Here is a 230,686-nt window from a genome sequence, read left to right on the forward strand (position 1 = left end):
AGAACTTCTTTCTTTATCGACACAATATCTAATACCTATCCTTATGGGTTTTCAAGTGTTTCTGATTATTGCTGTGCTTGTGCTTGGTCTTACGACAAACACGACCATGCAAGATTACAAACAGACAGTATCAACGTTGGTGATTGTTTTGATTTCACCATTCATTACAATCTTCTCAATGCATACAGTAATTCTGTTAACGAATGTTTTGATAAACAATGTGCTAGACAACATACCAATCATTTTCTCTATGTTGTTTAACTCAATGAAAAGATTTATATATTTAGAGTGGATGACACCTGCATTTTCTGTGTTATCGCTTTTTATTGTGTTGATACTGATTGTTGTTTTCTCAATCAAGTTGAGCAGAAATATAGATTTAACTCTAAATGAACTGATTAAAAAAGGGACGAATGCGATAATAAGTAATTCTACTGATGGAATTGAAACAGCAGAGAATTTGACTTGGACTTATGCAGGAGTTAAAGGGTTAAGAACTCACTTAGCGAATAAAACACAGAGAAATAATATGAAACTTATGCGGTTAATGAAGTCGGTTAAAAATAACAAACCAGAGTAAAAATAAAAGGCACAAAATGTGCCTTTTTAATGTTAGTGCGCCGAGCATGGCGTTGTTCTAGGAGGTGGAAAGTCCTCTACGGGCTCAGTCGAACGAGAACCGTTAGCCTATGCAAGGGTGTTCACCGTGAGGTGAAATCTGAAGGAAGCAAATGGCAAAACATGGTGGTGACGAACAGAAATCTGATAGTAGGCTGTGACAACTTGGGTAACCTAGCTATAGATAGAATAACCCTATGTTTCGACGAGAAGTGTGTCGCAGTAAATCAGGCATGACCATGGGAAAGAACAGCGTCTTACCTCGGGAGATCTTAGCCTTTGTCTCAAAGAGACTAGAGCGGCAGTGATGTCACTCGACGGAAGTTAAGAAGTCAGCCGACGGCATAGTACTTTAAACCAGTACAGTTTAAAGGAAGGCCTGAACCGAATATATCAAGAAGCAGCCGCTAAACACTCAAATACGTGGAGTAACAGCAACGATGAAACCCATCACTCTGTCCCAGTTGGTAAAACCGCAAGTAGCACTGACGGTGACAAAGCGTAACAAACGTATCTGGCGTAGAAAGAAAGGCGAGTCTTGGTGAATACCTCTCAACTACTAGAGCGCATTAGCGCTCCAACTAATTTGAACGCAGCATTACGCCGAGTGAAGAGTAATAAAGGGTGTGCGGGAGTTGATAGACTCAGCATCGAAGCGACCATTAATAAACTCAAGCAAGGCGATAATGGACAACAATTGCGTCAATCCTTATTAGAAGGTAGTTATCAACCTCAACCAGTCTTGGGTGTTGAGATCCCGAAAGCTAAAGGTGGTGTCAGGCAGTTGGGAATACCAACGGTTCTAGATCGAATAGTTCAACAAGCTATCACGATAGTGTTAACAGAAGTTTATGAGCCAAAATTCTCGAAGAGTAGTTTTGGTTTTAGGCCAATGCGTAGCGCTCATAATGCCTTAGCGACAGCGAGTCAATACATCAGAGAAGGAAGAGGATACGTTGTAGATATAGATCTAGAAAAGTATTTCGATACCGTTAATCACGATAGATTGATGCATCGTTTAGCAGAAGATATTGAAGATAAACGAGTTTTGAAGTTAATTAGGTCATATTTACAAAGTGGACTGATGCGAAATGGGATAATAGAGTGTAGACAAAGAGGAACCCCACAAGGTGGTCCTCTGTCACCTTTACTATCTAATATAGTATTAGATGAGCTAGATAAAGAGCTAGAACGTAGAGGGCATAAGTTCTGTCGATATGCAGACGATTGCCAAATCTATGTGAGTAGTCAGGAAGCTGCAGAGAGAGTCAAAGACTCGATCACCGTATTCTTAGAGCATAAACTGAAACTCAAGGTTAACCGAGAGAAAAGTGCGGCGACAAGAATAACGGAGCGCAGTTATCTAAGCCACAGTTTTAGTTACTCAGGTCAGATCCGTCTATCAAAAGAGGCGAAAGCAAGAATGAAAAAGCGGGTCAGAGAGATAACGAAACGAAATCGAGGAAGAGAGTTAAAGGCAATAATAAAAGAATTAACTCAATATCTTAGAGGATGGCAACACTACTTTAAATTGGCTTTAAAACCGAGTGTAATGGGAACTCTAGACAGTTGGATAAGACGCCGACTTCGGAGCTACCGCCTGAAGCAGAGAAAGCGAAAATACAGCATAGCGATGTGGCTACGCCAAGAGGGTGTAAGCGAGCGAAATGCTTGGAAATTAGCGATGTCAGATAAAGGTTGGTGGAGACTCTCAAGAACACCTCAAGTGAATCATGCACTTCCAAACGTAAAACTGATGGAGATGGGATTATACTCATTATTGGATGGGTATAAGGCACTGAAAATGTATTCGGAACCGCCGTATGCGACCCACGCTTGTACGGTGGTGTGAGAGGACGGAGGCCGCGAGGCCTCCTCCTACTCGATTTGTAAATAATTATTAAAAGGAGAGTTTAACCTCTCCTTTATGATATATAACTTACTAACATCGAGTTATTTAACTGGACCTAATACTCTGTTTAAATACTCGTCATCGTCACTTCCATCAAGTTTTTTAGCTTCTTGAGCAGAGTCTGTTAGAGTTTAATATCGATCTCATATAAACACCAAGAAGTAAATCTATATCACTATGTTTGTAATTACTAATGTTTTTCTGTGTAAATGTTCTAGGGTGTGCTTGTTTTAATTTTTTGAATGAATACGTCTTATCGTCTTTATTGTAAACATATTCAACTGCAGCTTTTGCATAATTAACATGAACAAAACTAATTTCACGTTTACCTCCTGTTGAATCTAAAATAATAGCGACTGGCTTATCTTCGTCATGCTTTAACTCCACTGTGCCATATTTAGCACTTTTAGTTGAAAAATCGTCAAGAAGAATTCGTTCATATTCAAAATTAACAGAATCAGAGATCATTTTACGTAAATGCGATGTACTTATTTTATTGTAAGCTTTTAGTTTATTTTCATCAATATTTTCTTCAAATAAAGCTAACTTCGTGCTTATAGAGTCTTCTTGTTCCTTAATCTTTTTCTCGTTATTTTCTTTGACACTTTTCAAGCCTCTTTCAGTAACACCTAATCGAGAACTGATTTCTTTTATCGCTGCTTTGTTTGCCTTTTTTTGAGTTTTTAGGATTTTTGAATAATCAACAGGTGTAACGTCTTGTTTTTTCATTTTCCATTCACCCATTTTAGGGTATTCAACGACAAGTGTATCGATCTGTTTGTCAACAAGAGATATAAACTCTGGGTCATCTTTTAAATGTTTGATAATTTCTGGGTCGAATTTTTTAAAAAAGTTTGTTGTTACACAAAGTGTTGGGTTTACTTGTTTGTAATAAGCACTTTTAATTGGTTTATCTTCATTATAAACAAAGCCTTCACCTTTACATGTTTTTTCTTTCATTGAAGATTTACTTACACTTTTTAAATCAAATCTTTTAACTTCAAAATTATTTTCTGTAATGTATTTATTAACATACTCAAAAACATCTTTATTAACATTTTCTGCTGCTGTTTCTGCGTTTTGAAGGGTTTTTTCTGTTTTCATTTGTTCTTCACGGACGACATTGGCTTCTGAATAATATGCTTCATTTTTAGCTAAAATTGTTTTTTCTTCTTCTCGAAGTTTTGCTAAATATTCAGTTTCTCTTTTGATTTCATTTTGTTTCATTTCGTTTACGATGGGATCGATATTTTTCAAACTATCTTTATAAGAGGTAAAAGCGAGTTGTAGTGAAATTAGGCGAATGTTATCTTCACTGAAATAATGCTTATAAGTGTGAAAATCAGGAAAATCTTCGTCTTTAGGAATTTCGTCAAAGCTTGAAAAATCACTTCCTAGTGTTAAATCACGAAACCAAGGTTCTGTCTGTTGTCTAATTTTTTTAGCTGCTTCAATATCTTCAGCTTCAATATAAAATACAGTTCTTTCAACTTGGTCATTAGGCATAGCAAGAAGACCATCTTTTGATAATGTAATATCACCACCAAAGAATGCATTGGCAGAGAATGAAAAACTTGCTGCTATTGCTAAACTGATAACTTGTTTACTTGTATACATATAAATCCTTAAATTATTTCCATTTCAGAGTGATATAGATAGACGAATTTCATTGAATATTAACATAAATTGTTGCGAATGTAATATTGGTTCTGTATCTATGGGCTATGGTCGAAAGTTTTTGAAGCGGTTATAATCATTAGTATCTAAATTTATGTTTATATTTAGACATATTGAATTGGTTTAGTGAACAGAACTAACGATTAAGAAAACGAAAAGCTTTGTGATTGTAATTTCGAAATTGAACATCATATTTTAACGCTTGAAAGTGGTTAAAAACTATTGAGTAAGTTAGTAGAAAATCCTACTGGCGATAAATGGCAAATAATGTGAAGTATAAACCGCAGTTTACTGCGGTTTTTTTAGTTTAATTTTCTCGTTTTAAATTTTCTTCACAAGCTGATGACACATAGCGGCTCCTATTATTTTCAATATCCTCATTTACTTTGTAAGTTAAATTGAAGATCTTTTCTTTCCCACTTAAAGCTAACGGAACTTTACGCTTGAAAAATTCACCATCTTTTAAACTTAAACCACTAGATTCAAATATTTCTAATATATATTCGTCTGGAATATCTTTTTCAAATGTTAAAACGAATTTTTTACCACCTCGTTTAAGTTTTTTATTATTATATGGTTTTTCATAGAAAGTAATTGTCGTATCTTTTTCTTGCAAATCTATCATTCTTATTGCTTTCTTATTATTAAGATACATAGCAAGGTTAAAATATTTTGTAAATATAATATCCTCAAAAAGCACACGATCATAATCCTTCTCACTAGACAGTACTAAACCATTTAAACGTGAAGTCCCATGTTTTTCAGCATAGTAAAAATAATCTTTACATATAGTTTGATCCGCACCTTTTACTAAATATGATAGATCTTGTTCTTCTAACTTGTTGCCGTTAGCAAAGCAAGAGAAAAAAATCACTGAATAAATTAAAGAAGAATATTTTATTTTCATTTATATTAAGTCCTGTAAAAATTAAAGAGCCGACACATAGAAAATACAACGCTCTCGGGCTTGTTGCAATCAAACGTGTTTATTATGTGAAGTGTATAGTTGTATTGAAGATTCTAACCACCAATATTTTGTAATCAAGACAAATTTATGAGAATGGACGTTGTCGAATTAGCGAAAATTAATTTTTGCATTCGACTGGTTAGATTATAAATCTTGTAGTGGGACTCATGCCTTTATAGATATTAATAAATAGGCTTGTGTAAATGCTAGTGTGGAATGAAATCTTTATACTGCTCATTGATAATAACCTCAATAGGTGAGTTTGTACTCTAAGCTAAAGATAATAGAACTAAGCTCGTCAAGTGGCCTTTCTAAGTAGAAACCAGATAAACAACGCATTTTTTAACTTTTTATGAACAAAAGCTTGAATTGTTAAATGTCAATTTATATTATTGTTTTTAAATTGATTATTACTTAAAAGAGATGAATCTATGGCTTTGGTTAATGAAAAATATGGTAAAAAAACTCCTGAAATAATTAATGGTGAAAAAATTGATCCGTATGTGGATTTTTCTCAAGAAACCATTAAAGATATAAAAAACGCTGAACGTGGTGTTCAAAAAGGCTTCATTGCTGTTTTTTTTGGTTACTATGAAGGCTGTGATGCAGGAGAAATCGTTAAAACAATTGGGCGTACAATTGTTTTAATTGGTTTTTTTATCTTTGGTATAGATTCTGGTATATATTGGGCTTGTCTTCCTTTACCACTCATTATCTCTCTTGCTTTTTATTTAATGAGAGGTAGCAATAAAACGGCAAGAGCTTGGAATAAAACTTTAGACTATGTTCTTGACGATATTAAAAAAATGGAAGAAGAAGAAAAGCTTGAAAAGAAAAAAGAACGAGAAGAAGATCGAATTAGAATTGCACAAGAAATCATGAAATCTTCTGGAATGAATGGTAAATCCGAAGAAGACGTTAGAAATATTGTTGAACATGCTCAATTGCATGGTTTAAATTCTATTAATGAAAAAACAAAAATAAAAGCAATTGAAGATGTTGATTATGAAATCGACAAGAAAAAAATAGACGACAAAATAGCTGTTGTTGATGACGAACTTGCGTTTCTTTACAAAGAAAGAGATAGAGTTTTTAGTCTTACTACCCTTAAAAATGAAAATGCATAGGACTCAAAATTGTGATTGATAAAAAATTAAATATTTTACTTTCTGTTATGTCTATCCTCGTTGTCAGCACTTTATTTCGCAATGTATTGTCCTTTGATGATATAGGTATTTCAGATAATATGGTATTCACAGGAATGTTTGTTATTCTTTCTGTCGGCATTATCACTGGTTTAAAATTCATTTTTATTGACGACATTATTCCTAGAACTTTTGACTTTTTTAAGTTGATTACTGGTAATAAGGATGAAGATGCATATCGATGTTATTCAATGACGCTTAAAGAGTTTTTCTTTTATTTGATTGTTGTTATTGCATTTGCATTTAATTTAAAGCTAGGTGGTTCTGAATATGATATTGCTCCATTACTTCCATTTGATTTTTATGGGTTTCTATATAATCTTGGCTTACCAATGATGCTAACACATTTAGTTCTTATGATAGTTGGTTGTTTAAGTTTCTTTTATATTCTTTCTACTCACTTCCAACGGTCAGAGGTATACGACTATAAAACAGAAGTACTTCACGAGATTAATGAAAGAATTAATCTTCTAGAAAATAGAAAAGTAAAATATACAGAGGAGCTTTTTGATTTAAAAAGTTGACATAAATATCTAGCGTTTATATAAGAATTTCATTATTTTCTATATAAAACTTAAACTTAAACTTAAAATCGTTGATGATAAAGAATCAAAAATACTTTTACTACCACTCGTTATCACGGATAGAGTATCTCTTAAGCTTAATCAGGCTTAAGCTTAAGAGAACCTTTCACCTAATGTATTCTAGAGATTCTAGTAATATTACTATTTACACTAGTAATTAGCGAAACTGAACTCTAAATTATAATTGCTATAACTTGTTATATTTTGGAATTGTTATTTTAAGAAAATAACCTATTACTGGTCTTGAGACTATGATTTTGTGGAAACAATCGAAAGTCACAACGAATAAATAAACAGATAATTCATGACATTGCCTTGTTATTACAAAGGACAGTCACTTCTAACTTCTCATTGTCAATATAGTGACAATGAGAAAACAAATGATGAATCTAACGTGCTGCCGACTCTGGGTAATCAAAACGAATATAAACGAACGTGAAAATTTAAGTAATTATTCGAAGGTGAGAAAATATATATTTTAATGAAATTGGCGCTGTTTCGTGTAATTTCAAAAAGATATATTAGTAGAAAAGAACGAAGAAGTGAAATAAAACCTTTCGTAAAGCCAATAAATTTAGTTAGAAAGAGAATAATTATACTATTCTCTTTCTGGTGTATGTAATGCCGTGATAAGCGAAAAAAACAACCCTTATGAAAAGGGCTGCGGGTTTTGTGTGGGATTGCTCAACTAAAAGTTTATTGGTCAATATTATTGTAGTAATCAATAATATATTCTAATCGTTCCAGTTTTCTTTCCAGTTCTGATTCTAAATGTTTTCTTTCAACCATTTTAAGATCTGTTTCTTTTAACTGCTTTTCAATGTGCTTTATTTGAATGTTGATTTTAGCTGTATACTTATTCTCCATAATAAATTCCTTTTTTTTATTCCTTCTTATTTAATTAGATCAAATAAATCACGTTTGTCAATAAAATTAATTAAATAAATTACAAAAATACGTAATTAGTTTTATACATTGTATGGTTGATAAATGGTTTGACTTGCTTTTTATAAGCTTGAATTACTGAAATTATTCAAAAATAATTCTAATGTTAATAAATGAAAAATACGGCAATAGCGTATAAAATTAATTATTTACTTGCTTTGTATTGAATTGCTTTCTTTAAATGATATATATAATTATATACAAGGAGAGTTTATGAAGTGTAATGAATGTAAAAATAATAAAATTGAAAATAAAAACTGGTATCAAAATAAAACGTTAATTTCTATTGTTTTAATTATGCTCAGTTTGTTTATGACTAATGCTTTGGCTAACAGCAACCAAGAACTTTTAACCGATCAGTATGCTTTTGCAAGTATCATAAAATCCGTGTTCCCTTTTGTAGACAATCAAAACACAATAACAATGCTCAACGGATCGATGTCTACCATTAGTGCCATAACAATAACGTATTTTTTGTTTTTTCTTTCAAGCCTAGTCATTGTAACACTATCCTTAATGACTGCTCTTGCTCTCGCTGAAACAAGCGTTGAATCAAGCCTTGGTAAGTATGGGTCAAAAGCCTTGTTACTACTGTCTTTGTTAGCTCTACTTAACTTCAATACTACTGTCAATATGGGAAACGGCAATACAATGAAAATTCCTGTTTTACAGTATCATATTATCAAGTTGAGTTATGGTTTGATTCTTGACGTTGAAAGAAATATTGAGCGTATTTCAAGTGAAGAAGATCGAGACTATCTAATTCCTTCAATCAAGGTAGGTGATCCATTAGCGCTAGTCGATGACTTTGAAACGTTCACTCTTGATTTTCTAGCTTCGTCTTTTTTGTCGAAAGACTATACGTTGAATTTTGTTGCGAAAGACGATTTATACTATCTATCAGTGAAAATGGGAAACTCTTTGTCTTATTACACATTTAGAAAAAACACGGTTCTTAATGGATATGGTAAAGAGTTGGAAATCGACATTGAAAGCAAAGAAAAAGAAATTGTCATTGATTACTTTAATGCGCTAGTCAATAGCGCAATACAAACTAAAACAATAGCGGATAGTAAGACAATATTAGAAATTAAAAATACAGAAGATAATGTAACTAACTCTAACGAATTTTCAAACAGAACGTTCTTCGACAAAGAATATGTTGAGTATTGTGAATCGATTGATAATACGTTTGATGAGTATGACACTATTTATAAATCTGAACTTTTACTATATGTCAAAGTAAAAGCTATGTGTTCTTCTAGAAACTTCATGATAAAGCATTATGACAATTCTCTTTACGATTATGAATCTGTTCTTAATGGGTCTGTTTTAAATGACAGATCAACTATGATTTTTGGTTCAAAAGAAGAACTAACAGTAAATGAAATAAAAGATCTAACAGCAAAATTGTGTTCGAAAGATGGTTACTTTTCCTGTGCTCCTGCGCTTCAATTCTACAAAAACAAATATCATTATCAGAACATTAAATTAGGTATACTTTCGATACCCTCTAAGCTTCTGAATGACTATCACGAGTCTTTATCAAACTACTCTAACGATCTGTTTAGAATGAGAAAAATTGATAAAAGCTACATTAATAGTAATTTGTTCAATGACAATGAAAGGGGTGGTGAAGTTATCGACACGATTACATTCACAGCGACACCAAAAACTTATCATAAAACGATAGAAAATTACATTGACCTTATTGATTTGAGTAAACTTGCAATTCCTTCTACTGATCAAGTTATAACTGAGATCGTAGGAATGGAAGTAACAGGCATTGTTAAGCGTTTTTCTCACTGTCTTGATTTACCTGAGACTATTTCTAATGGTTATCGTTGCTTATCAATCAATAAAGAAGTGACGGATTTTGGTAAGGGTCTAGCCAAAACAGCATTACTTTTAAAAATGTCTTCTGCTTACAATTCAGCACAGACTGACAAGGGGTTGAAAGGAAAACTTCAAGACAGTCTATTCGCTTTTTTAACAGTAGAATTTTCCAATAATTACTTTACGGATACACCATATTTTTCAACCAAAACGATTAATAACATTGTTGTAACTCAAATCGTTTTGAAACACTTATCGATTGACGTTTCCAAGATACTAACTAAAGTTTCAAGTATTTTCTTAACTTCTGCGATAATGACAATTTCATTAGTTTTTTTGATTTTCGTTCCTACGATTTTTAGTATTCTAAACAGCTTTATGAGATTACTACTGAACATCATATATTTACCCATGACAATTTTCACAAGTGTTATGTCAAGTGTAAATCGAGTTGATGGAGAAATGTATAAGATTGCTTTTAAAGAAATATTTTCTGATTTTATACGTTTGTTGTTGTATATCGTTTTGATTTATATTATTTACTTGAATATTGATATTATCTTAATGATTACGTTCGATAACATTAAAGCAATGATTTTATCAATGGAAAAATCGTTTTTTGATTTTTCATTCCATTTGCTTTCTTTTGTGATAAAAATAGTAATTATGTTTTTCATAATAAACTCAGTAAAATCGAAATTGAGCCAACAAATTGATGAGCATTTGAATTTAGCAGTAAGATAATAATAACTTTAGCAAGAACCTCTCTTTATAGGGGTTTTTATTTACCTGTCTTGTCGGAAAATATTATTATGCTATATTGTTAGATGTATATATTGATTTTATATATTTAATAATGGAGTTTATATGAGTGATAAAAAAGAAATGTTAAATGAATTGTTAGAAAATACGAAAATAGATGAAGGTTTTGTTGTTGGTGAAAAAAGTAAAAATGATTTAAAGATTGGAAGTGTTTTTAGTTGGTTAAACAACAGCTTTAATGATGATTATGAAAATCATGAAGAAGACATTAAACTAAATACAAAAAGAAAAGATTATTTAAAAGAATACTTAGATCAAAAGCTCGGTAATCACTCTACAAATAGATTGAAGAGTGAGTATTATGATGAGTCTGGTCAATTAATGTTGAAAGTAAACAAAGGATTGACTGGCAATGTTAAAAGCGTAAACGCTGGTTTATCTCCTTCGAAAGATGCGATGATCGCTTCGTTGATGATGGCAGAATCTAAACACATATCACAATTTCCTGTTTCTGATAAAAATTTGAAGTCGTTTGAGATGGCTTTGACTGAAATTAAAGAAGAAGGTCTTTTCGATCTTAATGAGCTGACTCTACACAAGAAAATTGATAAGTCTGTTGTAGAAGTTCTCGATAGAGTCAGGAATGCACAAGGCTTTGAAGTAACTAATAGCTTATCTTTAAACAAAGTCGTGCAACAGCCGAAAGACGTTATCGATTCACCTGATATCGAGCCTGTGGAACAGCCGAAAGACGTTGTTGATTCACCTGATAATGAAGTTGTTGAAGGAATGCCAGGTTCTGTTGAAGAATCCGAAATAGGTTTAGGTCTTAATTATGAATCGTCTGACAAGGAAGAAGCAGTTGAAAGGGTAGTGAATGAGCATATTCAATCACTAGAAGACGAAGACTTAGGTTATGACTTAGAAGAAGCTCAGAGCTTTCAAAGCTCTAATGACGATTCAGAACCAGAGATAGAGATTACACCAACCTTCAAAAAAGATGAACAAGTTGAAGTAAGTAATGATCCACTTAAAAACGATTGTAAAGAACCAATTGAACCTTTGAACATAAAGAATTTAGAAAGCGACCTTGAAAATGAAATTGCTAATTCAATCAGTGAAGAAAAACCTGAACAAAACAAAAAACAAAGCCGTAAAAGTGGATTGAGAAGGTAAGAATGAATAATCAAAGATATTTAATTCAGAGTTTCTTTTATAATTTACTAACAGTTAACCTTAAAAACGTTGATTGTTATGTGAGTTTTACTGATTACTATAATCAGTTACAAGAATTGAACAGCAATGAACTGGTAAATATCTTTGAAGATTTATCTTTAAGAATGCAGAATCTTTCAAAGTTTAGGAACAATGAAAGAAACTATCTTTACATTAAACAACGATTATCAGAAGTTAAAAATGCTTATATCTATGTGCTTTATGATAATCAAGTAAATCAGTTTTCAGAAGAGGATTCTATTTACTTAGTGGATCGAGAATTAATGAAATGTGAAAAACTCAATAGTATTATTGAAGTTATGATATTTGATTTGTTTTTCTTCAAAGAGAAAGTTAAAAAGAGAAAGAGAAAACTTAAAAAATAGAAGCGTTAAACGCTTCTATTTACTTCTTCAATCGCTTGCGAAAAAGTCGCTTTAAGGACAAAAATTTCATAGAAGTAATGACTGTGATAGTGTTCAAAATCTTTTGTCGTATCCGAAAAAACATAATTGTTTAAAATAAGATTGTGTGTGATATCTTCAAAATCCTTACCTACTTCGAAATGCTTTTCAGAGATGCCTTTACGAATTCTGTTGTTGTTGAAGTTAAAAGCTAGTTCATTGTTTGAATGTAATGCTTTAAACAGTTCATAAAATACTGTGATTCCTGATTCTATACCTAAGTTCTTCAACTTCTCTTCATAAATGTCAGCGATTATTTTTCGTTTTTCATCATTTTCGTTTTTTGATTGTGATTGATAAGTCAATTGATAAATTACTTTTAACTCGTTTTGAAACAAAACCCTGATCACTTTAAACAGTCCAAATTTATTGATGAGTGCTCTATAACATTCACTATCAGAATTATCATTCGAAAAATCTATACCTGTGCATTTGAACATACTATTGTTTAATTTTGATAATTTACTATCGTGTTCTCTTTTTGATTCTTTCGAATTGGTTAAGAATATTTTTTGACCTGTTTGTTTGAACCTTAACATGTTTGTATGATAATCGTTTGATAGATTACTTAACTCTTCTACATTTTTGTTGAAATGTTCATGTTTGATTCTGCTGATTTTAAAAACTTGCTCGATCAGAAGTTCTGACTTGTAATTGTTTATCTTATTTAATAATTCCATTTTCATAGTGTCTCCTTGTTTTTTTATTCATTATACTTAAAAATAGTGCGTTTGATTCTTCTAAATTATCTGTGATTAGTAAAGCCTTTTGAAAGTCAAAAGATGATATTATATTTATACTTGGAATCTCTTCTTTGAAATGATTGTAAAATTCTGTTTCAGAAATACCTTTATCACTCAATATTTTAAAAAATATTTTATTAAAAATTTGATTTGTATAAATTGTTTTTAAGATCTCAGTAGTATCGTTCATTTTAACTCTCTAATTGTTTTGTCTTCTTAGTTTTAATTTACCATTTTATTTATTAAAGTAAAATTATTATATATATAATGTTGAATAATATTAAATATATGTTTTAATTTTTACATAAGCTGAGAGGAGCGAACATTATGAATAAAGAAACTGAAAGTAAAGATTTAGACTTTGATTTCGAGCTTGATGATAATCTTGAAGGAATAGACATAGATTTTGAAGAAGAAGATATAGACGTTGATATAGACGAAGAGTTAATCGAAATAATGGAGTTAAGTGAAGATGGAAGCTTTGTGGATTCTCTTCCAGACGATCTTAATATTAACGATAAGATAATGTTGGATATTGATTTTGACGCACAATACAAAGTTGATAGAGAGGATTTTGAAGATTTTTTCATGTTCAAAAAATATTATCATATCTATGACATATTGAAAAAAGACTATGACATATATTTGATTAAAAAATCGTGCAGCGAATACTCTGAAATAATCGTCACTAATACTCTTGAATATGTATCGATTCTACCAACTTCTGTTGAATCTGGTGAGTTTGACAAGTGTATCTTAACCAGACAAAACAGAAGTATTGATATAAAAAGTCTTTCAAAAAAAGAACCTAAGATCGAACCTAAAAAAGTGAAGAGGGGAGAATTAAAAAAGAACAAAGAGCAGGATACGCTTTTCGATACTAGAAAAAAGGAAATGGAGAAGATTTCAAGCAAAATGAAGGACACGAAATTTTATGAAGGTTATGACAAGTTCAAACCTGTTGTTGGGGATTTTTACATAAACTTATCGTCAGCTTCTTTTGTGTCTATCAAGCGTTTGTTGAACGAAAGAAACGCTGCTGAATTCAGCAAGATTTTCAAGCCTCTGATTGGTTTTAGAGTGAAAGTAAGAGTGATAAATGGAGTGATAACGAGCTTTGAAAAAGACTTTTTTGAATGTGCTGCTTGCCATAGTGAGAACTCTTCACTAACTCCAAGCAAGGGTTGTTGTTCAAGCCCATTTCTCATGTCAAAAGTTACCACAGATAACTGTTTCAGACTTAGCAAAAGAAAGCATCTGTTACACATTTAACAAGCTTTTATACAAAAAGCAGTCGATAGATAAGTTTGTTGTAACAAGTGTCTTTAAAATGGTTCTGAGAGAAGGTTTCTCTGGTGAAAGCTGTAACTTTAAGCCATTAGCGGAAGATACGAAGCTGTTGAAGCTGTTAGGTAATCAAAAACTAGATCAAGATTTTGGTCGAGACGAGTTTGAAGAAATGTGTAGTGTTTTCATCTACAACTTGAAGTTTCTGAAAACCGTTGATTTATCGGATGATTGTCGCTTTGACAAAAACTACGATTTGATTTTTTCACAATTGTCAGGAGCACTTGAAGAGATCAGCAACTCTAAAACCTTTGGATTATCGAGCAATAATATTTTTGAAGACAGAATATCGTCTATAAGATTTTTCAAAGAACTGGCGAGTATTGTTACTAAAAAAATGAGTGAGTGTTACGACATTATTCAAGTTCATAATATCAAACAAAAAGAAAAACCCACAAAAAATAAAGGATAAGAACTCGTAATGAGTTCTTTTTTTATAAGCTAAGTTCTGGTCTAGATTTAGAATTTGGTCTTTTGTCAGACTTGCTTTTGATCAGTCTATTAATTTCTTTACGATGCTCAGAAATGTATGTATCTATTGGTTTTTTATCAATCGTAATCTTATCAAGTTCAACGTTATGATTGTTTACAAGATCAGCTATTTTTTCATTCAATTGATTAGTGATACGTTCGTTCTGTTCTTCATTCAAATGTTCATTATCAATTAAGTGAGTTCCATACGCATTCGTGAAATTAAATGAACCTTTTTTGGCTTGTTTCTTAACTTGTCTTTTGAAATTGTTATTGTATTGATTCAACTGATAATCAAGTTTTCTTTCGATTTCTTTTTGTAGATTAGGGTCGTTGATATCGTGATCAACACGTAAGTTTTTCATAGAAGTTTCAGAAGAAAAAATAATTTCTGCTGCTGTTATGTAAAAATCTCGACTGCCATCATTTTCACCTTCCATGAAGAATCTGAATTTTTTGTCTTTATCTTCATTTTTCATATTTTCTAACAATGAATTATACATATACTTTGCACTATCAAAATCGTTAAGACCTGAGTTTATGAAAGTTAATCCACCGTTTTCATTTGCTTCAACAGAAAAAACAGCTTCATTAAATTTATTAAGCAATACGTGTCCATCATTAGTTTCAACGCTTCTCAAACCGACTTTCTCAAACAACTTGATAAACTGATTGATTCTGTAAGCTTCATTGAATGTATCGTTGAAAGTGTCTACGTCAGTGAAGATATAGACCATATTTCTATCAGCGTATTTCTTTTTAGCGATGAATTGTTGAAAGTAAACTTGTTGTTCTTCAATCAAATCATTGTCGATTGAAAAATCTTTCATAAGATTTTTACCCTGAATACCAGTATCGTTAAATAGTGAAGCTTTGTAGTTTTTAGCCTTAAACTTGGCTGAACCTTTGTCGTTGTTGGATATCTTGTAATAGTTCAAATGACCTTTATTATTTAATCGTGAGATTATTCCCACGTCAGCATTACGGTTACAAAAGAGCTTATAACCTTCATGTTTTATCTCTTTGATTCGGTCAGGAGATAAATTTACTGAACCATTTTGACTTTCATTTTTGATCTTAACTTTGACGAAATCTTCACTTTGTTTTTTGTTGTGTTTTAAGACAGTCTCGATCTTATCGAGTCCATACTCACTATTGTTCCCATAGATTTTTTTAGTATCTTGTTCGAAAAACTCACGTTGTTTTATTTTTGCGAAGCTTGTTTGTAGTCTTTTGTTATCGATGAACGAATTGCTGTAAAGCTCTTGCTCAAAGCTATCTACGTCTATCTTGTAAATCATAGTCTTTTTGCCTTTTGCCCTTGAACCTTTCGGAACACTAGAAGTGTGCTCTTTATGCTCTGATATTGTTATACCTAGTAGTTTCAAAGCCTCTTGTTTTGACTCAAAAGTGCTGTGCTTCGTAGAAGTCATCACAGATTGTATCTGTTCCTCTATCTGGCTTAAACGTTGCTCTGCTTGACTATCTGTAAAGCCTTTGTTCTTAATGGCTTGTAGAAACTTTTCTTTTGCTTCAAGAGCTTCTTTTTGAGCATAACCATCTGCGATTCCTTGCAACAAAACGTCTTTGTTTTTCAATTCGATTTTTTTGTGTGCCACTTTCTTTGATTGACCAAAATCCATCGCATTCATAAAACGTTTAGTTGTGGGATCATAAGCATGAGTAATCCAATGTATGTGTGGATTGTCATGATCTAAATGAAAATCATAGAGTAGTTCAATATCAGATATTTTTGTTTTACCTTTGAGCCCTTGTTCTTTTTTAATTGTGTTATAGAGTTCCTTGACGCTATCTTTTGCAATCAAAAGCATATAGTCTTTCACTTGATTCATATCACCGTTAAATTTATCGACTATTTTTTTATACTCTTCTTTTTCAAAAGAGTTCACACCTTTATAATGAAATATTTCAGGTGTCCCGTTTTTGTTTACTGCTGTGCTTTCGCCATGCTCATCAAGAAACTTTGATTTTTTACTATTATGAACGTTTATATAAGTATCATTGATATATTCTTTATATTTTATAGAAATATCATTGCAAGCTTGTTTTATTTTGCTTTTGTCATAAAGATGTCCATATTCTTTCAATAAATGTTCTTCTGTTAAATCTAATTCTTTAAAAGTCGTTCCAAAATCGAATCGTTTTTTTGAAAGCAATCCTGTTTTCTTATCAACGATAAGATACATTAAATGATAAGCAAAAGAACCGAACGGGTCTTTATCTGAAAACTCTATTTTTCTATTCATGTCGAATGTGTTTTGTGATTTAGATATCTTTAAAATCATTACAAATCTCCTTATCTATATATGTATTAACGAATATCATATTTATTAAATAATACAAGTTATTGTATAGTTCTTGTTTTACTATAACGTTTTAATCTGATCTTTTAGGGGGAGGGGTTTCATCTTTTTTCATCTTATTACCGATTAAATAATTTACATAAAAAAGTAATTTATTTAATAAGTTGTATTGACAGTGTTTTGTTTGATGATAATGTAAATATTAGAAAACAAATTAAAACGAGGTTTGAAAATGACGAAAACAAAAATAAGTAAAACAATTGTTTCTTATTACACAGCTATTAAAGGTGGAGTAGGAAAAACTTCTCATGCACTAGCAAAAGCTTACGGTTTGATTGAGCGTGCAAAAGTTAGCGGAGAAAAAACAGTTATCGTAACAGTGACTTGTGATGAAAACTTATCTTACAAACATTTATTTGAAGAAAGTTCAGAAGAAAGAGAATCATACATAAACAAAGAATATTCTAAATTAGATAATCTAAAAATACCGAAAAATGTTTTATTCTTAACTGATTACGTTGATTTTGATAGAAAATCTTTTTCGACAGAAGAAGATATTCATAAAGAAATGTTTAGAAATATTATCGATAAAAACGGAACGTTAATCTATAAGCTCAATGGAAAAGGTTACAAGATTGATCACTTAATCGTTGATCTGCCAGCTCGTCACAGCAACAAGACCTACAATGCTGATTGTATCAATGTTGTTCACCAATCAGGTGATTTTTTGTCTGAGAAGTCAGCTTTAAACAGGATTGAAGAGTTGGTTAGAGAAGAAAGCGAGTTAGCATTGACTAACAGAACAAACTTCAATTTGATTTTGAACACAACTAAATCTGCTCCAATAGGAAAAGCAGAAATTAGTCGAATCAAAGAACGTCTGTTAGATATAAAAAATAATTATGGTTATACGATAAAACTGATAGAAAGTAGATATTTCAATTTTGATTACTATTTTAGACATAATATAAATTTCATGTCTGACATTGAAGAAATAGAGAAAATAAAAGAAAAGGTTTTCGAAGAAGGTTTGACTGTTAACAAATCTGCAAAGATTAAAATAGGAAAAGAAGTTCTAGGTAAAATCGTTGACGCAATGATAGATCAAGAAGAAGCAGCAGCATAAGGAGATAACGATGAGTATTAATAATTTTGAAGATTTCGATTCTATTGATTTAGATGATATGGATACAACACAATCTTTTGACATGAGTAACAAGTCTATCTTTGTAGAAGAAGAATCAATAACACTTTTAGAAAAAGAAAAGAAAAAACATAAGGTAACAGGAATGGGAGTTTCAAAGCATTTGTTAGAGCTTTACAAAGATTACTCACTACTCAAACTTAATACAGAAAAAGAGCTTACAGGTGCAATTTTGAAGAACATTATCTTGTATGGCATTCAAAATTGTAAAGTCTTAGATTTCCCAAAATTTACTTATGAAAAGAAGCTGTTTTTTGTTGAGTCTAATGATTTAAGAAATGCATTTGAAGCTTCAAACGAAGAGTTGTTCCCGTTTACAACGACAATCACTTCGCACCACCATGCTTACGCTATCGAAGGGTTGAAAATTTTAATAAAAACAGAAAAAGGACAGAAAAATGAATTATGAGTTAATAAGAAAAAATCACAATAGAATCATTAGGTTCGCATTTTCGGCTATGAAATCGAAAGGTTACTTACATAAAGCAATTGCAAAAAAGACAGAACTTAGAGAAGCAGATATCTCAGAATCAATCAATGGACTATCAAATCACTCAATAGATAAATGCTTGAAAATAATGTGTATTTGTAATTCAAGTTTTGGAGGTGCTTTTGTTTTTGACGAACAAATGAGAGTGTTTAAAGTCATTACAACAGATTTCAATAAATCCTTCACTTTTGAAGAAATGATCGACACTATCAAAAAGAAAGAACTTAGATAACAAAAAAACAACATATCCATATGTTGTTTTTTGCCAAAAGAGTTTTATGCAGATAGAACAATTCCTTGTTCAATTAATATAGTATATCAAGATTTAATATTGTCAAATCAATGAATCTAACTTTCAACGTTTTTTGGTTTTATAATTATGAAATAAATAACTTTATGAAAATAAGTTTTATGCAATTATTGCCTTACCTAAAACATTAATCGCAACTATTATTAATTAACATTATATAGCCACTTGTATTTAATTAAATAAATGATATTAATTTATATAACAACTTATTTAATTTGGAGGAAGTGAAAGATGAGAATAAAAGAAACGTTTAATAGATTTTATGATAAAAGAGTTTGGAAAAATAGATACATTACAGAAAGAAATGAAAATAATTTTAAATCGTATATGTTCGGTTTGTTTTTGTTCACCATATTTATGTTGATTAACATACATAAAGTATCACAAAGTTGGTTGGTAATCTTTTCAATCTGTGCTTTGATCATTCCATACATCGTAGCAATTGTTCATTTAAAAAATGTAATTAAAATATCGAAAGTAAAACAGGATCAAAGTCGTGCTGTTAAAGCAAAAGCAGACAGTAAATTACAAAGTGAACTTGAAGAAAGTTGGAAAGAAATTGAAGACGAATTAGATTCATTAGCAGGAAGTATTGATGATATCATTAACGATAGTGACAAGAAGAATTAGACTAGAAATTATAAACAATAAAACACCTTTTCAAAAGGTGTTTTTCTATACGAATGGTTTCATTTCTTCATAAATATAGAGAATCAATTCTCTGTATTCTTTTTCAAGATTTAATATCGATTGTAGGTAATCTTTATCATTAACATTCTTGCTTTTAGCGTAAATCCTTAACTGTCTTAGAGACTCGTTAAACTCTTGCAATTTACTATCAACTTTGTTTTTCAATATCAACTTTTCAGGAGATAAAACATTCTCATAAATGACGATATTTTCTATCAGTAAGAACAGAACTTCTCTGTTTGACAAGGTTGTATCAACAACTCTTTTTAACTCCTGTTTAGATTCTTTAATTATGTTTTCGAGCGATCTAAAACAATGACCTTTGTTTCTAAAACTGTTTCTCTTTTTTTCGATTTGGTTAATCAAATTAACTAACATATCTCGTTCATTCTCAACGTCAGTGATCGAGTTGTATAGCCTTGTTTTAAGTTCGCTAACCAGTAGTTCTATGTCTTGTTCTTCTTTGTTAATTTTGAACTTACCATAACGATCATACTTACTTTCATTGAGACAGATGCTTCTAATAATATCTTTAATTTCATGACTCTCTAAATCAACTTCTTCATACGAATCTTGATTCAATATCATGTCATATTTTTGAAGAATTTTATCAATCGCAACTTCTGAGATATGGCAAAAGTTTTTGTTCTTAAAGGTAACGTTCGAATAATAGAACATTATCTCATCAAGGTCTTTGATAAACAGTGTCTTGTAATCGATCCCATCTCCTTTTTTGTAACCTTTGACCTTCAAACCTAGATCTAACATTTGCTTTACGTTTGATTGATTTGTCATAAAAGCTTTTGACTTAACGAAGTTATCTTTCAGCTTCATTTTCTCAGCTTTAACGAGCGATTTGAAGAACGCAGTTTTTGAGTTAAAACCAAGTTTGGTTGATAGTGTCTTAACGTTTTCTTCTACTAGTTTGTTCGTTGTATAACGAAAGCTTTTATCCTTCATGTTAATCCTTTTTGTTATCGTCTATATGAGCTTCACCAGTGATTGAAATGTCATTATGTTCGTCAACCGTATCTTGTGAATGTGTTAGATTCTTCACAGCGTTTACAGAAGCTTTTTGGTATGAAGTAAGTAACGTTTCAAGTTGGGTCAGCAACGTTGCATCAAGCTTTGATTGATTCTCGCTGATAAGTCTTAAAGCATTGATTTTGTTCTTCGATAATTGACCATCGAACGTGTAGTTAAGCACTCTCACTTTTTCCAAGTTATGCTCAATTTTGGATTTAATGACAGACAATTGATGCGTTACAACTTCGTCTTTTTGTTCGATCATTTGCCTTTGAAGTTCTTCAATTTTTTTAGTATTGCTATTGTTGTATTCAGAGAGTTTGTTGATGAAGTTTTTAATGAAAGAGTAGGTCGTTTTTTGATTGTGTTTCGATTTAAATTCTTTCCACTCATCTCTAATTTCTTTTGAAGATGAATTGATAATATCAATGGCTAACAAAGAAAAAGTTTCTTCATTTAATTCTTTGATTGCATCTGTTTTTAGTTGTAAAAGTTTTATCTGTTCTTCGCTTATGTTGTCATTAGTTTCGATATTACTTTTAAATACTGCGTTTATTTGTTTTATGGTTTTTAGTTTCTTCATTTGAGACTCCTTTTGATTGCCTAATATATTAATTATCATATATAAATACTAATGCAAGCATAGCTTTTAAACACGACTGAAAGGAGTTATATTTTTCTCAAAAATAATTCGGGCAAAAAAGGACATATCTCGAAGAGCATATGACCTTTGCCCCTGTCTTGCATTGGAAATCGTAGCCCTTAAATGTTCTTTTTATTTATTTGTGCCATATGGGGGTAGGAACACATTTTGTAGAAGTTTTGATTTATTAAAGAAGTTAACTAAGCTGTCTTTTGTTGATCTCTTGATTAAAAAAGTAAGTGTGTTTTTAGAAATCGTTTTCATTAAGTGGATTGAAAGTGTTGTTGAATTTTGTTTTTGATTTTCTTGTTGATTTTGAAAGTGATGTATTGCTGTGCAATGTCTTAACTTTGCCAATTGTTCAATAACTCAAAACAAGTTTTTCGCCTGTTCTGAAATGTGGTTTTGATATGATTTATAGTAAATATTTTTATTTTTTAGAGATAAAATTTCAAGCTCGTGAAAATAATAAGAAAATATTTATTTGACTCTTTCTGTTTATGTCTTCTGCTATATTCTTTATTTAAAAAGAATTAACACGATGCGTTCAGATTTTTGAATGTTTCATAATCAGAAGTTGGCAATTAATTACTCTATTGTCATTGTAATTTTTCTAATTTGTTATATCTGTATATGTATAAGATTAAAAAACAAATGGAGAGTTTTATAATGAATAAAATTAGAAATCTAATATTCATATTAATGACATTGATTTTATCAACAACAAATGTAAATGCTGATGTTGGTGAAGAAGACATCGATTGTCTTAATGGAGAAATATATAGTTTAAAAATTGAAGAAGGTTTTGATAAAAGTGATTTGAAAAACGTGTCAGGGTTGAAACCTTGTAATGATTTTTTAAAGAAACAAGATCACAGATTAAATATCTACTTAGATATCTTATCCTCAAAGAAATCTGTTCAAGAAAACAAAGGCTTGATTGAATCGAAGCATGGTGATTTTGATAACGTTTTATCTTCTGTTGAAGAAGAGAACAAACTGTCTTATATAATCGATGCTCTGAGTTATTTAACTATCTCTGTTATATCAATCTACCTTATGTTTTTAGTCTTCACTTCTATGAGTTTTAAGAAAGGATCTAACCAGTCAAAAGCTGTGCTGCTCACTCTCACACTTGCTCTGGTTTCGTTCGCCAGTTTCAACGTTGAAAAAGGGCTGACAACATTAAGCATCTATCTCTCTTCGAAGTTGAACTATGTGATAGTTTCTTCAAGCGATTATTCAAGTGCAGAAGAAGTTTCAAACTTTTCAGGACAAAATAAAAGATTAGCTGTGATGAACAAGAGCAATCAAGATCTGATAGGTGCAATGCTCTATCAAACAACTCTAAACAGAGTCACTGACAATAGTTACAGACAAACAAACTTAATGAGTAATATTGAGATTGACGTTGACCTTTTTGGAAAAGGTAAAGACACAAAAAATCCAACAATCAGACAATACATGGACTACGAAAACAACTGTTTAAATACACAGGTTTTAGAAATCGATAACGACTATAATTTACACATAATGGATTTCGATATAACGAAACAACCTGACGTTGTGACTTTCGAATTCGGTGGAGAAACCGAAGAGTATAATTGTGAGTCAAATCATTTCGGTCTTCAATCTCAATCAATGAAGATTGTGTCAAAAGATGTTGAACTACTAAAATCATTTCTTTTAAAAGAATACGAACTTAATGACGGTAAAGTAGGTATAACTTCTGAGATCAAAGCGGCTATGGATTCAAGCCTTAGCAATTCGGTTAAAGCTTTGGACACAGCAACAGAAAAAGGTTCAACAAATACTTCAAACTTAACGAATGAAATCGAGGTGGCAAAACGTGCTGTTGTCGCAGCAAGAAACGACAACACTTCAAAGGATTTAACGTCAGAAGGCAAAGCGTTATTGAAGATGATCAAGCGTGGCTATGGTTCGATTTTCAAATACAACAAAGATGATTTTTTAGAACCTTTGGATATTGTCGAGTTCAATACAATCAAACAACAGAGATATATGTTTTCAAGATTTTTTGGTGAAACTGATGATGTTGATATCATTAACGAGAACATCTACAAAAATGGTTACTACTACCTAAATGAGTTTTTGAATGAGACGATTGATAGTGCTTTCGATTATGAGTGTGCGATTAAAGATGGTGGCGATTTCCTTTTGAGAAAAAAATCAGCTTCTGCTTTCAATGAAATATTTTTTGATAAAACAGTAAAGAAAAACAATATATCAGTGTTAATAGATGGTGATATCAATTGCTATTCGTTTGATAAAGATACATATCAAATTAGCGCATTGGGTAATCCAGAGGAAGCAGATTTAGCAAAACAAAATTATGAAGATAATGTAAGTGCATTAAATTATCTTTTTGAAGTTTACAAACTTGCTTCAATTGAATTAATTTCAGAAGACGAAGATTTGAAAAACGATGTGTTACTTAAATATTTAGATAGTTTAGATACATACGTTCAGTCTGCTGCTAATTCAAATTTACTATTTGTAGAAGCACAAAACAAAATTTTTAGAATGATAGAAAGAACGAGTCAAAGTTTAGATATTACCATTTACAACGGTCATGACTTTTTAAAACCTGCAACTTACTTTAACTACAATCGTTTTCTTAAAAACACAACCAATGTTGATTTTAAAACATTTGATCAGAGGAATGGGAATAAGTATTACGACCTTTCTAAAATGTTCATTCATTTTAATAAAGTGAATAAAGAACAAAAAGAAGAAATCTCAATGGCAATGCTTAAAAATAAAATGAAAGATGGTTTGAAATCTTTTCAAGACGCAGATTTTGAAATGATGATTAAAGAATCATTAAAATCTGAGTGTCCGATAATCAACAGTGAAGGTTCTTGTGAAGTGTCTCTTTTCCAATTACTTAATGTTAATACAAAAAATATGGCGGAAAGCTCAGGAATTCTGTTTGCAACAACTGCAGGAACTTCTTTTTTGAGTGGAACTTGTAATGCTGCTACTGGTGGAGATTCAGACGGTTTTAATGTTGGGTCAGTAGCTGCATTCTCATTAGCTAAACTTCCTTGTTTAGCAATTGAAGGCACAGACGCACTCTTAACACCTGTTCTGAGAAGGATTCTGGATGGAACTATCTTACTAACGATTGCAGGTGTTATCACTTCGTTTATACCAACTATCGTTGATTTCTTCATTACGATAATGCCTATTATTATTATACTTCCTGCAATATTCTCATTTTTTGTAGTGCTGACTATGGAGACTATACGTAATACAGCATCAGTCATAATGACAGAGAATGAAGATCAAGTCTTGGCTGAGTTCACTAACTTCAAAGGAACGATACACGTTTTAAAATCAACAGTGATTAGATTATGCGTAGTGCTTGTTGCGCCAGCCATATATCTATCCTTGATTATGTCAAAGGCAATAGGTAGCTTTGCTTACAATTCTTTGTTGAACACAAGTGATTCTCTATTGATTTTCTGTATTTCAATTGTAGCTTTTTACACTTTCGTGATCGTTATGTCATTCTATTTGCTAAAAATGCTATTTAGAATGGAGAGTGAGTTCTTGAAATCATTAGAAATTAAGAATGAAGGCGTATTCACATTCTCAGATAGATTTGGAGCTGCAATGTCTGGTTTTATTTTCGGTCAAGTCCTATCAAGCACAGCTTCTACAACAAAAAATGCATTAATGCAGTCTAAAATTAAAGGACAAAAAGTTGCACAAGATTCAGCAGAGAATGAATATAATAATGTAGATAATCCAAAGCAAAAAACAAAAGCAAGTTTATCTACTGATGAAGAGTAATCATTAAATGAAAATATTAAAACAGAGTTTTAAACTCTGTTTTTCTTTTATGTAAAGAAAAAATTAAACCTATGCATTTGTAATATTTTGATATTTCAAAATACAAGTTATTATATATATAATAATGGAGGTTTTATGATAAGAATAATTTTATTAGTGTTTCTTATTTTTTCTTTTTCAAGTTATGCAGAAGTGAGTGTATATGATTGTAATTTGATAGTTGAAAATATAGAAATTGAGAAAGCAATAGAAAAAGCACAATTATGTGTTGAAGAAGCTCAAAAACAAAACAGTGAGATAAACCAACTGAATCAAAAGTTTTTTAATGATATTGAGTCAGAAACAAGAAATACTTATCAATCTGCAATAAGTGTTTTTGGAATGTTTTTAAGTCTATTTATAGCAATAAAAATACTTATGACTGCTTATCAATTCAAGACAAAGTCCAACAGTAAAGAAACCTTAAAAGAGAACGTTATAGCCATTGTAGCGTCTTCTTTCATACTAACTGTTTTAGTTGAACAAGAGCAAATGAAGAATGCGATGTGTAGTGGCATAGTGAATTTGGCCACCTAATTAGAAATGATATAATCATTTCAGAATTAAATAGGTGTACATAATGACAAAACGTCCAAGAAAGAACTATAGCGCAACATACAAGTTAGAAGCCGCTCAGTTAGTCATTGAGCAAGGATACTCAATTACTGAAGCTTCCCAGGTTATGAACGTAAGTAAATCCGCGATGACTAAGTGGGTTCAGCAGCTAAAAGATGAGTTAAGTGGAGTGATGCCAGCGGCATCTCCCATCACTCCCGAACAAATAGAAATTCGCGAGTTAAAAAAGAAACTTGCTCGTCTCGAGGAGCATAATGAAATACTAAAAAAGGCTACGGCTCTGTTGATGTCAGACTCACTGAACAATTCGCATTAATAGATAAACTCAGGCAGAGCCACAGTATAAGCATTCTTTGTGAAACCTTTGGTATTCATCGGAGTAGTTATAAGTATTGGAAGGCAAAACCAAGAAATATTGACGGTGAATTATTAGAGCTATACTCAGAAGTTAAAGAAGTACATCGCATTAGTAATGGCTCTGCTGGGGCGAGAAGTATAGCAAAAATGGTATCCCAAAGAGGGATACCACTTAGCCGCTATCGTGCGACTAAGTTAATGAAATTGCTTAATTTAGTAAGCACGCAAATACCGAAGCATAATTATAAGAAAGCGGATCATGAGAGTATTATTGCCCCTAATTTATTGAAACGACAATTTGACGTTAAGCAACCAAATCAAATTTGGTGTGGTGATGTCACTTACATTTGGATTGGTACAAGGTGGGCTTATTTAGCTGTTGTTATTGACCTATTTTCACGAAAACCGATTGGTTGGTCATTGTCACTTTCACCTGATAGTAACCTTACAGCGAAAGCACTTTCAATAGCGTATGAATTACGAGGAAAACCATCAAATGTCATGTTCCATAGCGATCAAGGTTGCCACTATACAAGTTTAAAGTTCAGGCAAAAATTATGGCAATATCAAATAACTCAAAGCATGAGTCGTCGTGGTAATTGCTGGGATAATAGTCCAATGGAAAGATTCTTTAGAAGTTTAAAAAGTGAATGGGTTCCTAAGAATGGATATAAAAGTTTTGCTGAAGCAAAACATTCAATAACCAAATATATAATTGGTTACTTCAGTAATATCAGGCCTCATCAGCACAATGATGGATTACCACCTAACCTTGCAGAGCAACAATATTGGTTAGAATATAAAACGGTGGCCAGTTTTACTTGACCACTACAATAACAACGATTGGTAGTATGATTTATGCAAGTATATTAACGCCATTAGCCCTTTTAAACACATCTCTTATCGATACTGACAGTGTCAATTTCGAAGTTATCAAAGGCAATCAAACAGAGATCAGAGCGAAAGCGAAAGAGATTAGGAATCACTTAATCGAGAGTGAACTTTGTGCGCTCGAACAAAGACAAAAAAGCTTATCATTCTATGAGTTTGATGAAGCTGTGGCATACAACACAAACAAAGAATTAACGTGTTTTGACGACAATTTGACTGATTCATTTCAGAGTGGTCGTTCTCCCTTAAATCAATCGATACTGACCTGTTCTATCAACGATAGTGAGATTTATGCGGATTGTGGGAAGTTATACCTTCCAGAAAATTCAGATCAAGTAAAACAAACGATTTCAAATTATTCTGCAAGGCTCAATAATTGGTTAAGTAAGATGGATGGTTATGTTTGTAATGAGCTAACAGAGCAATATACACAAGAAAAGACACAATCTTTTTGTAAAGAGTTTAATAAAAACACTGCTGTATTTGAGATGAAAAGGAATGAATCTAAAATATCAAAGCTGTTAACAGAACAAGAAGTTTCTTTTGAATTGTTTATTGAGGATTTAGAAAATTCAATTTCAAAGGATCTAAAAGTTACTGGTTTAAATGAGGCAGTTGATTTACTGAGTGTGTTGGATCAAATATTCAGTCTATTTACTAGCAATTCAAACATAGAGAGTATAAATATAGCGTTGAACAATTACATAGAAAGCATTTACTTTACTAATCCATCTGTATTTAACCTTTTAACAAAAAATTATAGAGAAGAGTTAGACAGCAAACCAAATCAGATTGATAATGTTAACGATTATTTTAACTATACTAAATCGTTCACACTAGATTTACTAAAAGAAGACAGAAGTTTAAAAGACATTGTGTTAGACCAGTATAACTTCTTGAAAGATCCTAAACTGCTTGTCGGGTCGTATGCTGCTGAAAGCACGAGTGAAGGTTACAAGCTTAACACGAATGTTTTGAGGAGCATTCGTTCTGTATCTATCGACTTGGTAAAGGTTGGTGCAGGTTTGAAAATTTCAGCTAAAATCTCAGAAACCATATTACCTAGTGTTGTCTCAAAATTAATTTCAACGCTCGGTTCTGCTTTGATTGTTATTGGTTCGTTTGCTGTTTTGTCAATGATATTGCTAATAATTAAAGTTCTTTTCGATTTTATGCTGATCTTAGAAAGATTTATAATGTTACTGATTAATGTTGTTATTATGTTAATCACAAAAAAGAGACTTGATAATATAATCAATGACTTTTTAATTATGATGATGATCGGTTTTCGAACAGTTATATCTATATCATTCACGCTGATTGCTTCAACGTTTTTTATCTTCGTAATGATTATGATATTCGATTCTTTACTATCAACAAATTCAAGCATTCTTTATAATATTATTATGAATTGTGTGTTCGTTTTTGTTTCTTTCGTTACAGTGATAAAAATATACATTAGTGTTTCTAAAATAACTAGCGAGAAATTAAACATCCAAGAACGTGAGTTTAATTCTTCAAAAACATTATCAAACATTAGTAAAGTTATAGGTTAGTTGTTTTTAGAGTTATAAAATAAATTACTAAAAATTGTAATTTATTTTATAATTTGCATTGACAGTATTGTTTTTGATGATATATATATTTATATGTCCAAAAATAAAAACAAAGGAGTAACAAATGAGCTGTTTAGAAGTTGAATATAGAAAAATAATTAAAGAAGTAAATAATGCTGTTAAAGGTTTGAAAGGTTATGATCGAGCTATTGGTATCTGTGATTTTTTCGAAGAGCAAGGAGAGCATCCTCACGCTATTTATACGTTTAATCAAATGGCTATGAATAGAACATCAGACTATAAATTTGGGATAGAATTAAAAGATAGTATGGCTTACTTAGTAGCAACAAACAGACTAATTTAAGATATAGGGTTTAAAAACCCTTTTTTTACCAAAATTATATTAAATAAAAAGGAGATATAGATATGATAAGAAAAATAGTAACAACGGCTCTTTTGACGAGCATTTTCAGTTTCAATGCTTTTGCAGCAAGTGAAGAATTGACTTGTGAGAAATACAATCAAGAACTTTCAAAATATGGAACTTCTGAACTTGTGGGTAAAACATTAAAATCAGTAGATGAAAACGCAAAGGTAAAACGTATTAAGTTCTCAAATTACTACCATTTTATGTTTGAAGCTGACGGAGAACAAAAAACTTCAAGTTCGTTTCAAAATAGAGATAATGGGTTTGAGTTTATTTCAAAGAAAAGTGCAAAATTAAAAGGAAAGAAATTTGTTTTCACTGAGCTTGGTAATAACGAGTATGAACTTACAGTCTTCAAATTTTCAGGAAGAAAAACTAATGCAGATACTGGTAAAAAAGAATATGTGTATGAAAGACAGATAATGCTTTCGGAGAAAGGTAGTATTGTCTATGAGATAGACAATGAAGCGAAAGAGTTTGAATATTTTAACGTAGACAGTAGTTGCTTATAAAAACCAATAGACACAAAAAATTACACTCCTAAAAAGGGGTGGTGTTTTTTATTTAAAAAGATAGTGAATTACATATCACTATCTAATTAAAATGGCACATTTCCTCTCAACGCATTTTGACGAAGTGTTCTGAATTTTGGAATTATAATGAAAAACAATCCAAACAATCCAAATACTAACAGGAATGGTGAGTTGAAAATTACTGCACCACCAAAAATAATTGAAAGTCCTAATAGTAGTCTAAAATAAAAGTATATTAAATTCATAATGTGTCTCCTTAATTAAATAACCATCTAATTATAACAATAACAAATACATACATCAAGTATTATTAAATATTTAACGATTTAAACATTAACTGAAAAATAAGTTCTGCTGTTAAGTAAATACAATTTCAGAATATAAAAAACATATTGATCTATTTTTTGTTAAAATAATGATTCTTATTATTCATTAGACCAAATATTTAGGTTTTGTCAATTAAATATATAAAATAAATTACAACTTACCGTAATTTATTTAATTCAGCTCGATTTTTTCATTAAGCGTTTTTTTGTTTAATTGAAAAATGAGCAATCAACGACAGGCGATAGAAAAAAGATACTTCATAAAAAGTATCTTGATTTTGTTTAATAATCTTATTTGTGGCTGTAAGTTATTCCTGTGAAGTTTGGACTTATCTTTTCTAACTTCACTTGCAGTTTACCAGTTTTACTCATTGATAAGTTTAATGACCAACCGAAAACACGTAGATAATCAAGTAAAATATCGATAGAGAATTTGTCTGTTTTCTTTGCTAACAGATCAGAAACTCTGGGTTGAGACGCATTCAACATTTTACCAATCAGATCTTGATTGTATCTATTGATTTTCTTGATATGAATGATCTTATCCATAATTATGTATTTTATGTCTTGATTATCTTGTCTAATATCTTTTGCCTCTTTAACGTTCTCCATAATATATTCCTCGTGTTATTTAGATTGATTCTTGTATAACTTTATTAAACAATAAATATTATATATTTCAACACTTAGTATTTATTTGTTATTTCAAAAGCAACTGAAATACTTTGGTTAAGCCATTATTATTTTTTCTACAACAACGATATATATAAAAATATAAATACAAAAGATAACAGCATCGGGTCTTCGCCCGAAGTTTTTTAATTCTTAAAAAACGATTTCTGAACTTTTAAAATGGTTTAGGTGTGGTGAATCTAGAATGGCTCTTGCTCTTACCAGAAACGCTCTTTTGAACAAAGCTCTTGATTTTGGTTTTTCTTTTCTTCTTTTGATTGATTGAGTTCTGGTTTTTAGCTCGTGAAATTATTCCAATTTCACTTTCATAATAATATATTTCATAATGTAAGATGTTTTATAATATAGGGGGGGCTTTGATATTGTATCGAAGGGGGGGCTTTCGTATAGAATTGAGGGGGGGCTTTGATATTAATCTTATAATAAAGTTAATATTATTTTTAGTTTGCTATTGATTAATTAAATATAAATGATAATTTGTTTAAAGAAATAAAAAAAGCGCTTAAAAAAAAGCACTTTGTTTTAGAGACTTGACACAAAATTCTTAGCGAGAGTTTTTTGTCTTATACGAAAATATTACTATATCCATTCAAATTGTCAAGTCTCTAAGTTAAAATAATTAAGGAGACAATATGTCAATAACAAAACAAAATAAATACTTATTTTTACCATTTCAAATATTAACAACGAATTATGAAAGTAATACTTTCTTTGATTATGTGATTTTTAACGATTTTAAAGCTACAAAAATTGCATTTTACATATTACAAAAAGCACAATCAAAAGGGAATTATCTTAAAAATGGAAAAGATATCGATATAGAGTTTCATTTATCTGATTTGAAGAAGTTTTATGGGTTCAGTTCGACAACAAATGAAGAACTAAAAGAAATTATAGAAAGTTTGATTGACCATAAATTCGTTTTATACGTAAACGTTAGCAATAAAATTGTTACATGCACTATTGCAAAAGAGCTTTTGAATAGAACCAAAAAACAGAATCGAGACGTTAGAATATCTCTTGACGATATTAAGTCTGACAGGTGTCATAAGGTTATGTTTTTTAGGCTAAACGCCCGTTATTTCAACGGAGACGCACGAATCAATAGGTCTTTCATATTCAAGCTATTTAGACTAAAAGCAGACACAAAAACAGACAGAAAGAATCGTAAAAAGGATATCAAGAATCTATTAGTGAATAACGGCTTGTTCAAAGAGTATCAGGATTATCACTTTATGATTGAAGATAGTGAATACAGTAAAGAAGTAGAAAAAACAGAACGTTTACAAGATAACGTTGCAACAAGCGAAACAGACACAAATTACGCTCCTGAGCGTGAAACTGAGGCTGTTCACCAATCAACAGAGGTCGTGAGCCTAGTAACTCCTGAATCGTCTGGTTTTGGTGGTTTTACGGAGTATTACAACATATTCGATAAAATGAGAGTAGGGGAAAAATAATGAATCAATTTCAACAAAAAAGAGCTACACAAGAAGCACAGAAAAAAATTGAGAATGGTGAAAGTCTAAGCATACAAGAATGCTTACTTGTTACTGATTTTAACAGCGTTTTTCTTACAGGTGATAAGCTTAAAAGGCTTTACCAGGTCATTTCTAAAATGGATGATGATCATAAGAATCTGATTGCTGAATTTTCTAAATCACAAGATTCAATTCATTTCTTGAAGAATGAGCTTGAAGGTGCAAACGCAGAGATTGACTATTACTTTAAGTTCCAATCTGCGCTGATTGAACAAAATGAGCTTCTTGATGAAAAAGACAATGAGATCGCAGAACTAAAAAGAAAATTAAAAGAATGTTCTTGATTTATCAATCAACATCGTTTTTCTGTTATAGACAATGATATCTTAAATTATTTCACTTGCTCAAAATAAAAATATGTTTTAGATTTGATTAAATGAAATTGTTTACCGAATCAACAAGGAACACGCTATGACCTCTGAGAATGTCATTGAACTACCAAATCTTACAGAAACTGAAGAACTACACATTGCATTAAAAGTTATGCGTGGCAAACGTTCAGTAAGAAAATTTGTCGAAGAACACGGATTTGACGTTCTTGAATCTTGTAAAAATGTTATTGACCAAGTCGTGATTGAACAGCTTGAAGAAATTTCACGTGAAGAAGAAAAGCGTAAAAATCATGAAGCTGCCATTCAGACTGCTGCACAAGGCTATATTGAAGCTATGAAAGCTGCTGGCGTTGAAGTGTCAATGGATGAAGCTCTCTCTGCTTTAACTGGTGTTAACTCTGATAGTTCAGTTATTCCCCGTAAACGCACAGCCACTAAGTCAACTGGTTCGCCTCGTCCGCCTCGTAAACAGTTTTCTTTCTTTATTGGTGGTGAAATTATTAAGCGTGGACTTACAAATATTTCAGGTGAAATTAGAGATGAAATGAAATTAAAAGGTTATACGGAACAATGGATGCTCATTGCGCCTGAATCAGCAGATGATTTCATTGATTACGCACCGTCTCAGCCGAAATTAAAAATTCAAATCGAGTCAATCAAGGCTTTTTTTGCAAAAAATAGTAATGGACAGCAAGAAGACTCTGAGCCAGTAGCATTAGGCTCAAAAGTTGAGTATTCACTTGCTCTTGATATCGAAACAGCAAAAGACAAATTCGATATAGAAATGACAGAAGATTTCATTTTTGAAGGTAGCTCTGACCAGTTATCTTCTGATCAAGAAAAGCTACTGATTGCTATCTCTGCTGATGACACCGTTGAAGGTGGAATTGAAGCGATTGAAGCACTGAATTAATCAGTCAATACTCCAAAAGAAGAAGCCACTCAAATGAGTGGCTTTTTTGTTTAGGTCGAAACATAAACATTCTCTATTCCTTGATCTCAGAGTAAGCGTAATGCTTTTTTAACTATGCTACATTATCTAAATCAATAATGGTCGATTCGCATAGATCAAAATCTCTTAAATGTTGTTCTTTCAGAATATCTATTGCTTTGTGCTTTTTGAAATATTCTGCTTTCTCTCGAAAGTTTATCATGAACACTTTTTCCTTTTCTCGTTGTTTATTTAAGTGCCAAACAGTTGTTGGTATTGCAGTTTCAGAGAATATTTTTGGTGGAAGCGCAATAACACAATCCATTAAGTTTTTATCAAAGACCTTCGTTCTGACTGGCATTGTAGCATTTGTATAATTACAACCTTCTGGCAGTATCATAAAACATTCACCTTTGTCAGTCATTAAATCCATTGCTGAAAGAATAAATGCTGATTCACAATCTTTCTTGTTTGGCAATATTTCGCTAAATCGATTTTGGTCACGATTTTCTTTCGCATAATCAAATCCATAATCATTTAGTCCAAATGGAGGATTCAGGATCAATAAGTCCTTTTTTGCTTCACCCAATGTTTCAAATTTTTGACGACTTCCATTAGATTGAAAAACCTTGTTCAATGGTTTTTTCCAGTCTTTAATCACATGGTTGTTCGTGATTAACAGGTCAAGGTTAAATGACTGTATGCAATGAACATTGTAATTCGCTAATACTTGTAAAAATGCAACTTTTGCCATTATTTCGTCTAAATCATTCAAGTGAAGTGTTAATGTTGGTCTTACTGAAAAGTTTTGTAAAGGCATTATTTTTCCACCAAATTTCACAGTATTACGAGCTTGTGTTTTAGCAAGCATTACCAATCCGTTTACACCTGTTCCACAAGAATAATCTAACGCTTCCAGATAATCTGCTTTGGTCAGGAGTAGGGCAGATACTGAGGCAGGAGTCATAAACTGACCTAACCGCTTATTAAGATACCCAATCTCAACCGCTACTTGCTCTAAAACGTCTTCGAAAGGATACTTTTTAACTGTGTTTAGATAGATTTCGTCTAACTTTGTGTAAGGTTTAATGTTTGTAATTACGTCAAATCTTTCTTCAACAAATAGCTCAAATGCTCGCTGTTTTCTAATACCTTTTTTATCTGCAATTCTGATTATAGCTTTTAATAATTTTTTCATAGTCAATCTCCAATGTTAGTTGAAATGGCTATGTTTAAATGCTCTTCCTAAGCGTTTAAACTTAACCATTTTTCTTTATACTGCTAATTTAAATACTTTATTTTCGTTAATTCGTATTTCAGCTATATCGAAATATTCAGGATCAATTTCTGAACCAATGAAATTTCGATCAGTTTCTAAGGCTGCAATAGAAGAACTGCCTGAACCTACAAATGGGTCTAAAACCAAATCTCCTTCGTTGCTCGAGTTTTCGATCAGCAACTTATTTAGTTCAACTGGTTTTTCAGTCGGGTGAGACTTATTGCCTATAATGTTATTTATTTCGATTACTGATTTCGTCCCCATATTGTTAATGTTTTTTGCGTTCCCTTTTCGAAACATAACAACGAACTCACAGTTTTTCATATAGTATTTATTGGGTGTTGCATTTTGTTTTTTCCAGACGATAAGACTTTGAAATTTAAAACCGACTCTTTCAGCTTCATTTATTAGATTGTTCAAGTTTCTGTCGTTCACCATAATGTATACGTGAGTTTTGTTTTTCATAACTCTAAAAGCTTCACTTAACCAATCTTTAAACTCGATTTTGTTATGTTTGAAAAAGCTTCCTGTTTTGATTAGTCCAGTGTTACTGCCGTTTTTGTTTAACCACTTTCGTTTTAAATCATTGTCTGAAATACTTATTTTATTAAAGACACCAGTTGGTTCATTTGCGGCTTTTTTTACCTTACAACCACCTGACGCAATCTTATAAGGTGGATCAGTTACTAATAAGTCTACGCTCTCGTCTTTTATAGTTTTAAACAGGTTTAAGCAGTCTTGGTTGTGTATTTTTATTTTTGTCATATGTATTTCCTTTTTTAAGTTAATTGTTAATGTTTTTTATACTAATTCTTGCTTCGTGTGCATTAAGAAATCTTGATTCATTTGCATAAAACCATTTGTTTTATAGAGGAATATGTCTAATTCATTAATCAAGTGATTCAGTTCTACGAAAAGGTTGTAATCTTGATCTTTACACATATCCTTTATTTGATTTACTATGTCTTCGCAAAAAAATATGTTTTCTTTTATAGTCATGTAGCTACAATATATATTCCTTATTTTTTCGTCTTTCTGATTAATCACTAAAAACTGAGCCATTACCTTTTCCTCATGTCTTAATTCAAAAACTTCAATGTCACATTCAAAGTCATGTTTCCAAAAATAACTTATTACATTATCAATATCTTGTTTAGTAAATTCATTATTCTCAGACACTTTGTTTGAAAGTATTTCGTTGATCTTTGATTTGTCATTTTTGCTTAGGTATACTTTAAATATCCCTTTACATGAACCAATTAGCTTTTCATTTTTCATATTTTTTTCCTCTTTTAGTTTGATTGTTTATTTGTGTTTTGTTAGTTATATATTTCTTCATAAAAATCTACTTGTAACGCATTGTTGAAAAAATCAAGACAGTAACGTGTTTCTAAAAACTCCCAAAAAAATCCGATATCAATTTCTATTGAATCGTCAGGTATTGAGTCCACGATCAAACCTTTTTGTCTCAATTCGTTCATGCTGATTTTATTCTGTTCACTTAAAACGATAAATGCAAAATCGAAGTTATGGTTCTCTCTTATCGAAGATAGTATTGAATCTAAATCGAGACTTAATGTTATAATATATTTAAGATAATATTCCTCTATTACTTTAAAGTGATATCTTTTTTCATTAAATGCTTCAAATGTATAAAACGGTATTTGTTTTTCCATAATTATCTCCTCTTGTTTGTTTATGCAGCGATTTTAAAATGTGGTTTTGTTATAGATTCTAATTCAATTAACACTTGTGTAAGACATACAAGCTTTGCTTCTTCGAGAAGTTCAGAACGATTTGTCATTATGTAATAGTGTTTGTTTTTGTTGATAAGTTCAGACAAGACAGCATAAAGAACATACATTGTTGTTTGAATGTCATTAGACACAGACAAGTATTGATTTACTATTTCAAAGCTTATTGTTTTTTCATTGTCTGTATAAGTATCAGCACAAGATTCAATTTCACTCCAAATCAGTTTGCAGTAAAAAGAATTGGTTTCTTTAAACGCTGTGATTAAAGCTACTGTGAATTGTTCAATTTGTTTTTTGTCCACAACCTGTCTATAAATAACATTTATAGTTTGATTGTAGTTATTTGGAAGGACTGTGTTTTTGTATGAACGTAAGATCTCGCAAGTCGTTATAGACTTGTAATCTTCATTGCTTTGTTCGAATTTTAAGAAGTGATTGATTGAATCAGTTACGTTTTCAATTAATGTTTCTGTTTTTTGTTTTTCCATTTGTTTACCCTTTTAGTTAGGATAAACAAAATAACGTCTCCAATTTATTATTACAGTTATAAAATCATTCTCTTTTTACGCAGAAAGTTTGATTGTTAATAATTCCTTTTTGTTTCTATTGTCATTTTGTTTATCGATTAATTGTTCTTAGTGAACGAGATATACTCTAGAATAATTAAATTAAAAGTACAAGTGCTTTATTTTGCTAATTTTAAAGCAAGTTGTTGTTTTAAAAAAGAAAGAATTCACATTGTTTACGTAAGTTATTGATATTTGATGTTTAATCATTTCTTTGATTTTTAAAAGAATTAAAATATTTAATTAATCGATTTTTAAAAAAATAATAAAATGTGATCTGGTTATCATTTATTTTTGTGGTTTGTTTTTAAATAATGAATATTTCCTTGAATAATTAAAAAGACCTTATTAAAAATATTTTGTTTTACGGTGAAATTTTGTTTTTAATAATTATTTGTTTCGATTCCACAAAAGTAATATTGTTTTTGTGCAACAAACTTATCAGATCCAACTTATTTATTAAATCCAATTTAATAAATATTTCTTTGTGTTCTAATTACTCTAATATGACGTATTGGATTCTTTGTTCTGTTTTCAATTTCATTAGCAGTGTCATTGGATCAAGAGGGTATTGGTCAGCTACAAACTCATTGCTTGAGCTTTTGAAGAAAATCGAGCCTTTGAGTATTAGACCAAGAAAGGGGACTAGCAGTTGATATGTGCCGAATGGCGAAGTCAAATGACTCACTCAGTCCATCTGTCATAATCTTGTCGCATTTACAGTATGCCTACAGACATAACTTAATGTGAGATAAAATCAAACAAGATAATCAGATTTAGTAGAAAATGTGTAGTGTGATCAGGTAGGTAAAGTAATATATGCAAAGCAAATCACAACAAACAGTATCGTATAAAGTAATATGCGTCACATCGTATTTATATAGAGTAAAACCCCGTGTATCGACAAAAGCTACCTCTACGGCTCAACGAGATTAATGAGTTACTTACTCCGTCTACAAAACACCTGCGAGAGCCTGAAAAGGTTCTAAATTATAGAAAGCACCAAGAAGCCGAATATCTAGCCGAAATTCTGTGGAAGTTGGAGCTTAAAGGCCGCACATTGAATCGCAAACTCTTAAGCAAACTTCATTCGGGTGAACAGAAATGGCCTGATGAGCAAGGCAACTACGTATCAATAGCTGAACCTGAGTTTGAATTTGAAGTGCTAGAAAAGTTGGGGTTAATATATTTTGAAAATGACTGGGTTAACCTCACGACAAGAAACCTACCTGAATTTTCAGAAGTAGATGGCTCATTAGTTCCAGTGCTGAGATTTTTAGAAAATATCAATCAGATACTTACAGGCAAGTCAGAGCAGTCAAAACTACAGCAGCTCAAACTCCAAATTAGTATAAATAATTTTGATGAAATCGTAGGGGGAGAGTGGGACACATTCACTGAGCATAAAGTTGGATTAACATTAGAAAACAAACATTACAGTGTAACTATTGATGGAAACGGTTGGGATACCGAAGCCCTACTAAATCAATATTTCTGGAACGTTTTTTTAGATTCTGAAAACTTTGAAAAAGATACTAAGCATTTTTTTGCTCTTAATACTCTTTTTCCTGAAGTATTTAAATTTCCTCACTTGGAGCTGTACGACAGAAACAACCTTGACAATGCCAAATTGTTAGCAAAAGAAAGCGTAAATACCTCATTTCTACTTAAATGTACGTTATCTGAGTTTGTGACGTTAGAAGAAACGATTAGAAAGTTCACTGATAATCTCTACGGTTCGTCAAATGGAGAGGAAGAGCCGATAAAGTTAAATCTCTCACAGGTGCTCGAATATTATGAATCACTTCAAAGCCAAGATTATGAAGTAGAAAGATATCTGATACAGATGCAGTCATATTCATACTACTACCGTTTTTTAAGAAGCGTTGGCCATTGTGCTTTAACTCAACTGGCTTCCAATAACGTCCATATTGATAACATTAGTAGTTATGTTGATGGCACTCTGAAAGAGTTTTTATCGCTTGTTAACCAATACCCTTTATTGAAGTTCTATTTATTACACGAATTGCATACTATCAATAATGATTATCCACTGTATTTACTGTCTAATCCAAATTTTTATCAAAGTGGCTATGAGATGGTGAAAAATAAAATAAGCAATAAATATGGGCTTCGTAATGAAAGTGATATTTTAATTTCAAAAAATTTTATTAAATTGATCGCAGAAACATGTATATCATCAGCGATTAATAATGATGAGCTACCTAAACTTTCAATTTTCTTATGTAATATAATAAAAAGTGGTAATGTTAAAGATAATAAAGAATATAGTATAGACTACAATTTATTTGATGAGGTTTTTAATCAATTAACAACTGATGTGAAAATTTTTGTGATAGATAATTGTTTAAATTATTTAGAAAGTATAGAGCCAGATATGGAAAGAAATCAATCTTCATTATATTTTATGTTTTATTTATTGGATATGGTTTGTGAAGTAAAGTCAAATCGTGATGTGGACGTTTTATATATAAAAGTAAATGATTTGATTTTTAGAAACTATAAAGCTTATTTTGAAAAAGGTTTGAACTCTAACGGCTATTCATTAGATAAAGACAAATTTTATGATTTATTATCTTGGAAAAATCTATCTGACAAGCTCTGTAAAGAAATGTTAGCACTTCAACCTAGAAAGTTGGAGTTATATAAAAAGTTAAGTAAAGTTAACGAATTTAACAAAGTTCAGTTTGCAAATTGTATGTCAAACTACCTACAAATACTCAATTGCCTTGTAAAGGTAAACAGCGAGTCTAGGAAAAAATTAATTTCACGTATTGGTGATCTTGTTGTTGATTTCGGATTTGAATGCGAAGATTATAGCTATCCGCTAGTTTATGATACGTATAAGAGTTCATTCAAAGAAGACTATGATTTGTTAGTCGCTATATCAAAGAACTTCAAGCATTACGATGAGCCTGATTTTAGACGACTTATTGATAGTGTGGTTGATATTGCCCCCTTATCATCAATGCTTTTACTTCTCGAAAATTCTCAATCTCAGAGTAGGAAGTTTTATATACAGAATCAAATAGATAACCAGAGTTATGAGTCAGATGAAGAGGGTATCACCAGTTTAGAATCAGCTTATCATTCGGCAATAATGACTAATAATCTTGATCTTGCAAAACTAACATTATCTCAGTCAAAACGATTTTTTGACGGTCATCGTTGGAAAGAAAACATCGAAGTTAAAGTAATGATTTATCAGTGGGATATTTTTGAATATAAGTTTGAATTACTCTCAGTTTTAAACTCTGATCAGCCACTAGCTGATAAAGAAAAAGCAATCAAACAACTAATTTGTCCAAAACCAAGTTCTGAAATTTGCAATCACCATAAAGGTAAGGCTTGGAAGAATGAAGGTGAACTATTTGAGCGTTATATTTTAGGGCTTGTTTTATTCAATGAAAACCCTGAAAAAGCAACAAAAATTTTTGAGTTTTTAAAAAAAGAATATCCTAATACAATTTTCCCTCATCTTTATTTTATATCCAATATTAAGTGGTTAGAGACAAAATCTTCGACTATTAATGAGTTCAAACTAGCAATTAAAGATTATGAAGATTCTATATCTAATTTTAATTTAGATAGTTTGTCGATAGGAAATAAAGCTGATTATTTATCAGCTTTATATCTATCAGAACAGTATACAAAAGTAGAACGATTATGTGACTCTCTAGATATAGTTGAAAGATCATACAAACCCATTGCTCTTTCTTACTGTCGTTCTCTTCAAAAAAATGGAAATGATAACAAAGCTAAACAATTTATTGATAACTATAAACTCTATCACGGACTGGATATCTTAGATGAAGAGTTTACCAAAGAAGTGGAAAATATTGATTCATCAATTTTAGAGAGGTTTGATGATTCAATAAGTAAAAAGATTAAGTATCAGTTCATTATTGGGCAAAAAGATAATGATGAATTAAGAACGATTTTTAACGAAATCCGACTTGCACCAGTTAACGACTTATCTGAAATTCTTCCTAGAAGAAAGTTAGACAAAGACAACTTTCTATATGACGAGATATTGGCTTGTGCAAAAGTCATTCGATCACGAGTAAAAAACCTAGAGGTTGAGATTACAAAAAATAATGAAAACCTTATCAATTCTTGGATAGTCTCAATTTTCAATGCCAGACTGAGCCGTTTCGGAATTTCGATAGATGAGCAGAAGTTCATTGGGGAGTCTAATACTAAAACACCTAAAACTTCAGGCTCTGCTGACGGTGTGATTATGGGTCAAACAAATGAACAACTGGCATTGTTTGAGGGGTTAAACCTTAACACTGTTTCTACTTCAACTATTGACTCACATTATGACAAACTTAATAAATATGACCTGATAGGTTTGTCACCAATGTTTCTTGTGTCGTACTGTTATTTTAAGAATGACTTTAGTTCGTGTGTTGATGATTATATCGAGCACGTCGAAACTAAAGATTACTATGATTTTGATCGTCCAGATGACCACAAATTAGAAGTCCTTTCTAAAACAAGCACCAAGCATTTAGTTACAGCATTAGAATATAGAAATCGTGGAGATCAAAGAATTGCTATCTATCACATTCTTATCGATATGAAGCTTCCATCTCAAGAAAAAAACTAAAAGTCATATGCCGCTAAATTAGCGGCATTTTTTATTGTACAACATCTGCTTCATTGTATGCTTTTGTGTCCCACAAAGGCACTGTAGAGAGGCTGTGCTTGAAGCTACTTAGTGTAAGAAAGATAGAATGGGGTTTATTCTAAGTCCTTGCTACTAAGTATTTAAATATTATTCTGGGGAGTTATGAGCTGATTTTCTATAGTATTGGTAATGGTTTTCACATCTTTTATTGTGGGAAATGGACCTAATGATACAATTGTTCGAGTGAGATTTATAAGTAACAGATAATTATTTTCTTTAGGTCTGTTTACACGTGAGACAATACGCATCGTTAATGTCGCATATTGCACCCTCCGAAAAGTCGTTAATTATAATTCGAACATTAGTTCAAAAAAGATAAAGAATCAGCTCGATAGTTTGTTTTTATTGTAGCTCTAATAAGCACAGTGTATAGTATCTTAAATTTCATATAGGAACGTATTGAAACTATGAAAACACTATTTATTTCTTATAGTTGGGAAGGCGAAGAGCATGACAAATGGGTTGAAAATCTAGCGCATTCGCTCGACCAATTTCCCGACATTCATGTGATTTGGGACAAGTATGACCTTAACTCAGTTAAAGATAAGAACTTCTTCATGGAGAAAGGAGTCTTCTCAGCAGATTTTATGCTTGTCGTCGCTACTGAAACTTATGTAAAAAAAGCAAATATACGTGAAGGCGGAGTCGGAATTGAAACATTCATGAATGTTTCAAGGCACTGGGAGCATTTACAAGATGAGCAAAAACAAAGTACTACATCTTTAGTTATTCTCAGAGATAAAGGGCAGGTTCCCAACTATCTGCAAGGACATTTGTATATAGATTTTACAGATGATTCAAAATTCGACCAAAGTTTAGAAAAATTGTTAGAACAAGTTAATAATTCTGGTCTAGTTGCAAGACCTAAGAAAGTGAGCCAACTGTCATCAACTAAAAAAAAAATTATCGTCTAACCAAAGCAGATGAGCTAATTGCAATTTCTACCCCCTCAAGAAAAGTTTTGATCTCCGAATCAGAAGGTACGGATTTCTCGCTAAATCAAAGAATAAAATTTGAAGTATGGGAGAACAATAGTGTTTTTCCGTCAACAATTGTCATTCTGCATCCAAATATTAATATGAAGCAAACACTTGTTACGGCTGCTAAGAAGATCGACGATTCTGGGATTTCAGTTAATAATTTATTAGTACTAAGTGAAACATCTAAAAGAGACAAACTAATAGATTACTTGATAGAAGTTAACCCGAAGAAGTTTTCAAACACCCTATCTAAGGAAATAACGTACCGAGAATATATTTGGCAATACTGTATAGATGAAGAGTTTAAAGTTGGTGATAAGCCAATAGAAATTGATTTTTATACTGAACAGGAAATGACAGATGAAAATGGTGATGAATATCCTGCAATAGAAAAACTAGTTGAAATATTAAAATCTAAAAGTGATTATATTAGTCATTTGTTGATTGGTAGTGGTGGGATGGGAAAAAGCTCACTCTGTTTATCATTGATAAATAAATTAACGGAGAGCGATAATATTCCATTTCTTATTAGTTCTGAAGAAATAAGGAAATACTGTGAAGATAACAATTATAATCCACACCGAATAAATGACATTTTTGATCTTTATGAGATTCAAGCAAAATGTAACTTACACTTGAATGTCCTAGATAGGAAAAAATTTGACTTGGCACTGCTTAGTGGCAGTCTGACCATCATTATTGATGGTCTTGACGAGTTGCCGTCTATATTTGGCGAAAAGTTTGATACTAGATTATTTCTCGAATCTGTATCAAGTATTCACTCAGAATTAGGTAATAGCAGGATATTAATAACGTCTCGAGATCATAACCTTTTGAATGATGAAGAGATGGATATGCTGAATATCAACAAGTTTGAATTATTAGGTTTTCAAGAGATAGACTGTATAAGATACGTTAGGAAGCGTTTTCGAGATATATACACGACAGAAGAACTTAATGACATATGTAGAGGTATAGTAAGTAAAATAAAAGACACATCATTTTATGAAGATGGTAGAATTGTTCCGTTTTTCATTGATGTTGTTTGTAATATTTACGAAGAGTATGAGGCTTTTGAAGGAACAGATATAGCGTCATCAGAAGATATTCCTTATAAATGTCTTAATAACGTAACTGATGGTATTATCTATTCAATCTTTGAAAGAGAAACTATTAGGCATTCTATTCCGATATCATCAATTGAAATTTTTGATATTTTTTGTTATTTTTCAGCTGTGTACGGTAAAAGATGGGATATTGAACAAGTTGAACAGTATATATCTATGATGTATGGTGAACATCAAAAATATAAATCTATAGTTAATTCGATCTTTATTAACCCTCTTTTGGTTAAGTTAAATAACACTGTTATGTTAAAGTATGATTTTACATTGTCTTACTTTAATACTATATATGTTATTGAAAATACAGTTAAGAAAAATATCCAGTCAGAATTTGTAGACCTGTTGGCTAAAACAAGCTATGAGTCTACAGTATTCTATGATTTGAAAAAATATTTAAGACTAAACTCTATAAATGTAAATGACATTGCAAAAACAATAATTGATAGCATTAATAAAGGCAAGGGTGGTAATGATTGTAAATTTACGACTGCTAAAAACAATTCGGCAATAGAGTTTCTTTTCTTCTTGTCTGTAATGTGTGTCAAAAATCCAGATAGAGCAAGTACTACAGAAAACTATAAATATATATATGGAGGTGATGTACCTAACACCATTAATCATGCTTATGTTAAAGGCGATATTCCCCCTATTGATTTTTCCTCGCTGACTGTCATTAATAGTAAATTCTCTGACTATCCTAATTTTATGAATTCCTCTTTTAGTGACTCTTCATTTATATATACAATATTTGAACGTTGTTTTAATGAAGGTATTAAAACAAGTGAGCTTCTATCTGCTGAAATTGATACTGATTCATGCGAATTAGGCGATTTGAAAGAAGCCTTATTGATGTTAAAACAAAAAGATAAATTAGATAGCGAACGGGTAATTGAAGAATGTAGAAAATTTCTTGGAAGTTTCACCAGAGGTCAGAGCTACAGAGATAATAATGAAGTACATATTAGATTCTCTAAAGTTGTCAAAGGTCTTTATCGTACAGAATTTAAAAAAATATTGAAAAAAGGATTTGTGATACTTAACGCAGATAAAGAAGTCGATAAGTTTTATGCACTATCACCTACTTTTAAACGTAGTGCTCGCCGATTTGTTTTGAATGGAACTAGAGACCAAAAAGTAAAAGAATTTATTAGCTTTGTCCTAGAAGAGTAATTAGTTTTAGATAAGCAAAAAGCCGTTATGGTAAGCCTCCTTGAAGCGAGGCTTACCTATCTATATTGATTTATCAGAGTTTGTTGTAGGTTTTATATATACCTTAGTTCCCCACAGTGGTACTGTAGATGAACTCTTCATTACCAACACTATGACAATGTAATGTGGTTGTTGGTAGATACTTATATCATTCTTAGTCTAAATCACGTAAAACTAGCACAATATATGGTATCGTTGTTTCATAATGTTTGATGCTATGGAGCTTATGCGTGATAACTGAAATTACACTTGATGGAGTGGCGAGCTATAAGAAGAAAGCAACGCTCACCACTGATAAAAAAATCAATATTATTTACGGTCTCAATGGTTCGGGTAAAAGCACTTTCTCAAATTATTTATATGACCGAGACAATCCAAAATATAATCAATGTACTCACAATGTTGGTGATGTTTCCATTCTTGTATACAACCAAAGCTTCATTAAAGAAAACTTTTATGACAAAGATTCGCTTAATGGTATCTTTAGCCTATCCAAAGAGAATAAAGATGCAAAAGAAAAAGTTGACGCTGTAACGGTTGAGATAGAACAATTAGTAAAGGATAAGGAAGTATTACAAAAAGCAATTGGTACACAAGAACAGCTAATAACGACAGCGAAGCTTATGGCTCAAGCTAAAGCGTGGGAAATAAAAACAAGTTACTCTGGTGGTGATCGAGTTCTAGAGTTTTGTCTGAAAGGGAAAATGGGAGGTAAAGAGGCTCTATTCAACCATCTTGCTTCAATTCCCTTACCACAATCCAAACCAACAAAGACAGTTGCTATTTTAAAAGACGAAGCCAGTGCAATTGATGGTGATACTGCAACGAAATATTCAGTCCTTAGTAAGCTAAGTTCATACAAATTGTGCGATGAAGATGTTGTTTCGCTAGAAGAGATCATTGTAGGTAGTAAGGACAGTCCAGTTTCAAAATTAATTTTGAAACTACAAAACTCAGATTGGGTAAGCGATGGTTTAAAATACATAGAAAAACTTGAAGATGGTCAGTGTCCTTTCTGTCAATCAAAGACAATAACAGATGCATTGACTAAACAAATTGAAGATTATTTCGATGAGTCTTATCAAGATAGTGTCAATGGAATTAAAGATATTGAGTCTCATTATGAAACTACAATAACTCAATTTCCTAGTTTAGATGAGTATAAACAAAACCCTTTTTCAGAGTCCAATCTCGCAGATTTGACAAAGTATCACGGTCAAGTTTTTAATGGGTTAAAATCAAATCTAACTTCAATTCAACAGAAGGTGACGAATCCAAGTTTAAAAGTAGTTTTGACCGATATATCTGAACCAATCGATAATTTCAATTTATTGATTGATAAATTTAACCAAGAGATTGGTGGTCATAATGCACGTATAGATAACTCTTCGACTGAGTTAGCCAAAATAAGTAATGAGTTTTGGTCAATATTGAGATACGAATATGATCTTACGATTAGTACTTTTAATGATGCAAATAACAATGCTAATAAAGTGATCGGTGCAAAGAAAAAAGAACTTGATGATAAAACAGACTTGGAAACTGAGAAAAATGCAGATCGAGTTAAGTATCAAAAATCAACGATTAATATTGAAGATGCAATTCGCAACATAAATCAGGGTTTAACTGAGATTGGTATTATTGATTTCCATATAGAGAAATATGAAGATGACTTATATCGGCTTGTACGAACAGATACTAATGATAAAATCTTCTCTTCATTGAGTGAAGGCGAAAAAATGATCATCAGTTTTCTATACTTTAGGGAGTTGTTCAGAGGTAAACAAAGTGCAACGGAAGGGCAGGTTAAAAAGATTGCAATTATAGATGATCCAGTATCAAGCCTTTCACATATTTTTGTGTATAACATAGGACAATTATTGAAGAACGATTTCTTTAATTCATCATCAGTAGAACAAGTTTTTGTCTTGACCCATAGTTTGTATTTTTTCTATGAGTTAACGGATGCAAATCATCAAAGACGCAAAGAAACTCAGAATCTTTTTCGCCTATCTAAGAATACCACTGGTAGTTCGATCTGTACGATGAAGTATGAAGAAATTCAAAATGACTATCAGTCATATTGGTCTGTGATTAACGATGATAAACAGCCACCCGCTTTGATTGCTAATTGTATGAGAAACATCATTGAATATTTCTTTAACTTTGTTCAAAAAGAAGATTTAAGTAATGTAATTCAAAAGCCTGAGTTGAAGGAATTGAGGTTTCAAGCATTTGTAAGGTATATCAATAGAGAATCTCACTCTTTAGGGCAAAATATCTTCGATTTTAAGGAATTTGATTATAATGACTTTAAAGAGGGATTAAGATTAGTGTTTGATGTAACAGGTTATAATTCCCATTACAATAAAATGGCGAAAATTAAGGCTTAGAGACTACTGAACAAATTACTGGCAGTTAATCACATTTTACTTAATAAACAACCTATAATGAACTTATGTATACACCAAAACTAGACAACGAAGAAGATTTTTATAACTTGGAATGTTTATCTCAAGATATTCCTTGGTTAGTTGATGCTCACTATGAAAAAAGAATATATAGCCTTTGGAATGAGTTTAGGTTAGAGGGCGAACGAAAAGTAATAAAAACTCTTTTAACAAGGCTTATTCATCATGAACAAAGAGATCGTTTTGTGTCTTTAGATTACCTTTCAAATGTAATCTCTGAACTAGGTATTACCGCTGATTCTACAATCTTCGTAGCAACTTCAGATGGTAATGAAGTTGATGGTTCTACTAAGGGCCTTTATGATTTTAAAGCTGAATTGGCAAGTTATGAAGAGAACTGGAAAGAAAATAACTTTCTGCCATCAATTGAACAGTCGTATGATGTTATTCATCGGGGGAGAGTAAAAAATGTCGTGATTTTTGATGACTTCATCGGAACAGGGAAGACAATTGTAGAGAAAGTTAATCAGCTAAAATCCGAGATTAAACGTAGAAAAATAAGTGGAGTTAATTATTACATATTTGCTTATGTAGGCTTGGAGTTTGGTGTTGAATATGTAGAAAAAGAACTGTCAATGAACATTAATTGTCATGTAAAGCTTAAGAAAGGAATATCTGATTTTCCTGATTCAGATGAAATAAAGAAAATTGTTATAGAGATGGAATCAAAATTAAAGAATAAGTGGAATAAAATGGAACTTTATTCATTTAGCTTAGGCTACGATGGTTCAGAAGCCCTTTATCAACTTTATAGGTCTCATTGCTCTAATAATGTACTTCCAATTTTTTGGTGGAAGTATAATAGCAGCGGTGATTTTCGACAGCCCTTATTTAATAGGCTTAGGTGATGAATAAAAACAATATAAATTCAGTTTTAAAATTGATTGTTTTGGAAAGGGAATCAACGCTATTCGAATTACACCAAACATATAGAATGACTTACTCTGAATCTAAAGATGCCGTTGAATTCTTGGAAAGTGTTGGAGTGGTAAAGTTTGATGGTAAAGTGTTTGAACTGAATGATACCTTAAATCCTGATAATATGAGTAGACTTTACAATTCTATAAAATATCGAAATTTAGAATTAGAGTCAGATATTATTAATCAATATAGACGTCAAGCCACTGATATTGATGAATTGTATAATCCTGATTTGTCTTTGTTGAGTCAGGAACTAAAAGCTTGACTCTAATAGAGTCAATACATACTATGTCTACGCTGCTTACCATTAGGCAGAGTAGGTGAATCGCCTATCCTCATATTAGGGTCTTTTTAACCAATATGTGTACTTTTTTGTGATGGTAAGCAGCTTTTTATATGAGCTAGGAAATAAATGTGAATCACTCAAAATCCTATAGATGGTATAGTTACTTTATTAATAAAGGTATTTCTGAAGCTCAAAGTTTAGTTCTTTCTAACTATGCACAAAGACTAGAATCCAGCTCTGTTCCAGTGATTTTTGAATTAACTCATCTAGCATATTTGTTAGGTGTAGATAAAGATCTGTTAAAAGGTATTGTGTTTAGGAATGAGAGGTTTTATCGAAATTTCGAGATACCCAAGAAATGTGGAGGAGTAAGAAAAATTGACTCTCCATATCCTAAGTTACAGTATATTCAAAAATGGGTTAAGACACACATATTAGAAGCGTTACCCATAAGTCGAAGTGCTTATGCGTATGTTAAAGGTCACTCTCATATAGTTCATGCAAAGAAGCATATTGGTGCAAAGGAAATATACAAGGCTGACATTAAGAATTTTTTTGAGAATATACCATTCTTAAAAGTACAGAAAGTTTTTATTACGGCTGGTTACTCTCATAAAATTAGCCATCAGTTAGCTAAAATATGCACAATATATGGGCATCTACCTCAAGGTGCACCAAGTAGTCCGATACTAAGCAATATTATTCTTTACGATATGGATCTTGAGTTTAAACGTTTAGCAGTCGCTCATAGTTGTTTTTATACCCGCTATGCTGATGATTTATGTTTCTCAGGGGATATCATTACAGAAGAATTGATTGATTCTATTAAAAAAGTATTATCATTTAATGATTTTACATTAAATGATAATAAATCTAAGATAGTTTCAGGGAGTGTCAGAAAAATTATAACGGGTTTAGTTATAAATGATGATGGCTTAAGAGTCCCAAAGAAAATAAGACGAGAGTATCGGAAAAAATCTTATTATTTGATTAAAAATGGTCTTAAAGAATTTGATGGTAGTCGTTGTAAATTAGACCCTTTGTATATTGACTCTGTTATAGGTACTGGAGCGTATATATTACAAGTTGAGCCTAATAATGAGTATGTTAAAAGGACGATGAGTATGATTATTAAACTAAAGCAAAGTCTACTAAGTTGATTTTCATTGTTTTAAATATAGTTCATCGCTATTTAAATATTATCCAGAGGCTATTCTAAACAAATTTAGATAGCATAGAATGGAGAAGTGAAGTAATTATGCTTCTTCAAGTTAAGTACCGATGTTAAAGTCATCAATACTTAACTTATGATATTATTTAAAATAATAGGACTTAAATTCCCGATAACTTTTTTTTGAATAAAAGGTTCAAGACTCTTTATTTATATCTAAGGTTATTTTAGAGATAAGCATACGCAGCACCTTTTCTTCCCATCTAGTTCCATAGTCTGAGTTGAAGCTTTACAATTAGAGCAAACGTTAGGATTATCTTTTCTCTTGATTAGCGTCAATTGAGATTTAAGTTCACCCTCCATAATCTCAACATCTTTGTAGTACGCTTTTAAGTAGTAGTCGTGAAGTGTGAGTTCAGAAAAGGGAACAAGATCGTTCTTCCATTTGTGGTTAAGTTCATTTTCTTGAATGAACGGTTCTCTCCAATGAACATCAAGCCATAACTCACCAGTTTCTTTAGTCTTATTTTTTGCTTCAGGGCTTAAAACAAGGGCATTGGCTCGATTCCTATAAGCAATATCTAAATCAGTAAAGCGTTTACCATCAAAATCGAGTAGAACCCATACAACAAATGTATTGTTACGTTGGTAGAAGTGCTCTCGAGCTGCAATAACACTGATAAATGTGGTGCTCATTTGCAATTCAAATACAACACGTTTTGTTTGCCCTGCATCGTTATAGTAAGAAGATACATCAGGAATACGCCACTCTTTACTCATTATCTGAGTGGGGTCAATAGTTGAATCTCTAAACGTTGCTTCAATTTTGCAATCAGTGAATCTCTGTAATCGGTCATTTTTTATTGCTTCGTGGATAAACTCTTTAGATTCTCTATGAGCTTTACCTTCTTTTTGACCATTGAATTTCATTGCAAGGATTTGCTCTTGTTTAAGAACTGAATCTTTTTCTTGTAATGGACATTCTGCATTTTGATGCTTGTGTTTATAATGATCTATAGTTCGAGCTTGGTTAGAGCGTAATACAACTGGCTGAAAACAGACTGCACATAAGTAAGTTCTTAATCCGTCTTCGATAAGACTCCTTTTCTTGAAAAATTCTCCTTCCTCGATTCTATCAAGTTGATCTGCAACAAGAATAATATCGTGGGTGTGATGATCATAAATATGGGTTATGAGTCTTTTTTTAAAAGTGGTAGCCATTATATATCACTACTTTCAACTAACCGTTGAAGTCCTTGAGTATCCTTGAATAATTTGAATTTTTGGGTCTTGTAGAAATCAACGGCTTTCTTTTCTTCGTTTAATTCTCGTTGTTTCTTCTCAAGTTCTTTTTCTAAATCTTGAAGTTTGTTTAATGCAATTTTGGTTTGTTTGTCGTAATGATAATACGATTCAGATAACTCAATAATTTGAGTAAGCTCTTGCTCTAAATCGCCAAAAGTACAATCGAATTGTTCTAATATACTTCTCAACCACGTAGCATTTTTAATCTCGGCATTGATGGTGTCTTTTTGTTCTTTTAATCTGTTTAGTTCCGTTGTTAATCTATTTTTTTCGCACTCTTGTTGCTCAATATGACGCTTACCAGAAGAAAAGGCTGTGCGTAGATCTTCAACTCTTTCATTCAGTATTGAAGCTGTTGTACCACCTAGCAACTCACTTCTTTTCCGCTTAAGTTCTGAAATTTTAGCAAAAAGATTATTTTCTTCTTTTTTTAAAGTGTCGATATTTTTATTCAAATCAAATTTATGATTTTGCTTAAGGTGACGGTCAAGATTTTCTTGCGCTGTTTCTGTATTACTCTCAATCTGTTCTAGCTTGTAATTGGCTGATCTAATTCGTTCTTCTACAGTGCTTAGTTCAATAAGAGCTGATTGTTTTTTACTCTCGATGGAAGCACATTCGATTGAAGCTATGTTTCGTGTTAAAGGGTGAAGAGGGTTGAATGAGAGCCAAGAACAAAGCTTATAAAATTGGTCATTTAAAACGTTTTCTTGTATGTATGAGGTGAAGTTTGTCGATGGAACTGTTAAGTCACTAAGATTAACTTCAATGACACTCTCAAAGCGTTGTCGAAGAGCTAGAATTTGTTTCTGATCTACTTCTGAGTCTTCTAGAGCAATCGTGAGGTAAATAGTGGTATTGTCTTGAAGTGTAAGTTCAATAATAGGACGAGTATCACTATCCACTAATAAGGTGCAATGAATCACTTCTATATTAATATTGTTACTATAAGAATAATCAATAGGGATCGATAATTTTTCCTGAACAGAAATTAGGTAAGTTAATCGTTCACAGATTTCAGATAAAACGAGGTGTTCGCATTGCTTATCTGAATGTTGATAAAGCTGAAAACTTTCTTCTCGTATGACGGTGTTTCCACATACACGACAATGACCTGATAAATCACTATTCTTTTTTGAATCTATCAAAATACCATTATTATTGAGACAAAAACGAATTCCCATTCTTTGAGTGCTGCAAAGCATTACCTAACTCCACGAAGCTCAGACACATAATTCTATTTAAACAGATTTGTAATGATAAAAGTATGCAATTGAGTTTATATTGAGGAGTTTGTCCGAAAATTAATATAATCAATATGATGTTGGTAATTTAAGAGGCAATACAAGTAGGTAAACTAATGATATTTGGGTAGTGATAAAAGTAAGCCGCTTTTTAGGTAGCGGCACACTTTTCGTTTCTTAGTTCGTTGCAATTGTTGGCTCGATATATGCCTTCGTTCCCCACAATGGAACGGTAGATAAGCTATGCTTAAAGCTACTATCAGTTTCTTTTGTAGTGTATGCGAGGTAAAGTAGAGTCTGGTTCTCAGCATCATAAATACGTCTAACTTTCATGCTTTTGAAGAAGATACTTTTGGATTGTTTAAACACTACTTCTCCTGATTTGCTCTTATCAATCTCAGCAATCATATCTGGTGTAATTTCACCTGTTTGGCGACATGAAATAGATGAGTCACTTGGATCTGCAAGTGAGAAATCAGCTTCAACAGAAGCTATATGACAAGTTACTCCTGATATTTTGTCATCATTCAAATTTCTTAACGAAATGTCCTTTAAGGAAAAAATCCCTAAATCAACGCTACCTACTTCATTGTCTGAACAGCCAGAAAGCAGTGCAGCGAATAACCCAACCAATACGATTTTCTTCATTTTTAAATGCCTATAATCAAGAGTGTTTTTTGATTGTAGCATAAAGAATGGCTAAAATTTGCCAAGAGTGTATAATGGTTGTGTAAATAAGCACACATCCTTCATGGTAAACCAGCCAAGTCCTACGTCACCAACTTCGTTATCCGAGCAGCCTCCGAGTAATCCAACGATACTTAACGCTAATAGTAATTTTTTCATAAAGTTTTTCTCTAAATAGACGATATATAAACTATATCATTAAACGTGTGTTTTTGGTGAAGGTGCGATGCATCTAAATATGTTAGATTTCTACATCTTCCTGACAGTGAGTGATGATCTCACTGTATCATAGGAGCTTAAGATATGCGTGCGAGATTAAAGTGAAAATTAGTTTTTTGAATTAGTCGAAACTGTATTGATATTTATTTTATAGAATATGAGTGTGAGAATATATCGTGAAAAAACAAATATTTGCTGCTATTTTTTTGGTTTTGTTAGTTAGTGGGTGCAGTTCATCGCCTCAACCAAAAATGTGTGTTCCTGATTTTTGCAATATATGGGGACAGTAATTTTTTACGTCTCGATGTTATTGTTAGATTCAACGTATCTATTTAATGTAATTAAGCCTATAATCAATAAGTTCAAGACATTGTTAGGATTTTAAAATGAAAGTATGTGGCGTAGAGCTTAAAGGTAATGAAGCAATCATCTGTTTAGTAAATAAATCAGATGGCATGATTGACCTACCAGATTGTCGTGTTGCTAAATTTGATATTACTGAGCCATCTAAAACGGAATCTATCCGTGATTTTCAGTTTAAATTTAAAAAATTAATGCAAGACTACCAAGTTGAAACGGTCGTAATTAAAGAGCGTTTAATGAAGGGTAAATTTGCAGGTGGGGCTGTTGGTTTTAAACTAGAAGCTGCGATTCAATTGATTGATGGTATTGAGGTAGAAGTTTTACCAGCAGCTGATCAAAAAGCTAGCCTAAAACGAGCACCAGAAATGCTTAGAGTTAAAGAGATTGGCCTTAAGGGTTATCAACAAGAAGCATATGAAGTTGGTTTTGCTTTCTTAAATTTATAATTTTTATTTTAAAGGATGGGTGACCATCCTTTTTTGTAGGTGATATGACTATTGATTCGGAAAAATTTTATCAGCAAAAGGTAGCTTGGTTAGCTAGTCAAGTAAACGTCGACTTCCCAACACCTGAAAGTGTTAAAGGTCGTGATATCTATGTAAATCAAGTGGCGATAAATCCAGAAGAGTATAAGTCTACACCTTCAGATCTCAGTGATACAATTTCAGTATTACAAGTGACTGAGCACCGATTAACTATTCGTTGGGCGATGACCGTTGCAAGTCAATGGAAAGACGAAACAGAATATAGTCATGTTCTTGAGTTTTTAACTCAAATTGATTTATGTGATGAGTATCAATTATTTGTTGCACTTGATGGTATGAAGCCTGTAGCGGCTTGTTTATCTCAAATATCTGAAAATGTGATGTATGTTTCAGATGTTGTGTTAACCAGTAATGATATCAATATTAATAGTTTTTTAAGCTCTGTTATGGAGCAACAATCGAACTTAACTGGTGATAGTTTTACTTCTTGTATTAGAAAGTAAATCAACTTTGTTTTATTGAGCGTAGAGTGTATGCGTTATTATTTCTCATTAGTGCTGTGCTTGTCTTTCTCTTTTATTTCGACAGTGTCTTTTTCACAGTCTATAAATGTAGAAAAACCAATTAATATTTTAGTTTTACATTCATATAGTCCATCTTATCAATGGACTATGAATATAGAAGAAGGTATTAAAGATGCAATCAAAAATACAGATCAACGTATTCGGCTTTCTGTCGAGTTCATGGACTCTAAACGAGTCGATAGTAAAATTTACAAACAAAACTTCATAAAGCTCCTTTCTTATAAATACCCAGCAGATTATTTTGATGCAATTATTGTTTCTGATGATAATGGCATTAACTTCTTAATCGATAATGCCGATAACTTATACCCTAATATCCCGATTGTAGCTGTAGGTATCAATAATTTATCAATTGATCTAAAAACACTAGAAGAGCGTACATTGGTTTATTATGAGCGTGATCATATCGCCACTAATCTAGCCTTGGCTCAATCGCTGTTCCCTAATGTGGATACAGTATATTTATTGAGTGATAATAGCTTAACATCGCAACTTATCCGTCGCCATTTTTTAAAAGAAGCTAAACGCTTTCCTGATTTGAAGGTTACGATTATCTCGAATCAGTCTTTAAGTGAGGCTGCCTCTTTTTTATCTGCTGCTTCTAAGAATTCAGTTGCCTTTTTAACGCACTATAATACAGAGTTAGAGTTCGGTTTGTATTTTGATTATGAAACGGTTGCTTCTGTACTATCAAAAAATAGTGCTGTACCTATTTTTGTTTTTTGGGAGCACTATATTGGTTATGGTGTTCTTGGTGGATATGTAAATCGTTCTTACTCATTAGGTATTCAATCAGTCTTATCATTAAGCCAAAAATTAGACTTTACTATTAATGAGATAGCATCTGATTTTCCTCGTTCGTGGGAATCGTATGTATTTGACTTTAATGCTGTTGATAAATTTAATCTGCGGCAAGAAGACCTTCCCTACGCATCAAGTATGATGAATGAACCACATTCATATTTATATGAGAATAGAAATATTATTACCGACATTGCTCTGCTTATAGCAATGATGCTTGGTATTATTATTACTCAATCTATTGCTATTTTAAGAAAAAAAGAACTGAATGAAAATAAATCCCAGATCTTAGCCTTACAAAATAAAACATTATCAGTACAAAAAGAGATGATTGAAGTTCTAGGTGAGGCGATAGAAACGCGTTCAGGAGAGACTGGGAATCATGTACGTCGTGTCGCTAAGATGTCATTACTATTAGGTAAAATATATGGATTACCTAAAAGTGATTATGAATTAATTGAAGTTATTAGCCCAATGCATGATGTTGGGAAAATAGGGATCACTGAAGCTATTTTAGATAAGCCAGGGCGATTAACTCAAGAGGAAAGGAAGATAATTGAAACTCATACTCTTATTGGTTATAAGCTATTAATCTCTGGTGATGGAGAGATAATGCACTTTGCGGCAAGAATTGCATTAGAGCATCATGAGAGGTGGGATGGGAAAGGCTACCCTAAGCAACTATCTAAAGATGACATTCATATTTTTGCTCGGATCACTGCGATTACAGATGTTTTTGACGCCCTCATGAGTCGTCGTTGTTATAAAGAGCCATGGTCTTTAGATAAGGTAATAGAATTATTTAATAGAGAGTGTGGTAAACAATTTGATCCTAAATTGTGTCAGCTATTTTTAGATAATATTCAATGCTTTGTTGATATTCGGAATGAATACCCAGATTAGCGAGAATTCAAGAAATAAAAAAGCCCGAGATTCTGTTTAAATTAGATACTCGGGCTTTTTGTGACTAAAATATTACCCAATAAAGCTGATATAAGTTTGTAGGATAATTAAATTTACAATATCGATGAAGAAAGCACCGACAATAGGCACGACCATAAAGGCTTGTGGTGATGGACCAAAGCGAGATACAAGTGAACCCATGTTCATTACCGCTGTAGGTGTTGCGCCTAAGCCAAAACCACAGTGACCACCAGCCATTACCGCAGCATCATAATTTGAGCCCATAGCACGGAAAGTCACAAAGTATGAAAATAGGGCTAAAACAACAGTTTGAACTGATAGAATAACTAATAGTGGAATAGCTAAATCAAAGATATTCCATAGCTTTAAGCTCATTAACGCCATTGCAAGAAATAGAGCTAGCGAGACGGTTCCTAGTATATCTACCGTTTCTGTATCTATTTTATGAACCTTAGTTACTTCAGTAATGTTAGTGATGAAAACACCAATGAATAAAGCGTACACAAAATCAGGGATCTTTAACCATGAGATCTCAAAGCCTGCTACAAAATCACCAAGGTACCCCGCACCGACAACACAAAGTAGAAGTACAAATAAAGTTTCTATTACTTTTTTTGCTGTTACTTTGTCCTCTTCGCGTTCGTTATAAGTAACTAGCTCAGGGAAGCGAGTATGGGTATCTATACCAGTTCCATATTCTGATTCCAGTTTATGCTTATGAATTAACTTTTGAGCGATAGGGCTACCAATTAACCCACCCATAATTAAACCAAAAGTAGCTGAAGCCATAGCAAGTTCAAGTGTATTTAAGTTATAGCTTTCAGCAAATGTTTGTGACCAAGCCGCTCCTGTACCATGGCCGCCAGATAACGTTATTGAACCTGCAATTAAGCCCATTAAAGGATCAAGTCCCATCATGCTTGCAAGACTTACCCCAATACCATTTTGAATAATAATATAGAGTGAAGCAACTGCAAGAAATAGGAATACTTTCGAGCCACCTTTTATTAATTGCTTATAATTAGCAGCTAAACCGACAGTACTAAAAAACATTAGCATGAACGTACTTTGTAAAGGTAATGAGAACTCTAAGTTGATACCTTGGAAGTGCAGCATAGTAATAATGACAGCTACAATTAATCCACCCACAATAGGTTCTGGGATATTGTATTTTTTGAAGAGCACAATTTTTGAATTAATCACATGTCCTAGAAATAGTACGGCGATTGCGATTAAGAATGATTCAAGTGCGCCAATAGATAGAGTGTTTGACATAGAACTCCTAAGTTGAAATATCGATTCTTAGTTTCGTTCAAGTTACTTGCTATACGAAAATAAATGAAGAATAAATGTATTTTAATGCATCATCTCGAATGATATTGTCTAATTTCAGGAGCGGATAGTAGCACTTTTATCTGCCTTGCGGGGTTGCTGAGAGGTAAAATATATGAAGCTATAGTTGCAATTGAGGTATTTTGTGATGTTTTTTGTAGCTATTCATCGTAAAACAAGACAATACTACCACCACGTAATGCACTACCTACGTTAAAGGTGAAGCCAATACCAACATTATCAATAAGAGATACCCACTTTCTAGTATCGATTAACCATGCAATATTAAACTCATAATAATAATCAGTTCCGAGAGGCTCATTGACATCACCTCCTAGGTCAACTCGTTTGGCTTTTAGATAAAGAACTTGCGCTAAGCTATTCCAATGAGCCATGTTGTACCTTAGTTGAACACTATTTACAAAGCGCCAGACTTCAGGATTAACATCAGGACTAACTTTTGACGACCCTCCAAAACCTTGGCCATAAGCATAGTGATAACTATTATTAAAGCGCCACTCTCCCCAATTGGACTCTTTTTTATACTCAAAAGTGATTTTTGGTTCAATAATAAAAGCATTACTTGATACATTATAATAAACACCATCAAGCCACGGAGCTAGGTTTTGGCTAAACTCTGAATTGTATTCGTGTGAGTTTTTGTAATGCATTAAATGTAGGGCGTTACCAAATGAAATTGTCCAGTTATCACGAAATATATAGTTTTGAGCGTATTCTGCATAGAGGCCAAAAATCTCATCTAGATCAGTATCTGGCAATGACATTTCTTTAAATTCGACATCAATGTTTGTATTAACATAAGACCCTCGAACTGTGATTTCATGAGACCATAATGAATTAGGATCATTTGTTAATTCAAAAGTATAAGGTAACGAGTAAACGGTTACTTTACTACGAAGTTCGATAGAATCAGAGCTTCCGATATGTTCATTATTATTATCTAAATAATTATTTGGATTAAAATCAGCAATACCAAAAGTGATCATACTGCTATCTGATAATACGAGTGAGGTAGCAAAGGCTTCTTCGAATTGCTGTGCAGGTGAAAAGTCACGAGCATATGTTTTTCCTATTACAACGTTAAGGCATAACATAATAATAAGAGTCTTAAATCCACGCAATGTATCGAACCTTTTGAGAAAAGAGAAGTATAGTAAAAGTAGCAGACCAATCTATGAAATTAGCCTGCTATTAAGTGATTTAACTAATAATAATGTAAAATAATTAATAGTATAAGTATTGTATTCGTTCAAATAGACATTTGTTCATATTGTACTTATTTGTCTGAATTATTATGTCTCTTAAAAGAGATTATTCACTAATAAAACCACCGGTTTGATGGTTCCATAACTGAGCATAAATACCACCTAATTGAACTAGCTCTTTATGTGTTCCTTGCTCAACGACCTTACCTTGGTCCATCACCAGTAATCTATCCATTGCTGCTATGGTTGATAGGCGATGTGCAATAGCAATAACGGTTTTTCCTTCCATTAATTCATCTAAGCTGTCTTGAATCGCCGCTTCCACTTCTGAATCGAGCGCGGATGTTGCTTCATCTAAAATTAATAATGGAGCATCTTTAAGTAAAACACGAGATATTGCAACTCGTTGGCGTTGCCCGCCAGACAGTTTTACCCCTCGCTCACCAACTTGAGCGTCATAGCCTTTGCTACCGTAAGAATCGGTAAGGCTTTCAATAAACTCATGTGCTTGAGCTTGTTTAGTTGCAGCAAACAGCTCTTCATCAGTTGCTTCAGGGCGGCCATATTTAATATTATCCCTAATAGAGCGATGAAGTAGGGAGGTATCTTGGCTTACCATACCAATTTGGCTACGTAGCGAATCTTGTGTTACATCTCTAAGATCATGACCATCAATAGAAATAGCACCCGATTCTATATCATGAAAACGCAGTAATAAATTCACCAATGTTGATTTACCTGCCCCTGAACGACCCACTAAACCAATTTTTTCACCGGGTTTTATCTCAAGATTTAAATCATTGATAACACCTTTGTTTTCACCATAATGGAAATTAACGTTATCAAATTTAATCGAACCTTGAGTTACTTTTAATTCTGTTGCTTCAGGTTTATCATTAATTGAAATAGGCTTAGAAAGTGTATTAATGCCATCTGTTACCGTCCCTAAGTTTTCAAATAATGAGCTTATCTCCCACATTATCCAGTGTGACATCCCGTTAATACGTAAAGCCAGGCTTATCGCAATTGCAATCGCACCAACAGATAGGACGTTATCAATCCAAAGCATGATAGAAACGGCAGCAATAGAGAATACTAATAGGTAGTTTATGATCTCTACTGAAATATTAATCCCAGTTGCTAAACGCATCTGCTTATGAACTGTCCCTAGAAACTCTTCCATGCCTTCTTCTGCATATTCAGTTTCACGAGTACTGTGACTAAATAACTTAACAGTATTGATGTTTGTATAGCTATCTACAATCCTACCTGTCATGGTTGAACGTGCATCAGCTTGTTTTTCAGAAACGGCTTTTAATTTAGGAACAAAATAAAACTGAATACCAATATAAGCAGCTAGCCAAATTAGCATTGGAGCCATAAGACGCCAATCTGCTTGACCTACCATTACTACCATTGAAGTAAAGTAAACAGAGATATAGACAAGAACATCAAGTAGCTTCATTACTGTTTCACGAACAGCTAATGAGGTTTGCATTACTTTAGTTGCAATACGGCCTGCAAAGTCATCTGAATAAAAAGAGATACTTTGTTTTAATAAGTAACGATGCGCTTGCCAACGGATCGCCATTGGGTAATTTCCCAATAAGGTTTGATGGGTAATTAAAGAATGGATAAAAAGTAAAATAGGGACCCCAATAACCACAAGTAAGCCTAACCAAAGTAAGGTTGCTCCTTCTTGGGCTAAAAACGTGTCACGATCATGGGTTGATAGCCAGTCGACCAGTTGCCCCATAAAACCAAAGAGTGATACTTCAATCACCGCAATGACAGCACTCAATAACGACATACTGATAAGCGGAGCTTCAAACCCTTTAGTATAATGGCGACAAAAGGCATAAATCCCTTTTGGGGGTTGCTCTGGTTCTTGTTTTGGAAAAGCGGTTGTTAGCCGCTCAAAAAAATTAAACATACACTTAGCCTTTAATTATTTTAAGTTATTTGAATGTGGTATAAGTGAGAAATAATAGACTACTTCTACATATTGTTAACATAGCGCAAAATACTATTTTATGTAATTGATTTTGTAAATTATTTATGAACCTTTATTAAATAATTAGTACGATGAGACACACTAGAGGTATCATAAAAAATATCTTAATAATTACGAGAAAAGTTATGAAAAAAATACCCACAAATATCATTACTGGTTTTTTAGGTGTAGGTAAAACCACCACCATTTTACAACTATTAAAAAATAAACCTGACAACGAATCTTGGGCTGTTTTAGTTAATGAATTTGGTGAAGTTGGTATTGATGGGGCATTTTTAACTGAAAGTGGCGCTATGGTGAAAGAAGTCCCTGGTGGCTGTATGTGCTGTACCGCAGGTTTGCCTATGTCTGTTGGCATAAACGCCTTGTTACGTCAAAAACCAGACCGCTTGATTATTGAACCAACAGGTTTGGGACATCCTAAGAAAATAATCGCAATTTTACAGTCAGAAAACTATGAGAAATATATTGATTTAAAGGCAACGATTGGACTTGTTGATCCTCGCAACCTTTCTGATGAAAAATACACAAGTAATCAAAACTTTAATGATCAATTGAGTATTTCTGATGTAGTGGTTGCGACCAAAATGGACTTGGTATCAAACTATGATGAATGTTTGTTTTCTTCATGGGCAGCTGAGTTACCGCACCAACCTAAAAGCACCAAAATTAATCATGGTGAGCTTCCTTTGCAGTGGTTAGATGAAAACCGCACGATTGAGTTAATGATTGAAGAGCATCACCACCACCATGCAGAGCAAGAAATTGTTGAGATGGTATTAGAACCTGGGCAGAAATTCTGTCGTAAAGAAAATAAAGGGCAGGGCTATGTTAGCTGTGGCTGGTTCTTTGGTGCTGAATCGGTGTTTGATTTTGATGAGTTGTTCTCAATGTTATCTGCACTAACGGCTGAACGAGTAAAAGCGGTAATGAACACTAATAAAGGGTTTTATGCATTTAATGTGGCTAATCGCGTCGTTTCGGTTAATTTATTAAGTATTGATGGCATGGAATCAAAACTAGAAGTGATTGATACTCAATTATTACCTTGGGATCAACTGGAAGACGTATTACTCAGCTTACTTATTGAAGAGTAAAGTAAAAAAAGAGAGGCGAACTTAGGATTCCCCTCTCTTTTTGTTTGTGTGTTTAAAAAATTAACGTTTATTCTTCAAATAACGCTTACGGCGCTCTTCTTTTTTCTTTATTTGCTGCTCAACTTTAAGTGCAGCAGCAAGTTCAACGGCTTCAAGTTCAGCTGGGATCATTTCTGGAAGCTCTAGAGTTAATTGACCTAATGTGCCAGAACGAAGTTCATGAAGTAGAATTTCAGAGGCTTTGTAGATATTAATTCGTCCACCAGCTTGTAGGCAACCACGGCTACGACCAATCGCTTCCATCAATTCTAGATCATTATCTGGTAATTCATCTAAGTTGTAACGTTCTTTTAAACGCTCTGGATATTGTTTTGCTAAATACTCCACAGTATAGAAAGCGACTTCATCGTAATCCATTGCTGTATCTTTTACTGCACCAGTTGCAGCAAGACGGAAACCACTGTGTGGATTTTCAACTTTAGGCCATAAAATCCCTGGAGTATCAGAAAGAACAACACCATTCTGAAGATTAATACGTTGCTGGCGACGAGTCACTGCTGGCTGGTTGCCGGTTACTGCAATCATACGTCCAGCTAAGGTATTAATGATGGTGGACTTACCCACATTTGGAATACCCATAATCATGGTGCGAACATTTTTTCCCATCGCTTCACGGTGCGGAACCAATTTACGGCATTTTTCCATAATTTTATGGATTTCATCTGGATTGCTGGTTGTCACTGCCATTGCTGTGACACCTTGTTCTTTCTCAAGATGCTCAATCCAAAGTTGAGTCACTTCAGGATCTGCCAAATCACGCTTGTTCAATACTTTAATACAAGGCTTATCTTGACGTAGAGAGGCGATCATCGGATTCTCGCTACTGAAAGGGATACGAGCATCAAGTACTTCAATGATCACATCCATTTTAGGGATCACCTCGGCGATCTCTTTTTGAGCTTTATGCATGTGACCAGGGAACCATTGGATGGACATAGCGTGAATCCTTTAAAAAATCAAAAACGCTATTTTAACGGCAAAGTAGCAAGTGTAAAGGGAAGTTACGCCGCTATATGCCTTTGTTGCTGTAAAGGAAGTGGTTTTCCCAGTAAAAAACCTTGGAAATAATCAATTCCAAGTGCTTTCATATGTTGATATTGCTCACTGGTTTCTACGCCTTCAATTACGGTGAAAGCATGCTCTTTATGAGCCAATTTAAGAGCTGATAATAAAGGTTCAACATCACCGTCTTCATAATTGAGTAAAAGTTGGCGGTCAATTTTAAGAATTCCTGGTTTAAGTAAAGAAACTCGGTGCTCACAAGAGGCTTTAGAACCAAAATCATCAATAGCAATATTAAAACCATGTAATTTAATTTCTTCTATTGCGGTAAGCAACCGAGCTTCATCTTTATAGTGAAATTCTAATAATTCAAAGACTAAGCGCTCTGGTGATAAGTGTAAACTGCGAATACGAGATTCAAGTAAAGAGGCATTAAGATTTGGCAGTTTATTTAAATGAAAGTGAACTGCTGACTCTGGCAGAACATTAAGAAAAAGCAGACTCTTTTCTGGAGAGAACAAAGCAAAGTTTCGAATGTGAATAACTCGGCTAAGGCGTTCAATGTTTAATATTTTTTCTAAGCTGTGTGCTGGAGAGGTAAAAAATAAATCGGGGCGTATTGATTGATTATCTTGATCAAAAATCCGTAATAGTGCTTCATAACCAATGGCTTGTTTTTGTCTATTAAAAATAGGTTGAAACACGCTATGTAAAAGATAACCATCATAGCTTGCGCTATATGTTCCATCATCACTGGTTAATAAGCAGGACTCAAACTCTTCTTCTGTCGTCAATAACATACGTAACTCCATTTTACGGCATACTTAATTGATAACCGAAACAATGAGAATAATCAAACATGATATTATTTATTATAGAGAGAAATCACAGTTATATACGGTATTAAATTCCATTAGCAATATTAACTTAGAAGTAAAATGAAATTAATTTTCCAATTTTCAGTACTGCGTACTTTAAATTTCAATGGTAAGTAGGTATTATGTCTCTGGGATAATTATTTATTGGAAACAAATTAATGACATTTAGTGTTAAAACAAAAGTCGCGACCACTTTTGGTCTAATTATGATTTTGTTATCTATTATGCTAGTTGTTTTTGCAACTCAAGGCTTAGTAGAAGAAAAAAAGAAAAGTTTAACTATTCAATCTAAACAAGCGATTGAATCAATTTCTGCATTATCAGAAGCTTGGGTTGAAAATAAAAAACAAGAGTTAAATACCATACAAGCATTTTTATCAGAGCCTGGCATGACAAGCCACATGATCCGTAACGCATTAAAATATGCAATGAATGATACTTCATTACAAAATGCGTATGTTGGTTTTGATACTGGTCGTTTTTTACTTGATGATTTAGAGGCAGAAAATGGCGCTAAGTCTGCAGGCTATGACCCAAGAACTCGAAATTGGTATCAAGCAGCGTTAAGTGCTGGTAAACCAATATTACTTAATCCCTATGTGACTACTGATGTAAGTAAACGAGTGGTGGTTACAATGGCGATGCCTTACTCTAATCGTGGGGCTGTTCGTGGTGTGTTAGGGATTGATACGACAGTATCTCATCTTCAGACGTTAATGAGAAAAGTACCTGTACCAGACAACTCACAAGTAATGATGATTGATGGGCAGGGTAAAATATTAGCGCATACAGTCGATGGATATCAATTGAAAGATGTTGATGTTTTTTCACCTAAATTACATGCTATGTTAGGTAAAGAAGATAATATTCGTACCGACATATTGGGTCACGATTCTTATGTTATTACTGTTCCAATGCTAGAAGAGTGGACTATGATGATAGTGTTGGATCATAACTCTATTGTTGCTCCCTTACGTGACCGTATTATTAATTTAATTTTGTTTGCTCTTGGAGTTATTGTTGCGGGGTCTATCTTTGTTATTTGGATGTCAGCTCGTTTAATTAGACCGTTAGAATCAGTAGATGAGATGTTGGCTAAAGCTGCTGAAGGTAAGGGAGATTTAACTATTACTTTACCTGTAGGATCTAAAGATGAAGTCGGTTCGATTTGTACAAGCTTTAATTCTTTTAATTTCACGTTAAGAGGAATGATGACAGATTTGACCGATAATATGGTTGAAGTTACCTCTACATCACATTCTGTGAAAGATATAGCGAACGAAGCAGCTAAGAATGTAGAAAGCCAACAGATTGAGATAGAGAAAGTATCAACCGCGGTACATGAAATGAATGCAGCAGCAGCTGAAATTGCCCAAAGTATATCTCGTACTTCTGAAGCGTCAGAAAATGCAGAGTCTTTTATTCGTGAAGGGTTTCAAGAAGTACAGTCAACCTCTGAAAATATTAAGCTTTTAGCAAATAAAGTAGATATATCTTCAGATATGGTTGAAGAGTTAAGTGTCAAAACAGGACAAATTAATAGTATTGTTGATGTGATTAATACAATAGCAGAACAGACTAATTTATTAGCATTGAATGCGGCTATTGAAGCAGCTCGTGCGGGTGAATCTGGTCGTGGTTTTGCTGTTGTTGCTGATGAAGTTCGTAATCTTGCAACGAAAACTCAAAGTTCAACAGAAGAAATCAGAAAAACTATTGAAGGCTTACAGGCTGATGCAAAAGGTCTTGTTTTTGCAATGGAAGAAAATAAAGGCATGACAGAGAATACGGTTAATCAGGCAGAGGTTGCCTCTAAAAAGTTGACTTTAGTGGTTAAGGCGATTCAAGAAATTAATGATATGTCAGCACAGATAGCTTCAGCGTCTGAAGAGCAGCATATTGTAAGTGCTGATATAGGTAAAAATATTGAGTCTATTCATGAGCTTTCAAGAGAGGTAACTACTCAGGCTCGTGATACTGATTTAGCAAGTAATAAATTAGAGATGGTTGTTAGTCAGGCTGAGGCAAACTTAGCTAAGTTTAAAATATAATGTAGATTATACTAATAATATAATTACCCATTAAAAAGGAAGCGAATGCTTCCTTTTTTTATTTAAATTTTAAGCAGTTACTGTGACTTCATAAGAACCAAACTTACGAATATTAATTACACCCGTATCAAACAGTAGATATTGTCCTTTAATACCATTTAATATGCCTGTAACTTCTGGGTTCTTATCAAAATTATGACTGATGATTTTTACAGGGAATTCATTAACAGGGAAGGCGATATCGAGAATGTTCTCATCAAGTATCTCAACAGAATCTTCACCATGTTCCGCTTTAACTTTAGCAATGGCTTCTTCGACTTGTGGCAGCAGTTCCAATGCGGCTTCTTTTAAAGCAAGTGGTTCATTATTGCCTTTTAGCAGAGTACGCCAATTGGTTTTGTCAGCAATCAGTTTCGCCAATTCAATTTCGACTAAACCCGAAATTAAGCGGTTCTTCACTTTAGCAATTGGTAAGCCTTGCGTAGCTCCTTGATCAATCCAGCGAGTAGGGATCTGAGTATGACGAGTAATGCCAACCTTCAAACTAGAAGTATTTGAAAGATAAACATAGTGGTCAACAAAACAGTTATCTTCACCCCATTGAGGTTCACGACAAGTTCCTTCAGCAAAATGACAAGTTTCTGGCTTCATTATGCACATATCGCAACTTGCTAATTTTTTCATACAGACAAAACAGTGGCCTTGAGAGTAACTTTTCTTTGTTTTCTTACCACAAGAGCAACAAAAAATATTGCCCGTATGAGTTAGTGTCAGTGTTTTACCAATGAATACGTTGAGTTCGACTTCTTCATTGCCGACAGGTAAACGATATTGAACAGCACCGTCAAGCAGTGATGCGCGCATTTTTGCTAATGTTCCAGTAATTTGAATGCTCATAGATTTTTCTACTATTTTTTATTATTAAACAATGATTCTTAGTTATTGTGGGCATTGTAGCAAAGTAAGGGGCGAGTGTAAGAGTTGAAATGAAGATTTATGTGCAAGGATAAACGACACTTATGCTATACTCCGCGGCATTAGACCAGAATGCCTGGTTATCCATCAATAATACTCGAAATTGGAGTGCAGCTTTTGCAATTTAAAGATTTAGGTTTAGATAATCGCCTATTAAAAAATCTCGCTCATCAGAACATCAAAAAACCAACAGAAATTCAGCGTAAAGCTGTACCTGTTGCGATGGCAGGAAAAGATATTCTTGCATCATCAAAAACAGGTTCAGGTAAAACGTTAGCGTTTGTCTTGCCAATGCTTCATAAATCACTGAAATCAAAATCGTTCTCTAAGAATGATCCTCGTGCAGTGATCTTGGCACCAACGCGTGAATTAGCAAAACAAGTGTATACACATCTACGCAGTATGCTAGGTGGTTTAAGCTATGATGCAACCCTAATTACGGGTGGTGAAAACTTTAATGACCAAGTGAATGCATTGCGTAAATTTCCGAAATTTATCGTAGCAACACCTGGACGTTTAGCTGATCACTTAGAACATCAATCTTTGTTCTTGAATGGTCTAGAAACACTGATCCTTGATGAAGCAGACCGTATGCTTGATCTAGGTTTTGCTGAGCACCTTCAGAAAATCCATAAAGCGGCAAATCACCGTCGTCGTCAAACTCTTATGTTCTCTGCAACATTAGACCATGATGCGGTAACTCAGTTTGCTGGTAATATGCTTGATAATCCTAAGTTTGTTTCTGTTGGTTTGTCAACGGATGAACATACTGATATTACGCAAAGCTTTTACTTGTGTGACCACCTTGATCATAAACAAGCGTTACTAGATAAGATTATTGAAACTGAAAAATACTTTCAAATCATGATCTTTACAGCGACTCGTGCTGATACAGATCGTCTCACGGACCTACTTAATGAGCGTAAGCTTAAAGCAGTAGCACTAAGTGGTGACATGAATCAGACAGCTCGTAATAACATTATGAGCCAATTTGAGCGTCGCGCACATAAAATTCTAGTTACGACAGACGTAGCTTCTCGTGGTCTGGATTTAACCAGTGTAACTCACGTTATTAACTTCGATATGCCAAAACATATGGAAGAATACGTTCACCGTGTTGGTCGTACTGGCCGTGCTGGTAAAAAAGGAACAGCCATTTCTCTCGTTGGTCCAAAAGACTGGGAAAGCTTTAAACGTATAGAAAACTTCCTACAGAAAGAATTAACCTTCTCTGTATTTGAAGATCTAAAAGGCAAATTCAAAGGTCTTGTACCTAAGAAGAAGCGTACGTTTGTTAAGAAAGGCGATACGAAGAAAACGACAGCAAAACGTGGTTCTCATAAACCAAAAGCGGCTAAGAAGCGCGATAATTCATTCCACACTAACGTTGCTGTGGGTGATCAAGTGTTTATGCCGAAGAAGAAACCAAAGAAACTGGTTGTTGACGACGAGTAAGACTGACTGTTAAGTCTCTTTGTTTAAGAGAATATTCAAGTTTAAGACAATAAAAATGCCAAGTGAGTTACCTCACTTGGCATTTTTTATATTAATCTATGTCGTTAGACCAATAAGAGTAAGTAAGTGATCAGTTATTTACTACGATTGGTATTAGTACCAAATTATAGATATTCGCAGAGATAAGCAGTTTCAAGCTCTACTTTCACATCAAATGCTGAACTTCCTTCAACAGAGAAATCTTCACCTGCAGAAAATGTCACCCAGTCCGAATCAGTTGAGCGCTTAACGGTAAGGGCACCTGTAACTACCGTCATTTTCTCTGCGGCATTAGTACCAAAGGTATAGTTACCCGGAAACATCACACCTACTGAAATGGCTTTATTGTTTTGCTCAAATCCAATAGATTTTACTTTATCTTCAAAATAACTGTTTACATTTAGCATGTTACATCCTTGTAATTAAATTCAATTTCACAATAGATTATTCGTCGTTTATTTTCAACTATTACTTAACATAACCTAACGATTGGATTGTTTTCGCTGCAGACTCAGAGTTCATATAAGTTATAAATTCACTAGCTTGTGGTGAAAGTTTTTTTCCTTTAAATACAAATAAGAAAGGGCGAGATAGAGGATATTTGTTCGCGATAATAGCACTTGGCGTTGGAAGGATATGATCAATTTCTACAACTTGTAATGAAGCAAGGTCACCAATAGAACCAGCAGAAACATAGCCAATTGCGTGAGGGTTTCGAGCAACAATACTCTTCACCATGCTCGTACCATTCACTACAATCGCATTTGAACTAATATCTGATACAGTAAAGGAATTTATCTCTTTAGTTAATCCTAGATTCTTTTCAAATGAGAAGCGTGAACCAGAAGCGAGCTCTCTGGTAATCACCGCTATTTTCTTATCTTCACCACCGACTTCTTTCCAGTTCTTAATATCGCCATGATAAATTTTCCAAATATTATCAGCAGATAAGCTTGTGATGGAATTATTTGGGTGGACAATAATGGCAATTGCATCATATGCGATGGTTGTAGTGCTCAATGTTTCTTTTTCTTTATCTGATAATTGGCGAGAACTAATAGCTAAGTTAACGGTGTCATCAACCAGCATTTTAATACCAGCGCTTGAACCAATACTTTGTAGGTTTATTTGAGGTTTATGAGACTGATTGTATTCTTCAATAAACGGTTCTAATAAGTTAGAAACTGAAGTTGAGCCAACGATGACCGTATTTGAACTGGCAGAAAAAGCAGTAGAGCTAAAAAGTAAACCGGTAACAAAAGTGGTGTAACTAAGCGCTTTAAACATGATCGAGATCCATAATCAAAAAAAAGCATCATAAAGCGCGAGTGTTACACCTATGTGACAGTTTAGCCTCGTGTTGATTCTCTAAACTCTTTAGGGGTACTACCATGAATTGATTTAAACGTAGTACTAAAGTGAGCCGCAGTTTTAAAGCCCGTTTCATAAGCAATTTCAGTGATGGTTTTTCGCGTAATACGGAGTTGTGTCGCCGCATAATTAACACGTTTTACTTTTACTAGATGTGCAAAAGAAAGTTTATCGGATTGTAATTTACGTTTAAGTGTTGACGAAGACATTCCTAATTGTGGAGCAACAGTATCAATAGTTAAATCAGAGGAAATATTTTGTTCAACAAAGCGAATGAGGCGCTGCGAGGTTGTTAATATTGATATTCTATGTATAAAAGCAATCAATTCAGGATATTCATTTACCATTTCACTTAGAATAGCTAATGTTAAAAATTCGAGGGTATCATTAGTTACGCTGTTTTTAAGTTCACTTTTTATTAACGTGAGTAAATTAGTAATTGAGGTGTGCTTATCTGGTGAAAAGACAAAGGTCTCTCTAGAGCATGGAATATGAGCGTCGTTATTGGTATAGGTAATGAATCGTTGAAAAATCGAGACATCAATAACAAGTGACTCAGCTTGAAAGTCACCGCTTGTATTTACCATTTTTACTTTAGAAATATCTCCAGAGCTATAGAGTAAATATTCACCAGTGTTAAGAGTAATGTCTTCCCCCGCTTTATCTCTATAATGGAATTGTCCCGACTTGATAATATATATACCATTTCGTTCGACAGGATAGCGATCGGATTTTCTACGGGTTTCGGGGTTAAATTGGTACAGTTCAATTGGGGGCATGATCAATTTCCTCTAAATAACTCGAGAATTAGTGTAAACTTACTTATTGAAAAATCAAGATTATTTACTTGTAGTCTAATGGTAAGAGTCAATAATAAGACTTATGTCAATTTAAAAGCGGTGTATTATGGGAAGTCCACGTTTACGTAAGCAATTTGAAACGTTATTTGAACGTTATCACAGTGAGTCAGCCAGTGTTCAAATCGATGAGATTGCAGATTTTCTATGCTGTACTCGGCGTAATACTCGAATGGTACTTAAGAAAATGTCCGATGAACAATGGATCACTTGGGCTCCTGCTGTTGGGCGAGGAAAATTTTCAGCATTAACTTTTCTATCCACACCAGAAAAGCTAAGTGTTGATCTTGCAACTCGTTGTTTGGAAGAAGGAAAACTTGATGTAGCGTTAAGTGTATTAGATGGAAACCAAGATGCACTGCTAGAATTGATTCACAAAGTGCTTGGGGTCTCTCATGAAAAAGGCAAACAAATTGTTAAATTGCCATACTATCGTCAACTTCACATATTAACACCATCATTTGCCATTCGTCGTTCTGAGCAGCATTTAATGCAGCAAATTTTTAATGGGTTAACACAATGGAATAAAAAAGGAGATGTTGAAGGGGATATTGCTCACCATTGGGAAATGTTATCTCCTAAGCATTGGCGATTTTATATTAGACCAAGCGTTAGTTTTCATGATGGAAAGGGATTAACCTTTGAAGACATAAGGGATACATTTCTAGCATTAACATCAAACTATATCTTTAGCCATATTACCGATATTACTAGCCCAAGTTTAAATGTAATCGATTTTTTTCTTACCAAGCAAGATCATCACTTTGACTCTAAATTAGCTCAATTTAATGCGAAAATAGTGCCAGTTTCAGCGCATGAAAATCATGATTATCATCGATATCCAATTGGCACAGGTCCATATAAAGTCAGCGAAAATACAGAAAAAAAACTAGTATTGATAGCCAACGAAAATTACTTTGGCTATCGACCTTTAATTGATTCTGTCGAGGTATGGACACTACCAGACATTGCACCTATCCAATTGAAAGTTGGTTTAGAGGTACATGAGGAGACCGAAATTCCATCTGTTGCTTATGGTGAGCAGGTTGATGTTGATAGAGGTTGTAGCTATATCCTGTTTAATCGTAAAACAGGCATTGCCAGTGATGATAATTGGTTGGCTTATTTAACCCAAACAATCACTCCTTTATTATTACTTAATGAACTGCAAAACTCTCATATGAATGGTATTGGGCTTTTTAATGCCTATGGGTTATTACCAGGATTACAGCATTGCCTTAATAAACCTAATCTTGGATTTATTAAACCCGAGAAAGGCAGTGTAGTAAATTTAGGTTATGAGAATGAGCACCCACTGTATCCTTTACTTGGGGCAATTATAGAACAACGGTTAGCAAAAGATGGAATTCGACTGAAAATTCGTCAGTTTGATACGCTAGAGCTATTGAGCACAGAGAAAACCAAAGGTATTGATATCTGGCTTAGAGGTATGAGTTTAGGAACGCAATGCCCAGAGGCTTTATTATCATGGCTATTTGCATTTAATGAAATAGAAAGGGTGATGCCAGAAGATGATTTTAACGTCGTATCTTCTCTTATAGAGGAATGGCAATTATCACCTCAACGCCATTTTCCAGTGAATGAAATATGTCGTTTTCTGGTTGATTGCGGTCAAGTTTCTCCTTTATTTCATGGTTGGATGGGGATAAGTGAAGACGCAAACAATAGCATTCAAAATGCCTCTTGTAATGGGTTAGGTTGGTTTGATTTTGAAACCGTTTGGATTAAACCTATTTTAAAGTGATAATATCAAAATAAAGCCATTGTATGTCCTCAATGGCTTTTTTATCTTATTAATAGCTATGTATTAAAAGTTGTATATTAAGAGTAGTGGCTTAATTACTTTTGATAGAATGCACGAATAACTTGGGCTAATTCAGCTTTTATTTCAGTCGTGATTGGACATGGCGTTTTTTTTGGTAATACAGCTAACAAATCGGTAACTAAGCTTTTAATTGGCTCTGGAGATAAAGCTTCCCACTCACTTAATTTGTCTCGATTAATGTGTGAAGGTAAAGAACCTAATGTACCAACATCATTTTGATTATGGACAAGTAAGCCTGCTGTCGTTCCTTTATCGAGTGTTAATACCTGATAAAAATACAGCGTGTGATAATCCAATTGTTTCTGCTGTTGCGCCTCTGTTGGTTGTTCAATATTTACACTATGCAAGCTTAATAGATCAATATAAGTATCAATTACTTTGGTCGCAAATTGATTCGTAAATGCCGCACCATCTTCATTTTTAGGATTAAAGCCTTCTAAATAAAAGTGACTCACTCCTCGACGCTTATTCAGAGCGGGAATATCAAAATATTGGTTACCTAACTTAGCCCCTTCAGAATAATGATCTTTAGCTGCCACTTTCAATGTTTGGTCAAAATATTCTTTATCATCTTTATTAAAATGAGAAGGATTAAGGTCTGCCATTATTCTCCAATAACTGGAGCCATCTTTTAAGATTGTCAGACTATAATGCATATGAATAGATGGGGATAAAGGATCTTTTGGGTGAATAATTGTAGAGAGAGCTGTTGCACTATCGTAATGCTTCTCCGGTGAATCTTCATAGTGAATTTGAGATACATTAATAGAAGCGCGATTAAACATCCCACCTTCTACTGCTTCAAATCGAGTACCACCACCATGCTTTCCTTCGTCACGCAACCAATCAACAGATTTAAACGGCATTGTAGTGGATATGGAGTTATTGGTTAGTTTATCGCTACTGTTAGCAACATCAGTTAATTTTTCTTTAAAGCAAGACTGTAAATCAGTAAGTAGATGTAATGCATCTTGAGCTAGTGAGTTTTGAGCATACGTTCGCATGAAAGATCCTGTATCAAACAACAAAGGGACGAAAAGAGGCAAAATAATTGCTAATTAAGTGTAAAATAAAGCCTTTGTAGATAGCAACTAGAGAACTGAATATTTAATGGCTAAACCTAATAAAAAAGGCCCTAGTAAAACAGTACTAATAACTTGTTCAAAATGTAGAGCTTTGCTTTATAAATATAGGAAAGGAGGTAAAGGAGGGTTAGTAAAGTGTTTTATTGAACGAATCGTTGAAGATCATACAAAAGTCACGTGCAGATGCCCAGGGTGCGGAATACTTTTTGCAAGAGAAGTCTTAATCAGAGGAATCCCTGCCTATAAGATGATTGGTGGGAAAGTGATGATGAAATAAAATATTCGTATTCGTTGTGATTTATAATATACTCAATCAATTAGGCTTTATTTCAATTGGTTGTAAGGGTATGTGTTGATAAGTAGTCGATCTTTGTGTGTTTTCTTTTTATTCTTCAGTTTATCGTCACACGCGACGAGTTTAGCTGATAAAATCGACGGTTTTAAAAAGGCATTTAAAAAACAAGATGCTGTCGAGATTTATGATATACGTTATATACAAAAAGAATACCCAACTGTATTATTATCACCAGATACCTTACTGCCACAGACCGCTTCTTATCCTTTCAAGCAATTGCAGCAACTTTATGATACGGCTAAAACTTGTACTGGCCCTTGGCCGGTGAGCCCACTGGTTGGTGAGCCATTAGTTTTAACTCGAGCTATGTGCAAGGGACTACGCTTACCGACAAGTTGGTTTGCTCGTTCAGGTATGATTCACCCTGGAGGTGGTTCTTATGCTTATCGTTATGTTCAAAAATACCCAAATAGAGCAGCATCTCTTGAAGCTTATATGCATATAAAAGAGCGTCCCATTGCCCCTAAGGGTGGATTATTACATCATCTTCAAAAGATGGATGATAATGCAATTCGTGCAATCATTAGTGGCTCTGATACCATAATCGCTGATCAACTATTATGGATAAGGAAAGGCAGTCGATATTATTTATATTCGATGGAGCTAAAGCAAAGATATCTTGATAAATATGATTTAGAGATCACATCTTTTGAACAAAATGCGAATTGCTATGTCAGAAATGGCAATGTGTGTTGGCAAGAAGAGAGTAATTCACGAACATTATTTTATATTGTACTATTTTTAGTCTTTGCTAATTTATCACTCGCTATTGGTTGGGGGATATCTCAGTGGAATAGCAGAAGACGAGAAATGAAAAGTCGAATGCTAGTACTTCAAATCTTAACTCATGAATTACGTACACCGATTGCCAGTTTAGGGCTAACGGTTGAAGGATTTAGAAGGCAGTTTGAAGCTCTACCTGAATCCTTATATGATGAATTTAGAAGGCTGTGTGAAGATTCGAGACGATTACGGCAATTAGCTGAAGCAAGTAAGGATTATTTGCAATCAGAAGATAAAGGGTTTTCCACCGAATGGATCCCTTCAGTAAAAGAATGGCTAGGCTATCGCTGTATGGAATATTCACAGCCAGTTGAGTTTAGAATTAATAAAGATGCAGCTATAAAAGTAAATATTTATTGGTTAGGCAATTGCATTGATAATTTAATAAATAATGCTCATAAATATGGCATACCACCAGTTATATTGAATGTAACTATAAAAAACAAACATTTAACAATTGAAGTTATTGATAAAGGACAATTAACGAAGTCGAGTTGGAAAAAGTTAAAAACCCCTTTTGTGAGTGAAGCAGGTTTGGGTTTAGGCTTGACTATTGTTGAATCAATGATAGATAGAATGGGCGGGACGATGACACTTCAAGGCCCCCCAACGACCTTTATTTTGGAGATACCTTGTGAAACAGACAATCCTACTTGTTGAAGACGATAAAAATTTAGCCGACGGCCTTATTGTGAGCTTAGAAGAAGCAGGATACCGCTGCTTACATTCAGATAATGCTACTAATGTATCTTCTTTCTGGGCCGAGGCGGACATTGTTATTCTGGATCGCCAACTACCAGAAGGTGATTCACTAACTTGGCTACCTCAATGGAAGCAGATTAAAGATATTCCTGTTATTTTGCTAACCGCTCTAGTTTCTATCCGAGACAAGGTGACAGGCCTTGATACAGGTGCAAATGATTATTTAACTAAACCCTTTGCAGAAGCTGAATTACTTGCACGGTTACGAGCACATTTACGCTCACCAGAAGCCGATGCAAATGATCAGAAAACAACATTAGTCGTAGGAGGGTTATCAATTGATACCTCGACAAGAGATGTATTTAACTCTGAAGAAAAGGTTATTTTAACCAGAACTGAATTTGATTTATTGTTATTTTTAGCATCAAATTTGGGTAAAGTTTTTACTCGTGATGAGTTACTTGATCAGGTATGGGGCTATAATCACTTTCCTACCACGCGCACCGTTGATACTCATATTTTACAGTTACGTCAAAAAATAGTAGGTATTGAGATTGAAACCTTACGTGGTGTCGGCTATAAAATGAAAGCGTAATACTTATGACTTTAAAGCGAAATGTTATCACTTTTATAGCAACGTGCTGTTTTACTCAAATAGGCGTTGCAGCTTCTGTTGATTGGTTTAATGAACAATCAGCACTATATAGTGCGCATAAAGAATTTCTTGAGGGTGATGCATTAAAGGGATTTTCGACTTCAATAGAAGTGCTTCAAAGTTCGAGTGATAAAAATATAAATCAGAACGTAGATAAATTATTAAATGCCGCAATCTCAACAAATTGTGGGCGAGATTTATCTACTGTAGTGGTGCCAAACTGGTTAAATGCAGTCAGTATTCAGCGAGTTATTGTTCAAAGTCCTGGCCGCTTGCATCATCGATTTGTTGTTAAATTCGATAGTAAGAAATCAATCAAAAAATTGTCTTTTGTTAAATGGCCTGAAGACGAACAATTTACTAATCCATCGATTGGAAGAATACCGACTCAAGATGAAAGCATTACACAATATATTTATGCGAGTGAATCACTAAACAATCGTGTTAATAATGGATTATATAAATTAAAGATTACTGCAAATGATAAAGATAGAACACAATGGGAGAGTTGGATAATATTAACTAAGCCTAAAATTGAAATGAAAGTTGCTTGGTTAGGCAAAGAGAAATGGAAAACACATCAAACGGGCTTATTGAGATCAAATTGTCCATTGCCAGAGATGGCTGTTGGTGTTTATGATCATCAAGATAATGATTATATGAAACTTTGGGAAAAAACATATGAGGAAAAATTCCCTCAAAATTTGCCTGAAACTAATGTACTTCCAGGAAGTTATATATTGAGTGTGTCATTTAATCATAAACGTTTTCAAGGTCCTATCTCAATTCAAGAAATACAAGCCATTACCAAAGTCATCAATTTTGATGCTGAAGAAGTAGAGAGAAAGTAATGTTAGATTTACCAACGTTAACCCATGAAGAGCAGCAACAAGCGGTAGAAAAAATACAAGAATTAATGCGCCAAGGAGTAAGTAGTGGTGAAGCCATTAAAGTAATCTCAGATCAAATTCGTGCAGAAATTGCAAAGAAAGAGAAGAAATAAGCGATTTATAGCAACCTAAATCAGTCTGACTTATTCTGATAGAAATTATGACTAAACCGAGACCAATGTATCTCGGTTTTTTATTTATTCACCCTAATATTATCTATACGATGCAAGCATACATTTTAAAAATAGATAAAAAGGCTATTTATTTCTTAAAGTTAGGCGGAATATAGCCGATAATAGAAGTAACTATCTCGATTAGGTTTATAAAAATGAAACAGTGGATAAAAATTGGCTTACTTTCGTGCGCTGCAACAACATCATTACAATTACATGCAACCAGTTACAGTGTTGATGGTCGTACCGATGCAATGGGTGGTGCAGGTACAGCTTCTGCTGATTATCTTACTGGTGTTTTTTATAATCCTGCGTTAATTGCTATTTATAGTCGTAAAGATGATGCTGGTTTACTGCTACCGAGCGCAGGTGCTCAATATATGGATAGTGGTAAAATGGTTGACGATGTTGAGTTCATTCAAGGAGGCTTTGATAAATTACCGACTGATCCTGTTGGAGGGGCGGCAGATATTGAAGCTGGTTTATTAAGGCTTGATGGCGACGTGCTAAGTTTTAGTGCTGGTGGTGGTGCAGCAGTAGCTATACCTAATCGCTATTTATCTACTGCCTTTTATGTTAAAGGATCAGTAGAAGGATTAACCTTACCTGATGTCGAAGCATTAGGGGCAACAGGTAATGCACTTGAAATGGCTGATACCACAGCGATTGGAACGGTTGCTTTAGGTTTAATGGAAGCAGGCGTTGCATTTGCGGGCTATACTAATTTCTTAGGACAAAATATCACGCTTGGTATTACACCTAAATTCCAAAGTTATTTAACTTATACCTATGTAGAAGCCGTTAATAATTTTGATTTTAAAGATTATGACAAAAATAAAACCACAGGTAATGCGTTTAATCTTGATGTAGGTGCTGTATGGTTTTATGGCCCTTGGCGTTTTGCAGCGGCAGGTAAAAACCTAATTAAGCATGAAATAGAAACAACCTCAGTCAATGTTACTTTTAATAACTCGCAAGGTGCTGGAGACTGGGGTAATAAAACCTATCAATACAATTATGAATTAACACCGACCTATACCGCAGGTGTTGCCTTCATGATGAATTATTTTATTTTAACAGCAGATGTTGATCTTAATGAGCAAGAGCGTTTCATTGGCTTAGATGACAATGTTCAAATGTTTAGAGCCGGTGCCGAAATCGATTTGTTGTATCAAGTTCAATTACGTGGTGGCTATAAAACAGATTTAGCAGGAACGTATGATGATGCGTTTACCGCAGGTATTGGCTTCTCGCCACTAAATATGTTTCATTTTGATTTAGCTGCAATCTATTCTGTAGATTCGACTTATGGTGTTTCAGTCAATATGGCTTACGAATACTAAATCTGTAATAATACCGTTACGTTACCTTAATAAGATTGAAATTATGACAACTAAAGCAAAAATTGGCATTGTAACAGTTAGTGATCGCGCAAGCGTTGGTATTTATGAAGATATTTCAGGACCTGCAATTATCGCAACACTGAATGATTACCTAAAATCTGAATGGGAACCAGAATATGTGGTTATCCCTGATGAGCAAGATATCATTGAAAAAACATTAATTGAACTGACAGATGAAAAAGGCTGCTCTCTGGTTGTTACTACTGGTGGCACTGGGCCAGCAAAGCGTGATGTGACTCCAGAAGCAACTGAAGCAGTATGTGATCGTATGATGCCAGGCTTTGGTGAGTTAATGCGTGCAGAGTCTCTAAAGTTTGTTCCAACAGCCATTTTATCTCGTCAAACTGCAGGTCTGCGTAAAGATTCGTTAATCGTAAACTTACCAGGTAAACCTAAATCAATTCGAGAGTGTTTAGATGCCGTATTCCCCGCTATACCATATTGCATTGACTTAATGGATGGTCCATTTCTTGAGTGTGACGAAGCTGTGATTAAGCCTTTCAGGCCAAAAGCAAAATAATAATTGTTAAAACAGTAAAGCCAGCAGAGTATGCTGGCTTTATTGTTTTAACATCCTTTTTCCTTACGCAGTTTTTTTAATGCTTTCTTTTCTTTTAACTTTTCTTTGTACTCTTTTCCTTCACTAAAGCTCAGCACTTTTGTTACGTGTGCTAACGTGGTATTTAGCGTTTCACATCGTTTAGATTGATGCATCTTATAATAAGAATTAACACTTTTTGCCAATAAAGTAGAAGAGAATAAATAAATTGTTAAAGCAACACATATCGTTAGTTTCATATAATTCAATTAATATTATTAGTGTGTATTTATCTTAACTGATTCTTTTTATCAATAGGGAGCAGATTAAGCATGTTAGAACTATGATTGATATTTAAGCAAGTTACGCTGTTCATCATTGAGTTAATGTTAGTTAGATCACCTTGTTTACCAATTGTAAAAAAAATAACAGACGGTATAGTGTACTTTAAGTTATACTTCTGTTAGTTAGGTTAATTGGCACTAAAATATGAAGCACACACGATTATTCTTTTACATCACATTATTTTTTAGCTCACCGGTAGTTTTAGCATCAATAGATCCAGATCTTGATGCTCTTATGTCAATGAGTTTAGAAGACTTATCAATGCTAGAAGTTAATGTGACCAGTGCTTCAAAGCGAGAGCAACATATTAGCGATATTCCTGCTGCTATCTATGTAATTTCTAATGAGCGGATCATTCGTTCTGGTATGAAAACCATTGCAGATATCCTTTCTCTTGCTCCAGGCATGGACGTCAGTCAATTTAATGAATCGAATGATATTATTTCAGCTCGAGGCTTTCATGATGGCTTATTTAATAAAATGCTAGTAATGATTGATGGACGAAGTGTATTTAATCCTATTTATGGTGGGGCATATTGGGAAGATATTGATTATGTCTTAGCTGATATTGAGAGAGTTGAAATTATTAGAGGCCCTAGTGGAACTATATGGGGAGGGAACGCTGTAAATGGCGTCATTAACATTATTACTAAATCCACAAGTGATACATTAGGTAGTTATGGCCAAATTGCATATGGTCAACATGGATATAAAGAAGTTTCAGTTCGTCATGGATTGCAGTTTAATGATAGTGTAACAGCAAGAGCATTCTATAAATCAAAAGAGGCTTTTTCTGTGATCGACGAGTATCAAAAGAATTATGATACTGATGAATATAATACAATATCAAATCAAACAGCAGGGGTTAAGTTCCAACTTGAAGAGGGCAATCAATCTTGGACTTTTTCATTTGGTGGTGAGAAATCTGAGCAATATTATGATTGGCTTACAATTGATTTAAGTGATCCAGTAAGAACAAGAACCGATTCATTTAAAAATGTAAAAAGCTCTTCATTTTATAGTCAAGTGACTCATCATGCCGATTATGAAGAATCACAATGGCAAACTAATTTATGGTACTGGCATGATTATGATAACTCTTCTGATGCAAATGGAGAATTCAACGCCATTGATTTAGATACAGTGCTTACTGTTGACGTTACACCATCAATAACGGCATTATTTGGTGGTGGTGTTCGATATGTAGATATCCAATTACAAGATGGAAACGAATATGATCATAGTAATATTGATTATTATAATCGCTTCTCTGACGACTCTAGTTTATACGATACAGTGAGTAACCTTTATACTCAATTTGATATTGAAATAACTGAAAACTTGTCAGCTCAAATAGGAATTAAAGCTGAATATTTTACACTAAATGATTCTTTTGAAGTCTCTCCACAGTTTCGCTCTCTTTACCGTATTAATCAAAAGCAAAAATTATGGTTAGGCATTGGTCGTGCGGTTGTTTCTCCTTCTTACTTTGAGCAAAAATCTACCTATTTTTCAGTGTATCTTACTGAATATGATGACTATCAATATAATGATGGTTTAAATATTTATTTACCTAATGAAAATCTTAAAAATGAAAATGTCGTTACATTCGATATCGGTTATAGATATGAACATTCAAAGGTGAACTTTGATGTAACGGGATATATAAGTAAGTATGAGCATGTTAGAGGAACAGATTATACGGGATATGTAGTTGATAATAATGGCTATGAATATCTGTTTTATGACACAAATGATGATTATGATGCGACAATTTACGGCGGAGAAGTTGCAATAGAGTGGCATATTAATTCAGTTCTTAAAAACTATACTAGCTATAGCTATTTTTCATTTTCACAGAAGCGTGTTGAAGGAGATCTAGCCGTACCTGATTCTGATGATTATTGGGAAATTGATCACCAAAATATGCTGTCTAGCCAATTATTATGGCAATTAAATGAGCACATTCAGTGGGATTTTATACTAAAATATAAAGATATTGACTATAAAGATAAAGGTGTGGATATAGATAATTTAGTATCATTAGACACAAGAATTGGTTGGAAAAAACATAAGAGTGCACCATTGGTCGAGATTATTGTGACCAATATTGGTATGTCGAATAAATGTGAGTTAACAACGTATACTTTTGACGGTTCATGCCATGGTTATCAAACCGAGCAATCAATCTATGGTAAGGTGTCTTATGAATTTTAATTGGCTAAAGTCATTCTTTGTTGCTTATCTTTGCTTTTTTTCTAGTAGTTTTGCAGTTGAAGCTGCTTATCAACGACATCAGTTAGAAGCCGTCTATATTTTTAGAATAGCTAACTTTATACAGTGGGGAGAAGAGAAACGCTCAGAACTCACTTTCTGTGGAGATAAACAAGATCCTGTCGTACAAACATTGATTGTCATTAGTAAAAATAAAAAAATTCAAGGGCAAAATGTTAGTGTTAAACCTCAAGAGAAATCTATATTAAATTCTGAGTGTAATATATATATAGCAAATGAAAATACGTCTTCTTTTTTCTTAAAAAAACTTAATAAAAATACACTTACAATTAGTAGTAAACCTAATTTTACAAAAGAGCTTGGGATGATTGAGTTAAGGCTGGTACAAGGTAAAGTGAAACCAGCGATTAATTTAGATAATTTAAATAATGCCTCGTTCAAGATTAGCTCTCAACTGCTTCGTTTATCGATCATTGAAGGGAGTAATCACTAATGAAATGGATAGAAAGAGCTTCTTTACGTCAGCGATTATCAATACCGATCATTGTGTTTACGATGGTGTTATTTATTCTTTTCCAAGGTTATAACTATATAAGTACCTATCAAATTCAGAAAGATAATCTTATTAATCGAATTAAAGTACTAACAAACGGTGTAAGTGTAAACCTGCAAGCAGCATTGCTATTTGATGATGAAATAACCGCACAAGAAGTTCTTAGTGCATTTAGCGTTGATGCTGAGATTTTGCAAGCTCGATTACTAAAAAGTGATGGTTCAGTGTTTGCAGAATACCACCGAAACGGGATAATAATGAAAGCCCCAAGTCTTGTTTTACAAGAGGAAGTTGTCATTAATGGTTTTGCTATTGGTGATACAGCGATCTATATTTTGATCCCTGTAACATTAAATAATGAACAAATTGCTAAAATACGATTAGTTGTATCAAAACAAGAATTAACACAAATGAGGAATAAAACCTTACAGATATCTTTTTTCATGTTTGGATTAATTATTGTTTGCGGTTATCTATTTATCTTAAAAATTCATCAATGGATTATTACTCCAGTTTCAAAGTTGAACCAAGCAATGCAAGGTATTATAACCAAAGGTGAATTTAATGTTAGACCTTCAGTGATAACGCACGATGAGTTGGGTGATCTTACTTTATCATTTAATAAAATGGCAGATAAACTTGAAGAGCGACAAAAACAGTTAAATATTGTTTTGGGGAAAGTTGAGCAAGAAAGAGATTTTGGTGAGCAAATCATTACTGCCGTTCAACATGGTTTATTTGCAGTAAACAATCAAGGTAAGATACTTCTTTCTAATGATGCGTCAAAAAAATTATTTCCTCAAACACTAAACCTTCCACTTAAAGATTCTTTGCTTTCTGACATCATAAAGCCTCTAGAAGAAAATATGCTGTCTATGTTAGTTGAAACCAGTACTGAAGTTGATGACTTATTAATTCATACTAAAGATGGTGTTGCATTGCAGATCACGACTCGGAGTCTATCTAACAAAGAACAGTTATTGTTATCTGTGGTGGATGTGACAGAAGCAATAAAGAGCCGAACTCAACAAAAATTAGCAGCGAATGTATTTAAAAATAGCCAGGATGGTGTGCTGATTTTTGATGCAGATGGCAGCTTAACATTAATGAATCCTGCATTTACGGCTATTTTTGGTTATGAATTAGAGGAATTAATGAAGTTATCGATGAAAGAGTTGTTTGATGGGCATCATTTTAGTACATCAACAGATCTCATTACAGAATCTATATATCGATTCGGCCAGTGGCATGGCGAAGTATTAGAAAAAAATAAACTTGGTGAAGAGCTGCCACTTTATGTTAAAGCAAGCAAGATAATTGATGATGAACAAACAGGTCAAGACAGCTATATTTTCATTTTTACGAACTTATTTGATGTTAAAGAAAAAGAGCGCTTAGATTATCTAGCTCACCATGATTCATTAACAGGCTTACCAAATAGGTCAAAATTTTATCAAATAGTAAATAAAACCCTTGCTGTGAATAAAGATTTCTTTGGACAAATAGGGCTATGTTATTTAGATCTTGATGGCTTTAAAGCTATTAATGATAATTATGGTCATGATGCTGGTGATGAAGTACTGAAAGTAGTAGCGAAACGTTTGGAACATGCCGTGAGACAAGAAGATTTAGCTTGTCGATTAGCCGGAGATGAATTTGTACTTTTTATCAACGCAGTACAAAGTATAGAGCAATTAACGATGCTATCTACACGAGTAATAGAGGTGATTCAAAAACCAATCTCGTATCAGAATGAGCGGCTATCAGTAGGCATTAGTATAGGTATTACTGTTGCCCAATATAGTGATGAAAAAGACATCGATGTTTTATTGAAAGAGGCTGATAATGCAATGTATCAAGCAAAACTTTCAGGTAAAGGACAGTTCAAATTTTACAAACTATGACAATTTTTTTACAAAATTGATTTAAATCTATTTACCTAATTTGATTTGATGTTATATTAGTCGCGTTATTTACTTTTACAGAAATAGGATAAGTTTAATGGAAATTTTATTATTAGTTGCTTTTGTTATCGCCGGTGCAATTATGGTAAAAAAAGAAAAATCAGAGCAACCAAAATAATATAGATAACCTTTTTTTAACAATTTTATATCTATATAGGCCAAGATAAATAAAGCATTTATCTTGGCCTTTTTTCTATCTGAGTTAAGAGTTAAGAGTTAAGTGCATTTCAGCAACACCATCTTCCATTTGTATATCAATAGAAAAACCAAAATGCTGCGCTAAACCTATCATCCCTCTATTTGATGGCATTGTCATTCCAGTCATAAATTTTATTCCTTGATTACGACAATAACGGATGATCTTCTCCATTAATATTTTACCTAACCCTAATCCCTTAAGATCAGATCTTACTAAAATTGCAAATTCGGTATTATTTTTATGAGGATCAGATAAGGCACGAGCAACAGCAAGAATAACTTCTTCATTATCAACTCTTTTAGTAGCAACAAAAGCCATTTCACGGTCATAATCAATTTGAGTGAAATTAGCTAAGGCTTCGTGGTTAAATTCACCTACGTCAGAAAAAAAACGTTTATATAAATCTTCGTGTGATACCTGTGAAATAAATGCAGCATGTTTTGGCTCATCTTCAGGAAGAATAGGACGAAGTAGTACTGAAGAGTGGTCTTTTAACTCAGCATATTCTTCTAATTCATTTGGATAAGGTCGAATAGCTAAACGCTTATGTGCATCACCAGAAAATGATGATAGCTTCATTGAAGAATCAATAATTGTTAGGTCTGAGCCTGAAATTAATAGTGGGTGAATATCAAGCTCAATAATTTCTGGACAATCAAGTATCATTTGAGAAATTCGAACAAGGAAGGCACTCAAATCAAATATACTCATTTTATTTGGTGAATTTCGATTGTGAATAATATCTTCTTTGATTGCGTATTTTATTAAATTTTCAGCTAATGCCATATTAAGTGGCGGTAGAGCTACGGCTGCATTATTGTTAAGATCCCATTCAGAGCCGCCTTCACCTAAGAAGATCACAGGCCCAAAGACAGGATCTTGACACACCTTAACTCGTAACTCTTGAGCTCCGGATCTCAGAGCCATTTTTTGTACACTTAAGCCTACGATCCTAGCAGATGGATAACTGATCGAAACTCGATCAATAATAGATTGAGACGCCTGAATTACTTCTTCTTTCGTATTTAAGTTTAACATCACCCCTTGCACATCTGACTTATGAGCGATATCTGGAGATCTCAGTTTTACTACAACAGGGTAACCAATATTTTCAGCTACATATCCTGTTTCAACGGGTTCTTCTGTTATCCAGGTATCAAGAGTATTAAAACCATAGCACGAGTAAAGTGTTTGTGTTTCGTGTGTATCTAATTCAACCAGATCCTCAGAAACGCAGCTATCTAGCCATTCTCTTGCTTTAATCGCATCATCTTTATTGATATGCCCTGATGAGACGGGGGTTTCAATTAAGAGCTTTTGATTGCGATGATATTCAACCAAATGAAGAAAAGCAGATACAGAGCTTTCTGGTGTTCTATAGGTAGGTATAGAGGCTTGTGTAAACAATAAGCGGGCTTCTTTTGAAGAAGCTTCTCCTGACCAATTAGTTAATATAGTAAACTTCAATTTACGTTTGTGGTTTTTGATTAATTCTATAAGTTTTGATGCGGTTTGTGTAGAATTTGAGACCGCTGATGGACTATGCATTATAAGGATGGCATCGCAATCATCGCTGTCTAAAAGTGTATTGACAGTCTCGCAGTATCGCTGCTCATTTGCATCTCCACCTATATCAATAGGATTAGCATGAGACCAATTATGCGGTAATATCTGATTTAGCTTTTGAAGGAGAGGGTCAGTTAATGATGCTAATTTACCTCCTTGTTGCATTAAGCTATCGACAGCCATAATTGCAGGGCCACCACCATTTGTGACTATCGCAAGTCGGTTACCTCTAAATGCAATAGGATGGGCAAGAGTTTCTACTGCTGCAAATAATTCATGAGTATTTGATACTCGTAACATACCTGCACGCCTTATTGCCGAATCATAGACAGCATCTAAGCTTATTTCGCCATTAGTATGAAGCTGTGCCGCTTTACTTCCTGCCACTGAACGACCACTTTTTACAACTAAAATACGTCGGTTACGCGCAGCCGCTCTAGCTGCAGACATAAATTGACGCGCATCCTTTATTGAATCAATATAAAGTAATATTGCATCAGTTTTAGAGTCGGTACAAAGAGCATCAAGCAATTCGCTAAAATCTATATCAATACCATCGCCTAAAGATATAAAAGCAGAAAAACCAATATTTTTCTCTTTTGCCCAATCTAATATAGTCGTACATACTGCTGCTGATTGCGATATAAAAGCAATATTTCCTTTATTAGCCTCAATTGGTGAAAAAGAAGCGTTAAGGTTTAGCCAAGGAAGTATTATGCCAAGGCTATTAGGCCCTAGTATTCTCATATTATATTTTTTGGCAATACACGCTGCCTCAAGAGGTAAACGCTCTCCTGAGTCATTAAAATGAAGGTTCATATCTGAAGAAAGAATAATTACTAGCTTAACGCCTTTTTCACCTAACTGTTCTAAAATCTTAATATTTTTGATTGCAGGCGTACATAAAATAGCAAAGTCAGGCGTAATTGGAAGGGAAGGTATATCACTGTAGGCTAATATGCCGCACACAGAATGATAAATTGGATGAACAGGCATTATTGGCCCAGTAAATTCCCCTTCTAAAAGATTGCGCATTACAATATGTCCCGCACGATCAGAGTGAATTGAAGCTCCAATCACAGCAATAGAGCGAGGTCGTAGAAGTTGTTGTAAATCAGACATTGCAGCTCCTTTAATCTTCAGATAAGAATAAGATAACTGAGTATGGATCATTTACCTTTGTTAAATTGATATAAACAGAATCCAGCGCACAAAAACACATTAATTATTGGTAACAGTACACAAATCAGAGACTAATTGTACGGTTACTTAGGTTTAGACTTGATTGTGATTAACATCAGGTGCAAAATTAGAGAATCAGTAGGACCATAAATGTGAATTAAAATGAAAAGAATCATAACTATAACGCTAACCGCGCTGCTAGCAGGGTGTACTAGTAGCTCGTATACAACAAACATTACAACAGAATCTTCTGAAGAGGTTTATCAAGTCTCTCAAACTATAGAGCAAGAAGTTACCACTTTTGAAGAAACAGAACTCACCGCAGAAGTTGAAAAGCCTGTGGTAAAACTTACACCAGAAGAAACAGTAATGGTTAAAAGTTCAGAGTCTGAGATTAAGATCCTACCACCAACTCAAAAACAAAAAGAAATGCATAACCGCTATGGTTATACACTTCAGATTTTAGCTTTAAGTCGTAAAACGGACCTTTCCTCATATACAGGAAAGCTTCCTAGTGATCAGCCTGTATGGATGAATAGAAAAACAGTTAATAATATGCCTTGGTATACCATTTTATACGGTGACTTCGCTACACCTGCAGAAGCACGTAAAGCGATTCATCGACTACCTGCTGAAATTCAAGCATATGGTCCTTTTGTCCGTAGTATTAACAGCATTAAAAGCTCAGATAACCCAGAGCTACATAAGTTAAATTAATTTGAATTGGTGCACATTCCCGTGCACCAATTATTTCCTATAGTGATTAGCATGACTCATATCCTTTTACTTTGTGGCGGTGGCGGTACCGAACATGAAGTTTCATTAGTATCATCAAAATATATTTATCAGCAATTGTCTGAACTAAATACATTTCAAATAACTCACCTAGAAATTAAAGATAATGGCTGGTTTCAAATTGATTCAGACCTAAAATATGAATTACGTTCTGATAAATCATTAGTTTGCGATAATGTTGAATGCGGCCGTATAGATTATGTTATTCCTTGCATTCATGGATATCCAGGTGAGACAGGTGACATTCAATCTATGTTGGATATGCTTCACCTTCCTTATTTAGGCTGTGGTGCTGAATCAAGTACAAACAGCTTTAATAAAATCACTTCAAAATTGTGGTATGACGCGCTTGATATTCCCAATACCCCTTATCTATTCTTGACAGAAAATAATGAAGATACACATGCTTCAGCATTATCAGCGTTTAAAGAATGGGGTGGATTATTTGTTAAAGCGGCTTGCCAAGGCTCATCCATTGGGTGTTACAATGTAACTTCTGAGGATGAGTTAGAGAAAGCGATTAATGATGCTTTCGGGTTTTCTCAACAAGTACTTATTGAAAAAACAGTGAAGCCAAGAGAGTTGGAAGTTGCAGCCTATGAAATTGACGGCAAGCTATTTACAACCCCTCCAGGAGAAGTTATTGCTCCTGATGGTGTTTTTTATACTTATGATGAAAAATACGGTAGTGGTAGCCATTCAACAACCACATTAACGGCAAGCAATTTATCTGATGAACAAATTAATTTGATCGATAAATACAGCCAAAAAGTATTTAAACAAATGAAATTAAAAGATTTATCTCGCATCGATTTTTTCTTAACAGAAGATAACAAAATTTATTTAAACGAGGTAAATACTTTCCCTGGAATGACACCAATCTCAATGTTCCCTAAGCTATTAGAGCATAATGGCGATTGTTTTAAAACATTCCTAGAGAAAGCAATTCTTAACGCTCTCAAATCATAAAATTATTAAAAAGACATATCAAAGCCTGATTATCTAATCAGGCTTTTTAGTTTTGAAAAGCTGCTTTTGTTGTTCTGAGCGTTCAATATTGCCTATATATTGATTTGGCATTGCAGGGCTTACCCAACGTCCCATAGCTTGAATTTCATGGATTGAATATCCACTTTTTGACAATTCTTTTGTTGCACCAACACGAGCAGATAAGCCAGAAAAGTGTACTTCGAGATTAAGTAATTCATTTGCTCGACGAAAAATACGATAAATGGATGAGTCGTTGAGCTTCTTTTCTGATACATTTTGATGACGATCTATAGCTCTAAATAAATAACCATCAAAGATCAGTGAGGTATTCAACCATTTAGCTAGCAATAGGCCAGTCTCGTGTGATAATGGATAATAGTTTTGTTGAACTTGGATCATATATTTACCTGACTCATCAAAGCAGATATCTTTTAATTGCAACTCTCTGAGCTCACCACGTTTAAGTAATAGCTCAAACATTACATGCCAAATAGCTAAATCTCGAATATCTTTCAATTCATCAGATAGAGCTAACTGAAGAGCTAGTGTTTCTAGCATATTTACCGTAATACCTTCAGTCTGTTTACTATCATCTTTCTTATCTATTTGAATTTTTCCTAATGCCGATTTCACTTGTGCAGTTCGTGTTGGATCTTTAAAACCAAATGCAGAGTGAATATGAGAAATAGAAATTAATGAGCGCTTAATAGAAGCTAATTTTTTCTCTTTTGCTTGTTTCTCTATAAAAATACGAATAGCAGTGGTCGACGCAGGTAAAGCAATAACTTGATGTGTCTGGCAAAATACAACAAAGTTAACCCAATCATTTTTAAACGAGATCAGACTATTGTCAGAATACTGCTTTTTCAAATACGATGATAAGGTTTCTACATCAAGTTCACTTGTAAGGAAAAGGCTTTTGTCCATCTCTAATACACCATAACTATTCTAATCTTCTTAACTATAACACATTGTATAAAAACGTAAATATGGTCACAAAATCGAAACTTTTAACTAGAATAATTGAATAAAATAATGAATGCTTATTAAGTGTCTATAAAGTATATAAGTAGTAGTATGCAGAAGTCATTATACAAAGGTTTTTTCATAGAAAATAAGACAGGAGTTCCTGATGATTGGAAGGTCTTAATAAAAAACAAAGTGTTACACGGTCACTTAAGTGCCATCAAAAAAAGCATCGATTGGTGGAGTGAAACTGGCACGATTATCAAACCTAAGGTTTTTGGTGATATGGGTGAAACGGAGGTGAATGATAAAAAAAGTAAAATTCAAATCGATAATCACCTCGGTTTCTTGATTAAGAACGATACAGGTGAACCTAAAGAATGGTATTGCATGTATGATGGAAAATTACTTAAAGGTTTTTTACCTTCAATAAAATCCTTTTTGGATAAACACGAAAAATAATTTACAATTCACCATCATTTAAAAGCGAGATTAATTATGTCTTTAGTATATTCAACCGATATTGGCCGCATTAAACAAGAAGAAGTAAAACAAGAGCGTCCAAAAGGTGATGGTATTGTTCGTATTCAACGTGAAACTAAAGGCCGCAAAGGCAAAGGTGTTTGTGTTGTTACTGGGCTCGATATGGAAGATGCACAACTTAAGCTACTAGCTGCACAACTTAAAAAAGTATGTGGTTGTGGCGGCGCAATTAAAGATGGCAACATTGAAATCCAAGGCGACAACCGCGAAAAGATTAAAGAATTTTTAACTAAGCAAGGCCATACGGTCAAACTAGCCGGCGGTTAATCTAAAGTATAAATCAGGCTAATAATTACACGATAAATACGAAGTATTATTTAGTGATTATTAGCTATTTTATGGTAAATACGATTATGGTTAAATTACTTGTTATTGAAAGAATCAACAGTGAGGGGAAGAAGAATCATGCGGTCATTGAGCATCACCAAACCCTATTTAACATAAGATATATAATGCGCACTAGCGTATTAATTTAATTCTACGAGCTTTCCTATCTATCAGATAGAAAAAACGCCCATTCCTACAAATACATTGAACACTCATAAACAAACCTCAACACGTTTAAAACCTATCTTTAATGCAGACTCACAAGCAGCGTCAATCGTTTTATAAACACGGTCACCGCCTCTCTGAGTCTGAAGAACATACTTATCAATTAAAAGGTTATAACCAAAACCTAAAGGATTAATCACAACCTTCGCTTTTTTCAACGAACCTGCATCAAACAACATAATCAAATCTTTAATTTGCATAATCATTTCTCCATTTTGATTGATAATCATAACACGAATTTGACTAATCAAATATTAAATTTGATTGCAAGCATCACATAACTATATTAAATCCACACCCAACGCTTCAATGCCAGTTTTTGGAGCTGCTATCTCACCGCACGTTATTAAACCAACGTATTCGTTATAACTAATCTCATAAAAACAATCTGTCATTTTTTTAAACGTATAACCGAGCTTTATCAAATCATGCTGATTAACTGAAAATAACTTGTTTATTATTTTCATAAACATCTATATAAACTCTATAAAAATTTAAAGCAGAATCTGGAATGTCATCATCTCGATGACTTGCTCTTACAAATTGTTTAGATTGGCCTGTAACGAAGAAAGTAAATTTTTCTAACGGATGAACTGGCTTCTTAAAATCAACTTGGTCTATTTTATCTTTAGTCGCAACTTTAATTTCAATTTGCTGTAGTTCTGGAGTCTTAACTGCTATCTCTTTCTTATCTTTAAAAATAATAAACAAAACTAAACAAAATGCGATTGAAAACATAATACCCGCGCCAATAACTGGCCAACGCTTCCACAACGGAGTTATATCACCTGCCAAATCTTCAATTACTGCACTATTTGAAGCCGTATGACTTTTGTAAAATTTAAAATAATCAGGCTTATATTTTCTAATTGATGTATTTACAACTTCACCAGACACGCCTTGTTTAACTTTTCTTGTATATGAAGTTTGAGATCCAATTGCTGTATTTTTCTGACAAATATATTGAATCTCAATCATATCTCGAATGTCTTTGTGCATTTTCCTAACATTCTGAGTTATCAAAGTAATATCAATACCGTAATGCCGATGCAAGGAATAAAACTCTAATATCTTAGAGTCTAACTTCTTATTAGGTAGCACCATGTGACATTCATCGACTACATATAATGGCGCTTGACCTTGCTCATTTTTCCATTCGTCAAGATAATCCTCATGCTTAGCAAAGGGTCTATCCATAGACCCGAAATCATTTAACTGACCATCGACAACCTTAATTAGTTCAAGAACCTCAGCACCAAATATCTGAACAAACATATCAAGCTGCAAAGGTAGATTAGTAATAACTTTTCTACCACGTTCTAATGCAGGCAAGATATGAAAAGCGACGGCTTCATAACTTTTACCGCCCCCTGGTCTTCCGGTTATTACATTAATCATATTATGAACCCAATCTAGTAAAAGGAATTAGTTGTAATGTCAAACGAATAACAATTGCAGTACCGATAATTAGCAAGCAATTAGGCAAACCAAGTTGCATAAATACCCAGCTAACATTAGGCGGTATTGAAGTTAAATACTGACTAACGTCAATCGGTGCAAATAAAGATAATATTAAATTACCGAGCCATTCAGCAAAACCAAGAAATTGCTCTACAATCCAAAAAAATAAATCTTTAAACATTCTTGGAATACTAAGTAACGATGAATAAGCAAAAGAAATTATTATATTAAATAAACTAACTAACCATTCCATATCAACCCCCAAATACTATTTTTCGTGCTGTCATTACTGAAGTGAAAATAAATACAAATCTAATAAATGACCAAATCCAACTAAAATCTTTAAAAAAATCAAAACAACCGAAATCAACGAAACCAAAATCAAAACAAGCATTGGTATCAGGCTTTTGAGCATTCGATATATTAATATTTACAAAATTATCTACAACTTGTTTTATTACACCACTCGAAATATCAGACATTTTCTCATCTATCATTTCAGTCATATTTTCATATTCTGGATATTCAGTTTCATATAATGACGTACACGAATTAGAAGAATAACAATCTGAAAAATTAGCACTAGAAATATCAGTGCCAGTTATAGAATTAACACCGTTTTCTATTCCAGTTAATGATCCCTCTATATTTGATAAATCAACGTCAGGTATATTTATGCCAGTAACAGCAGAGGCAACACTATCAAACCCCTCTTTATTACCATCGACAATTCTATCAAACCCATCTTTATTACCATCAACAACAGCTTGAAATCCAATCTTTTGATTTTCATTTATCAAATTCAAATTAGCATTATTATCAGCATTAAAATCTCTAATTGATTTTATAACACCGTCTAAATCAGGCTGTGGGACAGTTGGATCTACACCATCATCACCATCACCAGTTCCACCAGTTCCACCAGTTCCGCCATCACCATCACCGCCAGTTCCACCAGTTCCGCCAGTTCCGCCATCACCATCACCGCCAGTTCCACCAGTTTCTTTATCTGGATAAGTTCCACCGTTACAAGTCAAAGTATCACCATCCCAAGAGCATTCGCCATCAGGGTCTTCGGTTCCGTCAGGGTCTGGCTCGCCATCGCCATCTGCATCACCATTACAGACTAAAGTTTCTTTATCTCCAGTCCCTTGCCACTGGCAACCATCTGGCGGGGGTGTTGGATGGTCGCCACCAGAATCTAAACCATTTCCGCCCCCAATCGAGCACTGCTTGCCGTTTGATGTGAAATCACCAGTGCAACTATTACCATTTGTAAGACAAAGAGAAACACCTCCAAGCCCATACTCACATGACGAAAGGCACAGCGTAGGATTACTACCATACTTAGAATATGGCCAAGACATGACACCAGTTTTAGATCCTTTCTGACAAGGCGGTCGTTCTTCACATAGCCCAGTTTCGTCATTGATTTTTTTCGGAGCATCACAAGTAGCTTTCATAAAGCTGCCCCTCCCTGAAACATAGCGACCTCTATATGAAGATAGATATCTAACATTAATAGACGTTGTAATAACAAGTGATTCAAATGTATATGTCGTTCCGTCCGAATCGTTCGGCATTTTTTTCGGACAAGATTTAATTTTACTATCAAAAACAGTACCAACAGGCAAACCGCAGCCAACAAGTAAATTGCCGTTGGTTCCAAGCGAACTAACAACAAAAACTTCAGCACTAGAATAAAAAGAAACTAAAATCAAAAATATTAATAATACTTTTTTCATAATTTAGACCAAAAAAAAGCAGTCCTAAGACTGCTAAATAATTAATTTAATCTAACCGCGCATATTATATATCATAGCGAAGCCAGACAATCCGCCCAAAATAACATAAGTAGATATAATCAAATCATGTATTAATTGAGCCATACCATTAAGCTTTATCTACAGCACGTTTGCCCAGAGTGATTGCTTTCATTACCATTGCAATACCGATAATCAAAACTCCGACAGCGCCAACCGATGCAGCAATGCTTGATAAATCAATAGCACCAAAAATTGCGTCGACTTCACCTGCCGCCATAGCTTGACCAGATAACATTGAAGCAGTAAGAACGCCAGCAACTAAAAGTTTATTTTTCAAAATATTTTTTTTCATTTTAAATTTTCCTAATTAATTTCAATCCAATCCCAACCGCATAAGTTTGTAAATATCCCATTCCAAATACAATAAATATTCCGAATGAAATAGCCGAACCTATGTCAACTGGGGTTATCGTTAAAGCATCAAACCAAAACGAATAATCTTGTTTTGATAGCAATATATAATCACTACAAGTTTCTAAAGTATCAGCAGTAACTTGTAGTAAATTCTCTGAATTAATAACTACACAATTAGCCATAATTCACCTTTAATACTTTATTTTTTATTTTGAGGAACTGAATCCCAAATAGTACAGACAACATCTAAACCAATAATAATATTTTTCGTTGGATCTTCTGGCAATGGTTCTGTTTTTAAATCAACTAAAGCCGGGAAAGAAATATTTTTTATTTTATTTAAAAGTTCAATATTCGATTCAAATGGCATTTCAATAGATTCATGACCAGACGCTTCACCTACCCCATGTTCATTAGTCCATTGTCTTAGTGGCTTGCCGACAAGTAGATTCTTAATATCATAAGGCTTTCCATTTTTTTTAGAATTACCAACAGAATTAGAATAACCAAACGCAACAATTTTCATAATTTATTTCTCCAATATTTCATTCATTAATTTTTTATAAACATTAGGCAAAACGAACTTATCATTAAGCCGTATACTGTCACCGTCAGGATTTCCGTTTGCTAAAATACCGAACGTTTTTTCTAAATCACCATCAAAATGCTTTGCTATATCAAAAAGAGTTTTTCCGACTTGTCTACGCGCCCATCTAATTTGTGAATGAACATCTAGACACGCTTTTTTTTTAGTCGAAATAATTTTAACTGGAGTACTAGAAATGATACTCGCAGAATATGCACAGATTCCTGGCAAAATAACCCGAAATATTCAAAAGAACATCAATCGATACTTTTTTTAATTCAACTTCTGAGCGAAACCAAAAAAAATCTAACCCTAATTGAGCCGCTTTATTATAAATACGCCAGTAAATAGTTGATTGACGATTTCCAACTTCAAATGATTCATTAACAATTCGACCGTTTGGTTCTTTAACAAGACGTTCACCGCCGTTCGGAGCACGACCAAAGGGCGATGTTCTGAAAGCATTATCATTGAAAGCTGTTTTTGCATATTCACGACCAAACATTTCGTGAAAGTCATCAATGGCTAAATCAACTCGTGACAAACGAACTACACCTAAAAGTTTTAACCACCAGTGCAATCTAAAACCATCTATTTGATTAAATAAATGCTTGCAACCAGTGCCGTCAATATCAATACAACAAGTGCCGTTATTTCCACCTAAAGCAACAAAGCCCACGCGCTTAGTAGTGTTAGGAATAAAAAGACCCGCTGAATTTTCATAACCATTCAAGCCCTTTTCACGCCAGTTACCAAGGCGTAAGCCCAAAACAACTAAGCAAAAAACCTCTAATCGATCGTGCAACATGACATTAAATTGTTGTTTGTAGACTTCTTCAAGCTTGCGTTTTTTTTCTTCATCGTTTTTTACTAGCTTGTAATTAGGTCTAGGCATCTTGCGAAACTTTAATTTTTTCTTGCTTGGATGAACTGGAAGCGGAGCAAATCGCATATCTGACAAATCAGACTTATGAAGATGACGCAAATCAACATAAGGAAATGTAAAACGTAGCCAATCGCAGAATACGTAAGGACTGATAGACGTATCTATTTCCTTAATTTCTTCTAAATCCACTTCTTTTTTCAACATCTCAAAAACCTGTCAAGTACATATTTTCGTATACGATAGATACATAAAAACGTAAAGTCAACTAAATGTATAAAAAAACAGTAGTTATAATTAAATAAATACAGTTACTGTGAGATAAATTTGATGATTAATGAAAGAATTAAAGAGTTCAGACTTCTAGAAAATTTAAAGCAAGATGAACTTGCAGAAAGAGTAGGAGTAACACAACAAACGATACTTAAGTGGGAAAAAGGAGAATCAGAACCTAAAGCAAGTCAAATATTAAAATTAGCTAAAGCACTAGCAAGACCTACAGTAGACTTACTCGATAACGTAAGTGAAGATCTAAACGAAAAAATTAAAGCAAAATTGCACTTAATAGAAAGATTAAACGAAGATGAAAAAAAAACAATAATGACAATACTTGAAGCTCTAGTTATAAAAAGTCAAAACGATAGAACAAGAGAAGAATTTAGCTAAAATAGCGCATTGAAAGGACGTACCGCGTTGATAGTTGGTCTGGTTTACCCCCGTAATACCCCCGTAATACTAGACGGGGGTTTTATCTCGAAAATCTCGATTCATTCAAAAAATTATGGGACCCTCTCCCCAGAGGGGCCCCTTTCCCATCATTTTTGATTCATCTCGAAACAAAAAAATCCATTATCTAGCATTATTAAAAAAAGACTTAAAAGCGATTCTGCAGGGTGGCGGATAATTAATGCTTTAATAATGCACTTGGGCTTGTAGTTGAAATACATTATTAAATGGAGTGAAAGCGGTTGACGCTCCGCTCTATGCTACGCATGAAGATCCTTTTTCACACGTTCAAAAGACACAAGAGCTAAGAACTGGAGACAACAAAACCCACGCAAAAAAAAGTATGTCATTTTTTGACATACCAGTATGTTATCGATAACAAACTAATTCGCATTATACTCATTATGTTACGGTTGCTGTATGCGCTGGCGCTATTGTGCATACAGCAATCTCAACATAACATTGTATATAATGCGCACTAGCGTATTAATTTAATTCTACGAGCTTTCCTATCTATCAGATAGAAAAAACGCCCATTCCTACAAATACATTGAACACTCATAAACAAACCTCAACACGTTTAAAACCTATCTTTAATGCAGACTCACAAGCAGCGTCAATCGTTTTATAAACACGGTCACCGCCTCTCTGAGTCTGAAGAACATACTTATCAATTAAAAGGTTATAACCAAAACCTAAAGGATTAATCACAACCTTCGCTTTTTTCAACGAACCTGCATCAAACAACATAATCAAATCTTTAATTTGCATAATCATTTCTCCATTTTGATTGATAATCATAACACGAATTTGACTAATCAAATATTAAATTTGATTGCAAGCATCACATAACTATATTAAATCCACACCCAACGCTTCAATGCCAGTTTTTGGAGCTGCTATCTCACCGCACGTTATTAAACCAACGTATTCGTTATAACTAATCTCATAAAAACAATCTGTCATTTTTTTAAACGTATAACCGAGCTTTATCAAATCATGCTGATTAACTGAAAATAACTTTTTATTATTTTCATAAACATCTATATAAACTCTATAAAAATTTAAAGCAGAATCTGGAATGTCATCATCTCGATGACTTGCTCTTACAAATTGTTTAGATTGGCCTGTAACGAAGAAAGTAAATTTTTCTAACGGATGAACTGGCTTCTTAAAATCAACTTGGTCTATTTTATCTTTAGTCGCAACTTTAATTTCAATTTGCTGTAGTTCTGGAGTCTTAACTGCTATCTCTTTCTTATCTTTAAAAATAATAAACAAAACTAAACAAAATGCGATTGAAAACATAATACCCGCGCCAATAACTGGCCAACGCTTCCACAACGGAGTTATATCACCTGCCAAATCTTCAATTACTGCACTATTTGAAGCCGTATGACTTTTGTAAAATTTAAAATAATCAGGCTTATATTTTCTAATTGATGTATTTACAACTTCACCAGACACGCCTTGTTTAACTTTTCTTGTATATGAAGTTTGAGATCCAATTGCTGTATTTTTCTGACAAATATATTGAATCTCAATCATATCTCGAATGTCTTTGTGCATTTTCCTAACATTCTGAGTTATCAAAGTAATATCAATACCGTAATGCCGATGCAAGGAATAAAACTCTAATATCTTAGAGTCTAACTTCTTATTAGGTAGCACCATGTGACATTCATCGACTACATATAATGGCGCTTGACCTTGCTCATTTTTCCATTCGTCAAGATAATCCTCATGCTTAGCAAAGGGTCTATCCATAGACCCGAAATCATTTAACTGACCATCGACAACCTTAATTAGTTCAAGAACCTCAGCACCAAATATCTGAACAAACATATCAAGCTGCAAAGGTAGATTAGTAATAACTTTTCTACCACGTTCTAATGCAGGCAAGATATGAAAAGCGACGGCTTCATAACTTTTACCGCCCCCTGGTCTTCCGGTTATTACATTAATCATATTATGAACCCAATCTAGTAAAAGGAATTAGTTGTAATGTCAAACGAATAACAATTGCAGTACCGATAATTAGCAAGCAATTAGGCAAACCAAGTTGCATAAATACCCAGCTAACATTAGGCGGTATTGAAAGTTAAATACTGACTAACGTCAATCGGTGCAAATAAAGATAATATTAAATTACCGAGCCATTCAGCAAAACCAAGAAATTGCTCTACAATCCAAAAAAATAAATCTTTAAACATTCTTGGAATACTAAGTAACGATGAATAAGCAAAAGAAATTATTATATTAAATAAACTAACTAACCATTCCATATCAACCCCCAAATACTATTTTTCGTGCTGTCATTACTGAAGTGAAAATAAATACAAATCTAATAAATGACCAAATCCAACTAAAATCTTTAAAAAAATCAAAACAACCGAAATCAACGAAACCAAAATCAAAACAAGCATTGGTATCAGGCTTTTGAGCATTCGATATATTAATATTTACAAAATTATCTACAACTTGTTTTATTACACCACTCGAAATATCAGACATTTTCTCATCTATCATTTCAGTCATATTTTCATATTCTGGATATTCAGTTTCATATAATGACGTACACGAATTAGAAGAATAACAATCTGAAAAATTAGCACTAGAAATATCAGTGCCAGTTATAGAATTAACACCGTTTTCTATTCCAGTTAATGATCCCTCTATATTTGATAAATCAACGTCAGGTATATTTATGCCAGTAACAGCAGAGGCAACACTATCAAACCCCTCTTTATTACCATCGACAATTCTATCAAACCCATCTTTATTACCATCAACAACAGCTTGAAATCCAATCTTTTGATTTTCATTTATCAAATTCAAATTAGCATTATTATCAGCATTAAAATCTCTAATTGATTTTATAACACCGTCTAAATCAGGCTGTGGGACAGTTGGATCTACACCATCATCACCATCACCAGTTCCACCAGTTCCACCAGTTCCGCCATCACCATCACCGCCAGTTCCACCAGTTCCGCCAGTTCCGCCATCACCATCACCGCCAGTTCCACCAGTTTCTTTATCTGGATAAGTTCCACCGTTACAAGTCAAAGTATCACCATCCCAAGAGCATTCGCCATCAGGGTCTTCGGTTCCGTCAGGGTCTGGCTCGCCATCGCCATCTGCATCACCATTACAGACTAAAGTTTCTTTATCTCCAGTCCCTTGCCACTGGCAACCATCTGGCGGGGGTGTTGGATGGTCGCCACCAGAATCTAAACCATTTCCGCCCCCAATCGAGCACTGCTTGCCGTTTGATGTGAAATCACCAGTGCAACTATTACCATTTGTAAGACAAAGAGAAACACCTCCAAGCCCATACTCACATGACGAAAGGCACAGCGTAGGATTACTACCATACTTAGAATATGGCCAAGACATGACACCAGTTTTAGATCCTTTCTGACAAGGCGGTCGTTCTTCACATAGCCCAGTTTCGTCATTGATTTTTTTCGGAGCATCACAAGTAGCTTTCATAAAGCTGCCCCTCCCTGAAACATAGCGACCTCTATATGAAGATAGATATCTAACATTAATAGACGTTGTAATAACAAGTGATTCAAATGTATATGTCGTTCCGTCCGAATCGTTCGGCATTTTTTTCGGACAAGATTTAATTTTACTATCAAAAACAGTACCAACAGGCAAACCGCAGCCAACAAGTAAATTGCCGTTGGTTCCAAGCGAACTAACAACAAAAACTTCAGCACTAGAATAAAAAGAAACTAAAATCAAAAATATTAATAATACTTTTTTCATAATTTAGACCAAAAAAAAGCAGTCCTAAGACTGCTAAATAATTAATTTAATCTAACCGCGCATATTATATATCATAGCGAAGCCAGACAATCCGCCCAAAATAACATAAGTAGATATAATCAAATCATGTATTAATTGAGCCATACCATTAAGCTTTATCTACAGCACGTTTGCCCAGAGTGATTGCTTTCATTACCATTGCAATACCGATAATCAAAACTCCGACAGCGCCAACCGATGCAGCAATGCTTGATAAATCAATAGCACCAAAAATTGCGTCGACTTCACCTGCCGCCATAGCTTGACCAGATAACATTGAAGCAGTAAGAACGCCAGCAACTAAAAGTTTATTTTTCAAAATATTTTTTTTCATTTTAAATTTTCCTAATTAATTTCAATCCAATCCCAACCGCATAAGTTTGTAAATATCCCATTCCAAATACAATAAATATTCCGAATGAAATAGCCGAACCTATGTCAACTGGGGTTATCGTTAAAGCATCAAACCAAAACGAATAATCTTGTTTTGATAGCAATATATAATCACTACAAGTTTCTAAAGTATCAGCAGTAACTTGTAGTAAATTCTCTGAATTAATAACTACACAATTAGCCATAATTCACCTTTAATACTTTATTTTTTATTTTGAGGAACTGAATCCCAAATAGTACAGACAACATCTAAACCAATAATAATATTTTTCGTTGGATCTTCTGGCAATGGTTCTGTTTTTAAATCAACTAAAGCCGGGAAAGAAATATTTTTTATTTTATTTAAAAGTTCAATATTCGATTCAAATGGCATTTCAATAGATTCATGACCAGACGCTTCACCTACCCCATGTTCATTAGTCCATTGTCTTAGTGGCTTGCCGACAAGTAGATTCTTAATATCATAAGGCTTTCCATTTTTTTTAGAATTACCAACAGAATTAGAATAACCAAACGCAACAATTTTCATAATTTATTTCTCCAATATTTCATTCATTAATTTTTTATAAACATTAGGCAAAACGAACTTATCATTAAGCCGTATACTGTCACCGTCAGGATTTCCGTTTGCTAAAATACCGAACGTTTTTTCTAAATCACCATCAAAATGCTTTGCTATATCAAAAAGAGTTTTTCCGACTTGTCTACGCGCCCATCTAATTTGTGAATGAACATCTAGACACGCTTTTTTTTTAGTCGAAATAATTTTAACTGGAGTACTAGAAATGATACTCGCAGAATATGCACAGATTCCTGCAAAATAACCCGAAATATTCAAAAGAACATCAATCGATACTTTTTTTAATTCAACTTCTGAGCGAAACCAAAAGAAAATCTAACCCTAATTGAGCCGCTTTATTATAAATACGCCAGTAAATAGTTGATTGACGATTTCCAACTTCAAATGATTCATTAACAATTCGACCGTTTGGTTCTTTAACAAGACGTTCACCGCCGTTCGGAGCACGACCAAAGGGCGATGTTCTGAAAGCATTATCATTGAAAGCTGTTTTTGCATATTCACGACCAAACATTTCGTGAAAGTCATCAATGGCTAAATCAACTCGTGACAAACGAACTACACCTAAAAGTTTTAACCACCAGTGCAATCTAAAACCATCTATTTGATTAAATAAATGCTTGCAACCAGTGCCGTCAATATCAATACAACAAGTGCCGTTATTTCCACCTAAAGCAACAAAGCCCACGCGCTTAGTAGTGTTAGGAATAAAAAGACCCGCTGAATTTTCATAACCATTCAAGCCCTTTTCACGCCAGTTACCAAGGCGTAAGCCCAAAACAACTAAGCAAAAAACCTCTAATCGATCGTGCAACATGACATTAAATTGTTGTTTGTAGACTTCTTCAAGCTTGCGTTTTTTTTCTTCATCGTTTTTTACTAGCTTGTAATTAGGTCTAGGCATCTTGCGAAACTTTAATTTTTTCTTGCTTGGATGAACTGGAAGCGGAGCAAATCGCATATCTGACAAATCAGACTTATGAAGATGACGCAAATCAACATAAGGAAATGTAAAACGTAGCCAATCGCAGAATACGTAAGGACTGATAGACGTATCTATTTCCTTAATTTCTTCTAAATCCACTTCTTTTTTCAACATCTCAAAAACCTGTCAAGTACATATTTTCGTATACGATAGATACATAAAAACGTAAAGTCAACTAAATGTATAAAAAAACAGTAGTTATAATTAAATAAATACAGTTACTGTGAGATAAATTTGATGATTAATGAAAGAATTAAAGAGTTCAGACTTCTAGAAAATTTAAAGCAAGATGAACTTGCAGAAAGAGTAGGAGTAACACAACAAACGATACTTAAGTGGGAAAAAGGAGAATCAGAACCTAAAGCAAGTCAAATATTAAAATTAGCTAAAGCACTAGCAAGACCTACAGTAGACTTACTCGATAACGTAAGTGAAGATCTAAACGAAAAAATTAAAGCAAAATTGCACTTAATAGAAAGATTAAACGAAGATGAAAAAAAAACAATAATGACAATACTTGAAGCTCTAGTTATAAAAAGTCAAAACGATAGAACAAGAGAAGAATTTAGCTAAAATAGCGCATTGAAAGGACGTACCGCGTTGATAGTTGGTCTGGTTTACCCCCGTAATACTAGACGGGGGTTTTATCTCGAAAATCTCGATTCATTCAAAAAATTATGGGACCCTCTCCCCAGAGGGGCCCCTTTCCCATCATTTTTGATTCATCTCGAAACAAAAAAATCCATTATCTAGCATTATTAAAAAAAGACTTAAAAGCGATTCTGCAGGGTGGCGGATAATTAATGCTTTAATAATGCACTTGGGCTTGTAGTTGAAATACATTATTAAATGGAGTGAAAGCGGTTGACGCTCCGCTCTATGCTACGCATGAAGATCCTTTTTCACACGTTCAAAAGACACAAGAGCTAAGAACTGGAGACAACAAAACCCACGCAAAAAAAAGTATGTCATTTTTTGACATACCAGTATGTTATCGATAACAAACTAATTCGCATTATACTCATTATGTTACGGTTGCTGTATGCGCTGGCGCTATTGTGCATACAGCAATCTCAACATAACATTGTATATAATGCGCACTCATAGAGTGATTCTTCAGACCCTGAAAACACACCAAGTAAGCCCATAAAACTAATGCTAAGCATCTGTAATCCTTGGTTATTCACTGTTTATATTGCTAACTTCATATTCGCCTTCGACTTTAATTCCAGAATATTCATAAATAATCTTGGGTCATTAATGTCCTTCAACATTGAAAGATCAGGTAAACAATCATCATCAACATAATCAACAAAATCACCCGACGGATCAAAGACTAAGATATCGAATGCTAATCTATCTAACCCATACAGTCCACGATGGATCATATCAGCAGAAAAAACTAACATATCTCCAGCAGCTAAGTTAATGACCTTGCCACCTGAAATATCTTCATGGCTTTCTCGGCCATTTTCCTCCTGTCTAACATCATACTCTTCTTCATTATCCCAGCGTTTATGAGTTCCTGGTATTAGCTCCATACCTCGTTCATCAAATAAAGGTACTCGTAGATGTACAACTTGAGTCTCGTGAATCACAATTTTTTGAATATCCACATCATGGTCATACTGACAGTCTCGATGCCAGAAATCTTTTTGTTTAGGATTCACTGGATTAAAAAATAGCTGAGTATTCATAAATGCAGGCTTAGCTGCTATTACGGACTCGACAGCATGCATCATTTTTCTAGAACTAATAAAATTAAAAAGTTCTAACCTATCATTACTTTCTAGATACTGACTGCCTGTAATTAACGAGGAATTGAAGGCTTCTTCTTCATGGTAAAATTCTGAATTATCTTGCTTCCATGACTCATGAAATTTCAATATTACTTTTCTGAGTGATGAAATTTCAGTCTGAGTAAAATAATTTCTAATGACAAAATAGCCCTTATCTTCATAGCTTTTTTGCCATTGATTTTGATTGTCTACCATCTTCCGATTCTTGCCTCTGTGTTGTTTCTTACTCTAGATGCGCATAATACTGCTAAATCTGGACCATTCAAGCTTAATGAAAGAATAAACGCAAAATAGAGTCAGAAGCAATTTTTGTGCTTATCATAATTTGAAATTGTAACGCCATTTACGATTATGTTTTACCTCTTTGAAATCCTATGTTTACCCTTGTGATACCAAACCTAATAATTACTAATTAAATTACAGTATTCTCACCGCATTCCTTTGTCTTATGGTATAAACTTGGCATAATACAATCACAATTAAATAAACAGGCATAATTATGAGCACTGAAACAACACTATTAACTCGCTGCGATTCTAAATGTGAACTATGTGGTTCTGCAAACTCTCTTGCACCATTCGCAGTTCCGCCAAAAACGGACATCAATGTGGATAACTGTGTAATGATTTGTGATACATGTACTGCACAAATTGAAGATTCAGAAACAATGGATGTTAATCACTGGCGTTGTCTGAATGACTCTATGTGGAGCCAAGTACCTACAGTTCAAGTTATGTCTTACGTTTTACTAAGCAAACTAGCTTCTGAATCTTGGGCTCAAGATTCTTTAGATATGATGTACGTTGAAGAAGACGTTAAAGAATGGGCTGAAAAAGCACTTCTTGCTGACGGCGAAAAACCACGTGACATCAACGGCGTTGAGCTTAAAAAAGGTGACGACGTAACAGTTACTAAAGACCTTCCAGTTAAAGGCACTAACCAAGTTATCAAACAAGGCACTGTTATCCGTGGCATCAGCCTTGGTGACGATCCTCGCTTAGTTTCTGGTAAAGCTAACGGCGGTCAATCTATGTATGTAATCGCTGAATTCTGTCGTAAAAAGTAATTCGATACTTCAAATTCTACAGACTAAAAAAGACGCTTAATTGCGTCTTTTTTTATGTCTGGAAGTTCTCAGTATTCATTTTTTTAAGTATATATGCAAAATATAAATTAAAACCCCGAGATATTTCTAACCAATGTATATATTTATTCATATAAAGTTTAGGTTCTCACTCGCTTTTTTCAAACGCTCAAATCCACGTTTATCATACTTTTGCGTGGTAATTATACTTGCATGCCCCATTGCATCTTTTACCGTTGATATATCTTCACCATTATCTAGCAGCATTGATGCGAAGGTTCTTCGACAATCATGCGGAGAAAATGCCTTTATCCCTGCCTGTTTTCGTCTTTCATTTAATATGTGTAATATCGCTTGTGAGCTTAATTTATCAGTAGTTACCGTATCAAAACGTCTTATACGCGTGAATAAAGCACGATTATTTTCGCCAGGAACTGTGGTAAGCCAAAGGCTTAGCAGAGCTAAAGACTGCTGTGGTAAATAGCACATACGTTCTTTATTACCTTTACCAAGTACCCGCAATGACCCTTCTTCTGCATTAAAGTTACCAATAGAACAATCGACAATTTCAGACCGTCTTAAACCACAGCCCAATAACACGCCTAAAATAGCACTGTCTCGAATACCTTTAATGGTTTGATCATTACATGAAGAAAACAATAATTGGATTTCACTACTCGATAAAGCTCGACCTTTGGCTAAGCGTGAGCCTTTCATTTGCTTAATGTGTTTAATTAATTGATAGTTTTCTGTCGTTATTTTTTTGGATAGCCATAATTCTTGAGCTACACCTTTAATACCTGCAATGTAAGTATTGATTGTCGCGGACTCTAATTTTTCAGATTTTAGTGCTTCAATAACACCAAGTACATAATCACGATTTAACTGCTCCCAAGGGCAATTATTTAGATCAAACTTACCTAATAGATAGGCGATCTTGTTTAGATTTGATCTCATGGTTGATCGACTGTTCTCTGAATTTAAAGAGAGCAAATACGCTTGAGCAGCATTTAAACTACTCACTTTAGGCATGGATAATCCTACCGAGATCTCATTAATCCCAAGTGTTACGTTGTCACCAACCATGTAAATACCAATTATTTCCTACATATATGTATTATATGATCTTTCTCTACTTTTCCAAAGGTACATTTTAATAAGTAGAGATCCATTTTGGATCTTTTGAGTAGATATTGATGATAAAAACACCATCAAGATCTGTTTTATCTGGATCGTTATCGCTGTCTAAAATGAGTGCTGAGTAAGTATGTTAGGTATACTAAGGAAAGATTTTAAGAAGACTGTGATTGGTATTATTATTGTTGGAAAGCAGATGAAAAAAAACCGAGTACAAAATACTCGGTTTAATCTATTTAATAAACACGTTTAATTAAAGATGTTTACTGATCTCAACACATGTCTCTTTCGCATCACCAAAAAGCATTTCAGTGTTTTCTTTAAAGAACAATGGGTTTTGAACACCAGCATAACCTGTGTTCATAGAGCGTTTAAATACGATTACGTTTTTCGCATTCCACACCTCAAGAACAGGCATACCTGCGATTGGACTATTTGGATCTTCCATCGCTGCTGGGTTAACTGTATCGTTTGCACCAATAACTAGAACCGTATCTGTTTCAGATAAGTCATCATTGATTTCATCCATTTCAAGAACGATATCATACGGTACTTTTGCTTCAGCAAGCAGTACGTTCATGTGACCTGGTAGACGACCCGCAACTGGGTGAATACCGAAACGAACGTTAATGCCCTGTGCTCGCAGTTTTTCAGTAATTTCATGAACTGGATATTGAGCTTGAGCTACTGCCATGCCGTATCCTGGAGTAATAACTACTGACTTAGAATTTTTAAGCATTTCGGCTACTTCTTCAGCCGTTGTTTCACGATGCTCACCCTGTTCTTCATCACCTGAAGAAACCACAACATCTTGACCAAAACCACCAGCAATAACACTGATGAAAGAACGGTTCATTGCTTTACACATGATGTAAGAAAGGATCGCACCTGAAGAACCAACTAACGCACCAGTCACAATCAGAAGATCATTTGATAGCATGAAACCTGCTGCTGCTGCTGCCCAACCAGAATATGAATTCAACATTGAAACAACCACTGGCATATCTGCGCCACCGATTGAAGCAACTAAATGATAACCAAATGCAAAGGCAATAAGAGTTACTAAGATAATTGCGAACATGCTGCCTTCAACACTAACGAAGTAGTACAGAAGTATTGCTGAAGCAACTAATGCTAATAAGTTTAATTTATGGCGATGTGGTAATTGAAGCGCAGATGAATCAATAACACCTCGTAATTTACCAAATGCCACTAAAGAACCTGTAAATGTAACCGCACCGATGAAGATACCTAAGAACACTTCAACTAAATGAATATTTAGTAGTGCACCCGTTAATTCACCATGGTCGATATAGCTATTATAACCAACAAGCACCGCTGCCATACCAACAAAGCTGTGAAGAATTGCCACAAGTTCTGGCATTTCTGTCATTTCAACTTTCTTTGCATAGTAAAGACCAATCGCACCACCCATAGCCATCGCTACGAGGATCCAACCTGTACCCGCTGAATCAGGACCAAAAATAGTCGCGATTAAAGCGATAGCCATACCTGTAATACCGTAGTAATTACCATTACGAGCGGTTTCTTGTTTAGACAGACCTGCTAAACTCATGATAAATAGAACGGCAGATACAATATAGGCTGCTTGAACTAATCCTGCTGACATTATTCTACCCCTTACTTATCTTTACGGAACATTTCAAGCATGCGCTTGGTTACAGCAAATCCACCGAATATATTAATACTCGCGATCAGAACTGCAATAAATGCTAAAAATGAAACAACGCCATTTCCCTGACCCACTTGCAGCAATGCGCCTACAATGATGATTCCTGAAATAGCATTTGTTACTGACATTAATGGTGTGTGCAATGAATGACTCACATTCCAAACGACATAGTAACCAACAATACACGCCAAAATAAATACGGTAAAGTGAGCTAAAAATGCAGCGGGAGCAACAGAAGCAACCCAACCAAATGCAGCAATACCAGCCCCGATCATCCCGAATTTCTTAACCGGAGACATTGGCTCTTCCACTTTAGGCTCAAGCTTGGCTTTTGGCGCTGTTTTTACTTGAGGTTGAGCTGATACTTGAATTGGTGGCGCAGGCCATGTTACTTCACCGTCTTTAACAACAGTCACACCACGAAGAACTACGTCTTCAAAATCAATGTTAATGTTACCGTCTTTTTCTTTAGATAGAAGTTTAAGAAGGTTAACTAGGTTAGTGCCATATAGTTGAGATGATTGCGTTGGCAAACGACCAACCATATCTGTATAACCAACAACTTTAACACCATTTTCTGTTGTGATGACTTGATCTTTTACTGTGTATTCACAGTTACCGCCATTAGCCGCTGCCAAGTCAACAATCACACTGCCCGCTTGCATGCTATCAACCATCGCTTTAGTAATTAGCTTTGGTGCGGGACGACCAGGAATAAGAGCGGTTGTAATGATGATATCAACATCTTTAGCTTGAGCGGCATATAGCTCTTCTGCTTTTTTGTTGAACTCATCAGACATTTCTTTTGCGTAGCCATCACCAGAACCAGAGTTTTCTTTGAAATCAACTTCAAGAAACTCTGCTCCCATTGATTGCACTTGTTCTTTTACTTCAGGACGAACATCAAATGAGCGAACGATGGCACCAAGACTACCCGCGGCACCAATAGCAGCAAGACCTGCAACCCCTGCGCCGGCAACAAGTACTTTTGCTGGTGGAACTTTACCTGCTGCTGTAATTTGACCTGTGAAGAAACGACCAAATTCATGTGCAGCTTCGACTACTGCACGGTAACCCGCAATGTTTGCCATTGAACTTAATGCATCCAATGCTTGTGCACGAGAAATACGAGGAACCGAATCCATCGCCATTACATTAATTTTTTTTGTCGCTAATTTAGCAAGTAGTTCTTCATTTTGAGCAGGCCAAATAAAGCTGACGAGGCTAGTTCCATCTTGAAGAAGCTCAAACTCATCAACACCGGTTTCAGCATTAAGCTGAGGTGCATTTACTTTGAGGATAAGTTCTGATTTCCACACATCATCACAAGACACAATCGTAGCGCCGGCTTTTTCAAATGCAGAGTCATCAAAGCTTGCTAGAATACCGGCGTTAGTTTCTATCACGACGGTAAAGCCAAGCTTTAATAGCTGTTCAACAGTTTTAGGGGTCGCTGCGACGCGAGTCTCCCCTGTGAGTACTTCTCTAGGTACACCAATTTGCATAGTTATTCCTTTACTATTGGCATGAATTAATACTTTAGTTGTATCGAACATACGATATTAATTCAAGTATTTTGTAATAAAATGACACAATTCTATTACATTAAATAAATATCTGGTTATTCTCGCTTCAATCAAGTAAAAAAACAACATTCTATGACAAAGCAGAGGTCAAACCACTTTATCTTACTGATTGATTTGAACAACAAGTATAGAGTGAAAAACAAACACAACTCTAATCTATATCAATTTCGTTACGTTTATTTAAAAATTGACTCACCCATTTGATCAATTAACATCTTCGCCTTGCGAAGCATTAGTTCATCAGCATCATTTTTCGAAGAGATAACATCGGAACGTATAAAACGGTGAGATTTTAACTCTCCATTTATTTCTTTTGTTATTTGTCCAGCAATGCGAAATTGAGCGCCATCTGCCTCTGAGTTTGGATAGATAAAAAAAGTATTATATTCAATTGCTTCAATGATAGGTTCTTGCTTAGGAGAAGAACCAAATAGACGTGAAAAAAGCCCCATTTCATTTTCCTTTTTGAAATAAGGCTTTATTATACCCCAACGATAACAGGTTTGAGTAATAACTATTTAGTTATAAGTTAGGTAATTATAAATCATGAGTTATTGTTGAATAACTCAGTAATTGGCGTTATACGTATTTCAATGCGACGATTTCTCTTACGACCATCTTGATTTTTATTTGAAGCGATAGGCTCTTCTTCACCAAAACCATAGGTATTCATTCGAGTTAAACTCACGCCTTGCTCTTCCAACAGCGCTTGAACTGAATCGGCTCGTTTGTTTGATAACGCCATATTAAATTGTTTACTTCCACGGCTGTCAGTATGTCCAGCAATGAATATTTCTGATTCTGGCTTATCTTTTAATAATTGAGCAAGTTTTGATAATACCTCTTTACTTTCTATTTTTATTTCCGTACTACCTGAATCAAAACTTTTATCACCATTTAGCAAAAGAATAACTTCACCTTTAGATGTAGCAATACTGCCAACATCACTGGTGATAAATTGTTGTAGTTCACGATCATGATAGTTAATAAAGGTTTCTATCGTTGTTGTATCATCAATAACTAAAGTCTTATTATTTGGCGCACTTTGACAGCCAACTAAAAAGCTTGTTGCTATGATTAATCCAAGTATCTGTTTTTTCATTAGTAAATATCCCTAGTCCAACGTAGAGTTAATTTAACAAACTTCTCTTACAGTTACCTGCTAAGTAAAAATCAAATCGAGACACTTCAAGATCATATGAAACTATGCTGTTACTCAGTATCAGATTTAAGATTACTTTTTCTTATATACTAATAGGATACAGAATGAATAAATCACACATAGTCCATAAAGCCCACTTATATTTGGTTGTATACTTTGTAGCTCTGCACCCTGCTGGTTTAGTGTTAGAAACCCATTAATGGCAAACCCACTTGGTAATAGATGCATCACATCTGTTAATAGAGATGGAATTAATTCTGTTGGCCAAATAAACCCAGCACTAAAAATAATAGGCATTGAACTAAATAAGACGACTAATAGAATACTTTCAGGTGTGGGTAACAACCAAGCAAGCAGCATTCCAAATAAAATAACTGAAGAGATAAATGGTATCAGTAAGATTAAAAGATCTAAGGGTGAAGAAAATCGACCTATATTATAAAAATCAAAAACATAACCAAAATAGAAACAGGCTAAGACTAATTCACTGCATAAGAAGATTGTGAATCTAGCGCTTAAATGAGCGATCGTATTTTCATTTACGCTCGTTGCTTTTTGTCTAACACCTACAGCCATTAATAGTGTTTGTTGTAAAATGAGAACAAATACAGCAGGCACTACATATTGTACATATCCCATATTATGATTAAATACAGGAACATAATTAGATTTAAAAGGTTGAAATGTATTAATTGCACTATTGATTGGAGTTCCATCAATAGTCATATGAGCAACTTTATACTCAGCAGCTACTGTCCCCCCAGCCTTCATTAACCCCTCGATAATAGTTCCATAAATTAAAAAATATGAAGCATCGCCAGCATAGGCTACAGTGGGTGCATGACCTAATTGCAGTTCTTTAGTAAAATTATCAGGGATCACCAAAAAGCCACTTACTGTATTATTTAGAAACTGTTGTTTAGCCTCTTTAACACTCTCAGCTTGTGCAACAACATTAACTTGTTGCGAGACATTTACCATTTGAATGAATTTTCGACTAAGAGCAGACTTATCCATATCCACCACGGTAATTTTTTGCTCTTCAGGACTCTGTTGCTGATAAGGCAATGGATATAAAAAAGCATAAAACAATACACCGCCGATCATTGCCATCACAATAGTAGGATTAGTAAAAATAGCTTTTGCTTCATCTTTTATTAACTTAAGAAATGACATACATTACTTCCTTAATCGAGCAATAAGCAATAGTAAAGGTAAAGTGAATAACATTAGAGCTGCCAGATTGGGCGCTGTTTGTCCAAGGCTATAACCATAATTAGTTTGTTCAATTTGAGAACGTACAAAATGGCTTGCTGGTAAAATAGAATGCCAAAACGTTGCTAGGCTATTCATGTCAGAAACAGGGAAAGTAACACCTAAAAAAGCAAAGCTTGGTGCAGTATATGCACCAGAGATACTCATCGCTTTTACTATATCATTAGTGGCATAACTGATAACTATACCTAAACTAATACATGCAGCTGTCATTGCGCTCATACTGAGTAAAAATGTAGAGAGTTGAGAATCAAAAGGGAAATTCAAAATACCGTATAAAAAATAAAATAGAACCACACCGAGTCCCATCCCAACCCAAAAATAAACACTCATAAATTGAATCATTTTTGTGGTTGTTTGTGAAGTAAACCATGCTTGTATATCATGACTCCCACTTCTTACCATCTCATTTTTCATAGCCCAAATCATGCCAACAATAATCGCCATTTGCCAAATAGCAGGTAAAATAGCAGAAACCAAAAATTGATTGTAATTGCTGCCAAGATTAAATAAAGGCGTTACTTGTACTTTTATTGGAACTGCAGAATTAATTGCCTGCGTCCAAGTTGTGTCTTTTGTTGTTAAGGTTTTTACCGTGGCTAATTTAGCTTGGATTGTCATATCAGTTTGCATTAACGCTGAATTGATCTGTTTCGCAATCAAAATAAATTGTGCGTTATAAAAACCTGAAACTTGAGGACTTCTCCCTAGTAGAACATCTCTTTCAAAGTGTGGTGGAATAATAACATAGCCGTAATTATCACCTTTTTTAAGCGCTTGATTAGCCATTTGGTTATTAGGTTGAACAGAACGAATTTTCAGTGTTGGAGTCGCATCATAGTCACGAATGATCATCCTAGATAAGCTAGATTGATCAAGATCCACCACATCGATCGGTAATTCTCGAACAACCGAAGCTGAAAATACCCACCAAATTAGTAAAGATAATATCAAAGGTAAACCGAAAGTAACGGAGATTAACCATGGATTTGAGTAATAAGAGCGCCAAAATTCTTTCATAAAATCAACTATAACCGATTGATGTAATACTAATTATCAAGTTTAACAATTGCACTCATTCCTACACGTAAATTAGGAATAGGATTTATAGGACGAGCTTCGATTTCAAATGTTTTCAAATCAAAACCTTGGCTGTTATCTGTCGCGCGCCACGTTGCGTAATCACCCATAACGGCAATATGAGTGATCTTAAACGGAATGGTTTGATCAAGCGCTGGTAAATACACATCAATTGATTGATCTTTCTTATATTCTTTTAATCTATCTTCTCTAACATGAAACACCGCCCATGCTTGGTTAATATCAATCACACTAACAACAGGGAAACCTTGAGGTGCAATTTCACCAGCATTAAGCATTACTTGAGATACCTCTCCGTTATACCAACTGTCAATTTTAGTATCTGCCACATAAGCTTCTACTTCAGCAACCGATCCCATGGCCATTTTTACTTTTTCATTAGCAGCACGTTTAGTTTCAGCCCGGGCTCCTTCTTTTGCCATTTGATACATTTGGAAAGCAGCACTTTCTGTATATTTAGCCGCTTGCCACTGCGTAAAGGTTTCATCCTTTTTTTGCTCAGCCACAACACCATCATGATATAAATTATTTACACGGGCATAGGTCTTTTCAAGTAATTGACTTGCTGCTTTTGCTTTCTTCCACTGATCTTTGGATGCCGCAATTTGTTGAGATCTTGCACCTTGCTCTGCTTCTTCTGCTAATGCGCTTGCTGCTGCTTCACCTGCTTTTGCTTGAGCAAGTTTAGCCTCTATTTCAGGGCTATAGAGAGAGAAAACCGCTTGTCCTTTTTCTATCATTTCCCCCTTCTTAACGAAGATATTTTGAATACGCCCAGGGACCTTAGAAGAGATATTATATTGCTCTGCTTCTATTTGCCCCTGCAATAATTCAGGTCGAGGTTGATATGCAGCCCAAAAGCTATAACCTACCCAACTGACTATCCCAATAACAGCACACGAACCTATAACCTTTTTTGCAGAACTCATTATATTACCCTTGTCTTGCTTGCAGTTGATAGTCAACAAACGTTTCAGTTTGATTACTTAATGCTAATAATTTAACTAATGAAAGTACATAGTTAAAAGAAGCCAATGAACGCTGTGTTTTAATACTAGCAAGATATAACTCAGCATCAACAACATCCAGTGACGTTGATAAGCCTTGCTTAAATGCTTTCTCTCGTAAAACTACGTTTTCTTTTGCTAACTCAATACTAGATGCTAAGCCATAATATTCATCTATCGCTTGAAGTGCTTCTCTGTATGTCTTCTCAACTAATAAAGAAAGATCTTGTCTGGCTTGTTTTTTTAAGTATTGAACTTGTTGTATAGCGCTATGTGCCGCTACAACTTTGTCAGATCGACCATGATTATCAAATAAAGGGACATTCACACCCACACCGACCATCCAATCTGGCGCAATTTCTGCGGATAAGCTATCACCTTCATATAAGCTATAATTACCGTATAAGTATACTTCTGGGTAATATCGCCCTTTTTCGGCTTTCACTAAGCTTTTTGCTTGTTCCTCTTTTGCATCTAACAACGCTAAGCCTGGATAGGTATCTAACGTACTATCAACAAACGAGGTAAGTTGAGGAAGTGATTTATTAATAAATAGCCTTGTCTCTGGTATGACTGTATCGTTGGATTGCAACATTCTTAATAAAGCTGCGTTGGCAATATCACGATCTTGCTCTGCTTTATGTAAATCTACTTTTGCTTTGTCGTAAGAAGCATCAGCTTGTAAACGCTCAACTTTTGCTATTTGCCCTTGCTCTTGTAACTTTAATGCATTATTTCTATGCTTAGCTAAGCCTTGCTCTACTTCTGAATACGTTTGAACAACCTCACTAGCTAATACAACACTAAAGTAATATTTGGCTAAATCTTCATAAGAGCCTTGTTGTTTCATTAACAGCTGATTTCGAGCTTCGTTTGCTTTTCCTTCAGCTGCATTTTCAGCTGCTGAAATTCGACCACCAGTAAAGATTGGCCATATAGCTTTAATTGAACTAGTGAAGATATCACGCTCGGTAAGTGTTGATGTGAGATTTGGCAAAGGAAATGGAAGAGGAGGAAGTGAAACATCTGTACTATTTAACAGTTGCTCACTTGAAACCGTCACGTCATCATCAAGATAAGTATAGTTGGCGCTTAATGAGATCGAAGGAAGGTGTAAATCTGAAGCTCCGGCAGCTAATGCTTCTTGGCGCTGTACATTCATACGTTCCGCAGCAATGCCGTTATGATTTTTAAGTACATTCTGCCATGCGTTATCAAAATCGACTGATTGAGCGCAAACAGAGACAGAAAGTAATGTAGATAATAAAATTGATATACGTGTTATTTTAAGCATAACCCCTCCAATCAATAGAGTATAAACTCTAAACGGTTTTGGATGCAAAAAAAAAGCCTACCGAGCAATATCGATAAGCTTTTTAGACAGTAACAGTGATTACTTAGTCATACGGATCAGAGAAAGGCCAATTAGCCATTCAAGATCTTTACGGCTTTCTTCACCATATAGGTCTTCAATCATGCCATATAAACGCTCAATACCATTGCGCGCAAATTCATGTGCATTTGCAGAAGTCACAATGTGGTGGAACAATAAACGTAAAATAGCGCGGAATTGTTCATCTTCTAGAGAAGAAATCCAACTATCTATAAATGCTTGCTTATCACCTTGCATTTCAAGACGTTCAGCGAAAAGACGGAAGATACGACCATCTAATGCTGCAGTAAAATCTGTCTTTTTTGGAAAGTGGTGACTAATACCGGTTCTTGATACACCAGTCTGTTGACTTAGTGTTGTATATGACATTTTGTCATAGCCTAAGCGTAATAGTTGATCAATAACCGCATCCATGATCTTCTGGATGGTGATTTCAGTATCTTCTTTACTTCTTTTTGGCATAATAAAACTCTTCTATTTAGTAATTAGTCCATTAAATATTTATCTTAGTAAATCCACTAAAAACATTTCTAGCTGATTTGTAAGATTGAAATCCATTTATGTAATTATTTTTATAAAATCCAACACGATAAATCAAATATAGCAGCCTGTTAATTAAAAGTCACCCTCAAGCATGAGAAATCAAACGGTTAATCAAACACAGTCCGCTGTTTATCTATGCAGTTTGCTAGCTTGTTAACACATTCTCCTTTATACGGTACGGAATTACAATACAGCAGCCCCAATTCTTACAAAGATTTGTCATTAGAGCTCATTTTTTGAGAGACTGGTCCCAGGTAACGATACTGTAACTAAAAAGAGGTAAAAATGTTGCTTCACCTATAGTAAAAAAAGATATAGAAAAATAGTAGAGTTATTAACTAATCCTCTTTAATATAAACGAACTACTAATTATTAAGGATATATCAATGAGTTCTGAAGTTGAGCAAAATGTACCGTGTGATGCGTGTGATGCGTGTGGTTGTAGTGCAGAAATGGGTTTTATTATAAAAGAAGGTGATGATGTTGCAGAAGTAAGCATTTTTGCTGATAATAAAACGCAACTAGAGACTGAATTCACAAATTACTTAGCATTAGCTAAAGAAGTATGTGACAGCGTTGAGCATAGCACAAAGATATCTGAAGATGAAAAAGAGCTACACGCTCACTTAAAGTTCTCTTGCAGTGCTGAAAAGCTAATTTATGAATTAAAAACACGTTCGCTAAGACGATAACGATTTTAATAACTAGATATAAAAAAGGCTTTCGTCAATGAAAGCCTTTTTAATATTTATTAAGTCGATATGTATTAGTTTACTTGAATATTTGTAGCTTGAGGGCCTTTCTGCCCTTGTTCAACATCAAAAGTGACTGTTTGGCCTTCTTTTAACGTTTTGAAACCTTCTGATTGAATCGCACTGAAATGAGCAAATACATCAGGGCCATTTTCTTGAGTGATAAAACCGAAACCTTTATCTTCGTTAAACCATTTTACAGTACCAGTTGTTTTAGACATTACACACCCTTAAGATTTATAAATTAAGTTGTTTGCGAAGTTTTTATCACTGCGGTATCAGTACCGAATTTCACTATATCAAATGTATTTTTATAATAAAAACGTAAAAATAGGACTTATATCACTGATCTGAAATTAAACTTATTTTGGATTTTGTCGATAACTTAATAGAGTTTCTCAACCTAAGTAAACCTATGCCTAAATTAAATATTGTAATAGCTATCGCGATGCTCTCAACTCTTATTTCATCGCCTTCACTAGCTGAAAAACTAAATAAACATCGCCTTATTAATCATATTGATAGCTATGGAAATATCAGTTTAAGAAACACAAATTATACTGAACTACCAGATAATCTAGAGCTTAAGGGCAATGTAGATCTTGCTAATAGTAAAATTAAGAAACTACCTAAAGGACTTGTTGTTGATGGAGACTTAAATTTAGCAAATACTATTATTAAGAAAGTTCCAAAGGGTACGAAAGTGAAAGGTTACTTAAACCTAGCTGGAATGACTCAATTGAAACGATATACTCGTGGTATAAAAGTTGCTGGTTTTATCAATTTTGCAGGTTCTGGTTTAACTGAATTACCTCAACGATTAACGGTGAATGGAGATCTAAGTGTCATACGAACCCCTCTAAGCACTCTACCACCTCAGTTAGTTGTTAAAGGTAATTTGTATCTTGGTTACTCTAAAGTCACAAAATTACCTGATGATCTCGTTGTTAATGGAAATATTTACCTTGGAGGTCAAGCTATTACTGAGTTTCCTGAAACGATAAATGTAGGTGGTTATATTTTCAAGTAAGATTATCCAAAGACCAATAGTTAAAGAATTTTATATTAGGATTTAACATGTTAGACAATCTGCATCAAATGGTAATTTTTGCAACAGTGGCAAACGAACTAAACTTCACACGTGCGGCTGAAAAACTGGGGATTTCAAAATCACACGTATCTAAACAAATAAAAGCATTAGAAACACGCTTAGACTGTCAATTAGTTCAGCGCAATAATCGTTCGGTTTCTATTACTGAACTAGGCCAACATTATGCAGAATACAGCCAGAAGTTGATTGATATTGCTTATGAAGCAGATGCCCTACTTGACGCCCACCACGGTCGTATTTCAGGAGTGTTTAAAGTGGGTATCGCACAATCTTTTGGTAATAGCCATATTATTCATGCGCTAGCTGAATTTCAGGAACAATTTCCAGAGGTTGAATTAGAAGTTAGCCTGTTTGACCATAGACCTAAGTTACTTGAAGATGGGTTAGATTGTTGGATTGCCATTCATGACGACATCCCTGAAGGTATGGTAGCAAGAAAAATCGCTGATTGTCGTTTTATTGTCGCCGCAGCGCCCAGTTATATCAAACTAAATGGTTTACCCTCACGCCCTGCTGAATTAGCACAGCATAAGTGTATTACTTATCACAGTAATGAACGTAAATTTAATGAATGGGAATTTACTAAAGATAATATTCATCAAGTGGTTAAAGTTCAAAGTAATTTTAAGATAGATAATGCATCTGCAATATTAGATGCAACCAAAGCTGGTGCAGGCATTGCTTACCTAGCAAGTTATCTACTTGAAGATGAGTTTGAAAATGGCAGTTTAGTTCAACTTTTAACTGAATGGAAAGCAGATATGGAACTCCCGATTTATGCGGTTTATCCTAGACGCCAGCACTTACCACCTAAAGTTCGTACCTTTATTGACTTTTTATCCCAACAAGTTGGTAATCCACCTCATTGGGATAAAAAACTTTTTAATTAGTTCTAATTTCAGTACTAATTTGCGTTCTTCACAGGGTTTGCATAGAGCGCTCGCAAAAATGATTGCTCTTCGGGGGATAGGAGTGACAATTTCTCCGCTAAGTCACGCTTAGCCTCTGGAGTCACTTCTTTTGATTCAATACCTGCTGCTGCATAATTTATTGGGAATAAATGATAATTTTGATGAATCTGCTTATCCATTTCTTCAGCTAGTTCATCAGCCGTTTCTGGTGAAGAAGTAACAATGTCACCAAAATGAATGTGGATACGCTTTTTGTCACCAATAATTCCTTTAATGATACTATCAATATCTTCAAACTCCCCTTTTTCATATGAGCCTAGAGTTGCAATCGCATTTAACTCTTTTGCTTTTTGAATATCTAAAGGATCATTTTCATAAGAAATAGACACCGGTACAATATTTAAGCTGTTCATGTAATCAGCAAAACTTTCTTTACGTTTACGTCCTTCAACATGAAACATTTTTAAGATAGCAGGATCTGTGAAATCATTACCGTCTTTTGCTCGCCCTTCTTTTTGAGCAATCCAAATAGAGTTCTTGGTTTCTAATGAGTGTTTAATATAAGAGGATAATAACCCCAAAGCTTTAAGCATTTGGCGAGGAGCTTTCACTGAGCGTTTTACAATAAAGCTCTTGTTTAGCTTCATTAATTCTGTGCTACTTGGTTTTTTCAATAAGTTGTCACCAATAGCGATTCTCACCGTTTGCATATTATTGTTGTATAAAACCCAATTCATTAAAGCAGGGTCCATCGCTATATCACGGTGATTTGATACAAACAAATATGCTTGTTGAGGATCGAGTTTATCCACCCCTGTGTAAGTAACACCATCAGTCGTTTTTTTTACAGTTTTATTCAAATAGGTAACAACATTTAACTGGACATCTTCTACTGTTGTAATTTTTGATAGAGAGCGACGTAACTTGAATCTAAGTAATGGTGCTAGAAACCAAAATAAAAACTTAGAAGCAGATGGAAACTTATAATGCAGAATAGCGGTAATGAATTCATCATCAGAAATTAAACGTTCAATTGCATCTGGAACTTCGTCATCATTGTACGGGCGAATTTCTTGATAGATATCTTGTGTGGTCATTTTTAGACTTCTGGTTACCAAAAAGGAATAAGTCCGTATTCTACTTGATTTTATTGCTCTTGTACGTGATCAATTACAGAGGTCATACCATTAATGATGTAATATCGTGAATATGATTGAGAATGCGTTGATTTTTTAACTAGAACCAGTAAAGTTACGAACTCAAATTTAGAGGTTACTATGAAAAACGCAATTACTTTCCAGTCAGAGACACACTCGCATCTTTTCTATACTGCGCGTAAAAAGAAAAACCATTTTGAATTAATTTCTGTTCAAACAGGTGCAGTATTAATACGTCTAGGAAAATGGGAGCATTTATTATTACCTGGTGAATTGTTTTGGCTCCCTTTTGATTCATTAACCTCTATGACTGTTGTACCGAACTCAATCGTATCAAGCGTTAGATTTTCTATCCGAACTAGAGAAGCGTTACTTCTACAAGGTGGGTATGTCAATACAAGCTCTTTTCTTACTGCCGCTTTAGATAAATTACAGTCAGGAACAATGTCTGAATTGGCTGAACAACGTTTATTGTTAGTGATCCAAGACGAATTATTAGAGGCTTCTGTTCATACTGAGTTATCAACAGAATCAAAAAATATTAATGCTTATTTGTCATCTCTTACTGAAAACCAAGACTCTCGTCGTTATGACGTTTCTCCAGATATGATGATGGCATTAAAAGTTAGAGAAGCAGATAAGATGCGAAAATCAGGCGCAAAAAATGAACTTATCGCAAAAAGATACTTTTCAGGTAATGTCGAATTATTAGAGCAAGCATGTTCTTTATTAGCTTAATTTTTACTTAATTTATTATCTATCGTTGGTTGAATATTATTGAAATGGAATTTCAAACTGCATAAATAGTTGATCATTCGCACGTTCATGCCAACGATAATCAATACGGAAACGTGTTTTTTTGCCTTTCTCCTCACCACCAAATGCTAAGCTTAGCTGTAAACCATGACTCTCTAACCAATCGCCATATGAGTCAAATTCTTCCACTTTTTTATCATAGAACTCTTCTGGCTGCCAAACTGTAAATCCAACTGCACTATCACTTAAATACCCTGTAAGTAATGGATCATCTCCTGTGCTATAAGCCCATTTATCCCAAAAGCTTTCTTCAAATACTTCATCTTCAATCTTTTCAGTTATTTGAGTCAGTTGATTTATAAACTGGTTTACTTCAAAAAGGGGAACCAGACACGTTGAGTCTTGTGAGTAAATTTCACGGGAGTAACTATCATAGCTTTCTTGCAAACACGTCGATCTATCCTCTGCATTCACATGCAATGGTATAGCGATTATAATCCCCAATAGACTGACGTGTGTTTTCATTATTAATACTCGTACAAGTTGTGCGTGTTGATGTAGTTTACCACGCTTTTGGTTGTTAAGTGAGCAATACTCTCACCCTTACTTATTGCATCTCTAATCATTGTACTTCGAACTGGCACGGTTTCCGGACAAGCCATTACACTCCATCGTTGTACAATTTCATCTGACTTATAAAACTTACCAAATTGCATTAAGTTATCAGGCCCAATGATAAAAGTAATATCGGCCCCTTTTTCTAATTCTTGAAGAGAACTTAATAAAAAATGTGTCGTAACGCTACTCTCAGGTATATAAATGTCTTGTTCAAGCATCGACAGCTCGACATTATTCATATTTAGATCGTTAATGAATGCAGCTATCATTTCTAATCGAGTATTATAAGGTAGCATACTCTTTCCCCAAGCATGAGATATGCTAGGAACTAACAATATCTTATCAAAATGCCCCAAACGCTCGATGACACTTTTATGCCCTAATGAAGGAGGATTAAAAGCACTACCAAAAACAGCGATATTCATTATTACCTTCCACTTTTTACTAAGAATAAAGACTAGCTCAGCATAAGTGAATTTTTTGTCGATAGCTATCCCGTATTACTATTCACTGTCATTAATTGGTTAAATTCAGTATGATTATTCCAACTAATTGTTAACTGTCTCCATAGAGTAAAGGAATGAGAATGCAACAGCAGATTGTTGAAGAAATGAAAGTAAAGGCCACAATTGATCCGGCTCAAGAAATACAACAACGTGTCGAGTTTATTAAATCTAAACTTACTCAATCTCATTGTACATCTTTGATCCTAGGTATCAGTGGTGGTGTAGATTCAACAACATGTGGACGTCTTGCACAGATTGCAGTTAATGAATTAAATCAAGAACTTGATTCTGACCAATATCAATTCATTGCCGTTAGACTTCCTTATGGTATTCAGCAAGATGAAGATGAAGCCCAACTCGCTCTCTCTTTTATAAAACCAAGTCACTCCATTAGTATCAATATCAAAGATGGTGTAGATGGATTGCACTCTGCTAATCATTTTGCCTTGGAGCAAACGGGTTTACTTCCAACAGACAAATCTAAAGTAGACTTCGTGAAAGGCAATGTGAAAGCCCGTGCACGTATGATTGTACAATATGAGGTTGCAGGTTATGTCGGAGGACTTGTACTAGGAACAGATCACTCAGCAGAAAATATTACAGGTTTCTACACAAAGTTTGGCGATGGTGCTTGTGATTTAGCACCACTCTTTGGTTTAAATAAACGTCAAGTTAGAGAGATTGCGGCGATTCTTGGGGCTCCTGATCAGCTAGTCAAAAAAGTTCCGACTGCTGATTTAGAAGAGTTAGCTCCTCAAAAAGCAGACGAGGATGCTCTAACAGTCACTTACGATCAAATTGATGATTTCTTAGAAGGTAAGAAAATTGATGCTGAAGCAGAAGCTCGATTAATTAAAATCTATCAACTATCTCAGCATAAACGCTTACCAATACCAACAATTTACGATTGATTCTCAAGGCGTGGTAAATTCATAGTTTGATTGACCAAAGCTTCTTTAGAGGCTTTGGTCATTTGTTTTATGCGATATTCATATTTTAAAGCTAATGATTTCGACTCTACAGAGCATGACCAAACTAAGGACAATGGCCCTTTTCCTCTTAAGTACTTTGCACCTTTTCCGTTCTTATGCATTTGAAGTCGATGTTCGAGATCATTAGTAATACCGCAATATAAACTGTTTAACCGTGTCCTTATGAGATATATATGCCATTCTGTATTTGATTCATTCATTTTCTTAAGAAAGAACTTCGGTGATCAAAGCTTTTAGTTCTTTTACTTCAGTGCGTAATTCAAAAACTTCTTTTTCTAACTCATCAATACGGATATTAATTATTTTTGGGTTTATATCATTGTTATTTGATGGCAGTGGAGGTGTGATCGCATTATTAAGCTCAGAACAAGATAACTCTCCGCAAAATAAGTGTCCGTATCGTGCTTCACGCTTGCCTGGCTCTTTAATAAGTTTACGTACTTTTGGGTTTCCTTCATCTTCTGCAAGCTTATTCAAAACACTTTCAACTTGAGCTACATTTTCAAATTCACATAAACGTTGGGTTCGAGTGCGGAGTTCTCCAGGAGTTTGAGGGCCACGTAAGAATAAAATACATAAAACTGCAATTTCTTGTTTAGATAATTTAAGACTACCAAATTCTGTATTACAAAAACGATGCTGATATTTTGCGACTCGTGCATTACCTCGAGTCTCATCAGTAACAATATGCTCTTGGATAAGTGTATTCAACGTATCTAATACCTGTGAATCACTAAACGATACGACAGGCTCTCGATTACTTTTTTGATTACATGCTGTAGTTAATGCATTTAACGTTAGTGGGTAATATTCAGGTGTCGTGATCTCTTTCTCTATCAGACAGCCAATTACGCGGATCTCTTCTTGGTTAAATATTCTCATTATTTATCAATCCTTTCTTTTCTCAAAGTTCCCATACGATAAAAAATGTGAACTCTGTTACTAAATACAGCTGTTAACCATATAATTAATGGTCATCCCCTATTCTATCCATGATAGTATTCTTTCGTTAGTTTAATATCAATTGGAGAAATATACATGGGACTTTTTAGTAGTCGCTCTACTACCGCATCTTTATCTATTATTGCAAAAGGGTGCCGTGTTACTGGAAACATTGAGTCAGATCAAAGCATTCAAATTGATGGCTTTGTTCATGGGAACATTTCTACCGATGCTGAAGTTATTATTACCCCAACAGGTCGAGTGCAAGGTGACATTAAGGCTGGATTGGTATTAATTAACGGCTTAGTTGAAGGAACCTGTCAAGGTAATGAAGTAAACATTCAACCTAAAGGTAAGTTCAAAGGAGCGATGCAAACACAACAGCTAACCATTGAAAAAGGTGGCTTACTTATCGGTGAAAACCGTGAAGTTGTTGAAGTAGAAAAAGTTACGAAGATTTCTTCAACCGAAACAGTATCAAAAGAAGAAGATAAAGCAGCTTCTTAATCGATTAAATTTATTTTTTTAGCACTGTATTGATCTTGTTATTGTTTTCATTGCTATATTTGTGATTTAATCAAGAAAGTGACTATTAAATATTATAGGAAATAAAAATGAACAACGTTTTTGAAATCATCAACCAAGCACGCCGTAAAAATAAACTTAAACGTGAGCTACAAGATAACCAAAAGAAAATTCGTGATAACCAAAAGCGTGTAATTCTACTAGAAAACATGTTGGATTATATTCACCCTTCTATGTCGACGAGCGAAATCATTGCTATCGTAGAGAATATGAAAGCCGATTATGAAGACCGTGTTGATGACCACATCATTACCAGTGCTGAAATTTCAAAATCACGTCGTGATATCAGCCGTAAGATCCGTGAGTTAACTGAAGCTGACAAAAAAGCGAATAAATAATATTAAATATAATGAAAAATGGAGGCCTATTCGCCTCCATTTTTTTATCCTACTTTTCAATTTTATATATTTGCTAGCTCAGCTAATGCCTCAGAAGTTACATCCTCAACAGCTAAAAACATAGACTTAATTTCCCCTGTTGTACTTCTCATGGGGTTTAACGTGACATTTTGGTACATAAATTCACTTTGTTGAGTTATTGGTCGAACATTACGACAACGAAATAGATAAGGCCTTTGTCGCCAGATAACAAAACTGCGTGTTCCTAAATCAAACACTGGTTTAGATTTTGCTTTAAACCATGCCCCATCGATCTCAGGAAAAACATCAAATAATGATTTCCCCATCACATCATGCGATTGCTTTCCACTATGGTGAGTCATGAACCCATTCCAAAGATGAATATTAAAATCTTTATCGAGAACAATCAGGCCAACATCAACATTTTGCACCATGTCGACCATCCAATGAAACTGTTCAAACTCCGCAGGGATCCCATTCATCATTCATCATCCAGTAAATAAGCAAGTTTATTATCTAAAATTGGCAGTGATTCATCAACAATCATTAGGAGCATGTCGCACTTTATCTCAGTGCCATCGATGTTGTAGCTAACTTCAAACGCCATTAATCGATTAAACGAACCTTTTGTTGATTCAACCACACTATCAACAGAAATATGCTGACCAAGTAAAACTGGTGCACTTTGGAAGAAACGCACTTCAGCTTGCTCTCCAATACCTTTTAAAAATGCACCAACCAAAATATTGGAAACATCCATAAGCAATTCTAATTCTAAGCTGCTGTTATCTGATTCTGGATAATCCATTAACTTAATGAGATCAGTAACACTAGAATCACTTAATAATACTAATGCTTCACCTGCAATACCCTCACCACTAAAGCCTTGGCAAACTCCTGACATGTCCTGATTACTTGCTAAATGACGCAGTGTCATTTGTAATTCACTCATTTCAAATAAATTCACATTTGGTAAGGGCATATGAACAAAAACATCAAAATGTCGAGCTAATGAGTCAGCAGCACGACCAATTGCAACATTGGCAACTTCTAGATAAATATCACGACGTCTAAGTTGGATTGGTGTTATTGGTTGTGGGGAGTAAACAGCCTGTCGCTCTGGTTGTATACCAATAGAATCAAGTGTAGATACTAATGTCGGTTTATCTACTGGTTTTTTTATAAAGGATTTTGCACCCAGATCCGCCACTCGTTGTTGTGCTTTTGGTTGAATATCACCAGAAACTACCACCACTTGTGTTGGAATACCACGACGTTTCATTTCCTCCAACGTGCCGTAACCATCCAGCTCAGGCATTGTCAGATCAAGGAACAATAAATCATATGTGTTAGCTTCTAGTTTCTCAATTGCATCCCAACCATGTTGAGCAAACTCAATAGTTGCACCCCATGAAGAAGGTATCACACGAGCTAATTGTTTTCGAGCTAATGCAGAGTCATCGCAAATTAAGATGGATATTGCCATCTGGAGTACCTTTTTAAATAAAACTAACTTTAGTATAACAAGGAATTAGCTCTATGAATACAGTATGGCATATACAAAAAAGGAACCCGAAGGTCCCTACTTATCTATCTAATTGATTTTATTGTATTATGTCTTCTTAAGTAATGGCGCTGATATTTTTGCATCTTTTAATTTGAACCAAAGATAAGTAGCAACAATAGAGAAAAATAAATATGAAACCGAGAAGATAAATGGAGAGGTGATTAGCTCAGACTGCATACCTAAAACAACACCGACAATCGTCACAGCCATTTTAGCAAATAAACCTAATAGAAGAAGTAACAATGCTAATTGTGGGTATCGAGTTGTTCTAAAAGCAAACCAATGGCAGCACCCGACTGCTAACGTAGCAATACTTAGTCCTAAAATAAAAGAATGTAAATGCTCAGCAGACGCAACGCCACCTAATGTAGAGACTAAAAAAATAAATAGTAATTTCATAACATACCTCGAAGAAAAATTGAGAGCATCCGTTCATTTTTGGAATCTTTGTTTTCGTTATATTCTATCGCTTTTTATTTTGAATTCAACTATGTAAAAAAACCAACTTGTAACTATAATGTTACAAACTAAAAGGGCTATTTATAATTTTAGGGAGCAAAGCTTATACAAAGGCAAATGGTCTTATATTTAAAACACAAAATGTAACAAGACAGTTAAAATTGGTGTTTTGTTTTCAATGTAAAAAATTTTGTAAAAGATCATTTCTTTGATATAGGTATAAAAAAAGCACTCAGTATTGAATGCTTAAAGTGAATATGGCTTGTTATTTATATCTATTAAGCCTGTGTACTAGATACGTAATTATCCAATTCTGTAACCTTTACTATCGTGATATATTGTCCATCAAGATAAAAAGCTACACTGTCTTCTATTTTCTCGCCACGTAAAACTTGTTGAGTTCCGTCCAATAAAGAGATATGCATTTCTAAGGTATTTTCATCAAGTTGCTTAACTGAAGTGCTTTTAATATTATTCTTCACTTGAAGAGGGGCGATTGGTGCTTTTGTCATTGATGAATCAATTTTATCATTAACCTTAAATACAGCACTACCAACATCTTTATCTACTAATGCTGGGCTCTTACCTGTAATGATATTTTTACCAGTCCAAAATTCAATGGAATTAAAGATAAATAAGTCAGCTGCTGCGGTAATACCATAAACAGGAGCAAGTAAAATATATAATCCGGCACGGCCATAGCGATTATCTACTGCTTTTAAATTACCAAAAGTAACCAGTTGAGTAACTCCCATCTGACCCATGCAGCCAGTCAATGTAGTGATACCTAACGCAACTGCCACTGCAATTTTGATTTTTTTAACGTTCATAATGTTCTCATTGTTTTGTTTATATTTTAACGCCGCGAATAATATCAACCAATTTTTTTTAAAAATAGACTGTAGATCATGATTTTACAGAAACCTGACAGAAAAACGTCATAATTAGTCATTTTTATGACCATGACAAATATGTAATGTTAGATTGAAAAAATGTGGTGTAATTTTCATACAAGCTATTCCAAAACATATAAAGTGCTGATAAACTCCGCGCAGATTAACGTGACCTCTGTCATGTTTCTTTAAAACAATCAAAAAATACATACATTAAATTGTAATAAACTTTCAACTCACTGAGATTGCGATGAAAAATATCGATAAAGCAATGCGTATCCTGCTTGCAGGCTTTTGTATTAACCTATGTCTAGGAATTCTTTACGCATGGAGCGTATTCAACAAAGCTCTTGTTACTGATATGGGCTGGACGGCGTCACAAGCCTCTCAACCTTATGCAACTGCAACAATCACTTTTTCTATCTGTCTTTTAGTTGCAGGTATCCTTCAAGATCGCATGGGGCCACGTCTAATTCTTATTTTTGGCACGATTTTAGTTGGTCTTGGCATGATCGCATCAAGCTTTGCTGATACTGTATTAATGCTAAACCTAACCTTTGGTGTTATGACAGGTGCTGGTATTGGCTTTGGTTATGCGTGTCTTGCTCCTTCAGCGATGAAGTGGTTCCACCCTTCTAAGAAAGGTATGGTTAACGGCTTAATTGCTGCAGGCTTTGGTCTTGCTGCTATTTACCTAGCGCCTGTTACTTCAGCGCTAATCTCTATGTATGGTATCCAAACAAGCTTTTTAGTACTTGGTGTCGCTATTCTTATCATAGCGGTTCCACTAGCGACTACAATTACTAACCCACCAGAAGGCTACACTCCAGAATTACCAAAAGTAAAAGCAGGTAAAGCGCCTATTTCTACTCGCCAGCCACTTGATCTTAATTGGAAGGCAATGCTTAAAACGCCACAATTCTATTCGTTATGGATTATGTACGCATTTGCTGCTTCTGCAGGTCTTATGATCATTGGTAACATTACAACAATCGCAAGCATGCAGGCTAACTTACCAAATGCAGTTTACCTAGCGTCTATCCTTGCTGTATTCAATTCAGGCGGCCGTGTAGCTGCTGGTATGCTTTCAGACAAAATTGGTGGCGTTAAGACTCTACTGATTGCTTTTGTTTTACAAGCTGCAAACATGGCATTGTTCGGTACATTTGATAACGAAGTTATGCTTATCGTTGGTACAGCTATTGCGGCTGTAGGCTACGGCACGTTACTTGCCGTATTCCCATCATTAACTGCTGAATTTTACGGTCTGAAAAACTACGGTACTAACTATGGTGTTCTTTATACATCATGGGGTATTGGTGGTGCTATCGGTGCAGCTGTTGTTGGTTACTCAATGACACAAGGTGGCGACTATGCTCTTGCATACACTATTTCAGCAGTTATGGTTGGTGTTGCAATTGTACTTGCTCTGATTACTAAGCCTATTTCTGAAGAAAAAGCACAACAACTGGCCCCTGCTAGTGCTTAACTTTTCTTAATGAAATCAAGCCCGCTTGCCATATGGTGAGCGGGCTTTTTTGTGTTTTATACTATTTATTATTACAATAAAGCTATTATTTAATGTTATGGATATGTTTATGCTTTCTAAACGCTCATTACTTATCTTTATTTCCGTTATGTTTTCTGGCTGTGCAACTTATGCTACTTATAACTATGATCAATTATTCGGAAAGCAAAATGTCCAGCAAAGAATTTATGAGTATCGCTCTCCTGAAAGCTTAAATTATTTAACAGATATAAAACCTCTCATTGATCAACGCTGCGTTGTTTGTCATGCATGTTATGATGCGCCTTGCCAATTAAAAATGTCGTCGGCTGAAGGAATAGATCGTGGTGCTCACAAATCTCCTATATATCAAGGGACTAGACTAATTGCAGCTAATCCTACCCGCCTATTTGAAGATGCTCAAACAACTCAAGAGTGGCGTGATGTTAATTTCTCCCCTATTTTAAATGAAAGAGAACAAACAAAGATTGCCAATACTGAAGCGAGTGTAATGGCTCGTATGCTTAACTTAAAACAAGATAATCCACTAGCAAATGAACAACAGCTAAGTGGCTTTGATTTCTCGATAGATCGAGAACAACAATGCCCTACAATTGAAGAGATGTCTGACTATGAATCACAGTACCCAAGCTGGGGGATGCCTTATGGAATGCCTCAGCTAAATCAATCAGAGCATGATTTACTTATTTCTTGGCTTGAGCAAGGTGGTAAAATGAGTGATATCTCCCCACTGTCTCAGTATGAGATAGATCAGATAACTTTATGGGAAGATTTCTTTAATGGGAATTCATTAAAACAACAATTAACTAGTCGGTATCTTTTTGAGCATTTGTTCTTAAATAATATATATTTCTCAACTGACCCAAATACATTACGATTCTTTAAACTCGTTCGTTCTGCGACACCTCCTGGTGATGATATCGAGCTGATCGCAACACGCCGGCCTTATGATGACCCAAAAGTTAAACGCGTATATTATCGCCTAACCCCTGTTCGCAGTACAATTGTAGATAAGACTCATATGCCTTATCTACTTGATCAATCTCGTTTTGAAAAATGGGATAAGTGGTTTGTTAAGGCTGGTTACAACGTCACTAATTTACCTAGCTACTCTACCGATGTTGCAGCTAATCCTTTAACTACTTTTGTGGATTTACCTGTTAATTCACGCTACAACTATTTGTTGGATGAAGCTCAAGATACGATTCAAGGGTTTATTAAAGGCCCCGTTTGCCGTGGTCAGTTAGCCTTAAATGTAATAAATGACCATTTTTGGATATTCTTTGTTGATCCAGATAAAATTGATAATCCTGATGTTGTTAAGTTTTATAGAGAACAAAAAAATAACCTTGCACTTCCTGCTGAGTTAGACAGTACAACGGTACCTATTACTAGTTGGTTACAATACTCTCGAAATCAAGCTAGATACTTAGAAGCAAAAAATATATATTTAAATCAAACATTTAATAATGGACAACACTTAACTTTAGATTTGATTTGGAATGGTAATAACAATAATAATAATGCTGCATTAACTATTTATCGTCATTTTGATAGTGCTTCTGTTATTAAGGGACTTAATGGTCCAATACCAAAAACCGCTTGGGTTATTGATTATGCATTACTTGAACGTATTCATTATCTTCTTGTTGCAGGATTTGATGTTTATGGGAATTTTGGTCATCAACTAATGACGCGTATGTATATGGACTTTCTGCGACTTGAAGGTGAAAGCAATTTTCTAACTTTATTACCAAAACAAGTTCGTCAAACTGAGTTTCAAAGTTGGTACCAAGATCCATCGCCACAATTAAGTGAATTTTTACAAAGAGATATACAACCTTTTGAGCAACCAACCAAAATAAATTATCATTCAAATAATCCAAAAAATGAGCTTTTTACTTTTTTGAAGCAACACATTGGCTCTAATTTAGCAATAAGTTACAATGTAACCAATTCGAAATTAAGTTCACTATCACATAATATATTAGCGGAGATTGACCGTATTCAAGGCTCAGGATTACAGCACCAGCCTCAGATCATGACACTGAAAGTAGTTGCTGACTCTGATAAACGCAGTGAATTTTTCACTATCCTTAATACCAGTGCACATAAGAATATTTCATCGTTATTTAATGAAGAAAGCAATCGGATCCCAAAATCAGACCGTTTGTCTATTCTCTATGGCGTTGTCGGCAGCTACCCTGCTGCTTTTTTGGAGGTTAAGGAATCTGAACTCCACATTTTTGTTAACCAACTAAGTAAAATTAACTCTGAAGATGAATATATACAGTTACTAGATAAATTTGCAGTAAGACGTAGCTCTGATCGATTTTGGGCTTATAGTGATGAGTTATCTCAGTGGTATAAGAGTCATAACCCTATTGAAGCTGGTCTTTTAGATTACAACCCGATTTGAAAATCGTTAATCGCCATTATTGATTAAAGGCAGTATTATTCGCTTATGACTGGCTTTTAAAAAGGATATTTTATTTGTTAAAACAATTATTAGAGCAAACATTGAATGCCTTTGGTGAAGATTATAAGGCCTTTTCTAAACATCATTATCCTACGATTCATAACCGTGGGCTATCTCTTGAACATCTTAGTTCTGCATTTCTTCGACGCCTTTTATCGATAAGTAAAGAGTTTACACAAGATACCACCGCTATACTGTTCTCTAATGATGTTGCACATCAACCAAGTGTCTATTTATTCACGTTTAATAATGAAAAAGTATGGTGTATCTTCCCACCTTTTTTGAATGCAAAAACAGAAGCAAAATCTCAGATATATTTTGGTATTGAAGCACTAATAGCCACTAATCAGGCTAAACCTAATGATCACTTTATAATTTTATGTGATCATTGGTTTGATAGAACAAAAAGCAGTAAAGCTCTTTATTATTGGTGGACAGGTCACCAACCTCTTCTAATAAATGATTATTTAATTCAAGGAATACACCCTTTAAAAACACCAGAACTGTTATCTGATGTATTAAAAGTACAGTATGAGATGGAACCTATTACGTTATCAATCACCCATCCAATTGAATCAAAACAACATCAATCTTTACTTAAATATTTTTTATGCTTTGCATTACTTCAATACAAAGCACAGCCCTCTTTTCCAAGCTAGCCTAATGAGTCATTTCCATCTTTAGCAATATGCTCTAATTTAATGACTCCTTTACACCCTAGATTTTCAATTTGAGTTTTATGTAATTGCGTATTTAAATAAAATCCATATTGATAATGTACTTCTCCATTTTCTGATGCCACTTCTTTACGATAAACAATATCACCTAACATTGCAGGAAAAGAGCGAATTCTTAACTCACAGCTACCTTCTAGTAGTTTTCTTTCGCTAGTAAAACCAAATCCCTTTTTAGAGACATCAACAAGTTTCACACTCACAAAAGGCATGAGTCGATGAGCCCAGAAAACTTTTGCGTTAACCGATTTTTTACATTCAAATCTAGGCCAACGACGTTTCATTAAAAAATCCACATATCACCTTAACGAAGTCTTTATAGTTCTATTCTCAACAAAAAAAGCAGATAATTCAATAAAATTATCTGCTTTTTTATAATGGAATGACAAACGGTAATATGGGTTACCTAAAGTTTACTAAATCAATATACAACTCATATGTAATTAAAATAAAACATTTATACAAATTATTCACATTGTTCTTTTTTTGCATTAGTTTGTGGTAAATACCATTCAGCTAACTTAAATTGCAGATCATTTGCAGCTTCGATTGATGTTTTTTGCTTCATCATTACACTGTATGTTTGATTCCAAACTTCATCTTCTAAATTATGTTTTGGCGAAGATAAATTCTGTGCCGTACTTCGTATTGTAGAGTCACACTCAGTTCGCCATGACATCATAGTCGCTGCAGTTGGATCGCTCACTTCAATAAAATGATTCGAAAGTGAAAAGAAACCTGGTAGTGAGTTAGTTAGTCGCTCTGCAAACTCAGCAGTCGTCATCCAATTAAGCAATGTCATAGCCGCTTCTTTATTTTTCGAGTGAGTATTAACACCTATACCTATATCAGTATGATCACCGATATAACACTCATCCCCTTTACGCGCTACTGGTGGCTTAAATGCCCCTAGTTCGATTTCATTTCTAAAGGTCGGGATCCCCCAAGAACCTGCAGGATAAACTGCTACTTTACCTGATTTAAAGGCATCAATACTGTCACCATAGCTCACACTTTGGTAATCTGGCCCCAAATAATTAACCCATCGGCTTAGTTCTGCAAAAACTGATTGATAAGGTTTATCATTTAACTGTTCTGTTCCTTCAACAATACCAATTCGACCATCTTCTCCTTTCCAATAATTTGGTCCGATATTTTGAAAGCCTAGTGTTGCTGGCACCCACTTATCTTTGACAGACATACTCATCGCTTGATAGCGGCCATCAGATTTAACTTTATCAAGTAATTGGTAAAACTCACGGCGGGTTTCTGGTTCTTTTAAGCCTAGCTCTTTAAATACGCTTTTATTATAAAAAAAACCATGGATAACTGAAGCCATTGGTAAACAATAAGTTTGAGCTCCTGATCGTGTTTGCCATGGTGATTGTGCAAAACTTGGAAAGTTTTCAATGCCATCCATTTCTGTAATTTCATCAAAAACACCAGCTTGGAAAATTTTTAATGAAGAGTCGAATGGGCGACACATTGCCAAATCACCCGCACGTTCTTTATCTTGCAACAATAAATCATATTTAGAGAAATCTAGTTGGCGAAATTCTACTTTAATACCAGGGTTTTTCTTATAAAATGCAGGTAAGATCTTTTCTTGCCAAATGTCACCTTCATTACTCCAAGTATCAATAGTGATAACAGTTGTTGCTTGTGCATTCATCGCCAAAGCCGATAAGCCTAGGGCAAGTAGTATTTTTTTATTCATGCTTATTCCTACACTTTAAACTTGGATATTAATGCTTCTTGATCGCTTGCCATCAAGGTAAGTATTTCACTACTCTCTGAAGACTGTCTAGCTTCTTTCTCTGCATCAAAAGCAACTTCTGATATATTACTTATATTTTCAGCTACGTCTTTACATACCGCTATTTGCTCTTCTGTTGCTGTAGCAATTTGCTGTGACATTCCTTGTACTTGCTGCAATTGTTCATGAATAATATCAAAGGCTTGTTCTGTTTTCTTAGTCTGAATAACACAATCTTGAGTTTGTGCATGACTACTATTCATTACCGACACAGAAGCGCTCACTGATGCTTGAACATTTTCAATCATTTTTCGGATCTCTTCTACTGATTTACCAGAACGGTCAGCTAGCCCGCGAACTTCATCAGCCACCACAGCAAATCCTCGGCCATGCTCTCCTGCTCGTGCGGCTTCAATTGCGGCATTTAAGGCCAATAAGTTAGTTTGTTCTGATATATCACGAATAACATCTAAAATATCACCAATTTCATTACTGTATTTAGCAAGGTTCTCAGTAATTTCTACCGCACCTTCAATATTTTCAGCCAGAGATTGAGTCAAATCAATAGTAGTATTAACTTGAGATCGCCCTTCAGCAGCGGCATCCTCTGCTTTAGTCGAGATATTTAATGCACTATCGCCATTACGAGCTATTTCTTGAGCACTTAATTCCATTTCTGCAATTGACGCCGCCACATTATCAGTACGCATTTTCTGGTCTTCAACACGATTCATTGCGCGAGAACTGATCTCAGATGCTTTATTTGCTTCACTTACCAGTTTGTGTGAGCCTTCATTAATCTGTTTTAATAAACTGGTCATTACATCTGCTAAATGATCTACATAACGGGATACTTCACCAAATTCACAACCTGTATTATGATTTGTACGTAACGTCATATCTCCATTTGTCATTTGATTTAATACATTATTAATCTTTTTCAGAGGTGAATGTATCTGAAGAGAGATCCTTGCCGCAATCACTATCGCAAGCACTAAAGATAATAGAGTGACAACAACACTAACTAATGTCGCCTTCCCTGATGCTTCTTCTGCTTCTTCTACATTTAATTGTGAGATATTTTGAGCATAACGCTTATATTCTTGAATTTTATTTTGACTCTTTACTACCTTTTCATAGGAAAGCTTATCAAGACGAGCGGTCTCTTGTTGAAGATGTTGTTGGCGCTCTAACGCACTCAGTAACCCTTCTTCATGAAGAACCAATTCCGAAATACGATTTAGGTTTTTTATAAAGCGTGACTTTACTTCATCGTCAATATTGATGATAGCTAAACGTTGATTTGCAATTTCAATATCTTTCGTTAATACTTTTCGAATTTCAACCAAGTCGGTTTCTGGAGTTACACGCCTAATATTTTTTAGATCACGCGTGATCCCACTCGTAATCAGCTCTGCTCGATTATATAAAGAGCGCTTAACACTCGCTTTTTGCAATAATAAATTTGCGGCCCACTGGTAGGTATCTTCTAAACGGACAAACTCATAATTCAATTGTGTTATTTTTTCATTTAAAATAACAAGTCGTTTATGATCTGAAATTACTTGATCTGCGATACCAAAAAACTCTTCAGTAGTTTTAAGGACATCATCAATTAACCTTGAAGAATCAGCGGTTGGTGTATATGCATGCTTATCTTGTTTTGCTTTCTCTAAACTTACTTTCTTTTCATCAAAAGCTGCTTTTACTTGTGCTAATTGGCTTGATGACAATGTTGTTCTGTACTCTAACAATCTTAATCTGCTTTCTAAAATACCAGACTGTAATTGTGACGCGGCATTTACCATTTTCGATGAAACATTCGTAATTTCATCTATACTGTGTTTCATATTTTGATTATTAAAATAACCTATACTAGCGATACCTAATAGCATCGCAAACATGACACAAAAGCCTAAAATAGTCCTTTGTACAATTGATAATGTCATGTAATTTACCTCTCTTAATTTGATACATAGTAAGTTACTTGAAATCAACTTGTTAATACAGCGTTAATTGTGGGGTTTTTGCGACATAAATCACACTTTAAGTCTAACCGCACTTCATATTATTAATTTCAAGTTATTCTGAATAACTTGAAATTATGGCAGAGTATTAATAGGTTTGTGCAAGCTCCATAGGATAACCCCTTTGTTCTGCTAGCACCTGAGCGAGACTCTCAATATCTTCTTTTTCTATTAAAGGTAAAAAAGTTATTTCTCGATCCAATTTAAGTACTTTTCTAATTGCTTTTGCACATTCTATTCCTGAAGAAGCCTTTACTATTTCAGCCCTAAAATACCCATCACCAGTATAGACTATATTTGCAGCCCTTAATGTTGCATCATTCCCTGGTATCTGTTGGGCACCATAAAGAGGCTTACCAAAAGGGATGGCTTTATTAAATTGGGGCATAAATTGGCTAAGGTGTTTAATCGCTCGCTCTGTTCGTTCTGTTTGAATTGATGTATCCCACCCTAGAGTTAATTTTCGCTTTAAATTATCAGCTATTTTAGGTTGAGATGACACTTCACAAGATTGAGACAATCCATTTCGAAACAAAGTGATCTCTTCTGTCATTCCATGTAATTGAAAATAACCATTTGGATACGGTGTAAATTGAGCCATTCCTTGAGGTGTTCCCCGTTTTCCATGAAAAATAATTTCAGGCCACTTTCCATAACTATCTTCTTTCCAATGGGCGACATAAGCAGCTTTAAATTCAATTAAACGTTTCACTTTTTTCTGTACTAGATCATCAATAATTCCAGTTTTAAAGCCAGCACTGTTAACAATATAATCAAAGTGACTAGTATATTGCTGTTCTGATTGTATATAAGATAGATCCCAAGACGGTTCAATGTGAGGTTGATTAGCTTTCTTAATGCTGTTCACATGAGCAAGCAGTTTAACTGAAACATTCTCTTGTTGTTCAAGTGTTAATTGAGCTGTTGCTGCCATTCTAAATACACTCAACCCGTATTCTTGAACCAACACAACAGGATACTTCAATTCATCTAAATTAACATGATGAACAAATGGGATCATCCATTCCTCTGCTGTTTGTGGGGTACTTGTTGGTTGATATTGAGCAATACGTTTAAGATCAGCTTTTGTATAATGATGAAAATAGTCGCTTGCTGGTCCAAAAACTTCATTCTTTGGCTCGTTTTTAATCAGCTGGGCATAGGCTTTTTGTAATAGATGCAAACGAGGAAGCAAATCCGTTGGATCGCCGTCATCACTCTTAGGTACAGCAATAATGGTCGGGCGCATATTCATGGTATGAGGGAAAAATCGAACCGTCTCTACTGATTCTCTTAGTAGTGTTAAGCATTGTTCATCTGAGATTTCTCGATAAAGGTTGCCTCCTGCATGCAAATGACAAATTGGAGGGCCATTAACTAAACTGTTTCCTTGTTCAAATAGCTGGATATCAATATCAAACTGCGATAAATACATCGCAATACTTGACCCTGCAATACCACCACCGATAATGGCCACTTTTTTGCGTAACTGCTTTTTATCCATATTATGTTTATCTATCCAAAGCGATTTTTTATTGACTTAGGTATTTTACTTCGCGTCACAAAAAAATAATAGGATATCATAAAAAAAAGCTTGATTAGTTTATATCTCTTTTAATAATCAAGTAGATAAGTATTTATTCAATTAGTTACCCACAGAAATTGTGGATAACTGTGAGTAAATCTATCCCCAGAAGGTTAAATTAAAAATTCTTACTATTACGCCAAGAACCAAAGCACTTACGCCTATGCGGTACCATTTATGTTCTTGAAGCGATAAATCGATCCGTTTAACAAATAAGATGCAGGCACCTCCCCAATCAGAGGTTCTTCGTCCATATTGAGTAATTGTAAGTAATAAACATAAAATCCCAACGCCAATAAATAGATGTTCTATAATAGATACCATTACATTCATGAATGTACTCCTTTACGTCTTAATCACTCTACTATGACTTAAAAGAGATAAATAAGTAAATTAGCCAATAGTCTTAGAGTTATTTTCAATATACATAGGAAAGAAGTTCTTATTCTGACTTGGTTTTTGTTATACTGCTCACAACTTTATTTGATAATGTGAATGTAATGGAACAGCTTGAAGCCAAACTAAAAAAATTAGAAAAAAGAAATTACCGTAGCTACACCTCTATTAAAGGTGAGTACGATTTTACCGACTTCACTTTGTATATTGATAATGTCCAATCAGATCCATACGCTCCGCCTTCTCGCCTACGAGCAAAGCGAGCATGGTCATTAACTCATCTTCAATGGCTACAAGAAACCTCATTAGATTATCAACGTGCTGCAAGAGATTTTCTTGCTCGTCATTTCAGCGAATTACTTGAAAAAGATGCGACGTTATCTATTGCTTTATCTGGGCAAACAGTCTTAGACCATACCTCAGTTGTGTTTGATGATGAAGGCATTGAGCTTCGTTACAATATGAATCTGCCTGCGGACGGTCGCGAGATCTTAGCAAAAAGAGCCATTAATATTTTGACATTCCATATGCCAAAATACATCCGTCGTACTTTATTAGCTCGTGAACTTCCGATTGAAGAGCTGAAAGAACATTGTAAAGTGATTGTCGACCAAGTTGCACTTCGAGGTCAACTTGCTGAGCATAACCTTGTCGCGTTTGTGGCAAATGGTAGTATTTTACCTAGAATTGCAGGTAATAATGATCGTCCGATGAAAGACGCGATTGCTTTTCAAAGCCCTGCTTCTTTAGAGGTTGAGTTATCAGCCCCTAACCGTGGTTTAATTAAAGGTATGGGTATACCTAAAGGGATCACGCTTATTGTAGGTGGTGGTTTTCATGGTAAATCAACCCTACTGAATGCATTAGAACGCTCTATTTACGACCATGTCCCTGGCGATGGCCGCGAATATATTGTTTCAGAAGCTTCTACAACAAAAATTCAAGCTGAAGATGGTCGTTGTGTTCATAATCTAAACCTTTCAAATTACATCAACCATTTACCTATGGGTAAAGATACTACCTGTTTCTCTACTCAAGATGCATCAGGCTCAACATCACAAGCTGCATGGCTTCAAGAATCATTAGAAGCTCAAGCTAAAACGCTATTAATTGACGAAGATACTTCTGCAACTAATTTCATGATCCGTGATGAGCGTATGCAAGCATTAGTGAATAATGGTGCAGAGCCTATTACTCCATTAGTTGATCGTATTGGTCAATTACGTGATGAATTAGATGTATCAACAATTCTTGTTATGGGTGGTTCTGGTGATTACCTTGACGTTGCTGATACTGTTATTCAAATGCACGACTATCAAGCGGTTAATGTCACAGAAAAAGCAAAAGAAGTTGTAGTAAGCCATCCAACAACTCGTGTAAAAGAAGGATCTGAACACTTATTACCAACTCAAACACGTCAATTAAATCGCTCTGTCTCTTCAAGGGATTTTACAAGAAGGGAAGTTCCGTATCCAAGCAAGAAATAAGAATACCTTACGATTTGGTCGTGAATTAGTTGATATTACGGCTGTATCTCAGCTTCAATCTTCTGCACAAGTCCATGCCATTGGTTGGATGTGGTTTCAGCTATCCCAAACTCCAGGCTGGGAATTAAACCCTGTTGAGTTTATAGCCCAACAGCTCCATGATAATTGGTATGATTTAATGCCTAAACACGGCGATCTTGCGAAACCTCGTGTTATTGAAGTTATGGCTACACTTAATAGAATGCGTATCGCTGATTTTAAATAAATCACTGATTATCGAAGCCTCCATAACGGAGGTTTTTTTATGACAAATTCTGTTTTATAGATAAAAAACAGTCAATATGAGGGCATCACTCTATAAAACCCATTCATATACTCCAAATAAAAATGAATAATTACTTTTTTTTAATGAATAGTATTCCACTTTTAAAAAAAACAGTGTACTCTCCTGATAACTGAATGAATACGGAAGTTTAGTGAATAATAATGCTAAGGATTAGCTTTTATTAACTAGTAGTAATTGAGAGATTTATGCAAAGTTCAATTGAAAATACCCCAATGAGTAAGAAGAAAAACCTTCTTATGTTCCTTATCCCGTCATTAATTGGCTTGTTCCTTTTTATGGCTCCAGTAACTTATAATGGTGATATCACCATCCCTGTTGCTGTGTTAGCAAAATCTATCCAGGCTTTATTTGGTGAACACCTAGTCGCAATTGTGACCGGTATCATTATGTTTATGTCTGTTGCAACGATTATTGCGAAAGTAGTAAAACCAACATTTATCACAAATAACAACTTTTTATATGGCTTACTAAGCCCTACTCCACTTTGGTTTGTGGTTCGTTTAATTGGTGGACTTGCTGCTGCTTCTGTATTTTTTCAGGTTGGTCCTGAAGCAGTATGGGAACCTAACACTGGCGGCCTTGTTCTTAATGATTTATTACCTGTACTTTTTTCTGTCTTTATTTTTGCAGGTTTACTATTACCTCTACTTTTAAACTTTGGTTTACTTGAGCTCTTTGGTACGCTACTAAGTAAAGTAATGCGCCCTGTATTCAACCTTCCTGGTCGTTCCGCTATTGACTGTATGGCTTCTTGGTTAGGTGATGGCTCTGTTGGTATTCTTCTAACAAGTAAACAATACGAGAATAAATTCTATACTCAACGTGAAGCCGCTGTTGTTGGTACGACATTCTCGGCTGTATCTATTACATTTAGCTTAGTTGTCATTGCTCAAGTAGAGCTTGAAAGTTACTTTCTTCCATTCTACCTAACAGTATGTTTAGCTGGCTTTGTTGCTGCGGTTATCATCCCTCGCCTTCCACCTCTTAGTTATAAGAAGGACTTATTTATTGATGGTTCTGAACGTGCAGCTGATGCAGAAGCTATCCCAGAAGGTCATTCAACCTTCTCATGGGGTATTGCTCAAGCAATGGAAAAAGCATCTAAAGTAACCTCTATAAAGAGTGTTTTTGGTGAAGGTGTTAAAAATGCTATCGATATGGTGTTTGGTGTACTACCTGTTGTTATGGCTTTAGGTACTATTGCTTTAGTTATTGCTGAATACACATCTGTTTTTTCTGTGTTAGGCCAACCATTTATTCCATTCTTAGAGTTACTTGGTGTTCCTGAAGCTGCTGCTGCATCTAAAACTATCGTTGTAGGTTTTGCTGATATGTTTATTCCTGCAATCCTTGCATCTTCTATTAATAGTGAAATGACTCGTTTTGTTATCGCGGCAATGTCAGTAACCCAACTTATCTATATGTCGGAAGTTGGGGCATTATTACTTGGCAGTAAGATCCCTGTAAACATCTTTGAATTATTCGTTATCTTTATCTTACGTACCATTATTACTTTACCAGTGATTGCAGGTGTCGCTCACCTTATTTTCTAATAAAACAGAATATAAGTATAAAACTAAGGTAACTTCTTATGAGGTTACCTTTTCCGATTTCTAAATTGTTTGTAATGTAAGCATAAAAATGAAATCCTTCAGAGCGTTCCTGGCTTACTCAACTCAATGATACGAAGTAGACACGCATCGATACCTTTGATCTAATGAATATCGCCAAACACACATTTTAATCAATTGGACGGTACGATGCGCGATATTCAGATTCTACACCAAACTATTCAGAACCAATGCCCTACAATTCACAAAAAACGCCTTAATTCTCTAATACTTGCCACAAAAAGTGTGCTTAGGACCCCGATTTAACTCTAACCAAGCTGGGGCGACAGCTCGACACCAATACCACCGTTAAACATGCCATTAAACGCGTAGATAGATATAAAACTCTATCCTTCTCTGTTGGGAAAATAACTCTAACTTCATAAAAATTATTGCTCTTTGCCTTTTCAGAGCTAAGCGAAAAACGATCGGGGCAAGCATTTTTCGCAAAATACGCTAGTGCCCAAAAACGCAACTTTTCTGATATCACCGAACCTCCTAAACTGTAATGGTCAACAAAAACCGGACACTAGATCTCGTGTTTCTTTCTCATATTGGAGCTGTGACAGATACCCATTAGCTGTATGTGGACGCAATCCATTGTAATAGGCCAAGTAATCTAAAATACTTAGCTTAGCTTCTTTTTTAGTTTTAAATGTTTCATAATTCAATTGTTCGTGCTTGAGACTGCGAAAGAAACGCTCTGTAGGAGCGTTATCCCAACATTCACCTTTTCCACTCATGCTGATATTCATTTTCATATCGTTCATTAAAGAACGATACTCATAGCTTGTATATTGACTTCCTCTATCTGAATGATGCAATAAACCAGCGGGTGGCTTTCTTTGCCAAAAAGCCATTTGAAGGGCTGAGTTACAAAGAGATGTTTTCATGTGGTCTGCAATCGACCAACCAACAATTCGTCGTGAATATAAGTCCATAACAACAGCAAGATAAATAAAGCCCTGATGTGTATGGATATAGGTAATATCTGTTGTCCAACAAGTATTTACCTTATTAACTAAGAACTTACGATCTAACCTGTTTGGTTCAATCCTATTATTATGAGTGCTATCAGTAGTTACTTTAAATTTCTTAGGATACCTCGGCACAAGCCCTAATCTGCGCATCGTCATTCTTGCTTTGTAACGTCCAATAATGATCCCTTTTTTAGCTAATTCAGAAACCATTCGACGACTACCCAATGTCATTTTATGCTCTTTAAAGGTTTCTTTTACAGCCACGTCAAACTGAAACCTATTGATATCAATGACGTTTTTTGGTTTCTTTTGCCATGTATAAAAAGAACTCGTACCGACATTCATGACAGCGCAAAGTATTGTTATTGGCCAGTCTTCTTTATGCTGTTGAATAAATTGATATCTTATCCGTTTTCTTTCGCAAAGAAGACTGCGGCCTTTTTTAGGATATCGCGCTCCATCAATAAGCGTTGATTCTCTTTTCTTAAGCGCTCTAATTCACTACGTTCTGAAAGGTTTAATGTAACTGATTTAGCTTCTTTTGAATCACCTATTGGTGATTCTTGCCTAACCCAAGTAGTGATAGCGCTTAATGATATACCTAAGCTGTCAGCTGCCTTCTGTCTTGAATAGCCTTGCTCTGTAACTAATTTAACTGCATCTTGTTTATACTCAAGAGTAAACGTTCTACGTGTATTTTTCTTATCCATATTCACCTCTAGTGACATAATAACTAAAACTTATAGAGGTGTCCGGAACTATTAGACCACTACAGTTTTTCCTCATCCCATTCATCTTGATGCATTTCACGTTGGATTTTATCGTCCCAACCAAACACAGCCTTAATTGGCTCAAATTCAGCCGCCTTTTTAAGTTCAAATAAGAACTCAAAATCACTATCTTTCGCTGAACGCGTAGAAAATTTCAAACCTTTACCTCTGGCTCAAATAACCTTAATAAATCGGTGCTTATAACGCCGCAATAACACGTTTACTACGACACAGACTTAACTGAATTTTACCGCCTTAATCACTGAAATTAAAGGCAAACCCACAACGCCGAATGTAGTAAATCGTGTTGATTGCTTTGTTAAACGCAGCCAAAAAACAATGCAGGGCTGATATTATATTTAGATGAAATGGCTTGAATATGCTCTTTTGTTAGTTTGCGAGAACCGTTAAGGATCATTGAAACCAAGCTTTTACCACCAATTACATCTTTTAGGTCATCAGCTTTAAGTTGATATTGATCCATTAATACACGCAGTGTTGCTACTCCATCATCTAAATTCTCAATACGAGCATTAAACTCTGCAAATTCATCTGCACGCTCTTCCCAGCGCTCAATAGATACTTCCAAAACCTCAATTAATGGTTTGTAAATATCGTATTCTTCAATAAGATCTTCCATTAACTCCAAGGCTTCAGCATATTCTTCCTCTGTTGAAATATGACCAACAAAACTAGCCATTGAAAATAATTGTAATGCTGTTGATTTAACTTGATTAAAATTTTTCATTTCGACTCCTTTGCGTATTTGGCGCATAACTTGTCATATTCAGCGTGAGGAACAATATGCTTAACAAACATTCTATTATCTCGAAATTCGATAAAGGTCATTAATCGTAAATTATTCCCACCGATATCAAGAACATACCATTTATCTTTATACTTAAAGTTATCTAAGCTTGGGTAAACATTTTTCATATCCAGTGGATTTGAAAAGTTATTATTTTTTAATGATTTATATAGCGCATCAATTGCCGCAGCATCATTCGGATATTTTTTCGCTGCATCACTAAATGGTTTTCTTGATATTACGTGCATAAACACCTCTAAGTTCACTATATGTGAATATAGCACCTACAAACCAAGTTCACAAGCTGTGAATTTACAAAGAAGCGTTTAACGCCGCAATAACACGTGCGAAAGACCGACTTACCAAACCAATTATACTCTAAACCGCGAATGCCGAGTGTAATAGCATCGTGTTGATTGCTTTGTTGAACGAAGCCGCTTCGCGGCAGAGTGAAGCCTGCATCGTCCATACTTTCTGTACCTCCATCATTTTGATGGCGGATAACAGGAGTGAACACCATGAGCCCAACTGAACTAGAGCGATATCATCACTTTTATGAATTACACCTTACCAACTTAACTCTTCAAGGTAAACGACCTGCTACCATCGATGCCTATTCTCGTGCTGTACGTCGGATTACCGAGTTCTTTGACCGTTGTCCCGATACATTAAGTACGGCTGATTTAAAAAGCTTCTTCGCCAATTTGATTAGCACTCACTCGTGGAGCACCGTTAAACTCGACCGCAATGGCTTACAGTTTTTCTATCGCTACACTTTAAATAAACAGTGGGTATGGCTTGATATCGTTAAGCCCCCTCAATCCCAAAAACTGCCCGATATCATGACGCCACAACAAGTGGCTCTACTCATTAGCAGGACTCGACAACGCCGCTATCAAACCTTCTTTCTGACCTTATATACGATGGGACTTCGCTTGAGCGAAGGGCTTAACTTAACTATCCACGATATTGACGCCCACACCTGCAAGTACACGTTCGAGATGGTAAGGGGGGTAAAGACCCAGGGCAAGAGCGTGAGTGTCTAATTTTCAACCATTCCGGTCTGGGTGCCTAAAATTTCATCAAGATATGCTGTATCAGCATATGCTCTACGTTGTTTACGTCTAATGCTCTTATTTTCTCTTTTCTCATTTCTTAACATATTTAATGCTGCATGCCTCAGTACGCCTAGGTTTTCTGCGCTATTATCTTTATAAATCTGATACTTATCCTCATTCATTGTAACGTCTAAAACCCAATGGAGTTGATTTTCTATCATCCAATGATTACGAACTGCTTGTGCAAATTTTTCACTCGTTAGGTTTGCTGAACTAATATAATATCTAAACTCGAGTGAGGTCGTCTCTATTCCTCGAGATTGAAATCCAATGGCAACTCCGACGGTTTTTAAACCAGTCCATTCTGGAAACTGTTTTGATAGCTTTTCAGCGTCTAATACATAATATTCCCTAACGTCTAAGCGGCCATGCTGCTCTTCTATAGTCATTGGCGAGCTTGTATTTAATACCACGTCACTAAGCTGCTCTTTGACCGCATCATGAAGTTTTCGTTGGTTTCTTTTGAGTGCAAGAAGGTAATCACCTCCATTATCAACAATGTTATTTGCAATTTCTTTTTGACAACCCATCGCATCGATTGTAATTAAACATCCTTTAATATCAAGTTGTTGGAGTAACTTCGGGATTGCAGTAATCTCATTTGATTTCTCATTAGTTTTAATTTTTCCTAAAACTAATGAGTTTTTTGTAGCAAAAGCGGTAACCATATGAACACAGGACTTTCTGTCATTACGGTTATATGAGCTACGTAATGTTTTCCCATCAATAGCTATTATTTCTGAATTAAAGGCATGTGATATATCAAGCATCCAATTAATGAAACACTGATTAAATTCTTCTGGTTCAAGCCTTGCGATTATACGAGCAATAGTATCGTGAGCAGGTACACCATCTGGCAGTAATTTTTTTGATTGAAGCCAGTTTAAATGTAGATTTCCAAAGTCTTCAATATCTTCCCAGCCTTCAGCACCGGTGATAACGGAGCATAGAGTAAGAAATATGACATCAAAAAGGGAATAAGTAACTTTAGCTTGTTGTCGAGGGTCATTGATAGAGGAAAAACGCTTAGAAAATGCTGATATCACAGGGAGTAACTCCTTAAAAGGAGTATAAGATCATAGTCAGGTTAACTCGTCAATAAAAATTAATTGCTTAAAAAACGTTCGCGATCTCGCCCTGATTATAACGGTCTTATAAATCAAGAATCGAAGCATAAGTACTTATCTGAGCAGGCACGTAATTTTTTGAGACTATTTATTAAGCAATATGTCCAAGTAACTGAGCAGTTTTGGGTACGTCCTGTTACTGAAACTGAATTATTAAGCTACGACATTGAAGCCATTTTAACAAATATGCAGAAATCGGTTCTCAAAGTACCTATTGCTGAAATGATAGATACAAGACCCGAAAGCCACTACATTTCTGAGGATAAAAATAACGAGCTAAAAGTTGCTTTAAAAAAACCTAAGAACGATAAAGTAAAACAGTTAATACTGTCTGCAGAAAACTTCAAATTATATGAAGAAAATGAACTAGCAATAGTTCAATGTGCTTTAGCGTTCGAAATGTATATTTATAATCAATTAGAAATTGCTATTGATAAAAGTATCACGACAAAGTCCCAAGTAAACAAACACAGGAAAAAAGACAAGAAGGCCGACGGCTGTTCATGCCATGTTGGAATACAAAAGATTTGCGAAGTCGGATTAAAAAAAATGCTAGATATAGACTTTGGTTCGACTACTGAATTTAGCGCAATGAAAGACAACGTAATTAGACTTCGAAATGACATTGTTCATGGCAACGATATTTCTGTAGATTCAGTCACTGCAGAGTTAGCTATATCAGCGACCAAAAGTGCTCTAGAATATTTGAATAAGGAATTCATACGTATTGGTTTTTAAAGCATATAACGCCTGCATAACACGTTTACTACCATACAGACCTAGCTGAATTTTAACGCCTTAATCACTGAAACTAAAGGCAAACTGACAACGCCGAGTGTAGCAAATCGTGTTGATGCATTTGTTACACGATCTTTGTCAACGCTTCGTTTTAATTGGTAAAGAATTGATTTACCGATATTTACTGTAAATTGAGTTTAATTAGACTGGCTCAATTAAGCGAGTAAAATATCATTTCAGCGACAATAACTGTGAAACGAAACAATCCCTTTTTCTTACACCATTTGTACGATTTGATTTCAGCAAGTTTTGAGCTGATAAACTAAATATCCTAACCACAATTGGGATTGAAAATGTGGCGAGTAAAACACTGACACAGGATAAAATGAGGCAAAACCATGAACAATTGAAGCGTGAATTAGCCGCTGAAATCCATGAACTTTTGGCAATAATGTTCAATTGCCGAACCTGATGAAATGAAAACTCAAAGACAACAAAGAAACAGGAAATTCACCCTACTTTCACGCCTAAAAAACTAACGGTTCAATCGTTGAACTGAGCCAAAAAACTGCGATCTTAGAGTTCGTGTAACGCCGCAATAACACGTGCGAAAGACCGACTTACAAAACCAATTACACTTCAAACCGCGAATGCCGAATGTAAATAGCATCGTGTTGATTGCTTTGTTATACGAGCCTTGCTTTCGCTCCGATAAACTTGGTAAAGAACTGATTTACCAAGATTTGCTGTAAAACGATTTTAATTAGACTGGCTCAATTAAGCGAGCAAAATATCCAATCAACGGCAATAACTGTGAAACGAAACAATCCCTTTTTCTTACACCATTTGTACGACTTGGTTTCATCCCGTTTGGAACTGATAAACCAAATATCATTGCCACAATTGGGATTGAAAATGCTGAGAGGAAAATACTGATGCAGGCTAAAATGAGGCATAACCAAAGAACAATTGAAGCGTAAATTAGTTACTGAAACGCCTGAATTTGGGGCAATAATAGTTCAATGCCGAACCTGATGAAACGAATACCAAAAGGCAACAAAGAAAAAGGAAAACCACCCTACTTTCACGCCTAAAAAACTAATGGTTCAATCGCTAAACTGAACCAAAAAACTGCATTCTCAGAGTTCGTATAACGCCTGCATAACACGTTTGCTACGATACAGACCTAGCTGAATTTTAACGCCTTAATCACTGAAACTAAAGGCAAACTGACAACGGCGAGTGTAGCAAATCGTGTTGATGCATTTGTATGGATAATAAACACTCAATTAGGGTAAAGTGAGACCCAGACTTTAGCTGCAACTAAAGTTGATTTATACAGTAGTTCGGTTGATGCATGGATCCTCTATCGAGAGACCGATAACAAACGCGAACGCTGTATAAACTCCAAGCCTACACTCGAATAGTCGACTGGGTCTCGAACCCGTATTATAGCAAACAAGAGTAAGCTTATTATGAATAATCCTACATTTCAAAGCATCAATGTCGGTGTTGATACCGGTAAAACTCAACTAGACATTTTCATCAGACCTATAGGTCTATTCTTTTCTGTTTCTAATGACGCTAAAGGCATCAAAGAAGCCATAGTAACCATTAAAAAGCATCAGCCAGAACGTATCGTTATTGAGGCAACAGGCAGACTTGAAGTTCCCTTCGTTCTTGCTTGCTCAAAAGCTAAGCTTCCATACGTTGTTGCTAATCCTATTCATGTAAGACGATTTGCTGGCGCTATTGGACAAATAGCCAAAACAGATAAATTAGACGCCCAATTAATTGCCTTGTACTCGGAAAGAATTGCCCCCCCACTGTCAACTCTAAAGCCTGAAAACATAAGGCTAATGAGCGACTTAGTCATTCGTAGAAATCAATTATTATCCATGCAAACTATGGAAAAGAATCGCCTTCAAATACTCCCTAAAGAACTAGCGATGACCATTAAACCAATCCTTACGGCCTTTAAGAATCAAATCCAAAAAATAGAAGAAAAAATCATTAAACTTATTGAGTCTTGCGATGAATATAAGCATAAAAATGACATCCTTCAGAGCGTTCCTGGCATAGGCAAAGTTGCCGCTGCATCGCTAATAAGTAATCTCCCAGAGCTTGGAAGTATTAGTAATAAAAAAGCGTCTGCTTTGGTTGGAGTAGCTCCTATGAATAGGGACAGTGGCCGCTACAAAGGTCACCGAAAAATCAAAGGAGGCCGGAAGCAAGTGCGGACGGTTCTCTATATGGCCATGATGTCAGCAATGCAATGTAACCCCGTTTTTAAGTCGACTTACAATCGCCTCGTCGCTGAAGGAAAACCCAAAAAACTCGCTATTATTGCCTGTGTTAGAAAGATGGTTGTCATACTCAATTCAATGATACGAGATGGTGTCATGTGGGATAAAAACCACGCTAACATTTAGTTATTGACACCATAGTCGTTTGTTATGTTCTAAATTCAAGCACCTACTGTGTCAACTATACCCCTACACACAAGAGTTCAGATTAGTGATATGATCATCCTATCAATAATAAAAGGCGTTTTAATAATGATTAATACTGATGAACTATTTAACCAAATGAACCATGAATTTGATATTGACCACTTAGCTAAGCTAGCAAAGAAATTAGGCGTAGCTCTTAATGAACGACAATTAAAACAAGAAGCCAACGCTCGATTTGGTCAGTGTGCATTCAACGCTTGGAGCAAATCTAAATTCCCAAATAGAAAGTCAAACCAACGAATCAAAACTCGATAACAATCAATTTAAGCTATAAGTGAGAGGTGTATCTTGACCTTAAGTAATATTGTTCATTTTTCTTCAATTGTTTGCGTAGGTATTGCGTGCACAAGATTACTTTGGCTTAAAGATTTCTCTCTCAAAGCTGTCCCTCTTGATTTATTGATTATCCACGCTCAATCTGCAGCGATATTACCAATGATATTTATTTTAGCCGTGGCCAGTATAAAGCCAGATATTACCTCTAAAATTAATGGCTTAAATGCTCATTATTTAATTGCAGCAATATCTTTAGCATATGTATCTATCAAATCACTTACCCTTTGAGAAGCACTAGAACATAACGCCGCAATAACACGTGCGAACGCCTTACTTTCCAAACCAATTATACTTCAAGCCACAAACGCCGAGTGTAATTAGCATCGTGTTGATTGCTTTGTTAGCTTTCTGAACTCAAGTTCGAACCTTTCACTACTTGGCATTGCTTCGTACAGTTCAACATGTGACAAATTACTTATTGACTGAAGCTTCTCAGCAACCATTACTTTATCTGCCTCGCTAACTCTACAACCAAGGTAAATAGCCTTTATTGCTTTTGCTGGAACTTTATACAGAAAAACTGTCGATGGGTCTTCTGATATTTCCTTTAGATATTCAAGATATGTCGATTCAATAAAACTATATTTCAGATATTCATCTGGTAATGACATTTCATAGCCACTCCTCAAAAACCTATTTCCATCCCGTTCAGTTACTTCTTTCAAGTTTATTAAGTACATACTGTTTCCAATATTGGTTTTCTCTAATTCATCACTGTCATAAAGTGTAAACTCAATTTTTTCCAAATATTTTTCATGAACAATTAGCTTTTCAGCAGCAACTAGTGGAAGAATAACACGATGCTCTTTTTCATAGATCCACTCTTCACTTTTGACCAGAAAATGCTCCAATATATTCTCATAATTTTTAAAACTCGGTCTTCTAGAGTTATACCTGACCCTTTGAATTTGACCTGTATTTATAGATTCTCTTCGCTTACTTTCATCTTCATCGAGTACTTCAATATACTCACCGTCTTCTTCGTCCAAAACCGATTTAGTTGCTTTATAAGATTGATATCCATCAAATATTGGCTGTGTCAAATCAAACTCTATTATCATGCCTTTATGCTGTTCTGCATAATGTGACCACATTAATAAATTGTTATTAGTTTCAGACAATGAGACAACTGAATAATCAAAATATGATGCCTCTGATACTTTCTTACCACGAATCCCACCATAACCTGGTCGTAATTCAAATGGATCATTTAAGGCATATTTTTGACTAGCTCTAATTAATAAATTATCAAAGAATTCAACTCGAAGCCCGGTATACTTAAAAATTTTATTTAACATATCTAATCTCAAAATTTTGGGGGAAGCTAACGCCTGCATAACACGTTTGCTACGATACAGACCTAGCTGAATTTTAACGCCTTAATCACTGAAACTAAAGGCAAACTGACAACGCCGAGTGTAGCAAATCGTGTTGATGCATTTGTTATGCGTAAATTCTAACATCCATTACCATTGATATTTCGGAAATTGATTTTCCATCTATTCTATAACAATCAGGGCATTCACCAATTATTTGAAAGCCGCTTTTAAGATATAAACTCTTTGCAGGAAGATTACACGAAAGCACATTTAGATCTAACCAATCTATACTTTGATTTATCATACAAAAATTAACCACTGTATCAATCAGATTTAAACCGATACCTTTTTTACGATAATTGGTATCAACTCCCATACCTAACAATACTCGATGGTAACCATATTCATTTCCAGAATGGCGAAGATCAATATGTCCACAAATATGCCCTACTTGGTCTTTGACTAACCATAACTTCCTCCAAGCAGAATTGCCTAAATCTACATCAAAACCAATTCGAAACTTATTACGAAGTTGATCTGATACTTGGCAATCTTTAATAGCGATTGGTTGAAAAAGATCAAATTCATCCGAGCCATTTTTCTCTAACTGTTTATCTAGATAATTAAAGAACAATTCTAAATCTGATATTTCTGCTTCTACTATATTCACGTGAACTCCTTTTTACGCATAACGCCTAGAATAATGCGTGCAAACGACGGATTAATAGCGCTAAATATACTTTAAACCGCGAATGCCGAAGGTTACAGCATCGCATTGATTCGATTGTTAAATTTGCCGATTGTGATGTGGTTGCAGCAGCTGTTAAATTTTCCGAGCAAGCCTGCGCCGATGTCTTTGTGATTTCTATATACTAAAACAAGAAAAAACACACTTTTCACAATCTAAAAAAACATCCCATTTCAAGCATATAAACCAACTAACACACGATAACTGGAACAGCTTGCAGCAGCAAGCTTTCTACACGAAATAGAATAATCCCTATCACATTTTCGATGAAAAAATAAATTCACCGTTTATCACTCTGAATCGAGCTAATACCGTAACCTTGCCTCCGCATTCATCGCAACATGGCACTTGCCCTTTGCTTTCCGCGTATTCTCGCCATAATAAAGGACTAATGTCCTTTATCCGCTCTTGGCCAAGATACTGTCGAGCTTTATTCAACCTCTCTCTACATCGATTATGATACAAACCAACAAAGTGATATTGCTGTTTTTTCGGTATCGCTATATGACTCAATATACGCTCAATAAATTGATTAGGCTTTAGCCTAAGCATTTCTGTTTTCTTTGTTTGATGAGACTTATACCTAACTCGCACTTCCTTGCTTGATACATGCATAATTTGACTGTTTTTTATGGCTCCGCCACGGACATATCTCGCTAAATATTTAACGACTCCAGCGCCATGGGAATACGGTTTGGTACAATGAACTACCCAATCAAAAACGCCCCATTTATTAAAAAGATTAAGTATATTTTGCTTAGAAAGTGATTCAGGGTAATTTAACTCTCCTTTATTCATTGCTGCGCGTAGCGCTGCAATGAACTTACCGCGAAAGAGCTTCATCATAACTCTTGCAGGAAATAGAATACTTTTTTGGGGCTCAACCCAACCGTCATTGCCTAATCCACCATGGGTAACCAAACAATGAATATGAGGATGGAAAGTTAGGTTTCGGGCCCAAGTATGTAGGGCCAAAACACACCCAACCTTAGCACCTAGAAATCGCTCATCCGCGCTTAATATTTGAATCGTTTTACGAACAGAATCAAACAGTGTTTGCTGACATAACGCCCTATTATATCTCCATATTTCATGTAACTCATGCGGAAGAGTAAATACCCAATGATGATGAGAAGTATCTAAAATAAACGAATCTACTTTTTTAAGCCATTGCTCTCTTTTGAGAGCACCACACTGTGGGCAACTTCGATGCCCACAGCTGTTGTACCAATAACCATTGAGATGACCATTATCACAATACAGCGCATGACCTCCCATCGACGAAGTTCGACAAGATGAAAGCCGACTGATCCCCTTAAGTTGATATAAAGGTAGTCGATGGTTCTTCGAATATGATTCAAACCTTTTTTGCAAAAAGGTTTGAACTGTATGTTTACTCATACAGTAAACATAGTAAATCTAACCAGAAAGGAGATGTTTAAGAAGGAGAATTACGAGGCAGCGCACTCTTCGAGCTTGCTCGGCAGATTTAACGCCTGCATAACACGTTTACTACTATGCAATCATACTTGAAATTGACGCCTTAAAACGAGAAACACCCGACAACCTGAGATGCCGAGTGTAGTAAATCGTGTTGATGCGATTGTTAACTGTACTTCTTACACCAAGCGAATTTCTAATTTTTTACCTAATGCTGAAGCAAAACGTTCAAGAGTTGATAATTTAACATCATCTGAATGGTTTTCAATTCGTGATATAGCACTTTTTTGTGTCTGGAGCTTTGATGCTAGATCGACCTGAGTTAATCCTGCATCTTTACGCGCTTCTTTCAACAAAGCACCAAATTTAAACGATTGGTAACCTTCTTCATATCCGTCAGAAAAATCGATGTCGTTTGCTTTACGGTTAGCTAAATATTTTTTAAAGTCACTCATTATTATTTCCTCGCTAAATAGTCTTTACGACGATTTTCTGCAATTTTGATTTCTTTTGGTGGCGTTTTTTGTGTTTTCTTTTGAAAACCATGATTGAGAACAACTAAGTTATCACCATCAAAAAAGCCTAATAAACGAAATATATTCCCACCAACTTGTACTCTCACTTCCCAGATATTGTCAGTATTAACCAGTTTTTTAAGGTAAGTCGTTGGGATCTTGTCCAATTCTTCAATTAACTGAAGCACCCAAGCTACTTTCTGCGCTTGCTTACCCGAAAGTGAATCTAAAAATTCAGCTATCGGACATTTACCGTCTTCGGTAGTATAAAAATCAATATTTCTCATACATAAAGGTTAACATCAATGTGAACTTTTGCAAGCTGGAATTTTTCGCTTTGTACAGTTAACGCCGCAATAACACGTTTACTACGACATAGACTTAGCTGAATTTTACCGCCTTAATCACTGAAACTAAAGGCAAACCCACAACGCCGAATGTAGTAAATCGTGTTGATTGCTTTGTTACATGCGACTCAAAGAATGAGCAGATACTCTATCTTTAGCCAACTCAATTACTGCATGCCCTAATTGAACCAAAGTACCAAAACTTGGTGTCGTTTCAGGTTTTAATGAACGATAAGCACTCGTTCTACTTTTAATTCCTGCACGCTCAATTACAACACTGTGGCCAAATTGTTCAACATAAGAACGAATGGCCGCTTGCAAAATGTCAGCTCGACCTTCTTGCATTGAATCCCATGAAGCCTGCTTGATTACCATTTCCATTTCTTTAACGTCAAAAGGCGTTAAATCAGATTCAGTATAACTACCAACCGTGATTTCTTTTAACGTTGCAGCAGATAATTCAGCACCACTCCAATCAAGAGAGCCGTCAGCCGTTAATGCAAACTTTTGAAAATTAGCCACATGGCTAAATGCTTCTTTTTGGAAATACTCAGTTAAGTTTGCTTCACCGGTATAACCGTCACTAAAAGTAAGCTCAAGTGTAAAATCAGCTACCAAATCAACATCAATTACTTTCAACATACGTCACCTATAATTTACCCGGATTAATACCAGCAACTGCTTGTTTCCACATTGCCATCAATTTTACTCGATTATTTTCAATGTGAGCTTCTGCTCGTTTTCGTTGCTTATTTGGCAAATAACCCTCCAAGCACTCACCTGTTTCAATTGCTATGATTAACTCATAGCTACCATATTTGACATGAATATGAGGTAATTTATGCTGCTTGTTATCAAAAAAATACAAACAAAATGAAAGCCCAAGCAATGCATCTATCTCTGGCATAGCAACCTCTAATTATCAAATCTGGTTAGACTATAGCACCGTATCTCAAAAGAGACAACTTTAGCATGTAACGCCTGCATAACACGTTTGGTACGATACAGACTTACCTGAATTTTACTGCCTTAATCACTGAAACCAAAGGCAAACTGACAACGCCGAGTGTAGCAAATCGTGTTGATGCATTTGTTATATCGTGTACTTAATTTTGAACTGGTACTGCAAAAAGAGTATCAATATACGCGTTAACTGGCTCAGGTAATAAGTCTTGAGGATGATCGCCACCCAATGTTGCAAGTCCGCTTGAACCATCAATAATCGCCGAGCTTAGTTCCACATTATTTTTAATATCCCAAGTTACAATTTTCACTTCAACTTTATCGGCTTTAGCCGACCATTCCGTTGCACGATCTTCCCAATGCATAATTGTTGGGTAAAACAAATAATCTGAACCATTACTTTCAGCAAGCTTAATCGATTCTTTAAATGATCCAGCTTCGTTAGCAACAGTGATATCGTTCATTTTAGTAAGTAAGCCAGACTTAATAACATTACTTAACAATACGCCTGAACCTTTATAGTCTTTCTCGCCATAACGTCCATCCTCTGATAATGCGACATAAACAGATGAACTTTCTGGTATTTTATTAACTACTTCGGTATTAGAAACATTTAAATTATGAGAGTCAGCGCAGCCCGCTAGAGTAGCAATAAAACCTAGAACCAATAATTTTTTCACAATAGTATCCTTATAAGAATTAGGGCTAAATATTACCACACAATACAGTTGACCAAAAAACGATATAACGCCGCAATAACACGTGCGAAAGACCGACTTACAAAACCAATTATACTCTGTAATGGTCAACAAAAACCGGACACCAAATCTCGTGTTTCTTTCTCATATTGGAGCGGTGACAAATAACCATTAGCGGTATGTGGGCGCAATCCATTGTAATACGCCAAGTAATCCAAAATACTTAGCTTAGCTTCTTTTTTAGTTTTAAACGTTTCATAATTCAATTGTTCGTGCTTGAGACTACGAAAGAAACGCTCTGTAGGAGCGTTATCCCAGCATTCACCTTTTCCACTCATGCTGATATTCATTTTCATATCGTTCATTAAAGAACGATACTCATAGCTTGTATATTGACTTCCTCTATCAGAATGATGCAATAAACCAGCGGGTGGCTTTCTTTGCCAAAAAGCCATTTGAAGGGCTGAGTTACAAAGAGATGTTTTCATGTGGTCTGCAATCGACCAGCCAACAATTCGTCGTGAATATAAGTCCATAACAACAGCAAGATAAATAAATCCCTGATGGGTATGGATGTAGGTAATATCTGTTGTCCAACAAGTATTTATCTTATTAACTAAGAACTTACGATCTAGCCTGTTTGGTTCAATCCTATTATTATGAGTGCTATCAGTAGTTACTTTAAATTTCTTAGGGTACCTCGACACAAGCCCTAATCTGCGCATCGTCATTCTGGCTTTGTAACGTCCAATAATGATCCCTTTTTTAGCTAATTCAGAAACCATTCGACGACTACCTAATGTCATCTTATGCTCTTTAAAGGTTTCCTTCACAGCCACATCAAACTGAAACTTATTGATATCAATGACGTTTTTGGGTTTCTTTTGCCATGTGTAAAAAGAACTCGTACCTACATTCATGACCGCGCAAAGTATTGTTATTGGCCAGTCTTCTTTATGCTGTTGAATAAATTGGTATCTTATCCGTTTTCTTTCGCAAAGAAGACTGCGGCCTTTTTTAGAATATCGCGCTCCATCAATAAGCGTTGATTCTCTTTTCTTAAGCGCTCTAATTCACTGCGTTCTGAAAGGTTTAATGTGACTGATTTAGCTTCTTTTGAATCACCTATTGGTGATTCTTGTCTAACCCAGGTAGTGATAGCGCTTAATGAGATACCTAAACTGTCAGCTGCCTTCTGTCTTGAATAGCCTTGCTCTGTAACTAATTTAACTGCATCTTGTTTATACTCAAGAGTAAACGTTCTACGTGTATTTTTCTTATTCATATTCACCTCTAGTGACATAATAACTAAAACTTATAGAGGTGTCCGGAACTATTAGACCACTACACTCAAAGAAACCTTGAATGCCGAATGTAGCAAATCGTGTTGATGCGATTGTTATATGCTTAACTCATGAAGCTGAGAGATCGTTCTAAAATTGGAGTGACTTTCTTTTTCCAAACCTCGATAGTTAAACCAAACCGCATTTAAACCAGCCTCAATCGCTGAAATAACGTCTTTTTCAAGTGAATCACCAACCATTGTAAGTTGACTAGGTTCAACACCTAACTTATTCGCTATTCTTTGATAAAATTCAGAACTGTTTTTTGATAAACCAAGATTTGATTTACAGAAATAGCCTGAAATGAATTGAGACAACCCGACTCGTTCAAATGCCAATTCAATATCCTGAACACTGGAATCATCAGCACCAGTTGCAACATAAAGTAAATGTCCTTTTTGGGATAACGAAGCTAACATTTCAGAAGCACCATCTACGGCCTGAACTGTTTCCCAATCACACATTTTTCCTAGAGTATTTGGAAAGTCGACCATTAAAGTGTCACCCCAATCGAACAGATAAGCTTTTTTCATAATGCCTCCTTGCATATAACGCCTGCATAACACGTTTGCTACTATACAGACCTAGCTGAATTTTAGCGCCTTAATCACTGAAACTAAAGGCAAACTGACAACGCCGAGTGTAGCAAATCGTGTTGATGCATTTGTTATGCGATTACTCTGAGGCATCACTCACTTTATTTTTATGAGTAAGATTTACATACAAAATGTTCTCTATTGGAGCTGCAAACACACTTTCTGTAGAATGCTGATAAAACAACATGAATGTATCTGTCGCTGTGATTAAGCTAAGGTCGTTTTCTTCTGTTATTAATTTAGCGCCCTCAGACCTCAAAGTTATTGAAGCAAATTCAGTTGGATTATCTACAATTTTTGCATATTTTTGTTCTGCTATATTAAAAATCCAAAATATTGTAGCACCCACAATTATTACGGCAGTAATGTCAGGTAATAATACATAGTACCACTTATTTTTTGTTCTCTTAGATGCTGTTTTCTCTATAATCCTAAGTCTAAAAAAACCACCAACAGCCAGTGCTATAAAAACGATTATAACTTCGGGAGACGTAATGCCTGCGAGTAAAAAATACTCTACCGAAGCAAAAGTACCAATATTTAAGCCAAACTTATTCAATAATGCATATTCAAGGCCAAAGCCAATCGCAGCACACACCAGAGTTGATGCTGTCACGACCAACAAAGGGTGCTGCTTAAAATATGTTTTTACGTTTTCTGTACTCAATTAATTCTCCAATCGCATAACGCCGCAATAACACGTGCGAAAGACCGACTAACAAAACCAATTACACTTCAAACCGCGAATGCCGAATGTAAATAGCATCGTGTTGATTGCTTTGTTATACGAGCCTTGCTTTCGCTCCAATTAACTTGGTAAAGAACTGATTTACCAAGACTTGCTGTAAACTGAGTTTAATTAGACTGGCTCAATTAAGCGAGCAAAATATCCAATCAACAACAATAACTGTGAAACGAAACAATCCTTTTTCTTACACCATTTGAACGATTTGGTTTCAGCCAGTTTGGAACTGATAAACCAAATATCCTAACCACAATTGGGATTGAAAATGCTGAGAGAAAAACACTGATGCAGGCCAAAATGAGGCATAACCAAAGAACAATTGAAGCGTGGATTAGTTTCTGAAACGCCTGAATTTGGGGCAATAATAGTTCAATGCCGAACCTATAAAACGAACACCAAAAGGCAACAAAGAAAAAGATAAACCACCCTACTTTCACACCTAAAAAGCTAATGGCTCAATCGCTGAACTGAACCAAAAAACTGCATTCTCAGAGTTCGTATAACGCCTGCATAACACGTTTGCTACTATGCAGATAAAGGCTAAATTTACCACTTAACTCGGTAAACCCAAAGACAATCTAGAATGCCGAATGTAGCAAATCGTGTTGATGCGATTGTTAAATGTGACTCAACGAAGCCTGCAAACTAAACGCAACATGTCCTTGTGCTGAATTCCATTCTCAAATATCTCATTATCATAATTGTCGAGGAAGAAATCCTTTAAAATGGAATCGACTCTGAAATCGTGACGTTGATAAAACGATAATTGATACCCAAAACTACCAGTCCCAAGCTCAACTTTACTATAACCAATCGTAGTTAATTCTTTTAATACAAATTGGAGTAGTTTTGAACCAATACCTTTCTGCTGATATTCAGGATCTATTGCTATATTAAAAATTTCAGAAGTAGAAATATTCAATGACTTACTAACGCAAACACCAATAATTTCATCACCATCAAACGCACCAAAACAAGCTGAATCCGCTAAGTATTTTTTGATAGCAATTTCAGACGGATCAGCTTCAAGCAATAACGTCATTGGCACTGATTCAGATGATATTATTTTAAATTCAATCAAGCCACTTTCCTCTTAGAGCCCAAGAAACATTTAACGCCTGCATAACACGTTTGCTGCCATGCAGATTAAGCCAAAATTTACCACTTAACACGGTGAACTCAAAGAAACCTAGAATGCCGAATGTAGCAAATCGTGTTGATGCATTTGTTATATGCTACAGACTTAGTTAGCTTGATTTAACTGCAATAAGTCCCATTTTGTACCGTATAAGTCTTTAAATACAACAACTGTGCCGTATTCTTCAACACGTGGCTCTTCAGTAAACTCGACACCTTGAGCTTTCATAAAATCATAGTCACGCCAGAAATCATTAGTTTGAAGAAATAAGAAAACACGACCGCCAGCTTGATTGCCAACTGATTTTAATTGGTCATCATTACTTGCTTGAGCCAATAGTAAATTTGTACCCGTTGAATTAGGTGGAGATATTTGAACCCAGCGCTTACCACCGCCTAAATCCGTATCTTCGACCAGTTCAAATTGAAGTTTTTTAGTATAAAATTCAATTGCATCATCATAATTTTCAACAACTAAGGCGATGTTACCAATTCTTTGCTCGATGGGCTTATTCATTTGTGGCTCACTACAGTTCAAAAATAGAATTCTACCCTATTTAGCTCATAAACTCATTTTTGCATATAACGCCTGCATAACACGTTTGCTACGATACAGGCTTAGCTGAATTTTACTGCCTTAATCACTGAAACTAAAGGCAAACTAACAACGCCGAGTGTAGCAAATCGTGTTGATGCGATTGTTATGTGTGTTCTTATTGAACCAATGAACTTTTAAGTACGAAATGATCATCGACCGTTTCAATTACTGTCCATTTTAGATTTGAATACAATGCAGGAATATGAGTAAAAACCAGCAACTCTGGTTCAGCAATTTCACTAACCATTTTTTCAGCATGATTAATCAATTGTGAGCTAATTCCTTGCTTACGATTTTCAGGTTTAATAAAGACAGCATTAATCCAAACTGCCTGCTCTTGAGTAATTGGAGATAGAAAACGAGTAAAAACTAAACCACCAATTAATTCACCATTTTCTAAGGCAATAATAGGATTTGGGATTACTTTTCCATCTTTTGTTGTAGCTAGTGGTTCAACATCATCCCACTCACTTTCAAACCATTGATACAATTCAGTTAAATACGTTGAGTTACTTTCAACCGTTTGAATTAAAACCATAATTACTCCATTAAACCTATCATTTCCGTAAAAACACATAACGCCTGCATAACACGTTTACTACTATGCAGACTTAGCTGAATTTTAACGCCTTAATCACTGATACTAAAGACAATCTAGCATGCCGAATGTAGTAAATCGTGTTGATGCATTTGTATGGATAATAAACACTCAATTAGGGTAAAGTGAGACCCAGACTTTAGCTGCAACTAAAGTTGATTTATACAGTAGTTCGGTTGATGCATGGATCCTCTATCGAGAGACCGATAACAAACGCGAACGCTGTATAAACTCCAAGCCTACACTCGAATAGTCGACTGGGTCTCGAACCCGTATTATAGCAAACAAGAGTAAGCTTATTATGAATAATCCTACATTTCAAAGCATCAATGTCGGTGTTGATACCGGTAAAACTCAACTAGACATTTTCATCAGACCTATAGGTCTATTCTTTTCTGTTTCTAATGACGCTAAAGGCATCAAAGAAGCCATAGTAACCATTAAAAAGCATCAGCCAGAACGTATCGTTATTGAGGCAACAGGCAGACTTGAAGTTCCCTTCGTTCTTGCTTGCTCAAAAGCTAAGCTTCCATACGTTGTTGCTAATCCTATTCATGTAAGACGATTTGCTGGCGCTATTGGACAAATAGCCAAAACAGATAAATTAGACGCCCAATTAATTGCCTTGTACTCGGAAAGAATTGCCCCCCCACTGTCAACTCTAAAGCCTGAAAACATAAGGCTAATGAGCGACTTAGTCATTCGTAGAAATCAATTATTATCCATGCAAACTATGGAAAAGAATCGCCTTCAAATACTCCCTAAAGAACTAGCGATGACCATTAAACCAATCCTTACGGCCTTTAAGAATCAAATCCAAAAAATAGAAGAAAAAATCATTAAACTTATTGAGTCTTGCGATGAATATAAGCATAAAAATGACATCCTTCAGAGCGTTCCTGGCATAGGCAAAGTTGCCGCTGCATCGCTAATAAGTAATCTCCCAGAGCTTGGAAGTATTAGTAATAAAAAAGCGTCTGCTTTGGTTGGAGTAGCTCCTATGAATAGGGACAGTGGCCGCTACAAAGGTCACCGAAAAATCAAAGGAGGCCGGAAGCAAGTGCGGACGGTTCTCTATATGGCCATGATGTCAGCAATGCAATGTAACCCCGTTTTTAAGTCGACTTACAATCGCCTCGTCGCTGAAGGAAAACCCAAAAAACTCGCTATTATTGCCTGTGTTAGAAAGATGGTTGTCATACTCAATTCAATGATACGAGATGGTGTCATGTGGGATAAAAACCACGCTAACATTTAGTTATTGACACCATAGTCGTTTGTTATGTTGCTACCTAACAGCTCATGAAAAACTTCAGCCGAAAACGCCCACTTAAACTCTTTTTGAGGTTCCCTATTAATTTGAGCTGCAACGTCCAACAAATCACATTCCCCTAAACCACCATTTCTACATACTGATTCTTTATATTTCGTCACCTTATTATTCACTCGAGCAAGTAATTTATTGCCCACTGTTTTAGTGAATTGGACGCTTGCTGGAGCATTTTGAAAAGAAGACAAAATATCTAAAGGTATACCCTCTGACTCTAACAATTGAAGTAATCCATTTTTAAATATTTCGTTGATATTTCCTGTATCTACTTTTTTAAAATCAACTAAGATAAAAGACATAAATGTACTTTCTTCTAAGAAAAATAAACAGTTACGTTCGTCTTGAATAAAAGTATGCATGTACCAATTACCTAGCACATGGGATTCATCTGTAACCTCAGACAACTCACAAGGGTCTAATTCGATAAGGTCTTGGGCTTTCTGAGTACAGCGTAATTGATACATATTAATTTTCTCTAATTATCATGACTTAATGAATATCTATTTGAACACAAATTGCAACATAACGCCTGCATAACACGTTTGCTACGATACAGACCTAGCTGAATTTTAACGCCTTAATCACTGAAACTAAAGGCAAACTGACAACGCCGAGTGTAGCAAATCGTGTTGATGCATTTGTATGGATAATAAACACTCAATTAGGGTAAAGTGAGACCCAGACTTTAGCTGCAACTAAAGTTGATTTATACAGTAGTTCGGTTGATGCATGGATCCTCTATCGAGAGACCGATAACAAACGCGAACGCTGTATAAACTCCAAGCCTACACTCGAATAGTCGACTGGGTCTCGAACCCGTATTATAGCAAACAAGAGTAAGCTTATTATGAATAATCCTACATTTCAAAGCATCAATGTCGGTGTTGATACCGGTAAAACTCAACTAGACATTTTCATCAGACCTATAGGTCTATTCTTTTCTGTTTCTAATGACGCTAAAGGCATCAAAGAAGCCATAGTAACCATTAAAAAGCATCAGCCAGAACGTATCGTTATTGAGGCAACAGGCAGACTTGAAGTTCCCTTCGTTCTTGCTTGCTCAAAAGCTAAGCTTCCATACGTTGTTGCTAATCCTATTCATGTAAGACGATTTGCTGGCGCTATTGGACAAATAGCCAAAACAGATAAATTAGACGCCCAATTAATTGCCTTGTACTCGGAAAGAATTGCCCCCCCACTGTCAACTCTAAAGCCTGAAAACATAAGGCTAATGAGCGACTTAGTCATTCGTAGAAATCAATTATTATCCATGCAAACTATGGAAAAGAATCGCCTTCAAATACTCCCTAAAGAACTAGCGATGACCATTAAACCAATCCTTACGGCCTTTAAGAATCAAATCCAAAAAATAGAAGAAAAAATCATTAAACTTATTGAGTCTTGCGATGAATATAAGCATAAAAATGACATCCTTCAGAGCGTTCCTGGCATAGGCAAAGTTGCCGCTGCATCGCTAATAAGTAATCTCCCAGAGCTTGGAAGTATTAGTAATAAAAAAGCGTCTGCTTTGGTTGGAGTAGCTCCTATGAATAGGGACAGTGGCCGCTACAAAGGTCACCGAAAAATCAAAGGAGGCCGGAAGCAAGTGCGGACGGTTCTCTATATGGCCATGATGTCAGCAATGCAATGTAACCCCGTTTTTAAGTCGACTTACAATCGCCTCGTCGCTGAAGGAAAACCCAAAAAACTCGCTATTATTGCCTGTGTTAGAAAGATGGTTGTCATACTCAATTCAATGATACGAGATGGTGTCATGTGGGATAAAAACCACGCTAACATTTAGTTATTGACACCATAGTCGTTTGTTATATGCTACAGACTTAGTTAGCTTGATTTAACTGCAATAAGTCCCATTTTGTTCCGTATAAGTCTTTAAATACAACAACTGTGCCGTATTCTTCAACTCTTGGGTCTTCAGTAAACTCGACGCCTTGAGCTTTCATAAACTCATAGTCACGCCAGAAATCATTAGTTTGAAGAAATAAGAAAACACGACCGCCAGCTTGATTGCCAACTGATTTGCTAGATCGTAACAATAACCGACACACGCTTACCGCTTAAAAACTCACTCGGACTCAGAAAATTTAATGCCTTTCTAGGTCTCGAATTAATCAAAAACTCTGCCTGTTTAACCTCTTTTGCAGCAAGTTCTCCAATGGCCATTCCCTTTGGGAAAAAACGCCTTAGTAAACCATTGGTATTTTCATTCAAACCTCGTTGCCAGGAATGGTAAGGTTTAGCAAAATAAATTTCACAGTTCAGATGCTTAGCTATCTTAGCATGACCTGCAAACTCTCCGCCATTATCAAATGTGATTGTTTTGCAAAGTTCTTTAAAGGGCTTCATCATGCGATTTATCCCACGAGTGACTGCTTTTTTAGACTTGCTACGTACTTTGCAAGTAACTAATAGCTTAGATACTCGCTCTACCATAGTGACTAAATACCCATCTTGACCATAAACAGTATCACCTTCCCAGTGGCCAATTTCTGAGTTATCGTCAACAATAGCAGGCCGGAGAGAGATATCAGCACGGTTGGGAATTAGTCTTGCTCCAGCTTCTACACCTTTACGCTGTTTGTATTTTTTACCTTTTCGAGCAAGCATTCTTTGCCAATGCTCTCTTTTAACTACATTGTAAATAGTACTGCAACATATTGTATTTTCTATTTTTTCTTTATGCATTCGTCCAGATATTTGCTCTGGGCTCCAACCAAGTTGTAGGTATATTTGAATTATTTTCTTATTCTTTTGGCCACACTTTGTGTGCTTAATTGAAAGTGTTCTTTTTTGAAAAGCATGTTTATGCGCTTGCTCGGCAGAATAACTTCCAACAGGACAGCGTCGTAATTCCCTTGAAATGGAGCCATTGCTCCGTTTTAATTTTTGTCCTATTTCCCGAGCAGAAATACTATGTGTATTCCAAGCTTCAATCTGGTATCTTTCACTTAGTGTCAGTTGCTTATATTGGTGTCCCATGTGGTTACCTTAGTTGATTGTGTGAGAGCTTGAAGCTTATAGGCAACTGACTCTCTAATCTATACCAAAGTGTGTCGGTTATTCTTGGGATCTAGGAAGTGTTTTTCTTCCAACCATTGCTCCCAGTTATTTAAATTTAACCTTTTTTGAGTCCTTTTCACTTCAAGAGCTAATATAAAACCTGTAGTAACGCCATAAAATAAAGCACCGTACAACTGATAAATCGTAATATCGTAAAACGGCCAAAAAAATAACCACATCAACAAACCCCATGTAATCGAACCAAATACTGCTTGTAGAAAAAACAATTTTAAAGGTAGTTCAAATACCTGAGGCTTTAAATTTTTCTTAGTCAATTTTGATAATGAGAATATAAAAGGCTTTGTAAGTTGAGTTCTTACCCCTTTCTCTTTTAAATATAATTGAATAAATTCGAACTTTTCCATAAAGCACCTCAACAATTTGGTGTTACTTTACATCAGAATTAAATCACGAATTGTGATATCACCATCGATTATTGAAGGATTATTCAGCACCATAACGCCTGCATAACACGTTTGCTACCATGCAGATTAAACTCAAACTTACCACTTAACACGGTAAACTCAAAGAAACCTAGAATGCCGAATGTAGCAAATCGTGTTGATGCGATTGTTATGGCAGTTCTTAAGGCGGGTTAAGAACTAATCTTTATCGAAGATAATACAATCGTTTTTATTTGATAATGCACATTTATTTCGACTTTCATTCTTAACCTTATCTGAGATATCCATTGACTGCCATTCAGGATCCTCTGGATAACGAGTATCATCCATAAGAATTAAAAATGGAGCTTCTTTATCCATTGTCCATATCGACTGTTCATAATTAAAAGAATCACTGATGGCTTTATCCTTGCAATTCTCGTAATTAGGGCTGTTCAAAGGGAAAGAACAAGGATTAGACAGCATAGAATTAGCTTGGGCAGTAAAATTTAAACAGAAAACAGCCAAAAAAATTGAGACTGAAGAAAATACTCGATTCATAATTAAAACCAATAGTTAAGTAATTGGCAATGATATTATAAATACAAACACAATTGCCAACATTTTAGAAATTTAGCTTCATGATTAAGATATAGAATACTCACCTTTAAACAATCAAATGCCATAACGCCGCAATAACACGTGCGAAAGACCGACTAACAAAACCAATTATACTCTAAACCGCGAATGCCGAATGTAAATAGCATCGTGTTGATTGCTTTGTTATGTGCTTATGTAGACATATTCCACATTATTGCACAAACACCAAGTACCCAGCTAAAAGAAGTTAGTGTTCTCAAAACTAGCTGGTAATTATATTCATTGTCTCTTTTGTCATAGTGATCAACCACTATCGAAATTAGAGATAAGCCAAAACAAATAAAAGCCCCAAGCATAATCAACGCAGATTCATCTTTTAGTAAAACACCATCACTTCTCTTACCCGGTATATACAACCCATTCACGTAAACTCCGTATACACCATATAAAAAGAATAATAATGCTATTGATATAAAAGTTATTCTCAAATGTTTCGGTAATTCATTAGGTTTGTAATTTTTACCTGGAATAAACCTTAACTCCTTACCGTATCCATCAATATAATTATTATTTTTCAATACAAAGATAACTGTTCTTTCTTCTTCCTTTGTATAATAACCAGTACCAATTCTTGAAAATAACTTTTTGGCCGCTTGCTTTGATACTTCCAATCGCCCAGAATATAAAATCTGTCTTTGTTCTACATAAATAAACAATGAACTTAGCATGTTAACTTTCCATATTTTTTGCACATAACGCCTGCATAACACGTTTGCTACCATGCAAATTAAGCTCAAATTTACCACTTAACACGGTAAACTCAAAGAAACCTAGAATGCCGAATGTAGCAAATCGTGTTGATGCGATTGTTAACCTTCTTCTAACATCACATGCGATGCTGAACCTAACCAAAAGAAAACTATCGTTGCTATACAAAAAAGAGTTGTTTGTAAATACACTAAAAACAATGATGCTCCATTATCTATTAGTATCAAGGCTAGTGTAATTAAGCATGGCACCAAGCCAAGGACTAAAACTAATGAAAACAATAGTACAACTCTTTGCCACTTCGCTTTTTGATGAATAACAGAGCCGGAAACAAGCTTGACCAACACTTGCCCAAACAATATTGATGCTGCAAAACTCCAATCTGCGGCTTTAAAAAAAGAATCCAAATCTGAGGTATATATTTTAATAATGCCAATAACCACAAATGGTAAAAATATGAATAAATACTCAGAAAGTAAAATAATACGAGCATTTGTATATGATGATTTATCGCTCATATTTAATCTCTTGCTGAACAGTATTTACTTCCACTTTCTTATGAACTTTAATAACTTCATATTTTGTATCAATTAGATTATCTTTTTTATCAAAATATGCAGTAGTTACCAAGTCACATAATAAACCATTTCCTGGTGCTACTGTTTCTGTTCTAGAGTGAAATTTTTCTAACCAGTTTTCATCCGTAATTCTTGCTGATATGGTCGATTTTTTCTTGATAAAATCCCACATTGATTTACCAATGAAATCCGCCTTTTTTATAACTAAGGTTTCTTTTGTTGTATTTTTTTCTATCTTTTCGATTAAGAGTGCATCTACGTCATCAACAGTTAATTTAAATTGTTTATTTACTTTACTTGATTGCCCTTTCGAGTTGAAGAATACCTGATCAACATCATTAAGCTCCGTTGTTGATTTTGATAATTCTGTATACCCTTTCAATAAACGATGTCGATCAAGTGAAAATACATTAGGAAAAACTTCCACATCGAATTCATTAGCTGCTTTTGCAATATCACCTTCTAGTGCTTCTAATTCTTCTATTGAATGGATAGTGTTCCGCTCTCCAATAAAATTAATAACTAAATCTGTACAATAATTAAGAAAGCTACTTAAACGTGTTTTTTGATTATCATCAACATTGCCATCAACTTCTGGGCATAACCAAGATTTAATTGAGCCTTCATTAATATCAGAAAGCAAAAATTTAGATTTTGTTTCGGCAGAAACAGAACTTAATAAACATGAATGAAATTCTTCAATCGAAGATATTAGATGACTCATCGAGTTGAACACTCTTTGAGGATTTTCAGAATTACGTTCAAAATCAATTTTTATGCAGACATTGTTATTTTCTTGTGCTGCCTCCATTTTTAGCATTTTACTTTCTCTAAGATAAACAAATAATTATCTATTATAAACAATAACCACAATTTAAATAAGCTGATTATTCATACAGTATTCGAGAGAGGGTTAACGCCTGCATAACACGTTTGCTACGATACAGACCTAGCTGAATTTTAACGCCTTAATCACTGAAACTAAAGGCAAACTGACAACGGCGAGTGTAGCAAATCGTGTTGATGCATTTGTATGGATAATAAACACTCAATTAGGGTAAAGTGAGACCCAGACTTTAGCTGCAACTAAAGTTGATTTATACAGTAGTTCGGTTGATGCATGGATCCTCTATCGAGAGACCGATAACAAACGCGAACGCTGTATAAACTCCAAGCCTACACTCGAATAGTCGACTGGGTCTCGAACCCGTATTATAGCAAACAAGAGTAAGCTTATTATGAATAATCCTACATTTCAAAGCATCAATGTCGGTGTTGATACCGGTAAAACTCAACTAGACATTTTCATCAGACCTATAGGTCTATTCTTTTCTGTTTCTAATGACGCTAAAGGCATCAAAGAAGCCATAGTAACCATTAAAAAGCATCAGCCAGAACGTATCGTTATTGAGGCAACAGGCAGACTTGAAGTTCCCTTCGTTCTTGCTTGCTCAAAAGCTAAGCTTCCATACGTTGTTGCTAATCCTATTCATGTAAGACGATTTGCTGGCGCTATTGGACAAATAGCCAAAACAGATAAATTAGACGCCCAATTAATTGCCTTGTACTCGGAAAGAATTGCCCCCCCACTGTCAACTCTAAAGCCTGAAAACATAAGGCTAATGAGCGACTTAGTCATTCGTAGAAATCAATTATTATCCATGCAAACTATGGAAAAGAATCGCCTTCAAATACTCCCTAAAGAACTAGCGATGACCATTAAACCAATCCTTACGGCCTTTAAGAATCAAATCCAAAAAATAGAAGAAAAAATCATTAAACTTATTGAGTCTTGCGATGAATATAAGCATAAAAATGACATCCTTCAGAGCGTTCCTGGCATAGGCAAAGTTGCCGCTGCATCGCTAATAAGTAATCTCCCAGAGCTTGGAAGTATTAGTAATAAAAAAGCGTCTGCTTTGGTTGGAGTAGCTCCTATGAATAGGGACAGTGGCCGCTACAAAGGTCACCGAAAAATCAAAGGAGGCCGGAAGCAAGTGCGGACGGTTCTCTATATGGCCATGATGTCAGCAATGCAATGTAACCCCGTTTTTAAGTCGACTTACAATCGCCTCGTCGCTGAAGGAAAACCCAAAAAACTCGCTATTATTGCCTGTGTTAGAAAGATGGTTGTCATACTCAATTCAATGATACGAGATGGTGTCATGTGGGATAAAAACCACGCTAACATTTAGTTATTGACACCATAGTCGTTTGTTATATGCTACAGACTTAGTTAGCTTGATTTAACTGCAATAAGTCCCATTTTGTTCCGTATAAGTCTTTAAATACAACAACTGTGCCGTATTCTTCAACTCTTGGGTCTTCAGTAAACTCGACGCCTTGAGCTTTCATAAACTCATAGTCACGCCAGAAATCATTAGTTTGAAGAAATAAGAAAACACGACCGCCAGCTTGATTGCCAACTGATTTGCTAGATCGTAACAATAACCGACACACGCTTACCGCTTAAAAACTCACTCGGACTCAGAAAATTTAATGCCTTTCTAGGTCTCGAATTAATCAAAAACTCTGCCTGTTTAACCTCTTTTGCAGCAAGTTCTCCAATGGCCATTCCCTTTGGGAAAAAACGCCTTAGTAAACCATTGGTATTTTCATTCAAACCTCGTTGCCAGGAATGGTAAGGTTTAGCAAAATAAATTTCACAGTTCAGATGCTTAGCTATCTTAGCATGACCTGCAAACTCTCCGCCATTATCAAATGTGATTGTTTTGCAAAGTTCTTTAAAGGGCTTCATCATGCGATTTATCCCACGAGTGACTGCTTTTTTAGACTTGCTACGTACTTTGCAAGTAACTAATAGCTTAGATACTCGCTCTACCATAGTGACTAAATACCCATCTTGACCATAAACAGTATCACCTTCCCAGTGGCCAATTTCTGAGTTATCGTCAACAATAGCAGGCCGGAGAGAGATATCAGCACGGTTGGGAATTAGTCTTGCTCCAGCTTCTACACCTTTACGCTGTTTGTATTTTTTACCTTTTCGAGCAAGCATTCTTTGCCAATGCTCTCTTTTAACTACATTGTAAATAGTACTGCAACATATTGTATTTTCTATTTTTTCTTTATGCATTCGTCCAGATATTTGCTCTGGGCTCCAACCAAGTTGTAGGTATATTTGAATTATTTTCTTATTCTTTTGGCCACACTTTGTGTGCTTAATTGAAAGTGTTCTTTTTTGAAAAGCATGTTTATGCGCTTGCTCGGCAGAATAACTTCCAACAGGACAGCGTCGTAATTCCCTTGAAATGGAGCCATTGCTCCGTTTTAATTTTTGTCCTATTTCCCGAGCAGAAATACTATGTGTATTCCAAGCTTCAATCTGGTATCTTTCACTTAGTGTCAGTTGCTTATATTGGTGTCCCATGTGGTTACCTTAGTTGATTGTGTGAGAGCTTGAAGCTTATAGGCAACTGACTCTCTAATCTATACCAAAGTGTGTCGGTTATTCTTGGGATCTAGGAAGTGTTTTTCTTCCAACCATTGCTCCCAGTTATTTAAATTTAACCTTTTTTGAGTCCTTTTCACTTCAAGAGCTAATATAAAACCTGTAGTAACGCCATAAAATAAAGCACCGTACAACTGATAAATCGTAATATCGTAAAACGGCCAAAAAAATAACCACATCAACAAACCCCATGTAATCGAACCAAATACTGCTTGTAGAAAAAACAATTTTAAAGGTAGTTCAAATACCTGAGGCTTTAAATTTTTCTTAGTCAATTTTGATAATGAGAATATAAAAGGCTTTGTAAGTTGAGTTCTTACCCCTTTCTCTTTTAAATATAATTGAATAAATTCGAACTTTTCCATAAAGCACCTCAACAATTTGGTGTTACTTTACATCAGAATTAAATCACGAATTGTGATATCACCATCGATTATTGAAGGATTATTCAGCACCATAACGCCTGCATAACACGTTTGCTACCATGCAGATTAAACTCAAACTTACCACTTAACACGGTAAACTCAAAGAAACCTAGAATGCCGAATGTAGCAAATCGTGTTGATGCGATTGTTATGGCAGTTCTTAAGGCGGGTTAAGAACTAATCTTTATCGAAGATAATACAATCGTTTTTATTTGATAATGCACATTTATTTCGACTTTCATTCTTAACCTTATCTGAGATATCCATTGACTGCCATTCAGGATCCTCTGGATAACGAGTATCATCCATAAGAATTAAAAATGGAGCTTCTTTATCCATTGTCCATATCGACTGTTCATAATTAAAAGAATCACTGATGGCTTTATCCTTGCAATTCTCGTAATTAGGGCTGTTCAAAGGGAAAGAACAAGGATTAGACAGCATAGAATTAGCTTGGGCAGTAAAATTTAAACAGAAAACAGCCAAAAAAATTGAGACTGAAGAAAATACTCGATTCATAATTAAAACCAATAGTTAAGTAATTGGCAATGATATTATAAATACAAACACAATTGCCAACATTTTAGAAATTTAGCTTCATGATTAAGATATAGAATACTCACCTTTAAACAATCAAATGCCATAACGCCGCAATAACACGTGCGAAAGACCGACTAACAAAACCAATTATACTCTAAACCGCGAATGCCGAATGTAAATAGCATCGTGTTGATTGCTTTGTTATGTGCTTATGTAGACATATTCCACATTATTGCACAAACACCAAGTACCCAGCTAAAAGAAGTTAGTGTTCTCAAAACTAGCTGGTAATTATATTCATTGTCTCTTTTGTCATAGTGATCAACCACTATCGAAATTAGAGATAAGCCAAAACAAATAAAAGCCCCAAGCATAATCAACGCAGATTCATCTTTTAGTAAAACACCATCACTTCTCTTACCCGGTATATACAACCCATTCACGTAAACTCCGTATACACCATATAAAAAGAATAATAATGCTATTGATATAAAAGTTATTCTCAAATGTTTCGGTAATTCATTAGGTTTGTAATTTTTACCTGGAATAAACCTTAACTCCTTACCGTATCCATCAATATAATTATTATTTTTCAATACAAAGATAACTGTTCTTTCTTCTTCCTTTGTATAATAACCAGTACCAATTCTTGAAAATAACTTTTTGGCCGCTTGCTTTGATACTTCCAATCGCCCAGAATATAAAATCTGTCTTTGTTCTACATAAATAAACAATGAACTTAGCATGTTAACTTTCCATATTTTTTGCACATAACGCCTGCATAACACGTTTGCTACCATGCAAATTAAGCTCAAATTTACCACTTAACACGGTAAACTCAAAGAAACCTAGAATGCCGAATGTAGCAAATCGTGTTGATGCGATTGTTAACCTTCTTCTAACATCACATGCGATGCTGAACCTAACCAAAAGAAAACTATCGTTGCTATACAAAAAAGAGTTGTTTGTAAATACACTAAAAACAATGATGCTCCATTATCTATTAGTATCAAGGCTAGTGTAATTAAGCATGGCACCAAGCCAAGGACTAAAACTAATGAAAACAATAGTACAACTCTTTGCCACTTCGCTTTTTGATGAATAACAGAGCCGGAAACAAGCTTGACCAACACTTGCCCAAACAATATTGATGCTGCAAAACTCCAATCTGCGGCTTTAAAAAAAGAATCCAAATCTGAGGTATATATTTTAATAATGCCAATAACCACAAATGGTAAAAATATGAATAAATACTCAGAAAGTAAAATAATACGAGCATTTGTATATGATGATTTATCGCTCATATTTAATCTCTTGCTGAACAGTATTTACTTCCACTTTCTTATGAACTTTAATAACTTCATATTTTGTATCAATTAGATTATCTTTTTTATCAAAATATGCAGTAGTTACCAAGTCACATAATAAACCATTTCCTGGTGCTACTGTTTCTGTTCTAGAGTGAAATTTTTCTAACCAGTTTTCATCCGTAATTCTTGCTGATATGGTCGATTTTTTCTTGATAAAATCCCACATTGATTTACCAATGAAATCCGCCTTTTTTATAACTAAGGTTTCTTTTGTTGTATTTTTTTCTATCTTTTCGATTAAGAGTGCATCTACGTCATCAACAGTTAATTTAAATTGTTTATTTACTTTACTTGATTGCCCTTTCGAGTTGAAGAATACCTGATCAACATCATTAAGCTCCGTTGTTGATTTTGATAATTCTGTATACCCTTTCAATAAACGATGTCGATCAAGTGAAAATACATTAGGAAAAACTTCCACATCGAATTCATTAGCTGCTTTTGCAATATCACCTTCTAGTGCTTCTAATTCTTCTATTGAATGGATAGTGTTCCGCTCTCCAATAAAATTAATAACTAAATCTGTACAATAATTAAGAAAGCTACTTAAACGTGTTTTTTGATTATCATCAACATTGCCATCAACTTCTGGGCATAACCAAGATTTAATTGAGCCTTCATTAATATCAGAAAGCAAAAATTTAGATTTTGTTTCGGCAGAAACAGAACTTAATAAACATGAATGAAATTCTTCAATCGAAGATATTAGATGACTCATCGAGTTGAACACTCTTTGAGGATTTTCAGAATTACGTTCAAAATCAATTTTTATGCAGACATTGTTATTTTCTTGTGCTGCCTCCATTTTTAGCATTTTACTTTCTCTAAGATAAACAAATAATTATCTATTATAAACAATAACCACAATTTAAATAAGCTGATTATTCATACAGTATTCGAGAGAGGGTTAACGCCTGCATAACACGTTTGCTACGATACAGACCTAGCTGAATTTTAACGCCTTAATCACTGAAACTAAAGGCAAACTGACAACGGCGAGTGTAGCAAATCGTGTTGATGCATTTGTATGGATAATAAACACTCAATTAGGGTAAAGTGAGACCCAGACTTTAGCTGCAACTAAAGTTGATTTATACAGTAGTTCGGTTGATGCATGGATCCTCTATCGAGAGACCGATAACAAACGCGAACGCTGTATAAACTCCAAGCCTACACTCGAATAGTCGACTGGGTCTCGAACCCGTATTATAGCAAACAAGAGTAAGCTTATTATGAATAATCCTACATTTCAAAGCATCAATGTCGGTGTTGATACCGGTAAAACTCAACTAGACATTTTCATCAGACCTATAGGTCTATTCTTTTCTGTTTCTAATGACGCTAAAGGCATCAAAGAAGCCATAGTAACCATTAAAAAGCATCAGCCAGAACGTATCGTTATTGAGGCAACAGGCAGACTTGAAGTTCCCTTCGTTCTTGCTTGCTCAAAAGCTAAGCTTCCATACGTTGTTGCTAATCCTATTCATGTAAGACGATTTGCTGGCGCTATTGGACAAATAGCCAAAACAGATAAATTAGACGCCCAATTAATTGCCTTGTACTCGGAAAGAATTGCCCCCCCACTGTCAACTCTAAAGCCTGAAAACATAAGGCTAATGAGCGACTTAGTCATTCGTAGAAATCAATTATTATCCATGCAAACTATGGAAAAGAATCGCCTTCAAATACTCCCTAAAGAACTAGCGATGACCATTAAACCAATCCTTACGGCCTTTAAGAATCAAATCCAAAAAATAGAAGAAAAAATCATTAAACTTATTGAGTCTTGCGATGAATATAAGCATAAAAATGACATCCTTCAGAGCGTTCCTGGCATAGGCAAAGTTGCCGCTGCATCGCTAATAAGTAATCTCCCAGAGCTTGGAAGTATTAGTAATAAAAAAGCGTCTGCTTTGGTTGGAGTAGCTCCTATGAATAGGGACAGTGGCCGCTACAAAGGTCACCGAAAAATCAAAGGAGGCCGGAAGCAAGTGCGGACGGTTCTCTATATGGCCATGATGTCAGCAATGCAATGTAACCCCGTTTTTAAGTCGACTTACAATCGCCTCGTCGCTGAAGGAAAACCCAAAAAACTCGCTATTATTGCCTGTGTTAGAAAGATGGTTGTCATACTCAATTCAATGATACGAGATGGTGTCATGTGGGATAAAAACCACGCTAACATTTAGTTATTGACACCATAGTCGTTTGTTATGTGGTTTTTATTAAAGATTTCAAATCCTCCACTTTTAAGTTTTTTCCTCCTCGATGAAGCATTGAATGACAGTTTGAACATACTGGGATCAAATCTATTTCAGGATTAACTCTATACCCTTTTCCAAGCGTATGTAGAGGTTTTATATGATGAACTTCTATAAAATCTTGACCATGTAAGCCGTACTTTTTAACAAAGTCGAAATTACATATTTGGCATGTATAACCAAATTTATCTAAACACTTTTTACGAGCACGTGAATCACGTTCATAGCGATTAACCCATACTTGCTGTGATGCGCCCTCAATATAGATACTTTCAGGATCTAACAAACCGGTATTTAAGTCGATATCATCAAGCATAGAAAAATAGATATCATCTATCTGCTTTTGGAGACTTACTGGATTGCCAGTAGTCTTAATATAGCAACCAGCTGAATCATGAGGAGTCCAGTATACATTAGTCATAACCACAGATTTGCCTGTTTTAGTTACGAAATGTTCTCCGATTAAAAACTCACGTTCTATGGTAGTACAACCATCATACACACGTTTAACACGTACTCCATCTTGAAGACGAGTATAAGTGTAGGTCGGCTTTTCATCGCGAACTCTTTTTGTACGTGTAAAACTAAAACTTTCGTTCATAACCCCTCCTGTTATTACCAAGTATCACACGGCACCACATAATGTAGTGGTCAAGTAAAACTGGCCACCGTTTTATATTCTAACCAATATTGTTGCTCTGCAAGGTTAGGTGGTAATCCATCATTGTGCTGATGAGGCCTGATATTACTGAAGTAACCAATTATATATTTGGTTATTGAATGTTTTGCTTCAGCAAAACTTTTATATCCATTCTTAGGAACCCATTCACTTTTTAAACTTCTAAAGAATCTTTCCATTGGACTATTATCCCAGCAATTACCACGACGACTCATGCTTTGAGTTATTTGATATTGCCATAATTTTTGCCTGAACTTTAAACTTGTATAGTGGCAACCTTGATCGCTATGGAACATGACATTTGATGGTTTTCCTCGTAATTCATACGCTATTGAAAGTGCTTTCGCTGTAAGGTTACTATCAGGTGAAAGTGACAATGACCAACCAATCGGTTTTCGTGAAAATAGGTCAATAACAACAGCTAAATAAGCCCACCTTGTACCAATCCAAATGTAAGTGACATCACCACACCAAATTTGATTTGGTTGCTTAACGTCAAATTGTCGTTTCAATAAATTAGGGGCAATAATACTCTCATGATCCGCTTTCTTATAATTATGCTTCGGTAATTTGCGTGCTTACTAAATTAAGCAATTTCATTAACTTAGTCGCACGATAGCGGCTAAGTGGTATCCCTCTTTGGGATACCATTTTTGCTATACTTCTCGCCCCAGCAGAGCCATTACTAATGCGATGTACTTCTTTAACTTCTGAGTATAGCTCTAATAATTCACCGTCAATATTTCTTGGTTTTGCCTTCCAATACTTATAACTACTCCGATGAATACCAAAGGTTTCACAAAGAATGCTTATACTGTGGCTCTGCCTGAGTTTATCTATTAATGCGAATTGTTCAGTGAGTCTGACATCAACAGAGCCGTAGCCTTTTTTAGTATTTCATTATGCTCCTCGAGACGAGCAAGTTTCTTTTTTAACTCGCGAATTTCTATTTGTTCGGGAGTGATGGGAGATGCCGCTGGCATCACTCCACTTAACTCATCTTTTAGCTGCTGAACCCACTTAGTCATCGCGGATTTACTTACGTTCATAACCTGGGAAGCTTCAGTAATTGAGTATCCTTGCTCAATGACTAACTGAGCGGCTTCTAACTTGTATGTTGCGCTATAGTTCTTTCTTGGACGTTTTGTCATTATGTACACCTATTTAATTCTGAAATGATTATATCATTTCTAATTAGGTGGCCAAATTCACTATGCCACTACATAACGCCGCAATAACACGTTTACTACAACATAGACTTCGTCGAATTTTACCGCCTTAATCACTGAAACTAAAGGAAAACCTGCAATGCCGAATGTAGTAAATCGTGTTGATTGCTTTGTTATGCAGCTGTTGTAGCCTAGATCCCAAGAATAACCGACACACTTTGGTATAGATTAGAGAGTCAGTTGCCTATAAGCTTCAAGCTCTCACACAATCAACTAAGGTAACCACATGGGACACCAATATAAGCAACTGACACTAAGTGAAAGATACCAGATTGAAGCTTGGAATACACATAGTATTTCTGCTCGGGAAATAGGACAAAAATTAAAACGGAGCAATGGCTCCATTTCAAGGGAATTACGACGCTGTCCTGTTGGAAGTTATTCTGCCGAGCAAGCGCATAAACATGCTTTTCAAAAAAGAACACTTTCAATTAAGCACACAAAGTGTGGCCAAAAGAATAAGAAAATAATTCAAATATACCTACAACTTGGTTGGAGCCCAGAGCAAATATCTGGACGAATGCATAAAGAAAAAATAGAAAATACAATATGTTGCAGTACTATTTACAATGTAGTTAAAAGAGAGCATTGGCAAAGAATGCTTGCTCGAAAAGGTAAAAAATACAAACAGCGTAAAGGTGTAGAAGCTGGAGCAAGACTAATTCCCAACCGTGCTGATATCTCTCTCCGGCCTGCTATTGTTGACGATAACTCAGAAATTGGCCACTGGGAAGGTGATACTGTTTATGGTCAAGATGGGTATTTAGTCACTATGGTAGAGCGAGTATCTAAGCTATTAGTTACTTGCAAAGTACGTAGCAAGTCTAAAAAAGCAGTCACTCGTGGGATAAATCGCATGATGAAGCCCTTTAAAGAGCTTTGCAAAACAATCACATTTGATAATGGCGGAGAGTTTGCAGGTCATGCTAAGATAGCTAAGCATCTGAACTGTGAAATTTATTTTGCTAAACCTTACCATTCCTGGCAACGAGGTTTGAATGAAAATACCAATGGTTTACTAAGGCGTTTTTTCCCAAAGGGAATGGCCATTGGAGAACTTGCTGCAAAAGAGGTTAAACAGGCAGAGTTTTTGATTAATTCGAGACCTAGAAAGGCATTAAATTTTCTGAGTCCGAGTGAGTTTTTAAGCGGTAAGCGTGTGTCGGTTATTGTTACGATCTAGCTAGTACTAGTTTGTAACTGCAAAATTGTCTCTAAAATGTTTTTTGACTACAAACTGAATCGAACTATTATCATAATCTTTAACTTCAATCACAGCACCTTTATAGTTGATAATATTAGATTTTTTCATATCATACTCAACATTATTGGTAAATGCGTCACGAGCCATACCACTAGAAAATTCTCTATAAGAAATGTTGATTTTGTCGCCGACAGAACCGTTGTAAATCAAAGTCTGTTTAAAAGAGCTACCGGAGTGCACTGTTTTATTGGAGATTTTAGCATTATCGTTTTTATAGCATTGAGCTGGTTGATAAGAAACTGTAGTAACACATACCCTGTCATTCTCTAGAGATAGAGCGATTGGAGGTTCAAACAAACCTGCAATAAAATTCACTCTAGTATTATTCTTTGACGAAATTGCGAAGTACTCTACATCTTTATGATGACCGATTTGTACATATTCACCTTTTGGAATGTCATATGCTGCACCGTCGATAGTATTCCCTACAGAAAGGTATTTCATTGTTATTGCTACACCTTGTTCGATCATGTGGTCACCAACATATGACGTGGTAACTTGATCAAGTTCTGGTAAAGAATAATGATTCTCTACTGTATCTGCACCGTACTTGATAGTAGTACAGCCAGTCATGCTAAGAAGGAATAAAGGTAATAATAATTTTTTCACAGGAACGACCTCAATGTTTAATTTCAGAATTGTATTCCATAAAATAATTAATTACCACGACCTAGATCAACTGAATTATTCTTTCTGCATAACGCCGCAATAACACGTGCGAAAGACTGACTTACAAAACCAATTATACTCCAAACCGCGAATGCCGAATGTAAATAGCATCGTGTTGATTGCTTTGTTATACGAGCCTTGTTTTCGCTCCGATTAACTTGGTAAAGAATTGATTTACCAAGATTTACTGTAAAACGATTTTAATTAGACTAGTTCAATTAAGCGAGCAAAATATCATTTCAACGGCAATAACTGTGAAACAAAACAATCCCTTTTTCTTACACCATTTGAACGATTTGGTTTCAGCCAGTTTGGAACTGATAAACCAAATATCCTAACCACAATTGGGATTGAAAATGCTAAGAGCAAAACACTGGTGCAGACTAAAATGAGGCATAACCAAAGAACAATTGAAGCGTAAATTAGTTTCTGAAACGCCTGAATTTGGAACAATAATAGTTCAATGCCGAACCTGATGAAACGAACACCAAAAGGTAACAAAGAAAAAGGAAAACCACCCTACTTTCACACCTAAAAACTAATGGTTCAATCGCTGAACTGAACCAAAAAACTGCATTCTCAGAGTTCGTATAACGCCTGCATAACACGTTTGCTACTATGCAGACCTAGCTGAATTTTAACTCCTTAATCACAGAAACTAAAGGCAAACTGACAACGCCGAGTGTAGCAAATCGTGTTGATGCATTTGTTATAAGCAAGTTTTTGCGTAAACCATTGTGCTATCCAGCTCACCTGAAACTAGACGACGAGCATTTAAAAGTTTGCCCTCGAACTGATAACCGCCACGCTCTGCAACTGCACAACTTTTCTTATTTTTTGATGCCGCTGTAATTGCTACCCTATTTGCTCCAAGCTCATTAAATGCATAACTTTCAAGTAAAACCAACGCTTCAGATATATAACCCTCACCTGTGACTGAAGTTCTCAACCAATAACCAATTTCAAATGCTGGCACCGATTTATCTCTAATCATTAGACTAATTACACCAAGAAAATACCCGTCTGACTTTCGAACTATTGAGTAACGAAGTTCATCGGTAAAACTATTGAAACTGTCTATTGCCTTTTGAGTATTTGAGATTGATCCTGACTCAGTTAATGCAAAATCAACCCAAGGAAGGAAATCACGTAATTCACGCTCACTTTCAAGTATGGCTTCCAGCATTGAATTGGCACCTTCCATTGAAGGCGGCTCAAGTTTGATTCGTTTACTTTCCATATACTGCTCCTTGCTTATAACGCCTGCATAACACGTTTACTACTATGCAATTATACTCAATATTGACGCCTTAAAACGAGAAACACCCGACAACCTGAGATGCCGAGTGTAGTAAATCGTGTTGATGCGATTGTTATATTTTACTACGCCATAGCAAAATTGATCGTGTGCACTTTAGCTAAATTCACGTTTTGTTTTGCTTGCCATAGATCGTAATTATCTTGCATTGTTAACCAACTTTCAGGCGTACGACCTAATGATTTGGAAAGACGTAATGCCATTTCAGGTGAAATTGAACTCTTACCCTTTATCACTCGATTTAGAGTTGAAGCCGCAACATCAAGTTGTTTAGCAACAAAGCGACAACTATAGCCAAATGGTTCCATATAAACGTCATGGATAAACTCACCTGGATGTGGGGGATTGTACATAGCCATTAATGGTAATCCTCGTAATTTAAAATGTAAGCATTACCATCGACAAACTCGAAAGTAACACGCCAGTTACCATTTACTGTAATTGACCAAATTCCATCTCTATCCCCTTTCAGAGGATGAAGCTTGAAGCCCGGCAAATCAACATCATCAATAATGGTTGCAGTATCTATCGCGGCTAATTGCATTCTCAATTTGCGATCATGTTTCGCTTGAATGCCCGCTTTACTGCCAGTCTCAAAAAACTTTTTAAGACCTTTGTGCTTAAATGTTTTAATCATACGAAGAGTGTAGCGCGCTGCGCATTATGACGCAAGTTTCAATAAAAAATATAACGCCTGCATAACACGTTTGCTACGATACAGACTTAGCTGAATTTTACTACCTTAATCACTGAAACTAAAGGCAAACTGACAACGCCGAGTGTAGCAAATCGTGTTGATGCATTTGTATGGATAATAAACACTCAATTAGGGTAAAGTGAGACCCAGACTTTAGCTGCAACTAAAGTTGATTTATACAGTAGTTCGGTTGATGCATGGATCCTCTATCGAGAGACCGATAACAAACGCGAACGCTGTATAAACTCCAAGCCTACACTCGAATAGTCGACTGGGTCTCGAACCCGTATTATAGCAAACAAGAGTAAGCTTATTATGAATAATCCTACATTTCAAAGCATCAATGTCGGTGTTGATACCGGTAAAACTCAACTAGACATTTTCATCAGACCTATAGGTCTATTCTTTTCTGTTTCTAATGACGCTAAAGGCATCAAAGAAGCCATAGTAACCATTAAAAAGCATCAGCCAGAACGTATCGTTATTGAGGCAACAGGCAGACTTGAAGTTCCCTTCGTTCTTGCTTGCTCAAAAGCTAAGCTTCCATACGTTGTTGCTAATCCTATTCATGTAAGACGATTTGCTGGCGCTATTGGACAAATAGCCAAAACAGATAAATTAGACGCCCAATTAATTGCCTTGTACTCGGAAAGAATTGCCCCCCCACTGTCAACTCTAAAGCCTGAAAACATAAGGCTAATGAGCGACTTAGTCATTCGTAGAAATCAATTATTATCCATGCAAACTATGGAAAAGAATCGCCTTCAAATACTCCCTAAAGAACTAGCGATGACCATTAAACCAATCCTTACGGCCTTTAAGAATCAAATCCAAAAAATAGAAGAAAAAATCATTAAACTTATTGAGTCTTGCGATGAATATAAGCATAAAAATGACATCCTTCAGAGCGTTCCTGGCATAGGCAAAGTTGCCGCTGCATCGCTAATAAGTAATCTCCCAGAGCTTGGAAGTATTAGTAATAAAAAAGCGTCTGCTTTGGTTGGAGTAGCTCCTATGAATAGGGACAGTGGCCGCTACAAAGGTCACCGAAAAATCAAAGGAGGCCGGAAGCAAGTGCGGACGGTTCTCTATATGGCCATGATGTCAGCAATGCAATGTAACCCCGTTTTTAAGTCGACTTACAATCGCCTCGTCGCTGAAGGAAAACCCAAAAAACTCGCTATTATTGCCTGTGTTAGAAAGATGGTTGTCATACTCAATTCAATGATACGAGATGGTGTCATGTGGGATAAAAACCACGCTAACATTTAGTTATTGACACCATAGTCGTTTGTTATGCGCGCTCTATCAGTTGCCCACTATTTTACTGGACCTTTATCGAATTGCTTAAGACCATCATTAATATCAAACCAAGATGCTTTTGAAGCAACAAAAGATATGAAAGTTAGGTTTATGCGTTGGTGTGCTGTCCAGAATACCTAAACGGATATTATGTTTACCACCGGTGATTTTTCTAGAAAATAAGCTTGAACCGCAACACTTACAAAATGCTAGTTCCGTTTCCTCACTTTTAGAGTAAATGGAAACAAACTCCTCACCTTTTGTAAAAGCAAATTTTGACGATGAAACCCCGCCAACTGATGAGTAGTCTGAGCCAGTAAATTTACGGCACTCAGAGCAATGACAATTTCCCATATAATCAAAATCATCTGGGACTTCAATTCCAATTTTTCCACATAGACATGAGCCAGTTAACATTTCCATTTTTCCTCCTAAGCGCATAACGCCTGCATAACACGTTTGCTACGATACAGACTTACCTGAATTTTACCGCCTTAATCACTGAAACTAAAGGCAAACTGACAACGCCGAGTGTAGCAAATCGTGTTGATGCATTTGTTACACGATCTTTGTCAACGTTTCCATTAACTTGATAAAGAATTGATTTACCAAGATTTACTGTAAACTGAGTTTAATTAGACTGGCTCAATTAAGCGAGCAAAATATCCAATCACCGCCAATAACTGTGAAACGAAACAATCCCTTTTTCTTACGCCATTTGTACGATCTGGTTTCAGCAGATTTGGAACTGATAAACCAAATATCCTTGCCACAATTGGGATTAAAAATGCTAAGAGGAAAACACTGATGCAGAATAAAATGAGGCAAAATCATGAACAATTGAAGCGTGAATTGGTTTCTGAAATCCATGAACTTTTGGCAATAATAGTCAATTGCCGAACCTGATAAAATGAATATTAAAAGGCAACAGAGAAAAAGGAAATCCACCCGACTTTCACGCCTAAAAAACTAACGGCTCAATCGCTGAACTGAGCCAAAAAACTGCGATCTTAGAGTTCGTGTAACGCCTGCATAACACGTTTGCTACTATGCAGACCAAACTGAATTTTACTGCCTTAATCACTGAAACTAAAGACAAACTGACAACGCCGAGTGTAGCAAATCGTGTTGATGCGATTGTTATGTGATTTTAATTTAGGCAATTCGATACGTTGTTTATTTGATAATCGTTTAATGAGCCTAGTTTAAATTTAAAATCAACATACTTGCAAAAATGCTGATCTTCGACTGCATATTCAATTGTCCCAACAGTATGCACAGTATCTCCATCTTCAAAAGATGACTCGATATCCCTAGATAATACAATTGAACCATCCATAACCTTAAAGGCATCAAACCATTTTTCTTTAATGCCAATTTGTGCAAGTATACTCTTAGATGAATTATCCAAAGCTTTAGGTTTAGCAATAAATGAGTCATAAGCTAAATATGACATTAACCCTAATGAAACCAAAGAGATCCCGACTACTTTATTCATAATATACTCACCTTAAAATCACATAACGCCTGCATAACACGTTTGCTACCATGCAGATTAAGCTTAAATTTACCACTTAACTCGGTAAACTAAAAGAAACCTAGAATGCCGAATGTAGCAAATCGTGTTGATGCATTTGTTAGGAGAATTTTTTCAACACGTTACGCCCTGCTTTAATAACAATATCCTGCCCACCTAGCAGATGATAATTATCTGGTTTATCACAAATAGCTGATTGGATTAAGCTAGCTAAGTTACTAACAGCATTGTTAAGCTCAGCTTCTAACCTGCATTGTTCAGGATTTAAAATCAATTGTATTTTATGAACTAGTTGTAATGTTTTTTGATAATCAAATTTAGCATGAGCCTCTGGGTCTGCTAAATAAATTAGTTCAGGCAGCCATTCAAGTAAATATTTACTTTTTAACTCATACGATGATTTCTTTTTATCTGCAATAATTTGAGTTCGCAATTTTTGAATATCATTTTGAAGCTGTTTTTTTGTATTTAAATACTGGAAACCACCGGCAAGTAAGGCTCCAATAACAACCCCTATAAACGGGTATAAATTTTCAAACATTTATTTCCACCTCAATTCTCCTAACGCCTGCATAACACGTTTACTACTAAACAATTATACTTAAAATTGACGCATTAAAACGAGAAACACCCGACAACCTGAGATGCCGAGTGTAGTAAATCGTGTTGATGCATTTGTTAAGTTTCTAGACGCCATATTTCAAATAATGAGTCATGTTCCCGCAAAGGTTTTTGTAGATGCTCACCATATGTCAAAAATGTAATATCAATTTCAACATTCCATTTTTTTGACAGCTGTTTCAATTTCTCTCTACAGCTTTTGTATGTGCTCAAAGGTGAAGTTGCATCTAGCGTAGAAACTAATAAGATATCAATGTCATTATAGTCCCCTCCACGAAAAAATGAACCGAAGCCATACACTCCCCAAAGATCATTCTTCGCGGATAAAGCTAACCTTATTTCCGTCACGATCTTTCTTGAAGTAATTCCAGAAGTCATCTTTCCATAGTGCTCCAGACATTTCGTCAGATACGTAAATACCAATATTATTATCTATACCGTATTGTTTGGCATCCGTTGTACTTGCATTCCAACCACCACCAATATAAATAATATCAAGATCCCCAAACTCTTCTTGAGCTCTTTGAACCATTGTCAGACCCATAGTATATTCACGCAAACAAAGAACCTTAAGAGTGTCGCCCTGTGCTTTCCTTGTGATTTCGAAGAATATATCTTTACTACGGTTAACACTTTGAACATTGCTGTGATTGTTTAACAACCTATCAAACCATGTAATTTGGCTAAAAGGTACACTCCAATCATTATTACCATTACTCATAACCCAAACACCTCTGAAAATTCACTAGGAAATGTTACATATTGATCGACTCGCTCATATTGATTCAGCTCAAATGAGTTCACATGACTTTTAAAGGTTGCAAAAACCTTTAAAACAGAGACTTCAAGTAAGTGTTTATTAGCTTCGATCATGTTAACGATTTTTCGATTATTCGGAATAATTAAATCTAGTTTACGCAACGCCCATACTTTATGTGTATTTGAGCCCGGATCTTCAGCAGCTTTTGACTGAGGACCAAAATTTTCCCATGCTGAGTTGTTATCAATTAAAAGCATTGCTACTTGACGCTTTAACTCTTCAAACGTTTCAAATGTTTTGTCGCTAAATAAAGATCGTATTGCCTGCTCGTGGTCATTTTTCCAACCGTGGAGCTGTTCGACTGTAAAAGTTCCCTCAGGTGACTTATCAACGTGTCGATGGCAAGTTGGGCACAACAAAACTAAATTTTCATACGTATCTGCGCCACCGCCAGTTGCTCCTCTTGGACCCTGCTCACTTCTTGCAATTATATGAGCCATTTCTCCAACATTGTAGCTTCTAGCCTCTTCCAGCACTGCTGTTAAGTCAGCTCTACAATCTGGATTCGAGCAAATACCGGCTGCCCGTCCCCATAAGAGTTTCGCATCTCCATCTGATATTGCCATTTTACCTCCTAATTTATGGTGAGACTTAACGCCTGCATAACACGTTTACTACCATGCAGATTAAGCCTAAATTTACCACTTAATACGGTAAACTCAAAGAAACCTAGAATGCCGAATGTAGCAAATCGTGTTGATGCATTTGTTACACGATCTTTGTCAACGCTTCCATTAACTTGGTAAAGGATTGATTTACCGAGATTTACTGTAAACCGAATTTAATTAGACTGGCTCAATTAAGCGAGTAAAATATCACTTCAACAGCAATAACTGTGAAACGAAACAGTCCCTTTTTCTTACACCATTTGTACGATCTAGTTTCAGCACGTTTGGAGCTGATAAACCAAATATCCTCGCCACAATTGGGATTGAAAATGCTGCGAATAAAACACTGATACAGACCGAAATGAGGCAAAACCATGAACAATTGAAGCCTGAATTGGTTTCTGAAATCCATGAACTTTTGGCAATAATAGTCAATTGCCGAACCTGATAAAACGAATATTAAAAGGCAACAAAGAAAAAGGAAAACCACCCTACTTTCACGCCTAAAAAACTAACGGCTCAATCGCTGAACTGAGCCAAAAAACTGCGATCTTAGAGTTCGTGTAACGCCTGCATAACACGTTTGCTACGATACAAACTTAGCTGAATTTTAACGCCTTAATCACTGAAACTAAAGGCAAACTGACAACGCCGAATGTAGCAAATCGTGTTGATGCATTTGTTATGAGAATGTCTCACCCAGTGTGCACGACATAAATTGGCTGTGTGGATCTGGTTTGTAATCGGCAAAGGGATCACAATATTGAAAACCAAATTTTTCATAGAGATTACGAGCTGGTTTGAAGAACTCTTGTGAACCGGTTTCCAAGCTAATTTTCTTATAACCCCTATCCGATGAAACATTTAATACATGATTGAGAAGAAGCGTACCTACACCCAAATTTCGCGCATGATTAGAGGTTCTCATTGATTTCAGTTCCGCATGGTTTGAATCCAATTCCTTAATTGCTGCACAACCTAATAACTGCTCACCTTTCCAGCAGCTAAAGAACGTAATCTCAGGTACTTTTAGAGCGCTGACATCTAATGCGTGCACACTTTCAGGAGGAGACGTTGCATACATATCTTCCAGGTGTTCTTTTAATAACTGAACAACTTCACCGCCATTCAAATCATCTATTTTGATATCCATATTTAAAATTATCCCTTAATTCTCATAACGCCTGCATAACACGTTTGCTACGATACAGGCTTAACTGAATTTTAACGCCTTAATCACTGAAACTAAAGGCAAACTGACAACGCCGAGTGTAGCAAATCGTGTTGATGCATTTGTTATATGCGTTCTAAAATTGATTAAAAACAGCTTCTATTTTGTTGCCATCTAAATCCAGAACATAAGCTGCATAATAACCTTCACCATATTCAGGCCTTAGATTAGGCTTACCAGAACAAGTAGCTCCATTTTCAATTGCTACCTTATAGAAATTATCGACGGCTTCAGCATTTGGGGCATTAAAGGCGACATGAGAGCCATTACCATTAGTCGGACTATTTTCACAAGGACAACCAATCCAAAATTCAAAGCTATCACCATAAGCTGCTGCAATTCCATCAATATAATGGGAGCGTTTTATTGATAGCATTTCAAATACCGCATCATAAAATGTCACTGCCGCTACTACGTCTTTTGTACCAATAGAAATATGATTAATGATCACGTCAATCTCCTTATTAATTTTTAATCCTTTCAAGCATATAACGCCGCAATAACACGTTTATTACTACGACGACTTAGCTGAATTTTACCGCCTTAAATACTGAAACCAAAGACAAACCTACAATGCCGAATGTAATAAATCGTGTTGATTGCTTTGTTATATTGCCTATTGATAAACGACATGAAATCGTTCCAATACAAGAACCATGTCCTCACTAGGCTCAATATTTAACTCTAAACATTCAGCACCAAAGAAACGCCAATGAGCTTCACGCCACCATTTTAATGAACGGTCGCCCTCGCCTTCTGCATGAGCGAACTCAGCCGTAACTTCGTTATATTGACACATTTCAACTGAATCAATTTCAATGATACAAATTGGTTTTCCATTCCAATCAACAACCACTTGTAAATGACCAACGGTTGGCATTGGTTCTTCACCTGATTCATACCAAATATTTAAGCTACAAGTTGCTGTCTTTTGACCAATTCGGATTAATTTCGCACATAAATTGGCATTATGCTCATCAGCACAGAAATAATCTGAACTGAATGATTGATACTTGTTACGCTCAATTTCAGAAAGTGAGCTTAGATACTGATCCAAGTAGATTTGAGACTGTTCTTCCATGAAATCCTCTTAACTATTTTTGCAATATAACGCCGCAATAACACGTGCGAACGACTGACTTACCAAACCAATTACACTTCAAACCGCGAATGCCGAGTGTAATAGCATCGTGTTGATTGCTTTGTTAAGCGTCTAGTCCAGCGAACTCGTTCTTATTTTATCGGATAGTTTATCAAAAATTTTTCGAGATTCATTGTCCATATAATTGTAGAAGTCTTCTTGTTTGCCAAAGATAAGATCTAATTGCTGCTCAGTTAAATGAACAGCCTGAGCTGCACTTCGTGATACCTGAAGAAATTGACTCGCCTTATTTCCTAAGTCAATTGCTACTTCTTCTAATTCATCTGCGATTTTTTTTGGTATCCAAATTTTTTTAACGTCATAAGTATCACGAAATTCCTCAATCGCTGCATACAAATTCTTACCATACTCTGGGTTTTGAGCATAATAAACTTGTCTTGCACACTTTTTAATTTCAACTAACTTTGAAAACACCAACTCTATTGCTTCCAACGAGCGAACATTAAAATCTGACATTTTTATCTGATAAACAATATTTTCTTTTTCAAAGTCTTGTTTTATTTGGGTCACATTTTCTGTCAATATTTCTTGCTGTCTTAGCAGCTCATCAAAGTTATCGTTAACAGCTTTAAGTTCACCACTTTTTTTAGCACCAGCCCCTAGATAAGTACCGACTAATGTTACAATAAACAAGATTATATATGCCCAACCATCTATCAACTGATAGTTAAATACTTCTTTTACAATTTCGACTACTTGTTCTTTTTCCACACTCATACCCTTAATATTTCTTATTGACGCTTAACGCCTGCATAACACGTTTGCTACGATACAGACTTAGCTGAATTTTAACGCCTTAATCACTGAAACTAAAGGCAAACTGACAACACCGAGTGTAGCAAATCGTGTTGATGCATTTGTTAACTGAATTTCTCCATCACGTAATTAACAAGCTTTTCACCACGAACTTCAATAGTTTGCTCATTAACCACAGTAAAACCAAAATATTCATAAAATGGTTTGGCTGTAATGCTTACTTCGGAATAAAAACGAGTAATGTTTTGAGTTTTTCCTTTGGACATTACGTGATCCATTAAAGCACGACCAACGCCTCTACCTTGAAATTCATAATGGCAAAAGAAATGGTCAATTAGCCCACAATTTTGCAAATCAGTATATCCAACAATTACGCCGTCAATTTCTGCGACAAATGGGTTTATCGTTCTCATTTTCGTTTTCCAAACTGAAAAATCAAATGATTCTGGAGCCCATGCTTCAACTTGTGATTGAGAATAGTCACGAGAATTGATATTTCGAATGGTATTAAAAAAGATGTTCCAGAGAGCTTCTGCATCATTTTCAATGTAATGTCTTATTAAAACCATAGAACCTCACTTGAATTCAGTTAACGCCGCAATAACACGTGCGAAAGACTGACTAATAAAACCAATTACACTCCAAACCGCGAATGCCGAATGTAAATAGCATCGTGTTGATTGCTTTGTTATACGAGCCTTGCCTTCGCTCCAATTAACTTGGTAAAGAACTGATTTACCAAGATTTTCCATTAACTGAGTTTAATTAGACTGGCTCAATTAAGCGAGCAAAATATCAAATCAACAGCAATAACTGTGAAATGAAACAATCCCTTTTTCTTACACCATTTGTACGACTTGATTTCAGCCAAATTGGAACTGATAAACCAAATATCCAAACCACAATTGGAATTGAAAATACTGAGAGGAAAACACTAATGCAGACTAAAATGAGGCATAATCAAAGAACAATTGAAGCGTAAATTAGCTGCTGAAACGCCTGAATTTAGGGCAATAATAGCTCAATGCCGAACCTGATGAAACGAACATCCAAAGGCTACAAAGAAAAAGGAAAACCATCCTACTTTCGCGCCTAAAAAACTAATGGTTCAATCGTTGAACTGAACCAAAAAACTGCATTCTCAGAGTTCGTATAACGCCTGCATAACACGTTTGCTACCATGCAGATTAAGCCTAAATTTACCACTTAATACGGTAAACTCAAAGAAATCTAGAATGCCGAATGTAGCAAATCGTGTTGATGCATTTGTTATAACGCAGTTCTCAATTTTGCCCAATGACCCAGCCAACCTTTCGACGTTACGCGGTCACTGAAGATTTCTAAAGAACGCTTAGGATTATGTGTAACTTGTAAATGGAACAATGATTCAAAGCCAAACGCAGAAATACATTCGTACTTACCATTGTCTAATTTTCGTATCGCTACAGCCGTTTCTTTTTCTGGCCAGTAACTCATTGCGTCGATAATATTTAAATACGGTTTATCACCATTTCGTTTGTGCATAATTGCTTGATTACGCACTTCCCAATTCAATTCTGGCATCAGCGCAGAAAGCTGAGATTCGATTGACTTGTAGCTTTCAGGGATAGATTCAGTTTCATCGAAATAAATAACGTCAACGTCATTCAAAGGCGTTGATACTGATTTTTGATGCAAATGATCCCACACCAAATTTCGGACGAAACCTGCGGCTAAATAACAATGAGGTAAATTGAGTGCTCGAACACAATCAAGAGCCTTGACCCTCAATTCATCTTTCTCAATTAATGTGATGATTCTATCCATATCCACCCTGCGTTATAACGCCTGCATAACACGTTTACTACTATGCAATTATACTTAATATTGACGCCTTAAAACGAGAAACACTCGGCAAACTGAGATTGCCGAGTGTAGTAAATCGTGTTGATGCATTTGTTATATTTTTTTACCTGAAAACAACGCAACACATCCTATAACTTCCACTTTTACATCAGTAAAGTGTTTATTTAACGATAACAGCAATGAGTCTAGATCATCGTTGTTATTACTAAATATTCCTTTCTTATTGTAAACACCCATCAATTTTTTAGCGAAAAAATTTAGTTTTGTACCCTTGCCCAAAATTGTACTACCAAACAATACCCCACCATCGTTCAGATGTTCTTTTAGATGCTTAAACATAATACCCTTATCAATCAAATTTCCAGGCAAACAATGAAGCAAATAATTAACACTAATTGAGTCAAATTTATCGACATTTAATTCAAGAGGCTCAAGTACATCCCCGCAGTAAACTTCCGGTTGGAAATGATTTATTGCTTTTGAAGTTGTATCAAGACTATTTTGATTCAAATCTAGCAAAGCGATACGTTTTGTTGATTGAGGTAGATATTTCTTAAGGTAATAACCTGAGCCAACACCAACATCTAAATGATTAGATGAAACTAACATTGAAAATTGCTCACTAATAAATCTAGTTGGGCATTTCCAAAAATAGTTATTTGAGACTCCTAAAACCCAGAAATCGTATATTGAGAGTACTTTCTTCGAGTAGACAGCTTGTCCAGCAACTGTGGATTCTTTATTCATTTTTAATTTCATATAGTTATAAATTATCAGCCTTCAATTTATACTAAAAAATAGAGATAGCAAATCTTACCAGAGATAAAAAATATAACGCCTGCATAACACGTTTACTACTATGCAATTATACTTAATATTGACGTCTTAAAACGAGAAACACCCGGCAAACTGAGATTGCCGAGTGTAGTAAATCGTGTTGATGCAATTGTTAGGCATCGTACTAATATTTTAAATACCTAGCTCTGTATAACTCAGCCTTCAACGATTCAGAAGATAATAATATTCGTCTCATTTTTGTATAATCATCTGCTTCTTGATGGCTATTTGAATCTAAGCTTTTATAATCACAGCGACACATATGTGAAAAATTTATATAAGCGTTTTTAATTATTTCCGATTTAAATCCTTGAAAATCAGTATTAAGCTCACCGATAAAGAAAGAAAGTCGAGAAATTTGAGCTTCAAGATAGTCAGGACTATTGTCAAGAGCTTCAGTACATGTTGAATTTTTTATTACCTTGCATCCAATAATGGCAATTTCATCAATTATAAATGCCAAATGTTCCACTTTTTTAGAAAAATCGGATGATTTCACCGTATATTTAGTTCGCCAAATAGTAACAAATGTACCCGCAATAAATCCACAGATACCTGTAAACAGCATTTTGGTAAGATCAAAATATAAATCATTCATTTATTTTTAACTCTTTAAATAATAATTAGTTAATTATACTTATTTTTCATGAGATTAGCTATTATCCTCATAGAGGCCTAACGCCGCAATAACACGTGCGAACGACCGACTTACCAAACCAATTATACTCTAAACCGCGAATGCCGAGTGTAATAGCATCGTGTTGATTGCTTTGTTATACGAGCCTTGCTTTCGCTCCAATTAAATTGGTAAAGAACTGATTTACCAAGATTTACTGTAAACTGAGTTTAATTAGACTAGCTCAATTAAGCGAGCAAAATATCCAATCAACAGCAATAACTGTGAAACGAAACCTAGATCCCAAGAATAACCGACACACTTTGGTATAGATTAGAGAGTCAGTTGCCTATAAGCTTCAAGCTCTCACACAATCAACTAAGGTAACCACATGGGACACCAATATAAGCAACTGACACTAAGTGAAAGATACCAGATTGAAGCTTGGAATACACATAGTATTTCTGCTCGGGAAATAGGACAAAAATTAAAACGGAGCAATGGCTCCATTTCAAGGGAATTACGACGCTGTCCTGTTGGAAGTTATTCTGCCGAGCAAGCGCATAAACATGCTTTTCAAAAAAGAACACTTTCAATTAAGCACACAAAGTGTGGCCAAAAGAATAAGAAAATAATTCAAATATACCTACAACTTGGTTGGAGCCCAGAGCAAATATCTGGACGAATGCATAAAGAAAAAATAGAAAATACAATATGTTGCAGTACTATTTACAATGTAGTTAAAAGAGAGCATTGGCAAAGAATGCTTGCTCGAAAAGGTAAAAAATACAAACAGCGTAAAGGTGTAGAAGCTGGAGCAAGACTAATTCCCAACCGTGCTGATATCTCTCTCCGGCCTGCTATTGTTGACGATAACTCAGAAATTGGCCACTGGGAAGGTGATACTGTTTATGGTCAAGATGGGTATTTAGTCACTATGGTAGAGCGAGTATCTAAGCTATTAGTTACTTGCAAAGTACGTAGCAAGTCTAAAAAAGCAGTCACTCGTGGGATAAATCGCATGATGAAGCCCTTTAAAGAACTTTGCAAAACAATCACATTTGATAATGGCGGAGAGTTTGCAGGTCATGCTAAGATAGCTAAGCATCTGAACTGTGAAATTTATTTTGCTAAACCTTACCATTCCTGGCAACGAGGTTTGAATGAAAATACCAATGGTTTACTAAGGCGTTTTTTCCCAAAGGGAATGGCCATTGGAGAACTTGCTGCAAAAGAGGTTAAACAGGCAGAGTTTTTGATTAATTCGAGACCTAGAAAGGCATTAAATTTTCTGAGTCCGAGTGAGTTTTTAAGCGGTAAGCGTGTGTCGGTTATTGTTACGATCTAGCAAACAATCCTTTTTTCTTACACCATTTGTATGACTGAGTTTCAGCAAGTTTTGAGCTAATAAACCAAATATCATTGCCACAACTGGGATTGAAAATGCTGAAAGGAAAACACTGATGCAGGCTAAAATGAGGCATAACCAAAGAACAATTGAAGCGTAAATTAGTTTCTGAAACGCCTGAACTTGGGGCAATAATAGTTCAATGCCGAACCTGATGAAACGAATACCAAAAGGCAACAAAGAAAAAGGAAATCCACCCTACTTTTACACCTAAAAAGCTAATGGTTCAATCGCTAAACTGAACCAAAAAACTGCATTCTCAGAGTTCGTATAACGCCGCAATAACACGTTTACTACGACACAGACTTAGTTGAATTTTACTGCCTTAATCACTGAAACTAAAGACAAACCTACAACGCCGAATGTAGTAAATCGTGTTGATTGCTTTGTTATATTACGATGCAATCAATTCTTTGAATCAATAAGAAAACTTTAGCTTTCAACTGAATATCTGTTGATCGAGTTAATGAACAGTACATTACAACCAGCCTATCTTTTATGAATAGAAGCATATTCAGGTATAAATCTCTATGAAGCTCATGGTATTCAAAGTTAGTTTCTTTATACATCTGAGTATACCCAGTTAAATTTCGATAAAAATGCTCAATCATGCTTGGTTCTTTTTGTAGCTCTCCTATTACAGCGTCTTCAATTGGAATATTTTCTCTTTTAAAATGCTCTATAAATTTTGTTAATTCATATCGATATGGATTTAATTTTAGATCGCATTGATAATGCTCTAAGTAACCACTTAGTTTTACAAACTCAGAGATAGCTGAATCTTGTTCTGGGTGAAGTTTAACAAAATCAGTAACATCATTAATACTTTGTATTTCATATTCTAAATCACTTGCGATATCTCTGACTTTATTAAGCCAGTCATAAGTGACTTTTTGATTTTCTAAGGTTGGATCTGGTGTTTTTGAAAATTCGATTTCTTCATCAGAAGCTTTTCTAACGGCTCCTTCTACTTCTTTAAGAAATGATGAATTACTTAATGCTTTTGGAGAGCAATAATTTGGATTTTTTACTAAATTAATATTCTGATACCCATAAGATTGGGCGACTAACCTTGAACAAAATTGCATATTAGTTTGAGCATCAGCTTGCTTATTGCTGTGTTTTTTCGTGCGTATAGCTTCTTTTACAGAGTAAATGGTTCCAGTAAGGCTTCTAGCATAATCACAAATTGAACTTAATGTCGAAAATGGTACGCTATCTTTTAGGCGTAGCACTTTGACATGTTTTTCAGATTTAAATAATTCTCTTTGAGGGTTTTTCGAAAAAACACCACCTTCAGGAATAGCATGAATCATTGTGTAGCCTACATAAAGCATCGCGTGAGTATCTTTGCTCCATGTTCCAAGCTTTATGACTTGGGCACCTAAAGTTGAACCTGAGCTAATCACTATATCGCCAAGTTGTACTTTATTAAAATCTAGTATGTAACTCATAACCACCCTTAGTAATATAACGCCGCAATAACACGTTTACTACGACATAGACTTAGCTGAATTTTACCGCCTTAATCACTGAAACTAAAGACAAACCTACAACGCCGAATGTAGTAAATCGTGTTGATTGCTTTGTTATATCGAGAATGCTAACTTACTATTTTCTTTGACATATTGTAGCCAGAAATAGAAAAACCAACCTCTTGATACAGTTTTAACGCTCTTTGATTTTGGTATGCAACTCGTAATTTTATTTGCTCAATACCAATCGATTTCAATTGTGATTCAAGAACAGTAATTGCCAATTTCCCATAGCCATTATTCCGGCAATTTGGAAAAATGAAGAAATCATAAATAAAAGTCGATTTATCATTTGCGTTAGTCGAGTGCCACAAATAACCAACCAATTCTGAACCTGATTCAATGCACAATAATTCATGCTCATTAATTTCCAAACCATTAGGAAAACTACGAAAAAGATCCTGGTTAGCCAATTCGAGCGCCCTATCCATTGAGTGACCATAGTTTTCAGCTATTTCACGGCTATAATCATCAATGAAATAATCACAATACGCAGGATATTCATTTGTGGTCATTGGTCTAAGCTGAATCATATTTAATCCTTTAAAACGATGTACTTAAAAAAACGATATAACGCCGCAATAACACGTGCGAACGACTGAATTACCAAGACAATTACACTCTAAACCGCGAATGCCGAGTGTAATAGCATCGTGTTGATCCTAGATCCCAAGAATAACCGACACACTTTGGTATAGATTAGAGAGTCAGTTGCCTATAAGCTTCAAGCTCTCACACAATCAACTAAGGTAACCACATGGGACACCAATATAAGCAACTGACACTAAGTGAAAGATACCAGATTGAAGCTTGGAATACACATAGTATTTCTGCTCGGGAAATAGGACAAAAATTAAAACGGAGCAATGGCTCCATTTCAAGGGAATTACGACGCTGTCCTGTTGGAAGTTATTCTGCCGAGCAAGCGCATAAACATGCTTTTCAAAAAAGAACACTTTCAATTAAGCACACAAAGTGTGGCCAAAAGAATAAGAAAATAATTCAAATATACCTACAACTTGGTTGGAGCCCAGAGCAAATATCTGGACGAATGCATAAAGAAAAAATAGAAAATACAATATGTTGCAGTACTATTTACAATGTAGTTAAAAGAGAGCATTGGCAAAGAATGCTTGCTCGAAAAGGTAAAAAATACAAACAGCGTAAAGGTGTAGAAGCTGGAGCAAGACTAATTCCCAACCGTGCTGATATCTCTCTCCGGCCTGCTATTGTTGACGATAACTCAGAAATTGGCCACTGGGAAGGTGATACTGTTTATGGTCAAGATGGGTATTTAGTCACTATGGTAGAGCGAGTATCTAAGCTATTAGTTACTTGCAAAGTACGTAGCAAGTCTAAAAAAGCAGTCACTCGTGGGATAAATCGCATGATGAAGCCCTTTAAAGAACTTTGCAAAACAATCACATTTGATAATGGCGGAGAGTTTGCAGGTCATGCTAAGATAGCTAAGCATCTGAACTGTGAAATTTATTTTGCTAAACCTTACCATTCCTGGCAACGAGGTTTGAATGAAAATACCAATGGTTTACTAAGGCGTTTTTTCCCAAAGGGAATGGCCATTGGAGAACTTGCTGCAAAAGAGGTTAAACAGGCAGAGTTTTTGATTAATTCGAGACCTAGAAAGGCATTAAATTTTCTGAGTCCGAGTGAGTTTTTAAGCGGTAAGCGTGTGTCGGTTATTGTTACGATCTAGCGATTGCTTTGTTAAACGTACATCTAACGGCTAGTGCGATACTTAACCAATGACGGACTTTCACAATCTATTGTTTCTATGTAGATATTACGTTCCTTCCACATAACTTCAATATCATAAAGGCAAAACGAATATTTAGTTGGATCTACAACCCAAACCCCATTAACTTGAACTGATACTGAGGTAAATAGTTCATTATCATTACCCCACCAAGCTAAAACCAAATACTTACAACTTTCACCATTATGGAAAATAACGAACGCAGCAGTTTGATCCCATTCGAGAGTTATTTCAGATTTAACCTCTGTTAGTCGTTGATGAAAAGCGACCATATTGATTGGTTCTTCATTTGCTGAAATGGTATAAATCTTAACTCCATCCGCATCTAGCCAATCTTGCTCACCTTCCAGTTTTCGTAATTTATACATTGTACCTCCTTGTACGTTTAACGCCTGCATAACACGTTTGCTACCATGCAAGTCAAGCTCAAATTTACCACTTAACACGGTAAACCAAAAGAAATCTAGAATGCCGAATGTAGCAAATCGTGTTGATGCATTTGTTATGAATTTATTTCTTCAGATACTAATTTAGCTGCCTTTTCGTGATAAGACTTGGCTATTAATGCCGTAAAAACACTTAATGTAGCTGTAATAATATTGATCATGATAAATAGCAGATTCATAAAACAACTCTCTAAATCTGAAAATTGTGATGAAAACCAGTATGCTAAATTTTTAGAAGTTAGATACCTTACAAAATCCTCGATAACCGGAGTTGAAAAAAAGAAAACCATCGACATAAGAGAAAATGATAAAAAACTAAAAATGCCAACAATGGTACATATTTTCAATATCTTATACATTTTAAAACTTAATATATCCATGAGAAATCCCTTTATATTCCTGATTCATAACGCCGCAATAACACGTTTACTACGACACAGACTTAACTGAATTTTACCGCCTTAATCACTGAAATTAAAGGCAAACCCACAACGCCGAATGTAGTAAATCGTGTTGATTGCTTTGTTAAACGCAGCCAAAAAACAATGCAGGGCTGATATTATATTTAGATGAAATGGCTTGAATATGCTCTTTTGTTAGTTTGCGAGAACCGTTAAGGATCATTGAAACCAAGCTTTTACCACCAATTACATCTTTTAGGTCATCAGCTTTAAGTTGATATTGATCCATTAATACACGCAGTGTTGCTACTCCATCATCTAAATTCTCAATACGAGCATTAAACTCTGCAAATTCATCTGCACGCTCTTCCCAGCGCTCAATAGATACTTCCAAAACCTCAATTAATGGTTTGTAAATATCGTATTCTTCAATAAGATCTTCCATTAACTCCAAGGCTTCAGCATATTCTTCCTCTGTTGAAATATGACCAACAAAACTAGCCATTGAAAATAATTGTAATGCTGTTGATTTAACTTGATTAAAATTTTTCATTTCGACTCCTTTGCGTATTTGGCGCATAACTTGTCATATTCAGCGTGAGGAACAATATGCTTAACAAACATTCTATTATCTCGAAATTCGATAAAGGTCATTAATCGTAAATTATTCCCACCGATATCAAGAACATACCATTTATCTTTATACTTAAAGTTATCTAAGCTTGGGTAAACATTTTTCATATCCAGTGGATTTGAAAAGTTATTATTTTTTAATGATTTATATAGCGCATCAATTGCCGCAGCATCATTCGGATATTTTTTCGCTGCATCACTAAATGGTTTTCTTGATATTACGTGCATAAACACCTCTAAGTTCACTATATGTGAATATAGCACCTACAAACCAAGTTCACAAGCTGTGAATTTACAAAGAAGCGTTTAACGCTTGCATAACACGTGCTGACGACCAATTTTCCAAACCAATTACACTTCAAACCAAAAACGCCGAATGTAATAAGCATCGTGTTGATGCGATTGTTGTGCGTGCTTACTTTCGGATTGGCCAGCTTGATAAAGAACTGCCCTGCCAAGATTTTCTAAGCCCTGATTCTAATTTACCGATGCCAATTAAGCGAACAAAATGTTCTTAAAATGCGAGATAAAGTAAATGGAAAACCAATACATTTTTTACGCCATTTGAACGACTTGGTTTCAGCGTATTTGGAACTGATAAACAAAATATCCTTTCCACAACTGGGATTGAAAATGCTGCGAGCAAAACACTGATGCAAGCTAAAATGAGGCATAACCAAAGAACAATTGAAGCGTAAAATAGCCTCTGAAACGCCTGAACTTAGGGAAATAAGGGCTAATTTTCCGAACCTGATAATACGAAAACAAAAAGGCAACAAAGAAGAAATTTACGCTTACTAAGCCGAAACTACGAAAGCATCGGATCTATTGATGAACCGTGCAAAAAATTTCGGACTCAGTACGCACAACGCCTGCATAACACGTTTGCTACTATGCAGACCAAACTGAATTTTACTGCCTTAATCACTGAAACTAAAGACAAACTGACAACGCCGAGTGTAGCAAATCGTGTTGATGTGATTGTTATGTGATTTTAATTTAGGCAATTCGATACGTTGTTTATTTGATAATCGTTTAATGAGCCTAGTTTAAATTTAAAATCAACATACTTGCAAAAATGCTGATCTTCGACTGCATATTCAATTGTCCCAACAGTATGCACAGTATCTCCATCTTCAAAAGATGACTCGATATCCCTAGATAATACAATTGAACCATCCATAACCTTAAAGGCATCAAACCATTTTTCTTTAATGCCAATTTGTACAAGCATACTCTTAGATGAATTATCCAAAGCTTTAGGTTTAGCAATAAATGAGTCATAAGCTAAATATGACATTAACCCTAATGAAACCAAAGAGATCCCGACTACTTTATTCATAATATACTCACCTTAAAATCACATAACGCCTGCATAACACGTTTGCTACTATGCAAATCAAGCTCAAATTTACCATTTAAAACGGTAAACTCAAAGAAACCTAGAATGCCGAATGTAGCAAATCGTGTTGATGCATTTGTATGGATAATAAACACTCAATTAGGGTAAAGTGAGACCCAGACTTTAGCTGCAACTAAAGTTGATTTATACAGTAGTTCGGTTGATGCATGGATCCTCTATCGAGAGACCGATAACAAACGCGAACGCTGTATAAACTCCAAGCCTACACTCGAATAGTCGACTGGGTCTCGAACCCGTATTATAGCAAACAAGAGTAAGCTTATTATGAATAATCCTACATTTCAAAGCATCAATGTCGGTGTTGATACCGGTAAAACTCAACTAGACATTTTCATCAGACCTATAGGTCTATTCTTTTCTGTTTCTAATGACGCTAAAGGCATCAAAGAAGCCATAGTAACCATTAAAAAGCATCAGCCAGAACGTATCGTTATTGAGGCAACAGGCAGACTTGAAGTTCCCTTCGTTCTTGCTTGCTCAAAAGCTAAGCTTCCATACGTTGTTGCTAATCCTATTCATGTAAGACGATTTGCTGGCGCTATTGGACAAATAGCCAAAACAGATAAATTAGACGCCCAATTAATTGCCTTGTACTCGGAAAGAATTGCCCCCCCACTGTCAACTCTAAAGCCTGAAAACATAAGGCTAATGAGCGACTTAGTCATTCGTAGAAATCAATTATTATCCATGCAAACTATGGAAAAGAATCGCCTTCAAATACTCCCTAAAGAACTAGCGATGACCATTAAACCAATCCTTACGGCCTTTAAGAATCAAATCCAAAAAATAGAAGAAAAAATCATTAAACTTATTGAGTCTTGCGATGAATATAAGCATAAAAATGACATCCTTCAGAGCGTTCCTGGCATAGGCAAAGTTGCCGCTGCATCGCTAATAAGTAATCTCCCAGAGCTTGGAAGTATTAGTAATAAAAAAGCGTCTGCTTTGGTTGGAGTAGCTCCTATGAATAGGGACAGTGGCCGCTACAAAGGTCACCGAAAAATCAAAGGAGGCCGGAAGCAAGTGCGGACGGTTCTCTATATGGCCATGATGTCAGCAATGCAATGTAACCCCGTTTTTAAGTCGACTTACAATCCAGGGCAACCGCATGAGTGGTTAAATTTTAACCTCTGAGAAAAAACCTGCCGTTAAAACAGATTCAAGCATTGAAGTATTCATCATGCATCGCTTTTGTTTACCCACGATACTCAGTTTTGTGGGCTCAGCTCTGAGCATGTTCAAGCTCATGTGTCGTAAGCAGGAAAGGTTTTCGGCACCATTATCTTTGAATATAGAGCAAGCATCTTCATTCATGCTGACATCGAGTACCCAGTGCATTGATTCGATCCCCCAATGCTCTCTGACCGCCACTGCTGCTTGCTCTGCACTTAATTCTTTTGAGCTAATGTAATAACGATATTCTAGACTGGGCTGTTTTCCTTTAATGGCACGAAAGCTTTCAATCATGATGATACTTTTTAAGCCTTTCCAACGAGAAAAGTTACCTTCTAGAGCTGTACTTGGTAATACATAACTTTGACGTGATTCAATACGGCCATGACCTTGCTCAAGGTTAATGAGTTTGTTTACTGTAGAGCGTTGATTTGAAAATGCTTTTTCAACAGATTTGCGTAGCGAGCCTTGATTGTTTTTTACTGCTAATAAGTAGTCTGCGCCCTTATCTATTATGACTTTGGCTATTGCCGTTTGGCATGCCATGGCATCAATAGTCACTAATGCGCCTTTAATATCAAGCATCTTAATAAGCTCTGGAATAGCTGTTATTTCATTACTTTTTTGCTCTGTTTTTAACTGCCCTAAAACCAATTTGTTTGAAGAGGCGTAAGCACTCACCATATGGATAGTACTTGAGCGGTCGTCTCGATCATAAGAGCCACGAAGTGTCTTGCCATCAATAGCAACGACTTGGCCTTGAGTTAAAGAATGCACTGAAGACATCCAAGAGACGAAGCATTGATGAAATTGCTCTGGTTCAATATTTGAAACAATCCTAGCAATCGTATCATCGACAGGAATGTCATTTAAAAACATACCATTACGTTCAAACCAAGCGTGATGACCAAGAATGTATTCTCTAATATCAAACCAGCCTTTTGCTCCTGCAATAACAGCACACATTGAGCCGAATAGAACTTCAAAAAGGCAATAGGTTACTTTTGCACCTTGTCTTTGGTCTGTTATTTCATGAAAGTGTTCTTTAAAATGGTCAATGTGCATCGAATTCTCCTCGTTAAAGGAGGTATATGATCACAGGTAAATCTGATCGTCAAATCGATCGTTTAATTGATTAAAAAACATTCGTGATCTTGCCCTGGTAGGTGAAGGTGCTGCGGGTAAAACATCTTTAGTTAATAGGTTAATAGGTAATGGATATAATGCTCATGAACCTCAAACACATGGTATTAAAATTAATAAATTGGAAGGTGAAATGGCAAGATTTTGATGTCAATATGAATTTTTGGGATTTTGGTGGGCAGGAAATAATGCATGCTACACACCAGTTCTTTTTGTCAAAACGAAGTTTATATATTCTAGTTCTTGATGGACGAAAAGAAGAGAAAACAGAATATTGGTTAAAGCATATTGATAGTTTTGGTGGAGAATCTCCGATATTAATTGTGATTAATAAAATTGACGATAATCCTTCATTTGATATTAACCGTAGATTTTTACAAGAAAAATATAAGAATATTATTGGTTTTTATCGTGTATCTTGTGCGAAAAACCAAGGTTTTTCTGAACTTCAACAAGGTTTAATTGAATCACTAAGTAAGGTTCAAGTATTAGGAATGCAATGGCCAACTAGTTGGTTTAATGTTAAATCATATCTTGAAAATATATCTGATCACTATATTTCATACGATAAATATAATAAAATTTGCTTGAAAAATAAACTTGAAGACGAAGAAGTAAACGAAACATTATTAGATTTTTTACACGATTTAGGTGTGGTATTACATTTTAAAGATTTTGGTTTATTAGATACTCATGTATTAGAACCTGAATGGGTAACTCAGGCGGTATATAGAATTATTAACTCGAAGTTACTATCGGATAATAAAGGGTTACTCAAACTAAGTGATTTGAATGAGATTTTAAAAGCAAATCCAAATGATAAATTTTCATATCCTAAGAGTAAGCACAAATATATTGTTGAATTAATGCTAAAATTTCAATTATGCTATCAGGTTACATCTGGTTCATTGCTTGTTCCTGACTTGTTAGAAGTACAAGAACCTGAAATTAATTTTGATTTTAGCTCAGCTTTATCATTCGTTGTATCATATGATTTTTTACCAAAATCGATTATATCTAGATTGCAGGTTGCTTTAAGTAAGGATATTTTTGATAGGAAACAGTGGCGAACAGGCATGCTTATAAAGGATGATGCAATTGGTGCGACTGCAATTATTAAATCTGATAATAGAGAGAGTAAGATTTATATATGGATTAATGGCGCGGCAAGACGAGAGTACTTAGCTGTTATACGTCACTTAATTAAAACAATTAATTATTCATTCAGTAAACTAAAACACACGGAACAAATTCCGTTACCAGACAATCAAGATGTTTTAATTAGTTATGATCATTTGCGAAAATTAGAAGATATGGGGAAGAAAACTTATTTTCCTGATGGTGCTAATAAAGAATATAAAGTTAGCTCTTTATTGGGGAATATATATATTAATAATGAAAATGAAGAGATGCTTTTAGAAGTTTTAAAAAAATTAAAATCAGACAATGATTCACAAGAAACATTAGCAAAAAAAGCAAATGATATTATTCAATTGCAACCTAATTTCTTTGGCATTGGTGTTAATGTTAATGCGCTAATAAGTAAGGTATTCCCAAACAGCTAACAAATGCATCAACACGATTTGCTACATTCGGCATTCTAGGTTTCTTTGAGTTTACCGCGTTAAGTGGTAAATTTAGGCTTAATCTGCATGGTAGCAAACGTGTTATGCAGGCGTTATGTCAAAAGGAGGTAATGGTGAGCCACAAATGTTCGGAGTGTGGATGGTCTGATAAACCAAGTCATAAAAAATATTATACTAAGAGAGGCTTGTGCAGACCTACTTGTTCATTGTGTAATCCTTCGTTAGAGCAAAAAGTAAAAAGTAAATTCAAAAACTTACCTCATCGACTTGTGTATACTTTTTTTTATGGATACGGTGCTCGCCCACCAGTTGCTTCTATCCCATATGTTGTAGTGTTGTTTTTTTTATTAATGTATCTAGTACCTAAAAAGGTTATAACTTTTTTAGGTGAAGATGTTGTGCTTCTTATTGTTTGGCTAATTTCATTCGTATTACTTAGCTATGGAAGCATGAGGTTTTCTAAACTATTAAAAAATAGAATGGATAATAAAGAGAAGTATTCTTGGTTGGTTCTCATATTTTATCTGCCGTTAATAATTATCATCTCGGTGTGGGTATATTTATCAACACATAGATATTGACATAACAATCGCATCAACACGATTTGCTACACTCGGCGTTGTCGGTTTTTCTTTAGTTTCAGTGATTAAGGCGTTAAAATTCAGCTAGGTCTGCAAGTAGCAAACGTGTTATGCAGGCGTTATACATATTAGGGGAACAAAATGGCTTCGTATGTTTTTACTTGGAATCCAGAGCGTTGGAATTGGTTAGATCTTCAAAACGCAATTTCACTTGTTGCAAATGGTGAAGAGTATATCTTTAAGTGGAGTAGTGGAAATACAAAGAAAATTGTACCAGGAGATACTTTCTTTCTACTTAGGCAAGGTGAAAACCCAAGAGGAATTATTGGTTTCGGAACTGTAGTATCTAAGTCATATGATTTCCCTCATTGGGATATAGATAGGGCTAAAAATGGTGATGTTGCTCCTCGGAATGATTTATCGTTCAAAGTGTTATCTGAATTACCAATTATTCCTCTATCGGATTTAGAGTATCGTTTCCCTGAATATAATTGGTCTCCAAGAGTTGGTGGCTTATCACTCTATGATGATATTTCACATATTATATCTTGTGAGCTTGAAAGCCTGATTACGAATAAAATACTTGAAACTAAATACACAGAGGGAGGCACTAGAAAAATTACGATTACAAAGTATGACCGTAGCCCTCAAGCTCGTGAAGATTGTATTCAGGAATGGGGGTATGCCTGTAAAGTGTGTGGTTTTGATTTTGAAGCTGCTTATGGTGAATATGGTAATGGATATATAGAAGTTCATCATTTAAAGCCAATTTCTAGTTATTCGGAGGTGCATGAAATTTGCCCAAAAGAAGATTTGAGACCTGTTTGTGCGAATTGTCATCGAATGCTACATAAAACTAGAAATACACTTTCAATTGAAGAGCTAAAAAAGCACTTGCTTGCTAGATCGTAACAATAACCGACACACGCTTACCGTTTAAAAACTCACTCGGACTCAGAAAATTTAATGCCTTTCTAGGTCTCGAATTAATCAAAAACTCTGCCTGTTTAACCTCTTTTGCAGCAAGTTCTCCAATGGCCATTCCCTTTGGGAAAAAACGTCTTAGTAAACCATTGGTATTTTCATTCAAACCTCGTTGCCAGGAATGGTAAGGTTTAGCAAAATAAATGTCACAGTTCAGATGCTTAGCTATCTTAGCATGACCCGCAAACTCTCCGCCATTATCAAATGTGATTGTTTTGCAAAGCCCTTTAAAGGGCTTCATCATGCGATTTATCCCACGAGTGACTGCTTTTTTGGACTTGCTACGTACTTTGCAGGTAACTAATAGCTTAGATACTCGCTCTACCATCGTGACTAAATACCCATCTTGACCATAAACAGTATCACCTTCCCAGTGACCAATCTCTGAGTTATCGTCAACAATAGTAGGCCGAAGAGAGATATCAGCGCGGTTGGGAATTAGTCTTGCGCCAGCTTCTACACCTTTACGCTGTTTGTATTTTTTACCTTTTCGAGCAAGCATCCTTTGCCAACACTCTCTTTTGACTATATTGTAAATTGTACTGCAACATATTGTATTTTCTATTTTCTATTTTTTCTTTACGCATTCGTCCAGATATTTGCTCGGGACTCCAACCAAGTTGCAGGTATATTTGAATTATTTTCTTATTCTTTTTGTTGCATTTTGTGTGCTTAATTGAAAGTGTTCTTTTTTGAAAAGCATGCCTATGCGCTTGCTCGGCACAGTAACTTCCAGCAGGACAACGTCGTAACTCCCTTGAAATGGAGCCGTTGCTCCGTTTTAATTTTTGTCCTATTTCACGAGCAGAAATACTATGTGTATTCCAAGCTTCAATCTGGTATCTTTCACCCAGTGTCAGTTGCTTATATTGGTGTCCCATGGGATTACCTTAGTTGATTGTGTGAGAGCTTGAAGCTTATAGGCAACTGACTCTCTAATCTATACCAAAGTGTGTCGGTTATTCTTGGGATCTAGGCTTAAAGAATATGTATAACAATCGCATCAACACGATTTACTACACTCGGCATCCTCAGGTTGTCGGGTGTTTCTCGTTTTAAGGCGTCAATTTTAAGTATAATTGCATAGTAGTAAACGTGTTATGCAGGCGTTATGTGTTTCCGATGGAAATAGGCTTGTTTTGTCGTAAATCTTCAATACGTTGATTGCTCAATATGTAACAATTCAGACTTATTATTAGATTAAACAATTAGTTGAGAGTAAAATGATCCGACAGTATACTTCGCAAGATATCAATTCAGTTTTAGATATTTGGCTTACCTCTTCAATTAAAGCGCATGATTTCGTGCCAGCTGAATTCTGGGTGTCACAAGTTGATAATATGCGTGATATTTATATTCCTGCATCTAAAACTTACGTGGCCGGGCTAGACTCAAAAGTCGTTGGATTCTATTCCTTGTATGAAAATATGCTAGCTGCAATTTTTGTATCACCAGAGTATCAAGGTAAAGGGATTGGTAAACAGTTAATTGCCCATGCCAAAGAGCAATGTCCAGTACTTACTCTAAATGTATATACTGAAAATGTAGCAAGCTATCAGTTCTATTTATCTCAAGGTTTTACTGTAGTCAGTGAGCAAGGGTGTGAACATACAGGGCACATGGAATACACAATGAATTCAAACACATAACAAATGCATCAACACGATTTGCTACATTCGGCATCCTAGGTTTCTTTGAGTTTATCGTATTAAGTGGTAAATTTGGGCTTAATCTGCATAGTAGCAAACGTGTTATACAGGCGTTACACGAACTAAAGATCGCAGTTTTTTGGCTCAGTTCAGCGATTGAGCCGTTAGTTTTTTAGGTGTGAAAGTAAGGTGGGTTTCCTTTTTCTTTGTTGCCTTTTAATATTCGTTTCATCTGGTTCGGAAATTGACCATTATTGCCAAAAGTTCATGGGTTTCAGAAACCAATTCACGCTTCAATTATTCATGGTTTTGCCTCATTTCAGTTTGCATCAGTGTTTTTCTCGCAGCATTTTCAATCCCAAGTGTGGTTAGGATATTTGGTTTATCAGTTCCAAACTTGCTGAATCAAAGCCGTACAAATGGTGTAAGAAAAAGGGATTGTTTCGTTTCACAGTTATTGCTGTTGATTGGATATTTTGCTCGCTAAATTGAGCCAGTCTAATTAAACTCAGTTTACAGTAAATCTTGGTAAATCAGTTCTTTACCAAGTTAATAGAAGCGTTGACAAAGATCGTGTAACAAAGCAATCAACACGATGCTAATTACACTCGGCGTTTGTGGTTTGAAGTATAATTGGTTTGGAAAGTAAGTCGTTCGCACGTGTTATTGCGGCGTTATGTGTTTTTACGGGAATGATAGGTTTAATGGAGTAATTATGGTTTTAATTCAAACGGTTGAAAGTAACTCAACGTATTTAACTGAATTGTATCAATGGTTTGAAAGTGAGTGGGATGACGTTGAACCACTGGCAACAACAAAGAATGGAAAAGTAATTCCAAATCCTATTATTGCCTTAGAAAATGGTGAATTAATTGGTGGTTTAGTTTTTACTCGTTTTCTATCTCCAATTACTCAAGAGCAGGCAGCTTGGGTTAATGCTGTCTTTATTAAACCTGAAAATCGTAAGCAAGGAATTAGCTCACAATTGATTAATCATGCTGAAAAAATGGTTAGTGAAATGGCTGAACCAGAGTTGCTGGTTTTTACTCATATTTCTGCATTGTATTCAAATCTAAAATGGACAGTAATTGAAACGGTCGATGATCATTTCGTACTTAAAAGTTCATTGGTTCAATAAGAACACACATAACAATCGCATCAACACGATTTGCTACATTCGGCATTGTAGGTTTCTTTGAGTTTACCGTATTAAGTGGTAAATTTGAGCTTAATCTGCATAGTAGCAAACGTGTTATGCAGGCGTTATGTTCTAGTTTGAGGGATATATTTTGGCAAAATCTGGTTTAGAATTCGAATTTTTAGTTCGCTCGATTTACGAACAAGTTTTATCGCAAGAAGATTTTAACAATATAGTAGTGCAACATGATGTTAAGAAAGAAGGTCGCTCAGGCCAGAGACATCAAGTAGACCTCTACTGGGAATTTGAGGTTGCGCATACGGTGCATAAGGTGGCAGTTGAGTGTAAAGAATATAAAAACTCCGTATCAATTGGAAAGATTCGCGATTTCTATGGCGTTCTTGAAGACCTAGGGAATACCTCAGGTGTTTTTGTAACAACAAGTAATTATCAAAAAGGAGCCATAACTTACGCAAGAAACAAAGGAATCCAGCTTAAAGTAGTTGAGACGCAGAATGATGACCGAATTGATACTTATACTACAAATATTAATATGAATAATCTTTACAATGTTAAGGCTAATCCAAAGTTAGACATAGATTGGTTAATTGATGTGGCTGGAATTGAAGAAGGTACGCCTATTCATATCGAAGCACCAACAGATCAATTACTACTGTTAGATTTACATGGGAATCGGTTAGATTCATTCTATGATTTAGAGTGCAAGCTTCCTAGGATGAGTGTGAGTAGTGAAAATTTAAAACATTCGTATCAGTTTACTGATACATTTTTGACATGGCCTAATACCTCTTTCCCTCCTCTAAAAATAAAATCAGTAGATTATACCTACGACGAGATAGTAAATACTACTAGTTCGGTTAGTCGATTTAAGGTGGTTGCTGAAAAGTTATTAAAGGATGTCATGAGTGACAAATTGTTTTTGTTTAACAAAACAGTCGAGCCTCTTCATGAACATAACAAACAATTTAAGAGTGACTCCTAACGCGTGGCGGTTTCATTCCGGTTTGAATTTTGTGTTTACGGTGCAATGGCTTAGTTTGGGTGTTATAGCGTTGTCGCACCTTAATTGGGCGTTATGAGTTAAGGCTAAATAAGGAGTAATTTATCAATCATCTATTATCGAGATCTGCTGAGTTAGAAAAAGAACTTTTAGTTTTCCTTGCTTTAGCTCCTTGTAATATGTCTGAACGAGTACGTGTCAGCAAAATTATGTGTAGTATTGCATTTGAACATGCAGAAAGCGCAAAAATATTATTAGCGTCTGGAAATTATACCTCGGCATCAGGTCTTGTTCGATTGCAGTATGAAGCTTTTGTAAGGGGTATGTGGTTACTTTATAGTGCTTCTGATGTAGCGGTATCAAAATTAATGTGTGAACTTACTGCTGAATCAGCTCATAAAGCAAATAAACTACCGATGCTAAGTGAAATGTTAACTAAACTTGAAGGTAAGGCTCCCCAAGAAGCTTTGGATATGCTTATTGAATTTAAAGAATACTCTTGGAAACCATTAAGCTCTTTTGTACACGGCGGAATACATGCGGTGAACCGACATAATAAAGGTTATCCAATTCGCTTTCTTGAGCAAATGTTGATTATTTCTAATGGGGTATCAATTATGGCTGGAATGTTATTAATTATTTTACACGGCGGCGGTGAACATATTGGTAAAATCCCTCCTATCCAGCGTCGATTTGCTGATTGTTTACCAAAACCGAAAGTATAAACTCATAACAATCGCATCAACACGATTTGCTACATTCGGCGTTCTAGGTTTCTTTGGTTTTACCGTATTAAGTGGTAAATTTAGGCTTAATCTGCATGGTAGCAAACGTGTTATGCAGGCGTTACACGAACTAAAGATTGCAGTTTTTTGGCTCAGTTCAGCGATTGAGCCATTAGCTTTTTAGGTGTGAAAGTCGGGTGGATTTCCTTTTTCTTTGTTGCCTTTTAGTTTTCATTTCATCAGGTTCGGCAATTGACCATTATTACCAAAGATTCATGGGTTTCAGAAACCAATTCACGCTTCAATTGTTCATGGTGTTGCCTCATTTTAGCCTGCATCAGTGTTTTTCTCTCAGCATTTTCAATCCCAATTGTGGTTAGGATATTTGGTTTATCAGTTCCAAACTTGCTGAAACCAAATTGTACTAATGGCGTAAGAAAAAGGGATTGTTTCGTTTCACAGTTATTGACGTTGAAATGATATTTTGCTCGCTTAATTGAGCCAGTCTAATTAAACTCAGTTTACAGTACATCTTGGTAAATCAATTCTTTACCAATTAAAGCGAAGCGTTGACAAAGCTCGTGTAACAAAGCAATCAACACGATGCTATACACTCGGCATTCGTGGTTTGAAGTGTAATTGGTTTTGTAAGTCGGTCTTTCGCACGTGTTATTGCGGCGTTAACTGTCTTCGGTAGAGGTGTATTATTAAAATTTATATTTATTTAGGCGCTATTGCATTTGTTTCATTATGCGTCGTATTTTTTGCTCCCATAAATGAGTTATTTAAGGGTGTTTCAACTATTCCCTTTATCGGGGCATTACTTGCAACTATTTTTCAACTTATTCGTGATAATGCAAATCACGAACGTAATAAAGAGTTAAACTTACAAAAGGAAAACCTTTCGTTAGTATCATCCTCTCATATGGCAAATACTGTTTTTGATAAACAAGCAGAATTCTCCGATAAATATGTGAGCCTTGTCTTAAAGGCGTTTAATCAACTCAGAGTTATAGACGATTCTGACGAGGCACATAGTTTTGCGGCGGAATTGACAATATTAAGACTTGAATATATGAATTGGTTAACTGAAGAAATTGATAGTAACTTGGAAATATTTGAGCGCCAATTAAGAAAGTTAGGTGCTAATTCCCTATATAGCAAAATGCCAAAAAATAATGGTACGAATCAGAAGCACAGGGATACTGCCGTTGAAGAAATGTATGAAATTCATTCAGCCTTGACACTTGTGCTTGATAAAAATACGCATAATCATGAAGCCTCCTTGATTGCATTATCAAAAAAAATGAGATTAATCCTTGGTGTCGAAGATCTTGCTCATCATAAAAATAAGATTCTCAAGCATTCTGGGATTGACAGTTAACAAAGCAATCAACACGATTTACTACATTCGGCATTCTTAGTTTGTCTTTAACTTCAGCGATTAAGGCGGTAAAATTCAGCTAAGTCTATGTCGTAGTAAACGTGTTATTGCGGCGTTATGGTGCCGAATCATCCTTAAAAATTGATTACTTTATCGCATTTTATTTCGTGATTTTGATGTAGAGTGATATAAAAATTAGGAGGGTGTTTTCATGGATCAAGCTGATTTTATACAACTATATTTAAAACAAAAGGGTGTAAATACATATCTTACTGAACCTTATCCGACACTCTTAAAACTGGTTAAGAAAAATCCTAAACCACGCCTATTCGAATCTCCATTTAAATTATTCCTTTTACAAGCCGTATTTGGTTCAGTTATGTGGGGGGTATTTATGTGGTTAATAGTTTGGCAATTCCAAGGATTCTCTATTTATCAGTTATATGCTTCCATCTTTTTTGGTGTTGCAACGGGTCTTCTTTTAGCAGTTAGTGTTTCAATGACTCAAAAAAGGTTAAATATATCAAGCTGGGATAAATGGCTGAAAGATAATCACTTTGATTAAGCACCATAACAATCGCATCAACACGATTTGCTACACTCGGCGTTGTCAGTTTGCCTTTAATTTCAGTGATTAAGGCAGTAAAGTTCAGCTTGGTTTGCATAGTAGCAAACGTGTTATGCAGGCGTTAGCTCTTAATCGTTTAACCCTTTGAGATATACTGTTATAATTGTTTATATATAATTTTGGAGAAAGTTGATTCTTATGAGTTTTACATTAGAAGGTAGTGATTGTATGCCGCCAATTTCAGGTGGTTATTTAATTGTTTTTCGGGGCACTGAAGAATTAACCGTAATTAGTGTGCCTTCGCCAAATTTTATAGCTGATAGATATAGAGATAGTGTTAGTGAAAATCACGATTCATTTGAAGATGATAATGGTAATGAATTTGATATTTCTATTTGCTCATCAAATGTTGGGGTTGATTGGTCTATACAAGTAACAACAACAAATGATAATTTAGAAGATGAAATCAAAGTGGAGTATCATGCCAATGAATTCTGATGATTTTCTAACTACATTTAATGATGGAATAACTCATATCAAAGCACAAGAAAAAGATGATTTTCATAATCAACTTTACTTTTCTAATGTGATTAGTTTAATGGAACAATATTTATCAAATCTATTTATATTTGAAATTACAACATATCGTGATTCTCTACAGAAGTTAGCTAATCATGATAAATTTCGTTCAGCGACTGTAACGGTACCATTTGCATTAAATAATTCAATGGACACTTATTTAGTGCGATCGATGAAAGCGTTAGTTTGGCATCGTTTGAATGATGTTGAAATGTTTTATAAAAAAGTTTTAGGTATACGATTTAATATTAGTCGTGAATTATTAAAACAATTAGAATTACGTCATGATTTAGTACATCGTAATGGTTACACATTAGATGGTGAAAAAGTTAATATTGATAATACGGATCTTGAGCGGTGTATAGAGCTTGTTGAGTCATTTATTTTTGACGTTAAAACTAAATATGCGACTGCAAAAAGCTAACAATCGCATCAACACGATTTGCTACATTCGGCATTCTAGATTTCTTTGGGTTTACCGTATTAAGTGGTAAATTTGGGCTTAATCTGCATGGTAGCAAACGTGTTATGCAGGCGTTATGAGCTAAATTAGGTACATTGGAGAATAAATGGAATATCTAAATAATCCTGCGAAACGGGTATTAAATCTCGTAAATCAGGTAAAATCTAAAAATGATAGTGTAACTATGTCTGTTGCATGGGGTGAAGTGTTTGGTTTAGATATTAATGTTGTCAAAAAAGATCCTCATGAAGTATATAGTAAACTGATGCTAGTTCGTAAAGAAATTGAGTTGCTTGAATCTTTAATGCAACAAACAAGTTTTAGTAGAAATCTCTATCAACCATATTTGGATCGAGTTAAGAGTACAATTTCAGTAAATAATCTTTCAGCGACGTGGACTAGCTATAAAAATAATTTGAGCACGGATACGATATTAGCATTAAGGTATTGTAGTGAAATACTAGAAGATGAAGATGAAGATGCAGTTGATAAAGATGAGCTGGAATCAATTTTAAACTCAGTAAGGGCATTAAAGGAAGAGATTGAAACTAGTTCGCTTTCTCCTGGAATGCATGATTTTTTAATTAGCCAACTAGATATTATTGAAAGTGCAATTCAGAGTTATCCAATTACAGGTGGCTCAGCACTCAAGAAGGCTTTTTCTCAAGGATTTACTGATTTAGCTTCGAGGGTAGATGATATTTCTGAAAGTACTGACGATGATCATGATGAAGCATCAAAAGTGGCTACGGTTTGGGGTAATTTAAAAACGGCTAGTAAAGGTATTGCTGAGACTGATCGTATGGCAAATGCACTGATTGGATTATATGATAAAGGACAGAATGTCGCTGAACCACTATTGAGTCTATTCTCTGGCTCATAACAAACGACTATGGTGTCAATAACTAAATGTTAGCGTGGTTTTTATCCCACATGACACCATCTCGTATCATTGAATTGAGTATGACAACCATCTTTCTAACACAGGCAATAATAGCGAGTTTTTTGGGTTTTCCTTCAGCGACGAGGCGATTGTAAGTCAGGGCAAGATCACGAATGTTTTTTAATCAATTAAACGATCGATTTGACGATCAGATTTACCTGTGATCATATACCTCCTTTAACGAGGAGAATTCGATGCACATTGACCATTTTAAAGAACACTTTCATGAAATAACAGACCAAAGACAAGGTGCAAAAGTAACCTATTGCCTTTTTGAAGTTCTATTCGGCTCAATGTGTGCTGTTATTGCAGGAGCAAAAGGCTGGTTTGATATTAGAGAATACATTCTTGGTCATCACGCTTGGTTTGAACGTAATGGTATGTTTTTAAATGACATTCCTGTCGATGATACGATTGCTAGGATTGTTTCAAATATTGAACCAGAGCAATTTCATCAATGCTTCGTCTCTTGGATGTCTTCAGTGCATTCTTTAACTCAAGGCCAAGTCGTTGCTATTGATGGCAAGACACTTCGTGGCTCTTATGATCGAGACGACCGCTCAAGTACTATCCATATGGTGAGTGCTTACGCCTCTTCAAACAAATTGGTTTTAGGGCAGTTAAAAACAGAGCAAAAAAGTAATGAAATAACAGCTATTCCAGAGCTTATTAAGATGCTTGATATTAAAGGCGCATTAGTGACTATTGATGCCATGGCATGCCAAACGGCAATAGCCAAAGTCATAATAGATAAGGGCGCAGACTACTTATTAGCAGTAAAAAACAATCAAGGCTCGCTACGCAAATCTGTTGAAAAAGCATTTTCAAATCAACGCTCTACAGTAAACAAACTCATTAACCTTGAGCAAGGTCATGGCCGTATTGAATCACGTCAAAGTTATGTATTACCAAGTACAGCTCTAGAAGGTAACTTTTCTCGTTGGAAAGGCTTAAAAAGTATCATCATGATTGAAAGCTTTCGTGCCATTAAAGGAAAACAGCCCAGTCTAGAATATCGTTATTACATTAGCTCAAAAGAATTAAGTGCAGAGCAAGCAGCAGTGGCGGTCAGAGAGCATTGGGGGATCGAATCAATGCACTGGGTACTCGATGTCAGCATGAATGAAGATGCTTGCTCTATATTCAAAGATAATGGTGCCGAAAACCTTTCCTGCTTACGACACATGAGCTTGAACATGCTCAGAGCTGAGCCCACAAAACTGAGTATCGTGGGTAAACAAAAGCGATGCATGATGAATACTTCAATGCTTGAATCTGTTTTAACGGCAGGTTTTTTCTCAGAGGTTAAAATTTAACCACTCATGCGGTTGCCCTGCTTCACCTACCAGTAGAACCTTAACTTCATTTAAGGTTGTAGCATTTTTATCTTTATCTTTAAAATAAGCTTTAACGGCTCTATTACCATTTTGAATTATTTCTATTGGCGGCTCTGATAATGGCGCATCACACAATGCTATTCCCGTATAGTTACGACTATTAGTGATGGATACATTCAATCCCATATCAAAAACTTCAGGATCGATTCTCTCTACAACACAATCTCTAAAAATTTCAAAATATCTTAAATTTATTAATTTTGTAAATTCTTTTGGTATACTAGTGATTGCCGCTTCATTCATATAAAGAGTTACTAACTGGTCCAATTCAAAAAGCTCACTTGGCATAACAGCTTCAGTTACATTAGGTATTGATAAAAAAGTAACCCTTCCATCATCATTTAAGGCATACGCGGCATATGTATATTTAACTGATTTTCTTTTAGGTATCCTTATCCCAAGTTTTTTTCCTAGGTCTAATACTATTTTTTCATCTATATTCAAAATTTCATCCTTAATATAAAAATTGACAGCTAACGCCTGCATAACACGTTTGCTACTATGCAGATTAGGCCCAAATTTACCACTTAATACGGTAAACTCAAAGAAACCTAGAATGCCGAATGTAGCAAATCGTGTTGATGCATTTGTTATGCATTACAGGCCACCAGTTAAATCCAAGTAGTTCCCTGTAGAAAATGATGATTTGTCTGAGGCTAACCAATAAATGGCTTCTGCAACCTCACTTGGTTCCCCGCCTCTTTGAAGTGGAATTATACTTTTTAACCTTTCGATCCTCTCTGGCTCTCCACCATCAGCATGCATATCAGTATGAATCAGCCCAGGACGAACACAATTAACTCGGATACCTTCAGATGCAACTTCCAGTGATAAACCTTTCGTTAAAGTATCAATTGCTCCTTTCGATGCTGCATAATCAATATATTCGTTTGGTGAGCCTGAACGAGCAGCACCAGAAGAAACATTAACAATTACGCCACCAAAACCACCATTTCGTGTCGACATTCGCTTTACTGCTTCTCGACAGCATAGAAAATAACTTGTGACATTATTAGTAAGTATTGAGTTGATTCGTTCGGCACTCATATCTTCTAAGCGTGATTGCTTTTTTAAGATCCCTGCATTGTTAACAAGAATTGATATTGCACCTAATTCGCGGTCAACAGTGGAAAACATTCGGATCACATCATCTTCGCAAGAAACATCAGCTTGAACAGTAATGCACTTTCCACCCTCAGCCATTATTGATTGAGCTAATTTATTCGCTGAGTCTGAATTGGATTTATAATTGATGCATACAGCGTAGCCTTCTTTCGCAAAAAGTTGAGCCGTAGCCGCTCCAATTCCTCGCCCGCCACCTGTAATAATTGCCACTTTTTGAATACTCATAAATCAATCCTTATATTCTGAGTTAAGGGAATGCATAACGCCTGCATAACACGTTTGCTACCATGTAGGCTTAGCTGAATTTTACTGCCTTAATCACTGAAACTAAAGGCAAACTGACAACACCGAGTGTAGCAAATCGTGTTGATGCGATTGTTATGTGTGTTCTTATTGAACCAATGAACTTTTAAGTACGAAATGATCATCGACCGTTTCAATTACTGTCCATTTTAGATTTGAATACAATGCAGGAATATGAGTAAAAACCAGCAACTCTGGTTCAGCCATTTCACTAACCATTTTTTCAGCATGATTAATCAATTGTGAGCTAATTCCTTGCTTACGATTTTCAGGTTTAATAAAGACAGCATTAACCCAAACTGCCTGCTCTTGAGTAATTGGAGATAGAAAACGAGTAAAAACTAAACCACCAATTAATTCACCATTTTCTAAGGCAATAATAGGATTGGGGATTATTTTTCCATCTTTTGTTGTAGCTAGTGGTTCAACATCATCCCACTCACTTTCAAACCATTGATACAATTTAGTTAAATACGTTGAGTTACTTTCAACCGTTTGAATTAAAACCATAATTACTCCATTAAACCTATCATTTCCGTAAAAACACATAACGCTGGCATAACACGTTTATTACCATGCAGACCAACCTGAATTTTACCGCCTTAATCACTAAACCTAAGGCAAACCCAGAACGCCGAATGTAATAAATCGTGTTGATGCGATTGTTGTGCGTGCTTACTTTCGGCTTGGTCAACTTGGTAAAGAACTGCCCTGCCAAGATTTTCTAAGCACTGATTCTAATTTACCGATAGCAATTAAGCGAACAAAATGTTCTTAAATTGCGAGATAAAGTGAATGGAAAACCAATGCATTTCTTACACCATTTGAACGGCTTGGTTTCAGCTAGTTTGGAACTTATAAACCAAATATCCTAACCACAATTGGGATTAAAAATGCTGAGAGAAAACACTGATGCAGACTAAAATGAGGCATAACCAAAGAACAATTGAAGCGTAAAAATGCCTCTGAAACGCCTGAACTTGTGGAAATAAGGGCTAATTTGCCGAACCTGATGAAATGGAAAGCAAAAGGCAACAAAGAAGAAATTTACGCTTACTAAGCCGAAACTACGAAAGCCGCGATCCTTTTGATGAACCGTGCAAAAAATTTCGGACTCAGTACGCACAACGCCGCAATAACACGTTTATTACTAGGACGATTTAACTGAATTTTACTGCCTTAAACACTGAAACCAAAGACAAACCGACAACGCCGAATGTAATAAATCGTGTTGATTGCTTTGTTATATTCATTTATCAATGCGCTGCTTCTTTTGCGATCTTATCCACAAAATCAGTATTTTTAATTTTATACTTTGCAAATACCGATAACGCCTTAACTTTAAAATCATTTTTATCGCCAAACTTAAATTTTTCTCTTTGTTCTAGAAAAACATTAAAATGGTATAGTAAATCTACCGATAAAAAGACTATGTCTTTAGATTTAGCTTTTGAGACATGATAAATACTAGTGCCTTCAATTTTTTCAACTCGCCCAATATCCAACTTGCACACTCTTTTCCATTGGGAACTTACATTATGCACAAAATGACGTTGATCAGAGCTAGGTATAGTTCTTGTTTTGTAAAGCTCGATAAGTAACGTATCAAACACGCTAAAATCCAAGTCTAGTGGACCACTAAAACTATCATTCTTATCAACACCTATTTTTGATTTTTTCATACTCTGAAACTACAGAAACCAAATAAGATCCCATGATTTGAGAGAGATACTCAGCCTCTTTGTAAAATGCATTCTTAACCTTATTTTCTCTTTTTATATCAAGGGATAGGCTAGCTAGAAAACCAAATAAAGCCCCAACAAAAGCACCAATTAATGCCCCAAAAATAGACCAAAAACCATCATTTGACAGCCTTTGTATTAATACCTCGATCATTTTACTTACCTCAATGAATATAACGCCGCAATAACACGTTTACTACGACATAGACTTAGCTGAATTTTACTGCCTTAATCACTGAAACTAAAGGCAAACCTACAACGCCGAATGTAGTAAATCGTGTTGATTGCTTTGTTATATCGAGAATGCTAACTTACTATTTTCTTTGACATATTGTAGCCAGAAATAGAAAAACCAACCTCTTGATACAACTTTAACGCTCTTTGGTTTTGATACGCAACTCGTAACTTTATTTGCTCAATACCAATCGATTTCAATTGTAACTCAAGAGCAGTAATTGCCAATTTCCCATAACCATTATTGCGGCAGTTTGGAAAAATAAAGAAGTCATAAATAAACGTCGATGCATCATTTGCGTTAATCGAGTGCCACAAATAACCAACCAATTCTGAACCTGATTCAATGCACAATAATTCATGGTCATTAGTTTCCAAACCATTAGGAAAACTACGAAGAAGATCCTGATTAGCCAATTCGAGCGCCCTATCCATTGAGTGACCATAGTTTTCAGCGATTTCACGGCTATAATCATCAATGAAATAATCACAATACGCAGGATATTCATTTGTGGTCATTGGTCTAAGCTGAATCATATTTAATCCTTTAAAACGATGTACTTAAAAAAACGATATAACGCCTGCATAACACGTTTACTACTATGCAATTATACTTAAAATTGACGCCTTAAAACGAGAAACACCCGACAACCTAAGATGCCGAGTGTAGTAAATCGTGTTGATGCGATTGTTAGGCGCTTTCTTTCGATGATACGTAATCCACACCAGACTTAATAAATTGTCTAAATTCAAACTCAGTCATTTTATTATGTCCGGCATCGTAGGCATCATATTTACCTCGAATCTGATTATAAATTGACTCAGTGCAAAAGAAGACAAAAGAACCATTTAAAAACCGTTTTACTCTACGAGCTGAATCTGGAAGAGATTTACCTTCATATTCATTGTACTCCCAAGCTGACAAATTATCATAAACACCGGGATAAACTTCTGTTAATTCCTGAGCAATATTGTCGTAACCAATAGAATTAGAAATTTCAAGAGGTTCAACATTATCCGCCTCAAGCCTAAAGTAATCCCACGATGGGTCAAAACCAAATGATTCATACGTTAATTTTTTAGGTTTAATTAATTCAACCATTTTTTCACTAACATGAAGAGCAATAAAACCCGATTCATGAGCTTTTGAAGCATCTATCACAGTGTGTCCACCGCCATCAGGAAAAAACATATGATTCAGGCGACTTTGATTTTGATAATTCTTTAATTACCATAATAATCGAGTCTGAATTTGTCCATGACGCTTGTTCTGGGGATCCTAATGGAAATAGTGAAGATTGAATCTCAAACCATTCCCTCAGGTTTCGTTGTTCAAAATTTCGATTTAAAGTCAACCATGTATCTAGTTCAACCAAGAATTCATGTATTGATGGACGAACATCGGGATCATTATCTGTAGCAATGACAAGTAAATCATCCAGAGACTTTAAATAAAGATCTTTATGATAATTCTTTAATCCTAATATTCCATTAGGAATATATTGTCCGTCAAAACCTCTTGCTTCTCCAGAAAGAGCAATCCATAAACTTTTTGCAAATGAGTATACGTCCGCAGCTTTTCCATCTGCTTTACTAGCAAAACGCCTCATTTCAGGTGCCATAGTAAATTTTGCACCTACGTCACGTTTGATTGGCGTTAATGATTCTCTTTCAGGGTATTTAACTAAACCAAAATCAGTAAAAACTAATCGTTCATCAAGGTGCAAAAGGTTTTCAGGCTTTATATCCCTATGAGCTATATTTCTTGAATGAAGCTCTCGTAAAGTTTCTCCCAATATAACGAAATCATCAACTATATCTAAATCTTTTACTTTTTGTTTGTATTCATCAAATGATTTCGCTAATTGTAGTGGCATAGTGAATTTGGCCACCTAATTAGAAATGATATAATCATTTCAGAATTAAATAGGTGTACATAATGACAAAACGTCCAAGAAAGAACTATAGCGCAACATACAAGTTAGAAGCCGCTCAGTTAGTCATTGAGCAAGGATACTCAATTACTGAAGCTTCCCAGGTTATGAACGTAAGTAAATCCGCGATGACTAAGTGGGTTCAGCAGCTAAAAGATGAGTTAAGTGGAGTGATGCCAGCGGCATCTCCCATCACTCCCGAACAAATAGAAATTCGCGAGTTAAAAAAGAAACTTGCTCGTCTCGAGGAGCATAATGAAATACTAAAAAAGGCTACGGCTCTGTTGATGTCAGACTCACTGAACAATTCGCATTAATAGATAAACTCAGGCAGAGCCACAGTATAAGCATTCTTTGTGAAACCTTTGGTATTCATCGGAGTAGTTATAAGTATTGGAAGGCAAAACCAAGAAATATTGACGGTGAATTATTAGAGCTATACTCAGAAGTTAAAGAAGTACATCGCATTAGTAATGGCTCTGCTGGGGCGAGAAGTATAGCAAAAATGGTATCCCAAAGAGGGATACCACTTAGCCGCTATCGTGCGACTAAGTTAATGAAATTGCTTAATTTAGTAAGCACGCAAATACCGAAGCATAATTATAAGAAAGCGGATCATGAGAGTATTATTGCCCCTAATTTATTGAAACGACAATTTGACGTTAAGCAACCAAATCAAATTTGGTGTGGTGATGTCACTTACATTTGGATTGGTACAAGGTGGGCTTATTTAGCTGTTGTTATTGACCTATTTTCACGAAAACCGATTGGTTGGTCATTGTCACTTTCACCTGATAGTAACCTTACAGCGAAAGCACTTTCAATAGCGTATGAATTACGAGGAAAACCATCAAATGTCATGTTCCATAGCGATCAAGGTTGCCACTATACAAGTTTAAAGTTCAGGCAAAAATTATGGCAATATCAAATAACTCAAAGCATGAGTCGTCGTGGTAATTGCTGGGATAATAGTCCAATGGAAAGATTCTTTAGAAGTTTAAAAAGTGAATGGGTTCCTAAGAATGGATATAAAAGTTTTGCTGAAGCAAAACATTCAATAACCAAATATATAATTGGTTACTTCAGTAATATCAGGCCTCATCAGCACAATGATGGATTACCACCTAACCTTGCAGAGCAACAATATTGGTTAGAATATAAAACGGTGGCCAGTTTTACTTGACCACTACAAATCGCATAACGAACCAAGGAGTACCTTCTGACTTACTTTCTGGTATAAATGAATCAACAAGTTTAATTACACCATTAATATTAAGTTCTCTTAATATATTTTCTTCAATTTTAAACCTTGTAAAAGTATCTGCATCAATATTCCTAAGGACTTTAAGAGCAAATTCTTCTCCATTTTTATTTTTTACTTTCCATACATCCCCATTACCACCTGCCCCTAATTTTTCAATTAACTGCCAATCACCAACCTTACGTCCCCGCTTAAATTTTAATTTGGCCATTAATTTTACCCATAAGTTAAATTTATTTACGCACACCAGCGCCTAACGCCTGCATAACACGTTTGCTACGATACAGACCTAACTGAATTTTAACGCCTTAATCACTGAAACTAAAGGCAAACTGACAACGCCGAGTGTAGCAAATCGTGTTGATGCATTTGTTATATGCTACAGACTTAGTTAACTTGATTTAGCTGCAATAAGTCCCATTTTGTACCGTATAAGTCTTTAAATACGACAACTGTGCCATATTCTTCAATACGTGGTTCTTCAGTAAATTCGACACTTTGAGCTTTCATAAACTCATAGTCACGCCAGAAATCATTAGTTTGAAGAAATAAGAAAACACGACCGCCAGCTTGATTACCAACTGATTTTAATTGGTCATCATTACTTGCTTGAGCCAATAGTAAATTTGTACCCGTTGAATTAGGTGGAGATATTTGAACCCAACGCTTACCACCGCCTAAATCCGTATCTTCGACAAGCTCAAATTGAAGTTTTTTAGTATAAAATTCAATTGCATCATCATAATTTTCAACAACTAAGGCGATGTTACCAATTCTTTGTTCGATAGGCTTATTCATTTGTGGCTCACTACAGTTCAAAAGTGGAATTCTACCCTATTTAGCTCATAAACTCATTTTTGCATATAACGCCGCAATAACACGTTTATTACTACAACGCCTTAGCTGAATTTTAACGCCTTAAGCACCGAAACCAAAGACAAACCTACATTGCCGAGTGTAATAAATCGTGTTGATTGCTTTGTTATACAAATTCATACGTGCAGCACAACGTTACCTTTTGCAACATAATGCCTTTCTTGGTTAGTTGAAGGAATAGAGTTGGTAAATTTCAAGTGATTTAGAGCGTATACGAACCTACCATAGAAAACACTATCGCCTTTACCTCTTGCAAGATTATTTAATTTCGTTCGAAGTTCTGGATATCTATTTTTTAAGTATTTTAGTGCTGGTTCATTCCAATCATTTCTAAAAATGAGAACATCCGTCCCCTGAGTTAATAGACCTCCTAAGTTTTGACCATTAAAGCAACTCAGAGCAACGGGAAGTCGAGGTCTATGGAAAACAAATTCAAAGCTACCGCTAAGCCTAGACTCTGTCCTTAAACTTAATTGTTTAGAGTACTTATTGTTCGCTAATTGACAGCAGTAAACATAAAATGCGGCAGAAGAAGAACAGGCCTTACCATTAAATACCAAATCTATTTTCTTACCACTTTTTAATGCATTCCTGAGTTCTATTTCTAATTGACTTAATAAAGAAAGCTCACCACCTCTATGTTCAAAAATGCGAACATCTAAGTTTCTATAAACTGGATCTTTTAATATACGGATAAGGTCATCAACACAGCTTTCCCCTGTCAATCTCGTATTCAATGTCGTTAAATATACTATATGCAAACCTGAATCCTCTGTATTTGTATAACGCCGCAATAACACGTTTATTACTACGACGACTTAGCTGAATTTTACTGCCTTAAACACCGAAACCAAAGACAAACCTACAACGCCGAATGTAATAAATCGTGTTGATTGCTTTGTTATATTGCCTATTGATAAACGACATGAAATCGTTCCAATACAAGAACCATGTCCTCATTAGGCTTAATATTTAACTCTGAACATTCAGCAGAAAAGAAACGCCAATGAGCTTCACGCCACCATTTTAATGAACGGTCGCCCTCGCCTTCTGCATGAGCAAACTCAGTCGTAACTTCGTTATATTGACACATTTCAACTGAATCAATTTCAATGATACAAATTGGTTTTCCATTCCAATCAACAACCACTTGTAAATGACCAACGGTTGGCATTGGTTCTTCACCTAATTCATACCAAATATTTAAGCTACAAGTTGCTGTCTTTTGACCAATTCGGATTAATTCCGCACATAAATTGGCATTATGCTCATCAGCACAGAAATAATCTGAACTGAATGATTGATACTTGTTACGCTCAATTTCAGAAAGTGAGCTTAGATACTGATCCAAGTAGATTTGAGACTGTTCTTCCATGAAATCCTCTTAACTATTTTTGCAATATAACGCCTGCATAACACGTTTACTACTATGCAATTATACTCAATATTGACACCTTAAAACGATAAACACCCGACAACCAGAGATGCCGAGTGTAGTAAATCGTGTTGATGTATTTGTTATGCACCTTTGCTGATAACTCGATACTTAAGCATTGTCTGCATACCTAAATTAGTTAATAGCCATTGTGCTTGTGGATGTTCGTTATCAATTTCAATTAATCCCAAAGCTAAGAATTGAATTCGAATCGTATATAAATCCTGCTCATTTATCAATAATGAAGTCATGTGAATATTATTACAGTCAACCTTACTAAATTGTTGCGCAGTAAATTGATTAACATCACTATCAAAAGCTTTATCTGCTATAAACGGTGATATAGCACTAAAAATTTGGCTCCACGAAACAGAATTATGCCATTTACAATATTGAGTTTGTTGCCCCATAGATCTTGCATATAAACTATACGTACCATTTATCTCAATAGTACTATCCCAATCGGCTAATTCCTCTTTTGGAATCAGTGGTTGAGATAGCTGACTTTCCTGAAGTTGCAATTGCAGTTCATCATTACGTTTTCGTAGGTTATTAATTTCAATGAGTAACTCAGGGGAAGCTGCTGAATCCCCTCTAACCCAACCAACTGCTGGAAATAATCTCATCGTTTTATTTAAACTGAGTGATACCTCTCCTGGTAATTGAGCTGCATTATCCCAAAACCTAACTAATCGACCATCACTAACCTTTGATCTAAAACTTTGGAGTTTATTATAATTATCTTCTTCTATTTCTGATTTTGAACGAGGCAGGTCATCTGGTGATTTATGCAATAAAGCAATTACTTTAATACCTTTACTCACGGCATAATCAAATTCTTTTTCGGTATAACTGAGACCGTCATCAGCCGTAGAACCATATCGACCACCAATGATAAGTAAGTAATAATCACAATCATCAATTATACGTTTAATGAACTCCCACTGTTCCTCATCTGCAGCTGGAAATAACTCCATACCAGCAGGAATACAATCCATTTCCATTAATGTTTGTAAAACTCTTTGCCTTTCTTCCTGAAGATCAACATAAGTTGAACTTACAAAAACTTGATAACGCTTATCCATATATTCTCTTCATTTATTTGATTAACCATCACCATATGGCTCTGATGCATAACGCCGCAATAACACGTGCGAAAGACTGACTTACAAAACCAATTATACTCCAAACCGCGAATGCCGAATGTAAATAGCATCGTGTTGATTGCTTTGTTACACGATCTTTGTCAACGCTTCGCATTAATTGGTAAAGAACTGATTTACCAAGATTTACTGAAAACTGAGTTTAATTAGACTGGCTCAATTAAGCGAGCAAAATATCATTTCAACGGCAATAACTGTGAAACGAAACAATCCCTTTTTCTTACACCATTTGTACGATTTGGTTTCAGCAAGTTTGGAACTGATAAACCAAATATCCTTACCAAAATTTGGATTGGAAATGTTGCGAACAAAACACTGATGCAAGTTAAAATGAGGCAAAACCATGAACAATTGAAGCGTGAATTGGTTTCTGAAATCCATGAACTTTTGGCAATAATGTTCAATTGCCGAACCAAATGAAATGAAAACTAAAAGGAAACAAAGAAGAAGGAAAACCACCCTACTTTCACATCTAAAAATCGAATGGTTCTATCACCGAACTGAGCCAAAAAACTGCTATCTTTAGTTCGTGTAACGCCTGCATAACACGTTTGCTACCATGCAAACCAAGCTGAATTTTACTGCCTTAATCACTGAAACTAAAGGCAAACTGACAACGCCGAGTGTAGAAAATCGTGTTGATGCATTTGTTATATTGCCTATTGATAAACGACATGAAATCGTTCCAATACAAGAACCATGTCCTCATTAGGCTGAATATTTAACTCTGAACATTCAGCAGCAAAGAAACTCCAATGAGCTTCACGCCACCATTTTAATGAACGGTCGCCCTCGCCTTCTGCATGAGCAAACTCAGCCGTAACTTCGTTATATTTACACGTTTCAACTGAATCAATTTCAATGATACAAATTGGTTTCCCATTCCAATCAACGACTACTTGTAAATGACCAACGGTTGGCATTGGTTCTTCACCAGATTCATACCAAACATTTAAGCTACAAGTTGCTGTCTTTTGACCAATTCGGATTAATTCTGCGCATAAATTGGCATTATGCTCATCAGCACAGAAATAGTCTGAACTGAATGATTGATACTTTTCACGTTCAATTTCAGAAAGTGAGCTTAGATACTGATCCAAGTAGATTTGAGACTGTTCTTCCATGAAATCCTCTTAACTATTTTCGCAATATAACGCCTGCATAACACGTTTGCTACCATACAGACTTAGCTGAATTTTAACGCCTTAATCACTGAAACTAAAGGCAAACTGACAACGCCGAATGTAGCAAATCGTGTTGATGCATTTGTTACACGATCTTTGTCAACGCTTCCATTAACTTGATAAAGAATTGATTTACCAAGATTTACTGTAAACTGAGTTTAATTAGACTGGCTCAATTAAGCGAGCAAAATATCACTTCAACAGCAATAACTGTGAAACGAAACAACCCTTTTTCTAGCACCATTTGTACGATTTGGTTTCAGCAACTTTTTAGCTGAAAAACCAAATATCCTTGCCACAATTTGGATTGAAAATGCTGTGAGAAAAACACTGATACAGGATAAAATGAGGCATAGCCAAAGAACAATTGAAGCGTAAATTAGCCGCTGAAACGCCTGAATTTAGGACAATAATAGTTCAATGCCGAACCTGACGAAATGAAAAACAAAAGGCTACAAAGAAAAAAGGAAATCCACCCTACTTTCACGCCTAAAAAATTAACGGCTCAATCGCTGAACTGAGCCAAAAAACTGCGATCTTAGAGTTCGTGTAACGCCTGCATAACACGTTTGCTACCATGCAGATTAAGTCTAAATTTACCACTTAACACTGTAAACTCAAAGAAAACTAGAATGCCGAATGTAGCAAATCGTGTTGATGCATTTGTTACACGATCTTTGTCAATGCTTCCATTAACTTGGTAAAGAATTGATTTACCAAGATTTACTGTAAACTGAGTTTAATTAGACTGGCTCAATTAAGCGAGCAAAATATCCAATCAACAGCAATAACTGTGAAACGAAACAATCCTTTTTCTTACACCATTTGTACGACCTGGTTTCAGCCAGTTTTTAGCTGAAAAACCAAATATCCTCGCCACAATTTGGATTGAAAATATTGCGAGTAAAACACTGATGCAGGATAAAATGAGGCAAAACCATGAACAATTGAAGCGTGAATTGGTTTCTGAAATCCATGAACTTTTGGCAATAATGGTCAATTGCCGAACCTGATGAAACGAATATTGAAAGGCAACAAAGAAAAAGGAAATCCACCCTACTTTCACGCCTAAAAAACTAACGGCTCAATCGCTGAACTGAGCCAAAAAACTGCAATCTTAGAGTTCGTGTAACGCCTGCATAACACGTTTACTACTATGCAATTATACTCAATATTGACGCCCTAAAACGAGAAACACCCGACAACCTGAGATGCCGAGTGTAGTAAATCGTGTTGATGCATTTGTTATACAAATTGTTTCGTCAAATGAACAACGTACGCATACCTTTGACCATCATTTTTCTTAATACTCTGGCAAAACTTTAACTCTAAATTAGCATTTAACCCTTTTTCAATTAGATCCAACGCATTTACTGGACTAACTAAAAGCGAATGATATTCCTCACCAACTTTCACCTTATATTCCGGAAACTTTGCTGTATATTCTGGTTCAATATCCGCAATTATAAGTGAACCATTAGGTTTCAATAAAGATGAAACTTTCTTTAAATCGAACGGATAAGGGAGAGATGTTAGGACAAAAGAAACTACGATCGCATCAAATTTTTCATCGCAGATATTCAAGAAATTATTAAGGTCAGACATTTTTGTTGTGTGTTTGAAATCCGCCATTTCTACATTTTTTTCAAATGCGGTTTTCATTTCTGATGATGCATCAACGTAATGCCATGTAACATTACTCCGATTAAAGAAATGTGCAGCAACATTGATACCTGTACCTCCACCTAAGTCGAGCACTGATGCTGAATCCAATTCATCAATAGCCTTTTTCAAGTGCTTAACCGTATTGATATGCGATTCTTTTAAAAACTGAGTATTCCGCGCATCATAATCCTTAGCTATTTCTCCATAGAATAGTGAAGCGTCTTCACGACCATAAGTTGTGGTCTTTGTCTTTCCTCTAAACACAACACCGATAAATGCAATTGCACTACCAATCGTGACAATTAAAGGTTCATAGGTAAACTCTGCCCAAGCCCAAGCGACTGAAATAAAGAATGCTAATGCTGATAATGACTGAATAATAACTTTCAAAATACTCTCTACTTAATAAATTTGTATAACGCCTGCATAACACGTTTACTACTATGCAATCATACTTAAAATTGACGCCTTAAAACGAGAAACACCCGGCAAACTGAGATTGCCGAGTGTAGTAAATCGTGTTGATGCGATTGTTAACTGTACTTCTTACACCAAGCGAATTTCTAATTTTTTACCTAATGCTGAAGCAAAACGTTCAAGGGTTGATAATTTAACATCATCTGAATGGTTTTCAATTCGTGATATAGCACTTTTTTGTGTCTGGAGCTTTGATGCTAGATCGACCTGAGTTAATCCTGCATCTTTACGCGCTTCTTTCAACAAAGCACCAAATTTAAACGATTGGTAACCTTCTTCATATCCGTCAGAAAAATCGATGTCGTTTGCTTTACGGTTAGCTAAATATTTTTTAAAGTCACTCATTATTATTTCCTCGCTAAATAGTCTTTACGACGATTTTCTGCAATTTTGATTTCTTTTGGTGGCGTTTTTTGTGTTTTCTTTTGAAAACCATGATTGAGAACAACTAAGTTATCACCATCAAAGAAGCCTAATAAACGAAATATATTCCCACCAACTTGTACTCTCACTTCCCAGATATTGTCAGTATTAACCAGTTTTTTAAGGTAAGTCGTTGGGATCTTGTCCAATTCTTCAATTAACTGAAGCACCCAAGCTACTTTCTGCGCTTGCTTACCCGAAAGTGAATCTAAAAATTCAGCTATCGGACATTTACCGTCTTCGGTAGTATAAAAATCAATATTTCTCATACATAAAGGTTAACATCAATGTGAACTTTTGCAAGCTGGAA

At 35.1% G+C, this 230,686-nt stretch carries 232 protein-coding genes and 16 pseudogenes (1 of these 248 running past the window's edge); 94 read left to right on the forward strand and 154 right to left on the reverse strand.

The genetic code is table 11. The features are described from left to right. Both ACU5DF_RS01285 and ltrA read left to right on the forward strand, forming a co-directional pair. Positions 1-580 carry the end of a hypothetical protein gene (locus ACU5DF_RS01285; RefSeq protein WP_446711495.1) on the forward strand. The gene continues 1,832 nt to the left of window position 1, outside the view, so 580 of the gene's 2,412 nt are visible here — the last part of the coding sequence; its start codon lies beyond the left edge, outside the window; its stop codon occupies positions 578-580. Between the two features lie 579 nt (positions 581-1,159). After that, complete coding sequence (gene ltrA, locus ACU5DF_RS01290) at positions 1,160-2,470, forward strand: group II intron reverse transcriptase/maturase (RefSeq protein WP_446711496.1); 1,311 nt, start codon at positions 1,160-1,162, stop codon at positions 2,468-2,470. Between the two features lie 162 nt (positions 2,471-2,632). Here the strand turns inward: ltrA and ACU5DF_RS01295 are convergent, their stop codons facing one another. Together ACU5DF_RS01295 and ACU5DF_RS01300 are read right to left on the reverse strand one after the other, a co-directional pair. Beyond that, positions 2,633-4,147: a hypothetical protein gene (locus ACU5DF_RS01295; protein WP_446711497.1), complete on the reverse strand. Its 1,515-nt coding sequence runs from the start codon at positions 4,145-4,147 to the stop codon at positions 2,633-2,635. Between the two features lie 367 nt (positions 4,148-4,514). Beyond that, complete coding sequence (locus ACU5DF_RS01300; protein ID WP_446711498.1) at positions 4,515-5,114, reverse strand: hypothetical protein; 600 nt, start codon at positions 5,112-5,114, stop codon at positions 4,515-4,517. Positions 5,115-5,605: 491 nt separating this feature from the next. On the opposite strand from ACU5DF_RS01300, the gene ACU5DF_RS01305 reads away from it, so the two are divergent. Both ACU5DF_RS01305 and ACU5DF_RS01310 read left to right on the forward strand, forming a co-directional pair. Next, positions 5,606-6,301: a hypothetical protein gene (locus ACU5DF_RS01305; RefSeq protein WP_446711499.1), complete on the forward strand. Its 696-nt coding sequence runs from the start codon at positions 5,606-5,608 to the stop codon at positions 6,299-6,301. Between the two features lie 11 nt (positions 6,302-6,312). Further along, the gene (locus ACU5DF_RS01310) at positions 6,313-6,903 is read left to right on the forward strand and encodes a hypothetical protein (protein WP_446711500.1); all 591 of its coding nucleotides are present in this window, start codon (positions 6,313-6,315) and stop codon (positions 6,901-6,903) included. A gap of 756 nt (positions 6,904-7,659) precedes the next feature. Here ACU5DF_RS01310 and ACU5DF_RS01315 read toward each other — a convergent pair. Beyond that, entirely contained in the window at positions 7,660-7,830 is a 171-nt protein-coding gene (locus ACU5DF_RS01315; RefSeq protein WP_446711501.1) for a hypothetical protein, read from the reverse strand. Positions 7,831-8,121: 291 nt separating this feature from the next. Between ACU5DF_RS01315 and ACU5DF_RS01320 the strand changes: the two genes are divergently transcribed. From ACU5DF_RS01320 to ACU5DF_RS01330, 3 genes are all read left to right on the forward strand, one after another. After that, positions 8,122-10,488 carry a hypothetical protein gene (locus ACU5DF_RS01320; RefSeq protein ID WP_446711502.1) on the forward strand — a complete coding sequence of 789 codons (2,367 nt, stop codon included), beginning with the start codon at positions 8,122-8,124 and terminating at the stop codon, positions 10,486-10,488. A gap of 123 nt (positions 10,489-10,611) precedes the next feature. Continuing rightward, the gene (locus tag ACU5DF_RS01325; protein ID WP_446711503.1) at positions 10,612-11,682 is read left to right on the forward strand and encodes a hypothetical protein; all 1,071 of its coding nucleotides are present in this window, start codon (positions 10,612-10,614) and stop codon (positions 11,680-11,682) included. Positions 11,683-11,684: 2 nt separating this feature from the next. Next, positions 11,685-12,107: a hypothetical protein gene (locus ACU5DF_RS01330; RefSeq protein ID WP_446711504.1), complete on the forward strand. Its 423-nt coding sequence runs from the start codon at positions 11,685-11,687 to the stop codon at positions 12,105-12,107. Positions 12,108-12,112: 5 nt separating this feature from the next. On the opposite strand, the gene ACU5DF_RS01335 is transcribed toward ACU5DF_RS01330, so the two are convergent. Further along, on the reverse strand, positions 12,113-12,871 hold the full coding sequence (locus tag ACU5DF_RS01335) for a hypothetical protein (protein ID WP_446711505.1): 759 nt from the start codon (positions 12,869-12,871) through the stop codon (positions 12,113-12,115). Beyond that, positions 12,849-13,118: a hypothetical protein gene (locus ACU5DF_RS01340; protein WP_446711506.1), complete on the reverse strand. Its 270-nt coding sequence runs from the start codon at positions 13,116-13,118 to the stop codon at positions 12,849-12,851. The genes ACU5DF_RS01335 and ACU5DF_RS01340 overlap by 23 nt, the downstream gene beginning before the upstream one ends. A gap of 137 nt (positions 13,119-13,255) precedes the next feature. On the opposite strand from ACU5DF_RS01340, the gene ACU5DF_RS01345 reads away from it, so the two are divergent. Together ACU5DF_RS01345 and ACU5DF_RS01350 are read left to right on the forward strand one after the other, a co-directional pair. Beyond that, positions 13,256-14,200, forward strand: a complete 945-nt coding sequence (locus ACU5DF_RS01345) for a hypothetical protein (protein ID WP_446711507.1) — start codon at positions 13,256-13,258, stop codon at positions 14,198-14,200. A 58-nt stretch (positions 14,201-14,258) separates the two neighbouring features. After that, entirely contained in the window at positions 14,259-14,687 is a 429-nt protein-coding gene (locus ACU5DF_RS01350) for a hypothetical protein (protein ID WP_446711508.1), read from the forward strand. 22 nt (positions 14,688-14,709) lie between these two features. Here the strand turns inward: ACU5DF_RS01350 and ACU5DF_RS01355 are convergent, their stop codons facing one another. Next, a complete protein-coding gene (locus ACU5DF_RS01355; protein WP_446711509.1) occupies positions 14,710-17,052 on the reverse strand; it encodes a hypothetical protein in 2,343 nt (780 codons plus the stop codon). Positions 17,053-17,302: 250 nt separating this feature from the next. Here ACU5DF_RS01355 and ACU5DF_RS01360 point away from each other — a divergent pair, with 250 nt between their 5' ends. The 4 genes from ACU5DF_RS01360 (at position 17,303) to ACU5DF_RS01375 (ending at position 19,704) form a co-directional block, all read left to right on the forward strand. Further along, positions 17,303-18,196 (forward strand): hypothetical protein, encoded by an 894-nt coding sequence (locus ACU5DF_RS01360; RefSeq protein ID WP_446711510.1) that lies wholly within the window; start codon positions 17,303-17,305, stop codon positions 18,194-18,196. Between the two features lie 10 nt (positions 18,197-18,206). Next, entirely contained in the window at positions 18,207-18,683 is a 477-nt protein-coding gene (locus ACU5DF_RS01365) for a hypothetical protein (protein WP_446711511.1), read from the forward strand. Further along, complete coding sequence (locus ACU5DF_RS01370) at positions 18,673-18,996, forward strand: hypothetical protein (RefSeq protein WP_446711512.1); 324 nt, start codon at positions 18,673-18,675, stop codon at positions 18,994-18,996. The genes ACU5DF_RS01365 and ACU5DF_RS01370 overlap by 11 nt, the downstream gene beginning before the upstream one ends. A gap of 420 nt (positions 18,997-19,416) precedes the next feature. Continuing rightward, positions 19,417-19,704 carry a hypothetical protein gene (locus ACU5DF_RS01375; RefSeq protein WP_446711513.1) on the forward strand — a complete coding sequence of 96 codons (288 nt, stop codon included), beginning with the start codon at positions 19,417-19,419 and terminating at the stop codon, positions 19,702-19,704. 45 nt (positions 19,705-19,749) lie between these two features. On the opposite strand, the gene ACU5DF_RS01380 is transcribed toward ACU5DF_RS01375, so the two are convergent. Together ACU5DF_RS01380 and ACU5DF_RS01385 are read right to left on the reverse strand one after the other, a co-directional pair. Beyond that, positions 19,750-20,724 carry a hypothetical protein gene (locus ACU5DF_RS01380; protein WP_446711514.1) on the reverse strand — a complete coding sequence of 325 codons (975 nt, stop codon included), beginning with the start codon at positions 20,722-20,724 and terminating at the stop codon, positions 19,750-19,752. A 1-nt stretch (position 20,725) separates the two neighbouring features. Then, positions 20,726-21,373 (reverse strand): hypothetical protein, encoded by a 648-nt coding sequence (locus ACU5DF_RS01385; RefSeq protein ID WP_446711515.1) that lies wholly within the window; start codon positions 21,371-21,373, stop codon positions 20,726-20,728. 729 nt (positions 21,374-22,102) lie between these two features. Between ACU5DF_RS01385 and ACU5DF_RS01390 the strand changes: the two genes are divergently transcribed. From ACU5DF_RS01390 to ACU5DF_RS01415, 6 genes are all read left to right on the forward strand, one after another. Further along, positions 22,103-25,252, forward strand: coding sequence for a hypothetical protein (locus ACU5DF_RS01390; RefSeq protein WP_446711516.1), 3,150 nt, complete (start codon positions 22,103-22,105; stop codon positions 25,250-25,252). A 135-nt stretch (positions 25,253-25,387) separates the two neighbouring features. After that, positions 25,388-25,828, forward strand: a complete 441-nt coding sequence (locus tag ACU5DF_RS01395; RefSeq protein ID WP_446711517.1) for a hypothetical protein — start codon at positions 25,388-25,390, stop codon at positions 25,826-25,828. Between the two features lie 43 nt (positions 25,829-25,871). Beyond that, positions 25,872-27,049 (forward strand): IS3 family transposase gene (locus tag ACU5DF_RS01400; protein ID WP_446711485.1). Its coding sequence is split into 2 segments (ribosomal slippage): positions 25,872-26,139 and positions 26,139-27,049, totalling 1,179 coding nucleotides; the frame shifts between segments, so codons are not numbered across the junction. Between the two features lie 26 nt (positions 27,050-27,075). Further along, complete coding sequence (locus tag ACU5DF_RS01405) at positions 27,076-28,671, forward strand: hypothetical protein (RefSeq protein ID WP_446711518.1); 1,596 nt, start codon at positions 27,076-27,078, stop codon at positions 28,669-28,671. Between the two features lie 124 nt (positions 28,672-28,795). Continuing rightward, on the forward strand, positions 28,796-29,035 hold the full coding sequence (locus tag ACU5DF_RS01410) for a hypothetical protein (protein ID WP_446711519.1): 240 nt from the start codon (positions 28,796-28,798) through the stop codon (positions 29,033-29,035). Positions 29,036-29,097: 62 nt separating this feature from the next. Next, on the forward strand, positions 29,098-29,610 hold the full coding sequence (locus ACU5DF_RS01415; RefSeq protein WP_446711520.1) for a hypothetical protein: 513 nt from the start codon (positions 29,098-29,100) through the stop codon (positions 29,608-29,610). Positions 29,611-30,248: 638 nt separating this feature from the next. Here ACU5DF_RS01415 and ACU5DF_RS01420 read toward each other — a convergent pair. After that, complete coding sequence (locus tag ACU5DF_RS01420; protein ID WP_446711521.1) at positions 30,249-30,569, reverse strand: XRE family transcriptional regulator; 321 nt, start codon at positions 30,567-30,569, stop codon at positions 30,249-30,251. Between the two features lie 713 nt (positions 30,570-31,282). Between ACU5DF_RS01420 and ACU5DF_RS01425 the strand changes: the two genes are divergently transcribed. The 3 genes from ACU5DF_RS01425 (at position 31,283) to ACU5DF_RS01435 (ending at position 33,436) form a co-directional block, all read left to right on the forward strand. Next, entirely contained in the window at positions 31,283-32,110 is an 828-nt protein-coding gene (locus ACU5DF_RS01425) for a hypothetical protein (RefSeq protein ID WP_446711522.1), read from the forward strand. Continuing rightward, the gene (locus ACU5DF_RS01430; RefSeq protein ID WP_446711523.1) at positions 32,110-32,475 is read left to right on the forward strand and encodes a hypothetical protein; all 366 of its coding nucleotides are present in this window, start codon (positions 32,110-32,112) and stop codon (positions 32,473-32,475) included. The genes ACU5DF_RS01425 and ACU5DF_RS01430 overlap by 1 nt, the downstream gene beginning before the upstream one ends. A 127-nt stretch (positions 32,476-32,602) precedes the next feature. Then, complete coding sequence (locus ACU5DF_RS01435) at positions 32,603-33,436, forward strand: H-NS family histone-like protein (protein ID WP_168786341.1); 834 nt, start codon at positions 32,603-32,605, stop codon at positions 33,434-33,436. 112 nt (positions 33,437-33,548) lie between these two features. On the opposite strand, the gene ACU5DF_RS01440 is transcribed toward ACU5DF_RS01435, so the two are convergent. From ACU5DF_RS01440 to ACU5DF_RS01460, 5 genes are all read right to left on the reverse strand, one after another. Then, the gene (locus tag ACU5DF_RS01440) at positions 33,549-34,652 is read right to left on the reverse strand and encodes an HsdM family class I SAM-dependent methyltransferase (protein WP_446711524.1); all 1,104 of its coding nucleotides are present in this window, start codon (positions 34,650-34,652) and stop codon (positions 33,549-33,551) included. Between the two features lie 75 nt (positions 34,653-34,727). Beyond that, positions 34,728-35,498: a DNA-methyltransferase gene (locus ACU5DF_RS01445; RefSeq protein ID WP_446711525.1), complete on the reverse strand. Its 771-nt coding sequence runs from the start codon at positions 35,496-35,498 to the stop codon at positions 34,728-34,730. 36 nt (positions 35,499-35,534) lie between these two features. After that, complete coding sequence (locus tag ACU5DF_RS01450; RefSeq protein WP_446711526.1) at positions 35,535-36,011, reverse strand: hypothetical protein; 477 nt, start codon at positions 36,009-36,011, stop codon at positions 35,535-35,537. Positions 36,012-36,052: 41 nt separating this feature from the next. Beyond that, positions 36,053-36,409 (reverse strand): hypothetical protein, encoded by a 357-nt coding sequence (locus ACU5DF_RS01455; protein WP_446711527.1) that lies wholly within the window; start codon positions 36,407-36,409, stop codon positions 36,053-36,055. A gap of 20 nt (positions 36,410-36,429) precedes the next feature. Beyond that, positions 36,430-36,975 (reverse strand): hypothetical protein, encoded by a 546-nt coding sequence (locus ACU5DF_RS01460; protein WP_446711528.1) that lies wholly within the window; start codon positions 36,973-36,975, stop codon positions 36,430-36,432. A gap of 973 nt (positions 36,976-37,948) precedes the next feature. Between ACU5DF_RS01460 and ACU5DF_RS01465 the strand changes: the two genes are divergently transcribed. From ACU5DF_RS01465 to ACU5DF_RS01495, 7 genes are all read left to right on the forward strand, one after another. Continuing rightward, the gene (locus tag ACU5DF_RS01465; RefSeq protein WP_446711529.1) at positions 37,949-41,686 is read left to right on the forward strand and encodes a hypothetical protein; all 3,738 of its coding nucleotides are present in this window, start codon (positions 37,949-37,951) and stop codon (positions 41,684-41,686) included. Positions 41,687-42,174: 488 nt separating this feature from the next. Then, a complete protein-coding gene (locus ACU5DF_RS01470; RefSeq protein WP_446711530.1) occupies positions 42,175-42,681 on the forward strand; it encodes a toll/interleukin-1 receptor domain-containing protein in 507 nt (168 codons plus the stop codon). Between the two features lie 164 nt (positions 42,682-42,845). Then, positions 42,846-45,041 carry an NACHT domain-containing protein gene (locus tag ACU5DF_RS01475; RefSeq protein ID WP_446711531.1) on the forward strand — a complete coding sequence of 732 codons (2,196 nt, stop codon included), beginning with the start codon at positions 42,846-42,848 and terminating at the stop codon, positions 45,039-45,041. A gap of 269 nt (positions 45,042-45,310) precedes the next feature. Then, positions 45,311-47,473, forward strand: a complete 2,163-nt coding sequence (locus tag ACU5DF_RS01480) for an AAA family ATPase (protein ID WP_446711532.1) — start codon at positions 45,311-45,313, stop codon at positions 47,471-47,473. A 65-nt stretch (positions 47,474-47,538) separates the two neighbouring features. After that, the gene (locus tag ACU5DF_RS01485; RefSeq protein ID WP_446711533.1) at positions 47,539-48,399 is read left to right on the forward strand and encodes a phosphoribosyltransferase-like protein; all 861 of its coding nucleotides are present in this window, start codon (positions 47,539-47,541) and stop codon (positions 48,397-48,399) included. Next, entirely contained in the window at positions 48,399-48,737 is a 339-nt protein-coding gene (locus tag ACU5DF_RS01490) for a hypothetical protein (RefSeq protein WP_446711534.1), read from the forward strand. Before ACU5DF_RS01485 ends, ACU5DF_RS01490 begins: the two co-directional genes overlap by 1 nt. A 149-nt stretch (positions 48,738-48,886) precedes the next feature. Further along, entirely contained in the window at positions 48,887-49,918 is a 1,032-nt protein-coding gene (locus ACU5DF_RS01495; RefSeq protein WP_446711535.1) for a reverse transcriptase family protein, read from the forward strand. A gap of 233 nt (positions 49,919-50,151) precedes the next feature. Here the strand turns inward: ACU5DF_RS01495 and ACU5DF_RS01500 are convergent, their stop codons facing one another. From ACU5DF_RS01500 to ACU5DF_RS01510, 3 genes are all read right to left on the reverse strand, one after another. Next, positions 50,152-51,150, reverse strand: coding sequence for a DUF6035 family protein (locus ACU5DF_RS01500; RefSeq protein WP_446711536.1), 999 nt, complete (start codon positions 51,148-51,150; stop codon positions 50,152-50,154). Then, positions 51,150-52,418 (reverse strand): hypothetical protein, encoded by a 1,269-nt coding sequence (locus tag ACU5DF_RS01505; RefSeq protein WP_446711537.1) that lies wholly within the window; start codon positions 52,416-52,418, stop codon positions 51,150-51,152. Before ACU5DF_RS01505 ends, ACU5DF_RS01500 begins: the two co-directional genes overlap by 1 nt. A gap of 237 nt (positions 52,419-52,655) precedes the next feature. Continuing rightward, positions 52,656-53,126, reverse strand: a complete 471-nt coding sequence (locus tag ACU5DF_RS01510; protein ID WP_446711538.1) for a CreA family protein — start codon at positions 53,124-53,126, stop codon at positions 52,656-52,658. 644 nt (positions 53,127-53,770) lie between these two features. Here ACU5DF_RS01510 and ACU5DF_RS01515 point away from each other — a divergent pair. Genes ACU5DF_RS01515 through ACU5DF_RS01525 form a run of 3 tightly spaced genes read left to right on the forward strand, consistent with a single transcriptional unit; the run spans position 53,771 to position 56,520 of the window. Next, positions 53,771-54,193 carry a DUF3010 family protein gene (locus ACU5DF_RS01515; RefSeq protein ID WP_045103868.1) on the forward strand — a complete coding sequence of 141 codons (423 nt, stop codon included), beginning with the start codon at positions 53,771-53,773 and terminating at the stop codon, positions 54,191-54,193. A 44-nt stretch (positions 54,194-54,237) separates the two neighbouring features. Continuing rightward, on the forward strand, positions 54,238-54,735 hold the full coding sequence (locus tag ACU5DF_RS01520) for a hypothetical protein (RefSeq protein ID WP_080889860.1): 498 nt from the start codon (positions 54,238-54,240) through the stop codon (positions 54,733-54,735). 30 nt (positions 54,736-54,765) lie between these two features. Then, entirely contained in the window at positions 54,766-56,520 is a 1,755-nt protein-coding gene (locus tag ACU5DF_RS01525) for an HD domain-containing phosphohydrolase (RefSeq protein ID WP_446711539.1), read from the forward strand. A 72-nt stretch (positions 56,521-56,592) separates the two neighbouring features. Here ACU5DF_RS01525 and gltS read toward each other — a convergent pair whose 3' ends face one another. The 3 genes from gltS to ACU5DF_RS01540 form a co-directional block, all read right to left on the reverse strand. Further along, on the reverse strand, positions 56,593-57,816 hold the full coding sequence (gene gltS, locus ACU5DF_RS01530; protein ID WP_045103870.1) for a sodium/glutamate symporter: 1,224 nt from the start codon (positions 57,814-57,816) through the stop codon (positions 56,593-56,595). Positions 57,817-58,034: 218 nt separating this feature from the next. Next, a complete protein-coding gene (locus tag ACU5DF_RS01535) occupies positions 58,035-59,015 on the reverse strand; it encodes a Solitary outer membrane autotransporter beta-barrel domain (RefSeq protein WP_446711540.1) in 981 nt (326 codons plus the stop codon). 190 nt (positions 59,016-59,205) lie between these two features. Continuing rightward, positions 59,206-61,032: an ABC transporter ATP-binding protein gene (locus ACU5DF_RS01540; protein WP_446711541.1), complete on the reverse strand. Its 1,827-nt coding sequence runs from the start codon at positions 61,030-61,032 to the stop codon at positions 59,206-59,208. 206 nt (positions 61,033-61,238) lie between these two features. Between ACU5DF_RS01540 and ACU5DF_RS01545 the strand changes: the two are divergent. Both ACU5DF_RS01545 and ACU5DF_RS01550 read left to right on the forward strand, forming a co-directional pair. Then, a pseudogene (locus ACU5DF_RS01545) lies at positions 61,239-61,719 on the forward strand (CobW family GTP-binding protein); the annotation flags it as partial. A gap of 62 nt (positions 61,720-61,781) precedes the next feature. Next, positions 61,782-62,210 (forward strand): annotated as a pseudogene (locus ACU5DF_RS01550) (GTP-binding protein); the annotation flags it as partial. Between the two features lie 60 nt (positions 62,211-62,270). On the opposite strand, the gene ylqF reads toward ACU5DF_RS01550, so the two are convergent. Then, on the reverse strand, positions 62,271-63,206 hold the full coding sequence (ylqF, locus tag ACU5DF_RS01555; RefSeq protein ID WP_045103874.1) for a ribosome biogenesis GTPase YlqF: 936 nt from the start codon (positions 63,204-63,206) through the stop codon (positions 62,271-62,273). Positions 63,207-63,271: 65 nt separating this feature from the next. Then, positions 63,272-64,072, reverse strand: a complete 801-nt coding sequence (locus ACU5DF_RS01560; RefSeq protein WP_446711542.1) for an EAL domain-containing protein — start codon at positions 64,070-64,072, stop codon at positions 63,272-63,274. Between the two features lie 236 nt (positions 64,073-64,308). Between ACU5DF_RS01560 and ACU5DF_RS01565 the strand changes: the two genes are divergently transcribed. Beyond that, positions 64,309-66,201 (forward strand): methyl-accepting chemotaxis protein, encoded by a 1,893-nt coding sequence (locus ACU5DF_RS01565; protein ID WP_446711543.1) that lies wholly within the window; start codon positions 64,309-64,311, stop codon positions 66,199-66,201. 69 nt (positions 66,202-66,270) lie between these two features. Here the strand turns inward: ACU5DF_RS01565 and ACU5DF_RS01570 are convergent, their stop codons facing one another. Continuing rightward, a complete protein-coding gene (locus tag ACU5DF_RS01570; RefSeq protein ID WP_446711544.1) occupies positions 66,271-67,098 on the reverse strand; it encodes a DUF2797 domain-containing protein in 828 nt (275 codons plus the stop codon). A gap of 150 nt (positions 67,099-67,248) precedes the next feature. Between ACU5DF_RS01570 and ACU5DF_RS01575 the strand changes: the two genes are divergently transcribed. Beyond that, a complete protein-coding gene (locus tag ACU5DF_RS01575) occupies positions 67,249-68,631 on the forward strand; it encodes a DEAD/DEAH box helicase (protein ID WP_045103878.1) in 1,383 nt (460 codons plus the stop codon). A 164-nt stretch (positions 68,632-68,795) separates the two neighbouring features. Here ACU5DF_RS01575 and ppnP read toward each other — a convergent pair whose 3' ends face one another. The 3 genes from ppnP to ACU5DF_RS01590 all read right to left on the reverse strand — a co-directional run bounded on the left by ppnP (position 68,796) and on the right by ACU5DF_RS01590 (position 70,820). After that, entirely contained in the window at positions 68,796-69,077 is a 282-nt protein-coding gene (gene ppnP / locus ACU5DF_RS01580; protein ID WP_446711545.1) for a pyrimidine/purine nucleoside phosphorylase, read from the reverse strand. Positions 69,078-69,138: 61 nt separating this feature from the next. Further along, entirely contained in the window at positions 69,139-69,957 is an 819-nt protein-coding gene (locus tag ACU5DF_RS01585) for a phosphate ABC transporter substrate-binding protein (protein ID WP_446711546.1), read from the reverse strand. A 62-nt stretch (positions 69,958-70,019) separates the two neighbouring features. After that, on the reverse strand, positions 70,020-70,820 hold the full coding sequence (locus ACU5DF_RS01590; RefSeq protein ID WP_045103881.1) for a helix-turn-helix domain-containing protein: 801 nt from the start codon (positions 70,818-70,820) through the stop codon (positions 70,020-70,022). 127 nt (positions 70,821-70,947) lie between these two features. On the opposite strand from ACU5DF_RS01590, the gene ACU5DF_RS01595 reads away from it, so the two are divergent. Continuing rightward, complete coding sequence (locus ACU5DF_RS01595) at positions 70,948-72,663, forward strand: SgrR family transcriptional regulator (protein ID WP_446711547.1); 1,716 nt, start codon at positions 70,948-70,950, stop codon at positions 72,661-72,663. A gap of 95 nt (positions 72,664-72,758) precedes the next feature. Here the strand turns inward: ACU5DF_RS01595 and ACU5DF_RS01600 are convergent, their stop codons facing one another. Then, positions 72,759-73,748, reverse strand: coding sequence for a coproporphyrinogen III oxidase (locus ACU5DF_RS01600; protein ID WP_446711548.1), 990 nt, complete (start codon positions 73,746-73,748; stop codon positions 72,759-72,761). Positions 73,749-73,854: 106 nt separating this feature from the next. Between ACU5DF_RS01600 and ACU5DF_RS01605 the strand changes: the two genes are divergently transcribed. The 7 genes from ACU5DF_RS01605 (at position 73,855) to mog (ending at position 79,310) form a co-directional block, all read left to right on the forward strand. After that, positions 73,855-74,106 carry a hypothetical protein gene (locus ACU5DF_RS01605; protein ID WP_446711549.1) on the forward strand — a complete coding sequence of 84 codons (252 nt, stop codon included), beginning with the start codon at positions 73,855-73,857 and terminating at the stop codon, positions 74,104-74,106. A 75-nt stretch (positions 74,107-74,181) separates the two neighbouring features. Next, on the forward strand, positions 74,182-75,627 hold the full coding sequence (gene vxrA / locus ACU5DF_RS01610) for a sensor histidine kinase VxrA (RefSeq protein WP_446711550.1): 1,446 nt from the start codon (positions 74,182-74,184) through the stop codon (positions 75,625-75,627). Further along, positions 75,602-76,264, forward strand: coding sequence for a response regulator transcription factor (locus ACU5DF_RS01615; protein WP_045103885.1), 663 nt, complete (start codon positions 75,602-75,604; stop codon positions 76,262-76,264). Before vxrA ends, ACU5DF_RS01615 begins: the two co-directional genes overlap by 26 nt. A 5-nt stretch (positions 76,265-76,269) precedes the next feature. Further along, complete coding sequence (locus tag ACU5DF_RS01620; RefSeq protein ID WP_080889861.1) at positions 76,270-77,175, forward strand: DUF2861 family protein; 906 nt, start codon at positions 76,270-76,272, stop codon at positions 77,173-77,175. Continuing rightward, positions 77,175-77,327, forward strand: a complete 153-nt coding sequence (locus ACU5DF_RS01625; RefSeq protein WP_080889862.1) for a YoaH family protein — start codon at positions 77,175-77,177, stop codon at positions 77,325-77,327. Before ACU5DF_RS01620 ends, ACU5DF_RS01625 begins: the two co-directional genes overlap by 1 nt. 215 nt (positions 77,328-77,542) lie before the next feature. Next, positions 77,543-78,730 carry a conjugal transfer protein TraF gene (locus ACU5DF_RS01630; RefSeq protein WP_045103886.1) on the forward strand — a complete coding sequence of 396 codons (1,188 nt, stop codon included), beginning with the start codon at positions 77,543-77,545 and terminating at the stop codon, positions 78,728-78,730. Between the two features lie 43 nt (positions 78,731-78,773). Further along, positions 78,774-79,310, forward strand: a complete 537-nt coding sequence (gene mog / locus ACU5DF_RS01635; RefSeq protein ID WP_446711551.1) for a molybdopterin adenylyltransferase — start codon at positions 78,774-78,776, stop codon at positions 79,308-79,310. 47 nt (positions 79,311-79,357) lie between these two features. On the opposite strand, the gene ACU5DF_RS01640 is transcribed toward mog, so the two are convergent. Then, positions 79,358-79,588, reverse strand: coding sequence for a hypothetical protein (locus ACU5DF_RS01640; RefSeq protein WP_045103888.1), 231 nt, complete (start codon positions 79,586-79,588; stop codon positions 79,358-79,360). A 229-nt stretch (positions 79,589-79,817) separates the two neighbouring features. Between ACU5DF_RS01640 and ACU5DF_RS01645 the strand changes: the two genes are divergently transcribed. From ACU5DF_RS01645 to ACU5DF_RS01655, 3 genes are read left to right on the forward strand one after another with little or no spacing between them, the layout of a single operon-like run. Further along, on the forward strand, positions 79,818-81,890 hold the full coding sequence (locus tag ACU5DF_RS01645; protein WP_446711552.1) for a TonB-dependent receptor plug domain-containing protein: 2,073 nt from the start codon (positions 79,818-79,820) through the stop codon (positions 81,888-81,890). Beyond that, positions 81,880-82,401, forward strand: coding sequence for a YfiR family protein (locus ACU5DF_RS01650; protein WP_446711553.1), 522 nt, complete (start codon positions 81,880-81,882; stop codon positions 82,399-82,401). Before ACU5DF_RS01645 ends, ACU5DF_RS01650 begins: the two co-directional genes overlap by 11 nt. Beyond that, a complete protein-coding gene (locus ACU5DF_RS01655) occupies positions 82,401-84,365 on the forward strand; it encodes a sensor domain-containing diguanylate cyclase (RefSeq protein ID WP_446711554.1) in 1,965 nt (654 codons plus the stop codon). Before ACU5DF_RS01650 ends, ACU5DF_RS01655 begins: the two co-directional genes overlap by 1 nt. Before the next feature lie 262 nt (positions 84,366-84,627). On the opposite strand, the gene ACU5DF_RS01660 is transcribed toward ACU5DF_RS01655, so the two are convergent. Further along, positions 84,628-87,312 (reverse strand): bifunctional acetate--CoA ligase family protein/GNAT family N-acetyltransferase, encoded by a 2,685-nt coding sequence (locus ACU5DF_RS01660; protein ID WP_045103892.1) that lies wholly within the window; start codon positions 87,310-87,312, stop codon positions 84,628-84,630. Between the two features lie 222 nt (positions 87,313-87,534). On the opposite strand from ACU5DF_RS01660, the gene ACU5DF_RS01665 reads away from it, so the two are divergent. Both ACU5DF_RS01665 and ACU5DF_RS01670 read left to right on the forward strand, forming a co-directional pair. Next, positions 87,535-88,089, forward strand: a complete 555-nt coding sequence (locus ACU5DF_RS01665) for an SPOR domain-containing protein (RefSeq protein WP_446711555.1) — start codon at positions 87,535-87,537, stop codon at positions 88,087-88,089. Between the two features lie 51 nt (positions 88,090-88,140). Then, a complete protein-coding gene (locus tag ACU5DF_RS01670) occupies positions 88,141-89,136 on the forward strand; it encodes a D-alanine--D-alanine ligase (RefSeq protein WP_446711556.1) in 996 nt (331 codons plus the stop codon). 33 nt (positions 89,137-89,169) lie between these two features. On the opposite strand, the gene ACU5DF_RS01675 is transcribed toward ACU5DF_RS01670, so the two are convergent. Further along, complete coding sequence (locus ACU5DF_RS01675; RefSeq protein ID WP_446711557.1) at positions 89,170-90,084, reverse strand: tyrosine-type recombinase/integrase; 915 nt, start codon at positions 90,082-90,084, stop codon at positions 89,170-89,172. Positions 90,085-90,234: 150 nt separating this feature from the next. Between ACU5DF_RS01675 and ACU5DF_RS01680 the strand changes: the two genes are divergently transcribed. Further along, positions 90,235-90,585, forward strand: a complete 351-nt coding sequence (locus tag ACU5DF_RS01680) for a DUF3319 domain-containing protein (protein ID WP_045103895.1) — start codon at positions 90,235-90,237, stop codon at positions 90,583-90,585. 36 nt (positions 90,586-90,621) lie between these two features. Further along, positions 90,622-90,933: a stress response translation initiation inhibitor YciH gene (gene yciH, locus ACU5DF_RS01685; RefSeq protein WP_045103896.1), complete on the forward strand. Its 312-nt coding sequence runs from the start codon at positions 90,622-90,624 to the stop codon at positions 90,931-90,933. 272 nt (positions 90,934-91,205) lie between these two features. Here yciH and ACU5DF_RS01690 read toward each other — a convergent pair whose 3' ends face one another. The 8 genes and pseudogenes from ACU5DF_RS01690 to ACU5DF_RS01725 form a co-directional block, all read right to left on the reverse strand. Next, a complete protein-coding gene (locus ACU5DF_RS01690; RefSeq protein WP_446711558.1) occupies positions 91,206-91,418 on the reverse strand; it encodes a hypothetical protein in 213 nt (70 codons plus the stop codon). Between the two features lie 235 nt (positions 91,419-91,653). After that, a complete protein-coding gene (locus tag ACU5DF_RS01695) occupies positions 91,654-92,616 on the reverse strand; it encodes a zonular occludens toxin domain-containing protein (RefSeq protein ID WP_446711559.1) in 963 nt (320 codons plus the stop codon). 1 nt (position 92,617) lies between these two features. Beyond that, positions 92,618-92,932, reverse strand: coding sequence for a DUF2523 family protein (locus ACU5DF_RS01700; RefSeq protein WP_446711560.1), 315 nt, complete (start codon positions 92,930-92,932; stop codon positions 92,618-92,620). A gap of 1 nt (position 92,933) precedes the next feature. Beyond that, positions 92,934-94,424: a hypothetical protein gene (locus tag ACU5DF_RS01705; RefSeq protein WP_446711561.1), complete on the reverse strand. Its 1,491-nt coding sequence runs from the start codon at positions 94,422-94,424 to the stop codon at positions 92,934-92,936. A gap of 148 nt (positions 94,425-94,572) precedes the next feature. Next, entirely contained in the window at positions 94,573-94,797 is a 225-nt protein-coding gene (locus ACU5DF_RS01710) for a phage coat protein (protein WP_446711562.1), read from the reverse strand. A 1-nt stretch (position 94,798) separates the two neighbouring features. Beyond that, complete coding sequence (locus tag ACU5DF_RS01715) at positions 94,799-95,041, reverse strand: single-stranded DNA-binding protein (RefSeq protein ID WP_446711563.1); 243 nt, start codon at positions 95,039-95,041, stop codon at positions 94,799-94,801. Between the two features lie 17 nt (positions 95,042-95,058). Then, positions 95,059-95,385 (reverse strand): CTX-RstB family phage integration protein, encoded by a 327-nt coding sequence (locus tag ACU5DF_RS01720; RefSeq protein ID WP_446711564.1) that lies wholly within the window; start codon positions 95,383-95,385, stop codon positions 95,059-95,061. Positions 95,386-95,388: 3 nt separating this feature from the next. Continuing rightward, positions 95,389-96,532, reverse strand: a pseudogene (locus ACU5DF_RS01725) (replication initiation factor domain-containing protein). Between the two features lie 126 nt (positions 96,533-96,658). On the opposite strand from ACU5DF_RS01725, the gene ACU5DF_RS01730 reads away from it, so the two are divergent. Then, complete coding sequence (locus tag ACU5DF_RS01730; RefSeq protein ID WP_446711565.1) at positions 96,659-96,994, forward strand: helix-turn-helix transcriptional regulator; 336 nt, start codon at positions 96,659-96,661, stop codon at positions 96,992-96,994. A 618-nt stretch (positions 96,995-97,612) separates the two neighbouring features. On the opposite strand, the gene ACU5DF_RS01735 is transcribed toward ACU5DF_RS01730, so the two are convergent. The 8 genes and pseudogenes from ACU5DF_RS01735 to ACU5DF_RS01770 all read right to left on the reverse strand — a co-directional run bounded on the left by ACU5DF_RS01735 (position 97,613) and on the right by ACU5DF_RS01770 (position 102,939). After that, entirely contained in the window at positions 97,613-97,825 is a 213-nt protein-coding gene (locus ACU5DF_RS01735) for a hypothetical protein (protein WP_446711558.1), read from the reverse strand. Between the two features lie 81 nt (positions 97,826-97,906). Next, a complete protein-coding gene (locus tag ACU5DF_RS01740; RefSeq protein WP_446711566.1) occupies positions 97,907-99,022 on the reverse strand; it encodes a zonular occludens toxin domain-containing protein in 1,116 nt (371 codons plus the stop codon). Positions 99,023-99,138: 116 nt separating this feature from the next. Continuing rightward, positions 99,139-99,339, reverse strand: a complete 201-nt coding sequence (locus tag ACU5DF_RS01745) for a hypothetical protein (protein ID WP_446711567.1) — start codon at positions 99,337-99,339, stop codon at positions 99,139-99,141. 1 nt (position 99,340) lies between these two features. Further along, the gene (locus ACU5DF_RS01750) at positions 99,341-100,831 is read right to left on the reverse strand and encodes a hypothetical protein (protein WP_446711561.1); all 1,491 of its coding nucleotides are present in this window, start codon (positions 100,829-100,831) and stop codon (positions 99,341-99,343) included. Positions 100,832-100,979: 148 nt separating this feature from the next. Next, positions 100,980-101,204 (reverse strand): phage coat protein, encoded by a 225-nt coding sequence (locus tag ACU5DF_RS01755; RefSeq protein ID WP_446711562.1) that lies wholly within the window; start codon positions 101,202-101,204, stop codon positions 100,980-100,982. Between the two features lies 1 nt (position 101,205). Beyond that, positions 101,206-101,448: a single-stranded DNA-binding protein gene (locus tag ACU5DF_RS01760; RefSeq protein ID WP_446711563.1), complete on the reverse strand. Its 243-nt coding sequence runs from the start codon at positions 101,446-101,448 to the stop codon at positions 101,206-101,208. Between the two features lie 17 nt (positions 101,449-101,465). Further along, the gene (locus ACU5DF_RS01765; protein ID WP_446711564.1) at positions 101,466-101,792 is read right to left on the reverse strand and encodes a CTX-RstB family phage integration protein; all 327 of its coding nucleotides are present in this window, start codon (positions 101,790-101,792) and stop codon (positions 101,466-101,468) included. 3 nt (positions 101,793-101,795) lie between these two features. Continuing rightward, a pseudogene (locus tag ACU5DF_RS01770) lies at positions 101,796-102,939 on the reverse strand (replication initiation factor domain-containing protein). 126 nt (positions 102,940-103,065) lie between these two features. On the opposite strand from ACU5DF_RS01770, the gene ACU5DF_RS01775 reads away from it, so the two are divergent. Continuing rightward, positions 103,066-103,401 (forward strand): helix-turn-helix transcriptional regulator, encoded by a 336-nt coding sequence (locus ACU5DF_RS01775; protein ID WP_446711565.1) that lies wholly within the window; start codon positions 103,066-103,068, stop codon positions 103,399-103,401. Positions 103,402-104,018: 617 nt separating this feature from the next. Here the strand turns inward: ACU5DF_RS01775 and ACU5DF_RS01780 are convergent. Further along, positions 104,019-104,822, reverse strand: coding sequence for a phytanoyl-CoA dioxygenase family protein (locus ACU5DF_RS01780; protein ID WP_446711568.1), 804 nt, complete (start codon positions 104,820-104,822; stop codon positions 104,019-104,021). Positions 104,823-105,126: 304 nt separating this feature from the next. Here ACU5DF_RS01780 and ACU5DF_RS01785 point away from each other — a divergent pair, with 304 nt between their 5' ends. Then, positions 105,127-105,693 carry a PhnA domain-containing protein gene (locus tag ACU5DF_RS01785; RefSeq protein ID WP_045103898.1) on the forward strand — a complete coding sequence of 189 codons (567 nt, stop codon included), beginning with the start codon at positions 105,127-105,129 and terminating at the stop codon, positions 105,691-105,693. Between the two features lie 147 nt (positions 105,694-105,840). Here the strand turns inward: ACU5DF_RS01785 and ACU5DF_RS01790 are convergent, their stop codons facing one another. The 10 genes from ACU5DF_RS01790 to ACU5DF_RS01835 form a co-directional block, all read right to left on the reverse strand. Further along, positions 105,841-106,797 carry a tyrosine-type recombinase/integrase gene (locus ACU5DF_RS01790; protein ID WP_446711569.1) on the reverse strand — a complete coding sequence of 319 codons (957 nt, stop codon included), beginning with the start codon at positions 106,795-106,797 and terminating at the stop codon, positions 105,841-105,843. A gap of 304 nt (positions 106,798-107,101) precedes the next feature. Then, positions 107,102-108,478, reverse strand: coding sequence for a Re/Si-specific NAD(P)(+) transhydrogenase subunit beta (gene pntB, locus ACU5DF_RS01795; RefSeq protein ID WP_446711570.1), 1,377 nt, complete (start codon positions 108,476-108,478; stop codon positions 107,102-107,104). A gap of 11 nt (positions 108,479-108,489) precedes the next feature. Continuing rightward, the gene (gene pntA / locus ACU5DF_RS01800; RefSeq protein ID WP_446711571.1) at positions 108,490-110,046 is read right to left on the reverse strand and encodes a Re/Si-specific NAD(P)(+) transhydrogenase subunit alpha; all 1,557 of its coding nucleotides are present in this window, start codon (positions 110,044-110,046) and stop codon (positions 108,490-108,492) included. 257 nt (positions 110,047-110,303) lie between these two features. Then, a complete protein-coding gene (locus ACU5DF_RS01805) occupies positions 110,304-110,579 on the reverse strand; it encodes an HlyU family transcriptional regulator (RefSeq protein WP_446711572.1) in 276 nt (91 codons plus the stop codon). Between the two features lie 92 nt (positions 110,580-110,671). Then, positions 110,672-111,229 carry an OmpA family protein gene (locus tag ACU5DF_RS01810; RefSeq protein ID WP_446711573.1) on the reverse strand — a complete coding sequence of 186 codons (558 nt, stop codon included), beginning with the start codon at positions 111,227-111,229 and terminating at the stop codon, positions 110,672-110,674. A gap of 132 nt (positions 111,230-111,361) precedes the next feature. Then, on the reverse strand, positions 111,362-112,465 hold the full coding sequence (locus ACU5DF_RS01815; RefSeq protein ID WP_446711574.1) for an ABC transporter permease: 1,104 nt from the start codon (positions 112,463-112,465) through the stop codon (positions 111,362-111,364). Between the two features lie 3 nt (positions 112,466-112,468). Next, entirely contained in the window at positions 112,469-113,584 is a 1,116-nt protein-coding gene (locus tag ACU5DF_RS01820; RefSeq protein ID WP_446711575.1) for an ABC transporter permease, read from the reverse strand. 29 nt (positions 113,585-113,613) lie between these two features. Beyond that, positions 113,614-114,594, reverse strand: coding sequence for an HlyD family secretion protein (locus tag ACU5DF_RS01825; protein WP_446711576.1), 981 nt, complete (start codon positions 114,592-114,594; stop codon positions 113,614-113,616). Between the two features lie 4 nt (positions 114,595-114,598). Further along, a complete protein-coding gene (locus ACU5DF_RS01830; protein ID WP_045103907.1) occupies positions 114,599-115,966 on the reverse strand; it encodes a TolC family protein in 1,368 nt (455 codons plus the stop codon). Between the two features lie 99 nt (positions 115,967-116,065). Further along, a complete protein-coding gene (locus tag ACU5DF_RS01835; RefSeq protein ID WP_045103908.1) occupies positions 116,066-116,527 on the reverse strand; it encodes a TetR/AcrR family transcriptional regulator in 462 nt (153 codons plus the stop codon). Between the two features lie 467 nt (positions 116,528-116,994). Here ACU5DF_RS01835 and ACU5DF_RS01840 point away from each other — a divergent pair, with 467 nt between their 5' ends. Further along, positions 116,995-117,300, forward strand: coding sequence for a YfcZ/YiiS family protein (locus ACU5DF_RS01840; protein ID WP_446711577.1), 306 nt, complete (start codon positions 116,995-116,997; stop codon positions 117,298-117,300). A 74-nt stretch (positions 117,301-117,374) separates the two neighbouring features. Here the strand turns inward: ACU5DF_RS01840 and cspE are convergent, their stop codons facing one another. Further along, on the reverse strand, positions 117,375-117,581 hold the full coding sequence (gene cspE, locus ACU5DF_RS01845) for a transcription antiterminator/RNA stability regulator CspE (protein WP_045103910.1): 207 nt from the start codon (positions 117,579-117,581) through the stop codon (positions 117,375-117,377). Positions 117,582-117,775: 194 nt separating this feature from the next. On the opposite strand from cspE, the gene ACU5DF_RS01850 reads away from it, so the two are divergent. Together ACU5DF_RS01850 and ACU5DF_RS01855 are read left to right on the forward strand one after the other, a co-directional pair. Next, a complete protein-coding gene (locus tag ACU5DF_RS01850) occupies positions 117,776-118,390 on the forward strand; it encodes a hypothetical protein (RefSeq protein ID WP_446711578.1) in 615 nt (204 codons plus the stop codon). Positions 118,391-118,437: 47 nt separating this feature from the next. Continuing rightward, the gene (locus ACU5DF_RS01855) at positions 118,438-119,361 is read left to right on the forward strand and encodes a LysR family transcriptional regulator (RefSeq protein WP_045103912.1); all 924 of its coding nucleotides are present in this window, start codon (positions 118,438-118,440) and stop codon (positions 119,359-119,361) included. Positions 119,362-119,375: 14 nt separating this feature from the next. Here the strand turns inward: ACU5DF_RS01855 and ACU5DF_RS01860 are convergent, their stop codons facing one another. Next, positions 119,376-120,479: a 1-acyl-sn-glycerol-3-phosphate acyltransferase gene (locus tag ACU5DF_RS01860; protein ID WP_045103913.1), complete on the reverse strand. Its 1,104-nt coding sequence runs from the start codon at positions 120,477-120,479 to the stop codon at positions 119,376-119,378. A 180-nt stretch (positions 120,480-120,659) separates the two neighbouring features. On the opposite strand from ACU5DF_RS01860, the gene ACU5DF_RS01865 reads away from it, so the two are divergent. After that, positions 120,660-121,277 carry an AraC family ligand binding domain-containing protein gene (locus tag ACU5DF_RS01865; RefSeq protein ID WP_446711579.1) on the forward strand — a complete coding sequence of 206 codons (618 nt, stop codon included), beginning with the start codon at positions 120,660-120,662 and terminating at the stop codon, positions 121,275-121,277. 36 nt (positions 121,278-121,313) lie between these two features. On the opposite strand, the gene ACU5DF_RS01870 is transcribed toward ACU5DF_RS01865, so the two are convergent. Together ACU5DF_RS01870 and ACU5DF_RS01875 are read right to left on the reverse strand one after the other, a co-directional pair. Continuing rightward, positions 121,314-121,820: a hypothetical protein gene (locus ACU5DF_RS01870; protein WP_446711580.1), complete on the reverse strand. Its 507-nt coding sequence runs from the start codon at positions 121,818-121,820 to the stop codon at positions 121,314-121,316. 2 nt (positions 121,821-121,822) lie between these two features. Next, positions 121,823-122,341: a nicotinate-nicotinamide nucleotide adenylyltransferase gene (locus ACU5DF_RS01875; RefSeq protein WP_446712462.1), complete on the reverse strand. Its 519-nt coding sequence runs from the start codon at positions 122,339-122,341 to the stop codon at positions 121,823-121,825. 158 nt (positions 122,342-122,499) lie between these two features. Between ACU5DF_RS01875 and nadE the strand changes: the two genes are divergently transcribed. After that, complete coding sequence (gene nadE, locus ACU5DF_RS01880) at positions 122,500-123,330, forward strand: NAD(+) synthase (protein WP_446711581.1); 831 nt, start codon at positions 122,500-122,502, stop codon at positions 123,328-123,330. Here the strand turns inward: nadE and ACU5DF_RS01885 are convergent. Together ACU5DF_RS01885 and ACU5DF_RS01890 are read right to left on the reverse strand one after the other, a co-directional pair. Next, entirely contained in the window at positions 123,321-123,611 is a 291-nt protein-coding gene (locus ACU5DF_RS01885; RefSeq protein ID WP_446711582.1) for a GIY-YIG nuclease family protein, read from the reverse strand. The genes nadE and ACU5DF_RS01885 overlap by 10 nt on opposite strands. Positions 123,612-123,615: 4 nt before the next feature. Further along, positions 123,616-124,293, reverse strand: coding sequence for a YceH family protein (locus ACU5DF_RS01890; RefSeq protein ID WP_446711583.1), 678 nt, complete (start codon positions 124,291-124,293; stop codon positions 123,616-123,618). 156 nt (positions 124,294-124,449) lie between these two features. Between ACU5DF_RS01890 and ACU5DF_RS01895 the strand changes: the two genes are divergently transcribed. Continuing rightward, positions 124,450-124,860 carry a bactofilin family protein gene (locus ACU5DF_RS01895; RefSeq protein ID WP_045103920.1) on the forward strand — a complete coding sequence of 137 codons (411 nt, stop codon included), beginning with the start codon at positions 124,450-124,452 and terminating at the stop codon, positions 124,858-124,860. Between the two features lie 107 nt (positions 124,861-124,967). After that, the gene (locus ACU5DF_RS01900) at positions 124,968-125,276 is read left to right on the forward strand and encodes a DUF496 family protein (RefSeq protein WP_045103921.1); all 309 of its coding nucleotides are present in this window, start codon (positions 124,968-124,970) and stop codon (positions 125,274-125,276) included. A 62-nt stretch (positions 125,277-125,338) separates the two neighbouring features. Here the strand turns inward: ACU5DF_RS01900 and ACU5DF_RS01905 are convergent, their stop codons facing one another. The 4 genes from ACU5DF_RS01905 to ACU5DF_RS01920 form a co-directional block, all read right to left on the reverse strand. Beyond that, entirely contained in the window at positions 125,339-125,779 is a 441-nt protein-coding gene (locus tag ACU5DF_RS01905) for a PAS domain-containing protein (RefSeq protein WP_045104545.1), read from the reverse strand. After that, the gene (locus tag ACU5DF_RS01910) at positions 125,779-126,783 is read right to left on the reverse strand and encodes a response regulator (protein WP_045103923.1); all 1,005 of its coding nucleotides are present in this window, start codon (positions 126,781-126,783) and stop codon (positions 125,779-125,781) included. The genes ACU5DF_RS01905 and ACU5DF_RS01910 overlap by 1 nt, the downstream gene beginning before the upstream one ends. A 126-nt stretch (positions 126,784-126,909) precedes the next feature. Continuing rightward, positions 126,910-127,263: a hypothetical protein gene (locus ACU5DF_RS01915; protein ID WP_045103924.1), complete on the reverse strand. Its 354-nt coding sequence runs from the start codon at positions 127,261-127,263 to the stop codon at positions 126,910-126,912. 338 nt (positions 127,264-127,601) lie between these two features. Next, positions 127,602-128,153 carry a DUF3332 domain-containing protein gene (locus tag ACU5DF_RS01920; RefSeq protein WP_446711584.1) on the reverse strand — a complete coding sequence of 184 codons (552 nt, stop codon included), beginning with the start codon at positions 128,151-128,153 and terminating at the stop codon, positions 127,602-127,604. Between the two features lie 313 nt (positions 128,154-128,466). Between ACU5DF_RS01920 and ACU5DF_RS01925 the strand changes: the two genes are divergently transcribed. The 3 genes and pseudogenes from ACU5DF_RS01925 to ACU5DF_RS01935 all read left to right on the forward strand — a co-directional run bounded on the left by ACU5DF_RS01925 (position 128,467) and on the right by ACU5DF_RS01935 (position 132,882). Then, positions 128,467-129,705, forward strand: a complete 1,239-nt coding sequence (locus tag ACU5DF_RS01925; RefSeq protein WP_446711585.1) for an L-lactate MFS transporter — start codon at positions 128,467-128,469, stop codon at positions 129,703-129,705. 109 nt (positions 129,706-129,814) lie between these two features. Next, positions 129,815-132,173: pseudogene (locus ACU5DF_RS01930) on the forward strand (fatty acid cis/trans isomerase). A 64-nt stretch (positions 132,174-132,237) separates the two neighbouring features. Continuing rightward, complete coding sequence (locus ACU5DF_RS01935; protein ID WP_446711586.1) at positions 132,238-132,882, forward strand: hypothetical protein; 645 nt, start codon at positions 132,238-132,240, stop codon at positions 132,880-132,882. Here ACU5DF_RS01935 and ACU5DF_RS01940 read toward each other — a convergent pair. The 5 genes from ACU5DF_RS01940 to ACU5DF_RS01960 all read right to left on the reverse strand — a co-directional run bounded on the left by ACU5DF_RS01940 (position 132,879) and on the right by ACU5DF_RS01960 (position 138,658). Next, complete coding sequence (locus ACU5DF_RS01940) at positions 132,879-133,241, reverse strand: hypothetical protein (RefSeq protein ID WP_446711587.1); 363 nt, start codon at positions 133,239-133,241, stop codon at positions 132,879-132,881. The genes ACU5DF_RS01935 and ACU5DF_RS01940 overlap by 4 nt on opposite strands. A gap of 182 nt (positions 133,242-133,423) precedes the next feature. Beyond that, a complete protein-coding gene (locus ACU5DF_RS01945) occupies positions 133,424-134,674 on the reverse strand; it encodes an ABC transporter substrate-binding protein (RefSeq protein WP_446711588.1) in 1,251 nt (416 codons plus the stop codon). Between the two features lie 8 nt (positions 134,675-134,682). Continuing rightward, complete coding sequence (locus tag ACU5DF_RS01950) at positions 134,683-136,662, reverse strand: HAMP domain-containing methyl-accepting chemotaxis protein (RefSeq protein WP_446711589.1); 1,980 nt, start codon at positions 136,660-136,662, stop codon at positions 134,683-134,685. Positions 136,663-136,828: 166 nt separating this feature from the next. Further along, positions 136,829-138,244, reverse strand: a complete 1,416-nt coding sequence (locus ACU5DF_RS01955) for an FAD-dependent oxidoreductase (RefSeq protein WP_446711590.1) — start codon at positions 138,242-138,244, stop codon at positions 136,829-136,831. Between the two features lie 180 nt (positions 138,245-138,424). Next, entirely contained in the window at positions 138,425-138,658 is a 234-nt protein-coding gene (locus ACU5DF_RS01960; RefSeq protein ID WP_045103933.1) for a hypothetical protein, read from the reverse strand. Positions 138,659-138,825: 167 nt separating this feature from the next. On the opposite strand from ACU5DF_RS01960, the pseudogene ACU5DF_RS01965 reads away from it, so the two are divergent. After that, positions 138,826-140,473: pseudogene (locus ACU5DF_RS01965) on the forward strand (P-loop domain-containing protein). Between the two features lie 266 nt (positions 140,474-140,739). Continuing rightward, the gene (locus ACU5DF_RS01970; RefSeq protein ID WP_045103935.1) at positions 140,740-142,107 is read left to right on the forward strand and encodes a YjiH family protein; all 1,368 of its coding nucleotides are present in this window, start codon (positions 140,740-140,742) and stop codon (positions 142,105-142,107) included. A gap of 569 nt (positions 142,108-142,676) precedes the next feature. Here the strand turns inward: ACU5DF_RS01970 and ACU5DF_RS01975 are convergent. The 5 genes and pseudogenes from ACU5DF_RS01975 to ACU5DF_RS01995 form a co-directional block, all read right to left on the reverse strand. Beyond that, positions 142,677-143,642, reverse strand: a complete 966-nt coding sequence (locus ACU5DF_RS01975) for an IS3 family transposase (RefSeq protein WP_446712463.1) — start codon at positions 143,640-143,642, stop codon at positions 142,677-142,679. After that, complete coding sequence (locus tag ACU5DF_RS01980; RefSeq protein ID WP_446711591.1) at positions 143,549-143,854, reverse strand: transposase; 306 nt, start codon at positions 143,852-143,854, stop codon at positions 143,549-143,551. The genes ACU5DF_RS01975 and ACU5DF_RS01980 overlap by 94 nt, the downstream gene beginning before the upstream one ends. Before the next feature lie 65 nt (positions 143,855-143,919). Beyond that, positions 143,920-144,072 (reverse strand): annotated as a pseudogene (locus tag ACU5DF_RS01985) (GNAT family N-acetyltransferase); the annotation flags it as partial. Between the two features lie 161 nt (positions 144,073-144,233). After that, on the reverse strand, positions 144,234-144,662 hold the full coding sequence (locus ACU5DF_RS01990) for a helix-turn-helix domain-containing protein (protein ID WP_446711592.1): 429 nt from the start codon (positions 144,660-144,662) through the stop codon (positions 144,234-144,236). Beyond that, positions 144,659-144,970 carry a type II toxin-antitoxin system HigB family toxin gene (locus ACU5DF_RS01995; RefSeq protein WP_045103960.1) on the reverse strand — a complete coding sequence of 104 codons (312 nt, stop codon included), beginning with the start codon at positions 144,968-144,970 and terminating at the stop codon, positions 144,659-144,661. Before ACU5DF_RS01995 ends, ACU5DF_RS01990 begins: the two co-directional genes overlap by 4 nt. 270 nt (positions 144,971-145,240) lie before the next feature. Here ACU5DF_RS01995 and ACU5DF_RS02000 point away from each other — a divergent pair. Then, a pseudogene (locus ACU5DF_RS02000) lies at positions 145,241-145,743 on the forward strand (tyrosine-type recombinase/integrase); the annotation flags it as partial. Between the two features lie 21 nt (positions 145,744-145,764). Here the strand turns inward: ACU5DF_RS02000 and ACU5DF_RS02005 are convergent. Further along, entirely contained in the window at positions 145,765-146,886 is a 1,122-nt protein-coding gene (locus ACU5DF_RS02005; RefSeq protein WP_446711593.1) for an ISAs1 family transposase, read from the reverse strand. 63 nt (positions 146,887-146,949) lie between these two features. On the opposite strand from ACU5DF_RS02005, the gene ACU5DF_RS02010 reads away from it, so the two are divergent. The 4 genes from ACU5DF_RS02010 to ACU5DF_RS02025 all read left to right on the forward strand — a co-directional run bounded on the left by ACU5DF_RS02010 (position 146,950) and on the right by ACU5DF_RS02025 (position 150,782). Further along, the gene (locus ACU5DF_RS02010; RefSeq protein WP_446711594.1) at positions 146,950-147,705 is read left to right on the forward strand and encodes a hypothetical protein; all 756 of its coding nucleotides are present in this window, start codon (positions 146,950-146,952) and stop codon (positions 147,703-147,705) included. A 1,475-nt stretch (positions 147,706-149,180) separates the two neighbouring features. After that, positions 149,181-150,137, forward strand: coding sequence for an IS110 family RNA-guided transposase (locus ACU5DF_RS02015; protein ID WP_446711595.1), 957 nt, complete (start codon positions 149,181-149,183; stop codon positions 150,135-150,137). Between the two features lie 126 nt (positions 150,138-150,263). Continuing rightward, the gene (locus ACU5DF_RS02020) at positions 150,264-150,473 is read left to right on the forward strand and encodes a hypothetical protein (RefSeq protein WP_446711596.1); all 210 of its coding nucleotides are present in this window, start codon (positions 150,264-150,266) and stop codon (positions 150,471-150,473) included. A 33-nt stretch (positions 150,474-150,506) separates the two neighbouring features. Further along, entirely contained in the window at positions 150,507-150,782 is a 276-nt protein-coding gene (locus tag ACU5DF_RS02025; RefSeq protein ID WP_428194267.1) for a hypothetical protein, read from the forward strand. An 89-nt stretch (positions 150,783-150,871) separates the two neighbouring features. On the opposite strand, the gene ACU5DF_RS02030 is transcribed toward ACU5DF_RS02025, so the two are convergent. The 15 genes and pseudogenes from ACU5DF_RS02030 to ACU5DF_RS02100 all read right to left on the reverse strand — a co-directional run bounded on the left by ACU5DF_RS02030 (position 150,872) and on the right by ACU5DF_RS02100 (position 161,541). Next, positions 150,872-151,852 (reverse strand): DUF2971 domain-containing protein, encoded by a 981-nt coding sequence (locus tag ACU5DF_RS02030; protein ID WP_446711597.1) that lies wholly within the window; start codon positions 151,850-151,852, stop codon positions 150,872-150,874. Between the two features lie 145 nt (positions 151,853-151,997). After that, entirely contained in the window at positions 151,998-152,543 is a 546-nt protein-coding gene (locus ACU5DF_RS02035; protein ID WP_446711598.1) for a GNAT family N-acetyltransferase, read from the reverse strand. Positions 152,544-152,876: 333 nt separating this feature from the next. Then, a complete protein-coding gene (locus tag ACU5DF_RS02040) occupies positions 152,877-154,022 on the reverse strand; it encodes an IS91 family transposase (protein WP_446711599.1) in 1,146 nt (381 codons plus the stop codon). A gap of 218 nt (positions 154,023-154,240) precedes the next feature. Further along, on the reverse strand, positions 154,241-154,516 hold the full coding sequence (locus ACU5DF_RS02045; protein ID WP_045103966.1) for a helix-turn-helix domain-containing protein: 276 nt from the start codon (positions 154,514-154,516) through the stop codon (positions 154,241-154,243). A gap of 2 nt (positions 154,517-154,518) precedes the next feature. Continuing rightward, the gene (locus tag ACU5DF_RS02050) at positions 154,519-154,863 is read right to left on the reverse strand and encodes a type II toxin-antitoxin system RelE/ParE family toxin (RefSeq protein ID WP_045103967.1); all 345 of its coding nucleotides are present in this window, start codon (positions 154,861-154,863) and stop codon (positions 154,519-154,521) included. A gap of 177 nt (positions 154,864-155,040) precedes the next feature. Beyond that, a complete protein-coding gene (gene dhiA, locus ACU5DF_RS02055; RefSeq protein ID WP_017022181.1) occupies positions 155,041-155,565 on the reverse strand; it encodes a type II toxin-antitoxin system antitoxin DhiA in 525 nt (174 codons plus the stop codon). Next, positions 155,559-155,830: pseudogene (dhiT, locus tag ACU5DF_RS02060) on the reverse strand (type II toxin-antitoxin system toxin DhiT). Before dhiT ends, dhiA begins: the two are co-directional and overlap by 7 nt. Positions 155,831-156,029: 199 nt before the next feature. Continuing rightward, complete coding sequence (locus ACU5DF_RS02065) at positions 156,030-156,566, reverse strand: DUF4823 domain-containing protein (RefSeq protein ID WP_446711600.1); 537 nt, start codon at positions 156,564-156,566, stop codon at positions 156,030-156,032. A 125-nt stretch (positions 156,567-156,691) separates the two neighbouring features. Then, complete coding sequence (locus ACU5DF_RS02070) at positions 156,692-157,657, reverse strand: IS3 family transposase (RefSeq protein ID WP_446712464.1); 966 nt, start codon at positions 157,655-157,657, stop codon at positions 156,692-156,694. Continuing rightward, the gene (locus tag ACU5DF_RS02075) at positions 157,564-157,869 is read right to left on the reverse strand and encodes a transposase (RefSeq protein WP_065596294.1); all 306 of its coding nucleotides are present in this window, start codon (positions 157,867-157,869) and stop codon (positions 157,564-157,566) included. Before ACU5DF_RS02075 ends, ACU5DF_RS02070 begins: the two co-directional genes overlap by 94 nt. A gap of 114 nt (positions 157,870-157,983) precedes the next feature. Continuing rightward, positions 157,984-158,460 carry an HAD family hydrolase gene (locus ACU5DF_RS02080; RefSeq protein ID WP_446711601.1) on the reverse strand — a complete coding sequence of 159 codons (477 nt, stop codon included), beginning with the start codon at positions 158,458-158,460 and terminating at the stop codon, positions 157,984-157,986. A 142-nt stretch (positions 158,461-158,602) separates the two neighbouring features. Beyond that, positions 158,603-159,190, reverse strand: coding sequence for a hypothetical protein (locus ACU5DF_RS02085; protein WP_446711602.1), 588 nt, complete (start codon positions 159,188-159,190; stop codon positions 158,603-158,605). 706 nt (positions 159,191-159,896) lie between these two features. Further along, positions 159,897-160,346 (reverse strand): GNAT family N-acetyltransferase, encoded by a 450-nt coding sequence (locus ACU5DF_RS02090; protein ID WP_446712465.1) that lies wholly within the window; start codon positions 160,344-160,346, stop codon positions 159,897-159,899. A 165-nt stretch (positions 160,347-160,511) separates the two neighbouring features. Beyond that, positions 160,512-160,922 (reverse strand): VOC family protein, encoded by a 411-nt coding sequence (locus ACU5DF_RS02095; RefSeq protein ID WP_446711603.1) that lies wholly within the window; start codon positions 160,920-160,922, stop codon positions 160,512-160,514. A gap of 196 nt (positions 160,923-161,118) precedes the next feature. After that, positions 161,119-161,541: a GNAT family N-acetyltransferase gene (locus tag ACU5DF_RS02100; RefSeq protein ID WP_446711604.1), complete on the reverse strand. Its 423-nt coding sequence runs from the start codon at positions 161,539-161,541 to the stop codon at positions 161,119-161,121. A gap of 361 nt (positions 161,542-161,902) precedes the next feature. On the opposite strand from ACU5DF_RS02100, the gene ACU5DF_RS02105 reads away from it, so the two are divergent. After that, complete coding sequence (locus tag ACU5DF_RS02105; protein ID WP_446711595.1) at positions 161,903-162,859, forward strand: IS110 family RNA-guided transposase; 957 nt, start codon at positions 161,903-161,905, stop codon at positions 162,857-162,859. Here the strand turns inward: ACU5DF_RS02105 and ACU5DF_RS02110 are convergent. Continuing rightward, positions 162,856-163,395 (reverse strand): DUF6933 domain-containing protein, encoded by a 540-nt coding sequence (locus ACU5DF_RS02110; protein WP_446711605.1) that lies wholly within the window; start codon positions 163,393-163,395, stop codon positions 162,856-162,858. The genes ACU5DF_RS02105 and ACU5DF_RS02110 overlap by 4 nt on opposite strands. A gap of 383 nt (positions 163,396-163,778) precedes the next feature. On the opposite strand from ACU5DF_RS02110, the gene ACU5DF_RS02115 reads away from it, so the two are divergent. After that, entirely contained in the window at positions 163,779-164,735 is a 957-nt protein-coding gene (locus tag ACU5DF_RS02115; protein WP_446711595.1) for an IS110 family RNA-guided transposase, read from the forward strand. 37 nt (positions 164,736-164,772) lie between these two features. On the opposite strand, the pseudogene ACU5DF_RS02120 reads toward ACU5DF_RS02115, so the two are convergent. From ACU5DF_RS02120 to ACU5DF_RS02150, 7 genes and pseudogenes are all read right to left on the reverse strand, one after another. Beyond that, positions 164,773-164,973, reverse strand: a pseudogene (locus ACU5DF_RS02120) (VOC family protein); the annotation flags it as partial. 1 nt (position 164,974) lies between these two features. Next, the gene (locus tag ACU5DF_RS02125; protein ID WP_446711606.1) at positions 164,975-165,931 is read right to left on the reverse strand and encodes an IS30 family transposase; all 957 of its coding nucleotides are present in this window, start codon (positions 165,929-165,931) and stop codon (positions 164,975-164,977) included. Positions 165,932-165,990: 59 nt separating this feature from the next. Beyond that, a complete protein-coding gene (locus ACU5DF_RS02130) occupies positions 165,991-166,377 on the reverse strand; it encodes a DUF6404 family protein (protein ID WP_446711607.1) in 387 nt (128 codons plus the stop codon). Positions 166,378-166,614: 237 nt separating this feature from the next. Continuing rightward, on the reverse strand, positions 166,615-166,956 hold the full coding sequence (locus ACU5DF_RS02135; RefSeq protein ID WP_446711608.1) for a hypothetical protein: 342 nt from the start codon (positions 166,954-166,956) through the stop codon (positions 166,615-166,617). Between the two features lie 230 nt (positions 166,957-167,186). Beyond that, positions 167,187-167,723, reverse strand: a complete 537-nt coding sequence (locus ACU5DF_RS02140; RefSeq protein WP_446711609.1) for a hypothetical protein — start codon at positions 167,721-167,723, stop codon at positions 167,187-167,189. 141 nt (positions 167,724-167,864) lie between these two features. Next, positions 167,865-168,281, reverse strand: coding sequence for a hypothetical protein (locus ACU5DF_RS02145; protein ID WP_061030703.1), 417 nt, complete (start codon positions 168,279-168,281; stop codon positions 167,865-167,867). Continuing rightward, a complete protein-coding gene (locus ACU5DF_RS02150; protein ID WP_446711610.1) occupies positions 168,271-169,065 on the reverse strand; it encodes a hypothetical protein in 795 nt (264 codons plus the stop codon). The genes ACU5DF_RS02145 and ACU5DF_RS02150 overlap by 11 nt, the downstream gene beginning before the upstream one ends. 514 nt (positions 169,066-169,579) lie before the next feature. Here ACU5DF_RS02150 and ACU5DF_RS02155 point away from each other — a divergent pair. Further along, entirely contained in the window at positions 169,580-170,536 is a 957-nt protein-coding gene (locus tag ACU5DF_RS02155) for an IS110 family RNA-guided transposase (RefSeq protein ID WP_446711595.1), read from the forward strand. 37 nt (positions 170,537-170,573) lie between these two features. Here ACU5DF_RS02155 and ACU5DF_RS02160 read toward each other — a convergent pair. The 7 genes and pseudogenes from ACU5DF_RS02160 to ACU5DF_RS02190 all read right to left on the reverse strand — a co-directional run. Next, positions 170,574-170,774: pseudogene (locus ACU5DF_RS02160) on the reverse strand (VOC family protein); the annotation flags it as partial. Between the two features lies 1 nt (position 170,775). Beyond that, positions 170,776-171,732: an IS30 family transposase gene (locus tag ACU5DF_RS02165; protein ID WP_446711606.1), complete on the reverse strand. Its 957-nt coding sequence runs from the start codon at positions 171,730-171,732 to the stop codon at positions 170,776-170,778. Between the two features lie 59 nt (positions 171,733-171,791). Then, entirely contained in the window at positions 171,792-172,178 is a 387-nt protein-coding gene (locus tag ACU5DF_RS02170) for a DUF6404 family protein (RefSeq protein ID WP_446711607.1), read from the reverse strand. Between the two features lie 237 nt (positions 172,179-172,415). Continuing rightward, on the reverse strand, positions 172,416-172,757 hold the full coding sequence (locus ACU5DF_RS02175; protein WP_446711608.1) for a hypothetical protein: 342 nt from the start codon (positions 172,755-172,757) through the stop codon (positions 172,416-172,418). A gap of 230 nt (positions 172,758-172,987) precedes the next feature. Then, the gene (locus ACU5DF_RS02180) at positions 172,988-173,524 is read right to left on the reverse strand and encodes a hypothetical protein (protein ID WP_446711609.1); all 537 of its coding nucleotides are present in this window, start codon (positions 173,522-173,524) and stop codon (positions 172,988-172,990) included. A gap of 141 nt (positions 173,525-173,665) precedes the next feature. Beyond that, complete coding sequence (locus ACU5DF_RS02185; RefSeq protein ID WP_061030703.1) at positions 173,666-174,082, reverse strand: hypothetical protein; 417 nt, start codon at positions 174,080-174,082, stop codon at positions 173,666-173,668. Next, positions 174,072-174,866, reverse strand: coding sequence for a hypothetical protein (locus ACU5DF_RS02190; RefSeq protein ID WP_446711610.1), 795 nt, complete (start codon positions 174,864-174,866; stop codon positions 174,072-174,074). Before ACU5DF_RS02190 ends, ACU5DF_RS02185 begins: the two co-directional genes overlap by 11 nt. A gap of 514 nt (positions 174,867-175,380) precedes the next feature. On the opposite strand from ACU5DF_RS02190, the gene ACU5DF_RS02195 reads away from it, so the two are divergent. Further along, positions 175,381-176,337 (forward strand): IS110 family RNA-guided transposase, encoded by a 957-nt coding sequence (locus ACU5DF_RS02195; RefSeq protein WP_446711595.1) that lies wholly within the window; start codon positions 175,381-175,383, stop codon positions 176,335-176,337. Between the two features lie 22 nt (positions 176,338-176,359). Here ACU5DF_RS02195 and ACU5DF_RS02200 read toward each other — a convergent pair whose 3' ends face one another. Together ACU5DF_RS02200 and ACU5DF_RS02205 are read right to left on the reverse strand one after the other, a co-directional pair. Next, the gene (locus ACU5DF_RS02200; RefSeq protein WP_446711611.1) at positions 176,360-177,010 is read right to left on the reverse strand and encodes an HNH endonuclease; all 651 of its coding nucleotides are present in this window, start codon (positions 177,008-177,010) and stop codon (positions 176,360-176,362) included. A gap of 50 nt (positions 177,011-177,060) precedes the next feature. Then, a pseudogene (locus ACU5DF_RS02205) lies at positions 177,061-178,239 on the reverse strand (IS3 family transposase). A 304-nt stretch (positions 178,240-178,543) separates the two neighbouring features. On the opposite strand from ACU5DF_RS02205, the gene ACU5DF_RS02210 reads away from it, so the two are divergent. Then, the gene (locus ACU5DF_RS02210) at positions 178,544-179,500 is read left to right on the forward strand and encodes an IS30 family transposase (protein ID WP_446711606.1); all 957 of its coding nucleotides are present in this window, start codon (positions 178,544-178,546) and stop codon (positions 179,498-179,500) included. A gap of 6 nt (positions 179,501-179,506) precedes the next feature. Here ACU5DF_RS02210 and ACU5DF_RS02215 read toward each other — a convergent pair whose 3' ends face one another. The 4 genes from ACU5DF_RS02215 to ACU5DF_RS02230 form a co-directional block, all read right to left on the reverse strand. Then, the gene (locus ACU5DF_RS02215; protein WP_446711612.1) at positions 179,507-180,190 is read right to left on the reverse strand and encodes a hypothetical protein; all 684 of its coding nucleotides are present in this window, start codon (positions 180,188-180,190) and stop codon (positions 179,507-179,509) included. Between the two features lie 769 nt (positions 180,191-180,959). After that, the gene (locus ACU5DF_RS02220; protein ID WP_446711613.1) at positions 180,960-181,490 is read right to left on the reverse strand and encodes a GNAT family N-acetyltransferase; all 531 of its coding nucleotides are present in this window, start codon (positions 181,488-181,490) and stop codon (positions 180,960-180,962) included. Between the two features lie 143 nt (positions 181,491-181,633). Next, complete coding sequence (locus ACU5DF_RS02225) at positions 181,634-181,927, reverse strand: HigA family addiction module antitoxin (protein ID WP_012534787.1); 294 nt, start codon at positions 181,925-181,927, stop codon at positions 181,634-181,636. After that, positions 181,927-182,205: a type II toxin-antitoxin system RelE/ParE family toxin gene (locus ACU5DF_RS02230; protein WP_012534781.1), complete on the reverse strand. Its 279-nt coding sequence runs from the start codon at positions 182,203-182,205 to the stop codon at positions 181,927-181,929. The genes ACU5DF_RS02225 and ACU5DF_RS02230 overlap by 1 nt, the downstream gene beginning before the upstream one ends. Before the next feature lie 375 nt (positions 182,206-182,580). Here ACU5DF_RS02230 and ACU5DF_RS02235 point away from each other — a divergent pair, with 375 nt between their 5' ends. Further along, a complete protein-coding gene (locus ACU5DF_RS02235; protein ID WP_446711595.1) occupies positions 182,581-183,537 on the forward strand; it encodes an IS110 family RNA-guided transposase in 957 nt (318 codons plus the stop codon). A 47-nt stretch (positions 183,538-183,584) separates the two neighbouring features. On the opposite strand, the pseudogene ACU5DF_RS02240 reads toward ACU5DF_RS02235, so the two are convergent. The 13 genes and pseudogenes from ACU5DF_RS02240 to ACU5DF_RS02300 all read right to left on the reverse strand — a co-directional run bounded on the left by ACU5DF_RS02240 (position 183,585) and on the right by ACU5DF_RS02300 (position 193,582). Next, positions 183,585-183,990, reverse strand: a pseudogene (locus tag ACU5DF_RS02240) (GFA family protein). Positions 183,991-184,717: 727 nt separating this feature from the next. Then, positions 184,718-185,065 (reverse strand): hypothetical protein, encoded by a 348-nt coding sequence (locus tag ACU5DF_RS02245; RefSeq protein WP_446711614.1) that lies wholly within the window; start codon positions 185,063-185,065, stop codon positions 184,718-184,720. 139 nt (positions 185,066-185,204) lie between these two features. Next, the gene (locus ACU5DF_RS02250; RefSeq protein ID WP_105055923.1) at positions 185,205-185,645 is read right to left on the reverse strand and encodes a hypothetical protein; all 441 of its coding nucleotides are present in this window, start codon (positions 185,643-185,645) and stop codon (positions 185,205-185,207) included. 390 nt (positions 185,646-186,035) lie between these two features. After that, the gene (locus ACU5DF_RS02255; protein WP_080155671.1) at positions 186,036-186,446 is read right to left on the reverse strand and encodes a hypothetical protein; all 411 of its coding nucleotides are present in this window, start codon (positions 186,444-186,446) and stop codon (positions 186,036-186,038) included. Further along, positions 186,443-187,111 carry an HNH endonuclease signature motif containing protein gene (locus ACU5DF_RS02260; protein WP_080155670.1) on the reverse strand — a complete coding sequence of 223 codons (669 nt, stop codon included), beginning with the start codon at positions 187,109-187,111 and terminating at the stop codon, positions 186,443-186,445. The genes ACU5DF_RS02255 and ACU5DF_RS02260 overlap by 4 nt, the downstream gene beginning before the upstream one ends. A gap of 724 nt (positions 187,112-187,835) precedes the next feature. Continuing rightward, positions 187,836-188,306, reverse strand: coding sequence for a GNAT family N-acetyltransferase (locus ACU5DF_RS02265; protein WP_065611809.1), 471 nt, complete (start codon positions 188,304-188,306; stop codon positions 187,836-187,838). 154 nt (positions 188,307-188,460) lie between these two features. Continuing rightward, positions 188,461-188,835, reverse strand: a complete 375-nt coding sequence (locus ACU5DF_RS02270) for a VOC family protein (RefSeq protein ID WP_446711615.1) — start codon at positions 188,833-188,835, stop codon at positions 188,461-188,463. Between the two features lie 165 nt (positions 188,836-189,000). Next, on the reverse strand, positions 189,001-189,465 hold the full coding sequence (locus ACU5DF_RS02275) for an ASCH domain-containing protein (protein ID WP_446711616.1): 465 nt from the start codon (positions 189,463-189,465) through the stop codon (positions 189,001-189,003). Positions 189,466-189,597: 132 nt separating this feature from the next. Next, positions 189,598-190,257, reverse strand: coding sequence for a hypothetical protein (locus ACU5DF_RS02280; RefSeq protein WP_446711617.1), 660 nt, complete (start codon positions 190,255-190,257; stop codon positions 189,598-189,600). Positions 190,258-190,406: 149 nt separating this feature from the next. After that, positions 190,407-190,871, reverse strand: a complete 465-nt coding sequence (locus tag ACU5DF_RS02285; RefSeq protein WP_446711618.1) for a GNAT family N-acetyltransferase — start codon at positions 190,869-190,871, stop codon at positions 190,407-190,409. A gap of 700 nt (positions 190,872-191,571) precedes the next feature. Beyond that, entirely contained in the window at positions 191,572-192,108 is a 537-nt protein-coding gene (locus tag ACU5DF_RS02290; RefSeq protein WP_182700724.1) for a nucleotidyltransferase family protein, read from the reverse strand. A gap of 132 nt (positions 192,109-192,240) precedes the next feature. Then, a complete protein-coding gene (locus ACU5DF_RS02295) occupies positions 192,241-192,894 on the reverse strand; it encodes a class I SAM-dependent methyltransferase (protein WP_446711619.1) in 654 nt (217 codons plus the stop codon). Between the two features lie 214 nt (positions 192,895-193,108). Then, positions 193,109-193,582 (reverse strand): hypothetical protein, encoded by a 474-nt coding sequence (locus ACU5DF_RS02300; RefSeq protein ID WP_446711620.1) that lies wholly within the window; start codon positions 193,580-193,582, stop codon positions 193,109-193,111. Between the two features lie 409 nt (positions 193,583-193,991). Between ACU5DF_RS02300 and ACU5DF_RS02305 the strand changes: the two genes are divergently transcribed. Next, entirely contained in the window at positions 193,992-194,948 is a 957-nt protein-coding gene (locus ACU5DF_RS02305) for an IS30 family transposase (protein ID WP_446711606.1), read from the forward strand. Between the two features lie 449 nt (positions 194,949-195,397). On the opposite strand, the gene ACU5DF_RS02310 is transcribed toward ACU5DF_RS02305, so the two are convergent. Both ACU5DF_RS02310 and ACU5DF_RS02315 read right to left on the reverse strand, forming a co-directional pair. Then, a complete protein-coding gene (locus ACU5DF_RS02310) occupies positions 195,398-196,462 on the reverse strand; it encodes a YiiX/YebB-like N1pC/P60 family cysteine hydrolase (RefSeq protein WP_446711621.1) in 1,065 nt (354 codons plus the stop codon). 149 nt (positions 196,463-196,611) lie between these two features. Beyond that, positions 196,612-197,076, reverse strand: a complete 465-nt coding sequence (locus tag ACU5DF_RS02315; protein ID WP_446711622.1) for a GNAT family N-acetyltransferase — start codon at positions 197,074-197,076, stop codon at positions 196,612-196,614. Between the two features lie 224 nt (positions 197,077-197,300). On the opposite strand from ACU5DF_RS02315, the gene ACU5DF_RS02320 reads away from it, so the two are divergent. Continuing rightward, positions 197,301-198,257, forward strand: a complete 957-nt coding sequence (locus tag ACU5DF_RS02320) for an IS30 family transposase (RefSeq protein WP_446711606.1) — start codon at positions 197,301-197,303, stop codon at positions 198,255-198,257. Positions 198,258-198,280: 23 nt separating this feature from the next. Here ACU5DF_RS02320 and ACU5DF_RS02325 read toward each other — a convergent pair whose 3' ends face one another. The 5 genes from ACU5DF_RS02325 to ACU5DF_RS02345 all read right to left on the reverse strand — a co-directional run bounded on the left by ACU5DF_RS02325 (position 198,281) and on the right by ACU5DF_RS02345 (position 201,139). Continuing rightward, positions 198,281-198,685, reverse strand: a complete 405-nt coding sequence (locus ACU5DF_RS02325) for a hypothetical protein (protein ID WP_065611779.1) — start codon at positions 198,683-198,685, stop codon at positions 198,281-198,283. A 134-nt stretch (positions 198,686-198,819) separates the two neighbouring features. Beyond that, positions 198,820-199,143 (reverse strand): hypothetical protein, encoded by a 324-nt coding sequence (locus ACU5DF_RS02330; protein WP_446711623.1) that lies wholly within the window; start codon positions 199,141-199,143, stop codon positions 198,820-198,822. Between the two features lie 145 nt (positions 199,144-199,288). Beyond that, positions 199,289-199,717 carry a helix-turn-helix domain-containing protein gene (locus ACU5DF_RS02335; protein WP_446711592.1) on the reverse strand — a complete coding sequence of 143 codons (429 nt, stop codon included), beginning with the start codon at positions 199,715-199,717 and terminating at the stop codon, positions 199,289-199,291. Further along, complete coding sequence (locus ACU5DF_RS02340) at positions 199,714-200,025, reverse strand: type II toxin-antitoxin system HigB family toxin (RefSeq protein ID WP_045103960.1); 312 nt, start codon at positions 200,023-200,025, stop codon at positions 199,714-199,716. Before ACU5DF_RS02340 ends, ACU5DF_RS02335 begins: the two co-directional genes overlap by 4 nt. A 766-nt stretch (positions 200,026-200,791) precedes the next feature. Further along, a complete protein-coding gene (locus ACU5DF_RS02345; protein ID WP_446711624.1) occupies positions 200,792-201,139 on the reverse strand; it encodes a hypothetical protein in 348 nt (115 codons plus the stop codon). Between the two features lie 345 nt (positions 201,140-201,484). Between ACU5DF_RS02345 and ACU5DF_RS02350 the strand changes: the two are divergent. Continuing rightward, positions 201,485-202,312, forward strand: a pseudogene (locus ACU5DF_RS02350) (IS110 family RNA-guided transposase); the annotation flags it as partial. Positions 202,313-202,336: 24 nt separating this feature from the next. Here the strand turns inward: ACU5DF_RS02350 and ACU5DF_RS02355 are convergent. Then, entirely contained in the window at positions 202,337-203,458 is a 1,122-nt protein-coding gene (locus ACU5DF_RS02355; protein WP_446711344.1) for an ISAs1 family transposase, read from the reverse strand. A 79-nt stretch (positions 203,459-203,537) separates the two neighbouring features. On the opposite strand from ACU5DF_RS02355, the gene ACU5DF_RS02360 reads away from it, so the two are divergent. From ACU5DF_RS02360 to ACU5DF_RS02370, 3 genes are all read left to right on the forward strand, one after another. Then, positions 203,538-203,684 (forward strand): hypothetical protein, encoded by a 147-nt coding sequence (locus tag ACU5DF_RS02360; protein WP_446712466.1) that lies wholly within the window; start codon positions 203,538-203,540, stop codon positions 203,682-203,684. Continuing rightward, positions 203,617-205,101: a COR domain-containing protein gene (locus ACU5DF_RS02365; RefSeq protein ID WP_446712467.1), complete on the forward strand. Its 1,485-nt coding sequence runs from the start codon at positions 203,617-203,619 to the stop codon at positions 205,099-205,101. Before ACU5DF_RS02360 ends, ACU5DF_RS02365 begins: the two co-directional genes overlap by 68 nt. A gap of 743 nt (positions 205,102-205,844) precedes the next feature. After that, positions 205,845-206,615: an HNH endonuclease gene (locus tag ACU5DF_RS02370; protein ID WP_446711625.1), complete on the forward strand. Its 771-nt coding sequence runs from the start codon at positions 205,845-205,847 to the stop codon at positions 206,613-206,615. Here the strand turns inward: ACU5DF_RS02370 and ACU5DF_RS02375 are convergent. After that, positions 206,605-207,568 (reverse strand): annotated as a pseudogene (locus tag ACU5DF_RS02375) (IS30 family transposase). The gene ACU5DF_RS02370 and the pseudogene ACU5DF_RS02375 sit on opposite strands and share 11 nt — an antisense overlap. A 342-nt stretch (positions 207,569-207,910) precedes the next feature. Between ACU5DF_RS02375 and ACU5DF_RS02380 the strand changes: the two are divergent. The 9 genes from ACU5DF_RS02380 to ACU5DF_RS02420 all read left to right on the forward strand — a co-directional run bounded on the left by ACU5DF_RS02380 (position 207,911) and on the right by ACU5DF_RS02420 (position 215,097). After that, positions 207,911-208,336, forward strand: coding sequence for an N-acetyltransferase (locus tag ACU5DF_RS02380; protein WP_446711626.1), 426 nt, complete (start codon positions 207,911-207,913; stop codon positions 208,334-208,336). Between the two features lie 715 nt (positions 208,337-209,051). Then, complete coding sequence (locus tag ACU5DF_RS02385) at positions 209,052-209,474, forward strand: GNAT family N-acetyltransferase (RefSeq protein ID WP_446711627.1); 423 nt, start codon at positions 209,052-209,054, stop codon at positions 209,472-209,474. Between the two features lie 151 nt (positions 209,475-209,625). Continuing rightward, positions 209,626-210,477: a restriction endonuclease gene (locus ACU5DF_RS02390; protein ID WP_446711628.1), complete on the forward strand. Its 852-nt coding sequence runs from the start codon at positions 209,626-209,628 to the stop codon at positions 210,475-210,477. A 227-nt stretch (positions 210,478-210,704) separates the two neighbouring features. Beyond that, positions 210,705-211,220, forward strand: a complete 516-nt coding sequence (locus ACU5DF_RS02395; RefSeq protein ID WP_446711629.1) for a DUF6988 family protein — start codon at positions 210,705-210,707, stop codon at positions 211,218-211,220. Between the two features lie 925 nt (positions 211,221-212,145). Continuing rightward, the gene (locus ACU5DF_RS02400) at positions 212,146-212,604 is read left to right on the forward strand and encodes a hypothetical protein (RefSeq protein WP_446711630.1); all 459 of its coding nucleotides are present in this window, start codon (positions 212,146-212,148) and stop codon (positions 212,602-212,604) included. A 211-nt stretch (positions 212,605-212,815) separates the two neighbouring features. Further along, a complete protein-coding gene (locus tag ACU5DF_RS02405; RefSeq protein ID WP_446711631.1) occupies positions 212,816-213,169 on the forward strand; it encodes a DUF6404 family protein in 354 nt (117 codons plus the stop codon). A gap of 201 nt (positions 213,170-213,370) precedes the next feature. Continuing rightward, positions 213,371-213,670 (forward strand): hypothetical protein, encoded by a 300-nt coding sequence (locus tag ACU5DF_RS02410; RefSeq protein WP_446711632.1) that lies wholly within the window; start codon positions 213,371-213,373, stop codon positions 213,668-213,670. Further along, entirely contained in the window at positions 213,654-214,175 is a 522-nt protein-coding gene (locus ACU5DF_RS02415) for a hypothetical protein (protein WP_446711633.1), read from the forward strand. Before ACU5DF_RS02410 ends, ACU5DF_RS02415 begins: the two co-directional genes overlap by 17 nt. 145 nt (positions 214,176-214,320) lie before the next feature. After that, a complete protein-coding gene (locus ACU5DF_RS02420) occupies positions 214,321-215,097 on the forward strand; it encodes a hypothetical protein (protein ID WP_446711634.1) in 777 nt (258 codons plus the stop codon). Positions 215,098-215,119: 22 nt separating this feature from the next. Here ACU5DF_RS02420 and ACU5DF_RS02425 read toward each other — a convergent pair. After that, positions 215,120-215,254, reverse strand: a pseudogene (locus ACU5DF_RS02425) (IS110 family transposase); the annotation flags it as partial. 97 nt (positions 215,255-215,351) lie between these two features. On the opposite strand from ACU5DF_RS02425, the gene ACU5DF_RS02430 reads away from it, so the two are divergent. Continuing rightward, positions 215,352-216,473 (forward strand): ISAs1 family transposase, encoded by a 1,122-nt coding sequence (locus tag ACU5DF_RS02430; RefSeq protein ID WP_446711344.1) that lies wholly within the window; start codon positions 215,352-215,354, stop codon positions 216,471-216,473. On the opposite strand, the gene ACU5DF_RS02435 is transcribed toward ACU5DF_RS02430, so the two are convergent. From ACU5DF_RS02435 to ACU5DF_RS02470, 8 genes are all read right to left on the reverse strand, one after another. Beyond that, positions 216,456-216,998 carry a hypothetical protein gene (locus ACU5DF_RS02435; protein WP_446711635.1) on the reverse strand — a complete coding sequence of 181 codons (543 nt, stop codon included), beginning with the start codon at positions 216,996-216,998 and terminating at the stop codon, positions 216,456-216,458. The genes ACU5DF_RS02430 and ACU5DF_RS02435 overlap by 18 nt on opposite strands. Positions 216,999-217,151: 153 nt before the next feature. Next, the gene (locus ACU5DF_RS02440) at positions 217,152-217,904 is read right to left on the reverse strand and encodes an SDR family oxidoreductase (protein WP_446711636.1); all 753 of its coding nucleotides are present in this window, start codon (positions 217,902-217,904) and stop codon (positions 217,152-217,154) included. 165 nt (positions 217,905-218,069) lie between these two features. After that, positions 218,070-218,492 carry a GNAT family N-acetyltransferase gene (locus tag ACU5DF_RS02445; protein ID WP_446711637.1) on the reverse strand — a complete coding sequence of 141 codons (423 nt, stop codon included), beginning with the start codon at positions 218,490-218,492 and terminating at the stop codon, positions 218,070-218,072. A gap of 746 nt (positions 218,493-219,238) precedes the next feature. Then, a complete protein-coding gene (locus ACU5DF_RS02450; RefSeq protein ID WP_446711638.1) occupies positions 219,239-219,664 on the reverse strand; it encodes a hypothetical protein in 426 nt (141 codons plus the stop codon). Beyond that, positions 219,639-219,878: a hypothetical protein gene (locus ACU5DF_RS02455; RefSeq protein ID WP_446711639.1), complete on the reverse strand. Its 240-nt coding sequence runs from the start codon at positions 219,876-219,878 to the stop codon at positions 219,639-219,641. Before ACU5DF_RS02455 ends, ACU5DF_RS02450 begins: the two co-directional genes overlap by 26 nt. A gap of 152 nt (positions 219,879-220,030) precedes the next feature. Beyond that, positions 220,031-220,495, reverse strand: a complete 465-nt coding sequence (locus ACU5DF_RS02460; protein WP_446711640.1) for a GNAT family N-acetyltransferase — start codon at positions 220,493-220,495, stop codon at positions 220,031-220,033. Positions 220,496-220,649: 154 nt separating this feature from the next. Then, entirely contained in the window at positions 220,650-221,150 is a 501-nt protein-coding gene (locus ACU5DF_RS02465) for a hypothetical protein (protein WP_446711641.1), read from the reverse strand. Further along, positions 221,137-221,835, reverse strand: a complete 699-nt coding sequence (locus ACU5DF_RS02470) for a protein kinase domain-containing protein (protein WP_446711642.1) — start codon at positions 221,833-221,835, stop codon at positions 221,137-221,139. Before ACU5DF_RS02470 ends, ACU5DF_RS02465 begins: the two co-directional genes overlap by 14 nt. A 62-nt stretch (positions 221,836-221,897) precedes the next feature. On the opposite strand from ACU5DF_RS02470, the gene ACU5DF_RS02475 reads away from it, so the two are divergent. After that, positions 221,898-223,075 (forward strand): IS3 family transposase gene (locus ACU5DF_RS02475; RefSeq protein WP_446711485.1). Its coding sequence is split into 2 segments (ribosomal slippage): positions 221,898-222,165 and positions 222,165-223,075, totalling 1,179 coding nucleotides; the frame shifts between segments, so codons are not numbered across the junction. Here ACU5DF_RS02475 and ACU5DF_RS02480 read toward each other — a convergent pair. From ACU5DF_RS02480 to ACU5DF_RS02520, 9 genes are all read right to left on the reverse strand, one after another. After that, positions 223,068-223,364: a hypothetical protein gene (locus tag ACU5DF_RS02480; protein ID WP_446711643.1), complete on the reverse strand. Its 297-nt coding sequence runs from the start codon at positions 223,362-223,364 to the stop codon at positions 223,068-223,070. The genes ACU5DF_RS02475 and ACU5DF_RS02480 overlap by 8 nt on opposite strands. Positions 223,365-223,540: 176 nt before the next feature. After that, the gene (locus tag ACU5DF_RS02485; RefSeq protein WP_446711644.1) at positions 223,541-223,951 is read right to left on the reverse strand and encodes a VOC family protein; all 411 of its coding nucleotides are present in this window, start codon (positions 223,949-223,951) and stop codon (positions 223,541-223,543) included. 194 nt (positions 223,952-224,145) lie between these two features. Further along, positions 224,146-224,790 carry a hypothetical protein gene (locus ACU5DF_RS02490; RefSeq protein WP_446711645.1) on the reverse strand — a complete coding sequence of 215 codons (645 nt, stop codon included), beginning with the start codon at positions 224,788-224,790 and terminating at the stop codon, positions 224,146-224,148. Positions 224,791-224,939: 149 nt separating this feature from the next. Then, entirely contained in the window at positions 224,940-225,404 is a 465-nt protein-coding gene (locus tag ACU5DF_RS02495) for an ASCH domain-containing protein (RefSeq protein WP_446711646.1), read from the reverse strand. A gap of 143 nt (positions 225,405-225,547) precedes the next feature. Further along, positions 225,548-226,549, reverse strand: coding sequence for a DUF4062 domain-containing protein (locus ACU5DF_RS02500; RefSeq protein ID WP_446711647.1), 1,002 nt, complete (start codon positions 226,547-226,549; stop codon positions 225,548-225,550). 737 nt (positions 226,550-227,286) lie between these two features. Further along, positions 227,287-227,751 (reverse strand): ASCH domain-containing protein, encoded by a 465-nt coding sequence (locus ACU5DF_RS02505; RefSeq protein ID WP_105063886.1) that lies wholly within the window; start codon positions 227,749-227,751, stop codon positions 227,287-227,289. Positions 227,752-229,056: 1,305 nt separating this feature from the next. After that, entirely contained in the window at positions 229,057-229,866 is an 810-nt protein-coding gene (locus tag ACU5DF_RS02510) for a class I SAM-dependent methyltransferase (protein WP_446711648.1), read from the reverse strand. 156 nt (positions 229,867-230,022) lie between these two features. Continuing rightward, the gene (locus ACU5DF_RS02515) at positions 230,023-230,298 is read right to left on the reverse strand and encodes a helix-turn-helix domain-containing protein (RefSeq protein WP_045103966.1); all 276 of its coding nucleotides are present in this window, start codon (positions 230,296-230,298) and stop codon (positions 230,023-230,025) included. A gap of 2 nt (positions 230,299-230,300) precedes the next feature. Further along, positions 230,301-230,645, reverse strand: a complete 345-nt coding sequence (locus tag ACU5DF_RS02520) for a type II toxin-antitoxin system RelE/ParE family toxin (RefSeq protein ID WP_045103967.1) — start codon at positions 230,643-230,645, stop codon at positions 230,301-230,303. Positions 230,646-230,686: the final 41 nt, after the last annotated feature.

Source organism: Aliivibrio wodanis (assembly GCF_052920805.1).

Coding starts and splice junctions, on each gene's coding strand:
- ACU5DF_RS01295 (WP_446711497.1), bottom strand. CDS start 4,147: ATGTATACAAGTAAACAAGTTATCAGTTTAGCAATAGCAGCAAGTTTT.
- ACU5DF_RS01300 (WP_446711498.1), bottom strand. CDS start 5,114: ATGAAAATAAAATATTCTTCTTTAATTTATTCAGTGATTTTTTTCTCT.
- ACU5DF_RS01305 (WP_446711499.1), top strand. CDS start 5,606: ATGGCTTTGGTTAATGAAAAATATGGTAAAAAAACTCCTGAAATAATT.
- ACU5DF_RS01315 (WP_446711501.1), bottom strand. CDS start 7,830: ATGGAGAATAAGTATACAGCTAAAATCAACATTCAAATAAAGCACATT.
- ACU5DF_RS01320 (WP_446711502.1), top strand. CDS start 8,122: ATGAAGTGTAATGAATGTAAAAATAATAAAATTGAAAATAAAAACTGG.
- ACU5DF_RS01325 (WP_446711503.1), top strand. CDS start 10,612: ATGAGTGATAAAAAAGAAATGTTAAATGAATTGTTAGAAAATACGAAA.
- ACU5DF_RS01330 (WP_446711504.1), top strand. CDS start 11,685: ATGAATAATCAAAGATATTTAATTCAGAGTTTCTTTTATAATTTACTA.
- ACU5DF_RS01335 (WP_446711505.1), bottom strand. CDS start 12,871: ATGAAAATGGAATTATTAAATAAGATAAACAATTACAAGTCAGAACTT.
- ACU5DF_RS01340 (WP_446711506.1), bottom strand. CDS start 13,118: ATGAACGATACTACTGAGATCTTAAAAACAATTTATACAAATCAAATT.
- ACU5DF_RS01345 (WP_446711507.1), top strand. CDS start 13,256: ATGAATAAAGAAACTGAAAGTAAAGATTTAGACTTTGATTTCGAGCTT.
- ACU5DF_RS01350 (WP_446711508.1), top strand. CDS start 14,259: ATGGTTCTGAGAGAAGGTTTCTCTGGTGAAAGCTGTAACTTTAAGCCA.
- ACU5DF_RS01355 (WP_446711509.1), bottom strand. CDS start 17,052: ATGATTTTAAAGATATCTAAATCACAAAACACATTCGACATGAATAGA.
- ACU5DF_RS01360 (WP_446711510.1), top strand. CDS start 17,303: ATGACGAAAACAAAAATAAGTAAAACAATTGTTTCTTATTACACAGCT.
- ACU5DF_RS01365 (WP_446711511.1), top strand. CDS start 18,207: ATGAGTATTAATAATTTTGAAGATTTCGATTCTATTGATTTAGATGAT.
- ACU5DF_RS01370 (WP_446711512.1), top strand. CDS start 18,673: ATGAATTATGAGTTAATAAGAAAAAATCACAATAGAATCATTAGGTTC.
- ACU5DF_RS01380 (WP_446711514.1), bottom strand. CDS start 20,724: ATGAAGGATAAAAGCTTTCGTTATACAACGAACAAACTAGTAGAAGAA.
- ACU5DF_RS01385 (WP_446711515.1), bottom strand. CDS start 21,373: ATGAAGAAACTAAAAACCATAAAACAAATAAACGCAGTATTTAAAAGT.
- ACU5DF_RS01390 (WP_446711516.1), top strand. CDS start 22,103: ATGAATAAAATTAGAAATCTAATATTCATATTAATGACATTGATTTTA.
- ACU5DF_RS01395 (WP_446711517.1), top strand. CDS start 25,388: ATGATAAGAATAATTTTATTAGTGTTTCTTATTTTTTCTTTTTCAAGT.
- ACU5DF_RS01405 (WP_446711518.1), top strand. CDS start 27,076: ATGATTTATGCAAGTATATTAACGCCATTAGCCCTTTTAAACACATCT.
- ACU5DF_RS01410 (WP_446711519.1), top strand. CDS start 28,796: ATGAGCTGTTTAGAAGTTGAATATAGAAAAATAATTAAAGAAGTAAAT.
- ACU5DF_RS01415 (WP_446711520.1), top strand. CDS start 29,098: ATGATAAGAAAAATAGTAACAACGGCTCTTTTGACGAGCATTTTCAGT.
- ACU5DF_RS01420 (WP_446711521.1), bottom strand. CDS start 30,569: ATGGAGAACGTTAAAGAGGCAAAAGATATTAGACAAGATAATCAAGAC.
- ACU5DF_RS01425 (WP_446711522.1), top strand. CDS start 31,283: ATGTCAATAACAAAACAAAATAAATACTTATTTTTACCATTTCAAATA.
- ACU5DF_RS01430 (WP_446711523.1), top strand. CDS start 32,110: ATGAATCAATTTCAACAAAAAAGAGCTACACAAGAAGCACAGAAAAAA.
- ACU5DF_RS01435 (WP_168786341.1), top strand. CDS start 32,603: ATGACCTCTGAGAATGTCATTGAACTACCAAATCTTACAGAAACTGAA.
- ACU5DF_RS01440 (WP_446711524.1), bottom strand. CDS start 34,652: ATGAAAAAATTATTAAAAGCTATAATCAGAATTGCAGATAAAAAAGGT.
- ACU5DF_RS01445 (WP_446711525.1), bottom strand. CDS start 35,498: ATGACAAAAATAAAAATACACAACCAAGACTGCTTAAACCTGTTTAAA.
- ACU5DF_RS01450 (WP_446711526.1), bottom strand. CDS start 36,011: ATGAAAAATGAAAAGCTAATTGGTTCATGTAAAGGGATATTTAAAGTA.
- ACU5DF_RS01455 (WP_446711527.1), bottom strand. CDS start 36,409: ATGGAAAAACAAATACCGTTTTATACATTTGAAGCATTTAATGAAAAA.
- ACU5DF_RS01460 (WP_446711528.1), bottom strand. CDS start 36,975: ATGGAAAAACAAAAAACAGAAACATTAATTGAAAACGTAACTGATTCA.
- ACU5DF_RS01470 (WP_446711530.1), top strand. CDS start 42,175: ATGAAAACACTATTTATTTCTTATAGTTGGGAAGGCGAAGAGCATGAC.
- ACU5DF_RS01475 (WP_446711531.1), top strand. CDS start 42,846: ATGAAGCAAACACTTGTTACGGCTGCTAAGAAGATCGACGATTCTGGG.
- ACU5DF_RS01485 (WP_446711533.1), top strand. CDS start 47,539: ATGTATACACCAAAACTAGACAACGAAGAAGATTTTTATAACTTGGAA.
- ACU5DF_RS01490 (WP_446711534.1), top strand. CDS start 48,399: ATGAATAAAAACAATATAAATTCAGTTTTAAAATTGATTGTTTTGGAA.
- ACU5DF_RS01500 (WP_446711536.1), bottom strand. CDS start 51,150: ATGGCTACCACTTTTAAAAAAAGACTCATAACCCATATTTATGATCAT.
- ACU5DF_RS01505 (WP_446711537.1), bottom strand. CDS start 52,418: ATGGGAATTCGTTTTTGTCTCAATAATAATGGTATTTTGATAGATTCA.
- ACU5DF_RS01510 (WP_446711538.1), bottom strand. CDS start 53,126: ATGAAGAAAATCGTATTGGTTGGGTTATTCGCTGCACTGCTTTCTGGC.
- ACU5DF_RS01515 (WP_045103868.1), top strand. CDS start 53,771: ATGAAAGTATGTGGCGTAGAGCTTAAAGGTAATGAAGCAATCATCTGT.
- ACU5DF_RS01520 (WP_080889860.1), top strand. CDS start 54,238: ATGACTATTGATTCGGAAAAATTTTATCAGCAAAAGGTAGCTTGGTTA.
- ACU5DF_RS01525 (WP_446711539.1), top strand. CDS start 54,766: ATGCGTTATTATTTCTCATTAGTGCTGTGCTTGTCTTTCTCTTTTATT.
- gltS (WP_045103870.1), bottom strand. CDS start 57,816: ATGTCAAACACTCTATCTATTGGCGCACTTGAATCATTCTTAATCGCA.
- ACU5DF_RS01540 (WP_446711541.1), bottom strand. CDS start 61,032: ATGTTTAATTTTTTTGAGCGGCTAACAACCGCTTTTCCAAAACAAGAA.
- ylqF (WP_045103874.1), bottom strand. CDS start 63,206: ATGTCCATCCAATGGTTCCCTGGTCACATGCATAAAGCTCAAAAAGAG.
- ACU5DF_RS01560 (WP_446711542.1), bottom strand. CDS start 64,072: ATGTTATTGACGACAGAAGAAGAGTTTGAGTCCTGCTTATTAACCAGT.
- ACU5DF_RS01565 (WP_446711543.1), top strand. CDS start 64,309: ATGACATTTAGTGTTAAAACAAAAGTCGCGACCACTTTTGGTCTAATT.
- ACU5DF_RS01570 (WP_446711544.1), bottom strand. CDS start 67,098: ATGAGCATTCAAATTACTGGAACATTAGCAAAAATGCGCGCATCACTG.
- ACU5DF_RS01575 (WP_045103878.1), top strand. CDS start 67,249: ATGCCTGGTTATCCATCAATAATACTCGAAATTGGAGTGCAGCTTTTG.
- ppnP (WP_446711545.1), bottom strand. CDS start 69,077: ATGCTAAATGTAAACAGTTATTTTGAAGATAAAGTAAAATCTATTGGA.
- ACU5DF_RS01585 (WP_446711546.1), bottom strand. CDS start 69,957: ATGTTTAAAGCGCTTAGTTACACCACTTTTGTTACCGGTTTACTTTTT.
- ACU5DF_RS01590 (WP_045103881.1), bottom strand. CDS start 70,820: ATGCCCCCAATTGAACTGTACCAATTTAACCCCGAAACCCGTAGAAAA.
- ACU5DF_RS01595 (WP_446711547.1), top strand. CDS start 70,948: ATGGGAAGTCCACGTTTACGTAAGCAATTTGAAACGTTATTTGAACGT.
- ACU5DF_RS01600 (WP_446711548.1), bottom strand. CDS start 73,748: ATGCGAACGTATGCTCAAAACTCACTAGCTCAAGATGCATTACATCTA.
- ACU5DF_RS01605 (WP_446711549.1), top strand. CDS start 73,855: ATGGCTAAACCTAATAAAAAAGGCCCTAGTAAAACAGTACTAATAACT.
- ACU5DF_RS01620 (WP_080889861.1), top strand. CDS start 76,270: ATGACTTTAAAGCGAAATGTTATCACTTTTATAGCAACGTGCTGTTTT.
- ACU5DF_RS01625 (WP_080889862.1), top strand. CDS start 77,175: ATGTTAGATTTACCAACGTTAACCCATGAAGAGCAGCAACAAGCGGTA.
- ACU5DF_RS01630 (WP_045103886.1), top strand. CDS start 77,543: ATGAAACAGTGGATAAAAATTGGCTTACTTTCGTGCGCTGCAACAACA.
- mog (WP_446711551.1), top strand. CDS start 78,774: ATGACAACTAAAGCAAAAATTGGCATTGTAACAGTTAGTGATCGCGCA.
- ACU5DF_RS01640 (WP_045103888.1), bottom strand. CDS start 79,588: ATGAAACTAACGATATGTGTTGCTTTAACAATTTATTTATTCTCTTCT.
- ACU5DF_RS01645 (WP_446711552.1), top strand. CDS start 79,818: ATGAAGCACACACGATTATTCTTTTACATCACATTATTTTTTAGCTCA.
- ACU5DF_RS01650 (WP_446711553.1), top strand. CDS start 81,880: ATGAATTTTAATTGGCTAAAGTCATTCTTTGTTGCTTATCTTTGCTTT.
- ACU5DF_RS01655 (WP_446711554.1), top strand. CDS start 82,401: ATGAAATGGATAGAAAGAGCTTCTTTACGTCAGCGATTATCAATACCG.
- ACU5DF_RS01660 (WP_045103892.1), bottom strand. CDS start 87,312: ATGTCTGATTTACAACAACTTCTACGACCTCGCTCTATTGCTGTGATT.
- ACU5DF_RS01665 (WP_446711555.1), top strand. CDS start 87,535: ATGAAAAGAATCATAACTATAACGCTAACCGCGCTGCTAGCAGGGTGT.
- ACU5DF_RS01670 (WP_446711556.1), top strand. CDS start 88,141: ATGACTCATATCCTTTTACTTTGTGGCGGTGGCGGTACCGAACATGAA.
- ACU5DF_RS01675 (WP_446711557.1), bottom strand. CDS start 90,084: ATGGACAAAAGCCTTTTCCTTACAAGTGAACTTGATGTAGAAACCTTA.
- ACU5DF_RS01680 (WP_045103895.1), top strand. CDS start 90,235: ATGCAGAAGTCATTATACAAAGGTTTTTTCATAGAAAATAAGACAGGA.
- yciH (WP_045103896.1), top strand. CDS start 90,622: ATGTCTTTAGTATATTCAACCGATATTGGCCGCATTAAACAAGAAGAA.
- ACU5DF_RS01690 (WP_446711558.1), bottom strand. CDS start 91,418: ATGCAAATTAAAGATTTGATTATGTTGTTTGATGCAGGTTCGTTGAAA.
- ACU5DF_RS01695 (WP_446711559.1), bottom strand. CDS start 92,616: ATGATTAATGTAATAACCGGAAGACCAGGGGGCGGTAAAAGTTATGAA.
- ACU5DF_RS01700 (WP_446711560.1), bottom strand. CDS start 92,932: ATGGAATGGTTAGTTAGTTTATTTAATATAATAATTTCTTTTGCTTAT.
- ACU5DF_RS01705 (WP_446711561.1), bottom strand. CDS start 94,424: ATGAAAAAAGTATTATTAATATTTTTGATTTTAGTTTCTTTTTATTCT.
- ACU5DF_RS01710 (WP_446711562.1), bottom strand. CDS start 94,797: ATGAAAAAAAATATTTTGAAAAATAAACTTTTAGTTGCTGGCGTTCTT.
- ACU5DF_RS01715 (WP_446711563.1), bottom strand. CDS start 95,041: ATGGCTAATTGTGTAGTTATTAATTCAGAGAATTTACTACAAGTTACT.
- ACU5DF_RS01720 (WP_446711564.1), bottom strand. CDS start 95,385: ATGAAAATTGTTGCGTTTGGTTATTCTAATTCTGTTGGTAATTCTAAA.
- ACU5DF_RS01730 (WP_446711565.1), top strand. CDS start 96,659: ATGATTAATGAAAGAATTAAAGAGTTCAGACTTCTAGAAAATTTAAAG.
- ACU5DF_RS01735 (WP_446711558.1), bottom strand. CDS start 97,825: ATGCAAATTAAAGATTTGATTATGTTGTTTGATGCAGGTTCGTTGAAA.
- ACU5DF_RS01740 (WP_446711566.1), bottom strand. CDS start 99,022: ATGATTAATGTAATAACCGGAAGACCAGGGGGCGGTAAAAGTTATGAA.
- ACU5DF_RS01745 (WP_446711567.1), bottom strand. CDS start 99,339: ATGGAATGGTTAGTTAGTTTATTTAATATAATAATTTCTTTTGCTTAT.
- ACU5DF_RS01750 (WP_446711561.1), bottom strand. CDS start 100,831: ATGAAAAAAGTATTATTAATATTTTTGATTTTAGTTTCTTTTTATTCT.
- ACU5DF_RS01755 (WP_446711562.1), bottom strand. CDS start 101,204: ATGAAAAAAAATATTTTGAAAAATAAACTTTTAGTTGCTGGCGTTCTT.
- ACU5DF_RS01760 (WP_446711563.1), bottom strand. CDS start 101,448: ATGGCTAATTGTGTAGTTATTAATTCAGAGAATTTACTACAAGTTACT.
- ACU5DF_RS01765 (WP_446711564.1), bottom strand. CDS start 101,792: ATGAAAATTGTTGCGTTTGGTTATTCTAATTCTGTTGGTAATTCTAAA.
- ACU5DF_RS01775 (WP_446711565.1), top strand. CDS start 103,066: ATGATTAATGAAAGAATTAAAGAGTTCAGACTTCTAGAAAATTTAAAG.
- ACU5DF_RS01780 (WP_446711568.1), bottom strand. CDS start 104,822: ATGGTAGACAATCAAAATCAATGGCAAAAAAGCTATGAAGATAAGGGC.
- ACU5DF_RS01785 (WP_045103898.1), top strand. CDS start 105,127: ATGAGCACTGAAACAACACTATTAACTCGCTGCGATTCTAAATGTGAA.
- ACU5DF_RS01790 (WP_446711569.1), bottom strand. CDS start 106,797: ATGGTTGGTGACAACGTAACACTTGGGATTAATGAGATCTCGGTAGGA.
- pntB (WP_446711570.1), bottom strand. CDS start 108,478: ATGTCAGCAGGATTAGTTCAAGCAGCCTATATTGTATCTGCCGTTCTA.
- pntA (WP_446711571.1), bottom strand. CDS start 110,046: ATGCAAATTGGTGTACCTAGAGAAGTACTCACAGGGGAGACTCGCGTC.
- ACU5DF_RS01805 (WP_446711572.1), bottom strand. CDS start 110,579: ATGGGGCTTTTTTCACGTCTATTTGGTTCTTCTCCTAAGCAAGAACCT.
- ACU5DF_RS01810 (WP_446711573.1), bottom strand. CDS start 111,229: ATGAAAAAACAGATACTTGGATTAATCATAGCAACAAGCTTTTTAGTT.
- ACU5DF_RS01815 (WP_446711574.1), bottom strand. CDS start 112,465: ATGTCATTTCTTAAGTTAATAAAAGATGAAGCAAAAGCTATTTTTACT.
- ACU5DF_RS01820 (WP_446711575.1), bottom strand. CDS start 113,584: ATGAAAGAATTTTGGCGCTCTTATTACTCAAATCCATGGTTAATCTCC.
- ACU5DF_RS01825 (WP_446711576.1), bottom strand. CDS start 114,594: ATGAGTTCTGCAAAAAAGGTTATAGGTTCGTGTGCTGTTATTGGGATA.
- ACU5DF_RS01830 (WP_045103907.1), bottom strand. CDS start 115,966: ATGCTTAAAATAACACGTATATCAATTTTATTATCTACATTACTTTCT.
- ACU5DF_RS01835 (WP_045103908.1), bottom strand. CDS start 116,527: ATGCCAAAAAGAAGTAAAGAAGATACTGAAATCACCATCCAGAAGATC.
- ACU5DF_RS01840 (WP_446711577.1), top strand. CDS start 116,995: ATGAGTTCTGAAGTTGAGCAAAATGTACCGTGTGATGCGTGTGATGCG.
- cspE (WP_045103910.1), bottom strand. CDS start 117,581: ATGTCTAAAACAACTGGTACTGTAAAATGGTTTAACGAAGATAAAGGT.
- ACU5DF_RS01850 (WP_446711578.1), top strand. CDS start 117,776: ATGCCTAAATTAAATATTGTAATAGCTATCGCGATGCTCTCAACTCTT.
- ACU5DF_RS01855 (WP_045103912.1), top strand. CDS start 118,438: ATGTTAGACAATCTGCATCAAATGGTAATTTTTGCAACAGTGGCAAAC.
- ACU5DF_RS01860 (WP_045103913.1), bottom strand. CDS start 120,479: ATGACCACACAAGATATCTATCAAGAAATTCGCCCGTACAATGATGAC.
- ACU5DF_RS01865 (WP_446711579.1), top strand. CDS start 120,660: ATGAAAAACGCAATTACTTTCCAGTCAGAGACACACTCGCATCTTTTC.
- ACU5DF_RS01870 (WP_446711580.1), bottom strand. CDS start 121,820: ATGAAAACACACGTCAGTCTATTGGGGATTATAATCGCTATACCATTG.
- nadE (WP_446711581.1), top strand. CDS start 122,500: ATGCAACAGCAGATTGTTGAAGAAATGAAAGTAAAGGCCACAATTGAT.
- ACU5DF_RS01885 (WP_446711582.1), bottom strand. CDS start 123,611: ATGAATGAATCAAATACAGAATGGCATATATATCTCATAAGGACACGG.
- ACU5DF_RS01890 (WP_446711583.1), bottom strand. CDS start 124,293: ATGAGAATATTTAACCAAGAAGAGATCCGCGTAATTGGCTGTCTGATA.
- ACU5DF_RS01895 (WP_045103920.1), top strand. CDS start 124,450: ATGGGACTTTTTAGTAGTCGCTCTACTACCGCATCTTTATCTATTATT.
- ACU5DF_RS01900 (WP_045103921.1), top strand. CDS start 124,968: ATGAACAACGTTTTTGAAATCATCAACCAAGCACGCCGTAAAAATAAA.
- ACU5DF_RS01905 (WP_045104545.1), bottom strand. CDS start 125,779: ATGAATGGGATCCCTGCGGAGTTTGAACAGTTTCATTGGATGGTCGAC.
- ACU5DF_RS01910 (WP_045103923.1), bottom strand. CDS start 126,783: ATGGCAATATCCATCTTAATTTGCGATGACTCTGCATTAGCTCGAAAA.
- ACU5DF_RS01915 (WP_045103924.1), bottom strand. CDS start 127,263: ATGAAATTACTATTTATTTTTTTAGTCTCTACATTAGGTGGCGTTGCG.
- ACU5DF_RS01920 (WP_446711584.1), bottom strand. CDS start 128,153: ATGAACGTTAAAAAAATCAAAATTGCAGTGGCAGTTGCGTTAGGTATC.
- ACU5DF_RS01925 (WP_446711585.1), top strand. CDS start 128,467: ATGAAAAATATCGATAAAGCAATGCGTATCCTGCTTGCAGGCTTTTGT.
- ACU5DF_RS01940 (WP_446711587.1), bottom strand. CDS start 133,241: ATGAAACGTCGTTGGCCTAGATTTGAATGTAAAAAATCGGTTAACGCA.
- ACU5DF_RS01945 (WP_446711588.1), bottom strand. CDS start 134,674: ATGAATAAAAAAATACTACTTGCCCTAGGCTTATCGGCTTTGGCGATG.
- ACU5DF_RS01950 (WP_446711589.1), bottom strand. CDS start 136,662: ATGACATTATCAATTGTACAAAGGACTATTTTAGGCTTTTGTGTCATG.
- ACU5DF_RS01955 (WP_446711590.1), bottom strand. CDS start 138,244: ATGGATAAAAAGCAGTTACGCAAAAAAGTGGCCATTATCGGTGGTGGT.
- ACU5DF_RS01960 (WP_045103933.1), bottom strand. CDS start 138,658: ATGAATGTAATGGTATCTATTATAGAACATCTATTTATTGGCGTTGGG.
- ACU5DF_RS01970 (WP_045103935.1), top strand. CDS start 140,740: ATGCAAAGTTCAATTGAAAATACCCCAATGAGTAAGAAGAAAAACCTT.
- ACU5DF_RS01980 (WP_446711591.1), bottom strand. CDS start 143,854: ATGGATAAGAAAAATACACGTAGAACGTTTACTCTTGAGTATAAACAA.
- ACU5DF_RS01990 (WP_446711592.1), bottom strand. CDS start 144,662: ATGAAAAATTTTAATCAAGTTAAATCAACAGCATTACAATTATTTTCA.
- ACU5DF_RS01995 (WP_045103960.1), bottom strand. CDS start 144,970: ATGCACGTAATATCAAGAAAACCATTTAGTGATGCAGCGAAAAAATAT.
- ACU5DF_RS02015 (WP_446711595.1), top strand. CDS start 149,181: ATGAATAATCCTACATTTCAAAGCATCAATGTCGGTGTTGATACCGGT.
- ACU5DF_RS02020 (WP_446711596.1), top strand. CDS start 150,264: ATGATTAATACTGATGAACTATTTAACCAAATGAACCATGAATTTGAT.
- ACU5DF_RS02030 (WP_446711597.1), bottom strand. CDS start 151,852: ATGTTAAATAAAATTTTTAAGTATACCGGGCTTCGAGTTGAATTCTTT.
- ACU5DF_RS02040 (WP_446711599.1), bottom strand. CDS start 154,022: ATGAGTAAACATACAGTTCAAACCTTTTTGCAAAAAAGGTTTGAATCA.
- ACU5DF_RS02045 (WP_045103966.1), bottom strand. CDS start 154,516: ATGAGTGACTTTAAAAAATATTTAGCTAACCGTAAAGCAAACGACATC.
- ACU5DF_RS02050 (WP_045103967.1), bottom strand. CDS start 154,863: ATGAGAAATATTGATTTTTATACTACCGAAGACGGTAAATGTCCGATA.
- dhiA (WP_017022181.1), bottom strand. CDS start 155,565: ATGTTGAAAGTAATTGATGTTGATTTGGTAGCTGATTTTACACTTGAG.
- ACU5DF_RS02075 (WP_065596294.1), bottom strand. CDS start 157,869: ATGAATAAGAAAAATACACGTAGAACGTTTACTCTTGAGTATAAACAA.
- ACU5DF_RS02080 (WP_446711601.1), bottom strand. CDS start 158,460: ATGAAAAAAGCTTATCTGTTCGATTGGGGTGACACTTTAATGGTCGAC.
- ACU5DF_RS02095 (WP_446711603.1), bottom strand. CDS start 160,922: ATGAATAAGCCCATCGAGCAAAGAATTGGTAACATCGCCTTAGTTGTT.
- ACU5DF_RS02100 (WP_446711604.1), bottom strand. CDS start 161,541: ATGGTTTTAATTCAAACGGTTGAAAGTAACTCAACGTATTTAACTGAA.
- ACU5DF_RS02105 (WP_446711595.1), top strand. CDS start 161,903: ATGAATAATCCTACATTTCAAAGCATCAATGTCGGTGTTGATACCGGT.
- ACU5DF_RS02110 (WP_446711605.1), bottom strand. CDS start 163,395: ATGTATCAATTACGCTGTACTCAGAAAGCCCAAGACCTTATCGAATTA.
- ACU5DF_RS02115 (WP_446711595.1), top strand. CDS start 163,779: ATGAATAATCCTACATTTCAAAGCATCAATGTCGGTGTTGATACCGGT.
- ACU5DF_RS02125 (WP_446711606.1), bottom strand. CDS start 165,931: ATGGGACACCAATATAAGCAACTGACACTAAGTGAAAGATACCAGATT.
- ACU5DF_RS02130 (WP_446711607.1), bottom strand. CDS start 166,377: ATGGAAAAGTTCGAATTTATTCAATTATATTTAAAAGAGAAAGGGGTA.
- ACU5DF_RS02135 (WP_446711608.1), bottom strand. CDS start 166,956: ATGAATCGAGTATTTTCTTCAGTCTCAATTTTTTTGGCTGTTTTCTGT.
- ACU5DF_RS02140 (WP_446711609.1), bottom strand. CDS start 167,723: ATGCTAAGTTCATTGTTTATTTATGTAGAACAAAGACAGATTTTATAT.
- ACU5DF_RS02145 (WP_061030703.1), bottom strand. CDS start 168,281: ATGAGCGATAAATCATCATATACAAATGCTCGTATTATTTTACTTTCT.
- ACU5DF_RS02150 (WP_446711610.1), bottom strand. CDS start 169,065: ATGAGTCATCTAATATCTTCGATTGAAGAATTTCATTCATGTTTATTA.
- ACU5DF_RS02155 (WP_446711595.1), top strand. CDS start 169,580: ATGAATAATCCTACATTTCAAAGCATCAATGTCGGTGTTGATACCGGT.
- ACU5DF_RS02165 (WP_446711606.1), bottom strand. CDS start 171,732: ATGGGACACCAATATAAGCAACTGACACTAAGTGAAAGATACCAGATT.
- ACU5DF_RS02170 (WP_446711607.1), bottom strand. CDS start 172,178: ATGGAAAAGTTCGAATTTATTCAATTATATTTAAAAGAGAAAGGGGTA.
- ACU5DF_RS02175 (WP_446711608.1), bottom strand. CDS start 172,757: ATGAATCGAGTATTTTCTTCAGTCTCAATTTTTTTGGCTGTTTTCTGT.
- ACU5DF_RS02180 (WP_446711609.1), bottom strand. CDS start 173,524: ATGCTAAGTTCATTGTTTATTTATGTAGAACAAAGACAGATTTTATAT.
- ACU5DF_RS02185 (WP_061030703.1), bottom strand. CDS start 174,082: ATGAGCGATAAATCATCATATACAAATGCTCGTATTATTTTACTTTCT.
- ACU5DF_RS02190 (WP_446711610.1), bottom strand. CDS start 174,866: ATGAGTCATCTAATATCTTCGATTGAAGAATTTCATTCATGTTTATTA.
- ACU5DF_RS02195 (WP_446711595.1), top strand. CDS start 175,381: ATGAATAATCCTACATTTCAAAGCATCAATGTCGGTGTTGATACCGGT.
- ACU5DF_RS02200 (WP_446711611.1), bottom strand. CDS start 177,010: ATGAACGAAAGTTTTAGTTTTACACGTACAAAAAGAGTTCGCGATGAA.
- ACU5DF_RS02210 (WP_446711606.1), top strand. CDS start 178,544: ATGGGACACCAATATAAGCAACTGACACTAAGTGAAAGATACCAGATT.
- ACU5DF_RS02220 (WP_446711613.1), bottom strand. CDS start 181,490: ATGGAAAGTAAACGAATCAAACTTGAGCCGCCTTCAATGGAAGGTGCC.
- ACU5DF_RS02225 (WP_012534787.1), bottom strand. CDS start 181,927: ATGGCTATGTACAATCCCCCACATCCAGGTGAGTTTATCCATGACGTT.
- ACU5DF_RS02230 (WP_012534781.1), bottom strand. CDS start 182,205: ATGATTAAAACATTTAAGCACAAAGGTCTTAAAAAGTTTTTTGAGACT.
- ACU5DF_RS02235 (WP_446711595.1), top strand. CDS start 182,581: ATGAATAATCCTACATTTCAAAGCATCAATGTCGGTGTTGATACCGGT.
- ACU5DF_RS02245 (WP_446711614.1), bottom strand. CDS start 185,065: ATGAATAAAGTAGTCGGGATCTCTTTGGTTTCATTAGGGTTAATGTCA.
- ACU5DF_RS02250 (WP_105055923.1), bottom strand. CDS start 185,645: ATGTTTGAAAATTTATACCCGTTTATAGGGGTTGTTATTGGAGCCTTA.
- ACU5DF_RS02255 (WP_080155671.1), bottom strand. CDS start 186,446: ATGAGTAATGGTAATAATGATTGGAGTGTACCTTTTAGCCAAATTACA.
- ACU5DF_RS02260 (WP_080155670.1), bottom strand. CDS start 187,111: ATGGCAATATCAGATGGAGATGCGAAACTCTTATGGGGACGGGCAGCC.
- ACU5DF_RS02265 (WP_065611809.1), bottom strand. CDS start 188,306: ATGGATATCAAAATAGATGATTTGAATGGCGGTGAAGTTGTTCAGTTA.
- ACU5DF_RS02275 (WP_446711616.1), bottom strand. CDS start 189,465: ATGGAAGAACAGTCTCAAATCTACTTGGATCAGTATCTAAGCTCACTT.
- ACU5DF_RS02285 (WP_446711618.1), bottom strand. CDS start 190,871: ATGGTTTTAATAAGACATTACATTGAAAATGATGCAGAAGCTCTCTGG.
- ACU5DF_RS02290 (WP_182700724.1), bottom strand. CDS start 192,108: ATGGATAGAATCATCACATTAATTGAGAAAGATGAATTGAGGGTCAAG.
- ACU5DF_RS02295 (WP_446711619.1), bottom strand. CDS start 192,894: ATGAATAAAGAATCCACAGTTGCTGGACAAGCTGTCTACTCGAAGAAA.
- ACU5DF_RS02300 (WP_446711620.1), bottom strand. CDS start 193,582: ATGAATGATTTATATTTTGATCTTACCAAAATGCTGTTTACAGGTATC.
- ACU5DF_RS02305 (WP_446711606.1), top strand. CDS start 193,992: ATGGGACACCAATATAAGCAACTGACACTAAGTGAAAGATACCAGATT.
- ACU5DF_RS02310 (WP_446711621.1), bottom strand. CDS start 196,462: ATGAGTTACATACTAGATTTTAATAAAGTACAACTTGGCGATATAGTG.
- ACU5DF_RS02315 (WP_446711622.1), bottom strand. CDS start 197,076: ATGATTCAGCTTAGACCAATGACCACAAATGAATATCCTGCGTATTGT.
- ACU5DF_RS02320 (WP_446711606.1), top strand. CDS start 197,301: ATGGGACACCAATATAAGCAACTGACACTAAGTGAAAGATACCAGATT.
- ACU5DF_RS02325 (WP_065611779.1), bottom strand. CDS start 198,685: ATGTATAAATTACGAAAACTGGAAGGTGAGCAAGATTGGCTAGATGCG.
- ACU5DF_RS02330 (WP_446711623.1), bottom strand. CDS start 199,143: ATGGATATATTAAGTTTTAAAATGTATAAGATATTGAAAATATGTACC.
- ACU5DF_RS02335 (WP_446711592.1), bottom strand. CDS start 199,717: ATGAAAAATTTTAATCAAGTTAAATCAACAGCATTACAATTATTTTCA.
- ACU5DF_RS02340 (WP_045103960.1), bottom strand. CDS start 200,025: ATGCACGTAATATCAAGAAAACCATTTAGTGATGCAGCGAAAAAATAT.
- ACU5DF_RS02345 (WP_446711624.1), bottom strand. CDS start 201,139: ATGAATAAAGTAGTCGGGATCTCTTTGGTTTCATTAGGGTTAATGTCA.
- ACU5DF_RS02355 (WP_446711344.1), bottom strand. CDS start 203,458: ATGCACATTGACCATTTTAAAGAACACTTTCATGAAATAACAGACCAA.
- ACU5DF_RS02365 (WP_446712467.1), top strand. CDS start 203,617: ATGCTCATGAACCTCAAACACATGGTATTAAAATTAATAAATTGGAAG.
- ACU5DF_RS02370 (WP_446711625.1), top strand. CDS start 205,845: ATGGCTTCGTATGTTTTTACTTGGAATCCAGAGCGTTGGAATTGGTTA.
- ACU5DF_RS02380 (WP_446711626.1), top strand. CDS start 207,911: ATGATCCGACAGTATACTTCGCAAGATATCAATTCAGTTTTAGATATT.
- ACU5DF_RS02385 (WP_446711627.1), top strand. CDS start 209,052: ATGGTTTTAATTCAAACGGTTGAAAGTAACTCAACGTATTTAACTGAA.
- ACU5DF_RS02395 (WP_446711629.1), top strand. CDS start 210,705: ATGTGTAGTATTGCATTTGAACATGCAGAAAGCGCAAAAATATTATTA.
- ACU5DF_RS02400 (WP_446711630.1), top strand. CDS start 212,146: ATGGCAAATACTGTTTTTGATAAACAAGCAGAATTCTCCGATAAATAT.
- ACU5DF_RS02405 (WP_446711631.1), top strand. CDS start 212,816: ATGGATCAAGCTGATTTTATACAACTATATTTAAAACAAAAGGGTGTA.
- ACU5DF_RS02410 (WP_446711632.1), top strand. CDS start 213,371: ATGAGTTTTACATTAGAAGGTAGTGATTGTATGCCGCCAATTTCAGGT.
- ACU5DF_RS02415 (WP_446711633.1), top strand. CDS start 213,654: ATGCCAATGAATTCTGATGATTTTCTAACTACATTTAATGATGGAATA.
- ACU5DF_RS02420 (WP_446711634.1), top strand. CDS start 214,321: ATGGAATATCTAAATAATCCTGCGAAACGGGTATTAAATCTCGTAAAT.
- ACU5DF_RS02430 (WP_446711344.1), top strand. CDS start 215,352: ATGCACATTGACCATTTTAAAGAACACTTTCATGAAATAACAGACCAA.
- ACU5DF_RS02440 (WP_446711636.1), bottom strand. CDS start 217,904: ATGAGTATTCAAAAAGTGGCAATTATTACAGGTGGCGGGCGAGGAATT.
- ACU5DF_RS02445 (WP_446711637.1), bottom strand. CDS start 218,492: ATGGTTTTAATTCAAACGGTTGAAAGTAACTCAACGTATTTAACTAAA.
- ACU5DF_RS02450 (WP_446711638.1), bottom strand. CDS start 219,664: ATGAAAAAATCAAAAATAGGTGTTGATAAGAATGATAGTTTTAGTGGT.
- ACU5DF_RS02455 (WP_446711639.1), bottom strand. CDS start 219,878: ATGATCGAGGTATTAATACAAAGGCTGTCAAATGATGGTTTTTGGTCT.
- ACU5DF_RS02460 (WP_446711640.1), bottom strand. CDS start 220,495: ATGATTCAGCTTAGACCAATGACCACAAATGAATATCCTGCGTATTGT.
- ACU5DF_RS02465 (WP_446711641.1), bottom strand. CDS start 221,150: ATGTTTTTTCCTGATGGCGGTGGACACACTGTGATAGATGCTTCAAAA.
- ACU5DF_RS02470 (WP_446711642.1), bottom strand. CDS start 221,835: ATGCCACTACAATTAGCGAAATCATTTGATGAATACAAACAAAAAGTA.
- ACU5DF_RS02480 (WP_446711643.1), bottom strand. CDS start 223,364: ATGGCCAAATTAAAATTTAAGCGGGGACGTAAGGTTGGTGATTGGCAG.
- ACU5DF_RS02485 (WP_446711644.1), bottom strand. CDS start 223,951: ATGAATAAGCCTATCGAACAAAGAATTGGTAACATCGCCTTAGTTGTT.
- ACU5DF_RS02495 (WP_446711646.1), bottom strand. CDS start 225,404: ATGGAAGAACAGTCTCAAATCTACTTGGATCAGTATCTAAGCTCACTT.
- ACU5DF_RS02500 (WP_446711647.1), bottom strand. CDS start 226,549: ATGGATAAGCGTTATCAAGTTTTTGTAAGTTCAACTTATGTTGATCTT.
- ACU5DF_RS02505 (WP_105063886.1), bottom strand. CDS start 227,751: ATGGAAGAACAGTCTCAAATCTACTTGGATCAGTATCTAAGCTCACTT.
- ACU5DF_RS02515 (WP_045103966.1), bottom strand. CDS start 230,298: ATGAGTGACTTTAAAAAATATTTAGCTAACCGTAAAGCAAACGACATC.
- ACU5DF_RS02520 (WP_045103967.1), bottom strand. CDS start 230,645: ATGAGAAATATTGATTTTTATACTACCGAAGACGGTAAATGTCCGATA.